At 66.9% G+C, this 228,594-nt stretch carries 202 protein-coding genes, 5 tRNA genes and 1 pseudogene (1 of these 208 only partly in view); 95 read left to right on the top strand and 113 right to left on the bottom strand.

Translation table 11 applies throughout. The features are described from left to right. From WG898_RS05775 to WG898_RS05755, 5 genes are all read right to left on the bottom strand, one after another. On the bottom strand, positions 1-396 hold the 5' portion of the coding sequence (locus tag WG898_RS05775; protein ID WP_339601810.1) for a PEP-CTERM sorting domain-containing protein. The gene continues 333 nt to the left of window position 1, outside the view; the window shows 396 of its 729 coding nt (coding positions 1-396); its start codon is at positions 394-396; the stop codon falls past the left edge of the window. A 336-nt stretch (positions 397-732) separates the two neighbouring features. After that, a complete protein-coding gene (locus WG898_RS05770; RefSeq protein WP_339601809.1) occupies positions 733-4,032 on the bottom strand; it encodes a two-component regulator propeller domain-containing protein in 3,300 nt (1,099 codons plus the stop codon). Positions 4,033-4,125: 93 nt separating this feature from the next. Continuing rightward, positions 4,126-4,202 (bottom strand) — tRNA-Val (locus WG898_RS05765). 68 nt (positions 4,203-4,270) lie between these two features. After that, positions 4,271-6,547 carry a RelA/SpoT family protein gene (locus WG898_RS05760; protein ID WP_339601808.1) on the bottom strand — a complete coding sequence of 759 codons (2,277 nt, stop codon included), beginning with the start codon at positions 6,545-6,547 and terminating at the stop codon, positions 4,271-4,273. Beyond that, on the bottom strand, positions 6,544-7,410 hold the full coding sequence (locus WG898_RS05755) for an alpha/beta fold hydrolase (protein WP_339601807.1): 867 nt from the start codon (positions 7,408-7,410) through the stop codon (positions 6,544-6,546). Before WG898_RS05755 ends, WG898_RS05760 begins: the two co-directional genes overlap by 4 nt. A gap of 46 nt (positions 7,411-7,456) precedes the next feature. Here WG898_RS05755 and WG898_RS05750 point away from each other — a divergent pair, with 46 nt between their 5' ends. Then, a complete protein-coding gene (locus WG898_RS05750; RefSeq protein ID WP_339601806.1) occupies positions 7,457-8,230 on the top strand; it encodes a 3-hydroxybutyrate dehydrogenase in 774 nt (257 codons plus the stop codon). A gap of 6 nt (positions 8,231-8,236) precedes the next feature. On the opposite strand, the gene WG898_RS05745 is transcribed toward WG898_RS05750, so the two are convergent. Next, positions 8,237-8,938 carry an SIMPL domain-containing protein gene (locus WG898_RS05745; RefSeq protein ID WP_339601805.1) on the bottom strand — a complete coding sequence of 234 codons (702 nt, stop codon included), beginning with the start codon at positions 8,936-8,938 and terminating at the stop codon, positions 8,237-8,239. A gap of 181 nt (positions 8,939-9,119) precedes the next feature. Between WG898_RS05745 and ompR the strand changes: the two genes are divergently transcribed. Both ompR and WG898_RS05735 read left to right on the top strand, forming a co-directional pair. Continuing rightward, positions 9,120-9,851, top strand: a complete 732-nt coding sequence (gene ompR / locus WG898_RS05740; RefSeq protein ID WP_339601804.1) for an osmolarity response regulator transcription factor OmpR — start codon at positions 9,120-9,122, stop codon at positions 9,849-9,851. After that, positions 9,851-11,170: an ATP-binding protein gene (locus WG898_RS05735; protein WP_339601803.1), complete on the top strand. Its 1,320-nt coding sequence runs from the start codon at positions 9,851-9,853 to the stop codon at positions 11,168-11,170. The genes ompR and WG898_RS05735 overlap by 1 nt, the downstream gene beginning before the upstream one ends. On the opposite strand, the gene ispF is transcribed toward WG898_RS05735, so the two are convergent. After that, positions 11,171-11,665 carry a 2-C-methyl-D-erythritol 2,4-cyclodiphosphate synthase gene (gene ispF / locus WG898_RS05730; protein ID WP_339601802.1) on the bottom strand — a complete coding sequence of 165 codons (495 nt, stop codon included), beginning with the start codon at positions 11,663-11,665 and terminating at the stop codon, positions 11,171-11,173. Positions 11,666-11,757: 92 nt separating this feature from the next. Between ispF and WG898_RS05725 the strand changes: the two genes are divergently transcribed. Next, complete coding sequence (locus tag WG898_RS05725; protein ID WP_339601801.1) at positions 11,758-13,965, top strand: patatin-like phospholipase family protein; 2,208 nt, start codon at positions 11,758-11,760, stop codon at positions 13,963-13,965. A 14-nt stretch (positions 13,966-13,979) separates the two neighbouring features. On the opposite strand, the gene WG898_RS05720 is transcribed toward WG898_RS05725, so the two are convergent. Then, on the bottom strand, positions 13,980-14,711 hold the full coding sequence (locus WG898_RS05720; RefSeq protein ID WP_339601800.1) for a helix-turn-helix domain-containing protein: 732 nt from the start codon (positions 14,709-14,711) through the stop codon (positions 13,980-13,982). A 140-nt stretch (positions 14,712-14,851) separates the two neighbouring features. Between WG898_RS05720 and WG898_RS05715 the strand changes: the two genes are divergently transcribed. Together WG898_RS05715 and WG898_RS05710 are read left to right on the top strand one after the other, a co-directional pair. After that, entirely contained in the window at positions 14,852-15,415 is a 564-nt protein-coding gene (locus WG898_RS05715) for an outer membrane beta-barrel protein (protein ID WP_339601799.1), read from the top strand. 118 nt (positions 15,416-15,533) lie between these two features. After that, entirely contained in the window at positions 15,534-17,918 is a 2,385-nt protein-coding gene (locus tag WG898_RS05710) for a penicillin acylase family protein (protein WP_339601798.1), read from the top strand. A 4-nt stretch (positions 17,919-17,922) separates the two neighbouring features. On the opposite strand, the gene ispD is transcribed toward WG898_RS05710, so the two are convergent. Next, a complete protein-coding gene (ispD, locus tag WG898_RS05705; RefSeq protein ID WP_339601797.1) occupies positions 17,923-18,648 on the bottom strand; it encodes a 2-C-methyl-D-erythritol 4-phosphate cytidylyltransferase in 726 nt (241 codons plus the stop codon). A 173-nt stretch (positions 18,649-18,821) separates the two neighbouring features. On the opposite strand from ispD, the gene WG898_RS05700 reads away from it, so the two are divergent. From WG898_RS05700 to serB, 5 genes are all read left to right on the top strand, one after another. Beyond that, positions 18,822-21,368, top strand: a complete 2,547-nt coding sequence (locus tag WG898_RS05700; protein ID WP_339601796.1) for an ATP-binding protein — start codon at positions 18,822-18,824, stop codon at positions 21,366-21,368. A 12-nt stretch (positions 21,369-21,380) separates the two neighbouring features. Further along, positions 21,381-22,418 carry an RNA methyltransferase gene (locus WG898_RS05695; RefSeq protein ID WP_339601795.1) on the top strand — a complete coding sequence of 346 codons (1,038 nt, stop codon included), beginning with the start codon at positions 21,381-21,383 and terminating at the stop codon, positions 22,416-22,418. 132 nt (positions 22,419-22,550) lie between these two features. Beyond that, complete coding sequence (locus WG898_RS05690; protein WP_339601794.1) at positions 22,551-23,186, top strand: CCXG family PEP-CTERM protein; 636 nt, start codon at positions 22,551-22,553, stop codon at positions 23,184-23,186. Positions 23,187-23,262: 76 nt separating this feature from the next. Continuing rightward, entirely contained in the window at positions 23,263-26,727 is a 3,465-nt protein-coding gene (gene mfd / locus WG898_RS05685) for a transcription-repair coupling factor (RefSeq protein ID WP_339601793.1), read from the top strand. A gap of 5 nt (positions 26,728-26,732) precedes the next feature. Further along, positions 26,733-27,443 carry a phosphoserine phosphatase SerB gene (gene serB / locus WG898_RS05680; protein WP_339601792.1) on the top strand — a complete coding sequence of 237 codons (711 nt, stop codon included), beginning with the start codon at positions 26,733-26,735 and terminating at the stop codon, positions 27,441-27,443. On the opposite strand, the gene WG898_RS05675 is transcribed toward serB, so the two are convergent. The 5 genes from WG898_RS05675 to WG898_RS05655 form a co-directional block, all read right to left on the bottom strand. Next, positions 27,440-28,510 (bottom strand): PEP-CTERM sorting domain-containing protein, encoded by a 1,071-nt coding sequence (locus tag WG898_RS05675; protein ID WP_339601791.1) that lies wholly within the window; start codon positions 28,508-28,510, stop codon positions 27,440-27,442. The two genes, serB and WG898_RS05675, sit on opposite strands and share 4 nt — an antisense overlap. 89 nt (positions 28,511-28,599) lie before the next feature. Then, positions 28,600-29,121: a ribonuclease E activity regulator RraA gene (gene rraA, locus WG898_RS05670; protein WP_339601790.1), complete on the bottom strand. Its 522-nt coding sequence runs from the start codon at positions 29,119-29,121 to the stop codon at positions 28,600-28,602. 18 nt (positions 29,122-29,139) lie between these two features. Next, positions 29,140-29,364 carry an RNA-binding S4 domain-containing protein gene (locus WG898_RS05665; protein ID WP_339601789.1) on the bottom strand — a complete coding sequence of 75 codons (225 nt, stop codon included), beginning with the start codon at positions 29,362-29,364 and terminating at the stop codon, positions 29,140-29,142. Further along, positions 29,351-31,090: a thiamine pyrophosphate-binding protein gene (locus tag WG898_RS05660; RefSeq protein WP_339601788.1), complete on the bottom strand. Its 1,740-nt coding sequence runs from the start codon at positions 31,088-31,090 to the stop codon at positions 29,351-29,353. Before WG898_RS05660 ends, WG898_RS05665 begins: the two co-directional genes overlap by 14 nt. Positions 31,091-31,112: 22 nt before the next feature. Continuing rightward, on the bottom strand, positions 31,113-32,360 hold the full coding sequence (locus WG898_RS05655; RefSeq protein WP_339601787.1) for an MFS transporter: 1,248 nt from the start codon (positions 32,358-32,360) through the stop codon (positions 31,113-31,115). A gap of 69 nt (positions 32,361-32,429) precedes the next feature. On the opposite strand from WG898_RS05655, the gene WG898_RS05650 reads away from it, so the two are divergent. Continuing rightward, positions 32,430-33,275, top strand: a complete 846-nt coding sequence (locus tag WG898_RS05650) for an AraC family transcriptional regulator (RefSeq protein ID WP_339601786.1) — start codon at positions 32,430-32,432, stop codon at positions 33,273-33,275. A 256-nt stretch (positions 33,276-33,531) separates the two neighbouring features. Here the strand turns inward: WG898_RS05650 and WG898_RS05645 are convergent, their stop codons facing one another. Next, positions 33,532-34,242, bottom strand: a complete 711-nt coding sequence (locus tag WG898_RS05645; RefSeq protein ID WP_339601785.1) for a transporter substrate-binding domain-containing protein — start codon at positions 34,240-34,242, stop codon at positions 33,532-33,534. Positions 34,243-34,436: 194 nt separating this feature from the next. Here WG898_RS05645 and nadA point away from each other — a divergent pair, with 194 nt between their 5' ends. From nadA to WG898_RS05630, 3 genes are all read left to right on the top strand, one after another. Further along, complete coding sequence (nadA, locus tag WG898_RS05640) at positions 34,437-35,537, top strand: quinolinate synthase NadA (RefSeq protein ID WP_339601784.1); 1,101 nt, start codon at positions 34,437-34,439, stop codon at positions 35,535-35,537. Positions 35,538-35,659: 122 nt separating this feature from the next. After that, the gene (locus tag WG898_RS05635) at positions 35,660-35,956 is read left to right on the top strand and encodes a late competence development ComFB family protein (RefSeq protein ID WP_339601783.1); all 297 of its coding nucleotides are present in this window, start codon (positions 35,660-35,662) and stop codon (positions 35,954-35,956) included. Between the two features lie 41 nt (positions 35,957-35,997). After that, positions 35,998-36,708 (top strand): substrate-binding periplasmic protein, encoded by a 711-nt coding sequence (locus WG898_RS05630; RefSeq protein WP_339601782.1) that lies wholly within the window; start codon positions 35,998-36,000, stop codon positions 36,706-36,708. 9 nt (positions 36,709-36,717) lie between these two features. Here WG898_RS05630 and nadB read toward each other — a convergent pair whose 3' ends face one another. Both nadB and WG898_RS05620 read right to left on the bottom strand, forming a co-directional pair. Continuing rightward, positions 36,718-38,328 carry an L-aspartate oxidase gene (gene nadB, locus WG898_RS05625; protein ID WP_339601781.1) on the bottom strand — a complete coding sequence of 537 codons (1,611 nt, stop codon included), beginning with the start codon at positions 38,326-38,328 and terminating at the stop codon, positions 36,718-36,720. Positions 38,329-38,397: 69 nt separating this feature from the next. Then, positions 38,398-39,105: a substrate-binding periplasmic protein gene (locus WG898_RS05620; protein ID WP_339601780.1), complete on the bottom strand. Its 708-nt coding sequence runs from the start codon at positions 39,103-39,105 to the stop codon at positions 38,398-38,400. 840 nt (positions 39,106-39,945) lie between these two features. On the opposite strand from WG898_RS05620, the gene WG898_RS05615 reads away from it, so the two are divergent. Beyond that, the gene (locus tag WG898_RS05615) at positions 39,946-40,659 is read left to right on the top strand and encodes a hypothetical protein (RefSeq protein ID WP_339601779.1); all 714 of its coding nucleotides are present in this window, start codon (positions 39,946-39,948) and stop codon (positions 40,657-40,659) included. A gap of 1 nt (position 40,660) precedes the next feature. After that, a complete protein-coding gene (locus tag WG898_RS05610; protein ID WP_339601778.1) occupies positions 40,661-41,638 on the top strand; it encodes a hypothetical protein in 978 nt (325 codons plus the stop codon). A gap of 46 nt (positions 41,639-41,684) precedes the next feature. Here the strand turns inward: WG898_RS05610 and paaZ are convergent, their stop codons facing one another. From paaZ to WG898_RS05555, 11 genes are all read right to left on the bottom strand, one after another. Further along, positions 41,685-43,739 carry a phenylacetic acid degradation bifunctional protein PaaZ gene (paaZ, locus tag WG898_RS05605; protein WP_339601777.1) on the bottom strand — a complete coding sequence of 685 codons (2,055 nt, stop codon included), beginning with the start codon at positions 43,737-43,739 and terminating at the stop codon, positions 41,685-41,687. 81 nt (positions 43,740-43,820) lie between these two features. Beyond that, entirely contained in the window at positions 43,821-44,978 is a 1,158-nt protein-coding gene (locus WG898_RS05600; RefSeq protein WP_444718910.1) for an ABC transporter substrate-binding protein, read from the bottom strand. A 68-nt stretch (positions 44,979-45,046) separates the two neighbouring features. Beyond that, the gene (locus WG898_RS05595; RefSeq protein ID WP_339601776.1) at positions 45,047-45,646 is read right to left on the bottom strand and encodes a TetR/AcrR family transcriptional regulator; all 600 of its coding nucleotides are present in this window, start codon (positions 45,644-45,646) and stop codon (positions 45,047-45,049) included. Between the two features lie 13 nt (positions 45,647-45,659). Continuing rightward, on the bottom strand, positions 45,660-46,739 hold the full coding sequence (gene paaE, locus WG898_RS05590) for a 1,2-phenylacetyl-CoA epoxidase subunit PaaE (RefSeq protein WP_339601775.1): 1,080 nt from the start codon (positions 46,737-46,739) through the stop codon (positions 45,660-45,662). 3 nt (positions 46,740-46,742) lie between these two features. Then, a complete protein-coding gene (gene paaD, locus WG898_RS05585) occupies positions 46,743-47,264 on the bottom strand; it encodes a 1,2-phenylacetyl-CoA epoxidase subunit PaaD (RefSeq protein WP_339601774.1) in 522 nt (173 codons plus the stop codon). Between the two features lie 5 nt (positions 47,265-47,269). Continuing rightward, a complete protein-coding gene (gene paaC / locus WG898_RS05580; RefSeq protein ID WP_339601773.1) occupies positions 47,270-48,046 on the bottom strand; it encodes a 1,2-phenylacetyl-CoA epoxidase subunit PaaC in 777 nt (258 codons plus the stop codon). Between the two features lie 9 nt (positions 48,047-48,055). After that, a complete protein-coding gene (paaB, locus tag WG898_RS05575; RefSeq protein ID WP_339601772.1) occupies positions 48,056-48,361 on the bottom strand; it encodes a 1,2-phenylacetyl-CoA epoxidase subunit PaaB in 306 nt (101 codons plus the stop codon). Between the two features lie 18 nt (positions 48,362-48,379). After that, complete coding sequence (paaA, locus tag WG898_RS05570) at positions 48,380-49,381, bottom strand: 1,2-phenylacetyl-CoA epoxidase subunit PaaA (protein WP_339601771.1); 1,002 nt, start codon at positions 49,379-49,381, stop codon at positions 48,380-48,382. Positions 49,382-49,392: 11 nt separating this feature from the next. Then, positions 49,393-50,697 (bottom strand): phenylacetate--CoA ligase PaaK, encoded by a 1,305-nt coding sequence (gene paaK, locus WG898_RS05565; protein WP_339601770.1) that lies wholly within the window; start codon positions 50,695-50,697, stop codon positions 49,393-49,395. Between the two features lie 7 nt (positions 50,698-50,704). Next, entirely contained in the window at positions 50,705-51,154 is a 450-nt protein-coding gene (paaI, locus tag WG898_RS05560) for a hydroxyphenylacetyl-CoA thioesterase PaaI (protein ID WP_339601769.1), read from the bottom strand. Between the two features lie 5 nt (positions 51,155-51,159). Then, positions 51,160-51,975, bottom strand: a complete 816-nt coding sequence (locus WG898_RS05555) for an enoyl-CoA hydratase-related protein (protein WP_339601768.1) — start codon at positions 51,973-51,975, stop codon at positions 51,160-51,162. A 156-nt stretch (positions 51,976-52,131) separates the two neighbouring features. On the opposite strand from WG898_RS05555, the gene WG898_RS05550 reads away from it, so the two are divergent. Then, the gene (locus tag WG898_RS05550) at positions 52,132-52,737 is read left to right on the top strand and encodes a phenylacetic acid degradation protein PaaY (protein WP_339601767.1); all 606 of its coding nucleotides are present in this window, start codon (positions 52,132-52,134) and stop codon (positions 52,735-52,737) included. Positions 52,738-52,741: 4 nt separating this feature from the next. Here WG898_RS05550 and WG898_RS05545 read toward each other — a convergent pair whose 3' ends face one another. Then, on the bottom strand, positions 52,742-53,689 hold the full coding sequence (locus WG898_RS05545; RefSeq protein ID WP_339601766.1) for a carbohydrate kinase family protein: 948 nt from the start codon (positions 53,687-53,689) through the stop codon (positions 52,742-52,744). A gap of 114 nt (positions 53,690-53,803) precedes the next feature. On the opposite strand from WG898_RS05545, the gene moaA reads away from it, so the two are divergent. Genes moaA through moeA form a run of 4 tightly spaced genes read left to right on the top strand, consistent with a single transcriptional unit; the run spans position 53,804 to position 57,312 of the window. Next, the gene (moaA, locus tag WG898_RS05540) at positions 53,804-54,919 is read left to right on the top strand and encodes a GTP 3',8-cyclase MoaA (RefSeq protein ID WP_339601765.1); all 1,116 of its coding nucleotides are present in this window, start codon (positions 53,804-53,806) and stop codon (positions 54,917-54,919) included. A 2-nt stretch (positions 54,920-54,921) separates the two neighbouring features. Then, entirely contained in the window at positions 54,922-55,509 is a 588-nt protein-coding gene (mobA, locus tag WG898_RS05535) for a molybdenum cofactor guanylyltransferase MobA (protein ID WP_339601764.1), read from the top strand. Next, positions 55,481-56,035, top strand: a complete 555-nt coding sequence (locus WG898_RS05530; protein WP_339601763.1) for a GNAT family N-acetyltransferase — start codon at positions 55,481-55,483, stop codon at positions 56,033-56,035. The genes mobA and WG898_RS05530 overlap by 29 nt, the downstream gene beginning before the upstream one ends. Next, positions 56,032-57,312 (top strand): molybdopterin molybdotransferase MoeA, encoded by a 1,281-nt coding sequence (gene moeA / locus WG898_RS05525; RefSeq protein ID WP_339601762.1) that lies wholly within the window; start codon positions 56,032-56,034, stop codon positions 57,310-57,312. The genes WG898_RS05530 and moeA overlap by 4 nt, the downstream gene beginning before the upstream one ends. An 8-nt stretch (positions 57,313-57,320) precedes the next feature. Here moeA and WG898_RS05520 read toward each other — a convergent pair whose 3' ends face one another. After that, positions 57,321-57,983: a YceI family protein gene (locus WG898_RS05520; RefSeq protein WP_339601761.1), complete on the bottom strand. Its 663-nt coding sequence runs from the start codon at positions 57,981-57,983 to the stop codon at positions 57,321-57,323. Between the two features lie 94 nt (positions 57,984-58,077). Here WG898_RS05520 and WG898_RS05515 point away from each other — a divergent pair, with 94 nt between their 5' ends. The 8 genes from WG898_RS05515 (at position 58,078) to WG898_RS05480 (ending at position 64,344) form a co-directional block, all read left to right on the top strand. After that, entirely contained in the window at positions 58,078-58,623 is a 546-nt protein-coding gene (locus WG898_RS05515) for an Mpo1 family 2-hydroxy fatty acid dioxygenase (RefSeq protein WP_339601760.1), read from the top strand. Between the two features lie 165 nt (positions 58,624-58,788). Further along, a complete protein-coding gene (locus tag WG898_RS05510; protein WP_339601759.1) occupies positions 58,789-59,085 on the top strand; it encodes a hypothetical protein in 297 nt (98 codons plus the stop codon). Continuing rightward, the gene (locus WG898_RS05505; RefSeq protein WP_339601758.1) at positions 59,082-60,479 is read left to right on the top strand and encodes a TolC family protein; all 1,398 of its coding nucleotides are present in this window, start codon (positions 59,082-59,084) and stop codon (positions 60,477-60,479) included. The genes WG898_RS05510 and WG898_RS05505 overlap by 4 nt, the downstream gene beginning before the upstream one ends. 9 nt (positions 60,480-60,488) lie before the next feature. Continuing rightward, positions 60,489-61,865: a multicopper oxidase family protein gene (locus WG898_RS05500; RefSeq protein ID WP_339601757.1), complete on the top strand. Its 1,377-nt coding sequence runs from the start codon at positions 60,489-60,491 to the stop codon at positions 61,863-61,865. Further along, positions 61,855-62,340, top strand: a complete 486-nt coding sequence (locus WG898_RS05495) for a cupredoxin domain-containing protein (protein ID WP_339601756.1) — start codon at positions 61,855-61,857, stop codon at positions 62,338-62,340. Before WG898_RS05500 ends, WG898_RS05495 begins: the two co-directional genes overlap by 11 nt. Before the next feature lie 5 nt (positions 62,341-62,345). After that, positions 62,346-62,642, top strand: coding sequence for a copper-binding protein (locus WG898_RS05490; RefSeq protein ID WP_339601755.1), 297 nt, complete (start codon positions 62,346-62,348; stop codon positions 62,640-62,642). After that, positions 62,639-63,019: a hypothetical protein gene (locus tag WG898_RS05485; RefSeq protein WP_339601754.1), complete on the top strand. Its 381-nt coding sequence runs from the start codon at positions 62,639-62,641 to the stop codon at positions 63,017-63,019. The genes WG898_RS05490 and WG898_RS05485 overlap by 4 nt, the downstream gene beginning before the upstream one ends. A 107-nt stretch (positions 63,020-63,126) precedes the next feature. Continuing rightward, positions 63,127-64,344 carry a diguanylate cyclase domain-containing protein gene (locus WG898_RS05480; RefSeq protein ID WP_339601753.1) on the top strand — a complete coding sequence of 406 codons (1,218 nt, stop codon included), beginning with the start codon at positions 63,127-63,129 and terminating at the stop codon, positions 64,342-64,344. Here WG898_RS05480 and WG898_RS05475 read toward each other — a convergent pair whose 3' ends face one another. The 15 genes from WG898_RS05475 to tolB form a co-directional block, all read right to left on the bottom strand. Further along, a complete protein-coding gene (locus WG898_RS05475) occupies positions 64,345-64,932 on the bottom strand; it encodes a nitroreductase family protein (protein WP_339601752.1) in 588 nt (195 codons plus the stop codon). Between the two features lie 7 nt (positions 64,933-64,939). Next, positions 64,940-66,040, bottom strand: coding sequence for a transglutaminase-like domain-containing protein (locus WG898_RS05470; protein ID WP_339601751.1), 1,101 nt, complete (start codon positions 66,038-66,040; stop codon positions 64,940-64,942). Between the two features lie 17 nt (positions 66,041-66,057). Next, the gene (locus WG898_RS05465) at positions 66,058-66,609 is read right to left on the bottom strand and encodes a TlpA family protein disulfide reductase (protein ID WP_339601750.1); all 552 of its coding nucleotides are present in this window, start codon (positions 66,607-66,609) and stop codon (positions 66,058-66,060) included. Positions 66,610-66,695: 86 nt separating this feature from the next. Continuing rightward, a complete protein-coding gene (locus WG898_RS05460; protein WP_339601749.1) occupies positions 66,696-68,360 on the bottom strand; it encodes a methyl-accepting chemotaxis protein in 1,665 nt (554 codons plus the stop codon). Between the two features lie 149 nt (positions 68,361-68,509). Then, positions 68,510-69,604: an iron-sulfur cluster carrier protein ApbC gene (apbC, locus tag WG898_RS05455; RefSeq protein WP_339601748.1), complete on the bottom strand. Its 1,095-nt coding sequence runs from the start codon at positions 69,602-69,604 to the stop codon at positions 68,510-68,512. A gap of 99 nt (positions 69,605-69,703) precedes the next feature. Next, on the bottom strand, positions 69,704-70,324 hold the full coding sequence (locus WG898_RS05450; RefSeq protein ID WP_339601747.1) for a LysE family translocator: 621 nt from the start codon (positions 70,322-70,324) through the stop codon (positions 69,704-69,706). Between the two features lie 13 nt (positions 70,325-70,337). Then, complete coding sequence (locus WG898_RS05445; protein ID WP_339601746.1) at positions 70,338-71,930, bottom strand: glycosyltransferase family 39 protein; 1,593 nt, start codon at positions 71,928-71,930, stop codon at positions 70,338-70,340. Positions 71,931-72,159: 229 nt separating this feature from the next. Continuing rightward, positions 72,160-72,235 (bottom strand) — tRNA-Lys (locus WG898_RS05440). 25 nt (positions 72,236-72,260) lie between these two features. Next, positions 72,261-72,336 (bottom strand) — tRNA-Lys (locus WG898_RS05435). Between the two features lie 14 nt (positions 72,337-72,350). Then, positions 72,351-72,426 (bottom strand) — tRNA-Lys (locus WG898_RS05430). Positions 72,427-72,478: 52 nt separating this feature from the next. Next, on the bottom strand, positions 72,479-73,237 hold the full coding sequence (locus WG898_RS05425; protein WP_339601745.1) for a tRNA threonylcarbamoyladenosine dehydratase: 759 nt from the start codon (positions 73,235-73,237) through the stop codon (positions 72,479-72,481). Further along, complete coding sequence (locus tag WG898_RS05420; RefSeq protein WP_339602243.1) at positions 73,234-74,352, bottom strand: YeeE/YedE family protein; 1,119 nt, start codon at positions 74,350-74,352, stop codon at positions 73,234-73,236. Before WG898_RS05420 ends, WG898_RS05425 begins: the two co-directional genes overlap by 4 nt. A gap of 25 nt (positions 74,353-74,377) precedes the next feature. Then, positions 74,378-75,163, bottom strand: coding sequence for a tol-pal system protein YbgF (gene ybgF / locus WG898_RS05415; RefSeq protein ID WP_339601744.1), 786 nt, complete (start codon positions 75,161-75,163; stop codon positions 74,378-74,380). Between the two features lies 1 nt (position 75,164). Further along, entirely contained in the window at positions 75,165-75,698 is a 534-nt protein-coding gene (gene pal, locus WG898_RS05410; RefSeq protein WP_339601743.1) for a peptidoglycan-associated lipoprotein Pal, read from the bottom strand. Between the two features lie 105 nt (positions 75,699-75,803). Next, entirely contained in the window at positions 75,804-77,105 is a 1,302-nt protein-coding gene (gene tolB / locus WG898_RS05405; protein WP_339601742.1) for a Tol-Pal system beta propeller repeat protein TolB, read from the bottom strand. A 154-nt stretch (positions 77,106-77,259) separates the two neighbouring features. On the opposite strand from tolB, the gene WG898_RS05400 reads away from it, so the two are divergent. Continuing rightward, positions 77,260-78,921, top strand: coding sequence for a rhodanese-like domain-containing protein (locus tag WG898_RS05400; protein WP_339601741.1), 1,662 nt, complete (start codon positions 77,260-77,262; stop codon positions 78,919-78,921). A gap of 7 nt (positions 78,922-78,928) precedes the next feature. On the opposite strand, the gene rng is transcribed toward WG898_RS05400, so the two are convergent. The 9 genes from rng to WG898_RS05355 are packed head-to-tail and all read right to left on the bottom strand — an operon-like array spanning position 78,929 to position 86,439. After that, positions 78,929-80,413, bottom strand: a complete 1,485-nt coding sequence (rng, locus tag WG898_RS05395) for a ribonuclease G (protein WP_339601740.1) — start codon at positions 80,411-80,413, stop codon at positions 78,929-78,931. Between the two features lie 11 nt (positions 80,414-80,424). Next, on the bottom strand, positions 80,425-81,024 hold the full coding sequence (locus tag WG898_RS05390; RefSeq protein WP_339601739.1) for a Maf family protein: 600 nt from the start codon (positions 81,022-81,024) through the stop codon (positions 80,425-80,427). Between the two features lie 40 nt (positions 81,025-81,064). Next, complete coding sequence (rlmH, locus tag WG898_RS05385) at positions 81,065-81,532, bottom strand: 23S rRNA (pseudouridine(1915)-N(3))-methyltransferase RlmH (RefSeq protein WP_339601738.1); 468 nt, start codon at positions 81,530-81,532, stop codon at positions 81,065-81,067. A 6-nt stretch (positions 81,533-81,538) separates the two neighbouring features. Continuing rightward, the gene (gene rsfS / locus WG898_RS05380; protein ID WP_339601737.1) at positions 81,539-82,270 is read right to left on the bottom strand and encodes a ribosome silencing factor; all 732 of its coding nucleotides are present in this window, start codon (positions 82,268-82,270) and stop codon (positions 81,539-81,541) included. Next, positions 82,271-82,876 carry a nicotinate-nucleotide adenylyltransferase gene (gene nadD / locus WG898_RS05375; RefSeq protein ID WP_339601736.1) on the bottom strand — a complete coding sequence of 202 codons (606 nt, stop codon included), beginning with the start codon at positions 82,874-82,876 and terminating at the stop codon, positions 82,271-82,273. After that, a complete protein-coding gene (hemF, locus tag WG898_RS05370; RefSeq protein WP_339601735.1) occupies positions 82,867-83,802 on the bottom strand; it encodes an oxygen-dependent coproporphyrinogen oxidase in 936 nt (311 codons plus the stop codon). Before hemF ends, nadD begins: the two co-directional genes overlap by 10 nt. Continuing rightward, positions 83,799-84,419, bottom strand: a complete 621-nt coding sequence (locus tag WG898_RS05365; RefSeq protein ID WP_339601734.1) for a 1-acyl-sn-glycerol-3-phosphate acyltransferase — start codon at positions 84,417-84,419, stop codon at positions 83,799-83,801. The genes hemF and WG898_RS05365 overlap by 4 nt, the downstream gene beginning before the upstream one ends. A 17-nt stretch (positions 84,420-84,436) precedes the next feature. Continuing rightward, positions 84,437-85,717, bottom strand: a complete 1,281-nt coding sequence (purD, locus tag WG898_RS05360) for a phosphoribosylamine--glycine ligase (RefSeq protein WP_339601733.1) — start codon at positions 85,715-85,717, stop codon at positions 84,437-84,439. After that, positions 85,714-86,439, bottom strand: a complete 726-nt coding sequence (locus WG898_RS05355; protein WP_339601732.1) for a YebC/PmpR family DNA-binding transcriptional regulator — start codon at positions 86,437-86,439, stop codon at positions 85,714-85,716. The genes purD and WG898_RS05355 overlap by 4 nt, the downstream gene beginning before the upstream one ends. A gap of 136 nt (positions 86,440-86,575) precedes the next feature. Between WG898_RS05355 and WG898_RS05350 the strand changes: the two genes are divergently transcribed. From WG898_RS05350 to WG898_RS05330, 5 genes are all read left to right on the top strand, one after another. After that, a complete protein-coding gene (locus WG898_RS05350; protein WP_339601731.1) occupies positions 86,576-88,126 on the top strand; it encodes a helicase HerA-like C-terminal domain-containing protein in 1,551 nt (516 codons plus the stop codon). A 98-nt stretch (positions 88,127-88,224) separates the two neighbouring features. Further along, positions 88,225-88,752, top strand: a complete 528-nt coding sequence (locus WG898_RS05345; protein ID WP_339601730.1) for a DUF6622 family protein — start codon at positions 88,225-88,227, stop codon at positions 88,750-88,752. A gap of 22 nt (positions 88,753-88,774) precedes the next feature. After that, positions 88,775-89,899: a sensor histidine kinase gene (locus tag WG898_RS05340; RefSeq protein WP_339601729.1), complete on the top strand. Its 1,125-nt coding sequence runs from the start codon at positions 88,775-88,777 to the stop codon at positions 89,897-89,899. After that, on the top strand, positions 89,896-90,699 hold the full coding sequence (locus tag WG898_RS05335) for a LytR/AlgR family response regulator transcription factor (protein WP_339601728.1): 804 nt from the start codon (positions 89,896-89,898) through the stop codon (positions 90,697-90,699). The genes WG898_RS05340 and WG898_RS05335 overlap by 4 nt, the downstream gene beginning before the upstream one ends. Positions 90,700-90,742: 43 nt before the next feature. Continuing rightward, positions 90,743-92,551 carry a glutamine--tRNA ligase/YqeY domain fusion protein gene (locus WG898_RS05330; RefSeq protein ID WP_339601727.1) on the top strand — a complete coding sequence of 603 codons (1,809 nt, stop codon included), beginning with the start codon at positions 90,743-90,745 and terminating at the stop codon, positions 92,549-92,551. Positions 92,552-92,572: 21 nt separating this feature from the next. Here the strand turns inward: WG898_RS05330 and WG898_RS05325 are convergent, their stop codons facing one another. The 7 genes from WG898_RS05325 to WG898_RS05295 form a co-directional block, all read right to left on the bottom strand. Continuing rightward, complete coding sequence (locus WG898_RS05325; protein ID WP_339601726.1) at positions 92,573-92,806, bottom strand: hypothetical protein; 234 nt, start codon at positions 92,804-92,806, stop codon at positions 92,573-92,575. 160 nt (positions 92,807-92,966) lie between these two features. After that, complete coding sequence (gene dbpA / locus WG898_RS05320; protein ID WP_339601725.1) at positions 92,967-94,388, bottom strand: ATP-dependent RNA helicase DbpA; 1,422 nt, start codon at positions 94,386-94,388, stop codon at positions 92,967-92,969. A gap of 57 nt (positions 94,389-94,445) precedes the next feature. Continuing rightward, complete coding sequence (locus tag WG898_RS05315; protein ID WP_339601724.1) at positions 94,446-94,802, bottom strand: translation initiation factor Sui1; 357 nt, start codon at positions 94,800-94,802, stop codon at positions 94,446-94,448. Continuing rightward, positions 94,799-95,731 carry a tRNA dihydrouridine synthase gene (locus tag WG898_RS05310; protein WP_339601723.1) on the bottom strand — a complete coding sequence of 311 codons (933 nt, stop codon included), beginning with the start codon at positions 95,729-95,731 and terminating at the stop codon, positions 94,799-94,801. The genes WG898_RS05315 and WG898_RS05310 overlap by 4 nt, the downstream gene beginning before the upstream one ends. After that, positions 95,728-96,225, bottom strand: coding sequence for a M48 metallopeptidase family protein (locus tag WG898_RS05305; RefSeq protein ID WP_339601722.1), 498 nt, complete (start codon positions 96,223-96,225; stop codon positions 95,728-95,730). Before WG898_RS05305 ends, WG898_RS05310 begins: the two co-directional genes overlap by 4 nt. 4 nt (positions 96,226-96,229) lie before the next feature. Beyond that, entirely contained in the window at positions 96,230-98,080 is a 1,851-nt protein-coding gene (locus WG898_RS05300; RefSeq protein WP_339601721.1) for a M3 family metallopeptidase, read from the bottom strand. 75 nt (positions 98,081-98,155) lie between these two features. Then, a complete protein-coding gene (locus tag WG898_RS05295; RefSeq protein WP_339601720.1) occupies positions 98,156-99,217 on the bottom strand; it encodes a coiled-coil domain-containing protein in 1,062 nt (353 codons plus the stop codon). A gap of 256 nt (positions 99,218-99,473) precedes the next feature. Between WG898_RS05295 and WG898_RS05290 the strand changes: the two genes are divergently transcribed. Then, entirely contained in the window at positions 99,474-100,067 is a 594-nt protein-coding gene (locus WG898_RS05290; protein WP_339601719.1) for a lysophospholipid acyltransferase family protein, read from the top strand. Positions 100,068-100,126: 59 nt separating this feature from the next. Here WG898_RS05290 and minE read toward each other — a convergent pair whose 3' ends face one another. Genes minE through minC form a run of 3 tightly spaced genes read right to left on the bottom strand, consistent with a single transcriptional unit; the run spans position 100,127 to position 102,103 of the window. Beyond that, complete coding sequence (gene minE / locus WG898_RS05285; RefSeq protein ID WP_339601718.1) at positions 100,127-100,390, bottom strand: cell division topological specificity factor MinE; 264 nt, start codon at positions 100,388-100,390, stop codon at positions 100,127-100,129. A gap of 14 nt (positions 100,391-100,404) precedes the next feature. Continuing rightward, positions 100,405-101,220 carry a septum site-determining protein MinD gene (gene minD / locus WG898_RS05280; RefSeq protein WP_339601717.1) on the bottom strand — a complete coding sequence of 272 codons (816 nt, stop codon included), beginning with the start codon at positions 101,218-101,220 and terminating at the stop codon, positions 100,405-100,407. Between the two features lie 46 nt (positions 101,221-101,266). Next, positions 101,267-102,103, bottom strand: a complete 837-nt coding sequence (gene minC / locus WG898_RS05275) for a septum site-determining protein MinC (protein ID WP_339601716.1) — start codon at positions 102,101-102,103, stop codon at positions 101,267-101,269. A 1,006-nt stretch (positions 102,104-103,109) separates the two neighbouring features. On the opposite strand from minC, the gene WG898_RS05270 reads away from it, so the two are divergent. From WG898_RS05270 to WG898_RS05255, 4 genes are all read left to right on the top strand, one after another. Continuing rightward, positions 103,110-103,292 carry a hypothetical protein gene (locus WG898_RS05270; RefSeq protein ID WP_339601715.1) on the top strand — a complete coding sequence of 61 codons (183 nt, stop codon included), beginning with the start codon at positions 103,110-103,112 and terminating at the stop codon, positions 103,290-103,292. Between the two features lie 102 nt (positions 103,293-103,394). Beyond that, the gene (metG, locus tag WG898_RS05265) at positions 103,395-105,440 is read left to right on the top strand and encodes a methionine--tRNA ligase (RefSeq protein ID WP_339601714.1); all 2,046 of its coding nucleotides are present in this window, start codon (positions 103,395-103,397) and stop codon (positions 105,438-105,440) included. Positions 105,441-105,494: 54 nt separating this feature from the next. Beyond that, positions 105,495-105,698 carry a DUF3460 family protein gene (locus tag WG898_RS05260; protein WP_339601713.1) on the top strand — a complete coding sequence of 68 codons (204 nt, stop codon included), beginning with the start codon at positions 105,495-105,497 and terminating at the stop codon, positions 105,696-105,698. A 17-nt stretch (positions 105,699-105,715) separates the two neighbouring features. Continuing rightward, a complete protein-coding gene (locus tag WG898_RS05255) occupies positions 105,716-106,606 on the top strand; it encodes a segregation and condensation protein A (RefSeq protein WP_444718909.1) in 891 nt (296 codons plus the stop codon). Here the strand turns inward: WG898_RS05255 and WG898_RS05250 are convergent. The 3 genes from WG898_RS05250 to WG898_RS05240 all read right to left on the bottom strand — a co-directional run bounded on the left by WG898_RS05250 (position 106,603) and on the right by WG898_RS05240 (position 108,545). Next, positions 106,603-107,337 carry a response regulator gene (locus WG898_RS05250; RefSeq protein WP_339601712.1) on the bottom strand — a complete coding sequence of 245 codons (735 nt, stop codon included), beginning with the start codon at positions 107,335-107,337 and terminating at the stop codon, positions 106,603-106,605. The two genes, WG898_RS05255 and WG898_RS05250, sit on opposite strands and share 4 nt — an antisense overlap. Positions 107,338-107,460: 123 nt before the next feature. Further along, entirely contained in the window at positions 107,461-107,913 is a 453-nt protein-coding gene (locus WG898_RS05245; RefSeq protein WP_339601711.1) for a MaoC family dehydratase, read from the bottom strand. Then, complete coding sequence (locus WG898_RS05240; RefSeq protein ID WP_339601710.1) at positions 107,913-108,545, bottom strand: ParA family protein; 633 nt, start codon at positions 108,543-108,545, stop codon at positions 107,913-107,915. The genes WG898_RS05245 and WG898_RS05240 overlap by 1 nt, the downstream gene beginning before the upstream one ends. Positions 108,546-108,600: 55 nt before the next feature. Between WG898_RS05240 and kefF the strand changes: the two genes are divergently transcribed. From kefF to WG898_RS05225, 3 genes are read left to right on the top strand one after another with little or no spacing between them, the layout of a single operon-like run. Next, the gene (gene kefF, locus WG898_RS05235; RefSeq protein WP_339601709.1) at positions 108,601-109,233 is read left to right on the top strand and encodes a glutathione-regulated potassium-efflux system oxidoreductase KefF; all 633 of its coding nucleotides are present in this window, start codon (positions 108,601-108,603) and stop codon (positions 109,231-109,233) included. Then, positions 109,233-111,068, top strand: a complete 1,836-nt coding sequence (gene kefC / locus WG898_RS05230) for a glutathione-regulated potassium-efflux system protein KefC (RefSeq protein ID WP_339601708.1) — start codon at positions 109,233-109,235, stop codon at positions 111,066-111,068. The genes kefF and kefC overlap by 1 nt, the downstream gene beginning before the upstream one ends. Positions 111,069-111,080: 12 nt before the next feature. Beyond that, the gene (locus WG898_RS05225) at positions 111,081-111,512 is read left to right on the top strand and encodes a DUF1841 family protein (protein ID WP_339601707.1); all 432 of its coding nucleotides are present in this window, start codon (positions 111,081-111,083) and stop codon (positions 111,510-111,512) included. A gap of 30 nt (positions 111,513-111,542) precedes the next feature. On the opposite strand, the gene WG898_RS05220 is transcribed toward WG898_RS05225, so the two are convergent. The 3 genes from WG898_RS05220 to flgA form a co-directional block, all read right to left on the bottom strand. Beyond that, a complete protein-coding gene (locus WG898_RS05220; protein WP_339601706.1) occupies positions 111,543-111,932 on the bottom strand; it encodes a hypothetical protein in 390 nt (129 codons plus the stop codon). Between the two features lie 88 nt (positions 111,933-112,020). Continuing rightward, entirely contained in the window at positions 112,021-112,350 is a 330-nt protein-coding gene (gene flgM, locus WG898_RS05215) for a flagellar biosynthesis anti-sigma factor FlgM (RefSeq protein WP_339601705.1), read from the bottom strand. 144 nt (positions 112,351-112,494) lie between these two features. Next, positions 112,495-113,223 (bottom strand): flagellar basal body P-ring formation chaperone FlgA, encoded by a 729-nt coding sequence (gene flgA / locus WG898_RS05210; protein ID WP_339601704.1) that lies wholly within the window; start codon positions 113,221-113,223, stop codon positions 112,495-112,497. A 166-nt stretch (positions 113,224-113,389) separates the two neighbouring features. Between flgA and flgB the strand changes: the two genes are divergently transcribed. The 14 genes from flgB to WG898_RS05140 are packed head-to-tail and all read left to right on the top strand — an operon-like array spanning position 113,390 to position 129,535. Continuing rightward, on the top strand, positions 113,390-113,803 hold the full coding sequence (gene flgB / locus WG898_RS05205; RefSeq protein WP_339601703.1) for a flagellar basal body rod protein FlgB: 414 nt from the start codon (positions 113,390-113,392) through the stop codon (positions 113,801-113,803). A 21-nt stretch (positions 113,804-113,824) separates the two neighbouring features. Beyond that, positions 113,825-114,241 carry a flagellar basal body rod protein FlgC gene (gene flgC / locus WG898_RS05200; protein ID WP_285231405.1) on the top strand — a complete coding sequence of 139 codons (417 nt, stop codon included), beginning with the start codon at positions 113,825-113,827 and terminating at the stop codon, positions 114,239-114,241. Between the two features lie 20 nt (positions 114,242-114,261). Next, entirely contained in the window at positions 114,262-114,945 is a 684-nt protein-coding gene (locus WG898_RS05195; RefSeq protein ID WP_339601702.1) for a flagellar hook assembly protein FlgD, read from the top strand. A 40-nt stretch (positions 114,946-114,985) separates the two neighbouring features. Continuing rightward, complete coding sequence (flgE, locus tag WG898_RS05190; protein ID WP_339601701.1) at positions 114,986-116,347, top strand: flagellar hook protein FlgE; 1,362 nt, start codon at positions 114,986-114,988, stop codon at positions 116,345-116,347. A 31-nt stretch (positions 116,348-116,378) separates the two neighbouring features. Further along, complete coding sequence (gene flgF, locus WG898_RS05185) at positions 116,379-117,104, top strand: flagellar basal-body rod protein FlgF (RefSeq protein ID WP_339601700.1); 726 nt, start codon at positions 116,379-116,381, stop codon at positions 117,102-117,104. Between the two features lie 11 nt (positions 117,105-117,115). After that, a complete protein-coding gene (flgG, locus tag WG898_RS05180) occupies positions 117,116-117,898 on the top strand; it encodes a flagellar basal-body rod protein FlgG (protein WP_339601699.1) in 783 nt (260 codons plus the stop codon). Positions 117,899-117,909: 11 nt separating this feature from the next. Continuing rightward, a complete protein-coding gene (locus WG898_RS05175) occupies positions 117,910-118,584 on the top strand; it encodes a flagellar basal body L-ring protein FlgH (protein WP_339601698.1) in 675 nt (224 codons plus the stop codon). Between the two features lie 42 nt (positions 118,585-118,626). Then, the gene (locus WG898_RS05170) at positions 118,627-119,754 is read left to right on the top strand and encodes a flagellar basal body P-ring protein FlgI (RefSeq protein WP_339601697.1); all 1,128 of its coding nucleotides are present in this window, start codon (positions 118,627-118,629) and stop codon (positions 119,752-119,754) included. 1 nt (position 119,755) lies between these two features. After that, a complete protein-coding gene (flgJ, locus tag WG898_RS05165; RefSeq protein WP_339601696.1) occupies positions 119,756-120,643 on the top strand; it encodes a flagellar assembly peptidoglycan hydrolase FlgJ in 888 nt (295 codons plus the stop codon). Positions 120,644-120,652: 9 nt separating this feature from the next. Then, positions 120,653-122,716 (top strand): flagellar hook-associated protein FlgK, encoded by a 2,064-nt coding sequence (gene flgK / locus WG898_RS05160; RefSeq protein ID WP_339601695.1) that lies wholly within the window; start codon positions 120,653-120,655, stop codon positions 122,714-122,716. Between the two features lie 31 nt (positions 122,717-122,747). Further along, positions 122,748-123,956: a flagellar hook-associated protein FlgL gene (flgL, locus tag WG898_RS05155; RefSeq protein WP_339601694.1), complete on the top strand. Its 1,209-nt coding sequence runs from the start codon at positions 122,748-122,750 to the stop codon at positions 123,954-123,956. Next, positions 123,956-125,143, top strand: a complete 1,188-nt coding sequence (locus WG898_RS05150; RefSeq protein ID WP_339601693.1) for an EAL and HDOD domain-containing protein — start codon at positions 123,956-123,958, stop codon at positions 125,141-125,143. The genes flgL and WG898_RS05150 overlap by 1 nt, the downstream gene beginning before the upstream one ends. 19 nt (positions 125,144-125,162) lie before the next feature. After that, the gene (locus tag WG898_RS05145) at positions 125,163-128,897 is read left to right on the top strand and encodes a PAS domain-containing sensor histidine kinase (RefSeq protein ID WP_339601692.1); all 3,735 of its coding nucleotides are present in this window, start codon (positions 125,163-125,165) and stop codon (positions 128,895-128,897) included. A 50-nt stretch (positions 128,898-128,947) separates the two neighbouring features. Next, complete coding sequence (locus tag WG898_RS05140) at positions 128,948-129,535, top strand: response regulator (RefSeq protein WP_339601691.1); 588 nt, start codon at positions 128,948-128,950, stop codon at positions 129,533-129,535. Here WG898_RS05140 and WG898_RS05135 read toward each other — a convergent pair whose 3' ends face one another. After that, the gene (locus WG898_RS05135) at positions 129,536-131,203 is read right to left on the bottom strand and encodes a sensor histidine kinase (RefSeq protein WP_339601690.1); all 1,668 of its coding nucleotides are present in this window, start codon (positions 131,201-131,203) and stop codon (positions 129,536-129,538) included. Positions 131,204-131,314: 111 nt separating this feature from the next. On the opposite strand from WG898_RS05135, the gene WG898_RS05130 reads away from it, so the two are divergent. Genes WG898_RS05130 through WG898_RS05120 form a run of 3 tightly spaced genes read left to right on the top strand, consistent with a single transcriptional unit; the run spans position 131,315 to position 137,801 of the window. After that, the gene (locus WG898_RS05130) at positions 131,315-133,753 is read left to right on the top strand and encodes a hybrid sensor histidine kinase/response regulator (protein WP_339601689.1); all 2,439 of its coding nucleotides are present in this window, start codon (positions 131,315-131,317) and stop codon (positions 133,751-133,753) included. Then, positions 133,750-135,993: a two-component system response regulator gene (locus WG898_RS05125; protein ID WP_339601688.1), complete on the top strand. Its 2,244-nt coding sequence runs from the start codon at positions 133,750-133,752 to the stop codon at positions 135,991-135,993. The genes WG898_RS05130 and WG898_RS05125 overlap by 4 nt, the downstream gene beginning before the upstream one ends. Continuing rightward, positions 135,993-137,801: a diguanylate cyclase domain-containing protein gene (locus WG898_RS05120; RefSeq protein WP_339601687.1), complete on the top strand. Its 1,809-nt coding sequence runs from the start codon at positions 135,993-135,995 to the stop codon at positions 137,799-137,801. Before WG898_RS05125 ends, WG898_RS05120 begins: the two co-directional genes overlap by 1 nt. Positions 137,802-137,808: 7 nt before the next feature. Here the strand turns inward: WG898_RS05120 and WG898_RS05115 are convergent, their stop codons facing one another. The 16 genes from WG898_RS05115 to WG898_RS05040 all read right to left on the bottom strand — a co-directional run bounded on the left by WG898_RS05115 (position 137,809) and on the right by WG898_RS05040 (position 152,524). Next, positions 137,809-139,164 carry a methyl-accepting chemotaxis protein gene (locus WG898_RS05115; RefSeq protein ID WP_339601686.1) on the bottom strand — a complete coding sequence of 452 codons (1,356 nt, stop codon included), beginning with the start codon at positions 139,162-139,164 and terminating at the stop codon, positions 137,809-137,811. 87 nt (positions 139,165-139,251) lie between these two features. Continuing rightward, on the bottom strand, positions 139,252-139,965 hold the full coding sequence (locus WG898_RS05110; RefSeq protein ID WP_339601685.1) for an RNA polymerase sigma factor FliA: 714 nt from the start codon (positions 139,963-139,965) through the stop codon (positions 139,252-139,254). Positions 139,966-139,981: 16 nt separating this feature from the next. Further along, positions 139,982-140,806, bottom strand: a complete 825-nt coding sequence (locus tag WG898_RS05105; protein ID WP_339601684.1) for a MinD/ParA family ATP-binding protein — start codon at positions 140,804-140,806, stop codon at positions 139,982-139,984. Between the two features lie 38 nt (positions 140,807-140,844). Then, positions 140,845-142,488, bottom strand: a complete 1,644-nt coding sequence (gene flhF / locus WG898_RS05100; protein WP_339601683.1) for a flagellar biosynthesis GTPase FlhF — start codon at positions 142,486-142,488, stop codon at positions 140,845-140,847. Next, the gene (flhA, locus tag WG898_RS05095) at positions 142,485-144,584 is read right to left on the bottom strand and encodes a flagellar biosynthesis protein FlhA (RefSeq protein WP_339601682.1); all 2,100 of its coding nucleotides are present in this window, start codon (positions 144,582-144,584) and stop codon (positions 142,485-142,487) included. Before flhA ends, flhF begins: the two co-directional genes overlap by 4 nt. After that, positions 144,581-145,762 (bottom strand): EscU/YscU/HrcU family type III secretion system export apparatus switch protein, encoded by a 1,182-nt coding sequence (locus WG898_RS05090; RefSeq protein WP_339601681.1) that lies wholly within the window; start codon positions 145,760-145,762, stop codon positions 144,581-144,583. Before WG898_RS05090 ends, flhA begins: the two co-directional genes overlap by 4 nt. 129 nt (positions 145,763-145,891) lie before the next feature. Beyond that, positions 145,892-146,527 carry a protein phosphatase CheZ gene (locus WG898_RS05085; RefSeq protein WP_339601680.1) on the bottom strand — a complete coding sequence of 212 codons (636 nt, stop codon included), beginning with the start codon at positions 146,525-146,527 and terminating at the stop codon, positions 145,892-145,894. A 26-nt stretch (positions 146,528-146,553) separates the two neighbouring features. Further along, the gene (gene cheY / locus WG898_RS05080; RefSeq protein ID WP_339601679.1) at positions 146,554-146,946 is read right to left on the bottom strand and encodes a chemotaxis response regulator CheY; all 393 of its coding nucleotides are present in this window, start codon (positions 146,944-146,946) and stop codon (positions 146,554-146,556) included. A 27-nt stretch (positions 146,947-146,973) separates the two neighbouring features. Further along, on the bottom strand, positions 146,974-147,930 hold the full coding sequence (motB, locus tag WG898_RS05075; protein WP_339601678.1) for a flagellar motor protein MotB: 957 nt from the start codon (positions 147,928-147,930) through the stop codon (positions 146,974-146,976). A 3-nt stretch (positions 147,931-147,933) separates the two neighbouring features. After that, positions 147,934-148,791: a flagellar motor stator protein MotA gene (gene motA / locus WG898_RS05070; protein ID WP_339601677.1), complete on the bottom strand. Its 858-nt coding sequence runs from the start codon at positions 148,789-148,791 to the stop codon at positions 147,934-147,936. A gap of 234 nt (positions 148,792-149,025) precedes the next feature. Next, on the bottom strand, positions 149,026-149,790 hold the full coding sequence (locus WG898_RS05065) for a class I SAM-dependent methyltransferase (RefSeq protein ID WP_339601676.1): 765 nt from the start codon (positions 149,788-149,790) through the stop codon (positions 149,026-149,028). Positions 149,791-149,819: 29 nt separating this feature from the next. Then, complete coding sequence (gene flhC, locus WG898_RS05060) at positions 149,820-150,356, bottom strand: flagellar transcriptional regulator FlhC (protein ID WP_285231378.1); 537 nt, start codon at positions 150,354-150,356, stop codon at positions 149,820-149,822. A gap of 33 nt (positions 150,357-150,389) precedes the next feature. Next, entirely contained in the window at positions 150,390-150,713 is a 324-nt protein-coding gene (gene flhD / locus WG898_RS05055) for a flagellar transcriptional regulator FlhD (protein ID WP_339601675.1), read from the bottom strand. 202 nt (positions 150,714-150,915) lie between these two features. Continuing rightward, complete coding sequence (gene flhC, locus WG898_RS05050; RefSeq protein ID WP_285231378.1) at positions 150,916-151,452, bottom strand: flagellar transcriptional regulator FlhC; 537 nt, start codon at positions 151,450-151,452, stop codon at positions 150,916-150,918. 33 nt (positions 151,453-151,485) lie between these two features. Further along, positions 151,486-151,809: a flagellar transcriptional regulator FlhD gene (gene flhD, locus WG898_RS05045; RefSeq protein ID WP_339601674.1), complete on the bottom strand. Its 324-nt coding sequence runs from the start codon at positions 151,807-151,809 to the stop codon at positions 151,486-151,488. A gap of 208 nt (positions 151,810-152,017) precedes the next feature. Beyond that, positions 152,018-152,524 carry a hypothetical protein gene (locus WG898_RS05040; protein ID WP_339601673.1) on the bottom strand — a complete coding sequence of 169 codons (507 nt, stop codon included), beginning with the start codon at positions 152,522-152,524 and terminating at the stop codon, positions 152,018-152,020. 655 nt (positions 152,525-153,179) lie between these two features. On the opposite strand from WG898_RS05040, the gene WG898_RS05035 reads away from it, so the two are divergent. From WG898_RS05035 to WG898_RS05000, 8 genes are all read left to right on the top strand, one after another. Beyond that, positions 153,180-154,019, top strand: a complete 840-nt coding sequence (locus WG898_RS05035) for a flagellin N-terminal helical domain-containing protein (RefSeq protein WP_339601672.1) — start codon at positions 153,180-153,182, stop codon at positions 154,017-154,019. A 383-nt stretch (positions 154,020-154,402) separates the two neighbouring features. Then, the gene (locus WG898_RS05030) at positions 154,403-155,248 is read left to right on the top strand and encodes a flagellin N-terminal helical domain-containing protein (RefSeq protein WP_339601671.1); all 846 of its coding nucleotides are present in this window, start codon (positions 154,403-154,405) and stop codon (positions 155,246-155,248) included. Positions 155,249-155,463: 215 nt separating this feature from the next. Then, entirely contained in the window at positions 155,464-156,333 is an 870-nt protein-coding gene (locus WG898_RS05025; protein WP_339601670.1) for a flagellin N-terminal helical domain-containing protein, read from the top strand. 121 nt (positions 156,334-156,454) lie between these two features. After that, a complete protein-coding gene (gene fliD, locus WG898_RS05020; RefSeq protein WP_339601669.1) occupies positions 156,455-157,864 on the top strand; it encodes a flagellar filament capping protein FliD in 1,410 nt (469 codons plus the stop codon). 149 nt (positions 157,865-158,013) lie between these two features. Continuing rightward, positions 158,014-158,433, top strand: a complete 420-nt coding sequence (gene fliS / locus WG898_RS05015; RefSeq protein WP_339601668.1) for a flagellar export chaperone FliS — start codon at positions 158,014-158,016, stop codon at positions 158,431-158,433. A gap of 56 nt (positions 158,434-158,489) precedes the next feature. Next, a complete protein-coding gene (locus WG898_RS05010; protein ID WP_285231370.1) occupies positions 158,490-158,789 on the top strand; it encodes a flagellar protein FliT in 300 nt (99 codons plus the stop codon). A 92-nt stretch (positions 158,790-158,881) separates the two neighbouring features. After that, the gene (locus WG898_RS05005; RefSeq protein ID WP_339601667.1) at positions 158,882-159,568 is read left to right on the top strand and encodes a flagellar brake protein; all 687 of its coding nucleotides are present in this window, start codon (positions 158,882-158,884) and stop codon (positions 159,566-159,568) included. A 13-nt stretch (positions 159,569-159,581) separates the two neighbouring features. Then, positions 159,582-160,079, top strand: coding sequence for a GspH/FimT family pseudopilin (locus tag WG898_RS05000; RefSeq protein ID WP_339601666.1), 498 nt, complete (start codon positions 159,582-159,584; stop codon positions 160,077-160,079). A gap of 3 nt (positions 160,080-160,082) precedes the next feature. Here WG898_RS05000 and fliE read toward each other — a convergent pair whose 3' ends face one another. Continuing rightward, positions 160,083-160,406, bottom strand: a complete 324-nt coding sequence (fliE, locus tag WG898_RS04995; protein WP_339601665.1) for a flagellar hook-basal body complex protein FliE — start codon at positions 160,404-160,406, stop codon at positions 160,083-160,085. 195 nt (positions 160,407-160,601) lie between these two features. Between fliE and fliF the strand changes: the two genes are divergently transcribed. The 13 genes from fliF to fliR all read left to right on the top strand — a co-directional run bounded on the left by fliF (position 160,602) and on the right by fliR (position 172,182). Continuing rightward, on the top strand, positions 160,602-162,290 hold the full coding sequence (gene fliF / locus WG898_RS04990; protein ID WP_339601664.1) for a flagellar basal-body MS-ring/collar protein FliF: 1,689 nt from the start codon (positions 160,602-160,604) through the stop codon (positions 162,288-162,290). 29 nt (positions 162,291-162,319) lie between these two features. Then, positions 162,320-163,315: a flagellar motor switch protein FliG gene (gene fliG, locus WG898_RS04985; RefSeq protein WP_339601663.1), complete on the top strand. Its 996-nt coding sequence runs from the start codon at positions 162,320-162,322 to the stop codon at positions 163,313-163,315. A 12-nt stretch (positions 163,316-163,327) separates the two neighbouring features. Further along, positions 163,328-164,122 carry a FliH/SctL family protein gene (locus tag WG898_RS04980; RefSeq protein WP_339601662.1) on the top strand — a complete coding sequence of 265 codons (795 nt, stop codon included), beginning with the start codon at positions 163,328-163,330 and terminating at the stop codon, positions 164,120-164,122. Further along, positions 164,122-165,549: a flagellar protein export ATPase FliI gene (gene fliI / locus WG898_RS04975; protein WP_339601661.1), complete on the top strand. Its 1,428-nt coding sequence runs from the start codon at positions 164,122-164,124 to the stop codon at positions 165,547-165,549. The genes WG898_RS04980 and fliI overlap by 1 nt, the downstream gene beginning before the upstream one ends. Positions 165,550-165,617: 68 nt before the next feature. Continuing rightward, complete coding sequence (gene fliJ / locus WG898_RS04970; RefSeq protein WP_339601660.1) at positions 165,618-166,088, top strand: flagellar export protein FliJ; 471 nt, start codon at positions 165,618-165,620, stop codon at positions 166,086-166,088. A 29-nt stretch (positions 166,089-166,117) separates the two neighbouring features. Beyond that, the gene (locus tag WG898_RS04965; protein WP_339601659.1) at positions 166,118-167,776 is read left to right on the top strand and encodes a flagellar hook-length control protein FliK; all 1,659 of its coding nucleotides are present in this window, start codon (positions 166,118-166,120) and stop codon (positions 167,774-167,776) included. Between the two features lie 117 nt (positions 167,777-167,893). Next, entirely contained in the window at positions 167,894-168,490 is a 597-nt protein-coding gene (locus tag WG898_RS04960; RefSeq protein WP_339601658.1) for a flagellar basal body-associated FliL family protein, read from the top strand. Positions 168,491-168,515: 25 nt separating this feature from the next. Beyond that, a complete protein-coding gene (gene fliM / locus WG898_RS04955; RefSeq protein ID WP_285231359.1) occupies positions 168,516-169,520 on the top strand; it encodes a flagellar motor switch protein FliM in 1,005 nt (334 codons plus the stop codon). Continuing rightward, complete coding sequence (fliN, locus tag WG898_RS04950) at positions 169,510-169,947, top strand: flagellar motor switch protein FliN (RefSeq protein WP_339601657.1); 438 nt, start codon at positions 169,510-169,512, stop codon at positions 169,945-169,947. The genes fliM and fliN overlap by 11 nt, the downstream gene beginning before the upstream one ends. Positions 169,948-170,024: 77 nt before the next feature. Further along, positions 170,025-170,360, top strand: a complete 336-nt coding sequence (locus WG898_RS04945) for a FliO/MopB family protein (protein ID WP_339601656.1) — start codon at positions 170,025-170,027, stop codon at positions 170,358-170,360. Beyond that, positions 170,350-171,129 (top strand): flagellar type III secretion system pore protein FliP, encoded by a 780-nt coding sequence (fliP, locus tag WG898_RS04940; protein WP_339601655.1) that lies wholly within the window; start codon positions 170,350-170,352, stop codon positions 171,127-171,129. Before WG898_RS04945 ends, fliP begins: the two co-directional genes overlap by 11 nt. Before the next feature lie 7 nt (positions 171,130-171,136). After that, the gene (gene fliQ / locus WG898_RS04935; protein ID WP_285231355.1) at positions 171,137-171,406 is read left to right on the top strand and encodes a flagellar biosynthesis protein FliQ; all 270 of its coding nucleotides are present in this window, start codon (positions 171,137-171,139) and stop codon (positions 171,404-171,406) included. Between the two features lie 11 nt (positions 171,407-171,417). Next, on the top strand, positions 171,418-172,182 hold the full coding sequence (gene fliR / locus WG898_RS04930; protein ID WP_339601654.1) for a flagellar biosynthetic protein FliR: 765 nt from the start codon (positions 171,418-171,420) through the stop codon (positions 172,180-172,182). A gap of 9 nt (positions 172,183-172,191) precedes the next feature. Here the strand turns inward: fliR and WG898_RS04925 are convergent, their stop codons facing one another. From WG898_RS04925 to WG898_RS04905, 5 genes are all read right to left on the bottom strand, one after another. Then, positions 172,192-172,701 carry a YfiR family protein gene (locus WG898_RS04925; protein ID WP_339601653.1) on the bottom strand — a complete coding sequence of 170 codons (510 nt, stop codon included), beginning with the start codon at positions 172,699-172,701 and terminating at the stop codon, positions 172,192-172,194. Next, entirely contained in the window at positions 172,698-174,686 is a 1,989-nt protein-coding gene (locus tag WG898_RS04920; protein ID WP_339601652.1) for a TonB-dependent receptor plug domain-containing protein, read from the bottom strand. Before WG898_RS04920 ends, WG898_RS04925 begins: the two co-directional genes overlap by 4 nt. Beyond that, positions 174,679-175,968, bottom strand: coding sequence for a diguanylate cyclase domain-containing protein (locus WG898_RS04915; protein WP_339601651.1), 1,290 nt, complete (start codon positions 175,966-175,968; stop codon positions 174,679-174,681). The genes WG898_RS04920 and WG898_RS04915 overlap by 8 nt, the downstream gene beginning before the upstream one ends. A gap of 84 nt (positions 175,969-176,052) precedes the next feature. Continuing rightward, positions 176,053-176,703 carry a response regulator gene (locus WG898_RS04910; RefSeq protein WP_339601650.1) on the bottom strand — a complete coding sequence of 217 codons (651 nt, stop codon included), beginning with the start codon at positions 176,701-176,703 and terminating at the stop codon, positions 176,053-176,055. Next, a complete protein-coding gene (locus WG898_RS04905; RefSeq protein WP_339601649.1) occupies positions 176,700-177,845 on the bottom strand; it encodes a hybrid sensor histidine kinase/response regulator in 1,146 nt (381 codons plus the stop codon). Before WG898_RS04905 ends, WG898_RS04910 begins: the two co-directional genes overlap by 4 nt. 367 nt (positions 177,846-178,212) lie before the next feature. On the opposite strand from WG898_RS04905, the gene WG898_RS04900 reads away from it, so the two are divergent. The 7 genes from WG898_RS04900 to WG898_RS04870 all read left to right on the top strand — a co-directional run bounded on the left by WG898_RS04900 (position 178,213) and on the right by WG898_RS04870 (position 187,791). Beyond that, positions 178,213-178,593 (top strand): hypothetical protein, encoded by a 381-nt coding sequence (locus WG898_RS04900; protein WP_339601648.1) that lies wholly within the window; start codon positions 178,213-178,215, stop codon positions 178,591-178,593. Between the two features lie 49 nt (positions 178,594-178,642). Beyond that, on the top strand, positions 178,643-179,005 hold the full coding sequence (locus tag WG898_RS04895) for a response regulator (protein ID WP_285231347.1): 363 nt from the start codon (positions 178,643-178,645) through the stop codon (positions 179,003-179,005). Positions 179,006-179,030: 25 nt separating this feature from the next. Then, positions 179,031-181,163 (top strand): chemotaxis protein CheA, encoded by a 2,133-nt coding sequence (locus tag WG898_RS04890; RefSeq protein WP_339601647.1) that lies wholly within the window; start codon positions 179,031-179,033, stop codon positions 181,161-181,163. Positions 181,164-181,195: 32 nt separating this feature from the next. Next, positions 181,196-182,932 carry a methyl-accepting chemotaxis protein gene (locus WG898_RS04885; protein WP_339601646.1) on the top strand — a complete coding sequence of 579 codons (1,737 nt, stop codon included), beginning with the start codon at positions 181,196-181,198 and terminating at the stop codon, positions 182,930-182,932. A 103-nt stretch (positions 182,933-183,035) separates the two neighbouring features. Continuing rightward, positions 183,036-183,503, top strand: a complete 468-nt coding sequence (locus tag WG898_RS04880; RefSeq protein ID WP_339602241.1) for a chemotaxis protein CheW — start codon at positions 183,036-183,038, stop codon at positions 183,501-183,503. 72 nt (positions 183,504-183,575) lie between these two features. Next, entirely contained in the window at positions 183,576-185,702 is a 2,127-nt protein-coding gene (locus WG898_RS04875) for a methyl-accepting chemotaxis protein (protein ID WP_339601645.1), read from the top strand. Between the two features lie 49 nt (positions 185,703-185,751). Further along, a complete protein-coding gene (locus WG898_RS04870) occupies positions 185,752-187,791 on the top strand; it encodes a methyl-accepting chemotaxis protein (RefSeq protein ID WP_339601644.1) in 2,040 nt (679 codons plus the stop codon). Between the two features lie 59 nt (positions 187,792-187,850). Here WG898_RS04870 and WG898_RS04865 read toward each other — a convergent pair whose 3' ends face one another. Further along, positions 187,851-190,379, bottom strand: coding sequence for an ABC transporter permease (locus WG898_RS04865; protein ID WP_339602240.1), 2,529 nt, complete (start codon positions 190,377-190,379; stop codon positions 187,851-187,853). A 205-nt stretch (positions 190,380-190,584) separates the two neighbouring features. On the opposite strand from WG898_RS04865, the gene WG898_RS04860 reads away from it, so the two are divergent. The 3 genes from WG898_RS04860 (at position 190,585) to WG898_RS04850 (ending at position 193,533) form a co-directional block, all read left to right on the top strand. After that, the gene (locus tag WG898_RS04860) at positions 190,585-191,460 is read left to right on the top strand and encodes a dioxygenase family protein (protein WP_339601643.1); all 876 of its coding nucleotides are present in this window, start codon (positions 190,585-190,587) and stop codon (positions 191,458-191,460) included. Further along, positions 191,434-191,507 (top strand) — tRNA-Gly (locus tag WG898_RS04855). The genes WG898_RS04860 and WG898_RS04855 overlap by 27 nt, the downstream gene beginning before the upstream one ends. A gap of 85 nt (positions 191,508-191,592) precedes the next feature. After that, entirely contained in the window at positions 191,593-193,533 is a 1,941-nt protein-coding gene (locus tag WG898_RS04850; protein ID WP_339601642.1) for a DUF6538 domain-containing protein, read from the top strand. A gap of 66 nt (positions 193,534-193,599) precedes the next feature. On the opposite strand, the gene WG898_RS04845 is transcribed toward WG898_RS04850, so the two are convergent. Continuing rightward, the gene (locus WG898_RS04845) at positions 193,600-193,827 is read right to left on the bottom strand and encodes a hypothetical protein (protein WP_339601641.1); all 228 of its coding nucleotides are present in this window, start codon (positions 193,825-193,827) and stop codon (positions 193,600-193,602) included. Between the two features lie 136 nt (positions 193,828-193,963). Next, a complete protein-coding gene (locus WG898_RS04840) occupies positions 193,964-194,344 on the bottom strand; it encodes a hypothetical protein (protein ID WP_339601640.1) in 381 nt (126 codons plus the stop codon). 921 nt (positions 194,345-195,265) lie between these two features. Here WG898_RS04840 and WG898_RS25300 point away from each other — a divergent pair. After that, positions 195,266-195,641: pseudogene (locus WG898_RS25300) on the top strand (ATP-binding protein); the annotation flags it as partial. Between the two features lie 2,111 nt (positions 195,642-197,752). On the opposite strand, the gene WG898_RS04825 reads toward WG898_RS25300, so the two are convergent. The 14 genes from WG898_RS04825 to WG898_RS04765 form a co-directional block, all read right to left on the bottom strand. Beyond that, entirely contained in the window at positions 197,753-198,136 is a 384-nt protein-coding gene (locus WG898_RS04825) for an ASCH domain-containing protein (RefSeq protein ID WP_339601639.1), read from the bottom strand. Positions 198,137-198,267: 131 nt separating this feature from the next. Continuing rightward, on the bottom strand, positions 198,268-199,581 hold the full coding sequence (locus WG898_RS04820) for a DUF2130 domain-containing protein (protein ID WP_339601638.1): 1,314 nt from the start codon (positions 199,579-199,581) through the stop codon (positions 198,268-198,270). Positions 199,582-199,657: 76 nt separating this feature from the next. Then, positions 199,658-202,813: a DEAD/DEAH box helicase gene (locus WG898_RS04815; protein WP_339601637.1), complete on the bottom strand. Its 3,156-nt coding sequence runs from the start codon at positions 202,811-202,813 to the stop codon at positions 199,658-199,660. Between the two features lie 131 nt (positions 202,814-202,944). Then, complete coding sequence (locus WG898_RS04810; protein ID WP_339601636.1) at positions 202,945-204,696, bottom strand: EH signature domain-containing protein; 1,752 nt, start codon at positions 204,694-204,696, stop codon at positions 202,945-202,947. Further along, positions 204,693-205,457 carry a flagellar motor protein MotB gene (locus WG898_RS04805; protein WP_339601635.1) on the bottom strand — a complete coding sequence of 255 codons (765 nt, stop codon included), beginning with the start codon at positions 205,455-205,457 and terminating at the stop codon, positions 204,693-204,695. Before WG898_RS04805 ends, WG898_RS04810 begins: the two co-directional genes overlap by 4 nt. A 28-nt stretch (positions 205,458-205,485) precedes the next feature. Beyond that, positions 205,486-207,474 carry an anti-phage ZorAB system protein ZorA gene (zorA, locus tag WG898_RS04800; RefSeq protein WP_339601634.1) on the bottom strand — a complete coding sequence of 663 codons (1,989 nt, stop codon included), beginning with the start codon at positions 207,472-207,474 and terminating at the stop codon, positions 205,486-205,488. 36 nt (positions 207,475-207,510) lie between these two features. Then, positions 207,511-208,767 carry a restriction endonuclease subunit S gene (locus WG898_RS04795; RefSeq protein ID WP_339601633.1) on the bottom strand — a complete coding sequence of 419 codons (1,257 nt, stop codon included), beginning with the start codon at positions 208,765-208,767 and terminating at the stop codon, positions 207,511-207,513. Next, positions 208,760-210,217 carry a class I SAM-dependent DNA methyltransferase gene (locus WG898_RS04790; protein WP_339601632.1) on the bottom strand — a complete coding sequence of 486 codons (1,458 nt, stop codon included), beginning with the start codon at positions 210,215-210,217 and terminating at the stop codon, positions 208,760-208,762. The genes WG898_RS04795 and WG898_RS04790 overlap by 8 nt, the downstream gene beginning before the upstream one ends. Before the next feature lie 56 nt (positions 210,218-210,273). Further along, positions 210,274-210,582 carry an EF-Tu/IF-2/RF-3 family GTPase gene (locus WG898_RS25295; RefSeq protein ID WP_444718908.1) on the bottom strand — a complete coding sequence of 103 codons (309 nt, stop codon included), beginning with the start codon at positions 210,580-210,582 and terminating at the stop codon, positions 210,274-210,276. Between the two features lie 84 nt (positions 210,583-210,666). Then, positions 210,667-214,146 (bottom strand): type I restriction-modification system endonuclease, encoded by a 3,480-nt coding sequence (gene hsdR / locus WG898_RS04785; RefSeq protein ID WP_339601631.1) that lies wholly within the window; start codon positions 214,144-214,146, stop codon positions 210,667-210,669. A 375-nt stretch (positions 214,147-214,521) separates the two neighbouring features. Further along, positions 214,522-215,460: a transporter substrate-binding domain-containing protein gene (locus WG898_RS04780; RefSeq protein ID WP_339601630.1), complete on the bottom strand. Its 939-nt coding sequence runs from the start codon at positions 215,458-215,460 to the stop codon at positions 214,522-214,524. 115 nt (positions 215,461-215,575) lie between these two features. Beyond that, positions 215,576-216,493, bottom strand: coding sequence for a diguanylate cyclase domain-containing protein (locus tag WG898_RS04775; protein ID WP_339601629.1), 918 nt, complete (start codon positions 216,491-216,493; stop codon positions 215,576-215,578). Next, the gene (locus WG898_RS04770) at positions 216,490-222,240 is read right to left on the bottom strand and encodes a PAS domain S-box protein (protein ID WP_339601628.1); all 5,751 of its coding nucleotides are present in this window, start codon (positions 222,238-222,240) and stop codon (positions 216,490-216,492) included. The genes WG898_RS04775 and WG898_RS04770 overlap by 4 nt, the downstream gene beginning before the upstream one ends. 105 nt (positions 222,241-222,345) lie before the next feature. After that, complete coding sequence (locus WG898_RS04765; RefSeq protein ID WP_339601627.1) at positions 222,346-223,836, bottom strand: NAD-dependent succinate-semialdehyde dehydrogenase; 1,491 nt, start codon at positions 223,834-223,836, stop codon at positions 222,346-222,348. Positions 223,837-223,984: 148 nt separating this feature from the next. Between WG898_RS04765 and alaS the strand changes: the two genes are divergently transcribed. Both alaS and WG898_RS04755 read left to right on the top strand, forming a co-directional pair. Next, positions 223,985-226,612, top strand: coding sequence for an alanine--tRNA ligase (gene alaS, locus WG898_RS04760; protein WP_339601626.1), 2,628 nt, complete (start codon positions 223,985-223,987; stop codon positions 226,610-226,612). A 78-nt stretch (positions 226,613-226,690) separates the two neighbouring features. Further along, positions 226,691-227,392, top strand: coding sequence for a YecA/YgfB family protein (locus WG898_RS04755; protein ID WP_339601625.1), 702 nt, complete (start codon positions 226,691-226,693; stop codon positions 227,390-227,392). Positions 227,393-227,404: 12 nt separating this feature from the next. Here WG898_RS04755 and WG898_RS04750 read toward each other — a convergent pair whose 3' ends face one another. From WG898_RS04750 to WG898_RS04740, 3 genes are all read right to left on the bottom strand, one after another. After that, positions 227,405-227,887, bottom strand: coding sequence for an SET domain-containing protein (locus tag WG898_RS04750; protein WP_339601624.1), 483 nt, complete (start codon positions 227,885-227,887; stop codon positions 227,405-227,407). 160 nt (positions 227,888-228,047) lie between these two features. Continuing rightward, positions 228,048-228,344 carry a hypothetical protein gene (locus tag WG898_RS04745; RefSeq protein ID WP_339601623.1) on the bottom strand — a complete coding sequence of 99 codons (297 nt, stop codon included), beginning with the start codon at positions 228,342-228,344 and terminating at the stop codon, positions 228,048-228,050. Between the two features lie 38 nt (positions 228,345-228,382). Next, positions 228,383-228,594 (bottom strand): hypothetical protein (locus WG898_RS04740; protein WP_339601622.1); only part of this gene is annotated, 212 nt, incomplete at its 5' end.

The raw sequence follows: 228,594 nt of genomic DNA, 5'->3' as shown, positions 1-228,594 counted from the left end.
GCCGGCTGGTAGCAACGAGGTCAACCCCACGCCATCGTCGTCGTTCGAGTAGACGCCCATGCCCGTGGCGTTGAACAGGAACAGCTGGGTATCGAAGGCCGAGCTCAGCGTGGTCCAGGCGCTGAACGAGCCCGGATTGTCAATACGAATCTGGTAGAGGTCGACCTGGTAGAGCGTGTCGCCGTTCACCGCGGTGCTGGAAGTCAGCATGCCGTGGATTTGCGAGAGGCTGTTGTAGCCGCTCTCGATGGTGATTTGCGCGCTGGCCAGGCCATCGCCCGCACCGGTCAAGCCCTTCTCGTTCCAGATATAGCCGGCCAAGGCCGGCGCGGGAGCGGCCAGCACCGCACAGAGAGCGGCCAGTGTGGCCAGGCGTTTCGGATACTTGCTCATCATCGCGCAATCTCCAGTGACGCTCCCAACGAGGGAACTTGGTTTGACTGGCGCAATGCGATGACGCAGCAGCAACGACGAAGACAACAACGGACGAGAACTCTGGGCAGTCGCTACAACCGATCAAGCACCACACCTCCGTGACGCCCGACTATGGGGCATGACTTCCTTCACGCGCTAGAGCCGGGAGCCCCGCGTTCATGGGGGCGTGCCAAGGCGGCACAGCACGGCGCGAGGTCGTGCCGACAGCTCCCGCCCATGGGAAGAAGGGCATGGGGATTCGCTGCGGCTCAGGGTGCAGGGCCGGCACACCCTAGGGAAAATACCGAAGCATCCACGTCAGGCGGGCTGCGCCGCTTCGCGCCATTGCGCGGGCGGGCGCCGCAGCGCCGCCAACACCAGGGCCTCGTCGCGGCTGCTGTAGACCTGCAGCTCGCCCTGGTGCACGCAGGCCTGCAGATCGCTGTGCGCGCGCAGCATCAGCGCGTCGGCGCCGCCGCGTTCCCGCAGGCCTGGGCCCGCGGCCAAGCCCACCCAGGCATTGCGCCCGCAGCGCTTGGCGGTCAGCAAGGCCAGATCGGCCAGCCGCACCACGTCCTGCCATCCGAGCGCGCGTGGCTCGGCATCCACAAATGGCAGGCAGGCAAAGCCGATCGAGCTGGTGATGGCCAGCATGCGGCCACCGTCGAGCACAAAGGGGCTTTCCACCACCACGCTGCGCAGGCGCTCGGCCAGCTCCTGCACGCGCAGGCGGTCGGTGTCGCGCGCCACCGCCAGGAATTCCTCGCCACCCCAACGCACCAGATGATCCGACTCGCGCAGCACCGTGCGCAGGCGGCGCCCGAACTGCACCAGCACCGCGTCGCCGGCGGCATGACCATACCGGTCGTTGACCTGCTTGAAGTGATCGATGTCGATCAGGAAGAACAGGCTGTCGGTGTCCACCGGCGGCGGCACCGCGCTCAGGCCTGCCTCGCGCGCGCGCCGCTGGCTGGCGGCGATTTCGGCCTCGATATGCTCGGCCAGAAAGCGCCGGTTGTGCAGGCCGGTGAGCGGGTCGCTGATGCTGGCCAGCTCCAGCACGCGCGACTTCTCCTCCAGCGCGCGCGAGACCTGCTCCAGCGCCGCCGTGCGCTCGCCCACCTTGAGCTCAAGCTCGCGCTGGCGCCTGCGCAGCCAGCGCGTGCGCAGCTGCACCACCGCCACCAGGGCCAGCAACAAGAGCATTAGCAGCAGCAGCTTGAACCAGAGCGTCTGGTGCCAGGCCGGCAGCACGCGGATAGGCAGGCTCAGCACCGCCTCGCTCCAGACACCGTCACGGTTGGAGCCGCGCAGCTGCAGCTGGTACTGGCCGGGCGGCAGGTTGGTATAGCTGGCCAGGCGACGGGTAGCGTCGCTGGCGATCCAATCGCGTTCGAAGCCCAGCAGGCGATGGGCATAGCGGTTGCGATCCGGCGCCGAGTAATCGAGCGCCGCATACTCGACCGCAAAACTGTTCGCGTCCGGCTGTATCTCCAGGCTGCCCGCCATCAGCTGCTGCCCGCCCACATGCAGCTCGCTGATCACCAGCGGCGGTCGGTAACTCCAGGGCTGCACATGCGCGGGGCGCACAATGGTCATGCCGCCGGCGCCGCCGAACAGCAATTCGCCCTCGCTGCTGCGCGCCGCCGAGCCGGTCCAGTAGGTCTGGAATGCCACGCCCTCGGCGCGCCGCAGGGCACGCACCTCCAGACTGCTGGGATGGATGCGCGCCAGGCCGTTGTCCGTGCTCACCCACAAATGGCCCTGGCCATCCTCCAGCAGGGCGTTGACGGTCTCGTCCGGCAAGCCCTCGGCCAGGCCGATGCGGCGCTGTTGCCCATCCGGCGCCAGCAGCTTGATGCCACCACCATAGCTGCCGACCCAGAGGCGTTGCTGGCGGTCGGTATAGAGCGTAGTGATGAAGCCAGCACTGGGCCGCGCACCGGTGTTGCCAAGGTCCAGCGGCACGGGCCGCACCGCGCCGGTCGCGGGCTCGAGGTGGTTCAGGCCATTGCGCGTGCCGACCCAGATGCCCCCGGCAGCGGCGCGCGCCAGCACCACGATGCGCTCGTCGCTGAGGCGCTGGCCACGCCCGCGCAGTTCCAGGCGAGCCTGGCCGCTGCGCAGGTCCAGCGACCACAGGCCGTCGCTCTGCCCGCCGATCCAGAGCTTGTTGTCGCCCTCGGCCAGCAGGGCCCAGGTGGACGCGGCCGGATCACGGCCGGGCCATTGCACCCGACTGACGCGGCTGCCGTCGGCGGCGGCGCGGTAGAGGCCGCGCTTGGTGGCGATGTAGATCTGTCCATCGCCGCCCCGCTCCAGGGCCAGCACGATGTCCGCCGGCAGTGCGGCTTCCGGCCGCCGTGCATCCGGCCGCAAGGCCGCCACCAGCGCACCGCTGCTGTCGATGATCTCGACGCCGCGCTTGTGCGTGCCCAGCCAGAAGCGGTCCGGGCCGACCGGCAAGATCCAGCTGACCTCGTTGCTGGTGGCCTGCTCACCGACATCGCAGCGCCGCGCGCAGGGCGGCGCGCCGTACATGGTGAGCACGGCCGCCTGGCCGGGATCGTGGCGGCTCAGGCCGCGGTTGCTGGCCACCCAGACCAGCCCCGAGCGGTCGCGGAGAAAGCCGCGCACCGCGTTGTCGGCCAGGCTCGCCGGAAGGCTGGGCAGGTGACGGATGGCGCGCGTCTGCCCGGTGGCCAGTTCCAGCGCCTGAATGCCTTGCGTCAGCGTGCCCAGCCAGATCTCGCCCGGCCTGGCCTCGATGATGCCGACCACCGGCTCCCTGCCCAGCGCCACCGCCCGGACCTGCTCGCGCGCCAGCGTGAACGCGCCATGCTGGGCCGTGCCTACCCAGACCTGGCCCAGGCTGTCTTCATACAGACTCAGGGTGCGCGGCTGCCGCGCGCCGGTGGGCAGGGGCACGGCGGCAAAGCGCGGCGCACGCACCTCGCGCCTGAACAGGCCCGCATCGGTGCCAACCCACAGACTGCCGTCGCGGCTGCGCAGCAGACTCAGCACCTGCAAGCCGGACAGGCCGGCGGCCTCGCCGGACTGGCGCTGGATCGCCGAGCTGGCGGCGTCCACATGGTCCAGGCCCCCGTTCGTGCCCACCCAGAGCCCGCCGTTGCCGTCGTCGATGATGCTGTTGACGCTCACATGGCTAAGCCCGGCCTGGCCCACCGGCAGAGTCGTGAAACTGTTGCTGGCGCGCTCGTAGCGCACCAGTCCCGCGCCGCTCGTGCCGATCCAGAGCCGGCCGGCCGCATCGGCATGCAGGGTCTGGATGAAGTTGTCGGGCAGCGCCGTGGCCTGCTTGGCATCGGCCTTGTAGACGCGAAAGCGATAACCGTCCCAGCGCGCCAGCCCGGACAGGGTACCCACCCACAGAAAGCCATCGTCGTCCTGGGCCACCGAGGTCGCGATCTCGTTGGGCAGGCCCTGCTCCTGGCGCAGATGTTGGAAGCCGGTCTGCGCCAGCGCCGACCAGCGCGCCGGCGCCGCCGCTGCGGGCGCGGCCAGGCATGGCAGCAGCGCGAGCAAGAGGCCCAGCACCCATGGCAGAAGCCCGTGGCCCTTGAGGGCGCGCGGTGGCGGGTGGTGCGGCTGAGTCACGCCCGCATTGTGTATGAGGCCTGGCGCAAAGCAAAAGCCCGGTAACTCTGAGAGTTACCGGGCTTGCCGTGTACAGGGTGTACCTACCAAATTTGGTAGGCGCGATTGGATTCGAACCAACGACCCCCACCATGTCAAGGTGGTGCTCTAACCAACTGAGCTACGCGCCTGAAGAGCTTCGCAGTATAGCACGCTTTTTTGAACCGTCCAGAAACTTGCGCTCAGCCAAGCCAGTCAATCACTTGCGGCGCGCGCCGCGCACCCCATTGACCTGGGCCACCGCGCGCAGCACCTGGGCCAGGCGGGCCGAGTCGGCCACCTCGACGGTGAAGCTCATCCAGGCGGTGTCGCCGCGCAACTCCTTGGCCGACTGGGTGTTCACCGCGGTGACGTTCATCTTCTCCTTCGCAAACACCTCCAGCACATCGCGCAGCAAGCCGGCGCGCACCGCGGCCTCGACGATCACGTCGACCGGGTAGAGCAGGCCCTTCTTCTCGCCGCCCTCGCCCCAGGCCACCGCGATCACGCGCTCGGGCGCGCGCTGCGCCATCTGGCGGAAGTTGCTGCAATCGCGGCGATGGATGGCCACGCCCTTGCCGCGCGTCACATAGCCGGCGATGACATCGGGCGGCGCGGGCCGGCAACAACGCGCCAGATTGGTGAGCAGCGAATCGACCCCCACCACCAGCACGCCACCGCCCTGCCGAGGCGCGGCGCTGCCGGCCTTGGTGCGGCGCTGCGCCAGCAGCTCGTCGGTGTCGGGCTCGGGTGCCGGTGGGCGCAGCAGCATCTCGATATTGCGCAGCGAATACTCGTCCTTGCCCACCACCTCGAACAAGGCGTCGGCATGTTTGAAGCCCAGGCGCCCCGCCAGCTCCTCCAGCTTGATGGCCGTCTTGCCCTCGCGCTGCAGCAGCTTCTCCACCAGTTCGCGGCCGCGCGCAATGGTCTGCGCCTGCGCCTGCGCATTGAACCAGGCGCGCACCTTGGTACGGCTGCGCTGGCTGTGCAGATAGCCCAGCTCGGGGTTGAGCCAGTCCAGCGAGGGGCCACCCTCCTTGAGCGCAGTGATCTCGACCGTTTGGCCGCTCTTCAGCGCGGTGTTGAGCGGCACCATCACGCCATCGATCTTGGCACCGCGGCAGCGGTGGCCCAGGTCGGTGTGCAGGGCGTAGGCAAAGTCGATCGGCGTGGCGCCGGCGCTCAGCTCGACGATGGCGGCCTGTGGCGTGAACACATAGATGCGGTCGTCGAACATCGCCGCGCTCTCGCCGCCCACGGTGTCGCGCTCCCAGGCCAGCAGCTGCTGCAGCACCGCCTTGCGCGCCTCGGCCACGCGCTCCTCGAACTCGCCCGCGGCGCTCACGCCCGCATAGCCCTTGGTGCCGGCCTCCTTGTAGGCCCAATGCGCGGCCACGCCATGCTCGGCATGCTCGTGCATGGCGCGGGTGCGTATCTGCACCTCCATTGCGCGGGCGTCGGCACCCGCCACCACGGTGTGCAGCGACTGGTAGCCATTGGGCTTGGGCTTGGCGATGTAGTCGTCGAACTCGCCCGCCACCGGCGTGTAATGCTCGTGCAGATAGCTCAGCGTGGCATAACAGTCCGCCACCGTGGACACGATCACGCGCAGGGCACGCAGGTCGAACACGCGCGCCAGCGTCAGGTCCTTGCCCTGCATCTTTTTCCAGATGCTGTAGAGATGCTTGGGCCGGCCCTGTACCTCGGCCGCAATGCCCTGGGCCTGCAGGCCGGCCAGCAGGGTCAGCCTGCAGGCCTCCACATGCTGCTCGCGCTCCAGTCGCTTCTCGTCCAGGCCCCTGGCTATTTCGCGGTACTTCTCCGGCTCAAGAAAGCGGAAGGAGAGATCCTCCAGCTCCCACTTGATCTGCCAGATGCCCAGGCGGTTGGCGAGCGGCGCGAACACCTGCTGCGACTCGGCCGCCAGCGCGCGCGGACAGGGCCGCTTGCTGGCAGCGAAGTAGCGCAGGGTCTGCAGGCGCGAGGCCAGCCGCAAGAGCACCACGCGCAGGTCGCGCGAGAAGGCCAGCAGCATCTTGCGCACGCGCTCGGTCTGCTGCGAGAGCTGCTCCTCGCCCACCACCGCCTCACGCGCCGCGCGCTGGATCTGCACGAGCTTGCGCGTGTGCGTCACCAGGCTGGCATAGCTCTCGCCAAAGGCCTTGGCGACGATCTCCTCGGGCTTGTTGAGGAAGTCGCCCGCATAGACCAGGTAGGCGGCCGCCTGCATCGCCGGCGCGGCGCCCACGCCCGCCAGGATGGCGGCCACGCCGTCGGCATGGGCCAGCGCCTCTTCGCCGGTATCGAGCGGCTGGCCGCTCAGCAGCGGCTCGGCAAAGGCGCGCGCGCGCGGCACCGGCAGGCTGGACTCGCCGGCCTTTGCGTCGGGATGGCTGCTGGGCAGGGCGGGCGGCAGACCCACCTGCGGATCGGCATCGAGCAGCGCCACAATCGGCGCCGCATGGTCGGCAGCAGCGGTGAGTCCGGTCTTCATGCCGCCAGGAGGAACTCGCTCACCAGGCCGATCTGCTCGGGGTTGTTGAGCATCGGAGCATGACCCACGCCCGCCAGCTCGCGCAGCTGGGCCCTGGGGCCGCGCGCGCACATGGCTTGCGCGGTGGCGGCGGACAGCAGATCCGAATCGGCGCCGCGCAACAGCAGGGTCGGGCAGCGCAGCGCCTCATAGGCGCGCCACAGCATGGCCTCGCCTGCGGCGGCGAGTTCGGGCGTCACCGCGGCCAGCGGCTCGGCAATGCGCGGGTCGTAGTGCAGGCGCACGCCGCTGCCCGCGGCCTTGAACATCGGACGCGAGAGCGCCAGCCAGGCCGCCTCGCTGTGCGGGCCAAAGCCGGCCGAGATGCTGCGCAGATAGGCCGCGCCCTCCTCCAGCGAGGCGAAGTCCATGCGCTGGCCCAGATAGCTGCCGATGCGCTTGATGGCATCGGGCTCGATCGCCGGGCCGACATCGTTGAGCACCAGGCGCCGCACCGGATTGCCCGGCAGCGCCGCCAGCCCCATGCCGATCAAACCGCCCATCGAGGTGCCGACCCAGTCGACCTGCTCGACGTCCAGGCGCGCCAGCAGGGTCACCATATCGGCCACATAGCTGGGAATCTGATAGAGCGCCGGATTGGCGAGCCAGTCGGAGCTGCCACGCCCCACCACATCGGGGCAGATCACCCGGTACTGCGCCGCCAGCGCCTGCGCCAGCGCGTCGAAATCGCGCCCCTGGCGCGACAAGCCATGCACGCACAGCAGCACGCGCGGGTTGTCGCGCGCGCCCCATTCCCAATAGCCCATGCGGTGCAGGCCGGCGGGGCTCAGGCATTGCACATGTTTCAGCAGCGGTTCAGCCATACTTCGTATCCTTCGCGAACATCGTAACAACGCCCAGAGGATCTTCATGTTGTTGAAAGGCAAGACCGCCCTCGTCACCGGCTCCACCAGCGGTATCGGTTTGGGCATCGCGCTCGCGCTCGCGCGTCAGGGCGCGCATATCGTGCTGAACGGCTTCGGCGATGTCGAGGCGCCCAAGGCACAGGTGGCGGCCCTCGGTGTGAAGGTGGGCTATCACGGCGCCGACATGAGCAAGCCGGCCGAGATCGAGGCCATGATGGCCTATGTGGACGCCGAGTTCGGAGGCTGCGACATCCTCGTCAACAACGCCGGCATCCAGCATGTGGCGCCGGTGCAGGACTTCCCGGTCGAGCGCTGGGACGCCATCATCGCCATCAACCTCAGCTCGGCCTTCCACACCACCCGCCTGGCCCTGCCCGGCATGCAGTCGCGCGGCTGGGGTCGCATCATCAACCTCGCCTCGGTGCATGGCCTGGTGGCCTCGGCGCAGAAGTCGGCCTATGTGGCGGCCAAGCATGGCCTGGTGGGCTTCACCAAGGCGGTGGCGCTGGAGACCGCCACCAGCGCGGTGACCGTCAACGCGATCTGCCCCGGCTGGGTGCTGACCCCGCTGGTGCAGAAGCAGGTGGACGCGCGCGCCGCCGCCGACGGCGTGGACGGCGACGAGGCCAAGCGCCGCCTGCTGGCCGAGAAGCAGCCCTCGCTGCAGTTCACCACCCCCGAGCAGCTTGGTGAACTGGCGGTCTTTCTATGCTCGGACGCGGCCGCCAATGTGCGCGGCCAAGCCTGGAGCCTGGACGGCGGCTGGACGGCGCAGTAGCTCTCGCTACTTCGTCATCAACACCACGCCACTCACGCTGGCGCTGACGCTGGCCTTGCCGGCCTCTACCGGCAGGGCCTCGTCGGCCATGGCGGCGGACTTGAAGCGCGCCATCGGCGCGGCCATGGGCTGAGGCATATGGCTGTCGGCGCTCACCGTGACCTCGCCGATCTGGTAGCCGCCATAGCCGAACTGGCGCGCATAGTCGGCCGCCTTGGCCTTGTAGCGCGCAATCGCCTGTGCCACCACCTCGCTCTCCTGCTTCTCGCGCGCCTCGCGCGAGAGGCTGTAGCCCACGCCGGCGATGCTCATGCTGCTGACGCGGCCGGTCAGCTGCGCGATCGTGGCCATGTCCCTGCCCTCCACCATCAACTCGGCCGAGCCCTGCCAGCCATTGATGCCGCCCTTGGGGGCATAGCGCGGATAGAGCGAGAAGTTGCCCGCCTGCACCTCCACCGCGCCGGGCTTGGCGATCTTGCGCGCCTCGGCCAGGGCCGCGTCCAGCGCCTGCTTGAGCTGGCTCTGCACCTGGCCGGCATCGCTGCCCTCCTTGGTGATGGCGAAGCGCACCGCGAGCGTGTCGCGCGGCACTTCCACACTGGCGCTGGCAGTCAGGCTGAGGGCGTCGCGGCGCGGCGCCTCGGCCGCGGCGCTGGCGGCGAGCGCCAGCGCCATCACGGCGACGGGGATGGTGGCTGTGGGTTTCATGATCCTCCTTCGTGGGCGGCATGCCCTGTTGGAGCCAGCATAGCGTCCGCGCCGCGCCGGCCGTTGACCACCATGGCCCGGATCAAGCAAGTGTTACCAAGCTGTAACGACTGCTGCGAGCTGCAAGACCCCGACAAAAAACGGCTCACAATGCCTCTGTTACAAATTCAGGAGTCGCGCCATGAGCAGCAGCAACGCCCGCCCCAATCGCATCCTGGTCGTGGACGACGACGCCCGTATCCGCGACCTGCTGCGCCGCTACCTCACCCAGGAAGGCTTTGACGTGCTGCTGGCCGAGGACAGCAAGGCCCTCAACAAGCAGCTCACGCGCGAGACCGTGGACCTGATCGTGCTGGACCTGATGCTGCCCGGCGAGGACGGCCTGTCGATCTGCCGGCGCCTGCGCGGCGGCAACGACAACACCCCCATCATCATGCTCACCGCCAAGGTCGAGGAGGTGGACCGCATCGTCGGCCTGGAGGTGGGCGCCGACGACTACCTGGCCAAGCCCTTCAACCCACGCGAGCTGCTGGCCCGCATCAACGCGGTGCTGCGCCGCCGCCCGCCGCCGGAAGCACCCGGTGCGCCCTCCAAGGAGGCCGAGACGGTGACGTTCGGTCCCTTCGAGTTCGACCTCGCGCTGCGCCGCCTCTCCAAGGGCGGCGAGGCCCTGCCGCTCACCACCGGCGAGTTCTCGATGCTGAAGGCGCTGGTGCGCCACCCGCGCCAGCCGCTCTCGCGCGACAAGCTGGCGCAGCTGGCGCGCGGCCGCGAGTTCGAGCCCTTCGACCGCAGCCTGGACGTGCAGATCTCGCGCCTGCGCAAGCTGCTGGAGGCCGACCCCGCCCAGCCGCGCTACATCCAGACGGTATGGGGCGTGGGCTATGTGTTCGTGCCTGACGAAGCAAGCTGATGCCCCACCCCAGGCTGGCGCTGAATCTGTTCTGGCGCACCTTTGCCCTGCTGGCGATTCTGCTCACCGGCGGTGTGCTGGCCTGGCAGCAGACCTTCAAGGTGCTGGAGGCCGAGCCGCGCGCGCTCGAGGCGGCGCACCAACTGGCCGGCTTGGTCAACCTCAGCCGCATCGCACTGACCAATACCGACAGCATCAACCGCGTCGCGGTGATCAAGTCGCTCACCAGCGAGGATGTGCTGGTCGAGGTGGCCGAGGTCACCGACCAATGGCAGCCCTTTGACCTCAGCCCCTTTGGCAAGCAGCTGGCCCAGGCCCTGCGCGCGCGCCTCGGGAACAACACCGTGGTGGCGCGCAGCCTGAACGGGCGCGCCGGCCTGTGGGTGCGCTTCGGCATCGGCGACGACCAGTTCTGGCTGCGCACCAGCCCCGAGCCGCTCTCGGTTTCGTTCAGCAACAACTGGTGGTGGGTGCTGATCGCCTTCATGGCCACGCTGCTGGGCTCGGTGGCGATCGCGCGCCTGATCAACCAGCCGCTGCGCGAGCTGAGCGTGGCGGCCGGCCGCATCCGCGAGGGCGAGTACGACTCGCGCCTGGACGAGAACACCCGCACCAGCGAGATCCGCGAGGTCAATATGGGCTTCAACCGCATGGCGCGCGAGCTTGCCAAGCTGGAGGAAGACCGCGCGGTGATGCTGGCCGGCATCTCGCATGACCTGCGCACCCCGCTGGCGCGGCTGCGCCTGGAAATGGAAATGAGCGTCTCCGACGAACAGGCGCGCCAGTTCATGGCGCAGGACATCGACCAGCTCGACGCCATCATCAGCAAGTTCATGGACTATGCGCGGCCCACCGAACTCGCGCTGGAGGCGATCTCGCTGATCGACCTGGTCGAGCGCGAGGCCCAGGGCTTTCGCGATCCCGGCCAGATCCGCATCCGCATCGAGATCCCCGCCGAACTCAAGGTCTGGGCCGACCACACCGAGCTGGGCCGCGTGCTGCTGAATCTGCTGGAGAACGCGCGCCGCTACGGCCACCAGGAGGGCGAGCCGGCGCTGGTGGAGATCAGCGCCCAGCCCCAGGGCGGCGAGGTGCTGCTGCAGCTGCGCGACCATGGCCCGGGCGTGCCCGAGGACAAGCTGGCGCGCCTGACCACGCCCTTCTACCGCGGCGACAGCGCGCGCACCTCGGCCACCGGCGCCGGCCTGGGGCTGGCGATCGTGGAGAAATCGCTGCAGCGCCTGGGCGGCTTCGTGCACATCGCCAATGCCGCCGATGGCGGGCTGGTGACGGTGCTGCGGCTGCGCCGCGCCAGCTGATCAGGCGCCGGCAAGCAGGCAGACCGCGCGCGCCTCGATCGCGCGGCCCTCACCCACCGGCCCCATCTGCTCGGCCGTCTTGGCCTTCACATTGACCTGCGCCAGCTCGATGCCCAGCACTTCGGCCAGACGCGCGCGCATGGCCGGGATATGCGGCGCCATCTTGGGCGCCTGGGCCACGATGGTGGCGTCCAGATTGACGATCAGCCAGCCCTCGGCGCGCACGCGCCGGTAGGCCTCGGCCAGCAGCACCATCGAGTCCGCGCCCTTGAACTCGGCCGCGGTGTCGGGAAAGAGCTTGCCGATATCGCCCAGCACGGCCGCACCCAGCAGCGCGTCGGTGATGGCATGCGCCAGCGCATCGGCGTCCGAGTGGCCCAGCAGGCCGTGGCTGTGCGGGATCGCAACGCCGCCCAGAATCAGCGGGCGGCCGGTCACCAGGGCGTGGGTATCCCAGCCTTCGCCGATGCGCAGGGGTGGGAGCTGGTGGTTCATGCAGGCCTCGGCGGTGTTTTGCAAAGGCGGTGAGCTTATCGCACTCAACAACAGCGCCGGACTGCGTTATGGTGGCGGCCGCGATGCCCTCCATGATCCAACGCCGACTGCCCCTCCTGCTCCTGACCCTGCACATGGCCCTGCTCATGGCCGCGCCGCTGCGCGCCGAGCCGCTCGATCCCCCGCCGCGCCCCAAGATCGGCCTGGTGCTCTCGGGCGGTGGCGCCCGCGGGCTGGCGCATATCGGCGTGCTCAAGGTGCTGGAGGAGCTGCGCGTGCCGGTAGACCTGGTGGTGGGCACCAGCATGGGCGCGGTGGTGGGCGGCGCCTATGCCAGCGGGCGCAGCATCGCCGAGCTGCAGGACTTCGTGCTGCGCAGCGACTGGGATGCCATCCTGGCCGACCGTCCGCCACGGCAAGACCTGACCCTGCGTCGCCGTATCGAGGACCAGCTCGTGCCCTCGCGCCTGGAGCTGGGCCTGAGCCGCGCCAACGGCGCCAGCCTGCCGCCCGCCGCGGCCGGCAACAGTGCGCTGGAGTTCACGCTCGAAAGCCTGGTGCCCGACGACATCGCCGAGCAGCCGATCAGCCAGCTGCGCCTACCCTTTCGCGCCATCGCCACCGATCTGCTCAATGGCGAGCTGATCGAGATGGTGGACACGCCGCTGTTCCTCGCCATGCGCGCCTCGATGGCGGTGCCCGGCGTGTTCGCGCCGGTGCGCGTGAACGGCCGGCCGGTGGTGGACGGCGGCCTGGTGCGCAACCTGGGCGTGGACATCGCTCGCAAGATGGGTGCCGAGCTGATCATCGCGGTGAACGTGGGTTCGCCGCTGCTGGAGGCGCGCGAGATCACCAGTGCGGTGGGCGTGGCCAACCAGATGCTGCAGATCCTCACCAACCAGAACGTCGAGCGCTCGCTGCGCCAGCTGCAGCCCCAGGACGTGCTGATCGACCCCGACCTTGGCAATCTCAGCTTCATGGACTTCACGCGCCAGGCCGAGGCGCTGGACGCCGGCCAGCGCGCCGCCATGGCCGCGCACGAGCGCCTGCGTGCGCTGTCGCTGAGCGCCGAGGCCTATGCGGCCCAGGAGCAGCTGCGCCGCAGCGCCCCCGGCAACCTCGCCAAGGCCCTGCCGCTGGCCAGCCTCGCGATCGAGGGCGCGCAGCGCAGCAACCCCGAGGCCTTGCGCAATGAGCTGGACCTCAAGGTGGGCCAGCCGATCAGCCAGGCCGAGATCAACAAGGCCGCCGCCCAGCTCTATGGCAGCGGCGATTACGAACGCGTGGACAGCCAGGTGCAGGATCGCGACGGCCAGCGCCATGTCACCCTGCATGTGGCCGAGGCCGACTGGGCACGCAGCCGCCTGCGCCTGGGGCTGGAGCTCTACAGCAATTTCGCCGACGCGAATCGCTTCTCGCTGGTGGCCATGCATGTGGCGACCTGGCTGAACGCCTGGGGCGCCGAGCTGCGCAGCACCGGCCGCATCGGTGCCGAACGCGGCCTGGGCACGCAGCTGATGCAGCCGCTGGGCCCGGGCTCGCCCTGGTATCTCAGCGGCACGTTGGAATACCAGGCGGGCGGCAGTGACCTGTTCGAAAACGGCCGCCGCACCCTGCGCCTGGCCTCCAGCTCGGGCAGCGCCAGCCTGGCGCTGGGCCGCAAGCTGGGCAACTGGGGCGAGGTCGAGCTGGGTATGGCACGCACGCGCAGCTCGGCGCATGTGGAAATCCCCGCCGATCCAAGCCAGCCCGAGTCCACCGTCACCTTCCAGCAGCAGTTCGCGCAAGTCAGCGTGGACACGCTGGATTCGCTCGGCTTTCCCAGCCGCGGCGTGCTGCTGAATGCGCAGTACCAGCGTTTCCGCCATGCCGAGCAGCAGGCGCATCAATTCGGCGCGCTGGGCCTGGCGGCCTTCCGTGCCGGGATGTGGGCAGGCCATCTATACGGCGAGTGGGGCCATACCGACCTGAACAGCACCAGCCCGCTGGGCGGCTTTCTGCGCCTCTCGGGCACGGCCGACCAATCGCTCAGCGGCCGCAGCAGCGCACTCGCGCGCATGGTGATGGCGCGCCGCATCGGCCATATGCCGATCGGCCTAGGCGGCGCGGTGCGCGCCGGTTTCTCGATGGAGCTGGGCGGCGTGAGTGCTGAGCGCACGCTGCCGCGCCTGGGCGAGCTCAAGCTCGCGTGCAGCGGCTTCCTGGCGGTGGACACGCGCTTCGGCCCCTTCTACCTGGCCGCCGGCGGCACCAAGGGCGGCGGCGCCTCGCTCTACCTCTATCTCGGCCCGATCTGGTGAGCGTGTCTGGCCGCTCAGCGCCGCATCGCGGTGAAGGCGGCGAATTCCCAGGAGCGCAGGCCCACCAGCAGGGTGAAGCCGTCGCGCGCCTCGGGCTGCAGGCGCTGGTCGTCCTGGTGCAGGCGCGCCAACTCGGCGGCGAGTTGATGGATCTTGTGCACCAGGCCCTTGGCGCTGGGGTCGGAGAGCCGCCCGTGCACGCACAGCAGGGTCTCGCCGGCGCCATCGAAACGGCCGGCAAAGTAGTCGTCCACCACATGGCTGCGGAAGAACTGCTGCACCGGCCCGTCGGGCTGCCAGCGGAACGCCAGCGAGACACGCAGCCGGTAGCGGTTCAGCGGCTTGAGCTCGATCAGCGAGAGCCGGTCCAGCTTTACCAGGCAGGCCACGAGCTGCGGTTCGCTGAGCCGGTAGGTCTCCAGCATCTGCGCCACGCTCCAATGGCCCAGGCAGCAGATCGCCACCAGCAGCAGATGCGGGTCCTGCACCAGCGAACGCTCCTGGGCCAGCGTGAGGGTATCGGCCTGCGGTACCGCGTCGGCGGCCTGGCGCAGCACATCCTCGAGCGCCACGCCCACCGCCTTGCAGACCTGGGCCAGCCGGGAGAGGCTCATATCGCCCTGCGAGAACACCCTCTTGATGCTGGACTCGCTCATACCCAGGCGCTGCGCCAGGGTCTTGTAGGTCACGCCGGCGGCGCGCATCTCGGCCTTCAGCACCTGCATCAATAGTTCCGGACCGCTCATCGCTGCTCCCCCTGGCGTGTTGGTATCGAATCCTAGTACCGCCGGGGGCATGCGGCGGTTCGTCACAGCGCCCGCTGGCGCGCCCGGCCGGCAGCGGCAACACTGCGCCCCTGTTGGCCCATGGCGGCCAGGGAGCACAGATGAACGCAAGACTGCAAACCCGCTTGACCATGCTGCTGGCGATCGCCGCGGCCTGCGTCATGACCTGCCGTGCCGAGGCCGATGTGCTGGTGGGCCCCTATGCGGGTGCGAATGCCGGCCTCTACAGCCGCTACGAGCTGAGCTGCGACCAGGCGCTGGCCTGCGACCGCAGCGCCAGGCTCAGCGGCAAGGTCTACGGCGGCTATGCCTTCGGCCAGTTCGGCTTTGAGGCCATGGCCTACCAGATCGGCGCGGCCCAGGGCCAGGCCGGCACGCTGCGCAGCTCGGGCGTGGCCCTGCTGGGCGTGCTGCCGCTCAACAGCGGCGACTTCACCTTCAAGGGCAAGCTGGGGCTCGCCTACGCGCGCGGCACGGCGCGGCAAGACGGTGCCAGCAGCAGCAAGTCCAGCGTGCAGCCGGTGCTGGGCACCAGCTTTGCCTACACGATCAGCAAGTCCGTGTCGGTCAATGCCGACTGGGATCAGCTGCGCGCCAAGACCGGCAGCGAAGGCCCGCGCACCCGCATCAATATGTTCTCGCTGGGTCTCAGCGTGCACTTCTAAGGAGGAGAAAACCGGGGCCCGGGATCGACAGCGAAGTGCCAGCGGGCCAGGTGAATTTCAAGCGGCGGTACAGCCGCGTTTTTTTTGACTTCCGACAATCATTCCCAGGGAGGGAGCCATGCGAACAACAAACACCCACGGCGGCCTCGCCTCGGCCCTGCTGGCAGGCGCCCTGCTGGCCGGCTGCGGCGACAACCCGGATCCGGCAAGACCTGACCCCAAGCCAGCCTACCTGGCGCAGATCCGGCGCACCGACTATGGCCTGCCGCATATCTCGGCCAGCGACGAGCGCGGCCTGGGCTATGGCGTGGGCTATGCCTATGCCGAGGACAACTTCTGCCTGCTGGCCGACACCCTGCTCACCGTCAACGGCGAGCGCTCCAAGTATTTTGGCGCGCAGGCCAGCTACGACGTCGGCGGCGAGGACGCGCCCAATCTGCCCAGCGACCTCTACTACAAGCTGATCAACGAGCCCGCCCTGGTACAGGCCAGCTGGGAGCGCCAAACGGCCGAGATGCAGGCCCTGGTGCAAGGTTATGTGGCGGGGGTGAACCGCTACCTGCGCGAGGTCGGCGGCGCGAACCTGCCCGCGGCCTGCAAGGGCCAGCCCTGGGTGCGCGAGATCAAGGCGCTGGACCTGGTGCGCCTGATGCGCCATTTCGCGATGATTGAGGACGCGCCCGTGCTCATGCCGGGCCTGTTCCAGACGGTGCCGCCCACCGCCACCTCGGCCGCCGCGGCCAATGCGGCCCCCGCCAGCCTGACCCTGAGGCGCACGCTGCAGGTGGAAGCAAGCCGCAGCCGCAAGGCGCATCTGGGCAGCAATGGCGTGGCCCTGGGCAAGGACGCCACCGAGTCCGGCGCCGGCCTGCTGCTGGCGAATCCGCATTTCCCCTGGACCGGCGCGGCACGCTTTTACCAGCTGCACCTCACCATCCCGGGCAAGCTCGATGTGATGGGCGCCTCGCTGTCGGGCCTGCCGGTGGTGCATATCGGTTTCAACAAGGACCTGGCCTGGACCCATACCGTGACGGAGTCCAGACACTCGACCCGCTACCTGATCCAGCTCGACGCGCAGGATCCGATGCGCTACCAGATCGATGGCCAGCCGCGCAGCCTCAGCAGCAAGGAGATCAGCATCGAGGCACGCAATGCCGGCGGCGGCATCGACATCATCAAACGCCGCATCTATGCCAGCGAGCAGGGTCCCATCGTCGCCTGGGACCGCCAGAGCGCGGTGGCGCTGCGCTCGGCCAACCTCGACAACGACCGCATGCTGCAGCAATGGTGGGCGATGGACCAGGCCAAGAGCCTGGAGGAACTGCAGGGGGCGCTGGAGCGCATCGTCGGCACCCCCTGGGTGCAGACCATCGCCGCCGACAAGCCCGGCCGCGCGCTCTACGCCAATATCACGCCGGTGCCCGCCGTTTCGGCCGCCAAGCTTGCCGCCTGCGTGCCGGCGGAATTCCGCGCCGAGGCCGCCCAGGGCCAGTTGGTCCTGAACGGCAACCAGAGCAACTGCGCCTGGGACGAGCACGCCGATGCGGTGCACAAGGGCATCATGCCGGGCGCCCAACTACCCAGCTTGTTGCGCAACGACTATGTGCAGAACAGCAACGACAGCGCCTGGATGAGCCACGCCACGCAGCGCCTTACCGGCTACCCGGCCATCGTCAGCCGCGAGGCTGTGCCACTCAGCGGCCGCACCCGCATCGGCCTGCAGCAGATCGCCGCACGCCTGCAGGGCAGCGATGGCCTGGGCGGCCAGCGTTTCAATGCCGAGCTGTTGCAGCGCATTGCCTTCTCGAACCGCTCCTCCTCCGCCACGCATTTGCTGACGGGCCTGCGCAGCGCCTGCGAAGGCGTCGGCATGCAGTCGACCAGCAGCGGCGCCATGGTGGACCTGGGCAAGGCTTGCACCGTGCTGCAGGCCTGGGACGGCAAGGCCGAACTCACAAGCATAGGCTGGCCGCTCTACGAGGTCTGGCTCAACATCATGCAGGCCAGCGAGCAGGACTTCTGGGCCATACCTTTCGACAGCGCCGACCCGGTGCACACGCCGCGCGGCCTGCGTGTGGCCGATGCCGAGGTGCGGGCGCTGGCGCAGCGTGCCCTCGCCGATGCGATGCAGTGGCTGGACGGCCAGGGCCTGGACTACCGCAAGCCCTGGGGCGAGTTGCAAGTGGCGCAGCGCGGCGCCAAGCGCATTCCCATGCATGGCGGCGGCAGCGACGACATCTACAACTACATCGTCAGCCGCCCCATCGGCGATGGGCAGAGCGACACCATCTACGGCTCGTCAATCGTGCTGACGGTGTCGTTCGATGGCCAGACACCCAAGGCGCAGGGCTTCCTGAGCTACTCGCAGTCCAGCAACCCGGCCTCGCCTCACTATGGCGACCAGACCGAACGCTTCAGCGCCAAGCAATGGATCAGCTGGCCCTTCAGCGAAGCGGCCATCGCGGCCGACCCCAAGCTGACAAGCAAGACCTTGTCCGAGTAAGGGCTCAAACGCGGCTGCGCAGCAGGCGCTCGGCCAGCGCGAAGTCCGCCGGCCAGGTGACCTTGAAGTTCTCCAGGCTGCTGGCCACCAGCAGGGGACTATGGCCCAGGGCTTCGATGGCGCTGGCCTCGTCGGTGACGGCAGCGCCGTCCTGGGCCAGGGCCTGGGCCAGCGCCGGCTGCAGCAGGCCCAGGCGGAACATCTGCGGCGTCTGCGCCGCCCACTTGCCCTGCCGGTCCACCGTCGCGGCCACGCGCCCGCCCTGCTCCACCTTCAGGGTATCGGCCAGCGGCAGGGCCAGCAGGCCGCCCACCTCGTCAGCCGCGCAGGCAGCGATCAGTTGCTCGACCCAGGCGGGCTGCAGCAGGCAGCGCGCGGCGTCATGCACCAGCACCCAGTCATGCGGCCGGGCGCCGCGCGCCTGCAACTCGCGCAGGCCGGCGGCCACGGTGTCGGCGCGCGTGGCGCCGCCGCAGCGCGCCACCCAGGCCGTCGCGCCCTCGAACTCGGGCAGCAGGGTCTCGAACAGATCGTCCTCGGGCGACAGCAGCACCAGGGTGGCGGCAAGACCTGGCACCCGGCGCAGTGCGGCCAGGGTGTGGGCCATCATCGGACGCCCTGCCAGGCTCACGTATTGCTTGGGGCCGGCGGCGCCGGAACGCGCGCCCACGCCCGCGGCAGGCACCAGGGCATAGCAGCGCGGCTGCAGGCCTGTTGGATCATTGCTCATTGGAAGGATTCTAGAAGGCCGTCGGGACCCGCCATGGGCGCGTGCAACAAACCGTGATGCGCGCGCTGATCGGATAGCATGGAGATGCGCAATGCCGCAAGCTTGCATATCACGGAGGGCAAGGGTCGGATGCCGTACCCGGGGCCGCTCCCCATCACCAGGCGCACCTTTGCATGCCCACCATCCAGACATGGCTAAAGCCGCTGAGCGAGAGCTCGCGCGGTGCGCGCCTGGTGCTGCTGCTGTTTGCTGCGCTGATGATGGTGGCCATCGTCGCTCAGACCTGGCTGGCGATCCGCCAGGACCAGGCCATGACCTTGCAGGCCGAGCGCGAGCATGGCCTCACCGCGGTACGCCTGCTGGAGGAGCATGCCAAGCAGATCCTCACCGACGCCGACGGCAATATCAACTCGCTGATGCGCGCCATCGAGCTGGAGCGGCGCGAGCAGCCCGCCAGCGACGCGCTGATTCGTTCGGTGCTGGCGCGCGCCCAGCCCGTCAACCGCATCCTCACCTCCTTCCAGTTCGTCAACACCCAGGGCGTGGCCGCGGTCAGCACCACCGACTACCCGGCCTACCAGACCGACGCCGATGAGCGCGGCTACATCGGCTACCTGCTCAAGCACCCGCTGCAAGCGGCGCCGGTGCTGGGCCGGCCTTTTGCGCGTTATTACGACGGCGAGCTGATCCTGCCGCTGGCGCGCAACTACGCCAGCTCGGACGGCGAATACCACGGCGTGCTGAGCACCGACATCAGCGTGGCCTATTTCAGCAAGTTCTACCGCCACGTTGCCGAGGACAGCCACGCCCTCGTCTCGCTGCTGTCGCACGAGGGCTTTCTGATCGTGCGCACCCCGCACAAGGACAGTTATGTAGGCCTGGATGTCTCGGCCTCGCCCACCTTCGCGCGGCTGCGCAGCGCCGCCGCTGAAGGCATGTTCGAGGGCAGCAACTTCCTCGACGCCGAGGGCCTCACGCCGCGCCTGTACTTCTACAAAAGGGTCGAGGGCTATCCACTCACCGCCATCTATGCGCGTGCGATGGACGAGGTGCTGGCGGGCTGGCATATTCGCAGCCGCGACCGCATCGCCTTCGGCGCCGCCATGCTGCTGTTCGTGGGCCTGCTGAGCTTCTTCCTGCTGCGCCATATCCGCCGGCTCGAGAGCTCGCGCATCTCGCTCAAGCAGAGCCAGGCCAAGTTCGCCAACATCTTCCAGCATTCGCCCGTGCCACTGGCCCTGGTGCGGCTGGCCGACGACTGCTTCGTCGAGGCCAACGAGGCCTTTTTGACGCTGTTCGCCTACCGGGCCGAGGACTTCATCGGCCGCACGCCGCTGCAGCTGGGCATCTGGGCCGACTATGCGGACCGCCAACCCTATCTGGAACGGCTGGACCGCGACGGCCGGCTCAGTGAGTACGAGGTGACCCTGGTGAACCAGCGCGGCGAATTCATGCGCTGCCTGGTCTCGGCCCAGGTGTTCGAGTCCGACGAGGGCCGCATCCTGATCTTCTCGCCGGTGGACGTGACCCAGCAGCGTGCCGCCGAGGGCCGGCTGCGCCAGCTGGAGCTGCAGCTGCGCGACAAGCAGAAGATGGAGGCCATCGGCACGCTGGCCGGTGGCATCGCACACGATTTCAACAACATCCTCGCCGCCATCCTGGGCAATGTGGGCATGGCACGCCAGGATCTGCCCAAGAGCCATGCGGTGCGCGGCTTCCTGGACGAGATCAACAAGGCGGCGCTGCGCGCGCGCGGTCTGGTGCAGCAAATCCTCGCCTTCAGCCGGCGCCAGCCGCACCAGCTGCTGGCCCAGCCGCTGCGCCCCATCGTCGCGGAGACCCTCAGCCTGCTGCGCGCCACCCTGCCCGCCCGCGTGGCCCTGGAAGCACAACTCAGCGACGAGCCCCTGGTCGTCGTGGCCGATGCCACCCAGCTGCAACAGGTGCTGATGAATCTGTGCACCAACGGCTGGCACGCGCTGGCCGGCAGCACCGGCCGCCTGACGGTGGGCTGCGCGCACATGCGGCTGGGCGACGACGCCGATGCGCGCCTTGCCCAGCTGCCGCGCGGCGACTACGCGCACCTGTGGGTGGCCGATACCGGCGTGGGCATGTCGGAGGAATTGCAGGCGCGCATCTTCGAACCCTTTTTCACCACCAAACCGGTGGGCCAGGGTACGGGTCTTGGGCTGGCGGTGGTGCATGGCATCGTGGCCGCGCACCAGGGCGCCATCACGGTGGACAGCCAGCCGGGCCAGGGCAGCACCTTCCACGTCCTGCTGCCGCTGGTGAACCAGGCGGCCGCCGCTGTCGAGGCTGCCAACTCCCAGGCCGCGGCGCTTGATGGCGGCGGCCAGGAGCATGTGCTCTATCTGGACGACGACGAGGTGATGCTGCTGATGGTGGAGCGCCTGCTCAAGCGCGCGGGCTACCGCGTCAGCTGCTGCCAGCAGGCGGGCGAGGCGCTGGCCCTGCTGGCCGACCGGGCGCAGGGCGTGGACCTTTTCATCACCGACTTCAACATGCCCGAGATGTCCGGCCTGGAGGTGGCCGCGCTGGCGTTGGAGCTGCGCCCTGGCCTGCCGGTGCTGATCAGCTCGGGCTTCGTCACCGACGACTTGCTGGCCGGGGCTCAGCGCGTCGGCGCGCGCGCGGTGCTGCAGAAGCAGAACACGCTGGAAGAGCTGCCGGGGCTGATACGCCGCACGCTGCAGGGCTAAACTTCGCCCCCCATGCAAATCAGCAGCTTCCTCCAGCGCCTGCGCGCGCTGGGCGCCAATCCCCAGCACGAGCAACGCGTGCTGCGCGACTGGCTGCTGGGCCGCAGCCATGAGGCCGGGCGCCGCAAGTTGGAAGACTTTCTGCCGCTGCGCCTGCGCGAGGCCCTGCCCGGCCTGGACGCCGAGCTGCGGGGCCTGGCAAGCCTGGTCTCCAGCCACCCGGGCGAGGACGGCTCGGCGCGCATGCTGGTGCGCCTGGCCAACGGCCAGACGGTGGAGAGCGTGCTGCTGCCGCGCGAGGGCCTGTGCGTGTCCAGCCAGGTTGGTTGCGCAGTGGGCTGCCAGTTCTGCATGACCGGGCGCGACGGGCTGCTGCGCCAGCTCACGAGCGGCGAGATGCTTGCCCAGCTGGTGCTGGCGCGCGCGCAGCGGCCGGTCAGGAAGGTCGTGTTCATGGGCATGGGCGAGCCCTCGCACAACCTCGACAACGTGCTGGAGGCGATCGCGCTGATGGGCACACTGGGCAATATCGGCCACAAGAACCTGGTGTTCTCCACCGTAGGCGACCCGCGCGCCTTCGAGCGCTTGCTGCAGGGGCCGGTGAAACCGGCGCTGGCGCTCTCGCTGCATACCAGCAAGGCGGCACTGCGCGAGCGCCTGCTGCCGCGCGCGCCGCGCCTCACGCCCGAGCAGCTGGTCGAAGCCGGCGAGCACTATGCGCGCAGCAGCGGCTACCCGATCCAGTACCAATGGACCCTGCTGGAGGGAATCAACGATGGCCCCGACGAGCTCGATGGCATCGTGCGCCTGCTCAAGGGCAGGTACGGCATCCTCAACATGATTCCCTACAACAGCGTGCCCGAACTGCCCTTCCAGCGCCCCAGCTGGGAGCGGGCACGCGCCATCGCGCGCGAGCTGCACCAGCGCGGCGTGCTCACCAAACTGCGCGATTCAGCGGGCCAGGACGTGGACGGCGGCTGCGGCCAGCTGCGCGCCAGGGCGCTGCAGGGCGAGCCGCAAGCGCTGCGGGTGCTGCGGCGCCAGCGGTGAACTAATTCACGCCGCGGCCGCTTGCGGCCTCCGCCAGCCCTCGTTCACGGGGCCGTTTCGTGGGTTCCTTCACTGGTCGGCCAGCGTACGCCCACGATACTCGCGCCACCTTTTGCAACCAGACCCCGCGCCATGAAGCTCCGCCTGCTCGCCTTCGCCTCGTTCGCCATCGCCTGCGGCGCCCATGCCAGCGTCATCACCTTCGAAACCGCCACCACGGGCGCCGGCGCGCAGGCCAGCGCGGCGGACTACCTCAGCATCGTGAGCGGCGCAATGGCCGATGCCAGCCATCGCCAGACCCAGCTGGGTCTGTACGACGGCGTCAGCAACCACGCGGTGTTCGGCGGCAGCGTCTTCAACGTCGCCTATATGTCGACCATAGACTTCGGTGTCAGCGACGCGCTGGCGGGCGTATGGTCGCTGCGCGCCGGCGTTGACTTCGGTCGTGGCGGCGCGGTGTTCCTGGACGGTGTGGCGCTGGGCTTCAAGAGCACCGATATGTGGTGGAACGGCGGCTACGCCGACGTGAACCAGTCCTTCCAGTTCAGCAATGTCAGCATCTCCGCAGGCAAGCACCGCTTGAAGATCGTGGGCCTGGAAGGCTGCTGCGACGGCAACACCCAGGCACAGTTCTCCAGCAATGGCCGCGGCTTCCAGACCTTCGCTGCCAACGACGGCCTGGTGCAGCGCGTGCCCGAGCCCGGCACCCTGGCCTTGCTGGCGGGCAGCCTGGGGGCCTTGGGACTGAGCCGGCGCCGCAAGCGCTGAACCGCGCCGCAGCTGCCTACAATGACAACAGCCCCACCCAGGGGCTGTTGTCATTTGTACGCCACGCTGGACCCCCATGCAGCTGCCCCTGATCCATCCCGGCAAGAAGTTCAACCAGCCCCGACCCACCGGTTCGGCCGATGCCCTGCTGCTGGCGCGCTTCATACGCCAGCAGCGCGCGGCCGGCCGGCTCAGCGCCATCGTCACCGCCGAGCCGGGCGATACCCAGCGCCTCGAAGACGAGCTCAAGTTCTTCGCCCCCGAGCTGCGCGTGGCGGTGTTCCCCGACTGGGAGACCCTGCCCTACGACACCTTCAGCCCGCACCAGGACCTGATCTCCGAGCGCCTGGCCACGCTCTGGCAGCTACTGCAGTCGCAGGGCAAGCCGATGGAGCAGCGCGAGGTCGACGTGGTGCTGCTGCCCGCCACCACGGCCCTGACGCGCCTGGCACCGCCCAGCTTCTTGGCCGCCACCACCTTCCACTTCAAGCTGAAGCAAAGGCTGGACGAGGCCAGCCTGAAGTCCCAGCTGACCCTGGGTGGCTACAGCCATGTGAGCCAGGTGGTCTCGCCGGGCGAGTACGCGGTGCGCGGTGGCCTGATCGACCTGTTCCCCATGGGCTCGCCGGTGCCCTACCGGGTCGACCTGTTCGGCGACGAGGTCGATTCGATCCGCACCTTCGACCCCGACAGCCAGCGCAGCCTTTACCCGGTGCCGGAGGTGCGCCTCTTGCCGGGCCGCGAATTTCCCATGGACGAGGCGGCGCGCCAGGCCTTTCGTTCGCGTTGGCGCGAGAAGATGGATGGCGACCCGAGCAAGTCGCGCCTGTACAAGGACATGGCCCAGGGCATCGCCACCGCCGGCATCGAGTACTACCTGCCGATCTTCTTCGAGCAGACCGCCACCATCTTCGACTTCCTGGGCGCCGATTGCGCCCTGGCCCTGCATGGCGAGGTGGACGAGGCGCTCAAGCGCTTCTGGACCGACACCCGCGAGCGCCACCGCTTTCTGCAGCACGACCCCGAACGGCCGCTGCTGCCACCGGAGGAGATCTTCCTGCAGGTGGAGGACTTCTTCAGCCTTACCCATGCGCATGCCGTGCTGGCCATCCGCGGCACCGAGCCGGTGGACTATGCCCGCCCCCTGCCCGATGTGAGCGTGGAACGCGGTGCGCAGGAGCCGCTGGCGCGCCTGGCCGAGCATCTGAAGAGCACGCCGCACCGGGTGCTGCTCTTGGCCGAAAGCGAGGGCCGGCGCGAGAGCCTGCTGGAGCTGCTGCGCGACAACAAGATCGACCCACCCTCGGTGTCAGGTCTTGCCGAGTTCGAGTCCTCGGACGAAAAGTTCGCGATCACCGCGGCGCCGCTGGCGGCAGGCTTCTTCTGGTACGAGCCGGAGGGTGGCAAGGTCATTCAACTTTTCACCGAGACCGAGCTCTTCGCCACCACGCCGACGACGCGCAGGCGCCGCAAGCAGGAGCAGGTCAGCGACGTCAACGCGCTCATCAAGGACCTCTCCGAGCTCAAGGTGGGCGACCCGGTGGTGCATGTGAACCATGGCATCGGGCGCTACCAGGGCCTGATCAATATCGACATCGGTGACGGCGCTTCCGAGTTCCTGCATCTCGAATACGCCGACAAGGCCACCCTCTATGTGCCGGTGGCCCAGCTGCACCTGATCAGCCGCTACACCGGTGTGAGCGCCGAGGAGGCGCCGCTGCACCGCCTGGGCTCGGGCCAGTGGGAGAAGGCAAAGCGCCGCGCCGCCGAGCAGGTGCGCGACACCGCGGCCGAGCTGCTCAATCTCTACGCGCGCCGGGCCGCGCGCGAGGGCCATGCCTTCCGCTACTCGCCGCACGACTACGAGGCCTTCGCGGCCAGCTTCGGCTTCGAGGAAACACCCGACCAGCGCGCCGCCATCCATGCGGTGATCCAGGACATGATCTCGCCCAAGCCCATGGACCGCCTGGTCTGCGGCGACGTGGGCTTCGGCAAGACGGAAGTTGCGCTGCGCGCCGCGTTTGTGGCGGTGATGGGCGGCAAGCAGGTAGCACTCTTGGCGCCCACCACGCTCCTGGCCGAGCAGCATTACCAGAACATTGCCGACCGCTTCGGCAAATGGCCGGTGAAGGTGGCGGAGATGAGCCGCTTCCGCTCGGCCAAGGAGATCAAGGCCGCGATGGAGGGCCTGGCCGACGGCAGCATCGACATCGTCATCGGCACGCACAAGCTGCTCTCGGCCGAGGTCAAGTTCAAGCGCCTGGGCCTCTTGATCATCGACGAGGAGCACCGCTTCGGCGTGCGCCACAAGGAGGCGATGAAGGCGATGCGGGCCGAGGTGGATGTGCTGACGCTCACCGCCACGCCGATCCCGCGCACCCTGGGCATGGCGCTGGAAGGCCTGCGCGACCTCAGCGTGATCGCCACCGCGCCGCAGCGCCGCCTGGCCATCAAGACCTTTGTGCGCGCCGAGAGCAGCGGCACCATCCGCGAGGCGGTGCTGCGCGAACTCAAGCGCGGCGGCCAGGTCTACTTCCTGCACAACGAGGTCGAGACCATCGAGAACCGGCGCCAGAAGCTGGAGGAGCTCTTGCCCGAGGCGCGCATCATCGTCGCCCATGGCCAGATGCCCGAGCGCGAGCTGGAGCGGGTGATGCGCGAGTTCGTGGGCGGCAAGCACAACGTGCTGCTGTGCTCCACCATCATCGAGACCGGCATTGACGTGCCGACGGCCAACACCATCGTCATCAGCCGCGCCGACAAGTTCGGCCTGGCCCAGCTGCACCAGCTGCGCGGCCGTGTCGGCCGCTCGCACCACCAGGCCTATGCCTATCTGATGGTGCCCGACATCGAGGGCCTCACCAAGCAGGCGGCGCAGCGCCTGGAGGCGATCCAGGCGATGGAGGAGCTGGGCTCGGGCTTCTACCTCGCGATGCACGACCTGGAGATCCGCGGCGCCGGCGAGGTGCTGGGCGAGAACCAGAGCGGCAATATGATGGAAGTCGGCTTCCAGCTCTACAACGAGATGTTGTCGGAGGCGGTGCGCTGCCTGAAGGCCGGCAAGGAGCCGGATCTGTTGTCACCGCTGTCGGCCACCACCGAGATCAATCTGCACGCCCCGGCCCTGCTGCCCGACGCCTATTGCGGCGACGTGCATGTGCGGCTCTCGCTGTACAAGCGCCTGGCCACGGCCGACAAGCCGTCACAGATCGACGCGATGCTGGAAGAGATCACCGACCGCTTCGGCAAGCTGCCGGCGCAGGGCCAGACCCTGTTTGACACGCACCGCCTGCGCGTGTTGGCCAAGCCCTATGGTGTGGCCAAGATCGACGCGGCGCCCACGGTGATGAACATCAACTTCCGCCCGAATCCGCCCATCGACGCGATGCGCGTGATCGAGCTGGTGCAGAAGAACAAGACCATCAAGCTGGTGGGCAACGACAAGCTGCGCATCGACAAGGCGCTGAGCGACCCGAAGGACCGCGCACAAGCGATCCGGGAGGTGCTCCGCCTCTTGGGCAATCCCATCAAGCAAGACTGAACAAAATGACAGAACTCGTGACCCAGGGCTTCACGCCCCCGCTGCGTTTGAGCGACTACAAGCTCGCCGCTTTCGACATGGACTCGACCCTGATCAACATTGAGTGCATCGACGAGATCGCCGATGCCGCCGGCCGCAAGGCCGAGGTGGCGGCCATCACCGAGGCCGCCATGCGTGGTGAGATCACCGACTTCAAGGACAGCCTGCGCCGCCGCCTGGCGCTGCTCAAGGGTGTGCCCGTATCGGCCTTGGAAGCCGTGCTGAAGGAGCGCCTGCGCTTCAACCCCGGTGCGCGCGAACTCTGCGCGGCGCTCAAGGCCGCCGGCCTCAAGCTGGTGCTGGTGTCAGGCGGCTTCACCTTCTTCACCCGTTACGTCGCCGCCGAGCTGGGCATGGACTGGATGCGCAGCAACGAACTCGAGATCGTCGACGGCGCGCTCAGCGGCGGCCTCATCGCGCAGCCCTGGGGCGAGATCTGCGACGGCGAGGAAAAGCGCCGCATGCTGCTGCAATGCGCCGCTGAGATCGGCGCCCTGCCGGGCCAGTGCATCGCCGTCGGCGACGGCGCCAACGACCTGCCCATGATGGGCGCGGCCGGCCTCTCGGTGGCCTACCACGCCAAGCCCCGCGTGCGCGAGCAGGCCATGGTGGCGATCAACGAGGGCGGGCTGGACCGGCTGCTGAGCCTGTTCCAGCCAGCCCAGGCTGCTTATTAACGCCGACGCCGCGCCAGAAAGCCCACCGCCACCAGACCGGCCAGCAGCATCGCATAGCTGGACGGCTCGGGCACCTGGGGCGTGAAGCCGCCACCGTTGTTGCCGAAGTCCCAGTTGGTGTTCTGAGCATCGACCGTGGCGGAATTGAACACCGTGCCGAAAATGCCCACGCCGCCCAGGCCGCCCTGCTGCGCGCCGGAGTCCAGCGCGGCGCCATAGGGCAGCTCGATCGAGCTGATCTTGCCGGTGTTGAAGAAGTCGGCCGTGCCGTTCGACCAGGCCCAGTTGTACTGGTAGAGGTCGACCGTGAACGGTGTGCCGTACTGGAACAGCAGTTTCTTGAACACCGTCCTGGAACCCGTCCAGTCGGCATCGCCGGCCGAGGTGGAGATGGAAAAATCGCTCTGGTAGCTGACGCCGGCGGTGTCGGTAAACGACGAACGCGCGCGCGCATACAGGCTCGCCGAGCCCTGCCAATTCGGATCACTGAGGGCTGGGAAGCCGCCATCGACCGTAAGGCCAACCAGGATCGCGCCATAGCTGCCCAGCGGCCGGTCGGCGGTGGGGCCGATATACATCTGCTGGTGCCAGGAGGCAAAGGCATCGGTGCTCAGCTGGCTGTTGGGCGAATTGGCCAAGTTCCCGGCGGCATCTACGGTGCTCGCCTGTATCGCCGTGCGCAGCTTCAGGCCGTCGGCCTCGGCCTTGCCCTGGTAGGCAAAGCCATACTGGCCCATGCTGGTGACGATGTCGTAGACCGGATCGCCGGTGCCGCCCTGGCCAGCCGGCACGCTGTAGTTGACCGTGGCCACACCGGTGGAGGTCTGCCCGGCCTGCAACCAGCGGTAGTCCGAGGGCAGGTTGAGCTGGAAGCTCACGTCGCCCAGCAAGGGACTTGAATAGCTGCTGTTCAGATAACCGTAGACCTGCGCACTGCTGCTGAAAGTCAGCTCGGGATTGGCACTGACGGCCGATGCGCCCAGCAGCATGGCCATTGGCAGGGCCAGGCGCAGTTTCAAACCGGCCGCCATCGAGACCGCGCGCCATGCGCCGCAAACATGCTGCATGCTGAACTCCCTGAGATTGGTGGATGCCGGCGCATCCTATGCCCTATTGCAAGCCGCCAAGGCCCCTAAGGCGTGGGATCATCCCAGGGTCAGGGTCCCTTATGCAGGTGACGGGCGCTGATCACCACCCCATCCGCGTCGGCATACAGCCATTCGCCCGGGCGTATCCAGCAGCCATGCAATTGCAAGGGTAGCTCCGCCGAACCCTGGCCCTGGCGATCGGTGGGCATGGGCACATGGCCCAGCGCCAGGATGCCGGCCTGGGCCTGGCGCAGTTCGGCCAGGTCACGAACGCAGCCATGGACCAAGAGGCCGGCCCAGCCGTTCCTGGCCGCGGCAGCTGCGAGATTGCCGCCCAGTAGCGCTCGCCGCATCGAGGCGCCGCCGTCCACGACCAGCACGCGGCCCAAGCCCGGGCTTTCGACCGCGGCCTTCACCAGGCTGTTGTCGTCCAGGCAGCGCACCGTGCTGATGGGGCCGGCAAAACGCTCCAGGCCACCATAGCTGCGGTACACGCCGCCGGGCATGACGCGGAAGTCGCCGCTGGCGTCGCCCTTGTGGGCGTCGCAGAGGTCGCAGGTCGAGAAAGCCAAGCTCGTCATCATCATCATCGCCGCAGGCCCTTGTTGCTAGTTCGGGTCGGCCAGCACACGCACCTCGGCACCATGCAGGCTCACCAGCTGGCCGGCGCGGATCTTGGCGGTCTTGCGCGACTCGGGCCTGCCGTCCACCTGCACCATGCCCTCGGCCACCATCATGCGGGCACGCCCGCCGCTCTCGGCCAGGCCGGTGGCCTTCAAGAGGCTGTCCAAGGGAATGAACTCACCGCGCAACACGAAATCAATCTTTTCCATCAGCCGATTGTCCCAGACGCTGGCGTGCCGCCGCGCGGATGCTGCTCAGCGTGGCCCGGCTGGTCGAGACATCGGTGGCCAGGCGCAGATGGATCAGCGTCGGCTTGCCGGCCTGCAGTGCAGCGTCCAGCGCCGCGGCGAAATCCTCGGTGCGATCGACGCGCGCGGCGGCCCAACCATAGGCCAGGGCGAGCGCCGCGAAGTCGGGGTTGAAGAGATCGCTGCCCGAGACCCGCCCGGGATACTCGCGCTCCTGGTGCATGCGTATGGTGCCGTAGCTGCCGTTGTCCACCAGCACGCAGATCAGCTTGCGTGCGCCGTAGCCGGTGGCGGTGGCGAGTTCCTGGCCGTTCATCAGGAAGTCGCCGTCGCCAGCGATGTTCACCACCCAGCGCTGCGGATCCAGCAAGCTGGCCGCCACCGCGGCCGGCAGGCCATAGCCCATCGCGCCGCTGGTGGGCGCGAGCTGGCTGCGCCCATGCTGCTGCAGCGCCGGGTATTGATGAAAGCGGTGCAGCCAGCCGCTGTAGTTGCCGGCACCATTGGTGAACAGGGTGCCCGCGGGGCAGCGGCTGGACAGCAGCTTCACCACCTCGGCCATGTCCAGCGGGCTCACCGGCTGCGGCACGAGATTGGCCTGGTAGTCGGCCTGGGCCTGGGCGGTCCAGTCGCCCCAAGTCACCGCATTCGGCGCGGCCAGGGTTTCGAGTGCCTGGGCAGCGCAGGACATGCTGGCATTGATGAGCAGATCGGCCGCGTAAACACGCCCCAGCTCCTCCGCGCCGGCGTGGATATGCACCAGGGTCTGGGCCGGGCGCGGCGCCTGCAGCAGGGTGTAGCCGCCGGTGGTCATCTCGCCCAGGCGCGCACCGATGGCGATCACCAGGTCGGCCTCCCGCACGCGCGCCGCCAGCTTGGGATTGATGCCGATGCCGACGTCGCCGGCGTACTGCGGATGGCGGTTGTCGAACAGGTCCTGGAAGCGGAAGGCACAGGCCACCGGCAAGGCCCAAGCCTCGACAAAGCGCTGCAGGGCGGCGCAACTCGCCGGGGCCCAGCCGCCGCCGCCCACCAGCACCAGGGGGCGCCTGGCGGCCAGCAGCTTCTCGCGCAAATCGGCCAGGGCGGCCGGTGCGGGCCAGGCCTGGGCGGCCTCGGCGCGCGCCAGCACCGGCGCGCTGGTGCTGCGCGTCAGCATGTCCTCGGGCAGCACCAGCACCACCGGGCCGGGCCGGCCCTGCATGGCGGTGTGGAAGGCGCGCGCCACATACTCGGGCAGGCGGTTCGGCTCCTGCACCTCGCCCACCCACTTGGCCATGCCCAGAGTGCCGGGCCCGAACATCTGGCGGTAGTCCAGTTCCTGGAAGGCCTCGCGGTCGCGCTGCTCGCTGGCCACCTGGCCGATGAAGAGAATCATCGGCGTGCTGTCCTGGAAGGCGGTATGCAGGCCGATGCTGGCATTGGTCGCGCCGGGGCCGCGCGTCACGAAACAGATGCCGGGCCGACCCGTCAGCTTGCCCTGGGCCTCTGCCATGAAGGCCGCGCCGCCCTCCTGGCGGCAGGCGATGAATCGAATCCGTTCGCGATGCTCGTGAAAGCCGTCCAGCACCGCCAGATAGCTCTCGCCGGGCACGCCGAAAGCGGTATCCACGCCCTGCGCAACAAGGGCCTCAACCAGCGCATGGCCGGCCAAACGAGAAGTCGGGGATGGTGCGGTGGTCGTCATGCTGGCGACTGTAGCGCCAGGCTCAGCCCGCCTGCCGGCGGGCCAAGCCCACCAGGCTGGCCGCCACGATGGCCAGCACCATGGCGAGCGCCGAGCCATAGAACACGCCTGCGGCCAGGCCGCGGTCCAGCAGCGCGCCGAAGATCGGCGCGGCCAGGGCAAAGCCCACGTCCAGACCCGAGTACACCGTGCCGTAGACGCGGCCGGTGGCGCCGGGCGGCGCCGCGCGCTTGATCAGCATGTCGCGCGAGGGCCCGGCCAGGCCGGTGCCAAAACCCGCCAGCGCGGCGACCCCTGCCGCCGCCAGCGCCGGCAGCACCCCGCTGCCGGCCAGCACCAGCGCCCCTGCCGAGGCGGCCATGGCCAGGCCGATATTGCGCTCCAGGCGGGCCGAGCGCGCCACCCAGAAGCCGCCAATGAACATGCCCAGGGCGCCGCTCAGCATGAAGCCGGTCACGACAAAGGCGGTGGCCTTGATCGGCAGGCCGTAGAGGCTGCTCAGGGCCGGGCTCGCGAAGCTCTGGATCGCGCTCAGCGCCGCGGTGCCAAAGAGGAAGAAGGAGAAACACAGCCACACCGAGGGCAGGCGCAGAAAGGCCATCGGGTGCTCGTCCTTGAGTGCCGGCGCGCCGGCCTTCTCATGCGCCCACTCGCCCTGGCCATCGTCGATGGCATCGCGCCTGAGCGCCAGCAAGCCCATCACCGCCAGCGCCAGCAGGGCCGTGCCCAGATAGGCGTAACGCCAGTTGCCGCTCAACTCGGTAATGCCGATGGAAACCACCGGCGCAATGGCCCAGCCCAGATTGCCCGAAATGCCATGCACCGAGAAGGCATGGCCCAGACGCGGCGGCGAGACGCGCTTGTTGAGGATGGTGAAGTCCACCGGATGGAAGGGCGCATTGCCAAGCCCGGCCAGCGCCGCGGCCAACAGCAGGCCCATGAATCCGCCGGCCAGGCCCGCCGCCAGCGAGGCCAGCACGAAGCAGCCGAGCGCGGCGAACAGCACCGGGCGTGCGCCGCTGCGGTCCACCAGAAAGCCCGCCAGGGCCTGGCCGATGCCGGAGATCACGAAGAAGGTGGTGACCAGCAGGCCGAGCTCGGAATAGCTCAGGCCAAAGTCGCGTATGAAGGCCGGGAACAGCGGCGGCAGCAGCATGTGAAAGAAATGCGAAGTGCCATGCGCCAGGCCCACCAGGCCTATGGTGCTGAAGTCCTTGCGCGCGGCCTCGGCGGCGGCCGGCAGGGGAAGGCTTGCGGTATGCGTCGTCATGGCCACGAGTTTGGCAGGATGGGCGCGGCCGGGTTGCGATAGTTCGCCAAATTCTGTTGAAATCCGGCCATGCCACGCCAGCGTCCAAACCCAAGCCCACGCCCGCGCACCAGCCTGCCGCCCCTGGACCCCTTGCGCTATGCGCCCAGCCTCGAGCACCCGGTGCGCGCCAAGGCACGGCTGATGGAGCACCACATGGACATCCAGGCGCACCAGCACGACTGGGGCCAGCTGGTGTTCTCGATCAGCGGCGTGGTGCGCGTCAACACCGCGCATGCCACCTTTCTGGTGCCGCCCTCGCGCGCGGTGTGGATACCGCCGCGCGTGGTGCATGCGGTGACGGCGGTGCAACGCTGCGACCTGCGCACGCTCTATCTGCACGCGAGCGCGGGCGAGACCGGCAGGGCCCAGGGCGCCTGGGCCGACTGTCGCGTACTGGAGGTTTCGCCGCTGCTGCGCGAGTTGGTGCTGCAGCTGGCGATTGATCCGGAGGCACGCGCCCTAAGGCCGCAAGACCATGCGCGCGAGCGCTGCATCGCCAGCCTGGTGCTGGACGAACTCGGCCGCGCCAGCAGCCTGCGCCTGGGCGTGGACCTGCCGCAGGACGCGCGCCTGCGCAAGCTCTGCGAGGCGGTGCTGGCCAACCCGGTGCGCCACGCGGCGCTGGCCGACTGGGCCGCCGAGGTGGGGGCCAGCGAGCGCACCATCTCGCGCCTGTTCCGCGAGCAGCTGGGCAGCAGCTACGCGCAATGGCGCAGCCAGGCGCTGCTGGCCCATGCCCTGGCGCTGGCGGCGCGCAAGCGCCCGATGAGCCTGATCGCGGCCGAGCTGGGCTATGCCAGCGCGAGCGCCTTCACCGCCATGGTCAAGCGCACCGTGGGCATGCCGCCGAGCAAGTTCTTCCAGGAGGCCTGAGCCGGCCCATCACTTCCACGCCCCCAGCACCAGCCCCATCACCGAGTAGGCCAGCATCTGATAGCCGCTGGTGATGAGTGAGTACCACAGGCCGCCATTCAGCAAACTCAGCGGAGCCGCCACAATCACGGCGGAAAAGTTGCACCAATTCGGCCTGCGGACCTGCCAATCCATCGCCCCTGGCCCAGCTGCTCAAGCCGGTGAGCGAGGCGGCATTCAAGGCCTGGATCGGCCACTGAGGGGCGCCGCGCCGCCCTCAGCGATAGCGCGCCTGGGCGTCGCGCCAGGCCGCGCTCTTGGCCACGCGGTTGACCGCACCCAACAGCCGCTCGGCACTCAGCTGGGTGTGCTCGGCCAGCAGGCAATGCGTGCTCACCGAATCCACCGTCTGCAGCAGGCGCAGCTGCTTGTCGGCCGGCAGGCTCTTGTTGAAGGCCACCGCCGTGTAGCGGTTCGCCACCGCCAGCGCGGTACGGCCGCGCAGCAGCTTTTCCAGCACGCTCTCCAGCGTGGGCGCCGCATCGGCCTGCAGATGACCTCTGGCCAGCCAGGGTGCCAGGCCGGGGTAGTGATAGTCCACCACCACGCCCAGGCTGAGCTGTCGAGCGGCCTCCAGGTCGACCTGGCCGTTCCTGAGCGGGCCGGCGAAGGCCGGGCCGGCCAGCAGCACATCGTCCAGCTGCAGCAAGGGTAGGCTCCAGCGCGCCGCCGGCGGCACCCTGGCAAACCAGCGCGGGCTGACGAAGCAATGCATGTCGATCTTGCCCTCGGCCAGCGCCGCATCGACGCGGCGCGGCGGCAAGGCGATATAGACCGCCTCGGCATTGGCCTCATGCGCGATCTGCTCCATCAGTTCGTAAAGCAGGCCGCCGCGCAGCTCGCCATCCTGCAGCAGCGAAAGCGGCGGCGCCCAGGCCTGACCCAGCGCGAAGCGGATCTGCTCGGCCGCCTGGGCGGCTACGCCCATGGACAGCAGCAGCAGGCAAGCGCTCAGCCGCAGCGGCCATGAGTAGCATCGGCGCGCTGCGGTGTTGGACGGTAGGGGCCCCCCCTCGTTTCGCATGGGCCGCAGTCTAGCGTGGCGGCAGGGTGCGCCTTGCTGGGCTACCATGACGACCCGGCCCCGCAGGGCTCAGAGTGCAAGCGCAAGCAAGAAGAAAGATGGATCAGGTTCTCTACGACTACACCCGCCAGGACGCCGACGGCCAGAGTTGCACGGCGCATGCCTGGGCCAAGGTGCCCGCCCCGCTGGACAAGCCGCAGCGCGAGGCCTTGAAGCAGCGCGCCGCCGACTTGCTGCGCGCCCGCAACGCGGTGCTGGTAGCGCATTTCTATGTGGATGGCGATTTGCAGGACCTGGCGCTGGCGACCGGCGGCTGCGTATCCGATTCGCTGGAGATGGCGCGCTTCGGCCGCGACCATGCGGCCCAGACCCTGGTGGTGGCCGGTGTGCGCTTCATGGGCGAGAGCGCCAAGATCCTGAGCCCCGAAAAGCGCGTGCTGATGCCCGATCTGGACGCCACCTGCTCGCTGGATCTGGGCTGCCCGGCCGAGGACTTTGCAGCCTTCTGCGACGCCCACCCCGACCGCACTGTGGTGGTCTATGCCAACACCAGCGCGGCGGTGAAGGCACGCGCCGACTGGATGGTCACCAGTTCCTGCGCGCTGGACATCGTCAGCGAGCTGAAGGCGCGCGGCGAGAAGATCCTCTGGGCGCCGGATCGGCACCTTGGGCGCTACATCCAGGAGCAGACTGGCGCCGACATGCTGATGTGGAACGGCGCCTGCATCGTGCACGACGAGTTCAAGGGCCTGGAACTGGACCTGCTGCGCGCCCAGCATCCCGGCGCCATGATCCTGGTGCATCCGGAGTCGCCGCAAAGCGTGGTGGCCCAGGCCGATGTGGTGGGCTCGACCTCGGCGCTGATCAAGGCGGTGGTGGAAGGCCAGGCGCAGGAATACATCGTCGCCACCGACAACGGCATCCTGCACCGCATGCGCCAGCTGGCACCTGGCAAGACCCTGATCGAGGCGCCCACCGCCGGCAACAGCGCCACCTGCAAGAGCTGCGCGCATTGCCCCTGGATGGCCATGAATGGCCTGCAAGGCCTGGTGGACTGCCTGGAACAGGGCCGGGGCGAGATCCTGGTGGACGAGGCCACACGCGTCAAGGCGCTGACCTGCATCACCCGCATGCTGGACTTCACCGCCGCGCGCCGCGCGCAGGCCGCGGCCCTGGTGCCTGGCATCGGCGCCGCGTAGCCACCCCACCTAGGACAAGCCCCCAGCGAATTGCACCGCCGGGGGCTTTCTTTTTGGGCGCTGGGCGGGCTATAAACAGCCTATCGTTCCAGCCCACAACATCAGCGCAGGACACCACCACCATGCAGACGGTCGACTTCACCTCGCTCTTCAACCACCACGAACGCGAGGTCTTCGCCGTCGTGATGCAGGAAGCGCCCAAATTCCCGGCCATCGAAGCCGATGCCGACCTGCTCTGCGACGTGGCCTGCGTGGCGCTGAACCGCCTGCCGCCGCGCTATATCCGCCATGCGGTGGACTTCTCCTTCTACCTCACCGAGCCCGAGCGCCTGGAAACCGACGCCGCCATCGCCGAGGCGGTGAGCTATGCCTTCAACTTCGTGCAGGCGCGCACCGCGCTGCGCGCCAAGAAGCGCTAGGAGCGCCCCTGCGCTACGCCTACCTGTTCCTGCTCGTTCTGATGGCGCTGTCGGGCGCTGCAGCGCAGGCGCAGGACGTGCGCCTGGTCTATGCCGACTACCGCCCCTACAGCTTCCTGGAGCGCGGCCGCGCGGCCGGCCTCGAGGTCGCGATCGCCGACGAGCTGTTCACACGCCGCCTCGGGCTCAAGGCCGAGCATCTGATACTGCCTTGGGCGCGCGCCCAGGCCGAGGTTGCGAGCGGCAAGGCCGATGCCTTCTTCGCCGCCAGCACGCCGGAACGGCTGGAATACGCCCACCGGGTGGGCGAACCGCTGCTGACCTCGCAGGTCAGCGCCTTCATGCGCCAGGATGTGGCTCCTCCGCCCGCGGGGCTTTCGCTCACCCCCACCCGGCTGTGCGCCTACCGGATCGGCGCGGTGCGCGGCAATAGCTGGGTCAAGACCCACCTGGGCTGCGGCGACTACAGCCCGGCCAGCAGCACCGAAGGGCTGGTGCGCATGCTGATGCTGGCGCGCATCGACATGGTGATCGAGGACCGGCTGGTGTTCCTGGATGCGACGCAACGCGTGCAGCCTGACGTGCAGTTCCGCGAGCATGCGCTGGGCTTCGGCAGTGCCCCGATCTACCTGCTGCTGGGCAAGCGCTCGGCGCTGCTGCCACTGCTGCCGCGCATCGAAGCCGCACTGGCCACGATGCACAAGGACGGCGGCCTCCAGGCCATCCTGCTGCGGCACAGCGCCGCGCCCTGAAGCCCCGATTCAGAGTTTGCGCAGCCCGCGCTCGGCGATCAGCACGGTCGGGAAGCTAACCGGCAGGGTGCGCGGATAGTCGCGACTGAAATGCAGGCCGCGGCTCTCGTGGCGCAGCAGCGCCGAGCGCACGATCAGCTCGGCACAGTCGACCAGATTGCGCAGCTCCAACAGATCGCGGTTGACGCGGAAGTTGGCGTAATAGTCGTCGATCTCGCTGCGCAAGAGCGCGATGCGATGCAGCGCCCGCTCCAGCCGCTTGGTGGTGCGCACGATGCCCACATAGTTCCACATCAAGAGGCGCAACTCGTCCCAGTTGTGGGCGATCACCACCTGCTCGTCGGCGTCCTCCACCTGGCTCTCGTCCCAGGCCGGCAGCGGCGCGGGCTCAAGCCTGGCCTGGCCGAGGATGTCCTCGGCGCAGGTCTGGCCCAGCACCACGCATTCCAGCAGCGAGTTGCTGGCCAGGCGGTTCGCGCCATGCAGGCCGGTGTAGGCGGTCTCGCCCACCGCATAGAGGCCCGGCAGGTCGCTGCGGCCCAGCAGGTCGGTGACCACGCCGCCGCAGGTGAAATGCACCGCCGGCACCACCGGAATGGGCGCGCGCGCGATGTCTATGCCCAATGCCAGGCAGCGCGCGTGGATGGTGGGGAAGTGCGCCTTCAGGAATTCCTCGCCCAGGTGCGTGGCGTCCAGCCACACATGGTCCAGGCCGTGCTTCTTCATCTCGAAGTCGATCGCACGCGCGACGATGTCGCGCGGCGCCAGTTCCAGGCGCTCGTCGTGCGCGGCCATGAAGCGCGTGCCATCCGGCAATTTGAGATGCCCGCCCTCCCCGCGCAGCGCCTCGGTGATCAAGAAGCTGCGCTCCTGCGGGTGATAGAGGCAGGTCGGGTGGAACTGGATGAACTCCATATTCGCCACCCGACAGCCGGCGCGCCAGGCCATCGCGATGCCGTCGCCGGTGGAGGTGTCGGGATTGGTGGTGTAGCGGTAGACCTTGCCGGCACCGCCGGTGGCCAGCACCACGGCACGCGCCGCCAGGGTCTCGACGCGCTTGGTGTCGATGTCCAGCGCATAGATGCCGTAACAACGTGGTTCCTCCTCACGCTGCACATGCCGCGAGGTGATCAGGTCCAACGCCATCCAGCGCTCGCGCAGGCTGATATTGGGATGGGCCTTGGCCGCCGCCAGCAAGCGGTCGTGGATGGCCTTGCCGGTGGCGTCGGCGGCGTGCGCGATGCGGCGCACCGCATGGCCGCCCTCGCGCGTCAGGTGCAGGCCCAGCGGGCCGTCGTCGTCGGGGGTGAAGGGCACGCCCTGCTGCACCAGCCATTCCACCGCCTGCGCGCTGCGCTCGGCGATGAAGCGTGCCGTGCCTTCATCCACCAGGCCGGCGCCGGCATCGCGGGTGTCGCGCACATGGCTCTCGATGCTGTCGTCGCTGCCCAGCACGCCGACGATGCCGCCCTGCGCCCAGGCGGTGGCGGCCTCGGTGAGCTCGCGCTTGGCCAGCACCACCACCGGCACCTGGTCGGCCAGATGCAGGGCCACCGTCAAACCGGCCAGACCGGCCCCGACGATCACCACCGGGGACGCATTCGTATCAGCAGCATGCATGAGAAGTGGATTCCTGGCCGGCCGGGCCGAGATGACAAACAAGGGGCCTGATTCTATGCAGGGGCGGTCTCAGAAACCCGACAACACCTCGTCCTGTACCTTCTGGATGAAACGTTCTTGTTCCAGCTCACGCATCACCGCCGCGAGCCGCGGCAGCAGCAGCTCGTGCTTCTTGTTGAGGTAGTGGAACACCGGGAAGGTCGCCAAGGCGGGCTGCAGCACGCGCACGCCGCTGAACTGATGCTGGCGCAGGCTGGCCAGCCCGGAAATGCGATTCGCCAACACCACATCGGTACGCCCCAGCTCCAGTTTGGCAAAGGCCTGCTGCATCGTCGCCACCGTCTCCAGCTGCATGCCCACGGTGTTCTCTTCGATGATCTTGATGCCCTTCACAAAGCCCAGCTTGTAGGGGCGCAGGCTTTCCCAGCCATGCACATCGAGCTGGCGCGACTTGGTGAAGGCGACGATCTCGTACTGTTGCAGCGCCACCGGCACCATCAGCAGATTGGGATAGGCCCGGTCAATGCCCGCCTTGCGATACAGCTCGCCGTCGGTCTCGCCGCTGTTGGCGCTGAGCAGCGAACGCTCGCCGGGCATGGCCTTCACCTCCAGCTCACGCCCCAGCCGCCGGTAGGCCTCGCGCAGAATGCGCTCGGCCACCTGGGTGGCCGGGTCCGGGTCCAGCAGGGTGGAGATTTGCATCAAGACCTGACCCCAGGCCGGCGCCAGGGGCAGGCCAAGAGTCAGGCTTACGAGGGTGGATCTGCGATTGAGCATGTGCTGGCTGGCTATGAGGGGCAGCCTAGCACAGTGGGGCCGCGCCGCCATGCCTCTCCGGGATCGCAGCATGGCTGCCGCCACAAAGGGCTGATGGCAGTGTCCAGCGCGTGCTCGTCGGAGTGCGGGTGCGCCGCATCATTTCAGCCCGACATTGAGACCTCACGACCCAGCCCCTCGGCCAAGTCCCCCTCAAGACGGACTTCTTGCGGTGCTCCAGCTGAATCGCCCCGGGCCGATTCAAACTGGCTGAAGCTGTGGTTCGCGGGGGGGCATCAGAGAAACTGACCTCGCGCGTCTCGAAGCCGGTGTGGCACTTGAAGTCCAGGCCAGCCTTCAGGACATGCTCAAACTATGTATCCAACAGCCCGTGCCAATTGCTCGCAACATCGGATTGAACATCGCCACAGGCGCCTCTAGCGCGGGCCGGTCGCCAAGCGCGGCCTCGCGCTCGCACGTCGTCCTTCACGCTTGTTGACCGATCACTGCGCAGTCCAGCTGCCTGTGCTACTTCTTCGTCCGCAAGTCTTGGAGCACCTTCTCGGCACTTCTCAGGAAGAACCCGTCCATGCCGTCGTTGCAACACACTCATGAAAGTCGCGTTCCGGAATTTGTGCGGCCACGCTGTATGAACCCCTTGCGCGGTGGCCGACAAAAAAAGCTGTCATTGTGTTCAGCGAAGCCAGGTAGCGCAACCTCATAGAATTTAGGGAGCGTCATTGTCACGTTATTCTCGGCACGCCGTCAAAAAGAACTAACGTCCGGGTTTTCCAGCCTTTCGGAACCTTTGAAGGGGGATAGGCTAGCCCCCGTCATCGACTTTGAACAGGGAGAAAAACAATGTCTTCGACATCTGGTTTCGGCCGACTGGCCATCGCGGCTGCATTGCTGGCCTTATCTCAACACGCGTCGGCAGAGTGCCCCTATCTCAACAAGGTATCGCCGGCCGAGCAACAGGCGGTGTCGCAGGCCCTCAGCTCCAGCACGGACATAGCAGGAATCGCGGAATCCAAGCGACCGATCACCCTTGAGGAGTTCCGGCGGAAGCGCCGGGCGAACGTTAAAAGTGAGCGGCGCACCGGCCTTGACGCCAAGCCACTTGCCGAATCCAAGGAAACAACGGCAAGTTCACCGACCCCGGACTTGACCTGCTATGCAGGGGGCAACTGGGTCATGTTTGAAACGGCGAAACAGGAACTCGTCGTTCTCGAAGGAACAGCCATACGCGATCCCGTCGTCTGGTACGAGCTTACCTCTACCTATTTTCCACCCGGAGCAGAGTCCGGCGGTGCTGGCGGGACCGTGACGCCACCCACGACCATGCCGAAAAAGGAACGATGCGATCAGGAGTACAACGTTTGCTATGACATTGCCGGCAAAGCTTACGCAAATGCCATCAAATCCTGTGATGAACTGAAATTCAGTCCACTTATTGATTTGCTCACCGCCTCTGTTCGTGCAGATTGCCGGGATCAATCGCTCAACAACTACACGAAGGCTGAGAAGGGATGCAGGTCGGCGCAGGACATCTGCCTTGCCAAGCCAGGCAACTAGCTTGCATGAGAACCAGAAGATGGCCGTAGAAGCATTGTTCCAAAAGATTTCAGCAACTTGGGTCTTGATCGGACTGCTGGCTTTCGCGGTCTTTATGGCGATGTGGCTGAACAACCCGGCGCCAACAGTGCCGTCGGCCAAAGATGGCGAAACGGGCATTGAGCCAGCTGTTGCCGCCCAAAGTAGATCCTCCAGTCCGGGGCCTGCTCGCGCCGGAGGCAATGCGCCAGTCGCGCCGGTGAGGCATGAAGCAAGCATACCGGGACAGTCGGCCGCCAGCCTGTCCAGCGCCTTCAAGTCCATGCCAGGCGACACCTTCACGTTTCAACGCGCGGCGCGTCAGGGCTATGGCAGCTTCATCGCCATGGCCCTGGCGTCTCGCGACCCGTCGGAAAGCCTCAGGGCGGCCCGACTACTCAAACGGTGTAGGGGCATCGCCCATGAAGTCGAAATTCACCGAGCTGGCTTGCATGAGCAAACGGAGTCCAGAACGGGTAACGAAACTGCGCTTTCAACGCTAGGCGTTCAAGAGGAAATCCAACGACATTGCCAGGCGATCAGCGTCGAGCAACAGGGGCGTGAACCTGAGCTCCTGGAGGTCGCCGCCAGAGGCGGGGTGCTTGGCGGCGCGTCAGACTACTATCAGGAAACCGCCCTGGGCAAGCCAGCGGACCCAGAACGGACGCCTTGGCTGGTGGATAGTCTTGCACGAGACGCCAAGCGCGGCGACATCGGTGCAATGAAGGCGCTGGCATGCGACAAGGTGGGCATCGATTTGCCGTTAGAACAACGCCAAACCTTCTTGGCTGCACTGAAGGTCGCCGCATCACGGCAAGGTCATGTCGGCAGCTACGCGCGAATGTATCTGAGCTTTTGCAAGCTTGGCGGCGGTGAAGACGCCGCAGTTGATGCAAAGGCCTTGCAGCGGCTCGTTGCGGCCATTGATTCCGTAGGAATCTCCTACACGGGGCGTGACTGAGGCCAAGGGGGCGCACAGCGCCCCTCCTCCTTGGTGAGGCGAAGCCTCAGCCGCCTTTTTTCGCCACCAGCGTCAGAATGTCATAACTCGCCACCAGCTCGCCGCGCTGGTTCATGACCTGCACGTCCCAGGCCACCACGCCCTGCGGGGGCTGGTCGGGGCGGTTGCCGCGGTCGATGCGGCGCTTGCAGGTCAGGCGCGCCTGGATGGTGTCGCCGATCGCCACCGGGTTCACGAAGCGCAAGGTGTCCAGGCCGTAGTTGGCCAGCACCGGGCCCGGCGCGGGCGAGACGAACAGGCCGGCCGCGGCGCTGAGCACGAAGTAGCCATGCGCGATGCGCTGGCCGAACTGCGTGTCCTTGGCGGCGATCTCGTCGAAGTGCATGTAGAAGAAATCGCCCGAGATGCCGCCGAAGTTGACGATGTCGGCCTCGCTCACGGTGCGGCGGTGCGTCAGCAGCGAGTCGCCGATCTGGATCTCTTCGAAGTACTTGCGGAAAGGATGGATGGCGTCTTCCTGCACCTTGGCGCCGCGCTGGTACTCGCCGGTGATGGCGCTGATCATCGTCGGCGAGCCCTGCACCGCGCAGCGCTGCAGGTAATGCTTGACGGCGCGGATGCCGCCGAGCTCCTCACCGCCGCCCGCGCGGCCCGGGCCGCCATGCTTCAACTGCGGCAGCGGCGAGCCGTGGCCGGTCGATTCCTTTGCGGCCTCGCGGTCCAGCACCAGCAGGCGGCCGTGGAAGGCGGCCGCGTGGTAGACCGCCTGGGCGGCGATCGCCGGCGTCTTGGTGACCACCGAGCCCACCAGGCTGCCGCGGCCCTTGGCGGCCAGCTGCAGCGCCTCGTCCAGCTCGCCATAAGGCATCAGGGTGGAGACCGGACCGAAGGCCTCGACGTTGTGCACCGTCTCGTTGGCAAAGCCGTCGCGGCACAGCAGCAGGGTGGGCGCGAAGAAGGCGCCCTCGGCCACGCCCTCGCCCACCGGCGCGAAGCCGTCGCGCTCGCCCAGCACGATCTCGTTGCCGGCCGCCAGCAGCGCCAGGCGCTCGGCCACATCGCTTTGCTGCGCCTTGGAGGCCAGCGCGCCGATGCGCACACCCTCCACCGCCGGGTCGCCGACCTTGAGCTTCTTGAGACGCTCGCGCAGCGCCGCGGCCACCGCGTCGATATGCTTGGCCGGCACGATGGCGCGGCGGATCGCGGTGCACTTCTGGCCGGTCTTGGCGCTCATCTCGCGCGCCACTTCCTTGATGAAGAGCTCGAACTCGGCATCGTCCGGCGTCACGTCGGGGCCCAGGATGGCGCAGTTCAGGCTGTCGGCCTCGCCATTGAAAGGCACCGAGCGGCGCACCAGATTCGGGTTCACGCGCAGCATCGCGGCGGTGTCGGCCGAGCCGGTGAAGGTGACCACATCGGTCTCCTCCAGGCGATCCAGCAGATCGCCCGAGCCGCCCACGATCAGCTGCAGCGCGCCGGCCGGCAGCAGGCCCGATTCATGGATCAGGCGCACGCAGGCCTCGGCCACATAGGAGGTGGCGGTGGCCGGCTTGACGATGCAGGGCATGCCCGCCAGGAAGCTGGGCGCGAATTTCTCCAGCATGCCCCACATCGGGAAGTTGAAGGCGTTGATGTGCACCGCCACGCCGCGCTTGGGCACGAGGATATGCGAACCGATGAACTGGCCCTCCTTGCCGAGCTGGATGGCCGGGCCCTCATGCACCACATTGCTGGAGGGCAGCTCGCGCCGGCCCATGCTGGCATAGGCGAACAGGGTGCCGATGCCGCCCTCGATGTCGATCCAGTTGTCCGAGCGCGTGCCGCCGGTATGGGCCGAGATCGCGTAGAGCTGCTCCTTGCGCTCCATCAGATGGCTGGCCAGCGCCTTCAGCAGGGCCGCGCGCTGCTGGTAGTCCAGCTTCAAGAGCGCGGGCAAGGCCTGACCCCGGGCATAGGCCAGGCTCTCGCCGAAGTCGATCTCGTCGGCATGGGTGAGCGCCACCGGCCGGCCGTTCACGGCGCTGTGCAGGGCACGCGCGGCGGTCTGGCCGATCCAGCGGTTGGCAATCAGGCTTTGCAGGATGGGGGGGGTGGCGCTCATGGCAATCCTCGAAACAGGGTCAGTAGTAACAAAGGCGGGCCCCTGCGGGCCCGCTCATTCAACAGGCGCTGGGCCGCGAAATCAGGGCTGGTACTTCCAGCCACCGTTCTCGATCTTGACCATCACGCGGGCGCGCTGGTCCAGGCCCAGGTGGTCCTTGTCGGACATGGTGAACACGCCATGCGCGCCGGGCAATTCCTTGACGGCCTCGAGCGCATCGCGCAGCGCCGCACGGAAGGCCGGCGTGCCGGGCTGGGCCTTCTTCACCGCGGCGGGAATGGCTGCCTGCAGCAGCAGGCCGGCATCCCAGGCATGGCCGCCAAAGGTCGAGACATTGCCCTTGCCGAACGCGCCCTCGTACTTGGCGGTGTATTCCAGCGCGCTCTTCTTCACCGGATGGTCGGCGGCCAGTTGTGCCGCCACCAGCACCGCACCGGCGGGCAGCAGCGTGCCTTCGACATCCTTGCCGCCCACGCGCAGGAAGTCGTTGTTGGCCACGCCATGGGTCTGGTAGTACTTGCCGGCGTAGCCGCGTTCCTTCAGCGTCTTCTGCGGCAGCACCGCGGGCGTGCCCGAGCCGGCGATCAGGATCGCGTCGGGCTTGGCGGCCACCAGCTTCAGCACCTGGCCGGTCACCGAGGTGTCGGTGCGGTTGTAGCGCTCGGCGGCCACCACATTGATGCCCTTGATGGCGGCAATCTTGGTGAACTCCTGGTACCAGCCCTCGCCATAGGCGTCGGCAAAGCCGATGAAGCCGGCGCTCTTCACGCCGTTGGCGGCCATATGCTGGACGATCGCCAGCGCCATCATGATGTCGTTCTGCGGCGTCTTGAAGACCCAGCGCTTCTTCGCATCCACCGGCTCGACGATGCGCGCCGAGGCGGCCATCGAAATCATCGGCGTGCTCGACTCGGAGACCGCGTCAATCATCGCCAGCGAATTGGGCGTGGTGGTCGAGCCGATCACCACATCGACCTTGTGCTCTGTGATGAGCTTGCGCGTGTTGGCCACCGCGGTGGTGGTGTCGGAGGCATCGTCGAGCACGAAGTAGTTGACCTTCTGGCCCGCGATCGTGGTGGGCAGCAGGCTCAGCGTGTTCTTCTCGGGAATGCCCAGCGAGGCGGCCGGGCCGGTGGCCGACACCGTCACGCCGACATTGATGTCGGCCCAGGCCTGGCCCAGCAGGGCCACGCCGGCCGCCATGGCCAACAGGGTCTTCTTGATCAGCTTGCGTTGCATCGTCTTGTCTCCGTTGTCGTTCAAAGTCTGTGCAAAGGAAGGCACAGGCATGGTCGGGCCGCCAGCCTTCACGAGGCTTGCACCGCGCCCAGGCCACCAAAAAAAAGATCCGCCACCATAGGCGCGAGCGCCTCGTAGGTCAGCTCACCATCGGGCTTGAGCCAGGTGAAGGTCCAGTTGATCATGCCGAACAGCAGCATGGTCAGCGGCTTGTGCAGCTTGGCGGCCTGCAGCTCGGGCCGCACCGCCGCCACCGCCTCGGCAAACGCCGCCACCACGCCGCGCTCGATCGCCAGCAGGCGCTCCTGATCTTCGGGGTTCAGGAACTTGGTGTCCTCGGTAAGTACCCGGTGCTGGTTCTGCGCCTCGCCATAGGCCTGCATGAAGCGGGCGATGAGCGCGCGCAGATGCGGCTCGGGGGCCAGGTCTTGCTCGCGCACCTCCTCCACCAGCGCGGCCAGGTCCTCCACATGGCTCTCGCAGATCTGCACCAGCAGCTCGTGCTTGTCGCGCACATAGTGGTAGAGCGTGGGCTTGCTCACCTCGCAGGCCTCGGCCACCTGGTTCATCGAGGTGCCGGGGTAGCCCTGGTTGGCGAACAGGCGCGCCGCCTGCACGAGGATGGCCTCGCGCGTGGCGTCGAATCCGGGGGCTCTGCCTCTGGCCATCTATCGAGTCTTTTCAGCGTTCATCAAACGAAATCACCACACGCGGCGTCAGCGCATGGGCCTGGCAGCTGAGGATGAAGCCGGCCGCCACCTCGTGCTTTTCGAGCGCGAAGTTCTTGTCCATGCGCACCTGGCCCTCCACCAGCTTGCAACGGCAGGTCGAGCAGACCCCGCTCTTGCAGGAGAACGGCACCTCCAGGCCGGCGCGCGCGGCGGCGTCCAGCAGGCTGGGGTCGGTCTTGGAGAACTCGAACTCGCGCGCCACGCCGTCGCGGATCAGGGTGACGCGGGCGCTGTCGGCGTCCTCGGCGCGCACCTCGTGCGGCGCCGGCTTGCCCTGCTGCATTTCGACCGTACCAAAGCGCTCGATATGGATGCGCTCCTGCGCCACGCCGGCCGCCAGCAGCGCCGCCTCGGCCTCGTCATTGACCTGGTAGGGGCCGCAGATGAAGGCCTCGGAGATGCTGGCGGGGTCCACCAGGGCGCCCAGGAATTCGGTGATCTTCTCGCGGCCCAGCATGCCGGCCATCAGCGGCGAGTCGACCTGCTCGTCGCTGAACACATGGTGCAGCGAGACGCGCGTCAGGTACTGGTTCTTCAGATCCTCGATCTCCTCCTTGAACATGGTGGAGGCCTGGCGGCGGTTGCCATAGATCAGCGTGAAGCGGCTCGCCGGCTCCTTGGCCAGCACCGTCTTCATGATGGAAAGGATGGGGGTGATGCCCGAACCACCGGCGATGCCCAGGTAGTGGCGCTCGGCCTTGGCATCCAGCGGCACGAAGAAGCGGCCCTGCGGCGGGAACACCTGGATCACATCGCCGGCCTTCAGGCTGGCGTTGACCCAGTTGGAGAACTTGCCTCCGTTGACCTTGCGCACGCCCACGCGCAGCTCGCCATCGTCGACGCCAGCGCAGATCGAGTAGGAGCGGCGCAGGTCCTCGCCATTCACATCGGCACGCAGGGTCAGGTATTGCCCCTGCGTGAACTTGAAGAGCTCGGCCTCGGCCGGCGGCACATCGAAGCTGACGATCACGGCTTCTTCGGTGTCGGGACGTACCTCACGCACGCGCAACGGATGGAAGTGCAGGCTCATGATTTAAATGGGTTTGAAGTGTTCAAAAGGTTCCAGGCAGGCCAGGCAGCGATACAGCGCCTTGCATGCGGTGGAGCCGAAGGCCGAGAGCTTTTCGGTGCGCTCGGAGCCACAGCGCGGGCAGGCCAACTTGCTGAGCGAGGCGCGGTGCACCAGGCGGATGGGCTGGGCCTGGTCGGGGCCTGCAGGCCCCGGGGGCGCAATGCCATAGGCCTTGAGCTTGGCGCGGCCGGCCTCGCTGATCCAGTCGGTGGTCCAGGCTGGGGCGCGCTGCATGGTGATCTGGATCTCGCCGAAGGCGGCCAGCGCGGCGCGCACCTGGTCCTGGATCAGCTCGGTGGCCGGGCAGCCCGAATAGGTGGGCGTGAGCACCACCTCCAGGCCGCCGGCGGTTTCCTTCAGGTCGCGCACGATGCCCAGCTCGTCCAGCGAGATCACCGGCACCTCGGGGTCGGGGATCTGGCGCAGCACCTCCCAGGCCGCCTCGAGGCGACCGCAGGTATTGGCGACCGGCAGCTCGCTCATTGCATTCACCAAACGCCGTTCGGGTAGCTGCGCTGCAGATACTGCATCTCGGCCAGCATATGGCCCATATGCTCGCTGTGGATGCCGACGCGGCCGGCCGGCACATAGGCGCTGGCCTTGGGCTCGGCCAGGCCGGCCTCGCCAAGGATCTCGGCCATGGCGGCCTGCCAGTCGGCCTTGAGTTCGCTCCAGGCCGGGCCCAGCTTGCTCTGCACCGCGGCAGCGTCGACCGCGTCGTCGGCGAACAGCTCGTTGAAATAGGGCCACAGCGTCGCCAGCGCGGCTTCCATGCGGGCCCTGGATTCGGCCGTGCCGTCGCCCAGGCGCAGCATCCAGTCGGCCGCATGGGCCTGGTGGTATTGCGCCTCCTTGACGGCCTTGCCGGCGATCGCGGCGACCTCGGCGTCGCTGGACGACTGCAGGCGCTGCCACAGGCCCAGCAGCCAGCTGGCCACGGCGAAGTTGCGCACGGTGGTGAAGGCGAAGTCACCGCGCGGCAACTCCATCAGCACCGGGTTGAAGTACTGGCGCTCGTCGCGCAGAAAGGCGAGCTGGTCCTCGTCATGGCCCTGGCCATCGAGCTGGCCGGCGCGGGTCAGGAGTCCGCGTGCCTGGCCCACCAGGTCCAGCGCCATGTTGGTGAGCGCCAGATCCTCTTCCAGGATGGGCCCATGGCCGCACCATTCGCCCAGGCGCTGGCTGAGGATCAGGCAGCTGTCGGCAATGCGCAGCAGGTAGCGGACGTCGGCCTTGTCGCCGACCTTGATCGATTGAGTGCTCATCGCCCTGCCTTACATGTGGTTCACGGACTCGGGCAGCTCGTAGAAGGTCGGGTGGCGGTACACCTTGTCTTCCATCGGGTCGAAATACATGCCCTTCTCGCCCGGGTCCGAGGCCACGATCTGGCTGGACAGCACCACCCAGATGCTCACGCCTTCCTGGCGGCGGGTGTAGACCTCACGCGCCAGTTGCACGGCCATCTTGGGGTCGGCGGCATGCAGGCTGCCGCAATGCTTGTGGTCCAGGCCGGCCTTGCTGCGCACAAAGACTTCCCACAGGGGCCATTCGTTCTTCGGGGCTTGCTGCTGATTGCTCATGATGATGAATCCTTGTGCTCAGGCGGCTTGCGCCTTGGTGGCTTGTTTCTTGGCATGGGCCAGCGCGGCTTCGCGCACCCATGCGCCCTCGTCCCAGGCCTTCACGCGGGCGGCCAGGCGTTCGCGGTTGCAGGGGCCGTCGCCACCCACCACGCGCCAGAACTCGGCCCAGTCGATGCGGCCGAACCGGTAATGCTCGGTCTCGGCGTTCCACAACAGATCGGGGTCCGGCACGGTCACGCCCAGCACCTCGGCCTGCGGGATCGTCGCGTCGACGAACTTCTGACGCAGATCGTCGTTGGAGATGCGCTTGATGCCCCAGCGCATCGACTGCTCGGAGTTCGGCGAGTCCTTGTCCTCGGGGCCGAACATCATCAGCGAGGGCCACCACCAGCGGTTCACCGCGTCCTGCACCATGGCCTTTTGCTCGGCCGTGCCCTCGCGCATCATCACCAGGAGGCTCTCGTAGCCCTGGCGCTGGTGGAAGCTCTCCTCGCGGCAGATGCGAATCATCGCCCGTGCATAGGGCGCGTAGGAGCAGCGGCACAGCGGCACCTGGTTCATGATGGCCGCGCCATCCACCAGCCAGCCGATCACGCCGATATCGGCCCAGGAGAGCGTCGGGTAGTTGAAGATCGAGCTGTACTTGGCCTTGCCTGTGTGCAGCGCTTCGAGCATCTGGTCGCGCGAGGTACCCAGGGTCTCGGCGGCCGAGTAGAGATAGAGGCCATGGCCGCCCTCGTCCTGCACCTTGGCGAGAAGAATCGCCTTGCGCTTGAGCGTGGGCGCACGCGTGATCCAGTTGCCCTCGGGCAGCATGCCGACGATCTCGGAATGCGCATGCTGGCTGATCTGGCGCACCAGGGTCTTGCGGTAATGCTCGGGCATCCAGTCCTTGGCCTCGATGAAGTCGCCCGCATCGATGCGCGCCTCGAAGGCCTCGCTGCGCTGCTTGTCCTCGGCGCTCTGGACTTTCGCGGCGGCATCCTGCGGGCCGACGCTCATGGCTTGGGTGTACATACGTGTACTCCTTACTTGGGTCTTTGGTCGATGACCCGGCGGGCCTTGCCCACCAGGGTGCGTTCAATCGATTCCGGCGGCCCGATCACCACCTTGGTGGAGACGCCGATCAGGGTCTTGATGCGGTGCTGCAGCGATTTGCTGATGGCGGCCGGATTGGCGCTGTTGACGGCCTGCGGCTGCAACTCGCAGCGCACCTCCACCGCGTCCAGCGGCCCTTCGCGGGTGACGACGATCTGGTACTGGCCCGAGAGCTCACGCTCCTGCAGCACCAACTCCTCCACCTGGGTGGGGAACATATTGACGCCGCGGATGATCAGCATGTCGTCGCTGCGGCCGACGATCTTGCCCATGCGGCGCATGCTGCGCGAGGTCGGTGGCAAGAGGCGCGTGAGGTCGCGGGTGCGGTAGCGGATGATGGGCAGCGCCTCTTTGGAGAGCGAGGTGAACACCAGTTCGCCCTCCTCGCCATCGGCCACCACCTCGCCGGTCTCGGGATGGATGATCTCGGGATAGAAGTGGTCTTCCCAGATCACCGGGCCGTCCTTGGACTCCACGCATTCGCTGGCAACACCTGGCCCCATCACCTCCGAGAGGCCGTAGATGTCCACCGCATCGATGCCGGCCTTGCCCTCGATTTCGCGGCGCATCGCCTCGGTCCAGGGCTCGGCGCCGAAGATGCCCACCTTGAGCGAACTCGCGCGCGCATCCAGGCCCTGACGCGCGAACTCCTCGATGATCACCTGCATATAGCTGGGCGTGACCATGATGGCGTCGGGCCGGAAGTCCTGGATCAGCTGCACCTGCTTTTCGGTCTGGCCGCCCGACATCGGGATCACCGTGCAGCCCAGCTTCTCGGCGCCGTAATGCGCGCCCAGGCCGCCGGTGAAGAGACCGTAGCCATAGGCGATGTGCACGATGTGGCCGGGGCGCACGCCGGCGGCGCGCAGCGAACGCGCCACCAGGCCGGCCCAGGTGTCGATGTCCTGCAGCGTGTAGCCCACCACCGTCGGCTTGCCGGTGGTGCCCGAGGAGGCATGGATGCGCGCCACGCGCTCGCGCGGCACGGCGAACATGCCGAAGGGGTAGTTGTCGCGCAGGTCCTTCTTGGTGGTGAAGGGGAACTTCGCCAGATCGGCCAGGGTCTTCAGATCGCTGGGGTGCACGCCCTTGGCATCGAAGGCGGCCTTGTAATGCGGCACGTTCTCGTAGGCATGGGCGAGCGACCATTGCAGGCGCTGCAGCTGCAGGGCCTGCAACTCGTCGCGGCTGGCGGTTTCGATGGCTTCCAGATCGGCGGGGGACTTGACGGACATGGGGTGCTTACTCCTGAGCGCCCGTGGCAAGACCTGGCACCACAGGTTTCCCCTTGATGCGGTAGGACTTGCCGCGGAACACGGCCACCAGCTGCTGCTGCTGGTTGCGAATGGTGATGTCATAGACGCCGGTGCGGCCGGCCAGCGATATTTCGCAGGCCACCGCGCTCAGCGTGTCGTTCAAGCGGGCCGGCGCGACGATGTCGATCGCGAAACCCGAGGCCACTGTCAACTCGTTGTACGAGTTGCAGGCGAAGGCGAAGGCCGAGTCGGCCAGCGTGGTGATGAAGCCGCCATGGCAGATGTCGAAGCCATTGAGCATGTCTTCGCGCACCTTCATGCTGACGGTGGCGGCACCCGGGGCGATGGCATCGATGCGCATGCCCAGGCCCTTGGAGGCGCGGTCGTTGGCGAACATGCCCTCGCACACGGCCTCGGCGATTTGTTGTGGCGTCATCGGCTTCAGCGGTCCGTAAATTGCGGCGCGCGCTTTTCCATGAAGGCCTGCACGCCCTCCTGGTAGTCGGCGGCAAAGCCCAGATGGCTCTGCATCACCGCTTCAAGCTTCATGGCGTCCTCGTAGTCCAGGCTCATCGCCTCGTCGAAGGCGCGGCGGGTCTCCACCAGGGCGCGCGTGGGCATGGCGGCCAGCTTCAGCGCCACGGCCTGCGCGCTGGCGGCCAGCTCGGCGTCGGGCACGCAGCGCGCGATCAGGCCCATCTGCACCGCCTCGGTGGCGCTGAGTTTTTCGCCCATCAGGGCCAGCTGCAGCGCGCGCGCTCGGCCCACCAGGCGCGGCAGCAGCCAGGTGCCGCCGCAATCCGGGATCAGGCCGATCTTGGCAAAGGCCTGGATGAAGTTGGCCGACTGCGCCGCGATCACGAGGTCGCAGCCCAGTGCGAAATTGGCGCCCGCGCCGGCCGCCACGCCGTTCACCGCGCACACCACCGGTACCGGCATGGACCGCAGGCGCAGCGCCAGCGGGATGTAGTAATGATCCAGCAGGGTGCCGATGTCCTTGGGCTTGCTGCCGGGCTCGAACTCCGGCTTGACCATCGCGTCGGCGAGATCCTGGCCGGCGCTAAACGCCCGGCCGGCGCCGGTGATCACCACCGCGCGCACGCTGTCGTCGTGCGCCGCCTCTTCCAGCGCGGTGCGCAGCATCGAGAGCAGCTGCGTCGTGAAGGCGTTCAGGGCGGCCGGCCGGTTCAGCGTCAGGGTGCGCACCGCGTCATCCTGGGTGATCAGCAAGGGCGATTCGGCGTTTTCTAGCGTCATGGGCACAAACCTCGAACACGGAGAACAAGAAGATGCTTTGACCAGCCTCAAACACTCTTGACCGACCGGTCGGTAGATCGTAAGGTCCAGCTTGATTCAACACAAGGTCTATTCACGTCGGGGAAAACCCTTGACGCAAATCAGGAGATCCTGCCCATGCCCTGCTACTCGATCGACGGGGTGATCCCCGTCGTCCATCCCGACGCTTACGTCCACCCCACCGCCGTGCTGATCGGCGATGTGCATGTGGGGCCGGGCTGCTATATCGGCCCGCTGGCCTCGCTGCGCGCTGACTTTGGCCGCATCGTGCTGCACGAGGGCGCGAACGTGCAGGACACATGCGTGATCCACGGCTTTCCCGACTCGGAGACCCTCGTCGAGCGCAACGGCCATATCGGCCATGGTGCTGTGCTGCATGGCTGCGTGGTGCGCCACGACGCCCTGGTGGGCATGAATGCGGTGGTGATGGACGAGGCCGAGGTGGGCGCCTACAGCATCGTCGCCGCCTGCGCCTTTGTGCGCGCCGGGCTCAAGCTGCCCGAGAAGTCGCTCATCGCCGGCCTGCCGGCCAAGGTGATGCGTCCCTTGAGCGAAGACGAGATGCGCTGGAAGCTGGAAGGCACGCAGACCTATCAAGACCTGACCCTGCGCTGCCGGGCCACGCTGCATGAGGTGGTACCGCTGGCCGCGCCCGAGCCCGGCCGCGCCCGCCTGCAGGTACGTGGGCCGCAGACGCTGGTGGCCAGCAAGCGCGGCGACTAAGCGCTCAGTCCGCCCAGACCTTGACCTGCGGGGCCAGCTCTTGCACTTGAGCCAGGCTGGGCGGCACGGCACCCGCCGCGGTGCAGGCCGCGGCGCCGGCCGCCACCGCCCAGCGCAGATGCTGCTCGGGCGCGGCCTCGGCATGGCGCATCAGGCTGTGGAGCAGGCCGGCCATGGCGGCATCGCCCGCGCCCACCGTATCCACCAGTTCCACCGCGGGCGGCAGGGCGTGGAAATCGCCGCGCACATGGAACAGGCTCGCGCCCTCGGCGCCGCGCGTCAGCATCACCGTGGCATGCGGGTTCCAGGCGCTGATCTGGGCCAGGCCGGTGTGGTAGTCGCCGGTGCGGAACAGGCCGCGCAGGTCCTCGTCCGAGACCTTGATGACGTCGGCAATGCGGCACATGCGCTCCAGCGTCTCGTCATAGCTGGAGTCCATCAGGCTTCGGTAGTTCGGGTCGAAGCTGATGCGCTTGCCCTGGCTCTTAAGCTTTTCGGCCAGCTCCAGCAGGCGCCGCGCGAGCGGCTCGCGCACCAGGCTGATGCCGCCGAAATGCGCCCAGCGCAAGGCTCTGCGCCAGCCCGAGGGCAGGCCGTCGGGCTGGAAGTACAGGTCGGCGCTGTCGTCGCCGATGAAGAAGTATTGCGGCGGCTGCGTCTCGTGCACCACCGCCAGCAGCGGCGACTTGGCGAACTGCTGGATGAAGCGCGGGTCCAGGTTGGCATCGGCGCTGGCCCGCCAGAGTTCCTGGCCGAACACATCGTTGCTGATGCCGCCGGCAAAGGCGCTCAGCTCGCCCAGGCGTGACATCGCCGCGGCCACATTCCAGGAGGCGCCCCCGCAGGCGGAGCGCCAGCTGTCGGGGCCCATCCGCATCAGGTCGGTGAGTGCTTCGCCGAAGGCGACGAAGCTGGGAAGGTCCGGGTGCAGGACCGAGGTAATCAGCGTCATGCCCGCATTCCACCCGTTGAAAGGCCCGGCCGCAAGCCCCTCCAACTTGATCTAAGGCAAAACTGCCCGACCCCAGGCCCGCCAGGGACGGGCGCAAAGGGCACAATCCGGCGCATGACAGACGGCGTGATTCCCCTGATCGACCAGCGCCTGGTAGCGCTGGTGCCGGCCGTGCCGCGCGAGCTGCCCGCCGCCACCGGCCTGCTGACCGATGCCCTGGGCCGGCCGCTGCGCGATCTGCGCATCTCGGTCACCGACCGCTGCAATTTCCGCTGCAGCTATTGCATGCCCAAGGAGGTGTTCGATCACTACCACGAGTTCCTGCCGCATGCCGATCTGTTGAGCTTCGAGGAGATCACCCGGTTGGCGCGCGTCTTCGTGGCCCAGGGGGTGCAGAAGCTGCGCCTCACCGGCGGCGAGCCCTTGTTGCGCCGCCACCTCGAACGCCTGATCGAGATGCTGGCCGCGCTGCGCACCCCCGAGGGCGCACCGCTGGACCTGACGCTGACCACCAACGGCTCGCTGCTGGCCAAAAAGGCGCGCGCCCTGAAGGATGCCGGGCTGCAACGCATCACCGTGAGCCTGGACGCGCTGGACGACGCGGTGTTCCAGCGCATGAACGACGTGGGCTTCCCGGTCGCCGAGGTGCTGCGCGGCATCGAGGCGGCGCAGGCCGTGGGCCTTACGCCCATCAAGGTCAATATGGTGGTCAAGCGCGGCAGCAACGACGAGCAGATCCTCGCCATGGCGCGGCACTTCCGCGGCAGCGGCGTGGTGCTGCGCTTCATCGAATATATGGATGTGGGTGCCAGCAACGGCTGGCGCATGGACGAGGTACTGCCCTCGGCGGAGCTGCTGGCGCGCCTGCAGGCCGAGTTCGCGCTGCAGCCGCTCTCGGCCAGCGCACCGGGAGAGACCGCCGAGCGCTGGGCCTATGCCGACGGCGGCGGCGAGATCGGCCTGATCTCCAGCGTCACCCAGGCGTTTTGCGGCGACTGCAACCGCGCGCGCCTGTCCACCGAGGGCAAGCTCTACACCTGCCTGTTCGCGCACCGCGGCCACGACCTGCGCGCGCTGTTACGCGAGCAAGGCCGCAACGACGCCGAGATCGCCGGCGCGCTGGCCGGCGTCTGGGCTGGTCGCAGCGACCGCTACTCGCAGCTGCGCGGGGCCAACGCGGGTGATGCTTCCGGCGAACGCCGCGTCGAGATGCACTACATCGGAGGCTGAGCATGCAGGCCGCCGACATCACCGGGCTTGTGCTCTGCGGCGGCCGCGGCAGCCGCATGGGCGGGGTCGACAAGGGCCTGCAGCCCCTGCAAGGGCGGCCGCTGGTCGAGCATGTGCTGGAGCGCCTGGGCCCCCAAGTGGGCACGCTGCTGATCAATGCCAACCGCAATCTGGCGCGTTATGCCGCCTATGGCCATGCGGTGCTGGCCGATGCATCGGAAGATTTCGCCGGCCCGCTGGCCGGGCTGCTGGCGGGCCTGCAGGCCTGCCGCACGCCCTGGTTGCTGGCCGTGCCCTGCGACGCGCCACGCCTGCCGCTGGACCTGGCCGCGCGGCTGCACGAGGCCGCCGAGCGCACAGGCGCGGCCGTCGCCCTGCCCGTCACCGAGCGCGTGCAGCCGGTGTTCTGCCTGCTCAGGCAAGACCTGGCCCCGGCGCTGAATGCCTATCTGGCGGGCGGCGGCCATCGCGTCGAGGCCTGCCTGCGAGCCCGGCCGCATGTGCTGGTTCCCTTCGAACGCGACGGCGATGCCGCCGCCTTTTTCAATGCCAACAGCCTCGATGAACTCCAGCGCCTTGCCGCAAGCTGAACAGGCGCAGCTGCGCCTCATGCAGCCCGCCGATCTGGCGGCCTACAAGGCCTTGCGCGATGCCATGCTGATGCGCCACGAGGACGCCTTCACCTCCGACGCCGCCACTGAGGCCACCCGCCCCGCCGCCAGCTACCAGGCACGCCTGCACGCCAGCGTGGGCGGCAAGGCCCTCTTCACCCTGGTGGCCTGGCAGGGCGGCCGCATGGTGGGCGCACTCACCTGCGAGCGCGAGCCGCGCCTGAAGGTGCGCCATGTGGCGCATCTGGTGGGCATGATGGTGGCCGACGAGATGCAGGGCCAGGGCCTAGGCCGGCGCCTGCTGAACCAGGCCCTCGCCCTGCTGCGCAGCGAGCCCGAGCTGGAGCAGGTGACGCTGAGCGTCAGCGCCGGCAATCTGGCGGCGCTGCGCCTCTACGAAGGCGCGGGTTTCACACGCTATGGCCTGTTGCCGCGCGCGATCCGCCTGCCCGACGGCCGCTACATCGACAAGGCCTTGATGGTCTGCCCGCTACCTACCTTATGACACCCAGCCTCCAAGACATCGCCAGCGACCTGCCCGGCTACCAAGCCGACGACCTGGAGGTGGGCGTGGCCCAGGCCTTCATCGCCCGCCTGCTGCCGCGCGTGCAGGCGGTGGAGAAACTAGCGCTGCGCAGCGCGCTGGGCCGTGTGCTGGCGGCCGACCAGATCTCGCCCATCGCCGTGCCCGCGCATGACAACTCGGCAATGGACGGCTACGCCCTGCGCGGCAGCGAGCTGAACGCCACCGACCCCACCCGCTTGCGCGTGGCCGGCACCAGCCTGGCCGGCGCCGGCCAGGCGCAAGACCTGCCCCCCGGCTGCTGCCAGCGCATCATGACCGGGGCGCTGATGCCCGCGGGGCTGGACACCGTGGTGCCGCAGGAACTGACCGAACGTGTGGGCGATGAGATCGTGATCGCGGCCGGCAGCCTGCAGCCCGGCGCCAACCGCCGCCGCGCCGGCGAAGACCTGGCCCTGGGCAGCGTGGCCCTGCCCGCCGGCCGCATCCTGCAGCCCGCCGATCTGGGCCTGCTGGCCTCGCTGGGCCTGGCCGAGCTGCCGGTGTTCCGCCGCCTGCGCGTGGCCTTCTTCTCCACCGGCAACGAGCTGCGCTCGCTGGGCGAGCCGCTGGCGCCCGGCTGCGTCTACGACAGCAATCGCTACACCCTCTGGGCCATGCTGCAACGCCTGGGCGTTGAGGCGCTGGACCTGGGCGTGGTGCCCGACGATCCGCAAGCGCTGCGCAGCGCCTTCGCACAGGCGGCCGCCTGTGCCGATGCCGTCATCACCTCGGGCGGCGTGGGCGTGGGCGAGGCCGACCACACCAAGCGCATCATGAGCGAGCAGGGCGAGGTGCTGTTCTGGCGCCTCGCGATCCGCCCGGGCCGCCCGATGGCGATCGGCCGGCTCGGCAAGAACCCCGACGCCCCCCTGCTGTTCGGCCTGCCCGGCAATCCGGTGGCGGTGATGGTGGCCTTCTACGCCTTTGTGCGCGAGGCCCTGCTGGTGATGGGCGGGGCAAGACCTGCCCCCCTGCCCCTGCTGCGCGCCGCCAGCACGCGCGCGCTGCGCAAGCGCGCCGGCCGCACCGAATACCAGCGCGGCATCGTCAGCCGCGCGCCCGACGGGCGCTGGCAGGTCGAGATCACCGGCGACCAAGGCTCGGGCATCCTCTCCAGCATGAGCCGCGCCAACGGCCTGGTGCTGCTGAGCCACCACCAGGGCGAGGTGGCGGCGGGCGAGGAGGTGGATGTGCTGCCCTTCGATGGCCTGGTCTAGGGGCTGGTCTAAGGCCTCAGCAGGAGGTCGGCCTCGATACGCAGCTCGTCCTGCACCGCCAGCAGCCCGCCCAGCACACTGAAGGGCTGGATGCCGAAATCGCTTTGCCTGATCGTGAAGCGGCTGCGGGCGCGCAGGCTGTGCGCCTGCTGGTCCAGCTGCAGCGGCACGGTGAGGACGCGCGTCTGACCATGCAGCGTCAGCTCAAGCCGCAGACCATCTCCGTTAGGGTCACGGGCCCGCAAGCGCACCAACGGAAAGCGCTCGGCCTCCAGCGCGATCAGCATATTGCGGCGCGTCGCGGCGATCGCATCGGCGTCCGGCTGCGAGGCGAAGTCCGGCCCCAGCGCGGCGCGCCAGGCCGGCCGGTCGAATTCCAGCGCGTCGAGGCGAAAGCTCAGGTCCAGCAGCCGGGCCGGCATTTGCACACCACCCCGCAGCGCCGGCAGGCCCAGCACATGGTTATGGCCCAGGGCCGCCAGGCGGCCGCCGCGCAGCACCAGGATGCGCAGGCTGGACGCGCCGGCATCCACCGTCCAAAGGCCTTGCGCCGCCGCGGCCGGCAGCTCCGGCGGCGCGACTACCGGGGCGGGTGCCTGCGCGCAGGCCGCCAGTAGAAGTGCCAGCAGAAGGGCCAGCGGCGCGGTCAGCTGCAAGGAGGTGGACGACATAGGGTTTGCCAGCGCCGGGTTTGTCGGCATTTTGACTTCAGCAAGACCGCCTTCGTCCTAACATCAACACATCCACCGCACCGGAGACATCATCATGGCAGCCAGCCCCTTGCGCTCCGCCACCGAGCTGATGGCCCAGTACGCGGCCTACCACCGCGACCGCCGCAATATCGCCACCCATTTCGTCGGCATCCCGCTGATCGTGTTCGCGATCGGCATCCTGCTGGCGCGCGCCCAGTTCGAGCTGGCCGGCTATGCGCTCAGCGCCGCCTGGCTGCTGTGGGGCGCCAGCACCCTCTGGTATCTGACGCGCGGCAATCTGCCGCTGGGCCTGGCGGTGAGTGCCGTCAACGGCCTCCTGATGGCGCTGGCCGAGCCCTTCGCCACAGGCAGCGCGGGCGCCTGGCTGGGCTGGGGCGTCAGCGCCTTTGCGTTGGGCTGGATCATCCAGTTCATCGGCCATTACTACGAGGGCAGGAAACCCGCCTTCGTCGACGATCTCGTGGGCCTGCTGGTGGGCCCGATGTTCGTGGTGGCCGAGGCCATGTTCGCACTCGGCTGGGGTCAGGCCTTGCTACGCGAGATCGAGCAGCGCGTCGGGCCCACCGTCGTCCGGGACCTGACGCGCCCGCTCACCTGAGGCGGCCGAGTTTCACCTGGCCAGCAGCATCCGCCCGGCCAGCCCACACCCCCGCCTGAGCCTGCGCCGCGCGAAACGGAGGAGGCACTGGGGCTGTAGGCCAACGGCGCTTGACCTTGCCCCGATGGCAAGCCCGAGCATCGTGGCTTCACTTAGAGTGCGGACATGTTGTTGAAAAAGCGACCCGTATGGATAGCACTGCTGGGCTGCAGCCTGCAGGCACTGGCCCAGCCCGGCGACCCGGCGGACGCGCAGGCCCGCGTGCCCGGGGCCGTGGCGCCCAAGGCACTGGACGCCTACCGCCGCTTCGACGAAGCCCCCGCCACGCCCTGGCGCGCGGCCAACGAGCAGGTGCTGCGCAACGGCGGCTGGCGTGCCTATGCGCGCGAGGCGGCCCAGCCAGCCCAGCCCGCGTCTGCGGCCAGCCCGGCCTCGGCGCCACGCGGAGTCGGCACGCCATGAGAGGCCTGCCCCTGCTTTTGAGCCTGGCCCTGCTGGGCGGCTGCGCCGGTTTCAGCGCCGATGGCGGCTTCGGCCCGGTGCAGCAGAGCGCCCGCAACCATCTGGACAAGGAGCTGCGCTGGGCGCGCAGCGAGGCCGAGCGCGCCGCAATCCGCCAGCGCGTGGCCGAGCTGCTGGCGCAGCCGCTGGACGCCGAGGCCGCGGTGCAGCTGGCCCTGCTCAACAACCGCGGCCTGCAGGCCAGCTTCTTTGAACTGGGCATCGGCGAAGCGGACTTTGTGCAGGCCGGCCGCCTGCCCAACCCGGGCATCAGCCTGGCCAGCCTGCAGCGCGGCGACGAGCATGAGATCGAACGCGGCCTGCACCTCAACCTGGCCAGGCTGCTGGCCCTGCCCTGGACCGGCCAGCTCGAGGCGCGGCGCTTCGAGCAGAGCAAGCAGCGCGTTGCCCTGGAGGTGCTGAGCCTGGCGGCCGAGACGCGCAAGGCCTGGATAGCAGCGGTCGCCACCGAACAAGCGCGGCGTTATGCCGCCCAGGTGATGGAGGCCGCCGAGGCCGGCGCCGAGCTGGCGCGCCGCATGGCCCAGGTGGGCAACTTCAGCGCGCTGCAGCGCGCCCGTGAGCAGGGCTTTTATGCCGACGCCGCGCTGGGGCTGGCGCGCGCCGAACAGCTGCAGCGCAGCGCACGCGAACGCCTGACCCGCCAGCTGGGCCTGTGGGGCGAGCAGGCAGCGAGCTTTGCCCTGCCCGAGCGCCTGCCCGATCTGCCCGCCCAGGCCGACGAGCTGCCAGAGATCGAGCGCATCGGCATGGCCCGGCGCCTCGATGTGCAGGGCGCCCGGCTGGCCAGCGAGGCGCTGGCGCGACAGCTGGGCCTGAGCCGCGTAACGCGCATGGTGAACGTGCTGGAGCTGGGCCTGGTGCGCAACAGCTCGAACCTGGCGCCCACCCAGCGCGGCTGGGAGCTGAGCCTGGAGCTGCCGCTGTTCGACTGGGGCCAGGCGCGCGTGGCGCGCGCAGAGAGCCAGTATCTGCAGGCGCTGGAGCGCGTCGCCGAGACCGCCATCAACGCCCGCTCGGAGCTGCGCGAGGCCTATGGCAATTACCGCTCCGCCCATGCCATCGCCCAGCATCACAGGCAGGAACTGGTGCCGCTGCGCCAGCGCATCGCCGAGGAAAACCTCTTGCGCTACAACGGCATGCTGATCGGCGTGTTCGAGCTGCTGGCCGACACGCGCGCGCAGATCGCCAGCGTGGCTGCAGCGATCGACGCGCAGCGCGATTTCTGGCTCGCCAAGGCCGATCTGGACCAGGCCCTGCTGGGCAAGCCAGGCCTCGCCCGGGCCGGCGCAATCACCGCCACACCCGCCGCCGCTGACAGCGGTGGCCACTGAAAGAAGCCCATGGTTTCCCGCAGAAACTTTCTCGGCGGTGCGGCGCTTGCGGTCGGCACGGTCAGCAAGGTGGCGATGGCCGCCCTGCCCGAACCCGTCACCCAGACCTCGCCCGACACCCAGCCGCCGCTGCAGCCCGCCAGCGGCCGGCCCTACAACCCTGTCGTCACGCTGAACGGCTGGACCCTGCCCTGGCGCATGGGCAGCGGCGGGGTGAAGGAATTCCATCTGGTGGCCGAGCCGGTGGTGCGCGAGATGACGCCCGGCTTCAAGGCCCACCTGTGGGGCTATAACGGCCAGAGTCCCGGCCCCACCATCGAGGTGGTGGAGGGCGACCGGGTGCGCATCTTCGTCACCAACAAGCTGCCCGAGGTCACCAGCATGCACTGGCATGGCCAGCGCCTGCCCTGCGGCATGGACGGCGTCAGCGGCCTGACCCAGGCGCCGATTGCGCCCGGCAAGACCTATGTCTACGAGTTCGTGGCGCGCCGCCCGGGCACCTTCATGTACCACCCGCATGCCGACGAGATGGTGCAGATGGCGATGGGCATGATGGGCTTGTGGATCACCCATCCCAAGGGGAAGCATCCGCTCATCGACACGGTGGACCGCGACTATGTGTTCCTGCTGAACGCCTACGACATCGAGCCCGGCAGCGCCACGCCCAAGATCATGACGATGCTGGACTTCAATCTCTGGAGCTGGAACAGCCGCGTGTTCCCGGGCATCGCGCCGCTGGTGGCGCGCCAGGGCGAGAAGGTGCGCATCCGCGTCGGCAACCTCACCATGACCAACCATCCCATCCATCTGCACGGCCATGAGTTCACGGTCACCGGCACCGATGGCGGCCCGGTACCCAGGAGCGCGCGCTGGCCCGAGGTCACCACCGATGTAGCGGTGGGCCAGATGCGGCAGCTGGACTTCATTGCCGACGAGGAAGGCGACTGGGCCCTGCACTGCCACAAGAGCCACCACACCATGAACGCGATGGGCCACGACCTGCCCACCATGATTGGCGTGGACCACCGCCAGCTGGCGCGCAAGATCACGCAACTGGTGCCCGACTACATGGTGATGGGCGAGCGCGGCATGCACGACATGACCGAGATGGAAATGCCCCTGCCCGACAACACCGCGGCGATGATGGCCGGCAGCGGCCCCTTCGGTCCGGTGGCCATGGGCGGCATGTTCAGCATGCTGAAGGTGCGCAAGGATCAGAAACCGGGCGACTACAGCGACCCCGGCTGGTTCAAGCATCCGCCCGGCAGCCTGGCCTACGAATGGCAGGGGCCGCTGGCCGAGCCGGCGCGGCCGGCCTTGCCCCAGCCCGCCGGCGGCGTCGAGGTGCAGATTCGCAAACCAAGCGGAGGACATCATGGCCATTGACATCAAGGCCTGGGCCGTCGCCATGCTGCTGAGCCTGGGCGCATCTTGTGCACAAGCCCATGGCGCCGAACAGCATGCCGGCGCACTGCGCAAGGAACAGAAAGCCTGGGGCATCGCAGCCGACCCTAAGGCCGCGACGCGCACGGTGCGCTTCGTGATGAGCGATAACATGCGCTTCACGCCCGCGCGCCTGCAGGTGCGGCGCGGCGAGACCCTGCGCATCGTGCTGAAGAACGAGGGCGCGATGCTGCACGAGTTCGTGCTGGGCACCAAGGCGGAGCTCGACGCGCATGCCGCGCTGATGCTCAAATTTCCGGACATGGAGCATGACGAGCCCTATATGGCCCATGTGCCGGCCGGCCGGCAGGCCGAGATAATCTGGACCTTCAACCGCGCCGGCGAATTCGATTTCGCCTGCCTGATCGCCGGCCATTACCAGGCCGGCATGGTGGGCAAGATACAGGTGAACAAATGATGACCATGACAAGACGCCGCCCCTTCGCGCTGCTGCTGGCAGGCGCCCTATTCCTGCCCGCCCTGTCCGCCCTGGCGGCCGAACTGAGCGAGGGCGAGGTGCGCAAGATCGACAAGGAGAACCAGAAGATCACCCTCAAGCATGGGGAGATCAAGAACCTGGACATGCCGCCGATGACCATGGTGTTCCGGCTCAAGGACCCGGCCTGGTTCGACAAGCTCAAGGTCGGCGCCAAGGTCCGCTTCGCCGCCGAACGCTCCGCCGCCGGCATGGTGGTGACCGAGTTGCAGCTGCTGCCATGAGGGCGCGTGCTGCGATGGGCGCCGGCTTGGCGTTGGCGTTGGCCGGCCTGGCGCACGCCGAGCTGATCGAGATCGGCTGGGGCGATACGGGCCGTTTCGAGCGCCAGCTGAGCCTGGCGCCCGGCAAGTTCGCCGAGATCTGCGGCCCGCTGCAAGCCGGCCAGACGGTGAACTGGAACTACCAGTCGGACCAGGCGCTGAACTTCAACATCCACTACCACCTCGGCAAGGAGGTGCGCTACCCGGCGCGCGTCGAGCAATCGAGTCAGGAGCAGGGCAGCCTGGTGGTGGACGGCGCGCAGGACTATTGCTGGATGTGGAGCAACAAATCCCGGCAAACGGTCAAGCTCAGCGTCACGCTGAGCCTGCCGAAATAGGTACCGGCATCCGAGCTTGACCAAGAACAAGTTTGCCGCGCATTTGCGGGCGTAGCCTGCAAGCAAAGAGCTAGAAGCACAGGGACCTGGCCCGACGGGATCCAGGTATGCAAGACACAAGAGAGCGCGGCCCGGCATCCCTGATGCCGAGGGCAGACCCGCGGCCAAGGCCGATCGGCTATGTGCTGACGGTGGCCATGATCGCCCTGCTGATACTGGCCATGACCCTGCTGGCCATCAAGCAGGCACGCACGCCTGCATGTGCCGGACTGGCGACCGATTGCACGGGCAGCGGCATGGCGGAGGCGGTGCTGCTGGTCGGGCTGGCCGCGCTGGCGATCTTCGCCATCGCCCTGGCCGCCACCCTGGTCTACCGCAGCAACCGCCAGCTGGCCAGGCGCGAGGCCGAGTTGCGCAAGGTCCAGTACCTGGCGGGCATGGGCAACTGGGAATGGGATTGCCAGCTCGACAAGCATTACTGGTCGGCCCAGATCTATCGGCTCTATGGACGCGACCCGGCGGCCGGACCGGCCGGCTATCCGGAAGTTCAGCGTTACTTCAGCCCCGCGAGCTGGGCCCTGCTGTCGGCCTGCGTGGAACGCTGCCTGCGCGACGGCACGCCCTACCAATGCGATGCCGAGCTGCAGCGCGAGGATGGCGCGCGGCGCTGGGTGCATATCTGCGGCGAGGCGGCCCTTGATGCCAGGGGCCGGGTGCGGCGCTTGCATGGCACGGTGCAGGACATCACGGCGTTCAAGCAGACCCATGCCGAGATGGAGCACTACGCCTACCACGACGCGCTCACCGGCCTGCCGAACCGGCTGCTGCTGATGGACCGGCTGCCGCAAGCGCTCGCGCTGGCGCAGCGCGAGGCGCGCGCGATGGCGCTGTGCTATCTGGACCTGGACGGCTTCAAGCCGGTGAACGACCACCTCGGCCATGCCGCCGGCGACGAGGTGCTACGCGTGGTGGCACGCCGCCTGGCGCAATGCATGCGTGGCAACGACACGGTGGCGCGCTTGGGCGGCGACGAGTTCGTGATCCTGCTGAATCAGCTTGAGCATGCCGACGAGGCCACGCAGATCATGCGGCGCGTGCTGGCCCTGCTGCAGGAGCCGATCGCTCTCAGCACGCAAGGCACGCAAGGCGCGCCCCGCAGCGTCAGCATCTCGGCCTGCGTGGGCCTGGCATTCTTCCCCAGCGACGCCAGCCTGCACGAGGAACTGCTGCGTCTGGCCGATTTGGCGCTGTACGAGGGCAAGCGGCGCGGCCGTGGCAGCATCTGCCACTACGCCGAACTGATGGAACAAGCGCTACAGGCCTGATCAGCCCCGCCACTCCTGCAGCGCCACGTCCACGCCCGCCTTGCGCGAGGGGCCGCTGGCCCGCTTGGCCGGCGTGCCCAGGGCGATCCATCCCAGCAGGGTCTCGCCGGGGGAAGAGAAGGCGGCGGCGATCTCGGCATTGCGCACCTTGGCGCCGCTGAGCATCTTGCCTCCATAACCTAGCAGATGCGCGGCCGTCAGGAACTGCGCCAACGCACCGCCCACGGCGGCCCATTGCTCATGCGCCGGCACCTGGGGGTGGCCCAGGTCGATGCGCGCCAGCACCGCCACGGTGAGCGGCGGCCGCAGGGCGCGCTCGGCGTCCAGCGCGGCGCCGGCCTCGTCCTTGCCGGCGGCACGCGCGGCGGCAGCGAACAGCTCGGCCATGCGCTGGCGCGCCGCCCCCCGCACCAGCTTGAAGCGAAAGGGCAGCAGCTCGCCATGGTCGGGCGCGCGCAGCGCGGCCTGCACCATCAGCCGCAACTCGGCGTCGCTGGGGCCGGGCTCGACCAAGTGCTTGGGGCCCACGGAATAGCGGCCCAGCAGGGCTTGCAAGGCCAGGTCTTGTGGGGCCGGTGAGTTCGTCATGTCGGCCTCAGGCGAGGAGCTCGCGCGCGCTGATCGTGTATTTGAAACTGTCCGGCGCCAGCTCGTCGAAGCGGCCGCTGGCGTTTTCGCCCTGCGGATACATCAGGAAGGGCAGGCTGGCCTTGCCCGCGCTACCCGGCAGGTGCAGATCGTGCGCCATGTTGTAGCCCACCCAGTTGCCCTCCCAGCCGCCGAACAGGCCCTTGGCCACCGGCGCGGCCAGCGGATGCTGCAGATCCTTGATCCATTCCGGCGTCTCCTGTCGCATCACCTTGAGTACATCGGCCGGGTCCATCGCGACCCAGCCGTATTGGCGCAGAAAGACCTCGGCGCGGCAATGCTGCGCGCCCTTGAGGCTGGCCGGGTTGGCGCCCAGCTCGCGGTAGCCGAAAGCCGAGGGCGCCACGCGCAGGCCGTAGACATCGCGCGCCGGCACCCCCACCGAGCGGCACATGCCGACGAACAGCGCATTCAGGTCGGCGCATTTGCCGCTCAGATTGCCGGTCTCCAGCATGGTCTTGATGTCGCCATTGCCGCAGCCGCGCACCTTGGGTTCGCGGTGCGCGTTCACCAGCAGCCATTGGTAGAGGGCACGCACCTTGTCCACGTCGCTGGCGGCGCCGCGGCTGATCTGCTGCGCGGTCTGGCGCACGATGCCGTCGGTGGGCAGCAGCTCGGTGGGCGCCAGGCAGGCGCGCAGCAGGGCCGCATCCTCGCTGGCGCGTCCTGGCCTGGACCAGTCCACCGCGCGGCTGCGCGTCTGCACGCGGCTCGTGAGCTGCAGCGTCGGCTCCGTCACCCCGGCCGGGAAGGCTGCGTACAGCATGCGCGTGCCGCGCGCCGCGTCCGCGACCAGCCTGGCCTCGCCAGCATTGCCGCTCCAGCCCTGCGCCAGCGTGCGCTGGTAGTCGGTTTCAAGATCGGGCAAGGGCAGCCAGAGCTTGACCTCCCCCTGCGGATCGACCACCTGCACCGAGAGCGTCAGCTCGAACGTGCGCCAGGGGCCCACCTGGGGTTCGAAGCTGCGTGCGGCCTCGGCGGCCAGCGCTGGCAAGGCAGCAAGGGCGGCACCGGATTGGATCAGCAGTTGGCGGCGGGTGCAGGTCATGACGGTATCCATACTCATCAGGCAAAAAGCGGGGCGATCCACTGGCGGGCCTGCGGCCCGGTCCAGTCGAGTTCGCCCATCACGGTAAACAGGGCCCGGCCGTCGCGCCCCAGCGCCACCGTGGTGGGCAGCACGCGCGCGCCCCAGGCACGCGAGGTGCTGCCGTCCAGGTCGCGCAGCACCGGCAGGCTGATCGGCATCAGCTGCAGATAGCGGCGCAGCGCGGCATCGGTTTCGCGCTGGTTGACGGCCAGCACCAGCAGGCCCTCGCGCTCGTGGCGTTGCGCCAGCAATTCCAGCGAAGGCATCTCGGCGCGACAGGGCTCGCACCAACTGGCCCAGAAATTCAGCAGCACCGGCCGGCCCTTGGCCTCGGCCAGGCTCCAGCCCGGGCCCTCGAAGCCGGGCAGGCTCAGGCCGGGGGTGGCCTGGCCCTTGGGCCAGGGGCGCAGCACGGCGCCCGACGGCTGCGCGCCTGCCCAGGCTGGCAGCAGCGCAGCCAGGCCTGCGGCCAGGCAGCCACGGCGCTCGATACGCCTATTCGCACTCACATCCAGACCCGTCATCATTCTTCGTACTGCTCAAGCTAGCGCAGCGGCCAGTCAAAGGGCCGCTGCGAAGGCCAGATCCTACGCGATTCGGGCCGGTCGGACGGCTACGCCAGGCGGAACACCGCTACCGCCTGCACCAGCTGCGCCGCCTGCTGCTGCAGGCTCTCCGCCGCGGCCGCGCTCTGCTCCACCAGGGCGGCATTCTGCTGGGTGGTCTTGTCCATTTGGCTGACGGCGTCGCCCACCTGGTGCACGCCGGCGCTCTGCTCGCTGCTGGCGCTGCTGATCTCGCCCATGATGTCGGTGACGCGGCGGATCGCGCTGACGACGTCCTGCATGGTGGCGCCGGCCTGGTCCACCAGCGAGCTGCCGCGCTCGACGCGCTCGACGCTGTCGTTGATCAGGCTCTTGATCTCCTTGGCGGCCTCGGCGCTGCGCTGCGCCAGGCCGCGCACCTCGCTGGCCACCACCGCAAAGCCACGGCCCTGCTCGCCGGCGCGCGCCGCCTCCACCGCGGCGTTGAGCGCCAGGATATTGGTCTGGAAGGCGATGCCGTCGATCACGCTGATGATGTCGGCAATGCGGCGCGAACTGGTGTTGATGCCCTTCATGGTGTCGACCACCTGGCTCACCACCTCGCCGCCATGCACCGCCACCTGGCTGGCGTTGAGCGCCAGCTGGTTGGCCTGGTGGGCGTTGTCGGCGTTCTGGCGCACCGTCGAGCCCAGTTGCTCCATCGAGGCGGCGGTCTGCTGCAGTGCGCTGGCCTGCTGCTCGGTGCGCGAGCTCAGATCGCTGTTGCCCAGCGCGATCTCGGAGCTGGCGGTGGCCACGCCGTCGGCACCGCTGCGCACCTGCGAAACCGCGGTGGAGAAGCACTCCACCATGCGCGCCAGCACGCCCATCACGCTGGCTGGGTCGCTGCTGGTGTTGACGAAACGATGTGCCAGATTGCCGGCGGCGATGGCCTCCACCACCGCCACCACCTCATGCGGCTCGCCGCCCAGGCGCTGCGCGATCCAGCCGCGCGCATACCAGAGCGAGCCCATCGCGGTGGCCAGCAACAGCAGCGTGAGCAGCACCGTGAACGCATACCAGCGGTCCTTCGTCGCGTGTGCGGCCTGCACCGCGAGCTCGGTGCGCTGGTCCAGCATGCGCAGGAACTCGTCCACCGGCTTCATGATCTTGGCCTTGTAGGCGTGATAGGCCTTGTCGTGCATCAGGGCCTGGGCCCTGGGCAGATCGGGCTCGCCCTTGCGGGTGAAGCCGCCCCGGCCGTCCTCGTACAGACCCTTGACCAGATTCATCGCCACGGTCTCGGTCTTGACCAGATCGTCGGAGTTGGCGGCAGCCTCCTTGAGCTTGCCGAACTCGGCCTCGGTAAAACCGGCCTGCTTCATGGTGTCCAGCAGCGACTGGCTGCGCCCGCTGCCACCGGCCGGATCCACCCCGGCCGCGCGGAAATCCCAGTAGATCTTCTCGTAGCCATCGGGCCGCGGGCGCTTGCCGTTGCGGATGTCCAGCACCTCGAAGTACTGCTGCTCCCACATCGCGTCGCCGGTCATCACATAGGTGCGCGCCAGCCGGGTCAGGTCGTCGGAGCTCTGGCGCAGCTCGTCCGCCAGGCTGGCGGAGAGAAAGCGCGCGCTCTGCGCCTGGGTGAGCGTGTCGGTGGCCACACCGACACGCCAGATCGCCATGAACAAAAGGGCAATCACAATGCCCGTCGCGAGCAGTGCTGTCGCGAACAGCTGCTTGATCGTCTTCATCTGTAAGCTCCCTGATACCGTTATGGTCATGGGCACGCCCAGGAGACTCCATGGGCTCAGCACCATGCCTGATCCGAGTATCGGAGGCCGGAGCTCTGGCTTAACGATTGTTTTGAGCGTCTTATTGCCCGCTCATATAACTAGCTAGCCTAACTGTTCTTGGAGATGTTGATGGCCGGGAACTTGGCCGAGTAATCCTTCGCCTGCGCGGCAATCTTGACCGCCACCTTGCGCGCCAGCTCTTTGTAGAGACGCGCAATCTCGCCGTCGGGTTCGGCCACCACCGAGGGGCGGCCGGCGTCGGTCTGCTCACGGATGCTCAGCGCCAGCGGCAAGGCGCCCAGGTAGTCGATCTCGTACTGCTGCGCCATCTTCTTGCCACCGTCGGCGCCGAAGATATGCTCGGCGTGGCCGCATTGGCTGCAGATGTGCACCGCCATGTTCTCGACGATGCCCAGGATGGGCACGCCGACCTTTTCGAACATCTTCAGGCCCTTCTTGGCGTCGATCAGGGCGATGTCCTGCGGCGTGGTGACGATCACCGCGCCGGTCACGGGCACGCGCTGCGACAGCGTCAGCTGGATGTCGCCAGTGCCGGGCGGCATGTCGATGATCAGATAGTCCAGCTCCTGCCAGCGCGTCTGGCGCAGCAGCTGCTCCAAGGCCTGGGTGGCCATCGGGCCGCGCCAGATCATGGCCTGGTCCTCGGCCACCAGGAAGCCGATCGACATCACTTGCAGGCCATGGCTGAGCATGGGTTCCATGTTCTGGCCGTCCAGGCTCTCGGGGCGGCCCGAGATGCCCATCATGGTGGGCTGGCTGGGGCCGTAGATGTCGGCGTCCAGCAGGCCCACGCGCGCGCCCTCGGCGGCCAGCGCCAGCGCCAGATTGGCGGCCGTGGTGCTCTTGCCCACCCCGCCCTTGCCCGAGGCCACGGCGACGATGTTCTTCACGCCGGGCAGCAGCTGCACGCCGCGCTGCACCGCATGCGCAATGATCTTGCTGCCAATCCGCACCTCGACCCGGCCCACGCCGGGCAGCGCCTGTGCGGCGGCCACCAGGGCGGCACGCAGGCCGGCATGCTGGCTGGCGGCCGGATAGCCCAGCTCCACCTCGAAGCTCACATCGGCGCCGGCGATGAGCAGGTTCTTGATCTGCTTGCCACTCACCAGGTCTTGCTGGGTGTTGGGGTCGATGACGGTCTGCAGGGCCTGCAGCAGGCTGGCTTCGGTGAGAGTGGACATCGGGTGCGGTGCGTATCGGGGCGCTGAAGAAGAGCGCTGGAGTCTAGCCCAGCGGGCATGGCCCTTTGGCCGCTCAGGCCTTGTGGCCGGGACCGCGGTTCAGGCCTTGGCGCCGGCCATGGCCACGCCAAAGCCCATGAAGGTGATGGCGCCCGCACGGTTGAGCAGGCGCCCGGTGCGCTCGGAACGCAGCCAGCCACGCGCACGCTGGGCCGTGATCGCATAGCCGGTGTGGATCAGCACCACCAGGGCCGCATAGCTGCACACCAGCAGGGCGAACTGGGGCCCATGGGCGGCGCGCGCGTCGACGAATTGAGGCAGCACCGAGACGAAGAAGAAGATCGCCTTGGGATTGGTGAACTGCAGCGCCAGCCCCTCGGCAAAACGGCGGCGCGCCGCTTGCGGCGCGGCCGCTGCGGCATCCTGCCAGCCCAGGCCCGGACTGCGCCAGAGCTTCACGCCCAGGTAGACCAGGTAGGCGGCGCCCAACAGCTTGATGATGCTGAAGGCCAGCGCCGAACTTGCCAGCAACAGGCCCAGGCCGGTGGCAGAGATGCCGGCCACCACCAGGGCGCCGGCGGCGATGCCCAGAATGCCAGGCAGGCTGGCCCGCCAGCCCAGGCGCATCGTGTTGTTGAGCGTCAGCATCACGCCGGGGCCGGGGCTGAACACGGTGGCCGTGGCCATGGCCAGAAACAGCAGATAGAGCTTCAGCGACATGGTGCCATGCCAGTCAGGCTGGGCAGACGCCGGCGCGCCGCGGCGCAAGAATCGCCCACTCCACCTCCAGCTGCGGCCCGGTCTCGCGGCGCGTCCAGGGGATTTGCAGGCCGCCGCTGCTGCCGGCCTGGGCCAGCAGATCGCTCACGCGTGGGTCCAGCGGGTTGGCCAGGTCGCGCCGGTCCACCACCAGCAGCGCGCCGCAATCGCGCAGCATGGCCTCGTTGATCCAGGGCGACTTGGCCGGGTTGGCATCGATGTACACCATGGGCTGATGGCGCGAGCGCACCGAGACATTGCCGGCCAGCCAGGTCTCGCCCACCACCACGCGCAGCGGCTGGCCCGGCATGCGTTCGGCCCAGATGGCGTCAAGCTCATGGCCAAGGCGCTGCGCCGGGAAATTGGAACGCGCCGGACGCGCGCTCAGATCGACCAGCCAGCCGCTGCCGATCGCCATGCCCGAGGCCAGCAGCAGCTCCATCGCCAGCCCCACTGCCAGCGTGACCTTGGCCAGCCGCAGCGCGCTCACTTGCGGAATCCAGCGCAAGGCGAACACGCCCAGCAGGATGAAGAAGGTGGCGGCCCAGGCCGAGCCCAGGCGCACGCCCGCCACGCCCAGCAGTGAGGTCAGCACAAAGGGGCCGATGGCCATGAAGCTGACGAAACGCCACTCTGGCCGCACCGGCCGCCGCGGTGCGGCCTCGCGGCCGTCCTTGCGCAGCATCAGGTAGAGCGCCCCGAGGCCCAGCAACATGGGCAGCGCACGCAAGAGCTGGATCACGATGAAATTGCCCAACCTGGCCCAATGACCGAGATTGACCGCATCGTTCTCGCCATGCACCGCCTTGTCGACATAACCCAGGGTAGGCGCGCCCTCGCGCAACAACCATTCGATATGCGGCCCGACCAGCACCGCCATCACCGCCACGGCGATCAGCGGCCCGCCCCAGGCGCGCCAGGAACGCATGCGCGGCTCGGCCAGCAACCAGGCGGCCAGCACCACCAGCCAGATCAGCGCGCTGTACTTGGCCAGCAGGCACAGGGCCGCGGCGGCACCGGCCAGCGCCCAGCGCCACCAGCGCCAGTCGCGCACCGCCAGCAGCGTGCACCACAGCAGCAGGCCCACCGGCATCAGCTGCAGGGTGTTGTGGTTGGCCATGATGCCGTGCACGCCATGGTAGACGAGCAGGCTGGTCATCACCGTCGCGGTGAAGGCGCGCAGCGGCGAGGCCACCAGCAGCGCGATGCGCCAGACGATCCAGAGCATCATCACCACGTTCAGCTGCGCGGCGAAGAAGGTGACCCAGATCGAGCGCCCCAGCAGCAGGGTCCAGAAATGCACCCACCAGGTGGGAAACGGCGGGTGCTTGTAGTAGCCCCACTCGAGCGACTGCATCCAGACCAGCTGCTCGATATTGTCCCAGGGCGGCGCCCGGTGGCTGATGCTGGCCAGCAGGGTCCAGAGCAGCAGATGGAAGGCGAGAAAGCCGAGCGTGAGCCGGCCCAAGTCGCGCCGGCTCTCCAGGTCAATGCTCAGCCCGAGCAGGCGCCAGGGCGCTATTGCGCGCGCCGGCAGCGGCGCCGCGGTGCCACCGATCACAGTCATGGGTTTCCCTCGTCAGCTCATCTCGATGGACGGTCTGACCGTCCCTCACGCCCTCCAGCACCCTCTTTCGGGGACTTGCGTGGCAAAGGCGCCATGGTATCGAAACGTATCTTTACAGTACACCCGCGACTCGGGAGGGATAACCAGCAGCACCGTGCAATTTGTGCAGGAATGCGCCCAACGAAAAAAGGACCTGTCTTGCGACAGGTCCTTTTGACGATTCGGGATTTGGTGGGCCCTGAAGGATTCGAACCTTCGACCAACGGATTAAGAGTCCGCTGCTCTACCAACTGAGCTAAGGACCCGAATCTGGTCCGTCCTGAAGTTTCGTGGTGGGCCCTGAAGGATTCGAACCTTCGACCAACGGATTAAGAGTCCGCTGCTCTACCAACTGAGCTAAGGACCCACGAAACCACAGACTGGTGGGTTGTGCAGGATTCGAACCTGCGACCAACGGATTAAAAGTCCGCTGCTCTACCGACTGAGCTAACAACCCCCGTTCAGCAGAGCCTCAAATTATAGAAGTTTTTCCACGGGCGCTGCAAGCATTATTTCAAAAATTCTTTCACCAACTCGGCCGCCGCCGTCATGCCGAAACCGGCGGTGACGGCCACGCTCGATCCATAGCCGTGGCAGTTGAGGCTGCCGTCCAGATCGCAGGACTCGGCCGGGCGCTGCACCGGCTCGCGCGAGTAGACGCAGCTGACCCCGATCTTGCCTGCCCGCGCGGCCCCGTACTGCTTGCGCATGCGCTGGCGCAGACTGGCCAGCAGCGGGTCGTGGGTGGTGAGGGCCAGGTCCTGTACCTCGACCAGATGCGGCTGGCGCTTGCCGCCCGCCGCACCAACGGTGACAAAGGCCGTGCCGGTCTCGCGCGCCCAGCCCGCCAGCTTCGCCTTGGCACGCACCTGGTCGCAGGCGTCGACGAGGCCATCGATGCCACGGCCCACGAGCAGGTCCGGCCAGTTCTGCTCGTCGACGAATTCCTCGACCAGATGCACGCGGCAGGACGGATTGATGTCGGCAAAGCGTTGCCGCAAGGCCTCTACCTTGGCCATTCCCAGGGTCGAGCTGAGCGCCTGGATCTGGCGGTTGATATTGGATTCGGCCACCTGGTCCAGATCGATCAGGGTGAGCTCGGCCACGCCCATACGCGCCAACGCCTCGGCCGCCCAGGAACCTACGCCACCCAGGCCCACCACAGCGAAGCGTGCGGCGCGCAGACGCAGGTAGTCGCGCTCGCCGTAGAGGCGACGCAGGCCACCGAAACGGCGTTCGGTGTCGGCATGTGCTTCCGACAAGGTCATGCCATGCGCTCCAGGCGCCACGCCTGCCAGCGCAGGGCCAGCACCGCGCCGGCCATGATACCGGCCAGGGCCAGCAAGCTGCCCAGGCTCAGCGTCGAGATGCCCGACAGGCCCTGCCCGATGGTGCAACCCAGCGCCACCACGCCGCCCACGCCCATCAGCAGCGCGCCCACCAGGTGGCTGGCCAGGTCGTCGACATTGCGAAAGCCTTCCCAGCGAAACTGGTGCGTGGCCAGGGCCGTCAGCATCGAGCCGCAGAGCACGCCCAGGGTGCTGACGATGCCGAGATTCAGCAGCTTGCTCTTGTCGCTGTAGAACAGCAGCCAGTCCAGGGTATTGGCCACCGGCGCGACAAAGCTCAGGCCCTCCATGCGCTGCTGGCCGCTGCTGCCGACGAACAATTCCTGCAGCGTGCTGGGATCCTCGGCCACATGTCCGAGGCGCCCGCTCACCCACCAGAACGCCAGCGCCACGCTGCCGCTGCCAAGCCCTCCCAGCAGGGCCGCGCGTTCACGCGCCTCGCTGCGCCACATCGCCCAGACCAGCGCCGCGCCGCCGAACAGCAGCCCGCAGGCCAGGGCCAGCCGGCGTCCGTCCAGGCCCAGCCGGGCTGCCAGCAGGCTGGGCAGATCCTGCCCCGTGCCAAGCGGCAGCACCAGGCGGTCCACCGTCTCAACCCGCAGCACAGCAGTGATGCCCTTTATGGTGGCAAAGGCGGCCAGGCCCATCACCAGGAACACCACCAGCGACTTCAGATTGCCGGCACCCAGACGCACCAGGGTCTTGCTGCCACAGCCCGAGGCCAGCACCATGCCAACGCCGAACAGCAGGCCGCCCAGCAGGTTCGAGGCCCAGAGCAATTGCGGCGCCGCATAAATGCTCTTGCCGGCCTCCAGCCAGCCCAGCCAGACCATGGCGTTGAAACCCAGCACCGCCACACCCATGGCCATCACCCACATGCGCATGCGCGTCCAGTCGCCCATATTGACGATGTCGGCGAGCGCGCCCATGGTGCAGAAATGGCTGCGCTGCGCGATAGCGCCGAACAGGCAGGCCAGCGCAAACCCCGCCCACAGCACCTGGCGGTACAGCGTGGCGACATCGAGTTCGGTCAGTTCGGGCATGGCGGGCGCTGCCTGCTTACTTCAGCGCCGCCAGGCGTTCCTTGCCGGCTTGCGCCGCCTCGGTGCCCGGATAGGCCTTGAGCAGGTCCTCCAGGCTGCGGCGCGCGGCCTTCAGGTCCTTCAGCTCGATCTGGCAGTTCGCCAGCGCCAGCAGCGCCTCCGCGGCACGCGGGTGCTCAGGGTTGCTGGCGATGAAGGCCTTGAAGGTCGCGATCGCATCCTTGTAGTCGCGCTTGCCGTACTGGGCATTGCCCAGCCAGAAACGCACCGCATCGCCGTAGCCGCTGGCCGGGAAACGTTTCAGGAAGCTGGTGAGCGCATTGCCGGCCTCGACAAAATCGCCGCGCCGCACCATCCCCATGGCAGCATCGAACTGGCGCTTTTCCTCGGGCTCGACCTGGAACTCCCGGCCGTCCAGTGCCACCTTCTGCGGCTCCAGCGGGCGCAGACGCGAGTCCAATGCCTGCGCCTGGTCGCTGAGCTTGCGCTGCAACTCGGAGACTTCACGTGCAAGCTGCTCGTTCTGGCCGCGCAGCTTGGCGACCTCGCCACGCAAGGCGTCGATCTGGCTGTTCAGGTCCAGCAGGCTACGGCCCAGCGGCTGCACCTGCTCCTGCAAAGCTTTGCTGAGCTGCTCGAAGCGGGCGCGTTGCAGCTCCTCGTTCTGCTGCGACTTGGCGCGCAGATCCAGGATCGCCTTGCGCGCCTCATCGTCCTCGAACAGTGCCGCACGTGCCGGCAACGCGGCCGCCGCGCCGAGCGCCAGCGCCAGCGTGATCAGGCGGACTCGCGTAAACCTCATCTCACTTGTCCTTCAGCTCGACGCGGCGGTTCTTGGCCCAGGCGGCCTCGTCGCTGCCCTGCACGGCCGGACGCTCCTTGCCAAAGCTCACCGGCTCGACCTGAGCGGTCTGCACGCCGATCAGGGTGAGGCTCTTGGCCACTGCCTCGGCACGCTTCTGACCCAGGGCCAGGTTGTACTCACGGCCACCGCGCTCGTCGGTATGGCCTTCCAGGTTCAGGCGGATCTTGCGGTCATTGTTGAGACGCTTGGCATGGGCCTCCACCAGGCCACGGTACTCTTCCTTCACGACATAGCTGTCGAAGTCGAAGTAGACGACACGCTGATTGGCCACGGCCGCGGTCAGCTGGGTGCCCAGGTCCACGGTAGGAATCTTGGTTTCGCTGCTGCGGGCGGTGCCAGCGTCGGTGTTGCTGGGCGCCGTCACTGCGGGCGTGCGGTTTTCCACCGGCGCCGGCTCGTCCAGCTTGGTGGAGCTGCAGGCCACCAGGGATGCAGCGGCCAGCGCGGACAGGATCAGTTTATGCATTTGCATTGCGGAGCTCCTAACTCTTGCGATATCGGATGAAAAGGGCCGACTCGCGCCGGCCATGGAAAGCATTGTCGACGATCAGCGGCCACCGGCGTTCATCAACGGCGGTCACCGACCAAAAGGTCCCCAGGTCGGCTCGCGCACGTCCGCCAGGGTCGAGACCAGTTTGGCCTTGATCCTGCCGTCCAGGGTGCTGGTCATCAGCACGTCGCGGCCACCCGAACGGGTGGCGTAGACCAGCAGACGGCCGTTGGGCGAGAAGCTCGGGCTCTCGTCATCGCTGGTGTCGCTGATCTGCTGCACGCTGCCGCTGGCAAGGTCCATCACGCAGGCGCGGAAACCACCGCCACCGTTGCGCGTGATGTAGGCCATGCTGCGGCCGTCGGGGCTGATGCTCGGGCTGATGTTGTAGGCACCGCTGAAAGTAACACGCTCGGCACTGCCGCCCGCCACCGGCATGCGGTAGATCTGCGGGCCGCCGCCGCGGTCGCTGACGAAGAACAGCGTGCGACCATCGGGCGCGAACACCGGTTCGGTATCGATCGCCTGGGTTTGCGTGAGGCGTCGCAGGCCATCGCCGCTGCGGTTCATGATGAAGAGCTGCGAGCCCCCCTCGCGCGACAGCGTCAGTGCGATCTGCTGGCCATCGGGCGAATAGGCCGGCGCGCTGTTGCTGCCGCGAAAATCCGCCAGCACGCGCCGGCGCCCGCTGGAAAGATCCTGTACCCACACCACCGCCTTGCGCGTCTCGAAGGACACATAGGCCAGTTCCTTGCCGTCCGGCGACCAGGCCGGCGAAATGATGGGCTCGGGGCTGGCCAGCGCCACCTGGCCGCCCTCGCCGTCGGCATCGGTGATGCGCAGGCTGTAGCGGCCGCCGGCCTTGGTGACATAGGCCATGCGGGTGGCAAACACGCCGCGCTCGCCGGTGAGGCGCTGGTAGATCGAATCGGCAATGCGGTGCGCGGCCAGGCGCAGATCGTCGGCCACCACGGCATGGCTTTCGCCGCCCTGGTCCGTGCCCTTCACCACGTCCCAGAGCTTGTAGCGCACATCCATGCGGCCATCGGCCAGGCGCGTCACCGAGCCCGCCGCCAGCGCGTCGGCCTGGCGCGCGCGCCAGTCGACAAAGCTCGGCTGGCTCAGCTCGGACAGGCCGGAGGGGCCCTCGATGATGCGGAACTGGCCGCTGCGCTCCAGGTCGGCGCGCACGATGGCCGAAACCGGCTGGGCGGCACGCGCCTCATCGCGAAACTCGGGCACGGCGATCGGCAGCTGGGTGCCGCCCACGCCGGCGATCTCGACCCGAAACTGGGCCCAGGCCGGCAAGCCGAGGGTGGAAACGCCGGCCGCCATGAAGCGGCGGCGTGCGTAAGAATGCAATGCGGACTTGCGATGCGGGTCGGTCATGTTCTCGACGGATGACTCCAGAGGCCGGAGTCTTGCAGGCGCGATTGTGCATGAGGCCGGCGGCCGATATGAAGCTCAGCCCAGGCCCATGCAGCCTGAACCCTCCAGACCGCCGTTCGTCGCACGCGGCCGGCCGCTATCTGCCCATCGGACTATGTTCGCGGGCACGCTCAGCGAGCAGAACTACCAGGAGAGCATGATGCCGAGACTGCTGAAAATCTTCCTGTGCTGGATGGCAATCGCCGGTCTGCCTGCGCTGGCCCAGGCGGCCGATGACGGGCCGCAGGGCAGGCTGGTCAGCGCGGGCTGGCTGGCGCAGCGGCTGGGGCGGCCGGACCTGCTGGTGCTGGACGCATCGCCCGGGGCTCTGCACCGCAAGAGTCATATCCCGGGCGCGGTGAACGCCGACCTCTACGCTTATTCCCAGGCCGAGGTGACGCCCGCACAGATCGAGCAGCGTCTGCGCAGCTGGGGCATCAGGCCCGACCAACAACTGGTGATCTACGACCAGGGCGCCACCTGGATCGCCACGCGCCTGTTCTGGGATTTGCTGCATCGTGGCGTGCCTGCCCAGCAGCTCTACATCCTGGACGGCGGCATGGCCAAATGGAGCGCACTCGGCCATGCCCTCACGCAGGAGGCCACGCCCGCGCCGCCGGCCGGCAGCATCAGCCTGGGCGGGCCGCGGCAGGATGTGCGGGTGCGCCTGCCCGAGTTCCTGGCCGCCACCGGCGACCCGGTCCACCATGTCATGCTGGAGGCGCTGGACCCCAGCTACTACTTCGGTGGCGCGGCCTTCTTCGATCGCGCCGGCCATGTGCCGCACGCCACGCTGATGCCGGCCGGCGACTTCTTCAATGCGGACAAGACCTTCAAGTCGCCCCCGGAGCTCGAACGCATGCTCAGGCATCTGGGCGTGCGGCCGGAGCAGCAGATCCACACCTATTGCGGTGGTGGCGGCGCCGCCGCCGTGCCCTTCTTCGCCCTCAAGTTCATACTGAACTATCCGCAGGTCAGGCTGTTCCAGGAGTCGCAAATGGGCTGGCTGCAGGACCCACGCGAACTGCCCCTATGGAGCTATGCCGACCCGCATCTGCTGCGCGACGCCAACTGGGTGAAGGCATGGAGCAGCCCGATGCTGAAGGCCTTCGGCCTGTCAAAAACCAGCATTGTCGATGTGAGGTCGGCAGACCAGTTCAAGCTCGGCCATGTGCCACAGGCGCTGAACCTGCCGGCCGCGCAACTGACGGAGCAGCTGCGCAGCCCCGAGAAACTGGCGGCATTGCTGGGCCATGCCGGCCTAGACCCCAGGCATGAGGTCGTGCTGGTCTCCGAGGGCGGGCTCAACGAACAGCTCGCGCTGGCCTTGCTGATGCTGGATGGCCAGGGGCAGCAAAAGGTGTCCCTGCTGCTGGATGGCATCGAGCGCTGGGCCGAACGAGGCCACGAGGTGGCCAGGCCGGGCGCCAAGGCAGCGCCGGCCCCGGAACTCGCCTACGCGCCGAAGCCGCGCCAGGGCCCGCTGCTGACCGCGCTGGCGCGCAGCCAGGGCCCGCGGGTGTTCCTGGCATCGGGCCCGCAGCCGCCGGCGCAGGCGCCCGATGGCCCCATGCTGCACCTGCCCTACGCACAGTTCCTGAATGCCGACGCCAGCCCCAAGCCTGCCAAGGAGATCTGGAATCTGCTGGAAAAGGCCGGCCTGCCGCGCTACACCGAGATCGTGCTGCTGGGCGATCAGCCCGGCGCCGCGGCCGTCAACTACGTCATCCTCAAGCTGATGGGATTCCGCGACGTGAAGGTCTGGCTGCGCGGCTAGCCTGCCGCTACAGCAGCACGATGTCGTAATGTTCGGTCTGGTTGGCCGGCTCGGCGGTCAGCGAGATCGGCTTGCCGATGAAGTCCGAGAGCCCGGCCAGATGCTGGCTCTCTTCGTCGAGCAGCATCTCCACCACATTGGCGGCGGCGACGACGCGGAACTCCTTGGGCGAGAACTGGCGTGCCTCGCGCAGGATCTCGCGCATGATGTCGTAGCAGACGCTGCGCGCGGTCTTGATCTGGCCGCGGCCCTCGCAGGTGGGGCAGGGTTCGCACAGCATGCGTGCGAGCGATTCGCGCGTGCGCTTCCTGGTCATCTCCACCAGGCCCAGCTGGGTGAAGCCGCCCACTGTGACCTTGGTGCGGTCCTTGGCCAACTGCTTCTTGAACTCCGAGAGCACCGAGTTGCGGTGCTCCTCGCGCGTCATGTCGATGAAGTCGACGATGATGATGCCGCCCAGATTGCGCAGGCGCAGCTGGCGCGCAATTGCGCCGGCCGCCTCCAGATTGGTCTTGAAGATGGTGTCGTCGAAATTGCGCGCGCCGACAAAACCGCCGGTGTTGACGTCCACCGTGGTCATCGCCTCGGTCTGGTCGATGATCAGGTAGCCGCCCGACTTCAGGTCCACCCGGCGCGCCAGCGCGCGATCGATCTCGGCATCGATATTGTGCAGGTCGAAGATCGGCCGCTCGCCGCGGTAATGCTCCAGCTTGGCGGTGGCCGCGGGCATATAGGTTTCGCCAAAGCCGCGCAGCACATCGAACTGCATCTTGGAATCGATGCGTATCGAGCCGGTGCGTTCGCTCACCAGATCGCGCAGCACGCGCTCCACCAGGCTCAGATCCTGGTGCAAGAGGGTGCCGGGCGGCGAGCGGTAGCTGCGCTCCTTGATGGTGGCCCAGGTCTTCTTCAGGTAGGCGATGTCGGCGCCCAGCTCCTCATCCGAGGCGTCCTCGGCATTGGTGCGCAGGATGAAGCCGCCACCACCGCCCTCCTCCGGCTTGCCCACCAGCGCCTGCATGCGCTGGCGCAGCTGCTCGCGCGCCTCGGGCGAACCGATCTTCTGCGAGATGCCGATGTGCTCGTCCTGCGGCAGATGCACCAGCATGCGGCCGGCGATCGAGATCTGCGTGGATAGACGCGCGCCCTTGGTGCCGATCGGGTCCTTGATGACCTGCACCGTCAAGGCCTGGCCCTCGAACACCAGGCGCTCGATCGGCGTGGGCGGCGTGGCCGCGTCGCCATGGTGCGAGCGCGGCGTGGCGCCGTTCACATGCAGATCGGCCACATGCAAGAAGGCTGCGCGCTCCAGCCCGATGTCGATGAAGGCCGATTGCATGCCCGGCAGCACGCGCGCCACCCGGCCCGAGTAGATATTGCCCACCAGGCCGCGCTCCAGCGTGCGTTCGCAATGCAGTTCCTGCACCGCGCCGTTTTCCACCACCGCCACGCGCGTCTCTTGCGGCGACCAATTGATCAGGATGTCTTCCATGGGCTCTCTGTCTAGCAATCGATGCCGGCCTGGCGCAGCAATTGCGCGGTCTCGTACAGGGGCAGGCCCATGATGCCCGAGTAACTGCCCTCCATGTGCTCGATCCAGCCGGCGATCTGACTCTGGATCGCATAGGCCCCTGCCTTGCCCATGGGCTCGCCGCTGGCCACATAGGCGCGCAGCGCGGCCTCCGGGATGGCGGCGAAGCGCACATGCGAGACGCTCACCAGCTGCGCCTCGCGGCCCGCCCAGCTCAGGCTCACCGCGGTCAGCACGCGGTGCGTGTGGCCGGCAAGCTTGCGCAGCATCTGCAGCGCATCGTCGGCATCCGCCGGCTTGCCCAGGATGGCCGTGCCCAGGGCCACGGTGGTGTCGGAGCACAGCACCGGCAAGGCGCGCAGCCCGCGCCGCGCCAGGCGCGCCTGCGCTGCCTTCAGCTTGTTGTTGGTGACGCGCCGCACATAGGCGTCTGGCAGCTCGCCGGGCTCCTGCGTTTCCAGCGCCTCGGCATCCTCGTCGGGCCCCGGCAGCAGGGTCTCGTGGGCAATGCCCAGCTGCTCAAGCAGCTGACGCCGGCGCGGGCTCTGGGAAGCGAGATAGATCAAGGCCATGCGGCCGATGCTAACCCAGGCCCGGGCCCGCATCGGCGCGCTATTCGCGATGGTAGGGATGACCTTCCATCACCGACCAGGCGCGGTATAGCGCCTCGGCCAGCAGCACGCGCACAAAGGCATGCGGCAGGGTAAGGTCGGAAAGGCGCAGCATCTCGTCGGCCTTGTCCTTCAGGTCCGGATGCAGGCCATCGGGGCCGCCGATGAAGATGGCCACATCGCGGCCATCGCCCTTCCAGCGCTCCAGGCGTTCGGCCAGTTGCTTGGTGGTCTGGCGCTCGCCGCGCTCGTCCAGCACGATGCGGCGCACGCTCTTGGGCAGGGCCGCCTCGAGTCGCTGCGCCTCGGCCGCCATCAGCTGCTCGGCGCTCTTGCCGCCGCGCGGCTCGGCCTTCACGGCCTTGAGCTCCAGCCGCATCTCGGGCGGGAAGCGCTTGGCGAAATCCTCGTAGGCCGCGTCCGCCCAGGCGGGCTGACGCTGGCCCACGGCCAGCAGCAACAGGCGCATGCCTGCTTAGGCCTTGCTGCGGCCGGCGGGTCGCTTGGGCGCAGCTTTGGCAGCAGGGCGGGCGCTGCTCACCTTGGGCGCGGCCTTCTTGGCGGCCGGCTTCTTGCCGTTCACGCCGACCTTGATGGTCTTGGTGGCGGGCGCCGTGACGGCCTTCACGCCCACGGTGCGGCTGACGGCCTTCTTGGCGACGACCTTCTTGGCCGGCGCTTTGGTCGGCGCTTTGGCAGGCGTTTTGGCCGCCGCCTTGGCGGCGGGCTTGGCCGGCGCCTTGGTAGCAGTCTTGGCGGGCGCCTTGACCGCAGCCGTCTTCTTCGCCGCGGGCTTCTTTGCCGCGGCCTTCTTCGCCGGCGCGGCCTCGTCCTCGGAGGCCTTCACCAGCTTGGTCTCGCTGCTGCCCAGCTTGAGTTTGACGGGCTTCTCGCCCCAGATCTCTTCCAGGTGGTAGTACTCGCGGATGGCCGGCTGCATCACATGCACGACGGCGGCGCCGCAGTCCACGATGATCCATTCGCCGTTGTCTTCGCCTTCCGTGCGCATCACCTGCAGGCCACGGCCCTTGACCGTCTCCCGCACGCTGGACGCCAGCGCCTTGGTCTGCCGGTTGCTGGTGCCCGAGGCGATGATGACGCGCTCGAACAGCGGCGACATATGCTCGGTGTTGAACACCACGATGTTCTGGGCCTTGACGTCTTCCAGACCATCGACGATGGCACGTTGCAGTTTACGAATGTCCATTCAGTACTCGCTGTAAAGATGGTGCTGGGCAATATACCCCGCAACCCTCTCGCCCACCATGGGCTTGATATCCCCGCCACGCAAGACTTGCTCGCGCACGAGGGTGGATGAAATATCCATGGCTGGCATGTCCAGCCGCTGCACGCGGTGGGCCACCAACTCGACTTCGGCCGCGGCGCGGATTTCTTGACCCGCCCTTGCCGCCACCGCCAACTCCACCAGGCCCAGCAGCTCGCGCCATTGGTGCCAGGTGGGCAATCTTGCGTACTGGTCCTGACCGAGGATCAACACCGGCGCGATGCCCGGCTCGCTCGCAGCCCAAGCCCGCACCGTGTCTATCGTGTAGCTGGGGCCGCTGCGCTCGAGCTCGCTGCGGTCCAGCTCGAAGCGCGGCTCGCCCTCCAGCATCAGCGCCACCATGGCTGCGCGATGCTCGGCCGCGCTCAGCTGCCGCTGCGCCTTCTGCCAGGGCTGCCCCGCCGGCACCCAGCGCAGCCCATCCAGGCCCAGCTGCTGCAGCGCGCTGCGCGCCAGGGCCAGATGCGCCAGATGGACCGGATCGAAGCTGCCGCCGAACAGCCCGATGCGCCGGGCGCTCAAAGCCATAGATGGGTGGCCGTCTCGTCGGCCCAGTCGCGCGGGCGCAGGAAGTCGCTGTACAGCCTGGCTTCGGGTGTGCCCTCCTCGGGCTTCCAGTCATAGCGCCACTTCACCAGCGGCGGCATCGACATCAGGATGGACTCGGTGCGCCCGCCCGACTGCAGGCCGAACAGGGTGCCGCGGTCGAACACCAGATTGAATTCGACATAGCGCCCGCGCCGGTAGGCCTGAAAATCGCGCTCGCGCTCGCCATAGGCCAGGCCCTGGCGGCGCTCCACGATGGGAGCGTAGGCCGGCAGGAAGGCATCGCCCACCGACTGCAGCATGCCGAATGCTGCGTCGAAGCCGCCCTCGGCATAGTCATCGAAGAACACGCCGCCAATGCCGCGCGGCTCGTTGCGGTGCTTCAGGAAGAAATACTCGTCGCACCAGCGCTTGAAGCGCGGGTAGAGCTCGCGACCATGCGGCTCCAGCGCCGTGCGGCAAGTGCGGTGGAAATGCTGGGCGTCGCGCTCGAAGCCATAGTAGGGCGTGAGGTCCATGCCGCCGCCAAACCACAGCACCGGCTCGCGATCGGCCGGCAGGGCCGCGAACATGCGCACATTCATGTGCACGGTGGGCACGAAGGGGTTGTGCGGATGCAGCACCAGCGAGACGCCCATGGCCTCGAAGGGCGCGCCGGCCAGCTCGGGCCGGTGCTGGGTGGCCGAGGGGGGCAAGACCCGACCCAAGACATGCGAAAAATTGCAGCCGCCGCGCTCGAACAGGCCGCCCATCTCGATCAGGCGCGTCAGGCCATCGCCCTCCAGGCGGCCGCCCGGCTCGCGCTGCCAGCCGTCGCTGATGAAGGGCTGGCCGTCCAGGCGCTCCAGCCCGCTGATGATGCGCTGCTGCAAACCCAGCAGGTAGTCGCGCACGAGTGCTGTGTTCATGTCTTGAGCCTCACCGGGCTGGCTTGATCGGGCCGCTTGCCGCGACAGGACGAGAGGACCTCGGCGAACAGGGCCAGGTCTTGCGCCGGGTCGCCGCTGAGCTGCACGAAGCAGCGCAGGCCCACGCGCTTGCGGCCGAAATCGAAATAGGCCAGGCCCACCGGCACGCCGGCCTGCACCGCCACATGGTAGGCGCCGGAGCGCCAGCCATCCACATAGGCGCGCGTGCCCTCGGGCGCCAGCGCCAGCCAGAACTCCTCGTCGGCCGCCTGGGCCGCGCGGATGCGCGCCACCGTGTCGGCCACCAGGCCCGAGGCGCTGCTGCGCTTCACCGGCACGCCGCCCAGCCAGCGCACCCAGGCGCCGAACAGCGGCACGCGAAACAGGCTGTCCTTGCCCCAGAACTTGACGTTCAGGCCGAAGGCCCATTTGGCCATCAGGCCCAGCACGAAGTCCCAGTTGGAGGTGTGCGGGTAGGCCATGATGACGCCCTGCTTGCCGGGCAGGCCGTCAAAGGCGAGCTCCCAGCCGGCCAGCGTCAAGAGCCCGCGCGCCAGCTTGCTGCCGCGCGGCCGCACCGGCATGGCACCGGCCAGCACCTGCGGGGGCAGTTGCATGGGCTCGCGAGGGCTCATCAACGCTTCACCGCCCTATGGCCGATGTCCTGGCGGTATTGCTTGCCTTCGAACTGGATGCTGGTGAGGGTGTCGTAGGCGAGCTGCTGCGCGTTGCGCACCGACTCACCCAGGGCGGTGACGCACAACACGCGCCCGCCGTTGGTGAGCAGCTGGCCGTCCTGTTCGATGGTGCCGGCGTGGAACACCATCGCGTCCTCGGCATCCGCCGGCAGGCCGGTGATGGCATCGCCCTTGCGCGGATTAAGCGGATAGCCGGCGGCGGCCATCACCACGCCCAGCGCGACGCGGCGGTCCCATTGCAGCTCGACCTGGTCCAGCGTGCCGTCGGTGGCATGCATCAGCACCTCGAACAGATCGCTCTTGAGCCGCATCATGATGGGCTGGGTCTCGGGGTCGCCCATGCGGGTGTTGAACTCCACCGTGCGCGGCTGGCCGCTGGCATCGATCATCAGGCCGGCATACAGGAAGCCGGTGAAGGGATGACCGTCGCGCGCCATGCCATGGATGGTGGGCATGATGATCTCGTGCATCGCCTTGGCATGCACATTGGGCGTTACCACCGGGGCGGGCGAGTAGGCGCCCATGCCGCCGGTGTTGGGGCCCTCGTCCTTGTCGAGCAGGCGCTTGTGGTCCTGGCTGGTGGCCAGCGAGACCACGTGCTTGCCGTCGCACAGCACGATGAAGCTGGCTTCCTCGCCCTGCAGGAACTGCTCGATCACGACGCGCGCACCGCCCTCGTTATGCACCACGCCGAGCTTGTTGTCGGCCAGGATCCAGTCGATCGCCTCATGCGCTTCCGGCAGCGTCATCGCCACCACCACGCCCTTGCCGGCGGCCAGGCCGTCGGCCTTGATGACGATGGGCGCGCCCTGGGCATCCACATAGGCATGCGCCGCCGCGGCATCGCTGAAGGTCGCGTAGGCCGCGGTGGGAATGCCGTGGCGCTGCATGAAGTCCTTGGCATAGGCCTTGGACGACTCCAGCTGCGCGGCCGCCTTGGTGGGGCCGAAGATGCGCAGGCCACGGGCGCGGAATTCGTCCACCACGCCGGCCGCCAGATAGGCCTCGGGGCCTACCACGGTGAGCGTGATCTTCTCGGCCTGGGCGAAGTCGGCCAGCGCCTTCACGTCGTTGATGGGGATGTTCTTCAGGCGCGCGTCGCGCGCCGTGCCACCGTTGCCGGGGGCCACGAAAACCTGGCTGACCCGCTCGCCCTGGGCCAGCTTCCAGGCCAGGGCATGTTCACGGCCGCCGTTGCCAAGCACCAATACTTTCATTCGCCCAGACTCGCGTTGTGATAGACCTCTTGCGTGTCGTCCAGGTCTTCCAGCACGTCCAGCAGCTTTTGCATGCGGGCGGCGTCGTCACCGGTCAACTCGATGGTGTTGTCGGCGCGCATGGTCACCTCGGACAGCTCGGGCACCAGGCCCGCCGCTTCCAGCGCCGCCTTCACGCCCTCGTAGGCGGCGGGCGTGGTCAGCACCTCGATGGACCCGTCTTCGCCGCTCACCACATCGTCGGCGCCGGCTTCCAGCGCCACTTCCATCAGCCTGTCTTCCGAGGTGCCGGGCGCGAACAGAAACAGGCCGCAATGCTTGAACTGGAAGGACACCGAGCCATCGGTGCCCATATTGCCGCCGTACTTGCTGAAGGCGTGGCGCACCTCGGCCACGGTGCGGACCTTGTTGTCCGTCATGGTGTCGATCATGATGGCCGCGCCGCCGATGCCATAGCCCTCGTAGCGGATTTCCTCGTAGCTCACGCCGTCGAGATTGCCCGAGGCCTTGTCGATGTTGTACTTGATGCGGTCGGCCGGCATATTCGCGGCCTTGGCCTTTTCGATCGCCAGGCGCAGGCGCGGGTTGGCGCTCAGATCGGGGCCGCCGGCGCGTGCCGCCACCGTGATCTCACGGATGATGCGGGTCCAGATCTTGCCGCGCTTCTCGTCCTGACGGCCTTTGCGATGCTGGATATTGGCCCATTTGGAATGCCCTGCCATTGCCTTGATGCTCCTGCGCGTGCTGGCGAATGCCGGCGCCCGGGCAACCGGTCCACCGCATTCAATCTTGTTGGATAGACTGCGATTTTAGCCGCCGCCCCAGGGCGCGCCTTTTTCTGCACCGGAGAACCACCGCATGGCCGACCCCATCCTGCTGGCACGCCACGACCAGACCTTGTGCCAGCTGCTGCCCGCATTGGCGAATCGACATGGCCTCATCACCGGCGCCACCGGCACCGGCAAGACCATCAGCCTGCAGAAGCTGGCCGAGGAATTCAGCCGCATCGGCGTGCCGGTGTTCCTGGCCGACGTGAAGGGCGACCTCACCGGCATCTCGCAGGCCGGCAAGCCCAGCGACAAGCTGCTGGCCATGCTGAAGGAGCGCGGCCTCGAACCCTCCGCCCCGCTGGCCTGCCCCAGCACCTTGTGGGACGTGTTCGGCGAGCAGGGCCACCCGGTGCGCGCCACCATCTCCGACATGGGCCCGCTGCTGCTGGCGCGCATGCTGGCGCTCAACGAGACCCAGCAGGGCGTGCTGCAAATGGTGTTCAAGATCGCCGATGACAACGGCCTGGCCCTGCTGGACCTGAAGGACCTGCGCGCCATGCTCCAGCATGTGGGCGAGCATGCGGGCGACTACACCACCCAGTACGGCAATGTCAGTGCCGCCTCGGTGGGCGCGATCCAGCGCGGCCTGCTGCAGATCGAGGCCCAGGGCGGCGACAAGTTCTTCGGCGAGCCCATGCTCAATATCGCCGACTTCATGCAGACCGATGCTGGCCAGGGCGTGGTCAACATCCTCGCCGCCGACAAGCTGATGGCCGCGCCGCGCCTGTACGCGAGCTTCCTGCTGTGGATGCTGTCCGAGCTGTTCGAGACCCTGCCCGAGGTCGGCGACCTGGACAAGCCCAAGCTGGTGTTCTTCTTCGACGAGGCCCACCTGCTCTTCAAGGAGGCGCCGGCGGCGCTGGTGGAGCGCATCGAGCTGGTGGTGCGCCTGGTGCGCTCCAAGGGCGTGGGCGTCTATTTCGTGACCCAGAACCCGCTGGACATCCCCGACGCGGTGCTGGGCCAGCTGGGCAACCGGGTGCAGCACGCGCTGCGTGCCTTCACCCCGCGCGACCAGAAGGCTGTCAAGGCCGCGGCCGACACCATGCGCGCCAAGCCGGGGCTGGACATCGCCACCGCGATCGGCGAGCTGGCGGTGGGCGAGGCGCTGGTGAGCCTGTTGGACGAGAAGGGCCGGCCCAGCATCACCGAACGCGTCTATGTGCTGCCGCCCGGCAGCCAGATCGGCCCCATCACCCCGGCGCAGCGCCAGGCCCTGATGCAGGGCTCGCTGGTGGCAGGGGTGTACGAGAAGACGGTGGACCGGGAATCGGCTTACGAAAAGCTCAACGGCCGCGTGGCCGGCGCCGCCGCGGCGCCGGCGCCAGCCGGCGGCAGCCTGGCCGACGAGGCCACGCGCGCGCTCAAGCATGGTCAGCCGCCGGCGCCACAGGATGGTGGTCTCGGCGGCGCGCTGAAGGACGTGCTGTTCGGCAGCACCGGCCCGCGCGGCGGGCGCAAGGAAGGGCTGGCCGAATCGGCCGCGCGCTCGGCCATGCGCTCGATCGGTTCGGCGGTGGGCCGCGAGATCATCCGCGGCGTGCTGGGCAGCCTGCTGGGCGGCAGCCGGCGCCGCTGAGCTGCCGTTGGCGCCGGGATGCTGCGCTTGGTCGCAGCAAGCTCGGCGATGCGCGCCCTGGCGGGCACAGTTCGCTACATCCCAACAAGGAGCCCGCCATGATGAACATGCTGCTGACGATCGTCCAACACACCCCCGGCTGGGTCTGGGGCCTGCTGCTTGCCCTGCTCGCCCTGGGTTTGAGCCAGACCCGCGGCCAGCATGTCTCGGCCAGACGGCTGCGCCTCCTGCCCCTGATCTTCCTGGGCCTGGGCATCTGGGGCACGCTGTCGGCCTTTGGCTGGCATCTGGGCGTGGCCCTGGCCTGGGCGGGCAGCTTTGTGCTATGCCACCGGCTGGTGCGGCGCAGCGGTTGGCCGGGTGCGGCCAGCTACCAGCCCGCCAGCCAGCGCTTCCACGTGCCCGGCAGTTGGCTGCCCCTGGGCCTGATGATGGCCATCTTCCTGCTCAAGTACGCGGTGGGCGTGACGCTGGCGATGCAGCCGCAGCTGGCGCAGCAGACCGGCTTCGCCATCGCGGTGAGTGCCGCCTATGGCGCCTTGAGCGCGGTGTTCCTGGCCCGGGCTCGCAACATCCTGGCGCGCAGCCCGGGCAAGCCGGCAGTCCTGCAGGCCCAGCCCGCCTGAACCCTCGCCCACAATAGCGGCCATGAACAGTTCCCCTCCCCGCATTGCCGTTGCCTGTGAGACCGACCAGCGCTGGCAACGCTGGGGCCGCCGCTCGCTCAGCGCGGCCGCCATCTGCCTGCTGCTGGCCCTGCTGCTGGCGGCCCTGAACGGCTGGCACGGCCTGGGGGCCAAGCTCATCTACTCCTTCGCCATCGGCATGCAATGCTGGCTCTATATCGACGGCGGCCGCTCGCTGATCGCCCGCCTGCTGCATCGTCGCTACCCCGACGACGCCGAATGCGCCAATGGCTGGCCCGGCTGGCCCTGGATGCTGACTTGCATGCTCGTGGGCGCCGGCCTGGGCTACACGCTGGGGGTGTTGCTGGGTGACTTGCTCACCGGCAGCCGCTCGGCCTATTGGTGGGAAGCCAGCTGGGGCAGCATCGCCAGCACCCTGGTGATCACACTCGCCGTCAGCGGCATCGCCACTGCCTTCTTCTATACCCGTGGCCGGCTCGACGCCACCCTGGTGCAGGCCGAACAGGCGCGGCGCCTGGCCGCCGAGACCCAGCTCAAGCTGCTGGAAACCCAGCTCGAACCGCATATGCTGTTCAACACCCTGGCCAATCTGCGCGTGCTGATAGGCCTGGACCCGGCGCGCGCCCAGGCCATGCTGGACCAGCTGATCGCCTTCCTGCGCGCCACCCTCAACGCCTCGCGCAGCGGCAGCCACAGCCTCAAGGACGAATTCGCGCGCCTGGCCGACTATCTGCAGCTGATGCAGGTGCGCATGGGCGCGCGGCTGCAGCCCGAGCTGAGCCTGCCCGCCGAGCTGCAGGCGCTGCAGATCCCGCCGCTGCTGCTGCAGCCGCTGGTGGAAAACGCCATCAAGCATGGGCTGGAGCCGCATATCGAGGGTGGCCATCTGCGCGTCAGCGCCAGCCTGCAGGGTCAGGTCTTGCTGCTGAGCGTGAGCGACGATGGCGTCGGCCTGAGTGTCGAAGCTGCCACATCCGGCACCCGTTTCGGCCTGCAGCAGGTGCGCGAGCGTCTGCTGGCACGCTACGGCCAGCAGGCCGGGCTGAGCATCAGCGCCCCGGCGGCCGGAGGCTGCCAGGTCGACATCAGCATCCCACTTCATGAGGCGCAAGCCCCTTCAGCATGAGCACCACCGCCCTGATCGCCGAAGACGAGCCGCTGCTGGCCGAGCATTTGCGCACCGAGTTGGCCGCGCTCTGGCCCGAGCTGGAGATCGTGGCAATGGCCGCCCATGGCCAGGCCGCGGTGGACGCCGCGCTGGCCAAGCAGCCACAGGTCTGCTTCCTGGACATCCGCATGCCGGGCCTGAGCGGCCTGGAGGCGGCCGCCGCCATGGCCGAGGACTGGCCCGAGGGCGCGCCCTTCCCGCTGCTGGTGTTCGTCACCGCCTACGACCAGTACGCGCTGCAGGCCTTCGAGCATGCGGCGGTGGACTATGTGCTCAAGCCGGTGCAGCGCGAGCGCCTGGCCCAGACGGTGCAGCGCCTGCACCAGACCCTGGGGGCGCGCAGCGCAGACACGGCGCCCGCCCTGGCCCATGCCATGGAGCAACTGCGCGCCCTGCTTGGCAGCGGCGTGGCCCCGCCCGCCCCGGCCGCGCCGCCGCTGCGCCTGCTGCAGGTGAGCGTGGGCAACACCATCCAGATGGTGCCGGTGAGCGAGGTGCTGTATTTCGAGGCGGCCGACAAATACGTGCGCGTCATCACCGCCGGCAAGGAGCATCTGGTGCGCATCTCGCTGCGCGAGCTGCTGCCGCAGTTGGATGGCAACCTGTTCTGGCAGGTCCATCGCAGCGTGGTGGTGCGCGCCGACGCGATCGCCCGCGCGGTGCGCGACGAGGTCGGCAAGCTCAGCCTGCAGCTGCATGGCAGCAGCGACAGGCTGGCGGTCAGCCGCATGTACGCCCACCTGTTCAAGGGCCTCTAAAATCGCTGCTGATCCTTTGTCTCCCTCTTCAGAAGCGCCCTCAATGTCCCTTCCCCACGACGCCAAGCCCAACGCCCCCAGCGACGAAGCGCACAAGCCGCACAACTTCCTGCGCGCCATCATCGAGCGCGACCTGGAGCAGCAGGGCGGGCAGCCTGAGCGTCATTTCGCCGGCACCCCGGGCGACGCGGCCCACCATGCGGCCGGCCCGCTGGACCCGGCCCGCATCCGCACCCGCTTCCCGCCCGAGCCGAACGGCTATCTGCACATCGGCCACGCCAAGAGCATCTGCCTGAATTTCGGCCTGGCGCGCGACTACGGCGGCATCTGCCATCTGCGTTTCGACGACACCAACCCCGAGAAGGAAGAGCAGGAATATGTGGACGCCATCAAGGAGATGGTGTCCTGGCTGGGCTGGGACTGGAACCAGGACGGCACCTCGCACCTGTTCTTCGCCAGCGACTACTTCGACTTCATGTACCGCGCGGCCGAGTATCTGATCTCGGCCGGCCACGCCTATGTGGACGAGCAGACGCCCGAGCAGATGCGCGCGAATCGCGGCGACTTCACCACCGCGGGCGTGAACAGCCCCTTCCGCGACCTGGGCGTGGCGCACCACCTGCAGCGCTTTCGCGAAATGCGCGATGGCAAGCATGCCGATGGTGCGATGGTGCTGCGCGCCAAGATCGACATGGCCAGCCCGAACATCAATCTGCGCGACCCGGCGCTCTACCGCATCCGCCGCGCCACCCACCACAACACCGGCGACCGTTGGTGCATCTACCCGATGTACACCTTCGCGCACCCGATCGAGGATGCGCTGGAACGCATCAGCCATTCGATCTGCACGCTGGAATTCGAGGACCAGCGCCCCTTCTACGACTGGCTGCTGGAGCATCTGGCCGAGGGCGGCCTGTTGGCCAAGCCCCTGCCCCACCAGTACGAGTTCGGCCGGCTCAACCTCAGCTATGTGGTGACCTCCAAGCGCAAGCTGCGCCAGCTGGTGGACGAGGGCCATGTGAGCGGCTGGGACGACCCGCGCATGCCCACCCTGGTCGGCATGCGCCGGCGCGGCTACACGCCCGAGAGCATCCGCACCATGGTGGAAGGCACCGGCGTGACCAAGCAGAACGCCTGGCTGGACTATGGCGTGCTGGACGGCTGCCTGCGCGCCGACCTGGAAGGCAAGGCCGCGCGTGCGATGGCGGTGCTGGATCCGGTCAAACTCAAGCTCAGCAACTACGCCGAGATCTTCGGCAGCCTGGAGCATCGTGAGCCAAGCGGCGCGCCCGCGCACCCGCATCTGCCCGAGCTGGGCCAGCGCAGCTTCAGCCTCGGCCCCGAGCTGTGGATCGAGCGCGAGGATTTCATGGAAGTGCCCACCAAGGGCTACCACCGCCTGTACCCGGGCAACAAGGCGCGCCTGAAGGCCGGCTATGTGGTGGAGTGCACCGGCTGCGAGAAGGACGCGGCGGGCAACATCATCGCGGTGCTGGCCAGCATCGTGCCCGACACCAAGAGCGGCACGCCGGGCGCGGACGCCGTCAAGGTCAAGGGCGTGATCACCTGGGTGGGCGTGCACGAGGCCGTGGCCGCCGAGGTGCGGCTGTACGACCGCCTCTTCACCGAGGCCCAGCCGGATGCCGGCGGGCGCGACTTCCTGGAAGTGCTGAACCCGGCCAGCCTGAAGGTGGTGACGGCCTACTTGGAGCCGGCCATGGCCGCGGTGTCAGCCGACACCAAGGTGCAGTTCGAACGCCATGGTTACTTCGTGGCCGACCGCGTCGACCATCGCGCCGAGCGCCCGGTGTTCAACAAGATCACCGGCCTGCGCGACGGCTGGGGTAAATGAGCTGAGGAAGAAGCCGCCAACTCAGGCGTGGCAGCAGGGCTGCACCACCGGGCTGGCGTATTCATGGCCCACCACGGCGCGGGCGAACAGATAGTTCTCCAGCGCCTTGGCGCTCAAGGTGTCGAGCAGCACGTCGCCACGCGCATCGCAGGGAAAGGCCAGGGCCTTGCCGGCGTGGTACAGCGACTGGAAACGCAACTCGAATTGCCCCGGTGAGGGGTGCTCCTGTACGGTATTCAGATCGGATTTGTTCATCTCGATTCTCCCAAGGACGTCTTGATGATTCACGCCTCCACGCCTCAAGACTAGGCCTTGGATGGGGGGGTGACCATGTGCATAGGTCTCGACTTAACGTCGGACGTTTTCTGGCGGTGGACTAGGAATTGGGCTGACAGCATTAATTCACGCTTGCCCCTCACTCCTCGCCAGCGATCAGGTCCGCCAGGCGCCGCACCTTGACCTTGCGGCCCTTGAGCTTGCCCAGGCTGAGGCGCTTGACCGCCTCTCTTGCAATGCCGCGCGCCACCGCCACATAGGTGTGGAAGTCGGTGACGTTGATCTTGCCGATCTCGGCCGCAGTGAAGCCGGCCTCGCCGGTGAGCGCGCCCAGCACATCGCCGGGGCGTATCTTGTCCTTGCGTCCGCCCAGGATCTGCAAGGTGTCCATGGGCGGCAGCAGCGGGCCGCCGGGCGCCACCGTGAGCGCGTCCAGGCCCTGCCAGGGCAAGACCTGACCCTGAAGCTGCTCGATGCGGCCAATGCGGCCCATCTCGTCCAGGCTCACCAGGCTCAGCGCCAGGCCTTCGGCGCCGGCGCGGCCGGTGCGGCCGATGCGGTGCACATGCACCTCGGCATCGGGCGTCACCTCCACATTGATGACGCATTCCAGCTGGGCGATGTCCAGGCCGCGCGCCGCCACATCGGTGGCCACCAGCACCGAGCAGCTGCGGTTGGCAAACTGGATCAGCACCTGGTCGCGATCGCGCTGCTCCAGATCGCCATGCAGGGCCATGGCCACAAAGCCCTGGGCCTGCAGCACGGCCACAAGATCGCGGCATTGCTGCTTGGTGTTGCAGAAGGCGATGGTGCTGGCCGGGCGGTAATGCTGCAGCAGCTGGGCCACCGCGTGCAGGCGCTGGCTTTCGGTCACCTCAAACGCGATCTGCCGTATCTGCGCGGGCGATTGCGTGGCCGCAGCGGCGAGCTTCACTTCCAGCGGATCGCGCAGCAGCTGGGCCGCCAGCTTGGCAATGCCTTCCGGGTAGGTGGCCGAGAACAGCAGGGTCTGACGCTGCTTGGGCGCGCGCTTGGCCACCGCCGCGATGTCGTCGAAGAAGCCCATGTCCAGCATGCGGTCGGCCTCGTCCAGCACCAGGGTCTTGAGACCGCCGAGATCCAGGGTGTCGCGCTCCAGATGATCCAAGAGGCGGCCGGGCGTGCCCACGGCGATATGGCAGCCGAACTGCAGGCTCTCGATCTGCGGCCGCATCGGCGAGCCGCCGCACAGGGTCAGCACCTTGATATTGTCCTCGGCGCGTGCCAGGCGCCGGATCTCCTGCGTGACCTGGTCGGCCAGCTCGCGCGTGGGGCACAGCACCAGGGCCTGCAGGCCCTTATCGGCGCCGTCCAGCTTGTGCAGCAGCGCGAGGGCGAAGGCGGCGGTCTTGCCGCTGCCGGTCTGGGCCTGGGCGATCAGGTCGCGGCCCTGCAGCGCAGGCGGCAGGCTGGCGGCCTGGATCGGCGTCATCTCGGCATAACCGAGCTGGGCCAGATTGGCCAGCATGGCGGACGAGAGCGGCAGTTGAGCGAAGGAAAGCTTGTCAGGGGAGGCGTGCATCGGCGGATTATCCCCGCCGATCCTGACGCATTCTGGGCATGTGCGCCTAACAGCCTGCTAAGCGCCAGAGCGCTTGGCGGGCCAGCCCGCCGCGATCAGCAGCTGCAGCACCTTGTCGCAATGGTCGCCCTGGATCTCGATGACACCGTCCTTGACCGTGCCGCCGCTGCCGCAGGCTGCCTTGAGCTGCTTGCCCAGGGCGGTGAGCGCCGCCTCGTCCAGCGGCAGGCCCTTGACCAGGGTGACGCCCTTGCCGGCGCGGCCCTTGGTCTCGCGCGAGACGCGCACGCGGCCGTCGCCCAGCGGCGCCACCTTTTTGCCGCAGACACAGGCGGCGATGGGCTGGCGGCAGGCCGGGCACATGCGGCCCGCCTCGGTGGAATAGACCAGGCCACCGGATGATTTGGATTTCATGGGCTTCCGAACAGGGCCGAATGCAGTTCGTCGGGCGCATTGAGGGTGCGCACGCGCTGGTAGGCCTCCTCGGCCTCGGGATAACGGCGGCGCAGATAGTGCAGCCATTGCTTGAGCCGGCCGGCCTGGTGGCGGCTGGCAATATGGGCGCGCACCAGCGCAAAAAAGTCCTGCATCAGCGGCAGCAGCTGGGCCCAGGCCAGCGGCGCGGCATCGGGCGCGCGTATCGCCAGCGCCAGGCCCGGGTCGGCCACCATGCCGCGGCCCAGCATCAGGGCCTCGCAGCCGGACTGCGCCTTGCAGGCCTGGGCATCGGCGGCGGTCCAGACCTCGCCATTGGCCACCACCGGCACGGCCACCGCCTCGCGCACCGCGGCGATGCGGTCCCAATAGGCGGGCGGCTTGTAGCCATCGGCCTTGGTGCGGGCATGGATCACCAGCTCGGCCGCGCCCGCGCCCACCATGGCATGGGCGCATTCCAGCGTGCGCGAATCGTCCAGATAGCCCAGCCGCATCTTGGCCGAGACGGGCACATGCGCCGGCACCGCGCGCCGCACCGCCGCGACGATCTGGGCGATCAGCTCGGGCTCGTCCAGCAACACGGCGCCGCCGCGGTGCAGGTTCACGCATTTGGCCGGGCAGCCGAAGTTCAGGTCTATGCCCTCGGGGCCCAGCTCGGCCAGGCGCGCCGCGTTCTCGGCCATGCACACCGGGTCGGAGCCCAGCAGCTGCGCGCGCACCGGCACGCCGGCGGGCGTGCGGCCACCGGCGTGCAGCTCGGGCACGATGCGGGTGAAGACGCGCTTGGGCAGCAGCATGTCGGTGATGCGTATGAACTCGGAGACGCAGCGATCGATGCCGCCCACACGCGTCAGCACGTCGCGCAGCATGTGGTCGAGCAGCCCTTCCATCGGTGCCAACAAGATCATGCCGGCAGCTCCTTGAGCGTCAGATACAAGCGCAGATCGAATTCGAGCTGGCCGTAGTTCGGCTCCATATGCGTGCAGAGCTGATAAAAAGCCTTGTTGTGCTCCAGCTCCTTCAGATGCGCGAGTTCGTGCACCACGATCATCTTGAGGAACTCGGCCGGCGCCTCGCGGAACAGGCTGGCCACACGGATCTCGCGCTTGCTCTTGAGCTTGCTGCCCTGCACGCGCGCGGCGCGCGTGTGCGTGCCCAGCGCATGCTGCAGCAGCTTGAGCTTGGCGTCGTAAGCGACCTTGCTGATGGGCTCGGCATTGCGCAGAAAGCGGCTCTTGAGCGCCTGCGTGTAGTCGAACAGCGCGCGGTCGCTCTGCACCTCATGGCCCTGGGCATAGCGGGCGCCCAGGTAGTCGCCCAGGCGGCCGCTGTCTATCAGCGCCTGCGCCTGGCTCTGGAGCTGGGCCGGATAGCCGGCCAGGTACTTCAGCGACACGGCCATGCCATCAAGGGTAGTGCGCGCCCACCCAGGCCTCGAAGCGCTCGCACATGGCCGCCTCGCCGGCGCTGTTGTCGGCCAGCAGCTCGGCACCGTGGACCACGCGGATATGGGCGTCCAGCGACGCCACGCCCTGGGGCTGCGGGCGGGAAGCGGCGGCCGCTATCGACTGCTGGGCCTGTGCCCAGGCCTCGTCCACCGACTTGTTGCACTCGTCCGCCAGGTACTGGGCCGAGAAGCCCTCGCCGGTCAGGCTGCGCAGCGTGGCATCGTGGTCGATGCTGTTGCCGGGGGCCCAGTAGTGCTCGGCCAGGGCCGGGCCTATCGCCGGGTTGTCGGTCAGATAGCCATGCTGGCGCATGAAGAAGGCGCGCGTCTGGAACACCGCCATATGGGCCAGCAGATAACCCTGGTAGGACGCGGCCGATTCCTGGTTGAGCAGATGCGGGATCGCCAGCAGCGGGCGCGGGCTTTCAACGCCCAGCACCTGCACTTCGGTGGCGCGCGCCAGCGCCAGCACCGCCTCGGGATTCAGCTCCGCCTCACTCATCCGGTAGAGCGCCGCCTCGAACTTGGGCACCACGGCGATGGAGCGCTCGTCGAAGGCGCGCATCGGCTGGCTGCTGGCGATGCGGGCGTGTATCAACTCGTCGGGGATGGGCTCGCCCGCGGCATTGCGCGCATAGCGCTTGAGCCAGTCGGCATCGTTCAGCAGGCTGTCGCAGAACATCGACTGGGTCTCGGCATAGGCCATCGAGGTGGGCGCGAATTCCTGCGAGAAGCAGGGCGAGTTCTGCACCACATTGGCGAAATGCGCGGCATGGCCGCCCTCGTGGAAGAGCGTGTTGATGGCGCGCAGGCCGCTGCCCACCTGGTCAGGCTTGGCCTCGGCGGTGAAGTTGATCTGGCCCGGCACCCATTGGCCCTGGGCATCAACAAAGCTGGGCACCGGGCCGTGGCAGAAGCCGTTCTGGTACTTGCCCTTGCGCTCCAGCAGGTCCAGCTGCAAGGTGGCGCCGCGGTACTGGATGCCCAGGCGGCGGAAGCTCTCGACCCAGCGCCGAAGGGCCGGCCCGAAGGGCATATAGGCGTCCATGCGGCGCAGCACATCGCCAGCGCTGGCGAAGCGCAGGTTCCAGGGTTGCAGGGCCGCTTCGCCATGCACCGCCGCCAGCTGCGCCAGGCTGCGCGCATTGGCCGCGGCGGTGCGCGCCAGAAAGTCGTCCAGGATGGCGTCGAGCTGGGCGGGCGTCATGCGCTCGTTCTTGCGCAGCTTGAGCTCGAAGTAGTTGTCAAAGCCGAGTGCGCGCGCGAAGCGGTTGCGCAGCCTCACCAGCTCCAGCAAGCCGTTCTCCAGCACCCAGCGCTCGATGCCGCGGAAGGCCTCCAGCGAGCTGCGGCGGCAGGCCTCATCCGGGTTGGTGGCCAGATTGGTGGCCAGCATGCTCAGCGTGGCCACCTCGCTGCGCCCGGGCGCGGCCAGATGCGTGGGCTGCAGCTCGCGCTTCTTGGCAAACAGCGCCGCCTCGGCGGCGATCAGCTCGGCCATCAGGGCGCGGCCCTGCTCGTTGTCGATGATATTGGCCTCGAACAGCGCCAGCCAGCCCTGCAAGCCATGCGCCAGGGCCTCGCGCTCGGCGCTGGCGGGATGCGCCTGCAGGCGCGCCAGCTGGGCGCGCGTCTCGGTCAGCCGGCCGGCGTCGGAGATGAATGCCTTGTAGCGCTGCTCGGCGCGGGCAAAGCCGGCGTGGTCGTCGCTGGTGGCCATATAGGTGGCCCAGAACAGCTCTTCCTTGCTCTTGTGGACGGCCAGATAGTCCTGGTTCAGCTGGTCGAAATAGGCGCGGATGGCGTCCATGCGGGGCTCGATGGGGTGGGTCGACGGGGCCGCAAGCATAGCGCCTGCGCCAAATCCCCGCCCCGCCGGGCGGCTTCAGGGCTCGGCCGGCGGCTGGCGCTTGCGCGTCTCGGCGAGGTAATGCTGCTCGATGAATTCCTTCTCCACCACATTGCGGCGCAGCGCGTCCTGCAGATCGTCGACGCGCGCCTTGAGCTGCTCGACCTCGGTCTCCAGGCGCGCCCGTGCCTGGTCATGACCCGGCTCGGCGCTTCGCTCGCCCTCGTGATCGGGTGGATCGGCGGCCAGGATCTCCAGATCCTTGCGCAATTTCTGGATCGTGCGCTCGGCGTCGGCCAGATGATCGCGCTGGGCCTGGGCCTCGCGCTCCAAGCTAAGCAGGGTTTCGCGCGAAGCCTGCTCGGTCTGCGCCTGCGCCGCCGGCGTGGCCTCGCCGGCACCGAGTGCGGCCTGTTCCAGATCGCGCTGCAGGCGCGCCACATTGCGCTCGGCCTTGTCGGCGCGGGTCTCCATCTGGGCCAGCTTGTCCTGCAGCTGCAGCATATTGTTGCGCGTCTGCTCGAGCTGCTGACGTGCGCCGCTGAGCTCCACCTGGCTTTGCAGCGACTGGCTGGTGCGGGACCGGAAGGAGTTCAGCACGCGCGCGTTTTCCTCCAGCCGCTCGCGCGCCGCGGACAGCTCCATCTGCAGATGGCGGCGCTGTGCCAGCATGCGATCCACCTCGTTGCGATGGCTGCGCTTGAGTTGATCCAGGCCCTCCTGGTTGAGCTCCTGCACCGTGTCCGGCCAGCGCAGGCGCTGCGCCGGTTCCTGCGTGCCATCCTCGCCCTCGCGCCCCTCCAGCAAGAGGCGCAGCAGCTGGGGCAGTTCGCGCAAGGCCTCGAGGTCGGACGCTTGCAGCGCCACGCCGCGGCCCTGCTCCTGGCGCTCGACCATGCGCAGCAACTCGCGCGTGGCGATCTTGGCCTCGCGGCCGGCATCGCGGGTTTCGCGCAGCGCATTGACGATGTGCAGATGGTTGCTCTGCTCGTAGCGCGTCATGCGCCAATAGGTGCCGATGGCCACCACGCCCACCACAACGTTCGCCACGAACAGCGAAACCGCCGCCAGCCCGTCGAGTGAGAGTTCAAGTGCCATGAGACTCGCGAAAATTGGCCAGTCTGCCTGGAATTCACGCTGGCGGTCATCGAACAAACACGGCTTGACTCCCGCCATCCGGGCGCGCCGAGCCGGCCCACTCCCGTCCACAGCGACTGTGGACAAGTCCGTGCACAGCCTGGGCGCGCAGAGTCCAAGTGCTTGATTTGCAAGCGGCTTTCTTGCCCTGCCTCAGAATGTGGCAGATGCATGAAGGGCGACACAGGGATAATCCGCCCTTGCCCACGAGATCCCCATGCATCGCACCATCTTCACCACCCCCGTGGTCAACACCCTGCTGCGCGCAGCCTCCATCGCCTATCTGAAGCTTGCCGGCTGGAAGGTCGAGGGCAGCCTACCCGCGGCGCAGTGCAAATGCGTGCTCATCGCCGCGCCGCACACCAGCAACTGGGATCTGCCCTATACGCTGATGGTGGCCTTTGCGCTGCGCCTGAACATCCACTGGATGGGCAAGCAGCAGATCTTTCGCTTCCCCTTTGGCGGCTTGATGCGCTGGCTGGGCGGCATCGCGGTGAACCGCGAGCAGGCCAGCAATCTGGTGGCGGCCTCGGCCGAGGCGCTGCGCGCGGCAGACGGCCCGCTGCAACTGGTGGTGCCACCCGAGGGCACGCGCAGCAAGACGCGCTACTGGAAGACCGGTTTCTACTGGATCGCCGTCACCGCCGAGGTACCGATCGTGATGGCCTATATGGACTACCCGCGCAAGCTCAGCGGCCTGGGGCCGGTGTTCAGGCCCAGTGGCGACGTGGAGGCCGATATGGCCAAGATCAAGCAGTTCTACGCGCCCTTCAAGGGCAAGAACGAGCAGCAGTTCGACGCCAAGCATTGACCGCTGCGCGGACGCAAAAAGGGCCAGGTCTTGCCTGGCCCTTGGCACGCTGGCGCGGCTCAGCGCCGCGCCGGCTCGGGCAGCTCGATCTTCACCTCCAGCACCTCGAGGTCGTCCTGGCGCTCCATATGCACCTTGATGTCGTCCGCGTTGATGGAAACGTACTTGGAGATCACCGCCACCAGTTCGCGCTGCAACTGGGGCAGATAGTCGGGGCTGGCGCCGCGGCCGCCGCGCTCATGCGCGAGGATCAACTGCAGGCGCTCCTTGGCCACGCTGGCCGTGCTTTTCTTCTCACCGAGGAAAAAGGACAGGAATCCCATGCTGTGTCCCTTCCTCACTTGCCGCCGAACAGGCGCTTGAAGAAGCCAGGCTTGACCGCCTCGATGAAGCGCATCGGCTTGTCCTCTCCGAGGAAGCGCGCCACCACATCGGCATAGGCCTCGGCCACGTCGGTGCCCTTCATGTGGATGGCCGGCAGGCCCTGGTTGGAGGCCTGAAGCACGCTCTCGGACTCGGGAATCACGCCGATCAGCGGGGTGCGCAGGATCTCGTGTATGTCTTCCAGCGACAGCATCTGCCCGCCCTCGACCCGGTTGGGGTTGTAGCGCGTGATCAGCAGATGCTCCTTGACGGGCTCCTTGCCCTCGATGGCGCGCTTTGTCTTGCTGTTGAGCATGCCGAGGATGCGGTCGGAGTCGCGCACCGAGGAGACTTCCGGGTTGGTCACCACCAGGGCCTCGTCGGCATAGTGCATGGCCATCAGCGCACCGGTTTCGATGCCGGCCGGCGAGTCGCACACGATGTAATCGAACTCCATCGCCTTGAGCTCGTCCAGCACGCGTTCCACGCCGGTCTGGTTGAGGGCATCCTTGTCGCGCGTCTGCGAGGCGGCCAGGATGTAAAGCTTCTCGACCTGCTTGTCCTTGATGAGGGCCTGGGTCAGCTTGATCTCGTCGTTGATGACGTTGATCAGGTCATAGACCACACGGCGCTCGCAGCCCATGATGAGGTCGAGGTTGCGCAGGCCGACGTCGAAGTCGATCACCACGGTCTTGTAGCCGCGCAGGGCCAGGCCGGTTGCAAAGCTCGCGCTGGTGGTGGTCTTGCCGACCCCGCCCTTGCCCGAGGTCACCACGACGATCTTGGTCATCGAATACTTTCCTTTATTCCAATAGAGCCTGGTCGGGGCGACCAGCTCAGAGTTTGAGTGCTTCCATCACCAGCTTCTCGCCGTCCAGGCGCACCTGGGCGGGCTTGCCCAGCACATGCTCGGGCAAGGGGTTTTCGGTCGTCCGGTAAATGCCGGCGATCGCGATCAGTTCGGCCTCCAGGCTGACGGCAAAGATGCGCGCCTCCGTGTTGCCGCGCGCACCGGCAATGGCCTTGCCACGCAGGGGCGCATAGACATGGATGTTGCCGTCGGCGATTACCTCGGCGCCATGGTTCACCAGCGCCATCACGATCAGATCGGCACCCTTGGCATAGACCTGCTGGCCCGAACGCAGGGGCTTGTCGATGATGACGGTCTTGGCGGCCTCGCCCGGCACATGCACCTCGCGCACCTGCTCGACCACCACCTCCTTGATGACTTCCTTGATGACCTCGCGCACCGGCTCGGCCGCTTCACTGCGCAGCGGCTGCGTGGCATCCGCTTCCGCCAGGCCGCAGGCCTGCGCCGCCGCCAGTTGCTCGGGGCTGGCCCCGCTCACCGCCACCGGCTGCAGGCGATAGCGCTCGAGCAGCGCGATCAAGGCAGCGAAGTCGAGCGCAGCCGCGCCCGCCTCACTCACCAGGCTCAGCTGGCCGTCCTCGCCCGCGGCGGGCGCGACCGCCGGCAGCTGCGACAGGTCGATCAGCAGCGGATCCTGATTGAACACCTCGGGCGTGTCGCCAAGCCGGGCCTGCAAGGCCTCGGCCAGGGCCTGCAGATCGGCGCTGCGCAGGACCAGCGACAAGGCGGTCAGCGTGGCACTCTTGAGCTCGAAGATCTCGGTGCTGCGGTTGCGTGGTTCTTGCCTGGCTGCTTGGCCCATGAATGCGTTGTCGCTCTTTGCAAAGTCGCGGATTTTAGCGGGCGCCGCGCGCGCCTCCCTAGGCGTTGGCCCCAAGCCGCGTCGGCACCTGCCACTTTTGCAGGCAACACAAGCCCAGCCTTTGCCGATCAAGGACTTAGCCAGGCTGTCTGCATGTCGCGCACAGACTTGTCCACATCGACGGTGGACAGTTGGCCCGATTCGGCAGCGCATTGCAGCCCGCCGCGCAGCGTCCGGCGCTTGACTTATCCCCAATCGGTGTTATGCGGCTTGGTGCGTTTGGCCTTGGTGCGGCGCAGCTACAGGTTTCCCCTGAGGATCTCGAGCACAGCGCTAAGTTGTTGATTTGCATAAAGATCGGACCATTGCATTTTTTTGTGGCAAGCCAAGCCCGGCAGCGATGAATCAAGGGTTTAGCGCGGACCTTCGCAGCTTCTCCACAAAGTTATCCACAGACCTGGTGGACAGCTTTTGGAACGCATAAGAATCAATGGTTTAGCACGCCTTCTTGAGTTAGGCATGAGCTTGCGCGTGTAACTATGCAGTCATCCCGGCAGGCCGCCAGCTTGCTGGATGACGTGGGTCCGATATGGCTGGGCCAAATTGCTTGCGCATGCCTCGGCCTGGGTCGAAATGAAACAGCTGGCGCCATTGCTACCGGTTCATGGGCTTGACTTATCCCCAAATATGAGACTGCGATGACAAGCGCATGCGAGCCGGCGCAAGCCATGCACCGCTTCAAGTCCGCCGGTCCAAGTCTTTGATTTTGAATATGAAATTCAACCTCCATCGAGCTGAATCGGGGGCCTTGTGGCGCGCAGAATCAAGCACTTAGCACACCCGGCAATATCTTGCCCACAAACTTATCCACAGATTGCGTGACTGGGCAAACTGAGCCACCACAATCACTTAGCGAAGAAACTTCACAATGCTGCGGCCCCGTCGTGGCTAGCAGGTACATTGGTAACCCCCGGCGCTTGGGCCGGCAAAAGCAGGAGCGAGCGCCTTGGCAACACCGAATTACAGCTATGAGAAACGCCAACGCGAGTTGGCCAAGAAACGCAAGGCCGAAGAGAAGCGCCAGCGCAAACTGCAGGGCAAGGACGAGGGCGGTGTTGATGCACCAGCACAAGACGGCGAGCCCGACACGCCTACCGACCCGGCCCCCGCGACGCCCAGCGAGAGCTGACGAACGGCACCAGTGCGCAGGGCTGCCGCGCGGCCGAGCGCGTGCGACTAAAATCCCGCCTCCGCATGGCGCTCCGCCATGCTTGGCTCCATCCGCAAAGTCATGACCCGCAAGCTCTTCGTCACCACTGCCCTGCCCTATGCCAACGCCAATTTCCATATTGGTCACATCATGGAGTACACGCAGGCTGATATCTGGGTGCGCTACCAGCGCATGCAGGGTCAGCAGGTGCACTTTGTCTGCGCCGACGATGCGCATGGCGCGCCCATCATGATTGCGGCCGAGAAGGCCGGCAAGACGCCACAGCAGTTCGTGGCCGACATCGCCGCGGGACGCAAGACCTATCTGGATGGCTTCCACATCAGCTTCGACAACTGGCACTCGACCGACGGCGCCGAGAACCACGAGCTGTCCAGGGAGGTCTATCTGGCGCTGCGTCGCAACGAGCTGATCGAGGTGAAGACCATCGAGCAGTTCTTCGACCCCGAGAAGGCGATGTTCCTGCCCGACCGCTTCATCAAGGGCGAATGCCCCAAGTGCGGCGCCAAGGACCAGTACGGCGACTCCTGCGAGGTCTGCGGCGCCGTCTACACCCCTACCGAGCTGAAGAATCCCTTCTCAGTGCTGACCGGCGCGACGCCGGTGATGAAGACTTCGGAGCACTATTTCTTCAAGCTCAGCGACCCGCGCTGCGTGAGCTTTCTCGAGCAGTGGACCCAGACCCCCGGGCGCCTGCAGACCGAGGTGCTCAACAAGATCAAGGAATGGTTCACCAAGGATGACGAGGGCAAGGGCGGCCTGGGCGACTGGGACATCAGCCGCGACGCCCCCTATTTCGGCATCGAGATCCCGGATGCCCCAGGCAAGTACTTCTATGTCTGGCTGGACGCGCCGATCGGCTACCTGGCCTCGCTGAAGAACTACCTGGGCAAGCTGGGCCAGGACTTCGACGCCTATATGGCCGATCCAAGCGTGGAACAGGTGCATTTCATCGGCAAGGACATCACCTATTTCCACACTCTGTTCTGGCCGGCCATGCTGCACTTCAGTGGCCGCAAGACGCCCAACCATGTCTATGTGCATGGCTTCCTGACCGTCAACAACGGCGAGAAGATGAGCAAGAGCCGCGGCACCGGCCTGGACCCGCTCAAATACCTGAAGCTGGGCATGAATGCCGAGTGGCTGCGCTACTACCTGGCCGCCAAGCTGAACGCCAAGGTCGAGGACATTGATTTCAACCCCGAGGACTTCGTCGCGCGTGTCAACAGCGACCTGGTCGGCAAGTACATCAACATCGCCTCGCGCGCCGCGGGTTTCCTGAGCAAGCGCTTCGGCGGCCATCTCTCCGGCGATCTGGGTGTGGAGGGGCGCGCCCTGCTGGACGGCCTGCGCGCCCAGGCTGGCGCGATCGCCGAACTCTACGAGGAGCGCGAATTCGGCAAGGCGCTGCGCGAGACCATGCTGCTGGCCGATCGCGTGAACGAGTACGTGGACCAGAACAAGCCCTGGGAACTGGCCAAGCTGGAAGGCAGGGACGCTGTGCTGCACGATGTCTGCAGCGTCTGCATCGAGGCCTTCCGCCTGCTCAGCATCTACCTCAAGCCGGTGCTGCCGGCGCTCGTCGCCAAGGTCGAGGCCTTCCTGCGTGTCGAGCCCATGCAGTTCGCCGATGCCGCGCGCGCGCTTGGCGCGCACCAGATCGGCAGCTACGAGCACCTGATGCAGCGCGTCGACCTGAAGATGGTCGAGGCGCTGTTCGAAGCCCCGCCCGCACCCAAGGTCCTGCCCGGCGGTGAAGACCTGGCCCCCGAGATCAAGATCGACGATTTCGGCAAGGTGGATCTGCGCATCGCCAAGATCCTCAAGGCCGAGCATGTGGAAGGCTCCGACAAGCTCTTGCGCCTCACGCTCGATCTCGGCGAAGGGCGCACCCGCAATGTCTTCAGCGGCATCAAGAGCGCCTACCAGCCCGAGCAGCTGGAAGGCAAGCTCACCGTGATGGTGGCCAATCTGGCGCCGCGCAAGATGAAGTTCGGTATCAGCGAGGGCATGGTGCTGGCCGCCAGCCACGCCGACGAGAAAGCGCATCCCGGCATCTTCGTGCTGGAGCCCCTCCCGGGCGCCCAGCCCGGCATGCGGGTGCGCTGAGCGCCCTGACCGCCCCGTAAAATTCAAGCCATAAACAACCGCGAGCTAGCCGATATGCCCTTCTTCTGGAAGCCCTACAAGTCCGACGTGAGCAATTTCATCGACGAGTTGCGGGCCAAGAAGCCCAGCCTCGAGCAGGAGCAGCGCGATGGCCGCGCCCTGCTGTGGGACAAGCAGGTGGACCGTCAGGCCCAGGCCGATTTCCGCGCCGCGCGCGTGGCGCAGCAGCCCTACGTCTACCAGACCAAGGACCACTGAGGCGCTGGGGTCAGGTCTTGAGCGATCCCGTCGCAGGCATCCCGCCCACGCCGGAGCTGGCTGAACTGCCGGCGCAGCCCGAGGCGACCGCAGCGCCGGTGCTGGTGGAGACCGTCGACGGCGTGGCCGTGGCCCGCCTGTATGGCGAGCCGCTGTTCGCCATGCCGCAGGATCTCTACATCCCGCCGGATGCGTTGGAGGTCTTTCTGGAGGCCTTCGAGGGCCCGCTGGACCTGTTGCTCTACCTGATCAGGCGCCAGAACTTCAACATCCTCGACATCCCGCTGGCGGACGTGACGCGCCAGTACCTCAGCTATGTGGACCAGATCCGCAAGCACAACCTGGAGCTGGCAAGCGAATACCTCTTGATGGCGGCCATGCTGATCGAGATCAAATCTCGCATGCTGCTGCCGCCCAAGAAGAGCGAGGATGGCGCCGAGCCCGAGGACCCGCGTGCCGAGCTGGTGCGCCGCCTGCTGGAGTATGAGCGCATCAAACTCGCCGCTGCCAAGCTGGACCAGGTGCCGGTGCTGGGGCGCGACTTCCTGCGCGCCCAGGTGTTTGTTGAGCAATCGCTCACGCCGCGCTTTCCGGATGTGGCGGCCGACGATTTGCGTGCCGCCTGGGCCGAGCTGATCAAGCGCGCCCGGCTGGTGCAGCACCACAAGATCAGCCGCGAGCAGCTCTCGGTGCGCGAGCACATGAGCATCGTGCTGCGCCGTCTACAGGGCAGGCGCTTCGTGGAGTTCGAGGAATTGTTCGACGTCAGCCGCGGCCAGCAGGTGCTGGTGGTGACCTTCATCGCGATGCTGGAACTGGCGCGCGAGCGCCTGCTGGAAATCACCCAGGCCGAGGCCTTTGCGCCCATCTATGTGCGCCTGGCCTACTCCCCCACCGAAATCAATTAGGCCGGCACCTGCCGGAAGGTGCTGAACTGGCTGCCTGGCTGGCGCTGCACCATCTGGCTCACCGCAAGCACCGCCTGCGTGCGTGAACTCACGCCCAGGGCCTTGAGCACCGCGGCCACATGGTCCTTGATGGTCTCGACCGACACGCCCAGCTCGCGCGCAATGATCTTGTTGGGTTTGCCCTGCAGCAGCAGCGCCAGCACATCGGTCTGGCGCGGCGTCAGCGACAGGCCCTCCAGGCCGCTGCTGCTCTGGAAGCTCCCAGCGCTGGCCAGTTCCTGGATCTGGCGCAGCTTGTTGGGCGCGTCCTCGGGCACCAAATTGCGCGGCCCCTCATCGCCCAGACTCATGGGAGGCACATAGATGCCACCCGACATCACCAGCTTGAGCGCCTGCGCCAGCATTTCGGTGCTGGTGCGCTTGGGGATGAAACCCATCGCGCCCTGATCGATGGCACGGATCACATCACTGGCGCGGTCCGAGGCCGAAATCACCACCACCGGCAAGGCCGGGTAGGCGGCACGAAACTCGTCCAGCACATCGAAGCCGCTGGCATCGCCCAGATGCAGATCCAGCAGCACCAGATCAAAGTCCTGGCTCTGCTGCAGGGTCTGGCGTGCCGCAGCGGCACTGTCGGCCCCCACCACCTCGACCGCATCTCCCAAGCCCTCGATCACGGTCTGCAGGGCCGACAGGATCAGGGGGTGGTCATCGATGAGCAGCACTCTCATGGGCGGCCCTCCTCTACTGGCACTGTGCTTTGCATTTGGGCCCGAATGATAGGCGGGCGCATGCGCTTTGGGCACACCCCTCTTGGGTGGATGTCCAAGGGCATATGTTCGCTATGCGTATTGCTAGGCGTACTGGCGCGTCAGCGTTTCGGCCACGCAGACCGGCCTGGTCTGACCCTCGCGCTCCACGGTCACCTCCACGGTGAGTTGCACGCCTGCTTCCAGCGCCTCGAAGGCGAGCAGTTTGAATCGGCCGCGCAGCCGGCTACCCACCGGCACCGGCGCCGGAAAGCGCACCTTGTTGAGCCCGTAGTTCAGGCCCATGCGGGTCTGCGCGATACGAAAACCGGTTTCGAAGAAGACCGGCAGCAGGCTCAGGGTCAAGAAGCCATGGGCAATGGCAGCGCCGAAGGGTCCGGCGGCGGCGCGCTGCGGGTCGGTATGAATCCATTGCTGGTCGTCGGTGGCATCGGCAAAGCGCTGGATGCGCCCCTGGTCGACCAGGATCCAGTCGCTCGTCGCCAGTTCCTGGCCGACCAGGGGCTGCAAATCGGCAAAACTCTCGAACACACGCATCAGGCATCCAACCATTCGGTGAGCGGCTGCCACTGCGCCAGATCGCGTTCCACCCGGCTGCTCGCGACATCCCAGAGCGTCAGGCCCCGGGCCGCCAATTGCACATAGTTCTGGGTATCGCGCAACAGGCCCAGCACGGGCACCGGCAGCCCCTGCAGGAACTCCTGCAACTGCTGGACCGAGAGCGTGCCGTCCTTGGCACGCATGCCCACCAAGGCCAGCGCCGGCCGCCGTTGTCCAGCCGGCAGGGCTGAACCCAGATCATGCAGGCTGTGGATGAAGTCGTATGTCGCCTGGATGTCAAACAGGCTCGGTTGCAGCGGGATCAGCAGCTTGTCGGCCAGCTGCAGCAGCCGTTCCAGCTTCCTGCCATGCAGACCGGCCGGACTGTCCAGCACCACATGGCTGACACCCTTGGGCGGACGCACGGTGTTCTTGACATCGAACTCCCAACTGGCGATGGCGGGCAGCTGCGCTGGCCGCAGGCCCAGCCAGCGGCGCGCCGACTGCTGCGCATCCACATCCCCCAGCATCACCGCATGCCCCTGGCGGGCGTAGTAGCCGGCGATATTGCTGGCGAGGGTGCTTTTGCCAACGCCACCCTTGGGGTTGGCCACGAGGATCACCGGCATGCTCGCTCCTTGTCGCTGTGCCGCAGGATGTTAGCGAGTTAGCGATACTGCAGCGATGAACCGCATCCTGATCCTCTGCGCCCATCCGGACCTGGCGCATTCGCTCGTCACCCGCCGGATGCTGGCACAGCTCGCGGCCCTGCCGCCCGGCTCGACGCAGATCGCCTGCCGCGACCTCTATGCGCTCTATCCCGACTACGTCATCGACGTGGCCGCGGAGCAGCAGACCCTGCGCGAGGCCGAGCTGCTGGTATGGCTGCATCCGCTGCACTGGTACGGCATGCCGGCGCTGCTGAAGCTCTGGGTGGACGAGGTGTTCGGCTTCGGCTGGGCCTATGGGCCGGGCGGCAACGCGCTCTGTGGCAAGGACCTGTGGCTGGTCAGCTCCACCGGCGGCGCCGCCAACGCCTATCGCGAAGACGGCTACAACCACCATCCGATCGAGGCCTTCCTGCTGCCCTACGTGCAGACCGCGCGACTGTGCGGCCTGCGCTTTTTGCCGCCGCTGTTCCTGCACGGTGCGCACCGCGCCAGCGAGGCGGAGCTGCAGCAGCATGCCAGCGGCTTTGTTCAGCAGTTGCTCAACTACCCGAACTGGTGCGGACAGCCCCCCGGCGGTCCGGTGCCGCCGGCCGACCGCGTCCCGGGTGACGAGCGCCCCGCCCCCGACGCCCAGGAGACGTTTTAATGGAGCATGGCAACTGGTTGCACACCCCGCTGGTGTTCATGGCCGCCGCGGTGCTGGCGGTGCCCCTGGCACGCTGGCTCAGGCTGGGCTCCATTCTTGGCTATCTGGCGGCGGGGGTGTTGATCGGCCCCGCTGCATTGGGACTGGTGAGCGCGCCCGCCACCATCCTGGAGGTGGCCGAGTTCGGCGTGGTGCTGATGATGTTCCTGGTCGGGCTGGAGCTGGAGCCGCGCCGGCTCTGGGCCATGCGGCATCCGATCTTTGGCTGGGGTTCGCTGCAGCTGCTGGGCTGCACGGCCGTGCTGCTGGGCGTGGCGCTGTTCTTCGGCCTGCCTTGGCGCCCGGCGCTGGCGGCCAGCCTGGGGCTGGCGATGTCGTCCACCGCGGTTGCGCTGGCGGTGTTGGCCGAGCGCAATCTGGGCCAGACCAGCGCCGGCCAAAGCGTGCTCAGCGTGGCGCTGTTGCAGGACATTGCCGCTATTCCCGTGCTGGCGCTGGTGCCCATCCTGGCGCTGGCCGGCCCCGCCGAAGGTGCGGGCGGCTGGCATGCGCTGAAGGCACTCGGCGCGGTGCTCACCATCGTGCTGGGCGGCCGCCTGCTGTTGCGCCCGCTGTTGCGCTGGATCGCCAGCAGCGACACGCCCGAGATCTTCACCGCCGCTGCCCTGCTGTTGGTGTTGGGCACTGCAGCATTGATGCAGACGGTGGGCCTGTCGATGGCGCTGGGCGCGTTTCTGGCCGGCGTGCTGCTGGCCGAGAGCGAATACCGGCGCGAGCTGGAAACCGACATCGAGCCCTTCAAGGGTCTGCTGCTGGGCCTGTTCTTCATCGCCGTGGGCATGGGGCTGGACCTGCGTGTGCTGCGCGAGCAGCCCGCCCTGGTGGCCGCATTGCTGGCCGCCCTGCTGCTCGGCAAGGGTCTGCTGCTAACGATCATGGCGCGCTTGATGCGCCTGCCCGTGGTGGAGCGCCCGGTATTCGTGATCCTGCTGGCCCAGGGAGGCGAATTCGGTTTCGTGGTGTTCCAGCTGGGGCAGCAATCCGGCCTGCTCAGTGCCAGCCAGGGCTCGGCCCTGGTGGCCGCGGTGGCGCTCTCGCTGGCCTGCACGCCCGCGCTGCTGCTGATCTCAGACCGCTGGCTGCTGCCGCGACTGGCCGCCAAGGACCGGCCGCCGCTGGAGGCAATCAAGGAACCGCAGCAGGCGCCCATCATCATTGCCGGCTTCGGCCGTTACGGTCAGATCGTCGGCCGCATGCTGTACGCCAACGGCTACGCCGCCACGGTGCTGGAGCATGACGCCGAGGCCGTCGAGGGCCTGCGCAAGTTCGGCTGGCGCGTCTTCTATGGCGATGCCTCGCGCCTGGACCTGCTACGCACCGCTGGCGCCGCCACCGCCCGCGTGTTGGTGCTGGCGGTTGACGACGTGGCCCAGAGCCTGGCGATCGCCGAGCTGGCGCGCACGCATTTTCCGCAGCTACAGGTGGTCGCACGGGCACGCAATGTGCGGCACTACTACAAGCTGCGCGATCTGGGCGTCACCCTGATCGAGCGCGAGACCTTCGACGCCGCGCTGATGAGCGCGCGCAGCGTGCTGGAGCTGTTGGGCCTGCAGCCGCATGCGGCGCGCAAGCTGGCCTGGCGCTTCCGGGCTCACAACCTCGAACAGCTCGCACTGATGGCACCGCATCACAAGGACGAGGCCACGCTGGTGGCGATGGCCAAACAGGGCCGCCAGCAACTCGAGGAAATGTTGGCCCAGGAGCGTGCCGCCGCTGCCAGACATCCGCCCCAGGCCTGGGGGCCGCCCGCCACCGATCACGACAAGACGGTTTGAGACAATCGCCCCATGTACGCTCCTTCCCAACTCGAGGTGCGGCGCTTCTTCTGCGCCAGCTACCGCAAGCTGCGCGACCGCCAGCCGCTCTCACCGATGGAGGCGATCGCCGCCGACTGGATAGACCAGCACCCGGAGTACCACGCCGAACTGGCGGACGAGGAAGCGGCGCTGGCCGCCGTCTACAGCGTCGAGGAGGGGCGTACCAACCCCTTTCTGCATCTGTCCATGCACCTCACCATCACCGAGCAGCAGGCGATCGACCAGCCGCATGGCATACGCCAGGCGGTGGAGCTGCTGGCGGCGCGGCGCAACTCGCTGCACGAGGCCCATCATGTGGCGATGGATTGCCTGGGCGAGATGGTCTGGGCCTCGCAACGCAGCGGCCTGCCGCCGGATGGCCACGCCTATCTGGACTGCGTACGCAAAAAGGCCACGCAATAGCGTGGCCTGGCGGGGTGCGGGGCTGCAGGCTCAGGCCTGGATCGACCCGCCCAGGGTCTTGCGCTCGGCCTTGCCTGAGGCGGAATAGACACCGGTCGCTTCGGCCGGCATCAGCACGTCAATGGCGCGGTCCAGCGCCGCGGTGGCGCGCGCCAGTGACTCGCGCTGCGCGGCCACGCGGCCACCGGCCAGTACCAGACGGTTGCGCAGACCGGCCGGCACATTGCCGGCACGCGCCGCGGCCGAGAAGCGCTCGATCGCCTTGGCCAGGGCCACATGCAGGCTGGCAGCGTGCAGCTCGATTGCCTGGGTGTCGCGGCGCAGCAGCGCCTCGCCCAGCAAGTTCAGGCAGCTCTCAACCTCGACCAGGGGCAGTTCCAGCTCCTGGGTGAGCGATTCGTTCGGTTCTGAAGGTGGCAAGGCGTGCATGGTCGGACCCGCCGGGTTGGCGTTCAACAACAAGGGCTCACAAAGAACTCAAACCGGCCCCCTGCGGGAGCCGAGGACCTCAGTGCGGCGACATTCGGCTGACCATTTCCTGGGCGTTCGCGATCAGCTTGTCGGCAATCGCCTCGGCGTTGACGCTGAACTTGCCCTCGGCGATGGCCTGCGAAATCCGCTGCACCTTGGCCGCGTCGAAGCTGCCTTCGTCCGAAACGCCGGAAATCAGGCTGCTGGCATTGCTGGACAGCGCAACATGCGCGCTGGCCTCGCTGCCACCCGCCTTTTTCGCGCCGCCGGCCGCATGGCCTTGGGCGCGCCCCGCGTCGGCCGCGCCGCTGCGCTCTGTGCCGACCTGAGCCGGCGCGTGCATCTCAGGGCTGTTACCGATCTTCATGGTGCTCTCCAAAGGAAGGGGCTCGCCCCCAACCTGTCCAGGTTTTTCGGTGTATCGACCATCCAGCCGCGAACTTTAGCCCCGCGGCGCAAAAATGTTTGCCAGGCTCCGCCCCGCAGGTCGGACCCACGATCAAGGGCGTGCTCATAGCAGCACCTCCACGCGTCGATCACCGACGGCCCGACCCGTGACGGTCCGGCCATTCTCAAAACGCACCCGCACGGTCTGGCCCTCGAGCCCGGCGCTGAGCGCCTGACCCTCGCTGGCCACTGCGAATCCGGGCGCTTGCGCCCAGACCCGTACCGTATCGCCGGCTGCAAACCACTGCCGCAGCTTGATCGCCCCCGTGCCAAGCGCCTCCCCGGCCGACACCGGTCGGCTCAAGGGGCGGCCCAACAGGAGGCCCGGGTCGGTGGTGACCGTCCCGGCAACTGCCGCTATGTCTATTTCGGCCTCGCGCAGATGCTCTTGAGCCAGCACCGTCCCCGCAGCCAGGGGGGTGGCGGCCACCAGGGCACGGGCATGGACCAGCACCTGCACCGGCAGCGTCACGTTCCAGCGCGAGCGGCCATCCACACAGCGCAGGCCGATGCGGCTGCGGCCCCAGATCTTCTGGCCGGCCGGCAAATAGGGTTCCACCTGGGCGCAGGGCGCCAGCCGCAGGCGCGCATCCAGTTGCCCCACCTCGACCTCCACGCGTGCCTGCTCGGGCGCGCCGGCCCGCGCAGCGGTCTGTGCCAGCTGCTGCACATGGGCGATCAGGGTCGGATCGAGCGGCGCGGCTGCCGCGCCCCCAGCCAGCGCCAAGGCCAGCGCCGCGCCGGCGAGGCGCGCATGCTGGACGGCAGCGGGAATGAGGGCGTTTTGAAGCATGGGCGGACTCTAGGCCGATGCGGCAGGGGTCGGCGCGCCGAAATGCGGCCTGAAGTCCTTGCTATTCCCGCTCATGTTTTCGGACCTGCTGTCCACAATCGCTTCACCTGCCCCATGGCCACCATGCGTCTTGCATGAAGGCCGCGCAGACTCCAAGGGGAAGCCCATGATCAACCGACTCACTGACGCACTGAACTTCCAGACCGAGGCCCTGGCCTTGCGCTCTGAGCGTCAGCGTCTGTTGGCCAGCAATATCGCCAATGCCGACACCCCGGGCTACCAGGCCCGCGACATCGACTTTGCCCGCGCACTCAAGGAGGCCACCGGCCAGATCGCCAGCGCCGGCGCCATGCACGTCACCCAGGCCGGCCACATCAGCCCGGCCGCCGGCGCGCGCAGCGACAGCCAGAAGCTGCATAGCCTGGCGGCGCAGACCAATCTGGACAGCAACACCGTGGACATGGACCGCGAGCGCGCCAACTTCGCCGACAACGCGGTCAAGTACGAGGCCACGCTGCGCTTCATCAACGCCAGCGTGCGCACCACGCTGGATGCGATGAAGTCGCATAACGCGGCATAAGCCCGCATAAGGAGTCGCGTCATGTCGATGTTCCAGATCTTCCATGTCGCCGGCAGCGCCGTCAGCGCCCAGAGCCAGCGTCTCAATGTGGTGGCCAGCAATCTGGCCAATGCCGACACCGTGGCCGGCCCCGACGGCCAGGCCTACAAGGCGCGCCAGGTGGTGTTCCAGACCCAGCTGATGGGCGCGGGCCAGGACCAGGGCAATGCCGGCGTGCGCGTGAGCGAGATCTCCGAGGACCAGACCCCGGGCCGGCGCGTGCACGACCCCAAGCATCCCAAGGCCGATGCCGAGGGCTATGTGACCTACAGCAATGTCAACAGCGTGGAGGAGATGGTCAACATGATCTCGGCCTCGCGCTCCTACCAGAACAATATCGAGGTCATGACGACAGCCAAGAGCCTGTTGCTCAAGACCTTGCAAATGGGTCAATCCTGACCCGCCGCCCGGAGCTCGCCATGGCTGTCAGCACTGTCACCCCCTCGACCACGAGTGGCACGACCACCACCACCAAGGCTGGTGCCGGCAAGGATGCGGCGCAGACCGCGGCCGACACGCAGGACCGCTTTCTCAAGCTGCTGGTGGCGCAGATGAAGAACCAGGACCCGATGAACCCGATGGACAACGGCCAGGTGACGACGCAGATGGCGCAGATCCAAACCGTCAGCGGTATCAGCACGCTCAACAGCAATCTGCAGGCCATGTCCAGCAGCCTGGGCAGCCAGTTCAGCCAGATGCAGGTATTGCAGGGCGTAGGCCTGGTGGGACGCGACGTGTCGGTGGCGGGCAACCGCATCGACATGAATGCCGAGACCGGCAAGGGCGAAGGCAGCTTCGAGATCGCCAGCCCCGCCGACCGCGTCAAGCTGGAGGTCATGAACGCCTCCGGAGCAGTGGTGGACACGGTGGAACTGGGCGCCCAGACCAGCGGCCTGCACGGCTTCAGCTGGGACCCCAAGCAGCTTGACACCAGCGGCAAGCTCACCTTCCGCATCACCGCGACCAGCGGCAGCGCGGCGCTGGCCAGCACCAGCTATGCCTCGGACCGCGTGGTGGCGGTCAACAACAACAGCGGCAAGCTGCAGCTGCAGCTGCAGCACCTGGGCCCGGTGGACTACACCAGCCTGAAGACGATCGACTGACCCCGCCTTACCGACACCAGACCAGACAGGACCACACATCATGGGCTTCCAACAAGGCTTATCCGGGCTGAACGCAGCGAGCAAGAACCTCGAGGTGATCGGCAACAACATCGCCAATGCCAATACCTTTGGCTCGAAATCTTCGCGCGCCGAGTTCGCCGACGTCTACGCCAGTGCGCTGAATGGCGCCGGCCAGAGCCCGGTCGGCATCGGCACCTCGCTGGCCGCGGTGTCGCAGCAGTTCACGCAGGGCAATATCTCCACCACCGAGAACCCGATGGACCTGGCCATCAACGGCGCCGGTTTCTTCCAGGTCAGCGACGGGCTCAACCCCACGCTGTACTCGCGCAACGGCCAGTTCAAGATCGACCGCCAGGGTTTTGTGGTCAACAACTCGGGCCTCAAGCTGCTGGGCTACCCGGCCGACGGCACCGGTCAGATCCAGCCTGGCCTGGCCCAGCCGCTGCAGCTGCCCACCGCCGGCATCACGCCCGCGGTGACGCAGAAGATCAATATGGAATTCAATCTGGACTCGCGCGCCAAGACCACCGCCCCCGATCCGGCCGGCCCGCAGACCATGAAGCTGGACGATGCCAAGACCTATAACAACGCCACGTCGCTGACGGTCTATGACGCCAAGGGCCAGGACGTGGCCCTGACCTTCTACTTCCAGAAACAGTCGCCTAACCCGCCGCCGCCCGACCCGACCTCCACCGTGACCTGGAACGTCTACGCCACAGCCAACGGCAAGCCCGTCGAAGTGGACTCGGCCGGCGTGCCCACGCCGGCCGATGCCAGCGGCAACCCCAGCGCGCCCTATACGCAGCTGAAGTTCGCCAATTACGAGGACAACACCGTCAACCCGCCGATCAAGATCGGCCAGCTGGTGCCGCCCACCACCACGCTGGACATGGTGATCCCGGCCGCGCCGAATTCACGCGGCACCCTCACCCTGCCCATCACCGGCATCAAGCTCGACATGACCAAGGCGACCGAGGGCGGCACCAGCTTTGCCGTCACCGACGTCAAGCAGGACGGCTATGCGCCCGGACAGCTTTCGGGCATTCAGATCGACGCCAGTGGCGTGATCATGGCGCGTTACTCGAACGGCCAGTCCAAACCGGCCGGCCAGGTCGAGTTCGCCACCTTCCGCAACCCGCAGGGCCTGCAGCCGGTGGGCGGCAACGCCTGGTCGCGCACCTTCGCCTCGGGTGAGGCCGTGGTGGGCACGCCGGGCGACGGCAATATGGGCGTGCTGCAATCGGGTGCGCTGGAAGAGTCCAACGTCGACATGACCGCCGAGCTGGTGAATATGGTGACGGCGCAGCGTGTCTACCAGGCCAATGCGCAGTCGATCAAGACGCTGGACCAGGTGCTGCAGACCCTGGTGAACCTGCGCTGATCGCCCTTTCTGAGCGCCAAGGAGTACCGCCATGGACCGCATGATCTACCTCTCCATGGCGGGCGCCAAGGCCTCGATGCAGCGCCAGGACGTGCTCGCCAACAACCTGGCCAATGTCTCGACGAATGGCTTTCGCGCCGAGATGGCGGCCTTTCGCGCCGTGCCGGTGCGCGGCGACGGCGCCAGCACGCGCGCCTATGCGCTGGAAACCACCGTCGGCTACAACCCCGAACCTGGCGTGATCTCGGCCACCGGCCGCAACCTGGACGTCGCGATGCGCGGCAATGCCTGGCTGGCCGTGCAGGGGCTGGACGGCACCGAGGCCTACACGCGCGCCGGCTCGCTGGACGTGAACAGTGAAGGCCTGCTGGTGCTGCGCAACGGCCTGCAGGTGCTGGGCGACGGCGGCCCGATCAACGTGCCGCCCAATACCGAGCTGCAGATCGGCGGCGATGGCACGGTCAGCGCCAAGGCCAATAACCAAAAGCCCACCACCATAGGCCGGCTCAAGCTGGTCACGCCCGAGGCGCCGCTCACGCGCGGGCCCGACGGCCTGTTCCGCGCCGCCGAAGGCGATCTGCCGGCCGACCAGACCGCGCGCCTGCAGGACGGCGCACTCGAAGGCTCCAACGTCAGCCCGGTCGAGACCATGGTCGGCATGATCGCCGCGGCACGCCAGTTCGAACAACAAATGAAGCTGCTGCAAATCGCCCAGACCCAGGGCCAGGCATCCGCCAAGCTGCTTGGTAATAACTAAAGAGGCCCACCATGATTCGTTCCCTCTTCATCGCCAAGACCGGCATGGAAGCCCAGCAGACCCAGCTGGACGCCATCTCGCACAACCTTGCCAACGTCGGCACGAATGGCTTCAAGCGCAGCCATGCAGTGTTCGAGGACCTGATCTACCAGAACCTGCGCCAGACCGGCGCCAACACCACCGACCAGACCCAGCTGCCCACCGGCCTGCAGCTGGGCCTGGGGGTGCGCACCGTCGCCACCTCGCGCAACTTCAGCCAGGGCAATCTGCAGCAGACCGGCAACAACGCCGATCTGGCGATCAAGGGCAGCGGCTTCTTCCAGATCCAGCTGCCCGACGGCACCACCGGCTACACGCGCGACGGCGCCTTCCAGATCGACGCCACCGGCCAGCTCGTCACCAACAACGGCTACACCCTGCTGCCAGGCATCACGATTCCAGCCACCGCGCAGAGCGTCACCGTAGGCCAGGACGGCACCGTCAGCGTGACCGTGCCGGGCAGCAGCACGCCGCAGTCGGTGGGTCAGATCCAGCTGGCGAATTTCGTCAACCCCTCGGGCCTGGAACCGCGCGGCCAGGGCCTCTTCACCGAGACTGCCTCCTCCGGCACGCCGAACGCCGGCGCCCCCAATGCCAACGGCCTGGGCGCGCTGCAGCAGGGTTTCGTCGAGACCTCCAACGTCAATGTGGTGGAAGAGCTGGTGCAGATGATCCAGACCCAGCGCGCCTACGAGCTCAACTCCAAGGCGGTGCAGACCTCGGACCAGATGCTGCAAAAGCTCGCGCAACTCTGAGGCGCTGCATCATGACCAAGTCCATGCCCCTGCTGTTGCTGACCCTGGCCGGCCTGGGCGGCTGCAGCACCATGTACCGCGAGCCGCATATCGAAATGCAGAACGCGCCGGTGGTGCAGCTGCCGGCCGCCCCCACGGTGGTGGCGGCCAACGGTGCCATCTACCAGGCGGCCAATTACCGGCCGCTGTTCGAGGATCACCGTGCGCGCCTGGTGGGCGACACGCTGACGATACAGATCGTCGAGAAGGTCAGCGCCAGCCAGAGCTCCACCAGCGAGCTCGACAAGAGCGGCACGCTGAGCGCCGGCGTGACCGCCCTGCCCGGCATCTCCAGCAATTCCTTCGGGCGCGCCTCGGCGGCGGGCTCGTCGAGCAACAAGGCCACCGGCAAGGGCAGCAACCAGAACACCAACGAGTTCAGCGGCACCATCACCGCGGTGGTCACCGCCGTGCTGCCCAACGGCCACCTGATGATCAGCGCCGAGAAGCAGATCGGCGTGAACCACAACGTCGACGTGCTGCGCTTTTCGGGCCAGGTCGACCCGCGCAGCATCCTGCAGGGCAATACCGTGCCCTCGGCCTCGGTGGCGAATGTGCGCATCGAACAGCGCGGCCGCGGGGTCGTCAACGACGCGCATGGAATAGGCTGGTTGTCGCGCTTCTTTTTGAACCTTTCGCCCGTTTAAGTTTCTCCAGAATCGGTCGCACCAGTCTCACGTGCGGCCGCCATGTCTACCACCCCCCTCTCGCAGCAGTTCCAGCGCCTTCTCGGGTGGTTTGTCCTGAGCCTGGCCCTCGTCGGCGCCAGCGCCCAGGCCGCCCGCATCAAGGAAGTGGCCAGCGTACAGGGCGTGCGCAGCAACCCCCTGGTGGGCTATGGCCTCGTCGTCGGCCTCGACGGCAGCGGCGACCAGACCACGCAAGCACCCTTCACCGGCCAGAGCCTGACGGCGATGCTGCAGCAGTTCGGCGTCATCCTGCCGCAGGGCGTGACCATGCAGCCGCGCAATATCGCCGCGGTGATGGTGACCACTTCGCTGCCACCCTTCGCCCAGCCCGGCCAGCAGCTCGATGTGGTGGTGTCCTCGATCGGCAATGCCAAGAGCCTGCGCGGCGGCACCCTGATAGCCACGCCGCTGCGCGGCACCGACGGCCAGATCTACGCGATGGCCCAGGGCAATCTGATCGTCGGCGGCGCCGGCGCCTCGGCGGGCGGCTCCAAGGTGCAGATCAATCATCTGAGCGCCGGCCGCGTGCCCGCGGGCGCGCTGGTGGAGCGCAGCGTGCCCACCGCGCTGCAGACCGGCGACAGCATCCAGTTCGACCTCAACGCGGCCGACTACAACACCGCGCGCAACCTCGCTCGCACCATCAATCGCGCCAAGGGCGAGGGCGTGGCCCAGGCGCTGGACGGCCGCAGCGTGCGCGTCAAGGTGCCCGCCGACCCGGACCAGCGCGTCAGCTTCCTGGCCGATCTGGAAGACCTGCCGCTGGACCTCAGCAGCCCGGCCGCGCGCGTGGTCATCAATGCGCGCACCGGCTCGGTGGTGATGAACCAGGCGGTGGCGCTCGCCGCCTGCGCGATCGCGCATGGCAGCCTGTCGGTGACGATCAGCTCCACGCCCCAGGTCAGCCAGCCCGGCCCGTTCTCGGGCGGCCAGACCACCGTCACCGAGAAGACCGATATCTCGATCAAGCAAGAACCCGGCGCGCTGATCCAGCTGCCCACCACCGCCAAGCTGGCCGATGTGGTGAAGGCACTGAATGCGCTGGGCGCCACCCCGCAGGACCTGCTGGCCATCCTGCAAGCCATGAAGAGCGCCGGCGCCATCACCGCGGAACTTGAGGTGATCTGACATGGCCTTCAATCCCCTGCCCCTCAATACCGGCACATATTCCGGTGGCTACAGTGGCGGCAACGCGCTGAACGCCGACACGCGCTCGATCGACGCCCTCAAGGCCGCCGCCGCACGCGACCCCAAGGCCTCCATCAAGGAAGCCGCCAAGCAGTTCGAATCGCTCTTCATGCAGGAGGTGATGAAGAGCATGCGCGCCTCCACCCTGTCCTCGGGCCTGCTCGACAACTCCGCCACGCAGATGGGCACCGAGATGCTGGACCAGCAGTTCGCCGGCAAGATGACCGGCCTGCCGGGGGGGCTCTCCGCCGCCATCGAGCGCCAGCTGCAGCGCCAGATGGGCATGGCCGACGTGGGCAAGGAAGCGGTGAAACCCCTGCAGCCCCTGCCAGCGCTGGCCAAGAAGGGTATCGCGCCGCATGTGCAAAGCTTCATCCAGAAGCACGACGCGGCCGCGAGGTCGGCCCAGGAGCAGACCGGCATCCCCGCCAGCTTCATGCTGGCGCAGGCGGCGCATGAGTCGGGCTGGGGCCGACGCGAGATCAGCAACAAGGACGGCAGCCCGTCCTTCAACGTCTTCGGCATCAAGGCCACGCCCGGCTGGTCCGGCAAGGTGGCCGAGGTGCAGACCACCGAATACATCGACGGCAAACCCCAGAAGGTGAGTGCCAAGTTCCGCGCCTATGGCAGCTACGACGAGGCCTTCAAGGACTATGCCAGGCTGATCGGCAGCAACGAGCGCTACCGCGAGGTGGTGGCCAAGGCCGGCACGGCCGAGGGCTTTGCACGCGGCCTGCAGAAGGCCGGCTATGCCACCGATCCCGACTACGCCGACAAGCTGGCGCGCGTCATCAACACCACGGTGCGCGTGCAGCGCGCCCTGGCCTAAGGACAGATCATGGGCACCGGAGCACTGCTCTCGCTGGGCATGCGCGCGATGTTCGCCAACCAGGCGGCCTTGCAGACCATTGGCCAGAACATCGCCAACGCCAACACGCCGGGCTATTCGCGCCAGCAGGTGCAGCTGACCACGCCGGTCGGCCAGGTCACCGGCGCGGGCTTCTTCGGCAAGGGCGTGGTGGTGCAGACCGTGACACGCAGCCACAACGAGTTCCTCACCAAGGAAGCCGCCAACTCCAGGTCGATCGCGGCGATGGACAGCACCGCCAACAACCAGCTGGCGCAGCTGGAGAAGCTGTTCCCGCCCGGCGAGCAAGGACTGGGCTTTGCCGCCAACCAGCTGCTGAATTCGCTCATGGACGTGGCCAGCCATCCGGCCGACCCCTCGGCGCGCCAGGTGGTGCTGGGCCGCGCACGCGAACTCGCCTCGCGCTTCGCCGGCGCCGGCCAGCAGCTCACCGACCTGCAGGCCGGGGTGGTGAGCGACCTCTCGGCCAATGTATCCGTCGTCAATCAACTGGCCAAACAGATCGCGACCGCCAATGACCAGATCGCGCGCGCCAACGGCACCGGCCACACGCCCAACGACCTGCTGGACCAGCGCGACCAACTGGTCTCGCAGCTTGCCGAGTACATGCAGATCTCGACCCTGCCGGCCGACGATGGCACGCTGGGCGTCTTCATCGGCGGCGGCCAGCGCCTGGTGCTGGGCGCCGATGCCCTGCAACTCTCGGTCAGCCGCGACCCCTACGACAACACCCGCGCCACCGTCAGCATCACCGAGGGTCAGCGCACGCGTGCCCTGGACGAGAGTGTGCTCACCGGCGGCTCGATCGCCGCGCTCTTGAACTACCAGAACAAGGATCTGCAGGACGCACGCAATATGATCGGTCAGTTGGCTAGCGCGGTGGCGACGCGCGTCAACGAACAACAGGCGCTGGGCTGGAACATGTCCCAGCCACCTGGTGTCGGCGACCCGATCTTCGCGATCGGCAAGCCGCGCGCCCTGCCTGCCGCCACCAATGCCAAGAACCCCGATGGCAGCTATGCCACGCCGGTCAAGCTGGAGCTGGTGCCGGGGCAATCGAATCTGCTGCAAGCCAGCTCCTACAAGCTCACGGCCGACCCCAGCGACCCAAGCAAGTACCAGTTGGTGCGGCTCTCGGACGGCCTGACGCGCACGGTGGCCGCCGGAGACCAGGTGGACGGCTTCACCATCACCTTCCCGGCCGGCCCACCGATCGCAACAGATAGCTTCGTGCTCGAACCGGTGGCCAACAGCGCCATCGACATGAGGCGCGTGCTCGACGCCACCTCGGGCATCGCCGCGGCCTCGCCACTGAGCGCCAACGCCAATGTGAGCAACCGCGGCACCGCCACGGTAGACGCGCTGTTCGCGGTGAACCCGAACGTGCATGGGCTCTACAACCTGAGCGATCCGACGCTGGACAAGGTGCCGGCCTCGCTGAGCTTCACCAATACCAATGCCCTCGATCCCAAGGGGCTGGACTACCAGCTGACATTGGCCGATGGCACGGTCTACACCGGCACCTGGCATGCCGGCGACAGCATTGGCGTGGATCCGAATGCGGTGCCGCCGATGGACCTGGGCTTCAGGCTGAGCATCAACGGCGTGCCAAAGGTGGCCGAGACGGTCAACGGCGTGGCCTTTCCCGGCGACACCATAGCGATCACGCTGACCAAGTTCCCTGCCAATAACAACGGCAATGCCAAGGCCTTCCTGGCACTGCAGAAGGAAGCCTATATCGGCCAGAGCGTGCTGCCCGACGGCAGCCTCTCGGCCGGCGCCAGCATCACCGACGCCTATGCGGCCTCGATGTCGGAGATCGGCGCGCGCGTGCAGGGTGCCAACTACCTGTCGGACGTCTCGGCCAGCGTGGCCGCGGATGCTGAGGCTACGCGTGCTGGCTTTGCCGGCGTCAATCTGGACGAGGAGGCGGCCCGGCTGATGCAGTTCCAGCAGGGCTATCAGGCCGCCGCCAAGGTACTGCAAACCGCCCAGACCATCTTCCAGGAACTGCTGTCGCTGTCGCAGCGTTGATGCAATAAAGCGTGTCGCCGAGGGCTGAATCATGCGTTTGTCTACCGCCAATATCTTCGATGCCAGCATTGCCACCCTGCAAAAGCGCCAGCAGCATATGCAGGACTCGCAGCAGCGCCTTACCTCGGGCAAGCGCGTCGAGCGCGCCAGCGACGACCCCACGGGCGCCGCCCGTGCCGAACGTGCGCTCGCCTCGATCGGCCTTGTGGAGGCCAACCAGCGCGCGCTGGATGCCAGCCGTAATTCGATGACGCTGAGCGAATCGGCGCTCGGCGATGCGGGCGAGATCCTGCAGCAGATCCGCGAGACCCTGGTGGCGGCCGGCAATGCCAGCTACAGCGACCCCGAGCGCGCCGGCCTGGCCAACAAGATCGCAGGCCTGCGCGCCCAGTTGCTCTCGATCGCCAACCGCCCCGACGGCGTCGGCGGCTTCCTGTTCTCCGGCCAGGGTTCCAGCAACCCGCCCTTCCTGGACACGCCGGGCGGTGTGGTGTTCGCCGGCCTGCCGGGCTCGGTGGAAACCGGCAACCTGGACAGCTTCGCTCTCACCGTGGACGGCCGCCTGACCTGGGAGCAGGGCCGCAGCGGCAACGGCAGCTTCGTCACCAGCGCGGCGCCCAACAGCATCACCGGCTCGCCGGCCAAGGGCTGGATCGACTCGGGCCGGGTGCTCGACCCCAAGCAGCTCACCAGCAACAACTACGACATCGCCATCAGCGGTGTCGCCCCAGCGGCCACCTATACCTTCACCAACACCGACACCGGCGCAGTGCAGAGTGGCGCCTTCTCGCCCGGCCAGACCCTCAGCTTCGAGGGCATGGCGGTGCAGATCGGCGGTGCGCCGGCCGATGGTGATCTGTTCCACATCAAGCCGTCCAGCAGCGACCTGAAACTGTTCGGCGTGCTGGACCAGGCCATTGCCGATCTGCGCATCACCAACCGCGGCGGCGCCGAGATCACCCAGGCCAATCTGGTCGCGCTGCGCGATCTGGATGCCTCGATGAGCAATTTGCAGAATATCCGCAGCCAGGTGGGCGAACGCATGAACAATCTGGACGGTTCCGAGAACCGCATGGCGGCGCTGAAGCAGTACAGTCAGCAGGAACGCTCGGCTGCCGAGGATCTGGACATGGTGCAAGGTATCTCGGACTTCCAGAACCAGCAGACCGGCTACGACGCGGCACTCAAGACCTATGCCATGGTGCAACGCATGTCCCTGTTCCAATACATAAACAACTGATGAATCACCACAGCATCCTGGGATCGCTGGCCCTGGGCTATACGCCCATGGTCGACAAGCAACGCCTCATCGAAGCCAGCCGCCTGACCATCTTCCCGCTGCGCCCCGATGCCAAGCTGGATGCCGGCGAACTGCTCGCGGCGGTGCAGGATGTCTGGCCCGCCGGTGGTGCACCGGTGCTGCTCAACATCCTGAGCGAGGGCCTGCTGAAGGACCTGCTGGCCAGGCCTCTGCCCAAGAACATCAGCCTCGAACTGCCCAGCTTCCTGGCCGGCGACGCCAGCCTGGCCGAATGCCTGGCGGCGCGCGCCGCCGAGGGCCTTGGGCTGATCCTCAAGGGGCGCCCGCACGGCGCCATGCCGCCCGGCTTCAAGCAGGTGGTGCTGGACCTGGACGAGGAGCGTGCCAACACCGCTGGCGCGCACCAGTTGCCGGCTGGTGGCCGGTTGCTGTTCACCGGTGTGCGCAGTGCCGCGGATTTCGACGAGTGTTTCCAGCGCGGCGCCCAGTCGGTGCTGGGCTGGCCCATGCATGGCGAGTTCGAAGCGCCGGCCACGCCCGCGGGCAAGAACGAGATCCAGGCTGACCTGCAGGTGATCGTCGAGCTGATGTCGCGCGTTGACCAGGGCGAGGACATCGCGCGCCTGGAGCAGACCTTGAAACGCGACCCCAGCCTGGCCTTCAAGCTCTTGCGTTACCTGAACTCGGCCGCTTTTGGCCTGCCGGTGGAGGTCACCTCGTTCCGCCACGCCATCATGCTCTTGGGCTATCCGCGCCTGAAGCGCTGGCTGGCCCTGCTGCTGACGACCGCCAGCAAGGACCACAATATGCGCCCGGTGATGCATGCCGCGCTGCGCCGCGGCCTGCTGCTCGAAGAGCTGGCCAAGGGCATGAGCGACGCCGAGCTGCGCGATGAGATGTTCATCTGCGGCCTGTTCTCGCTGCTGGACCATATGCTCAAGCAGCCTTTCGACAAGCTGCTGCAATCCATCCCCATGCCCGAGCGCGTGCGCCAGGCCCTGGTCGAGAAGACCGGCCCCTACCAGCCCTATCTGGAGCTGATCCACGCGATCGAGAACGAATCGGTGTTCGACTTCCGCAGCGCGGCCGAGACGCTGATGCTGGGCGCCGAGGAAATCAACCATGCGCTGCTGCGCGCGCTGAGCAAGGCGGCGCAGCTGGAGTGAGCACCTAAACTGCCGCTCCATGCCCTCCCAGCTTTCGCTGCTCTCACAAGACCTTTCCGCCCTGCGCTCCCTGATGAGCGGGCTGGGCGACGCCGTGGTGCTGCTGGACGAGCGCCTGCAGGTGCTGGAGGCCAACCCGGCGGCGCAGACGCGGCTGGGCGTCAGGCCCGGCGCGCAGCTGCCGCCGCTGCGCTCCGGCAAGGGCAGCAAGCTGCAGGACTGGCTCACCCTGGCCATGCATGCGCTGCGCGAGCAGCGGCGCGTGCCGGCCGCCCCCACCCTGGCGCTGAACGATGGCACGCGCGCGCAGCTGCAGCTGCTGGCGGTGGAGGCCGACGACCCGGCGCGCTGGATCCTGCACGCCAGGCTGGAGGCCCTGGCCGAGTCTCAGACTACCCAAGCCGCCGCCGAAGCGAGCGCCGGCCAGTTGCTGGACCAGGTCGTGCTCTCGTCACCCGGCTGGGCGCGCGAGCTGATCAAGATCTTCTGGTCCTCGCCCTTCCCCGCCTATGTGCAGGACGCCCAGTACAAGCTGGTGGTGGCCAACCATGCCTTTCTGGAGCTGTTCGGGCGCCCGCTGGAGCAGTTGGTGGGGCGCGATCTGCTCGACTGGCTGGCACCCGCCGACCGCGTCGCCCAGCGCGCGAGTCGCCCGCAGCGCGCGCTGGCGCGCTCGCTCACCCGGCGCGTACAGGCGCCAGCGGAGTTCCGCCTGCTCGACGCCAGCGGCCGCGAGCGCTGGATGCGCGCCAGCCAGCACCGCATCAGCGACGAAAGCCAGCCGCCGCTCTACATCTGCCTGCTGCAGGACTGCACCGCCGAGCTGGCCGCGCGCGAGCAGGCCGAGCGCTCGCAGCGCGAGATGGAGCAGTGGCTGGACATCAACCCGTTACCCATGGTGGTGTTCGACGAGGGCGGCCTGCTGCTCAAGTGCAACAGCGCCTTCGCCGCGCTCACCATCGACGCACCCACCAGCCTGTTCGATACCCCGCCCGCGCTGCAGCAGCTGCTGGCCTGGCGCGAGGGCAGCCTGCTCGACGCGCTCAAGCACAGCACGCAGATCTACCTCACCCAGGCCACCCTGGTGGACCCGGCCGGCAAGACGCGCTGGTTGCAGGGCCGGCTGCGCGCGATGCAGCAGGCGCCGGGCGCGGCACGCCGCTATATGGCGGTGCTGGAGGACCGCAGCCTGGAACAGGAGCGCGACCTGGCACACCAGCAGCTCGACGCACTGATGGACACCGCGGGCGTCGGCCTGGCCACCTTCGCCCAGGACGCTGGCTGGTTGCGTCCACGCGCCGCCAAGCCAGCTGCTCCGGGCGCGTCCCCGGCCCATGCCCTGCAGGGCCTGCAGGGCGTGGGCCGCGACATCGTCGAGCCCGATTCGATGGCCGAATTCGAACGCCTGCAGCACGCCCTCAAGCGCGGCGAGCGTGCCGAGGTGCGCTATGCGGTGCGCCATCCCGAGCTGGGGCGGCGCTGGCTGCTGACACGCGTGGAACCCGGCCAGCTTGCCTCCGGCCAGCGCACCACCTCGGTGGTGACGCTGGACATGACGGCCCAGCAGCAGGCACAGGCGCGCAGCGAGCAGCTGCTGCACGAGCTGGCCACCATCATGGACGGCGCCAGCCTGGGCCTGGCCTATCTGCGCGGCGAGCAGCTGGTGCGCTGCAACCCCGGCTTCGGCCGCATGCTCGGCTTCGAGCAGCCCCTGCATGCCGGCGCCAGCATCGGCCAGCTGTTCGCCGCCCTGCCCGATCTATGCCAGCAGATCCAGCTGGCGCTGCCGGGGCTGGAGCCGCAACAGCATTTCGAGGCCGAGTTCGTGCAGGTTGGCACCGAGGCGCCCGGCACCGCGCGCTGGCTTTCGCTGAGCCTGCGCCGCGTGCTCGCCGCCGTGCCACAGGCGGAGACCGAGACCATCGCCGTGATCAGCGACATCAGCCGGCTGAAGGCCCAGCAGGCCGAACTCGAAAGCCTGGTGCAGGACCGCGAGCTGATGTTCAGCCTTTCCGACGTGGGCATCGCGATCCTGCGCCAGGGCAGGATCGAGCGCGCCAACGATGCGCTTGCCAGCCTCACCGGCTATCGCATCCACGAGCTCTCCGGCCTGCCGCTGCAGGAGCTGTTCGAATCGGCCGCCGACTACGAGCACCAGCAGGCGGCCATGCAGGCGGCGTTGACGCGCTCGGGCCTGTGGCGCGGCGAGCGCCGCGTGCGCAGGCGCGACGGCAGCTCGCTGTGGATGCAGGTCAGCAAGCGCGCGATGCGCCGCGGCCAGCCCGAGGCCGGCCTGATTGCCACCTATGTGAACGTGGACGACCGCTGGCGCGCCCAGCAGTCGCTGATGCTGCAGACCGAGCGCGAGCGCGCGGTGCTGGATTCGGTGTTGGTGGGGATCGTCACGGTGGGCCGCGGCGGCATCGAATGGATGAACCGCTCGGCGCGCCGCATGTTTGGCGGCGATCTGAGCGCCTTCGCGGGCCAGCCCATGAGCATCGTGGCAACACCTGACCCCGACCACCCGTTCCGCCAGTCGCATTACCTGGACGAGCTCACCGAGGGCCAGGCCGAAACCTTCGAATGCCGCCTGAAAGCGCGCGACGGGCGCGAGTTCTGGGTGGTGGGCAATGCGGTGGTCACCGGCCTTGAAGAGACCGGCCGCCAGCTCACCTATGCGCTGCTGGACATTGAGCGCCGCCGCCAGGCCGAGGCCCAGACCCTGGCCGCCCAGGCCTCGCTGCGTCGCATCATCGAGGCCGCGCCGCTGGCCATCAGCCTGCACGATGCCAAGACCCTCAGGGTCGAGAAGATCAACCAGGTGGCGGCGCGCCTGGCCGGCCGCAGCGAGGCCGAGTTGCTGGGCGCCAGCCCCGAGGAACTGTTCGGCGCCGAGCGGGGCGAGCAGCTGCGTCGCGACATGGAGGATGCCCTGCTGGTGGACGCGGTGACGCACCGCGAATACCGGCTCGGTCGCGAGGGCCAGACCAGCGTCTGGGATGCGCGACTGCTGCACCTCAGCGAGATCAACGAGCTGGGCGACAGCAGCGAGCCCGAGCAATTGCTGCTGGTGGCCAGCGACGTCACCGAACACCGCGCCGCCGAAGAGGCGCGCCTGGAAGCGGCGATCTCGCAGCGCGAGCTGCTGGTGCGCGAGGTGCACCACCGCATCAAGAACAATCTGCAGGGCGTGGCCGGGCTGCTACAGCAGATCGCGGCGCGCCGGCCCGAGGTCAAGGCGGTGATCAGCGAGGCGGTGGGCCAGGTGCAGGCGATTGCCCAAGTCTACGGTCTGCAGGTCGGCGCCTCCGGTCCGCTGCGCGTGCGCAAGGTGGTGGAGGCCATCACCGGTTCGGTGCAGCGCATGTTCGGACGCGAGATCCGCACCGAGATAGCCGGCGAACTGGCCGGGCAGAGCCACCTCTGGGGCCTGCCCGAAGCCGAGTCGATCCCGATCGCGCTGACGCTCAACGAGCTGCTCACCAACGCCATCAAGCACAGCGGCGAGCAGGGCCAGGTGTGCTGCCGCCTGCTCTGCGAGCAGGGCCATGTGGCGGTGGAGATCAGCAACCCCGGCCAGCTGCCCGAGGGCTTCAAGCTCGCCGATGTGCCGGGCGGGGTCTCGGGCCTGGGGCTGGTGCGCGCCCTGCTGCCGCGCCGCTCGGCCATTCTGAGCATGGAGAACCAGGGCGATCAGGTGGTCTGCACGGTGCAGCTCTACCCGCCCAGCGTGAACCTGCTGGCGCCGCTCTGAGCGAAATTCTCAATTCGGCGACAATGAAGCCAAACGAGGGGGCTGAGATTGTGAGCACGAAGGGCAAGATACTCGTGGTCGATGACGACCGGCTGGTGTTGGCCACGCTGACGCATGGCCTCTCACAGGCCGGCTACGAGGTGATCGACGCCGACAACGGCGACGACGCCATCCTGCTGGCGCGCGAGCATCGCCCCGACCTCGCCCTGCTGGACATCCGCATGGAAGGCATGAGCGGCTTCGATGTGGCCGCCTATCTGCGCGAGTACCTGCAACTGCCCTTCATGTTCCTCTCCGCCTTTGCCGACGAGGACACCGTCGCCAAGGTGAAGGCGCTGGGCGCGGTGGCCTACCTGGTCAAGCCGCTGGACATCCACCAGATCGTGCCGGCCGTGGAGGCCGCTTTTGCCAAGCGCAGCGCCGCGCCCGAGCCCAGGCCGGCGGCCGTCGGCGGCGAGGCCCTGGCCCAGCCGGTGCCGGTGGCGGTGGGCATCCTGATGCACCGCTACTCGCTCTCGCGCGACGAGGCGCTGGCGCGGCTGCAGAAGCTGGCCGCGCACGAGGCGCGCCCCCTGCCCGAGCAGGCGCTGCGGCTGATCGAAGCGGTGGAATTGCTGGCCCTGCCGGGCCACAGCTGATCAAGTCAGCGTAAAGAAGAAGCGCGCGCCGCCGCCCACCTCGGACTCGGCCCAGATGTCGCCACCATGGCGGCGCACGATGCGGCGTACCGAGGCCAGGCCCACGCCGGTGCCCTGGAAATCGCTGGCGCTGTGCAGGCGCTGGAACACCTCGAAAAGGCGGTCGGCAAAGCGCATGTCGAAGCCAGCGCCGTTGTCGGCCACCATGAAGATGCGCTCGCCCTGCTCCAGCCGCGTCTCGAAACGGATCTGCGCCAGCTCGCGCTTGCCGCTGTACTTCCAGGCATTGCCCAGCAGGTTCTCCAGCACCATGCGCAAGAGCGTCGGGTCGCCCTGCACCTGCATACCGGGCTGCACATAGCATTCGATGGCACGCTCGGGATTGGCGCGCTTCAACTCGTCCAGCACCAGGGTGGCCATCTGGCTGAGGTTGACGACCTCGCGCTGCAGCGGCCGCGAGGACAGCTGGCTGAGCGAGAGCAGCGCATCGATCATGCTGTTCATACGCGTCGCCGCGCCCATCACGCGGTCGATATGGTCGTTGCCGATGCGGTCCAGCAGGCGACCATAGTCCTCCTTCAGGATGCGCGCAAAACCCTCCACGACGCGCAGCGGCGCGCGCAAATCGTGCGAGACCGTGTAGCTGAAGGATTCCTGGTCGGCGCGCGCCACCTCGGCCGCATCCAGTGCCAGTGCCGCGGGCACCGAATCGGGCGCCCCCTGCGGCCACAGGCTCAGCAACTGCGCCGGGCCCGTACCGTCCAGGCGCAGCATGCTGCTGCACAGCCACCAATGGCCGCAGGCCACGCCGCCATGCGCCCCCGGCTGCGCCAGCGCCTCGCGAATCTCGGCCGGCAGCGCATCCTGGCAGGCACCCCAGTTCATGCCCAGCAACTGCTCGGCCGGCCGCGCCATCAGCTGCGCCGCCACATCGTTGAGATCAAGCAGCTTGACGCCGTGACCATGGCCATCGGTGGGCGCACTGAGCAACCAGGCGGGCCCGGGCATGGCTTGCAGCCAGGGCTGGGTGGGCGCGGCTGCGGGGACCGGCGCGGGCTCAGTGGCGGGCTCAGCAGCAATGGGCGCGGCCGTCCCGAGGTAGCCGCAGAAGCGACCGCTGGCATCCAGGCAAACCTGGGCCCGCAGCAGCCAGCGCGCCGACGTACCACCCGCCTCGCTGGCGCAAGCCTGCACCAGCACATCGTGCAGAGGCAGGTGCTGGTCCAGGCGTTCCTGCAGCGAGGCATCGCTGTCCACCAGGGCAAAGCGCTCCCACAGCGACTGTGTGGCGGCCATGCCCACCCAGCTGGAGCTGGGCGCCACCTGCGGCGCCTGCCATCGCACCAGATGGTGCTCGGTATCGGTCTGCCATTGCCAGTGCGGCTGCAGCTGCGCCAGCAACTGCGCATGCTGGCGCGCCTCGCGCAAGGCCTCGGTCAGGCGCGCGCGCGTCAGCCGCACCGCCACATGCCAGGTCGTGGCCACCGCGCCCAGCAAGAGCGCTACGCCGCAGACCAGGCCCAGCAGCAACAGCCCCGAGCCGCTCTCTTCGTGGCCCAGGTAGATGCCCAAGCTCAGCAGCAGCAGGCCGGCCAGCCACATCGCCAGCAGCCGCGGGCTGCCCCTGCTGGGGCGGCGGTCGGAGGCGGCTTCGCTGGGACGATTCATGTGAGGCATTGTAAGGAGGACTTAAGTTTGCCAGCCGCATGCCGATCACCTCGTGTGGACCCGCATGACCTGACCCCGGGTCCACGCACAGGGACAGGCTTGCAACACCCAATGACAACACCCGAGCCCATCGAATGGAGCCCCGACGAGGAGCCCGCCGGCCACACGCCGGCGCTGCTGCGTGCCTCGCCCGAGATCCAGGCGATCGCGGACCAGCTGCCGCTGGGCGTGCTGGTGATCGAGACCAGCGTGGCGCGCATCCTGCATCTGAACCGAGAGGCCGAGCGCCTGCTAGTGCTGCGCCGCGCCCAGGTGCTGGGTCATGCGGCCAGCCAGCATCTGGACCCGGCGTTGGCCGAGCTGTGCCAGCCGGCGCGCTGGCGCCAACTGGAGGGCGCACGCCAGGCCGGGCGCGAAGACCTGCGCCTGCAGACCGCCTTCGGGCTGCGCTGGCTGCAGGTGCAGCGCAGCCTGGTCAGTTGGACCGGCGCGCGCCGGGCGGTGGGCCTGATCAGCCTGCAGGACGCCAGCGCCAAGCGCCAGCTCGAGCGGGCGCTGCAGGAAAGCGACACGCGTTTTCGCGAGGTCACCGACTCGGTGCGCGAATGCCTGTTCGTCACCACCCCCAGCTGGGACCGCCTTCATTTCAGCTCGCCGCTGCTGCTCGACACCCTGGGCTTGACGCCCAGCGAGCTGCGCAAGGCACCGCAGCTGTTCGAGCAGCGCGTACACCCCGACGATCGTGCGCTATACGCGCGCCGCCTGCAGGCCCAGGCCGAGGGCCAGCCCAGCGACATGGTGCTGCGCATCCTGCACCCCGCCAAGGGCCTGCGCTGGGTGCGGCTGCGCACGCGGCTGCAACCGCATGCCCATGGCCAGTCGCTGGTCTACGGCATCCTTGCCGACGTCAGCGACGAGCAGGCCCGCCAGGCCGAGTTGCAGCGCGCGCGCGATCTGGCGGAGGCCGCCAGCCAGGCCAAGAGCGCCTTTATGGCAAATATGAGCCACGAGATGCGCACTCCCATGAACGGCATCATGGGCATGACCCAGTTGCTGCTCGGCACGCCGCTGCAGGACGAGCAGCGCGGCTATGCCCAGGCCGCCTTCCGCAGCGCCGAGACCCTGCTGCGCCAGATCAACAATGTGCTGGACTTCGCCCAGGCCGAGTCGGGCCAGCTGGCGCTGGCGCTGGACGCATGCTCGCCGCGCCTGCTGGCCGAAACGCTGCTCGCACAACACGCGCCGGCGGCGCGCGCCAAGGGCCTGCGGCTGCTGCTCGAATGCGGCGCGGGCCTGCCACTGGAGATCCAGGCCGATGCGCTGCGCCTGTCGCAGCTGCTCGACAAGCTGCTCGACAACGCCATCAAATTCACCGCGCGCGGCGAGGTCAGGCTCAAGCTTGAAGTCGACGCCGAGCAGTTGCATTTCCATGTGCAGGACAGCGGCATCGGCATGGCGGCCGAGGATCTGCCGCGCCTGTTCTCGGCCTTTACCCAGGGCAACGCCAGCCTGGCACGCCCGCACGAGGGCAGCGGCCTTGGCCTGAGCATTGCGCAGGGCTTGGTCAAGCTGATGGGGGGGCGGATCCATGCGCTCAGCACGCCGGGCGTCGGCTCATGCATCACCGTGAGCCTGCCGCTGGAAGCGCCGATCGAGAAGGAATTGACGGATGCCCACGGCGCTCAGCGAACATCCGGATTGACGCCCTTTTCCGGACGCTCCATTCTTGTAGTCGAAGACAATGAGACCAATCAAGAAGTTATCCGAGAAATGCTGCTGCAGCTGGGTTGCCGTGTACGCCTTTGTGCGGACGCGCTGAGCGGCTTGCAGGCATTGTGCGAGGAGCAGTTCGACCTGGTGATGATGGACATCCACATGCCGGGTATGGACGGCATGGAGGCCTTGAGCTGGTTCCGCAAGGGACCGACGCAGCAGTTCAGGTTTTTGTGCCCGCCCAGCACCAAGGTGGTGGCGGTCACGGCCAACGCCCTGGACGGCGATGAACTGCGCTTGCGACAGCATGGCTTTGATGGCTACCTGCCCAAACCCGTCCGACAAAGCCAGTTGCTCGACATGCTAACGCTCAGCATTCCTGACGCCGCCTCTTCGCCCACCGATGCCAATGCCGACCCCAGCCCGCTTGAGGGACGCACCATGACTGCCACACCCGAACCCATGTCCGGTGCGCCCGCCCTGCTCGACAGCCAGGCGCTGGCGCGTTTGCGCGAACTCGACCCGGACGGTAGGAACCAGTTGCTGCAGCGCGTCGTGCAGGCCTTCCTGAAATCGCTGGAGCGCCTGCTGCCCGAGCTGGCCCAGGCCCGTGCCGGCGCAACGCCGGACCTGGCTGCGGTGCGGCATGTGGCCCACACCCTAAAATCCTCCTCGGCCAGCCTCGGTGCCATGGAGCTGTCAAGGCGTTGCGCCGATATTGAGGCGATGGTGCGCAACAACCAGTCCGAGGGCCTAGACTCGCTACTCGACGGCATGCAGGACGAGGTGGAACGTGTGCGCCATGCCCTGAGCGAGCTTTTGACGGGTCCGCAATGAATGCAGTAGATCAAAGCCTGGACGCCGACCTGCCCGAGCAGGCACGGGTGCTGCTGGTCGACGACGACGAGGTCAACCTCCTGCTCACCGCGATTGCCCTGCGCGAGCGCGGCTTCGACATCACCGAGGCCACCGGCGGCGCCGAGGCCCTGAAGGTGATTGGCGAATGGTCGCCCGACGTGATCGTGCTCGACGCCATGATGCCCGAGCTCGACGGCTTCGAGACCTGCCAGCGCCTGCGGGAGATGCCCGGCTTCGAATCCACCCCGGTGCTGATGCTCACCGGCCTGGACGACGATGCCTCCATCACGCGCGCCTACCAGGTGGGCGCGACCGACTTCTTCGTCAAGTCCACCCAATGGAGCCTGCTGGCCGGGCGCCTGCGCTACCTGCTGCGCAGCTCGCGCACCCGCATCGAGCTGGAGCGCAGCAAGGCGCGCCTGGCGCGCGCGCAAGACCTGGCACGCATGGGCAGCTTCGAGTGGCACCGCGGCGTGGGCCATTTCACCCTCGCCAACGAGGCGCTGCGCGTGTTCGGCCATGGGCCGCATGAGCATCTGGACTTCATCAGCGTGATGCGCATGGTGCCGCGCGAGGAGCGCATGCTGTTCATGCGCCTCTTGCGCGACGTCATCGCGCACAATTCGGTGCTGGTGACCGACCTGCCCGTGACGCTGCTGGACGGGCGTTCGCGCGTCATCCATATCGAGGCCGAGCCCGAGTTCAACGAACATGGCAACGCCAGCGGCTATACCGGCATCCTGCAGGACGTGACCGACCGCCGCATGGCCGAGGACAAGATCCGCCAACTGGCGAATTTCGATGCCCTCACCGGCCTGCCGAACCGCCGCCAGCTGATCTGGCGCGCCGAGCGCGCCATCGAACAGGCGCGCCGCGTCGGCCATGAGGTGGGCCTGCTGCTGATCGACCTGGACCGCTTCAAGGTCATCAACGACACCCTGGGACACGCCGCCGGCGACGAGTTGCTGATGGAAGTGGGCCGGCGCCTGCGCGCCTGCGTGCGCCACTCCGACCAAGTGATGGAGGGCATGCTGGAATCGGTGGGCGGGCGTTCGCACCGCACGCTGGAGGCGGTGGGCCGGCTGGGCGGCGACGAGTTCGTCGCCCTGCTGCCCGAGGTGGCCGACGAGCGCGATGCCGAGCGGGTGGCGCAGCGCGTGCTGGACGCCATGCGCGAGCCCATCTTCATCGCGGGCCAGGAATGCTTCGTCACCGCCAGCGTCGGCATCGCCATCTACCCGCGCGACGGCCTCACCATGGCCGACCTGCTGCGCAATTCCGACGTCGCCATGTATGCGGTGAAGAGCCAGGGCCGCAATGCCTCGGCGCTCTACACCCCCATGCTGGCGGGCCGCGGGCGCGAGAAGCTGGAGCTCGAATCGGCCCTGCACAAGGCCATCGAACGCGACGAGATCGTCTTGCACTACCAGCCCAAGATCGATGTGCGCGGCGCCCGCATGGTCGGCGCCGAGGCGCTGATGCGCTGGCAGCGCGGCGACAAGCTGGTACCGCCGGGCGACTTCATCCCGCTGGCCGAGGAGACCGGCCTGATCGTGCCTCTCTCGGAATGGGCGCTGCGCGAGGCGGCGCGCCAGGCCAAGGTCTGGCAGCTCAATTTCGGCTTCAGCGATTCGATCGCGGTGAACCTGCCGAACCGCCTGTTCGAGCGCTCCGACCTGGTCGAGCATATCCACCAATGCGTCAGCGCCTACGGTGTGCCGCACCGCGCGATCCAGCTGGAGATCACCGAGACCGGCCTGATGAAGGATTTGCAGAACGTCATCCCGGCGCTGCACCGCTTGAACGAGGTCGGCGTGGAAATCTCCATCGACGACTTCGGCACCGGCTATTCATCGCTGGCCTACCTCACCACCCTGCCGATCTCCGAGGTGAAGATCGATCGCAGCTTCGTGCGCGACCTGGGCATCACGCCGCAGAGCTCGGCGGTGGTCACCGCCATCATCGCCTTGGCGCGCTCGCTGGGCCTGCGCGTGATCGCCGAGGGCGTCGAGACGCTGCGCCAGATGGAGGTCTTGCACCGCCTCGGTTGCAGCGTGATGCAGGGCTTTCTGTTCAGCAAGCCGCTGGCGCCCGATGACCTGGAGCGCTGGCTGGCCCAGACCGTGCTGCCGCGCAAGGCGCCCTGGATCGCCCAGGCCAGCGCCGAGGATGCGGTGGCGAGTGAACTGATGCGGCCCATCAGCGGCCAGCAGCGCTGATGGACGAGGGCAAACGCAGTCCGCAGCCACCAGCGCAACTGGCCAAGGGCGCGCTGCGCCGGCTGATGCTGGACAAGCTCGAGCCCACGCCCGAGAACTATGCGCGCGCCTATGCGGCCGAGGCTGGCGATGCCGCCCCCGCGGGCCCCAGCGACGGCTGGCCCGAACGTGGCCAGCCGGTGCTGGCCAAGCTGCTGGCGATCGGCGTGAACGAGTTGCAGGCACGCCAGGACCTCAACGCCATGCTGCGCGCGGGCCGCTGGGACGAAGCCATCAAGGTGCTGGAGCGCATCCAGCAAAGCAGCGGACCGGCGGTGATTGCCGAGGCCATGGCCAGCGTCACCGAACGCCTGGTACGCGGCTTGGAGCGCGGCGGCCGCCAATGGACACTGGCACGCAAGAAGGATGGGCTGGCGCGCGTGCTGGAGAGCAATCGCAACGATCCGCAGCGCCTCGTGAACCGCTTGCGCCAGCTGGTGGCGAGCTGGGACAGCGATGTCAGCGACACCAGCGTCGACGCACTGCAGGACGAGGAGCCGGGTGGCACGCCCAGCCAGTTCTTCAGCGAGGAAGAACAGGCACTGGACACCAGCGCGCCGCCCGCGCCGGGGCTGCAGGCATGGCCGCAACTGGGCCAGAGCCTGCACCAGACCGTCCAGCATGCCTTGCCGGCGCTGGACGAGCGCGCCGACGCGCTCAAGCACGAACTCGAAGCCTGCCTGGCCGAGGTGCGCGCGCATGGCGCCACGCCGCAACGCGCCGAGGCCATGGAGGCCCTGTGCCAGCGCGCGCGCCGCATGCTGGACCATCGCCACCATCTGTTCGGGCAGTTGGGCGCACTGTGCAAGGAGCTCAGCGCCAGCATGGTGGAGTTGGCCGAAGACGATTCCTGGGCGCGCGGCCAATGCGAGGCCATGAGCGAGGCGCTGGAGCAAGGCGTTAGCTCACGCGTGGTGCGCATGGTGGACGAGATGCTGGGCGGCACGCGCCGGCGCCAGCGCGCCTTGCGCGAGGAGCGCCGCAAGGCGCGCGATTCGCTCAAGACCCTGATCCACCAGATGCTGGCCGAGCTGGCCGAGCTGGGACAGCACACCGACCGTTTCAGCGACAACGTGGGGCGTTATGCCGAGGTGATCGAGCGCGCCGACAGCATCGAGAGCCTGGCCGGCGTGGTGCGCGAGATGGTGGAGGAAAGCCGCAGCGTGCAAGGCCTGGTGCAGGCCACCCAGGCGCGCCTGAGCGGCGAGCATGAGCGCGCCTCCAGCCTCTCCAGGCGCGTAGACGAGCTGGAGGACGAGCTGCGCAAGCTTTCCAACGAGGTGCAGACCGATCAGCTCACCAAGATCGCGAATCGCCGTGGCCTGGAGGCCGCCTTCAACACCGAGCAGGCCAAGCTGGAGCGCGAAGGCTCGGCGCTCGCGCTGGCGCTGCTGGACGTCGACAACTTCAAGAAACTCAACGACACCCTGGGCCATGCGGCCGGCGACGTCGCGCTGAGCTCATTGGCCGCGCGCGTGACGCAGATGCTGCGCCCGGGCGATTTGGTGGCGCGCTACGGCGGCGAGGAGTTCGTGCTGATGCTGCCGCGCACCCCGCTGGACGAGGCACAGCAGGTGCTGACGCGCCTGCAGCGCTCGCTCTCCGCGGCGCTTTTTATGCACGAGGGCAAGGACGTGTTCGTGACCTTCTCGGCCGGCATCACGCTCTACCGCCTGGGCGAAAAGCTCGAAGAGGCGCTGGACCGCGCCGACGAGGGCCTGTACGAGGCCAAGCGCACGGGCAAGAACCGGGCCTGCATCGTCGACTAGGCTCGCGCTAGAAGCCGAAGGCGAGGCGCAGCCCGCCCCAATGCCGGCCACCCACCATGATGGGCGCCGAGGCCTCCTTGAGCAGCACGAACTTGCCACCACCCATGTCGCGGCGGTAGGTCTGCAAGAGAAAGGGCCGCTGGTTGCGCGCCGAGGCCAGGCCGGTGCGGTCGTTGAAGATGCGGCGGTAGCGGCTGTTGGCGGTGTTCCACACCAGGTCACCGGGCCGCTGGGGCTGGCAATAACGCTTGTTGTGCGTGGCCACATAGCCGTTGCGGTCCACCGCGATGCAGTACACCACCTTGTCGCTGAGTTTCAACATGCGTTCCTGCACGGCCGGGAAGAGGCGGTCGGCAAGGCCGACGAACTCGGTCAGGTGCTGCGGCGGGTTGGTGCCGGCCATGGGCTTGTAGCGCTCGTCGAAGAGCTGGGCCTCGCTGATCTGGCGCGCGGCCAGGGCCTGCTCCAGCTGGTCGGCGATCTCGCGCGCCGCTTCCTGGGCGCCGCGGATATAGAGCGCGTCCTCCACCTCCACGCCCGAATCGGCGATGCGCTCGATCAACTCCTCGGACAGGCGCAGGAAGCGGTCGCTGCAGGCAAAGGCGGCATCCAGATAACGCATTGCCTGCTGCACCTCGCGCTCCAGCTCGCCCGAGCGCTGCGCCAGCTGCAAGGTGGTCTGCTGGCTCTGCTGCGCCGAGCCGGCGATGCGGCCCACGTCCTGCTCCACCTCGGCAAAGGCCTGGTGGATGCTGCTGTTACCGCCGCCGCTGCCACCGCCAGCCTCGCTGCGCAGTTCGCGGCTGAACTTGTCGACGCGCGCGTCCAGTTGCGCCACCGTGCCCATGATGGACTTGGACGAACTCTCGACCTGGGCCGCCAGCGCCTTGACCGCATCGGCCACCACACCAAAGCCGCGCCCGGCTTCGCCGGCACGCTTGGCCTCGACCGAGGCATTGAAGGCCACCAGCCGTGTCTGCAGCGCGATCTTGGTGATCTCGGAGGCGGCGTCGGACACCTGATGCAGGGTCTGCACGATGCCCCCAACCTCGTTGCCGACCTGCTCCAGAGCCTGGCGGGCACGCGTGACGGCGGCGCGGGTGAGTTCGGTGGCGGAGGCGATCGCCAGCTGCGACTGCTGCACCTGGCCCAGCTCGGTGGAGACGGCCGCCATGGCCTGGGCCTGGGCGGCGACTACTTTCTGGGTGTCTTCGAGCGCGCCGCGCACCTCGGCGGCGTCCTTGCCCAGCGAGGACATGCTGCGCGCCAGATGCTGCACCAGCGATGGCGAGGCCACGCCCTGCCGTTCGCCCGGCTGCGCCGGCTGCTGCTCAGAATCCTTGTGGCGGCCCCACTGCAACATCGCTGTCCCCCATGGTGATGAACGGGGGCATTGTGGGGCCGGCCGCGCCGCCCAGCTGACGGCCAGCTTACCCGGCGCGGCGGCGCTTCACCACTCGCGCAATTTCACACGCAAACGCGCGATCGCCTGGCTGTGCAGCTGGCAGACGCGCGACTCGGTGACCTTGAGCACCGCGGCGATTTCCTTCAGGTTCATGTCGTGCTCGTAGTACATGCTCATCACGTACTGCTCGCGCTCGGGCAGGTTCTTGATCGCGGCCACCAGGGCCTGGCGCATGCGGTGGTCCTGCAAGAGGGCCATCGGGTTGTTGCTGTCGTCGGCCACATGGCGGTCGAGGTAGTCCTCGTCGCCGTCGTCGCCGCTCATGTCTTCCAGATAGACCAGCTGGGTGCCACGCACCTTGCCGAGCAACTCCTGGTACTCGGTGAGGCTCACGCCCATCTCGACGGCGATCTCCGACTCCTGCGGCGCGCGGCCGAGCTTCTGCTCGAGCTTGTGCACCGCTTGCTCGATGCTGCGCTGCTGGCGGCGCGTGCCGCGGCTCATCCAGTCGCCGCCGCGCAGCTCGTCGAGCATGGCGCCGCGGATGCGCTGGGTGGCGAAGGTTTCGAACTGCACGCCCTGGCCCACGTCGAAGCGCGAGAGCGCGTCGGTCAGGCCGATCAGGCCCACCTGGATCAGATCGTCCAGCTCGACATTGGCCGGCAGCTTGGCAATCATCTGGTGCGCCAGGCGTCGCACCAAGGGGCTGTACTGCTTGATCAGGGAGGAGTTGTCGAGGCGACCTTTGGCGGTATACATCATCGGCTCCAGCTTATCAGTTGGCGGCCATCACCAGGCCCTGGGCCGGGACGGTGGCTGGACGGCGCTGCCACATGGCGCGCGGACGCAGAGGCATGGCATCGGCGGCGGACTCGGCCACCATGCCGGGCGGTGCGGCAATCAGGAGTTCGCGCGCCAGGTGGCGCAGCTCGGGCGTCATCGGGCTGCTGGCGGGCATGCGCGGATCCAGGCAGGCCCAGTCGCGCAGCACCGCGCCCAGAAAGCCATCGCCGCAGCTGCTGATCTGCGCGGCGATGCGATCGGCCAGGCGCAGCTGGGGCGAGCAGGCCAGCAAGAGGCTGTAGACCATCAGGCCGGCGCGTTGCGCCAGCCACTTCATGCCGGCATAGGCGTGGGTGACACTCATGGTGTCAGTATCTGCCAAGAGCACCGGGCGCACCTCCCGGGAAGCCACTACCCGCGCCAGTTCCGCGGCGCTGGCATGCAGCAGCACCACATCGGCATAGGGCGCGGCGTCGGTCACCACTTCCAGGAACTGGGCGGCCGAGCCGTTGGCATTGATATAGCGCATCGGCAGGCCGCGCGCGGCCAGGTAGGAGACATGCTTGGAGAGGCGCTCCACACAGGAGCCCAGGTCCACCGCGGCGAGCTCGCCGGGCTGCGGCGCCTGCTCGCCGGCGTCGATCACCAGGGTGTGCAGGCCAAGCTCGGCGAAGGCCGCGCACAGGCCTTCCAGCAGGGCACCGCCGCCCACCACATGGGGGTTGCTGACCACCGGCACGAAGCGCACGCGGGAGCTGGCGAAGAGCTTGCGCAGGCCGTCGGCCTGGTCTTGCGGGGGAGTGCTGTGGTTGCGCATGAGAGTCACCTGCTTGGGGTTACTTCTTGGTCTGGGTTTCAGTGGACGCCCATGGCGGCCGGCATGCCGGCGGCCAGCGCAGGGCCCCCTGCAAAAATCAGGTTCACGTCGGCGTTATCCATGCGCCAGGCGGCGGTCGGCTGGCTGCGCATGGCGCGTTGCACCAGGGCCGGCGCAGAGAGGCGGTGCCAGTCTTCCGGCACGCGCTGGCCATTGGCCACGCCGATGATGCGCAGCTTGTGGCGGATCATGGTGTCCAGCGCGGGCCCCAGCTTGACGGCCTCGTCGATCTTGGAGAGCACGACGCCCTGGCATTCGTTGGCGCGCCAGGCGCTCACCACATCGTCGATGGTCTCGCCCTGCTGGGCCGCGTTCACCACCAGGATCTTCTTCACGCTGGCGTGCGCAAGCATATCCAGCAGCTCGCGGGTGCGGGTGTCGCGCTGGGCCATGCCCGCGGTGTCGATCAGCACCATCTTCTTGGCGCTGAGCAGCTCCAGCAGGTCTTCCAGCGAGGCGCGGTCATGCGCGGTGTGCACCGGCACGCCCAGGATGCGGCCATAGGCGCGCAGCTGTTCGTGCGCGCCGACCCGGTAGGCGTCCAGGGTGATCAGGCCCAGCTGGCCGGCGCCATGGCGGGTGGCAAAGGCGGCGGCGATCTTGGCGGTGGTGGTGGTCTTGCCCACGCCGGTGGAACCGATCATGGCAAACACGCCGCCCTGCTCTTCCAGCGCCGGCATCGCCTCGTCGGTGAGCAGATTGCGCGCCAGCACATGGGTGGCCCATTGGTTCTCGTCGGGCGAGCCGGCCTTGTCCTCAGACCCATTCCCGTAGTGGGCCGGGCAGCCCTCCACCAGCTTGCGCACCAGCGCGGGCGAGAAGCCCACTTCCAGCAGGCGCTGGGTCAGGCGCGCCTGCGCCGGCTGGCGCTGCAGCTTTTCCATGAAGGCCAGGGCGCCGAAACGCTCCTCGATCATGCCCTTCATCGAGCGCAGCTCGTTCATCATGTCCTGCTGGTCGCGGCGCGAGGCGCTTGGGATGTCGGACAGGCTGGGCATCTCGGTGAGCGCCTTCCGCACACCGGGCATGCGGATTTCGTCGCGCAGCACCGGCGGCACGCGCGGCGCGGCGGCCGGCGCTGCGGCATCGATACGGCGCGCGTTCATGGCCTGCATAGCGGCCTGGGCGCGCTGCTGACGGATCGCGGCCAGCGAGCTGACGCCTTCGGCCTCCACGGCATCGGCGGCCTTGTCATCGGCCAGCATCGGGTCCTGCTGACCCTGCAGCTCGGCCTGGCGGCGCTTGAGCATGCGCTCGCGCACATAGTCCTGGAAGGACAGGGTGCTCATCGCCAGGGTGTTTACATCCTCGCTGACCTCGTTGCTGCCGAAACCAGGCTCATGGCGCTCGGCAATGCGTGACGCCAGCTTGCCGCGCGGGGCTTCGGCAGCTGCCTGCGGCGCCGGCGCCGGGCGCGCGGCGACGCGGCTGGGGCCGCTGACGCGCGGCGCGGTGGCGGCCACGCGTTCGATCTGGCTCATGCCCTCGGGGGCCATGGCCAGCACCTCCACGCCTTCGGCGCAGGGCTTGTTGGAGAGCACAACGGCGTCGTCGCCGAAGGCCTGGCGCACCAGGGCCATGGCCTCGCGGGAGGTGCGGGCGGTAAAGCGCTTCACATTCATGCCGTGCCTCCGATGATCGAGCCGATGCGTATGGTGTGGGTTTCAGGAATCTCGCTATGGCCCAGCACCTTCAGGCGCGGGGCGGCACGGCGCAGCAGGCGCGCCATCGGCGCGCGGATCAGGTCGGGCACCAGCAGGCAGGCGGGCACGCCGCGCTCTTCCTGGGCCTGGGTGTTCTCGGCGGCGCTGCGCGCCAGGGTGTCGGCCACGCCGGGGTCCAGCGCGGCGCCATGCGGCGAGTTCAGGGCCTGGGTCACCAGGCGCTCCAGCTCGGGTTCCAGCGCGATCACGTCCAGCTCCTTCACCGGGCCGTAGATCTGCTGCACGATGGCCGGGGCGATATGGGTACGGATGCGGCGGGCCAGCTCGGCCGGGTCGCTGACGGCGCCGGGGCCGGCGGCGTTCTCGGCGATCGATTCGACGATGGAGCGCATATCGCGGATGTGCACGCCCTCCTCCAGCAGCAGCTGGAGCACGCGTTGCAGGGTTGCGATGCCGACCATTTTGGGTATCACGTCTTCGATCAGTTGCGGTTGCAGCTTGGTGAGGTGGTCCACCAGTTGCTGCGTCTCCACCCGGCCCAGCAAACGGGCCGCGTGGACTTGCATCAAGTGTGAGAGATGGGTGGCAATCACGGTCGAACAATCAACCACGGTAAATCCCGCCATTTGGGCCATATCGCGCTGGCGGTCTTCGATCCATACCGCCGGCAGTCCGAAGGCGGGATCGGTGGTCTGGGTGCCGATCAGGCGCTGGGTCGCGTGGCCGGGGTTGATCGCGAGCCACATGCCGGGATAGGCCTCGGCCTCGCCGATCACGGCACCGCGCAGGGTCAGGCGGTACTGGCTGGGGCGCAGCTCCAGGTTGTCGCGGATATGCACGGCCGGCGGCAGGAAGCCGACCTCCTGCGCGAACTTGCGCCGCACGCCCTTGATGCGCGAGAGCAGATCGCCCTCCTTGTTCTTGTCCACCAGGGTGATGAGGCGGTAGCCGACCTCCAGGCCCAGGGTGTCCACCGGCACCAGGTCGTCCCAGCTGGCCTCGGCGTTCTCGATCGGTGCGGCCACCGGCGCCGGTGCCCGGGCGCGGGCGGCCTCGGCCTGCTGCTTGCTCCGCAGCCACCAGGCCAGCCAGCCCATGCAGGATGCGATCAGCAGGAACACCAGATGCGGCATGCCTGGGATCAGGCCCAGCATGCCGATCACGCCGGCGGTGATGGCCAGGCTCTTGGCCGAGCCGAACACCTGGCGGCCGATCATGCTGCCGATGTCCTTGTCCTTGCCGACGCGCGACACCACCATGGCGGCGGCCACCGAGATCAGCAGCGCCGGCACCTGGGCCACCAGCGCGTCGCCGACCGCCAGCAGGATGTAGGAATTGGCGGCCTGGCCGGCCGTCAGGCCATGCTGAGCCACACCGATGATGAAGCCGCCGACGATGTTGATGAACAGGATCAGGATGCCGGCCACGGCATCGCCGCGCACGAACTTGCTGGCACCGTCCATGGAGCCGAAGAAGTCGGCCTCGTCGCTGAGCTCGGCGCGGCGGCGCTTGGCCTCCTTCTCGTCGATCAGGCCCGCGTTCAGGTCGGCGTCCACCGCCATCTGCTTGCCGGGCATCGCATCCAGGGTGAAGCGCGCGCCGACCTCGGCGATGCGCTCGGCACCCTTGGTCACCACAATGAAGTTGATCACCACCAGGATGGCGAACACGATCAGGCCGACCGCGAAGTTGCCGCCGATCAGGAAGTGACCGAAGGACTCGATCACCTTGCCAGCCGCGCCGGTGCCGGTATGACCCTCCAGCAGCACCACGCGGGTGGAGGCCACGTTGAGCGAGAGCCGCATCAGGGTGGTGAGCAGCAGCACGGTCGGGAAGGCCGCGAAGTCCAGCGGCCGCAGCATATGCGCGGCCACCATCATCACCATCACCGCCATCGCGATGTTGAAGGTGAACAGCAGGTCCAGCGCGAAGGGTGGCAGCGGCAGCACCATCATCGACAGGATCAGGATCACCGCCAGCGGCGCGCCCAGGGCAGCGATGACGGCGGCACGTGGTCCCAGAAGGGCCTGCAGTTGAGCGATCAGCGCGTTCATGATGCTTGTTCAAACTCCAGGTCGTCGTCGCGCGGGGGCACAGGCTTGTTGAGCGGATCCAGCTCGGGCGGCACCTGCGGGTTGGGCATCTGCTGCGGCGCCGTGCCGTGCCCGGCCATGGCGGCGCGCAGCTGGAACACATAGGCCAGCACCTGGGCCACCGCGGCAAACAGCGCGGCCGGGATCTCGCGGTCGAGTTCGGCATGGGCGTAGAGCGCGCGCGCCAGCATCGGCGACTGCAGCACCGGCACCTTGGCCTCCTTGGCGAGGTCGCGGATCTTGAAGGCCAGCGTGTCGGCCCCCTTGGCCACCACCTTGGGCGCGGCCATGCTGGTCTCGTCGTACTTGAGCGCGACGGCGAAGTGGGTGGGATTCATCACCACCAGGTCGGCCTTGGGGACGGCAGCCATCATGCGGCGCTTGGCCATCTCGCGCATCTTGGCGCGCATCTTGGCCTTCATCTCCAGATTGCCCTCGACCTCCTTCATTTCCTGCTTCACTTCCTCGCGGGACATGCGCAGGCGCTTCATATAGCTCTGGTACTGCAGCGGCACGTCGATGAGGGCGAACAGCGCCAGTGCGATGCCCAGCATCGCCAAACCCGACATCAGCTGCTGCCCCGCATAGGCCAGCGCCGCCGGCAGCGGCACCGACATGATGCCGACGTAGGAGGCCATGCGGTCCTTCAGCACCAGCGCGCCCACCACGCCCAGCACCAGGGCCAGCAGGCAGGCCTTGAGCGCCTGGCCCAGGCCCTGCCACTGGAACAGCCTTGCCAGGCCGGCGATCGGGTTGAGGTGCGAGAACTTGGGCGCGAGCGGCTTGAAGGTCATGTTCCAGCCACCCAGGGCCAGATTGCTGGCCACCGCGGCCAGGCTCAGCACCCCGCCCACCGGCAGTATCACCAGCAGGGCACGCAGGCCCATATCGGCGAGGCGCTCGCCCATGAAACCTGGACGCGCCAGCAGTTGCGCGTCGAAGCGCAGGCCCTCGCGCACCAGTTGCTGCAGCCAGTCCAGCGCCTGCGGGGCGCCCACGCTGAGCATCACACCGGCGGTGACCATCATGGCGAAATGCACCAGGTCACGCGAACGCGGCAGCTGGCCCTCGGCCCGAGATCGTTTGATCTTCTTGGCTGAGGCCGGTAAGTTTCTGTCTTGTGCGTCTTGGTCGGCCATGGCGTGATGCACGCGAGAAGCGCGTGCCGCCATCTTGGCCGTTCAGGGCTCGTTCTTGAGCGAGAAAAGCGGGGGGATTCGGCCGGTCATTTCGACCACCCCCCTCGACCGGCTAGGCCGGCACAGGCATCAGAACCCCAGGCTGGCGAGCAGATCGTCCACTTCGCCCTGGTTGCTGACCACATCGGTGCGCCCCTCGGGGTTGACCACGGGGCCTTGCAGGATGTTGGGATCGACCTTCTCGCGCTGCTCGGGCGGCACCACCGAGACCAGCAGCTTCACCAGACTGTCTTCCAGATCATTGGCCAGGGTCACGACCTTGGCCACCACCTGACCGGTGAGGTCATGGAAGTCCTGCGCCATCATGATGTCGGTCAGATGCTGGTCGATATGCGCGGTGGAGTCCTCCACCTGCTTCACGAAGTTGAACACCGCGCCGCTGGCCACGGCCTTGACCGGATCGGCGGTGATGGCCTTGGCCATCTCGGCGGTGGCCGAGGTGATGCGCGCATGCTCGGCCTTGGCCTGGTCCACCGAGTTCAGCACCTTGTTGGCAGCCTCGGCCGTCTTGGTGGCGATATAGCTCAGGCGGCTGCGTGCATCGGGCAACCCGTCGGTGGCCACCTGCAGCTTGGGCATCACGCCCAGCTGCTGCATGGTGTCGTGCAGCACACGCGTGATGGTGCCGATCTGCTGGAATACCTCGGGCGAGACCGTCAGCGGGTCGGTGCCGGTATGCAGCTTGGACAGTTCTTCCATTTTCATAAAGGGCTCCCGGAAAATGGAGTTGGTCAGGCCGCAGCGGCCAGCTTTTGCATGATCTTCTGGACTTTTTCTTCCAGGGTGGCCTTGGTGAATGGTTTAACGATGTAGCCGGCCGCGCCGCTCTGGGCCGCCAGCACGATGTCTTCCTTGCGCGCCTCGGCCGTCACCATCAGCACCGGCAGGTGCTTCAGATTGGGATCTTCCTTGATGGCCTTGAGCAGTTCGAAGCCCGTCATATTGGGCATATTGATGTCGCTGACGACGAAGTCGTACTTCGACTGCTTCAGCATGCTCAGCGCTTCCACGCCATCCTCGGCCTCTTCGGCATTGTTGTAGCCGATCTCCTTCAGCAGACCGCGCACGATGCGGCGCATGGTCGAGAAGTCATCGACGATCAGAAATTTCATGTCAGTGCTCATGGCATTCCTCGCTGGGGCTAGAGGGTCTTATCGGTTCGTGGCTGGAGAACTTGAGCCATTATTAGCGGATGCGGCGGCTTGTGGTGCATCCGCGCCCTCATCCTCGTCATCCGTCACGTTTTTCAGCACGGCATCCTCGGCATCCCGGTTCATCACGATGATGGAGATGCGCCGATTCAGCGCGCCCTCGGGGTTCTTGGGCTCCAGCAGCTTGCTCGAGGCCAGGCCTTGCACCCGCAGCATGCGAGCGTCCGACAGGCCGCCAGCCACCAGCTCGCGACGCGAGGCGTTGGCACGGTCGGCCGAAAGCTCCCAGTTGCTGTAACCGCGATGGCCCTCGGGGAACGGTACGGCGTCGGTGTGCCCCTCGATGGTGAGGCGATTCGGCACCTCGGTGAGCACATTGCCGAGTTCGCGCAGCAACTCGCGCATATAGGGTTTCACCACCGCGCTGCCGCTGTCGAACATGGGGCGGTTGTTCTCGTCCACGATCTGGATGCGCAAGCCTTCCTTGGTCATGTCCAGGCGGATCTGCCCGCCCAGTGCCGCCAACTTGGGGGTGTTGGCCAGCACTTCCTTGACCTTGTCCTTGAGCTGCTCAAGGCGGCTGCGCTCGGCACGGCGCTGCTCTTCCTTGAGAGCGCGCAGATTGACGGTGTGGCGGCGTGTCTCGATGTCGCCGGACTTGACCTGGCCGCCCTGGCGGGTCAGGTCCAGGCCGCCGCCCTTCACCACATGCGAGGCGTCGCCCGAGCCCGAGCCGCCCGCCATCGACACCTTCAGCGGCGACGCGAAGTAGTCGGCAATGCCCTTCTTGTCGCCCTCGGTGGTGGAGCCCAGCAGCCACATCAGCAGGAAGAAGGCCATCATGGCGGTCACGAAGTCCGCATAGGCGATCTTCCAGGCGCCGCCATGGGCGGCATGGCCGCCCTTCTTGACGCGCTTGATGATGATGGGTTGGAGCTTCTTGGCGTCGCCGGCCATGACTTACTTCTTTTTCACGTGACCTTCGAGCTCGGCGAAGGTGGGCCGCTCGGTGGAATACAGCACCTTGCGGCCAAACTCGATGGCAACCTGGGGTGCATAACCCTGCATGGAGGCAAGCAGGGTGGTCTTGATGCATTGCAGCTCCTTGCCGCCCTCGTCCACCTTGGCCTCCAACAGGCCGGCAAGCGGTTCGGCAAAGGCATAGGCCAGCAGAATACCCAGAAAGGTTCCCACCAGGGCCGAGCCGATCATGCCGCCCAGCACCGCGGGCGGTTGACCCACCGAGCCCATGGTGTTCACCACGCCCAGCACCGCGGCCACGATGCCGAAGGCCGGCAGGCCGCCGGCGAGCCGTTGCAGCGCCTGCACCGCAGCATGGGCCTCGTGATGGTGGGTCTCGATCTCGCTGTCCATCAAGGACTCGATCTCATGCGCGTTCAGATTGCCCGACACCATCATGCGCAGATAGTCGGTGATGAACTCGGCCACATGGTGGTCATTGCCCACCGCCGGGTACTTCTGGAACAGCGGCGAACTGTGCGGATCCTCGACGTCCTTTTCGATCGACATCAGGCCCTCCTTGCGGGCCTTCTGCAGAATGTCGTAGAGCAAGGCCAGCAGCTCCATATAGCGCGCCTTGGTGTATTTGCTGCCCTTGAAGCAATCGCCCAGGCCCTTGGCCGTGGCCTTCATGGTCTTCATCGGGTTGGTGGCCAGCATCGCGCCGATGGCTGCACCGAAGATGGTGGTCATCTCGAAGGGCAAGGCGTGCAGCACCACGCCGATATTGCCGCCGTGCGCAATGAACACGCCGAAGATGCAGGCCATGGCGATGGCCCAGCCGATGATGACGAACATGAGTGATGGCCTATGGGTTACCCGGCCGCCGCGGCAGCAGCTGCAGCCGCGCGGATGGTCGATTCTCTGCCTTATCGGCCCAAAATCCCTGCGCTTGAGTGTGCCGCATGGCGCTGCGGGTCAATGCGGTCAACACCGGGGCAATCGCCCCACAAAAGAAAGCGGCGGGTCCCAACAAGGAGAACCGCCGCAAAGCACAGAGGCTGTGCTAGGAGGAGACAAGCAAGAAGTTGATCAAGAAGGCCGCGCGGGCAGTTGGTAGACCCAGAGCTGGCGCGCGCTGCCGGCTTGCAGTTGAGCATATGGTGCGACGCCGGGGATTGCAAAGTCCAGACTCACCAGGCTGGCGCCGGCGTGCATTTCTTGGCAGGCCTTGGCCCAGGCGCGCGGCATCGACTCCGGGCGCTGGAACAGATAGACCAGCGCATAGCCGCTCCAGTCCTCGGCCCACATATCGCCGCGCCGCACCTTGGCCCAAGGGCATCGCAGCGCCGCCAGCCAGGCCCAGGGCCGGCTCCATTCCACGCCATGGACGCGCGCAGCGGGATAGGCGCGGCGCAGGGCGCGCAGGCCATCGCCGATGCCGCAGCCGGCATCCAGCACCAGGGCGTCGGCGCCCAGCGTGATGTGCGCGGGAAGATCCTGCAGGGCGGCATGCGGGGTCGGGAACAGCGGCGCGTCCGACCAGGCCCGGCGCGGATAGGCCAGCACCAGCAGCGCCAGCGCCGCCAGCCAGCCCCAGCCGGGCAGACTAAGGCCGGGGCTGCTGAGCAGCAGCGAAAGCGGAAAGCCGCCGGCCACCATCAGGCGGCGCCAGCGCGGGCCATGCGGCAAGGCCAGCGCCAGGCCCAGCAGCACCGCACCCACCATGGCCACGGCAGCCTGCCCGGGGCGCAGCAGCAGATACAGGCCCCAGCAAGCGGCCCAGCTGAGCAGCGCCGGCAGCGGCCAGCGCAGCAGCCCCGCCAGGCGCGGAGCCAGGCCGACGGCCTTGGACATGGGCATCAGGGCCGCCACGTTTGGCCGGCTCAATGCATCTGTATGGCGCCCTGGGCGCGGCCCTTGCCGGCGCGGGCGGGCGGGTTGCACAGGCCGCACACATAGTGGCGCGCGATCTCGTGCGGATGCGTGACGAAATGACCGCCGCATTTGCCACACTTGGTCATGGTCAGCATGCCGTTGTCCACGAACTTCACCAGGCGCCAGGCACGCGTCACCGACAGCAGCGCCTCCAGGCCCTGCGCCTGGGTCTGCTCCAGATACAGCTGGTAGGCCTTGATGACGGTATCGATCTCGTCCATCTCCGCCACCTTGTTCAGGTACTCGTGCATGTTCAGGAACAGCGAGGCGTGGATATTGGGCTGCCAGGTCATGAACCAGTCGGTCGAGAACGGCAGCTGGCCCTTGCTGGGGCTCTTGCCCGAGACTTCCTTGTACAGCCGCAGCAGGCGCTCGTACGAGAGATCCGTCTCCGACTCCAGCACCTGCAGGCGCGCGCCCAGGTTGATCAGGGTGACGGCGCGCTCGATCTGACGTGCCTCGGTGAGGATGCTCTTGACTCGCATGGTGGCTGCTCCGGCTTGTCTTGTTATGGAAATTCAGGCCGCTTCTTGATGGCGGCCGGCCATCAAGATGGATGCATGCAGGCGCGACACGCTGTCGTTGGCCGCCGGCTTGCTGTGGCTGGTGAGCAGGCCCCAGACCAGGTCGTCGTCCATGCGGAAGCGGCACAGCAAGGTGTTGCCGGCGGCGATCTTCATCATCTGGGCCGGGCTCAGGGTGTTGAGCAAGGCGGCGGTGTCCTCCGAGATACCGAGGCGGAACAGGGCTTGTTCGCGGTCTTGGCGGATCAGGGTCTGTGCCAACATCAGGTACGACAGATTGGCTTCACGGATCTCGGTGAGGATTTGTTCGGCTTGCATGTCTGTCTCCGTTCGCATCAGCGTTTGGGGTATCAAGGTGATACGGATTGTGAAGACGCGAACAAGTTCACAACATCAGGCCAGTTCGGTGCATTGAGTCCCGCTTCTTCCCATTCGCCTGTCAGGCAAATTCCTACACACCCTGCAAGGGACGCAAAAAAGCCCGGACACGCCGGGCTTTTCTGAACCGAGCGTTTGCCTTTCAATGCATCTGTATGGCGCCCTGGGCGCGGCCCTTGCCGGCGCGGGCGGGCGGGTTGCACAGGCCGCACACATAGTGGCGCGCGATCTCGTGCGGATGCGTGACGAAATGACCGCCGCATTTGCCACACTTGGTCATGGTCAGCATGCCGTTGTCCACGAACTTCACCAGGCGCCAGGCACGCGTCACCGACAGCAGCGCCTCCAGGCCCTGCGCCTGGGTCTGCTCCAGATACAGCTGGTAGGCCTTGATGACGGTATCGATCTCGTCCATCTCCGCCACCTTGTTCAGGTACTCGTGCATGTTCAGGAACAGCGAGGCGTGGATATTGGGCTGCCAGGTCATGAACCAGTCGGTCGAGAACGGCAGCTGGCCCTTGCTGGGGCTCTTGCCCGAGACTTCCTTGTACAGCCGCAGCAGGCGCTCGTACGAGAGATCAGTCTCCGACTCCAGCACCTGCAGGCGTGCGCCCAGGTTGATCAGGGTGACGGCGCGCTCGATCTGGCGGGCTTCGGTGAGGATGCTCTTGACTCGCATGGTGGCTGCTCCGGCTTATCTTGTTATGGAAATTCAGGCCGCTTCTTGATGGCGGCCGGCCATCAAGATGGATGCATGCAGGCGCGACACGCTGTCGTTCGCGGCGGGCTTGCCATGACTGGTGAGCAGGCCCCAGACCAGGTCGTCGTCCATGCGGAAGCGGCACAGCAGGGTGTTGCCGCTGGCGATCTTCATGATTTGCGCCGGGCTGAGCGTGTTCAGCAGCGCGGCGGTCTCCTCCGAAATGCCGAGGCGAAACAGCGCCTGCTCGCGGTCGGCCCGGATCAGGCTTTGCGCCAGCATCAGGTAGGACAGATTGGCTTCGCGGATCTCGGTGAGGATTTGGTCGGCGTTCATGTCGGGCTCCTGTTGCGCTGATCGTCACAGCTCTCGTTTCAAGGTGAAACGGATTGTGTGGACGCCAACAAGTTCACGACATCAGCCCAATTCGGTGCCTGAAGTCCCGCTTCTTCCAGGGTGCCTGTCAGGCAAACACCTACAAGGCCCTCATCACGAGGGCCGGGCCGGCGCTGCGCGCCAGAGCAGCGCGCCCAGAGCGCGTCTGTCAGGCCGCCGGGGCCTCGTCGCTACACCCCATGTCCTGCAGGCGCTGCAGCTCGATCTGCACCAGGGGCAGCAGATCGGGCGCTTCATGCATCAGGCTGGCCAGCGCAGGCCCCTGCATGAGTGACTGCAGCGCTTCCTTGGCAGCCGCGTACTCGCCCAGGCCGGACATCGCAAAGCCCAGGGTGTAGAGGCTGGGGCCATGCTCGGGCGTGAGCTCCAAGGCGCGGTAGGCATGGGTCGCGGCATGCGCCAGTTCGCCCGCGCTCAGCAGCAGGGCCGCCATATCGCTGAGCAGGTCGTGGCTCAGGGGTTCATGCTCCAGGGCCTGGCTGAGCATGCTCAGGCCCAGCCCCACCCGCCCCTGCGCGGCCTCGGCAAAGGCCGCATTGCGGGCCTGCGTCAGCAGCCTCAAGGCCTGGGCGGAGCGCTCGGCGCCCTCATCGAACTCCGCGGCATGCACCGCTTGCGCGGCCATCGCTTGTGATCGCAGATTGCTTGCTTGCATATGCAACTCCATGGTCATCAATTGGGACGCCGCCCAATGCGACGCTTGGCCTGGATCACCAACACGCGTGCTCGCGTATCGACTCCAGTTGCGCAGACTTTAGGGTTGCCGCACGCGCCCATTCGCCAGAAAAGCGCCGCTGCGATGCCGCATCTCCAACCATGTGCGGCGCTGCGCCGGACGAAAACCCATACAGAGCGCGGCATCGGGCCCCCGGCCCGGCACCCGCTCCGATTCAGCATCAAGACCAGGACAAGGACGCCCCAAGACTCAGCCGAAGCCATAGCCCAGCGCCACCGGCGCTTGTGAAACGAACGGCCCTGCGCCCCGCGCAAACCGATCCAAACAACAAGCCCCCAAGTGCCGCGCTTATCAACCGATCGAGCCTATTGACAAACAGCGCTTAAGTTCCTACTTGCGCTGTCCGATAGCCATTCCAACGGGTCTGCAAAAACAGATTCGTGGTCCGGTTAGAAGGCCGCAAGTTGAGCTCCCCCTGGGGGGTGCAGGGCACAACGGTTGACTAGCGCCGGGCGGTACGTCCCCCAGAGCCGCAAGGCCGCAAGGGCCGCAAGCACGGGTGCCACACCCGGGCATCCGAGTCACGTCGGCGCTATGCCGGGAGTCTTTTCTTAAAGCTGAATAGGAGCGCATCATGCCCGCTGTTATCAATACCAATTTGCTGTCCATCACGGCACAGCGCAACACCTCCGCCACCCAGAACTCGCTGGCCACGGCCATGCAACGCCTGTCTTCGGGCCTGCGCGTCAACTCCGCCAAGGACGACGCCGCCGGCATGGCGATTGCCGAGCGCATGACCTCCCAGGTGCGCGGCATGAACGTGGCGCAGCGCAATGCCAACGACGGCATCTCGCTGTCGCAGACCGCTGAAGGCGCGCTCTCCAAGGTGAGCGACAGCCTGCAGCGCATGCGTGAGCTGTCGGTGCAGGCCCGCAACGCCACCAATACCGGTGACGACAAGGACTCGCTGGGCAAGGAGTTCTCGCAGCTGGCCGCGGAAATCACCCGCGTGCTGGGCGGCACCACCTTCAACGGCCGCGCCATCCTGGCCGGCGCATCGGGCACGCAGACCTTCCAGATCGGCGCCAACACGACCGCCAACGACGTGGTGGACGTGGTCACCAAGGACATGACGGCCGAGGCCGACATCACCGCGGTGACCGGCGCCACGCTGAACAACGGCTCGGACGCCGCGGCCATCGCGACCATCATCGACAACATCGACAAGGCCATCAAGAACGTCAGCGTGGAACGCTCCGCCCTGGGCGCCTCGCAGAATCGCTTCGATGCGGTGATCTCCAATCTGCAGATTTCGGTGGAGAACCAGAGCGCGGCGCGCAGCCGCATCCTGGACGCCGACTTCGCGGTGGAAACGGCCAACCTGAGCCGCTCGCAGATCCTGCAACAGGCGGGTAACGCGATGATTGCGCAGGCCAACCAGTTGCCGCAGCAAGTCCTCACGCTTCTTCGATGAAAGCTGGCCAGCCCCGCTGGCCTTGAGTACCCCCGCGGCTATCACCCAACAAGCGGATAGCTTAAAACCCCCAGCACAAGCCCCTTGAAACGCCGCCCGGCGGCTCGCAAGAGCCCACCGGGTGGCGTCTTCTAGTCAAAAAGGATTCAAGTCAATCCAGGTGTCGTCGATAACTGCTTCAACGAGTCCAAGCAAGTGAGAGGACCGTGGTCCGGTCAGCCGGCCCTGAGCGCCAACACCTCGTGAAGGCGGCATCGGGACAGGACGCGGACGGTGCAACACACGGCAATGGTGCGGTGGTGTTGCTGGCAAGGCCGCCTCGCAATCGGCCTGGTTATCGAACCGTAAAGACCGGAAGTCTTTGACACCGAAAGGATTGAATCATGCCCTCGATCATCAATACCAATATCCAGTCGCTGAACGCCCAACGCAATCTGTCTGCGTCGCAATCGTCGCTGGGTACATCGATGCAGCGCCTGTCCTCGGGCCTGCGTGTCAATTCGGCCAAGGACGACGCGGCCGGCCTGGCGATTGCCGAGCGCATGAACACGCAAGTGCGCGGCATGAACGTGGCGATCCGCAACGCCAACGACGGCATCTCGCTGGCGCAGACCGCTGAAGGCGCGCTCTCCAAGGTGGGCGACGCGCTGCAGCGCATGCGTGAACTCTCGGTACAGGCGCGCAATGCCACCAACACCGGTGACGACAAGGATTCGCTGGGCAAGGAATTCGCCCAGCTGGCCACCGAGATCACCCGCGTGATCGCCGGCACCACCTTCAACGGCAAGGCCATCCTGGCTGCCGATTCGGGCACCCAGACCTTCCAGATCGGCGCCAACACGACCGCCAACGACTCGGTGGACGTGATCACCAAGGACATGACGGCCGAAGCCGACATCACCGCGGTGACCGGCGCCACGCTGAACAACGGCTCCGACACCGCCGCGCTGGCCACCATCATCAACAACATCGACACCGCGATCAAGAACGTCAGCACCGAGCGCGCCACCCTCGGCGCCTCGCAGAACCGCTTCGACGCCGTGATCTCCAATCTGTTGGTGGCGGTGGAGAACCAGAGCGCCGCACGCAGCCGCATCATGGACGCCGACTTCGCCTCCGAGACCGCCAACCTGAGCCGCGCGCAGATCCTGCAGCAGGCCGGCAACGCGATGGTGGCGCAATCCAACCAGCTGCCGCAGCAGGTGCTGACGCTGCTGCGAGGCGGTTGAACAAAATCCCTCCGGCCCTCGGCTCCGCTCACCGCGTCTGCGGTGGCGGAGCTTTTCTATTGGCCGTTGTTTCGCCTCCTAATTGAGCTTTCGCGGCGCGCGCTCACTCGCAGAATCCAATCCATCGGGCTTGCATTTCTGGCCCGAGATCCGGAACCACCGGAGACCTTTCGGAAGGCGACTTCCGGGCGCCGGATATCTGTAGGAGTGCTCAAATGCCCCAGACCATCAATACCAATATTGCATCGCTGAACGCGCAGCGCAATCTGAACATGTCTCAGTCTGCGCTGGGCACGTCGATGCAAAGACTGTCGTCGGGTTTGCGCGTCAATTCGGCCAAGGACGATGCCGCCGGCCTGGCGATCGCCGAACGCATGAATTCGCAGGCTCGCGGCATGACGGTGGCGATACGCAACGCCAACGACGGCATCTCGCTGGCGCAGACCTCGGAAGGTGCGCTCGGCAAGGTGACCGACGCGCTGCAGCGCATGCGCGAGCTGGCGATCCAGGCCCGCAATGCCACCAACTCGAACGGCGACAAGGATTCCCTGGACAAGGAATTCGGCGAGCTGGCCAAGGAAATCCAGCGCGTGCTGGGCGGCACCAGCTTCAACGGCAAGTTCGTGCTCGGCTCGGGCGCCGGTGCGCAGACCTTCCAGGTCGGCGCCAACACCACGGCCAACGACGAAATCGTCGTCACCACACCCGATCTGACCCAGGAAGTGCTCGTGACGACCGTCGCCGGCACGGACATCAGCGGTACCGGCCGAGCCCTGATCAACAACACCGCCGACGCCGCCGCCATCGCCACCGTGGTGTCGAACATCGATGCGGCGCTCAACAAGATCAATGAGGAGCGCGCCACGCTGGGCGCCTCGCAGAATCGCTTCGACGCCGTGATCGCCAATCTGCAGGTGGCGCACGAAAACCAGATGGCCGCGCGCAGCCGCATCATGGATGCCGACTTCGCGCAGGAAACCTCCAATATGAGCCGCTCGCAGATCCTGCAGCAGGCCGGCAATGCCATGGTGGCCCAGGCCAACCAGCTGCCGCAGCAGGTTCTGCAGCTGCTGCGCGGCGGTTGACGCGGCCAGCGGCAAGGCCGGACACAGCAGGCGACCCGGGTATGTTTGCCTTGGTCGCCTTCAGTTTTTGCTGAAGCTGCCGAAGAGCACCTGATAGACCCTCTCGGACGAGGAGCCCGACATGACTGCCATCACCTCAGCCGGCATCGGCAGCGGCCTCGATGTTGAATCGCTCATCACCAAGCTGGTCGCCAACGAACGCACGCCCATCACCCAGTTGCAGAAGTCGGCGGACGGGCTGAAGACCCAGCTCTCCGCCTACGGCAAGCTGCAAAGCAATATGGCCACCTTGCGTGACGCGGCCTCCAAGCTCAACAACGTCGATACCTGGGCGGCCAACCTGACCAGCTCCAGCGATGCGGCCTCGGTCACCGCCAGCGCCGGCAGCGGCACCCAGCCCGGCAGCTTTGCGGTGGCGGTGTCACAGCTGGCCAGCTCGCAGACCCTGGTCAGCAGCACCGCCTATGCCTCGGGCACTACCTCGGTGGGCACCGGCACCATCACGATTGAGCTGGGCAGCTGGAACGCCGACGAGACCGCCTTCACCGCCAAGCCCGACAAGACCGCCATCGACATCCCGATCGGCGCGGGCGAGGACCAGCTCAACCAGATCCGCGACAAGATCAACGCCGCCAAGGCCGGCGTGGTGGCCTCGGTGGTGAGCGACACGAATGGCTCGCGCCTGGTGATGCGCGCCGCCGACAGCGGCGCCGAGAAAGCCTTCCGCGTCAGCGTCAACGGCGACGCCGGCCTGGCCGCCCTCGCCTACGACCCCTCGGCGGGCATCAGCTCGATGACCGAGAAGCTGAAGGCGCAGAACGCCAAGGCCACGCTCAACGGCATCGAGGTCGAGTCGCAGAGCAACACGCTCAAGGAAGCCATCGACGGCATCAACATCACGCTGCTGAAGACCACCAGCGCCGACGTCAACGTCACCGTCACGCAGGACAAGGACAGCGTCAAGAAGGTCATCAACGACTTCGTTAGCGCCTACAACGGCGTGGCCCAGTACATCCGCGAGCAGACCAAGTACGACGCCACCAACAAGACCGCCGGCACCCTGCAGGGCGACAACACCCTGCTGGGTCTGCAGTCGCAGCTGCGCGGCATCATCTCGGGCTCGACCACCCTGGGCGGCAGCCTCACGCGCCTCACCGACATCGGCGTAACCCTGAGCACGGACGGCAGCCTCAAGGTGGACGGCAGCAAGCTCGACAAGGCCGCCAACAACCTCGACGGCCTGAAGCAGCTGTTCAAGGGGCTCGACGCCGGCGACCCGAGCAACGACGGCCTGTCGCAGCGGCTGCGGCGCTTTGCCGACGATGTGCTGGGGGTGGACGGCCGCATCACCGCCCGCCAGGCCGGCATCCAGGCCAGCATCAACGACAACAGCAAGCGCCAGAGCGCGCTGGAAGACCGCGTCAGCCTGACCGAAAAGCGCCTGCGCGCCCAGTACACGGCGCTGGACCAGAGCATGAGCAAGCTCAACAGCCTGGGCAACTACGTCACCCAGCAGCTCGCCAGGCTCTGAGTGCCGCGACGCCCCGCCGCCAAACCGCCCCTTGGGGCGGTTTTGTTTTTGTGCCGCCCAAGCTGCGTTCCTCCCCCGCAAGGGTGGCTCAAGTTCCTGCGTCGGGCGCCGAAAACTGATTCAACACGGCCCACCTGGATGTCTGAATCATGTACGCAAACGCATCTCCCTTCGCATCGCGCACGCAACGGGCCAGCACGATGTACAGCCGGGTAGGCGTGGAGACCGATGTCTTCAGCGCCAGCCCGCACCGCCTCGTCAGCATGCTGTTCGACGGCGCCTTCGACGCCATGGCCCAGGCCCGCGGCGCGATCCAAACCGGCAATACCGAATTGAAGAACCGTTCGCTGAGCCGCGCGGTGCGCATCCTTGACGAAGGCCTGAAGGCGGCGCTCAACCTCGATGCCGGCAACCTGGCCATCGACCTGCGCGATCTCTACGCCTATATCTGCATGCGCCTCACCCATGCCAATCTGCATGGCGACATGGCCGCGATCGAAGAAGCGCAGAAGCTGCTGCAACCGGTGCGCGAAGCCTGGAACGCGATCGGCGACAAGGCCGGCGCCTGAAGCGCAGCACAGTCAAACAGCACCCCATGAACCCACGCATAGAAGCGGATGTCGCGATGAATACCCAACTTCTCAGCTACTACGAAGCCATCGAGCAAGCCAGTGCGGACATGCTCTCGGCCGCCCGCACCGGCAACTGGGATGAAGTCGTCAAGCTCGAAGGCGCTTGCGTGCTGCTGATCTCCCAGCTCAAGCATGCCGCCTCGCACAGCGCCCTGCAGCCCGAGGAGGCCAAGCTCAAGACCCGCATCATGCAGCGCATCCTGCTCAACGATGCGGAGATCCGCCACCTGGCCGAACCCTGGCTGGACGACCTCGACCATGTGCTGAAGGGTCAGTCCAAGACCGTACACTGAAACATCCAGGGTCCACCAGGCACTGCAACTTGTCCGAGCCACGCCCACCGAGAACGCTGAGGTCGCGCGCCGTCAACGCGGGTGAATTCCGCGTGGACAGCCCTCCCGAGATCCACGCCTTGCTGGAGGAGCTGCTGCGCAACAACGCACGCCTGCAGCTCAGCACCCCCGAGGGGGCGGGGCTGCAGACCAGGCTCTGGAGTGTGGACATCGAGGGCAGCATGCTCAGCCTGGATGCTGGCATGGATCGCAACGCGCTGGCGCCGCTGCTGGCCAGCGCCGAACTCACCGCGCTGGCCTATCTCGACAACATCCGCCTGCAGTTCGACCTCGACGGCCTGGTGCTAGTGAGCGACGAACACGGCGCCTGCCTGCGCGCCGAGTTGCCGGGCGTGATCTACCGTTTCCAGCGCCGCCAGGCCTACCGGGTGCAACCGACCACCAGCCTGTATCCGGTGGTCAGCCTGCGCCACCCGGCGATTGCCGACATGCAGCTGCGCCTGCGTGTGCTCGACGTTAGCGCCGGTGGGCTGGCACTGCTGCTGCCGCGCGATGTGCCGCCGATCGAGGCTGGCCTGGTGCTGGCCGGCGTGGTGGTGGAGCTGGATCGCGACACCCGCTTCGAGGTGCAGCTGCGCCTGCAGCACATCGGTGCGCCCGGCACGCAAGGCAGCCAGATCGGTTGCCAGTTCGTCGAGCTCAGTCCGATGGCCGCGCGCGCCCTGCATGTCTATATCGACCAGACCCAGAAGCGCCGTCGGCTGCTGGCCAAGCGCTGAGCGCCCCATCCCCATGCCGCGCTGCCCGCCCTTGCCCCCGCGCGGCTTCACGCTGGTCGAAATGGCCGTGGTGATGGCTGTGCTGGCAATCCTGCTGGCCGCCGCCGTGCCCAGCTACAGCCGTTTCCTGGTGCGCAAGCAAATGGAGCTGGCGGGCGAAAGCCTGGTGCTGGACCTGCGCATGGCGCGCGAGGAGAGCGTGCGGCATGGCCAGAACACCTTCGTCAGCTACCGCAGCGGCGAGCATTGGTGCTGGGGCATCAGCCGCGGCCAGCCTTGCGACTGCGCGTTTGCCAGCAGCGCCGGGCAGCGCTGCAATGTGGCGCGCGCCGACAGCGCCGAGTTCCCGCGCGTGCGCATGGAGCGCGCCGATGGCGTCGAGTTCGAGCACACCATGGGCCGCGCGCTGGCGCCCGGCCTGGTGTTGTTCAGCGGTGGTTCGGACCAGAAGCTGCGTGTCGAGGTCAACAGCCTGGGGCGCGCCAGCATGTGTCGCGGCGACGCTTGTTGAACACTACACCTGCATGTTCATGATCTCGGAATAGGCCGAGACCAGGCGGTTGCGCACCGCCAGCGTGGCCTGGAAACCGATCTGGGCCTTCTGCATCGCAACCATGGTCTCTTCAAGGCTGACGCTGGGGTTGTCCAGCTGCACCTCGCGCTGCAGGCGCACGGCCTCGTTCTGCTGCTGGCTCACGCCCTTCATGGCCTGGGCCATGGCGTCGCCGAAGCTCGCGCCGCCGGCGGCTTTCGCCTTGGCCAGCGGCTGCCCATTGGTCGACAGGCCGGCGCGCGCGACGGCCTGCGAGAAATCAAAAGGCATCAGCTTCATATCCATCGCTTACTCCTGAGGCTCCAGCGGCCGAACCGGCAGGGACAGGCTGAATGCTACGCACAGGGCGCGCCCACGATGGGAGGAACTGCGCTCGGTAAGTCGGCCTGTTCGCGCCTTTCTTAAGGGTGGGTTTCCGAATAATTCGACGCATCGGTTGGCATTCCGGCCTGCCCGCGAATTTCTGCACATCGGCGACCCATGGACAACGCAATCAGCACCCCCCTGACCCCGCTGACGGACGCGAACAGCGCTGCCGCTGGGCTGGGCAGCAGGCTGGCCGCCCTGCCCACGCGCAGCAAGCTGGGCCTGGGCCTGGGCATGGCAGCGCTGGCCGGCGTGGTGCTGGCAATGAGTATGTGGGGCTCGCAGGGCGACTTCCGCCCGGTCTTCACTGGCCTTTCCGACAAGGATGGCGGCGCCGTGATCGCGCAGCTCGCCACCATGAACGTGCCCTACCGCAACGAGCCCGGCGGCATCATCCTGGTGCCGGCGGGCCAGGTCTACGACGTCCGCATGAAGCTGGCATCGGCCGGCCTGCCCAAGGGCAGCACGGTGGGCTTCGAGCTGATGGACAAGCAGTCGATCGGCCAGACCCAGTTCAACGAACGCCTGAACTTCCAGCGTGCGCTGGAGGGCGAGCTGACCCGCACCATCACCGCGCTGGCCGACGTGGCCGATGCGCGCGTGCACCTGGCGATGCCGCAGCAAAACGGCTTCTTCCGCGAGCAGCAAAAGCCCAGCGCCTCGGTGATGCTGACGCTGCGCGGCGGCCGCAGCCTGGACCGCGCCCAAGTGGCCGGCATCGTGCACCTGGTGTCGGCCTCGGTGCCCGAGCTCAATCCCAAGGCGGTGAGCGTGCTGGACCACAGCGGCGCGCTGATCTCCAACCCGGGCGAGAGCGCCGGCGGCCTGGACAGCCAGCAGCTGCAGTACAAGCAGCAGATCGAGGCCAACCTCAACAAGCGCATCTACGAGCTGCTGGAGCCGGTGCTGGGTCGCGACAACCTGCGCGCCACCGTCACCGCCGACGTGGACTTCGCGCAGGTCGAGTCGACCTCCGAGGAGTTCAAGCCCAACCAGGGTGCCAACGCCAGCGCCTCGGTGCGCAGCCTGCAGACCAACGAGGCCATCAACAGCACCCCGCCCGCCGCCACCGGCGTGCCGGGCGCGGCCACCAACCAGCCGCCGGTGCCCGCCACCGCGCCGGTGAATGGCCAGGCCGCGCCGCTGCAGACCGCCCAGGGCGGCGGCGGCAGCAATCAGAGTTCGCGCCGCGAGGCCGTCACCAACTACGAGCTCGACAAGACGGTGCGCGTGACGCGCAACGCCACCGGCACGGTGCGGCGCCTGAATGCCGCCGTGGTGGTGAACCACCGCAGCACGACTGACCCCAAGGGCAAGGTCACGACCGTGCCCGTCTCGCAGGAAGAACTCGACAAGCTCACCGCCCTGGTGAAGGAAACCATGGGTTTCAACCAGGAGCGCGGCGACTCGCTCAAGCTCATCAGCGCACCCTTCATGCTCGACAAGCATGAGGTCGCCGACGTGCCGGTGTGGAAGCAGCCCTGGCTGCTGGACCTGCTGCGCAGCGCCCTGGTACCGACAGCCCTGGTGGCGGTGGCGCTGATCGCCGTGTTCGGCATGGTGCGCCCGGCCCTGCGCGCCGCCTACCCGCCGCCGCCCGCCCCCGAGGCCGAGAAGGCCGAGGCCGGCGGCCAGCTCAGCGAGGTGTCCGACGACCAGTTGCTGCTGGGCCCCGGCGGCCTGCCGGCCCTGGAGGCCCCGCTGTCAAACGAAAAGCTGGAGCGCGCCCGCCTGCTGGCACGCGAGAACCCCACCGCGGTGGCCAGCATCGTGCGCAACTGGGTCAACGGCGAAACCTCCTGAGCCTCAACAACTGCCGCTAGAGAACCATCATGGACGACAAAGGTGTAGAAGACGCGGCGATTCTGCTGATGTCGCTCGGCGAGGAAGAGGCCTCCGAGGTTTTCAAGCAGCTCGCCCCCAAGGAAGTGCAGAAGCTCGGCGAGACCATCGCCAAGCTCAAGGTGATTCCGCGCAGCCGGGTCGAGGAGGTGCTGACCAAGTTCGACGCCGTGGCCGAGACCCAGAGCATGCTGGTGCAGGACACCGACGAATACGTGCGCACCGTGCTGCGCAAGGCTCTGGGCGAGGACAAGGCCAACCTGCTGCTGGACCGCATCCTGCAGGGCAGCGATGTCTCCAGCATCGAGAGCCTGAAGTGGATGGACGCCGGCTCGGTGGCCGAGTTGCTGCGCAACGAACACCCGCAAATCGTCGCCGCGATCCTGGCGCACCTGGATCATGACCAGACCAGCAGCGTGCTCAAGACCTTCACCGAACGCCAGCGCAACGAGGTGCTGATCCGCATCGCCACGCTGGACGGCATCCAGCCGATGGCGCTGAAGGACCTCAACGAGGTGATGAGCCAGTTGCTGGCCGGCGGCGAGCGCATGCGCAAGTCCAGCCTGGGCGGCGTGAAGACCGCGGCCGAGATCATCAATCTGATGGGCTCCAGCGTCGAGGCCTCGGCGCTGGACTACATCCGCGAGGCCGACTCCGACCTGGCGCAGAAGATCATGGACAACATGTTCACCTTCGACGACGTGGACAAGATCGACGACAAGGGCATTCAGGCCATCCTCAAGGAAGTGCAGTCGGAATCGCTGGTGGTGGCGCTCAAGGGCGCCTCGCCGGAGCTGCGCGAGAAGATCTTCCGCAATATGTCCACGCGCGCGGCCGAAACCCTGCGCGAGGATCTCGAGTCGCGCGGCCCGGTGCGCCTGTCCGAGGTGGAAGGCGAGCAGAAGGAAATCCTCAAGATCGTGCGGCGCCTGGTGGACGAGGGTCAGATCGTGCTGGCCGGTGGCGGCGACGACCAGTTCCTTTGATCCACCATCATCATGGTCACCAAACCACCAAGGCAGGTCCCCCCTCCGACGCGCCCCGACGGCACGGCAGTGCCGCGCACCAGCGCCTACGCGCGCTTCATCCCGCGCGAGGAGCTGCAGGACTTCGCGGCCTGGAAGCCGGGGCAGTTCGAGGGCGTGGATCGCCGCGCCACGCCGCGCCCCAGCGCCGCCGCCGCGCCGGCCGCTGCGGCCGAGCCGCCGCCCCCGCCACCGCCGCCCGAGCCCAGCACCGACGAGTTGGTGCATGCGGCGCGCCAGTCCGGCTACCAGGACGGCTACCGCGACGGCATGGCCGCCCTGGACGCCTTCAAGCACAGCTTCGCGCAACAGATGAGCGCCCAGATCGGCGCCCTGGTGAGGAGCTTTGACGAGGACTTCCGGGCCCTCGAGGACGAGATGGCCCAGGCCATGACGCGCTGCGCGATGGAGCTGGCGCGCCAGGTGGTGCGCAGCGAGATCGCGCAGCGCCCCGAACACATTGCCAAGGTCGCGCACGACGCGGTGGAGGCCTTGCTGGTCTCGGCCCGCCATGTGCGCGTGCGCGTCAACCCGGCCGACCTGTCCCTGGTGCTAGAGGGCGCTGGCGAAGAGTTGCGCGCCCGCGAGGCGCAGCTGCTGCCCGACCCCAGCCTGCCGCGCGGCGGCGTGAAGGTGGACTCCGACATCAGCAGCGTCGACGCCACGCTGGCGCTGCGCTGGCAGCAGGTGATGGCCGCGCTGGGCCAGGCCTCGCTGTGGGAAGACCGCCGCGGTGCCGATGACGCGCAAGACGCGGGTGACGCGTGATGAACGCCGAACGCGGCCAGCGCTGGGGCCAGTACCTGGAAGACCTGCAGGCCTTTGCTGCCACCCCGGTGCCGCTGGAATCACAGGGCAAGCTGGTGCGAGTGGCCGGCCTGGTGCTGGAGGCCACCGGCGTGAAGGTGCCGGTGGGATCGGTGTGCCAGATCCACATGCCCAGCTCGAGCAGCAGTCCGCGCCGCGGCGAGCGCCCGGTGAATGCCGAGGTGGTGGGCTTCTCGGGCGACCGCGCCTATCTGATGCCCACCGACGAGGTGCAGGGCCTCTCCAGCGGCGCCATGGTGGTGCCGCGCCCCGCCGCCCTGCACGGGCCGGCGCTGGGCGAGGAGCGCCACCCCTGGCGGCGCGACGAGGACCGCGGTCTGCACCTGCCCATGGGCGATGGCCTGCTGGGCCGGGTGGTCGACTCGCATGGCCATCCGCTCGATCGGCGCGGGCCGCTGGAGAACGTGCGCCCCGAACCGATGGTGCGACGCCCCATCAACGCAATGGACCGCGACCCGGTGCGCACCCCGCTGGACACCGGCGTGCGCTCGATCAACGCCATGCTCACGGTGGGCCGCGGCCAGCGCCTGGGCCTGTTCGCCGGCACCGGCGTGGGCAAGTCGGTGCTGCTGGGCATGATGGCGCGCTACACCCAGGCCGACGTGATCGTGGTGGGCCTGATCGGCGAGCGCGGCCGAGAGGTCAAGGAATTCATCGAGGACATCATCGGCGAGGACGGCCTGGCCCGCTCGGTGGTGGTGGCCGCGCCCGCCGATGCGCCGCCGCTGGTGCGCATGCAGGGCGCCACCTACGCCACCGCGATCGCCGAGCATTTCCGCGATCAGGGTCTGCATGTGCTCTTGCTGATGGACTCGCTGACGCGCTACGCGATGGCACAGCGCGAGATCGCGCTGGCGATCGGCGAGCCGCCCGCCACCAAGGGCTATCCGCCCTCCTGTTTCGCCAAGCTGCCGCAGCTGGTGGAGCGCAGCGGCAACGGCCTGCATGGCGAGGGTTCGATCACCGCCTTCTACACCGTGCTGTCGGAGGGCGACGACCAGCAGGACCCGATCGCCGACGCGGCGCGCGGCATCCTGGATGGCCACATCGTGCTCTCGCGCGAGCTCGCCGAGGCCGGCCATTACCCCGCCATCGACATCGAGCGCTCGATCTCGCGTGTGATGACCAATGTGGCCGAGAAGTCCCATGTTGAGGCAGCGCGGCGCTTCCGCCAGTTGCTCGCCAAATACAACAAGGCGCGCGATCTGATCCAGCTGGGTGCCTATGTGCCCGGCCACGACCATGAGCTGGACCTGGCGGTGCGCCTGCACCCCGAGATGCTGCAGCTGCTGCAGCAGGACATGCACAGCCCGGCCGCGCTGAACCAAAGCATCACGCAGCTGCGTGCGGTGGTGAACGAAGCGTAAACAGGGCCAGAAACGGCCCTTATCTCAAGACCCCCGCCGGCCGATAAACCAGAAACTGGGGGAACCTTATGAGCACGAGCAATCTTCAAGCCCTGACCCTGCTGCTGGACCGCGCCGTATCCGAGCGCGATGAGGCGCTGCGCCTGCTGCGCGACGCCCAGAACCAGGCCGAGCAGGCGCGCAACCAGCATGGCCAGCTGGCGCAATACCGCAACGACTACCAGCAGCGCTGGACCCAGACCTTTGCCCAGCGCACCACCGTCGACATCCTGGGCTGCTACCAGACCTTTGGCCTGCGCCTGGACCAGGCGATCAACCAGCAGGACCAGGTCAGCAGCTACGCCGAACAGCGCCAGGAACTGGCGCGCAAGCGCCTGGCCGATTGCGAGCTGCGCGTCGCCTCGATCCGCAAGCTGATCGAACGCCGGCGCCAGGAAGGCCTGCGCGTCGCGCTGCGCCAGGAACAGAAAGCCACCGACGAACAGGCGGCACGCGCCGCCCTGGCCGGCTTTGGCGCGTTCGCACGCGTGAGCGCCTAAGCCGGCCGCCACCAGCAAGCGAGCAGTCCATGCACACCAACAAATCCACCGCGCTGAGCCAGCCGCTCGGCCCGCTGATGCCGAACGCCAATGCGGCCAAGCAGCGCAACGCGGGCATGGAACCGGCGGCCAGCTTTGCCTCGCTGTACAAGAGCAGCCGCGAGCCCCTATCCGCAACAGTACCCGCCAAAGCCCCTGCCACAGCGCCCACTACGGCGCCCGCGGCCACCCCAGCGCCAACCCCAACATCCGCGCCCACAGCGGCAGCGGCAGCGGCCAGCGTCGGCGCGCCCAAACCAACGGTCCCCAAGCCTGGCAGCACGCCGCAGCAGGCATCGGCGGATGGCGCAGCGGCGAATCGCGGCGCCTCCGATGCGCCGGAGGCGGCCGACGGCAAGAGCCAGTCCGTGGCCAGGTCCACGGCCGGCAGGCAGGCGTGTGCGGCGGCCAAGGCGGCCGAGGCGGACCAGCGCGACGCGTCGAACGCCGGCCCTGACATGCAGCTGCTGCAGCTTCCCGCCGGCGCTCGGAGCACCGACGACAGCGATGACGGCGCCGACGACGCGCTCGAGGCCGCGGGCGATGAAGACAAGCACGATGCGTGCGTCGTCACCGCAAGCCCAGACATGCAAAGCAGCACCGCGCCTATGCCGCCAGTTGCACGGCTGGACGCGCTAACACGCTACGCCGAACCCGGCCAAGCCCAGGAAGCCGGCGTATCCACCGCGGACGATCGCATGGCTGCAGGCGACGAGCGGCGCATCCAACGGCCGCCGACGCTGACACGCCATGCCGAACCCGGCCAAGCCCAGGAAGCCGGCCTATCCACCGCGGACGATCGCATGGCTGCAGGCGACGAGCGGCGCATCCAACGGCCGCCGACGCTGACACGCCACGCCGAACCCGGCCAAGCCGCTCAGGCCGACGTGCGCAGCGTCGACGATCGCGTCGCGGCAGGCGACGCGCGGCGCGTCGAACGCGGCCACGCCCGCTACACCGAACCGCCTCAGTCCGCTGCCAACATGGACGCCGACGCCGGGTCAGCGGAGCGAAGCTCAGCCTCGGCGGCCAGCGTCGGCAGTAGCCCGCCACCGCGCACCGAACTCGATGCCGCGCCATCCGCCCGTAGCCGGCAGGCAGGCCCCGAGGGCGGTCCGCCCACAGCCGGCTTCCAGCAGGCCATGAACCAGGCCCTTTCCCAGATCCACGGCAGCACTGTGGCCGACCCGGGCGGCGCGGTCGCCGACACCCGCATGCTGCCGATCCGGCACGAACTGCATGGCCCCGGCTTCGCACCCGAGATGGGGGCACAGCTGAGCCTGCTCGCCCGCGAGGGCGTACAGAGCGCCCAGCTGCTGCTGAACCCGGCCGAGATGGGGCCGGTGGCGGTGCAGATCGTGCTGGATGGCCAGCAGGCCCAGATCTCCTTCCACAGTGACCTGGCCGAAACGCGCGCCGTGCTGGAGCGCAGCCTGCCCGATCTGGCGGCGGCGCTGCGCGAGAACGGCCTCACGCTCAGCGGTGGTGGCGTGTTCCAGCAGGACGCCGGCACGCGCCAGCAACAGCAGGCCGATGGGGCCAGGCAGGCGCGCGGCACGCTGCACGGCGGCGCGGGCGACCACGCGCCCATACCCGCCGCACCGCGCCGCGCTGGCGCAGCGCGCGGCGTGCTCGATACCTACGCCTGAGCGCACCATGCGCAGCGGGCCGAATGTCCCAGCGCTTTGCCTGCCTTATCGCAGCATGCCTGGGATGGTCTTTTTTGATAATGGGACGGACCGGATCCGTCCGTCTTAGGAGTCCTCATGGCCACAGCGCCCGCCGCAGCCGATGCCGCCCCCGCGGGTGGCGGCAAGAAAAAGCTCGTCATCATCATCGCCGCCGCCGTGCTGGTGCTGGTGCTGGGCGGGGGCGCTGCCTTGTTGCTGATGAAGAAGAAGCAGCACGCCAGCGACGAGGAAGGCGCCGACGCCGAACCCGCGGCCGAGACCAGCAGCCATGCCAAGCCCAAGCCCGGCACGCCACCCACCTATGTCCCGCTGGACCCCTTCACGGTGAACCTGGCCGACAAGGACGTGGACCGCTTCGCCCAGATCGGCATCAGCCTGGAAGTGCCCGATCCGCATACCGCCGACACCATCAAGGCCTATCTGCCCGCCATCCGCAGCAACATCCTGATGGTGCTGGCGCACAAGACCTCGGCCGAGCTGCTCACGCGCGAAGGCAAGGAGCAACTGGCCAAGGACATCATGCGCGAATCGGTGCGCCCGATGGGTATTGAGCTGGACCCGGACGATGAGGAAGAGGCGCCCGACGTCAAGAAGAAACCCAAGAAAAAGAAGAAGGCCAAGGTCGAAAGCCCGGTGAGCCAGGTCCTGTTTTCGACCTTCATCGTTCAATGAGGCGGCACCCACCTGCTGACGCACCATGAACCAGCAAATCCTCTCGCAAGACGAAGTTGATGCACTGCTGCAGGGCATCACCGGTGAGAGCCAGAAGCTCGAAGCCGAGGAAGTCCAGCAAGGCGGCATACGCGACTACAACCTGGCCAGCCAGGAACGCATCGTGCGTGGGCGCATGCCCACGATGGAGATCATCAACGAGCGTTTTGCCCGCAACATCCGCATCGGCCTGTTCAACTTCATCCGCAAGAGCCCGGAAGTCGCGATCGGCGGCATCAAGGTGCAGAAGTACAGCGCCTTCCTGCGCGAGATCGTGGTGCCCACCAACTTCAACATCGTCTCGGTCAAGCCGCTGCGCGGCTCGGGGCTGATCGTCTGCGATCCCACCCTGGTGTTCGCGGTGATCGATTCGCTGTTCGGCGGCATCGGCAAGTTCCACGCGCGCATCGAAGGCCGCGACTTCTCCCCCACCGAGCAGCGCGTCATCACGCGGCTGGTGGAGGTGATCACCACCGAGTACCAGAAGGCCTGGAAGGGCATCTACCCGCTGGAGCTGGAATACCAGCGCTCGGAGATGCAGCCGCAGTTCGCCAACATCGCCACGCCCAGCGAGATCGTGGTCTCGACCTCCTTCACGCTGGAGATCGGCGAGACCAGCGGCACGGTGTACTTCTGCATCCCCTACTCCACGCTGGAGCCGATCCGCGACGTGCTGTACTCGACCACGCAGGGCGACTCCACCGAGCCGGACCGCCGCTGGGTGAACCTGCTCAAGCACCAGATCCAGTCGGCCGAGGTCGAACTGGTGGCCGAGCTCGGCACCGCCCCGGCCACGGTGGAGCAGCTGCTGTCCTTCAAGCCGGGCGACTTCATCGAGCTGGACCTGGAGCAGATGATCAAGGCCAAGGTCGACGGGGTACCGGTGTTCGACTGCCACTACGGCACCTCCAACAACAAGTACGCCATCAAGATTGAACAAATGCTGACCGGTCCGGAGACCGGTTGGCTGGGAGCGCGCAATGCCACCTGATAGCCCGAGCCAAGACGAACAAGACGCGATGGCGGCCGAATGGGCTGCCGCGCTTGCCGAGGCCAAGCAGCCCGAGGTTGCCGACGAGGTGCAGGCTGCGCCCGAGCAGGTGGCGCCCGCCAGCTTCACCAATTTCTCGCCCACGCCGGGCAATATGCCGGGCAGCGACATCAACATGATCCTGGACATCCCGGTCCAGCTGACGGTGGAACTGGGGCGCACGCGCATCCCGATCAAGAACATCCTGCAACTCGCCCAGGGCTCGGTGGTGGAGCTCGACGCATTGGCCGGCGAGCCCATGGACGTGCTGGTGAATGGTTATCTGATCGCCCAGGGCGAGGTGGTGGTGGTGAACGACAAATTCGGTATCCGCCTGACCGACATCGTCACCCCCTCGGAACGCATGAGACGCCTTTCCAAGGCTTGAGCGCCTGCAAGAAGAGGCCCGCAGGGCCTCTTTTCATTTGACCCAGCGCGCCGCTGCACTCGCAGAATCGGGGGGCCATGAACAACAACCAATTCCTGCCCTTCCTCTGGTTTCTGGCCATCCTGGCCATGATTCCGGTGGCGCTCTGGCTGCTCAAGCGCACGCCGATGGGCGCAGGCTTGAGCCAAGGCCAGCTGCGCACCGTCGCGGTGCTGCCGCTGGCGCCGAACCAGCGAATCGTCACCGTCGAAGTCGGTCAGGGCGAGGACAAGCGCTGGCTGGTGCTGGGTGTGAGCGGGCAGTCCATCAACACCCTGCATGTGATGCCCCCGCAGCCCGAGACGGCCGCGCCCACCGGCACTTCGTTCGCCGAGCAGCTGCGCCGTCGCATGGGAGCCGGCGATGCGCGCTGATGCTTTTGCGCGCCCATCGCGCTGGCTCAGGCAAGGCCTGACCCTGTCGGTCTTATCGGCGCTGACTGGAGCGGCTTTAGCGCAGCAATCCGCGGCACCCGCCAGCCTGCCGCTGCTGGTCGGTCAGGGCGCGGGTGGCAGCTATTCGGTGCCGATCCAGACCCTCTTGTTCTTCACCGCCCTGGGCTTTCTGCCGGCGGTGCTCCTGATGATGACGGGCTTTACCCGCATCGTCATCGTGCTGTCGCTCTTGCGCCAGGCCCTGGGCACGCAGGCCGCGCCGCCCAACCAGGTGATCGTGGGGCTGTCGCTGTTCCTCACCTTCTTCGTGATGAGCCCGACCCTGGACAAGGTCTATGCCGAGGCCTGGCAGCCCTACTCGGTGGGCAGCATCGCCTTCGACGAGGCGCTCAAGCGCGCCGAGCTGCCGATGCGCGGCTTCATGCTCAAGCAGACGCGCCAGGCCGATATGGCGCTGTTCAGCCGCCTGGCCAAGTTGGACGCCGGCATGAAGGCCGAAGCGGTGCCCTTCAAGGTGCTGGTGCCGGCCTTCGTCACCAGCGAGCTCAAGAGCGCCTTCCAGATCGCCTTCCTGATCTTCATCCCCTTTCTCGTCATCGACATGATCGTCAGCAGCGTGCTGATGAGCCTGGGCATGATGATGCTGTCACCGGTGCTGGTGGCCCTGCCCTTCAAGCTGATGCTGTTCGTGCTCGCGGACGGCTGGAATCTGCTGCTGGGCTCGCTCGCCGCCTCCTTCGTCACATGAGCTAGATATGGACGCACAACAGGTATTCACGTTTGGCCAACAAGGCCTCTACATGCTGATGCTGGTGGCCGCACCGGTGCTGCTGACCGTGCTGGCGGTGGGCGTGGTGGTGAGCATCTTCCAGGCCGCCACCCAGATCAATGAGGCCACCCTGTCCTTCGTGCCCAAGGTGCTCGCGGCGGTGCTGGTGCTGGCCATCACCGGGCCCTGGATGGTGACCACCCTGGTCGAGTACATCCAGCGCACGCTGCAGACCATCCCGCAAGTCGTGGGCTGAGGAAGTCCCACATGTTCAGCCTCACCGAGGCCCAGCTACTGGCCTGGCTGAATCCGCTGCTGTGGCCCTTTGTGCGCACGCTGGCGCTATTCGCCGGCCTGCCGGTGTTCAGCCAGCGCAATATGCCCATGCGGGTGCGCGTCGGGCTGGCGATCTTCGTGGCGATGGCGGCCCAGCCCTCGCTGCCGCCGATGCCGCTGGCGCCGCTGGATTCGCTGCCCATGCTGCTCCTGCTGGTGGCGCAGCAGCTGCTGATCGGACTTTCCATGGGCTTTGCGGTGCGCCTGGTGTTCGCCGCGCTGGAGTTTGCGGGCGAGCTGATCGGTTTGCAGATGGGGCTGAATTTCGCCGGCTTCTTCGACCCCGCCACCGGCAGCCAGGGCACCGCCAGCGCGCGCTTCTTCGGCAGCATGGTGGCCTTTCTCTTCATCGCCATCAACGGCCACCTGCTGCTCATCAATGCGCTGGTGCAGAGCTTCCAGGCCTTTCCGGTGGGCGACGAGCCCTTTCACTTCCTGCGCGTGGCCCAGCCCCAGATCTGGGGCGCCGAGATCTTCCGCATCGGCCTGTGGATCGCCCTGCCCCTGATCACCATGCTGATGTTCGTGAACCTGGTGCTGGGCGTGATCGCGCGCGTGGCGCCGCAGATCAGCGTCTTTTCGGTGGGTTTTCCGCTCACCGTGAGCATAGGCCTGATCGGCATGGTGGCCACCCTGCCGCTGATGCAGACGCCCTTCATGGTGGCGATGGAGCGGCTGCTCGCCGCCTTTACCTGAGGGCCCTGATCAGCGCACCTCGCGCGCCAGCTTCAGCATCTGCGAGCTCAGCACCAGGCCGCGCCGCCTGGCCTCGGTGTTGTTGATGCGAAAGGCCAGGCCCTGCGGCTCCAGCATCAGCACGATGCTGGCGCCGGCGCGATAGGCCTCGGGCGAGGCGCCCACCACCAGCACCGGCAAGTCGCCGATGGCATGCATCCAGCGCCGCAGCTCGGCGCGATCGCTGTGCCCCAACACCAGCAGCTGGCATTGGGCGACCTGCTGTGGCGAGTCCAGGTTGACGAGTTGGATCGGCAACCCGCCCATGGGCCGGCTGGGCAGCTGGCGCCAGGCCTCGCCGTCCCCCTCGATGCCGGCCGTGCAATAGGTGAACTCGCGCAGCGGCGGCGGCGGCCATTGCGTGTACTGGGCAAAGCGGTGCACGAAGGCGGCGCGCATCTGCGCCTCGTCCAGGCCGCCCGCCGCATGCGCCGCGGCTTGGCACAGAACCAGGCACAGCAACAGGAGCAGGCGCATCATGATCCGAAGCGCCGCGTCAGGCTCAGCTGCAGCATGCGCCCTTCCTGTTTTTCGCCAGGGCCGCTGCCTGGATCCGCGCGCTCGATCACCCGCTTGTTGGCCAGGTTGTAAAGGCCCAGCGCAACGTCGGTGGCGCGATCCGGCTGCCACAGCAGGTTGGCGTGCAGCAGGGCATAGCCGGGCTGCGGCAGCGCCGGCGTGTCGTGCCGGCTCAGGGCCAGGGCCTGCAGGCCCAGGCGCAGATCCTGACGCAGCAGCGGTATGCTCCAGCGCGCCTTCAGCAACTGGCGCGGCGAATTGCTCAGGCGCTGGCCCTCGGCATCGCGCGACTGCTGCAGGCTCCAGCTCAGCTCGCCGCGCTGCCCGCCGGCCCATTGCCCCTGCAGGGCCAGGTCCAGCCCGCGGCTGCGCACCGCCGCGGCGTTCTCGAAGATGCCTTGCGCGCCGCTGGCGGTGATGAGGTCGTGCAGGCGCGACTGGTAGACCGAGGCCTGGTAGCGCCACTGGCGCGTCAGCGCATGGTCCAGCGACAGCTCCAGGGTTCGGACGCGCTCGCGCCGCGGCTGCTCGCGCTCGTACACCGCATTGACCTGGAACTCGTACAGATTGGCACCGCGAAAGGCGCTGCCGTAGGCAAGTCGCAGCGTGGCGTCCTCGCGCAGTGCCCAGATCCAGGCCGCGCGCGGGTTGAGGCTGCGCCCGGCCTCCACCGCATCGTCGCGCCGCAGGCCCAGCACCAGGGTGTGCTGGCTGGCGACGCGCCATTCGTCCTGGATGAACAGGCCCCAGCGCCGGTCGTTGCCCCAGAAGGAGCCCCATTCGGGTTCGCCGACATTGCCGTAGCTGATGCGCTGCTGTGCGTCATGCTGGTACTCGACACCCAGGCTGAGGTAATGCCCCGCCCAGCGTTGCGTGCCCAGGCGCGCCTCGGCGATGCTCCAGCGCCCCAGATTGTCGCTGCGGAACTGCTGGCGCAGACCCTGCTCGTCGCGGTAGGGGTCGTCGTCGCGGTACAGGAAGCGCTGGGTCGACAGACTCAGCCACAGGTCCCAGTCCTCGCCCAAGCTGCGCTCCAGCGCCATCGAGGCAAAACTGTCGCGCAGCGCGGCGCGGCGCTGGTCCAGCTGCAGCTGCGGCAGGCGGTCCAGCACGGTGGGTGTGCCGCGCACGCGCTCCACATGTCCGAACCTGAGGGTCAGGCCTTGCCAGCTGAGATAGGCGCCGAACTTGCCGCCGCGATCCCAGTCCCTGGGCCGGAATTGCGGGGCCGTGCGCGGACCCACATAGGGCGGCAGTTCCAGCTCGGGGCGCTCGTAGCCGCTCAGCCAGGCACCCCACTCCAGACCAGCCTCGTGCAGGCGCCCGCCGGCACTGGCGCGCAGCTCGCCGTAACGACGCGAGGCGGCGCTGGCGCGCAGCTCCAGGCCGGAGAGCTTGTCGGCGCGCTTGGTGACGATGTTGATGACGCCGAAGAAGGCGTTGTTGCCGTACAGCGCCGAACCCGGCCCGGGCGTGAACTCGACCCGCTCGATCTGGTCGGCCTCGACCGGGAATTCTCCCCCGACAAAACCGGCATCGTGCACGTTCTCGTTGATGCGGCGACCGTCCAGCAGGAACAGCAAGCGGGTGTTGAAGTCGCCCGGCCGGCTCAAGCCGCGTGCGCCCACGTAGGTGAAGACGGTGTTGCTGCTGACCTGCAGGCCGGGCAGCAGGCGCAGGATGTCGGCCATATGGCGCAGGCCATAGCTCTGGATGTCGGCCGCCGTCAGCACATGGGTGAGCGCCGGCGCGCGCGTTGCGCCCTGGGCAAAGCGCGTCGCGGTCGACACCTCGATGTCGCGCGGCACTTCGGAGAGGCCCTGGCGCAGCAGCTCCTCGAGGCTGGGCGGCTCCTCGGTCGCGGCGTTCTGGCCCCAGGCCGCTGCGCCGCTGAGGCCCAGCGCCAGGCTTAGCGCCAATCCCGACCATGTCAGGCGATCATTCATCCACATTTCCTGCTCTGCGATAGGTGTTCTTGCCGGCGCGCTTGGCCTCGTACATGGCCTGGTCGGCGAGTTTGAGCAGCTCGGCCGGGTCGCTGCTGTCCTGGGGGCAGAAGGCCAGCCCCACGGTCGCGCCCACCGGCATCAGCTGCTGCCGCACATGCAGCGGCGCGCGCACCGCGGCGATCAGGCGTTCGGCCAGATGCTCGGCAGCGGCAGCATCGGCCAGCCCCGGCAGCAGCAGCGCGAATTCGTCGCCGCCCAAGCGGCACAGCAGATCGGTGCTGCGCAGCACCGAGGCCATGCGTTGGGCCATCTCGCGCAGCACCGCATCGCCCGCCTCGTGCCCATGGCTGTCGTTGACGGTCTTGAAATTGTCGAGATCGATGAACATCAACGCCATCAATTCGCCAGCCTGCACCGCATGGCCGACCTGGCGCTGCAGCTCGGACTGGAAGAACAGCCGATTCGGCAGCTGGGTCAGGGTGTCGCGGTGCGCCAGCTGCTGCAGCTGCTGGCCCGCCACCTGCTCCTGGTGCAGCTGTTCGTTCAGCTCGCCCTGCCAGACCTCGATGCGCTTGAGCATGGCATTGAAGCGCTCGGCCAGCCGGCCGACCTCGTCGGGTCGGCGCACCGTGGCGCGCAGCCCATAGTCGCGCTGCCGGGCCACGCGGTCGGCCAGCCGCGAGAGCTCGACGATGGGCGCCAGCGCGCGGCGCTGCACCCGCCCCAGTACCCAGGCCGCCACCAGGATGGCCAGCAGGATCAGCACCAGACCCATCAGGCTCATCTGCCAAGCGAATTGGCGCAGCTGCTGCAGGCTTTCGCGCAGGCGGATCGAGCCGATGTTCTCGCCCTTGAGCTGCACCGCGGCCCAGACCTCCAGCTCATGCTCGCCCAGCGCGCCCGGCGCGGCCGCTGGCGCCGGACCCGGCGCCCAGGACGCGAAGCTGCTGCCATCCGTGCGCAGCACCTGCACCAGCCGCAGGTCGCCGCGCCTGGCAAAGGCCTGCAACTCGACCTGCGCCGCCGCGCCATCCTCGAAGGCCAGCATGGGTGCCAGGTTGCTCGCCAGCAGCATCGCGCTGAGTTCGGCCGCGCGCTGCTGACGCTCGCGCGCGGCCAGCCAGAAGGCCTCGGCAATGAAGGCAAAGGTCAGCAACATGGTGAGGCTCAGCACCAGCAGGTTCAGCAGCGTAAGCCGCCGCACCAGCGAACTCGGCCCGGCCGCGCGCGACGCGGCAGGGCTGGGCTCGCTCAGCTTGTGAGGCGCGGAAAGAGGCATGGGCCGCAAGAGCCTGTGGAGAGGGTAAGCGCTATATCGGCGCCTGGGCGCCGGACTTGAGCCAGGCCGCGGTGAGCGGCCGACTCAGCTCTGTACCAGGCCGTTGCGGATCGCATAGACGGTGAGTTCGGAATTGTTCGCCAACCCCAGCTTCTCCAGCACGCGGGCGCGGTAGACGCTCACCGTCTTGGGGCTCAGCATCAGCTCTTCGGCAATGTCCGACAGGCGCTTGCCTGAGGCGATCATCACCAGGGTCTGCAGCTCACGGTCGGAGAGCTTCTGGTGCGCCTGCTCGGTCACAGGCGCGGTGAGGCTTTCCACCAGCATCTGGGCAATCTCGGGCGTCACGTACTTGCGACCCTGGGCCACCGTGCGCACCGCCTGCACCAGCAGCTGCGGATCGCCGCCCTTGTTGACATAGCCAAAGGCACCCGCGCGCAGCGCGCGGATCGCGTACTGGTCTTCCGGGTACATCGAGACGATCAGCACGCGCAGCGGACTGCCCTCGTCCTTCAGCACATGCAGCACGTCGAGGCCGCTGCGGCCCGGCATATTGATGTCCAGCACCAGCACGTCACAGGGCTGTTCGGGGCCGAGATCGCGCAGCAGGCTGCGCAGCTCGCCGTAGTCGCCGGCCTCGCCAACGACCTCGATATCGGCCACGTCCGAGAGCGTGTCGCGGATGCCGCGCCGTATCAGCGCATGGTCATCACAGAGAATTACCTTGATGCTCATGTTCCGCCCCAAGCAGATGGGTCATGCTCCGCTTCGGAGTTTGCTGCGTCGTCCAGCTCCTGGGCGCGCGGCGCTTCCAGCGGCACCGACAGGATCAGGCTAGTGCCGCGCGCGCTGCTGCTCAGGTCCACCCAACCGCCCACGGTGGCGGCACGCTCGTGCAGGCCGCGAATGCCGAAGCTGCGCGCCTTGGCGAGGTCGCCGGGCGCGATGCCGCTGCCGTTGTCGCTGATTTCCAGGGTCAGCACGCCGGAGTCCATGCTCAGCTCGATGCTGACCTTGCTGGCATTGGCATGCTTGGAGACGTTGGTGAGCGCCTCCTGCGCGGTGCGGTAGGCCACCAGGGGCACGCCGGCGGGCAGCTGGATCTGCTCCTGGCTGGTGCGCACCGAGGTGAGGATGCCGGTGCGGCGTTCGAAGCGCCCCGCCATCCACTGCACCGCCGCCACCAGCCCCTGCTCCAGGATGGCCGGGCGCAGGTTGTGCATGATGCGCTGGCTCGCCTCGATGGCATTGCTGACCGTTTCCAGCGCCGCCTGCACGCGCTGGCGCACGCCCTCGTCCTGGGCATGGCGGGCGATCCAGGCAAGGTCGAACTTGAGTGCGGTGAGCGAGCCGCCCACGTCGTCGTGGATCTCGCGCGCGATCGCGGCGCGCTCCATTTCCACGCTGGTCTGCAGATGGCCGGCCAGCTCGTGCAGGCGCTGCTTGGATTTGCGCAGCTCGCGGTCGGCCTCGACGCGCGCCAGCTGCGCCTCGTTGGCCTCGATCGCATGCAGCAGCGCAGGCGCCAGCCGCGCCAGATTGTTCTTCAGCAGGTAGTCGGAGGCACCGGTGCGCATGGCGGCCACCGCGGTGTCCTCGCCGATCTCGCCCGACACCAGGATGAACGGGATCAGCTTGCGGCTTTCCTTCAACAGGTCCAGCACCACCAGGCCCGAGAAACCCGGCAGGTTGTAGTCGGACACGATGGCATCCCAAGGCTGCTGCAGCGCTTGGGCAACTTCGGCCAGCGAATCGACACGTTCAACGTCAAGCTCCAGCCCGGCCCGTCGCAACTGGGCCAATATCAGCTGGTGGTCCAGCTCTGAATCTTCTACATGCAAAACGCGCAATCGGCGATCGGCGGTGGGGATCGTCATGGCCGCGAGTATGCCAAGTTTGCGGCACGCCCCAGCCCGGACATTCCCAGGAAAAGTCCAAGCAATTGCACGGAAAGACACCACACCAAGGGTTTACCCTTATTCGGTCTGCAACAAAATAGCCGATTCCCAGAAATAGCCCGGCTTTGACTTCATTGTCCTGTCGACACGAGAACAAGAAATGCCGAAGATTCCAGCCATGTAAGCAGTTGCTGCGGCGGCCCTGGCCGCATGCAAATGTGCGCTCTCACGGGCTTGCAACTGGATGATCAACCGCGGAGCCAAGATGCAGATGAACGAATCGCCAGTCCCACCAGAATCAGGGCTCATTCCCCTGCTGGCCGCGGCTGAGCTGCAGGATCACCTGATGACGGTGACCCATGATCTGGAGCGCCTGCAGCGCCTCTTGGACGATGCTGGAGAGTCGCTCTCCGCCCATTTCTACAGTGCTTCCACCCATGTGAACGAGCTGCTGCGCCTGGCGGCCGAACGCCCCGACGCGAGCAACAGCGGACTGCACAAGGTGATGGAAGACATTGCCGGCGCCATTACCGCGCTGCAGTTCCAGGACATGGCCACGCAACTGATCGCCCATACCAGCCAGCGACTGCGCAACTGCGCCGACCAGTTGGCGCGCGATACTTTTGGCGACGACGAGGACGGCGAGGCGGTGGTGGAAATAGCGCCACTGCGACCCAACCCCGTCACGCAGGACGAGATGGACGCGGGTTCCATCGAATTGTTCTAAAGAATTTTCAAGCACAACCGAAAACAGCCTGTTATCCGGAGAGAAAGCGATGCATTCAATTCTTGCTGTGGACGATTCGGCCTCGATGCGCCAGATGGTCTCCTTCACCCTGAAGAACGCGGGTTTCAACGTGGTCGAAGCGGTGGACGGGCAGGACGCCTGGGAGAAGTCCGGCACGCGCGACTTCGATCTGGTGCTCACCGACCAGAACATGCCGCGCATGGACGGCATCAGCCTCACCAAGAAGCTGCGCGACAACCCCAAGTTCAAGACCACGCCGATCCTGATCCTGACCACCGAGTCGAGCGACCAGATGAAACAGGCCGGCCGAGCGGCAGGCGCGACGGGCTGGCTGGTGAAGCCCTTCGACCCGGCCAAATTGATCGAGGTGATCGGCAAGGTCATTCGCTGAACGGCCCCGCAACCAGGAGCAAGACATGGGCGAAATGACCAATGAAGGCGCCAGCCTGAGTGCCGGCATTGACCTGAGCCAGTTCTATCAGGTCTTCTTCGAGGAAGCGAGCGAGAACCTCGACAACATGGAACAGCTGCTGCTGAACCTGAACATCGAGACCGCCGACGACGAGGAACTGAACGCGATCTTCCGCTGCGCCCACTCCATCAAGGGGGGCGCAGCGACCTTTGGTTTCAGCGATGTGGCCGAGCTGACGCACCAGATGGAGACGCTGCTCGACAAGCTGCGCCGCCACGAGCTGCAACCCAACTCCGAGATGGTGGACGTGCTGCTGCAGTCGGGCGACGCCCTGCGCGCGCAACTGGGCCGCCACCAGGGCTCGGGCGCCGACGCGGTGGACACCAGCGAGCTGCTGGCCCGCATCCGCGCGCATGTGGAAGGCGAAGCAGCCCCGGCGCCCGCGCCCAAGGCGGCCGCCCCTGCTGCCACCGCCCCCGCGCCGGCCAAGCCCGCCCCGGTGCCCAAGGCCACCACCCGCCAGCTTGAGCTGCAGGTGGGTCCGCTGACCGATCTGAGCCTGGCCGACAACCTGGTCGAGCTGTTCAAGGAAATCACCGACCTTGGCACCATCGAGCCGCTCGACGCGGGCGTGGCCGCCGATGGCATCCGCCGCTTCAAGATTCTCACCGGCAGCAGCGACAGCGATCTGCTGGACCTGTTCACCTTCCATGTGGCGCGCGAGCAGGTCAAGCTCATGCCGCTGACGGCGGGCTTCGGATTCCACGAGGGTGCCCCGGGTGCCCCGCCGGCGGAAGCGCCCAAGGCCGAAGACCTGGGCTATGGATTCTTCGACGACGCGCCCGGCCTGCCGGCCGGCACCACCGCCGGCACCGAGGTGCAGGCGGTCGCATCCGCCGAGGCCAAGCCGGCGCCGGTGGCCGTCAAACCCGCGGCGGCAAAAGCCGAGCCGCGCGCCGCGGCCGGCGGCATGGACCAGTCCACCCTGCGCGTCTCGGTCGAGAAGGTCGACCAGCTGATCAATCTGGTCGGCGAACTGGTGATCACCCAGGCCATGCTGGCGCAGAACAGCCGCAATGTGGACCCGGGCCTGTACCAGCAGCTCACCTCGGGCCTGGCCGATCTGGAGCGCAATACCCGGGATCTGCAGGAATCGGTGATGTCGATCCGCATGATCCCGATGTCGGTGGTGTTCAACCGCTTCCCGCGCATGCTGCGCGACCTGGCCGCCAAGCTGGGCAAGAAGGTCGAACTGGTGACGCAGGGCGAGGCCACCGAGCTGGACAAGGGCCTGGTGGAAAAGATCACCGACCCGCTCACCCACCTGGTGCGCAACAGCTGCGACCACGGCATCGAAACCCCGGCCGAACGCGCCGCCAAGGGCAAGCCCGAGCATGGCACCATCACCCTGGTGGCCTCCCACCAGGGCGGCTCCATCGTCATCGAGGTGCGCGACGATGGCCGCGGCCTGAACCGCGAGAAGCTCATCCGCAAGGCACGCGAGAAGGGTATAGACGCCCCCGACTCGATGACCGACGCCGAGGTCTGGGGCCTGATCTTCGCGCCCGGCTTCTCCACCGCCGACCAGGTCACCGATGTCTCGGGACGCGGTGTGGGCATGGACGTGGTCAAGCGCAACATCACCTCGCTGGGCGGCACGGTCGAGATCGATTCGGCCGAAGGCTATGGCATGAAGGTTTCGGTGCGCCTGCCGCTCACCCTGGCCATCATGGACGGCATGAGCGTGGGCGTGGGCGAAGAGGTCTACATCCTGCCGCTGTCCTCGGTGGTCGAGTCCTTCCAGGTGCAGGCCGACACCATCAAGACGGTGGGCGGCTCGGGCCGCGTGGTCGAGGTGCGCGACGAGTTCATGCCGGTGCTTGAGCTGGAGCAGATCTTCAACGTGCCGCGCTTCGACTTCGAGCATGTCAGCTCCATCATGGTGGTGGTGGAGGCCGAGGGTGGTCGCGTCGCCCTGATGGTGGACGAGTTGCTCGGCCAGCAGCAGGTGGTGGTGAAGAACCTGGAGGCCAATTACCGCAAGGTCACCGATGTCTCCGGCGCCACCATCATGGGCGATGGCCGCGTGGCGCTGATTCTGGATGTGGGCAGCCTGATCCGCCGTTCGCGGCACTGAGGCCGCGCCCTTCGCTAGTTAGAGGATTTGGCATGAATTTCAGCGCCATGTTGCGCCACTTCAGCATCCGCGTTCGCATGATCGGTGCGATCGCGATGGTGCTGGCCCTGCTGACCCTGGTGGGCGGCGTTGGTCTGTACGGTATGGGCTCGCTGAAAAGCCAGACCAGGAACTTTGCCGACATGTCGGTCAACGAGGCCAACGCGTTGACGGCCTTGGTGCGCGGCATGGGCGACCTGCGCCGCTACGAGAAGGACATGCTGCTCAATTACGAGCAGGCCGAGGCTGTCAAGTCCTATCACCAGAAATGGGATGAGACCCGCGCCGGTATCGACAAGATCATCAAGGACATGCTGGCAGGCCCCGAGGATGCAGACAATGTCGTGCTGCGCAAGCTCCAGCCCCTGCTGCAGGACTACGCCGACAAGGCGCAGCCGGTCGTCAAGCAGCTGGAAGCCGGCGGCTACGACAACGCCGCCGCCGCCAACAAGCTGATGGCGCAGGCCAAGACCAGCGCCTATGCGGCCGAGCAGCTCATTGACGAGCTGCGCAAGGCGCTCAGCGACGAGTCGCAGGCCGCCATGCAACAAGCCGAGAGCACGCAGAGCCTTGTGTTCTCGGTCTTCATCGCCGTGCTGGCGGTGAGTGCCCTCGTCGTCGTGCCGCTGACGCTGCTGAATATGCACAGCATCTGCAAGCCGCTGGCCGAGGCCGAGGCGCTGGCCGATGCGATTGCCAAGGGCGACCTCACCACCAACAACATCAGGGTCGAAGGCAAGGATGAGGCTTCGCATCTGCTGGAATCGCTGCTGCATATGCAGCAGGGCCTGCAGAGCCTGGTCGGGCAGTTGCGCACCTCGGCCGATTCGATCCGCACCGCCTCGGTGGAGATCGCCTCGGGCAACCAGGATCTATCCGGCCGCACCGAGCAGACCGCCAGCAATCTGCAGCAGGCCGCCTCCTCGATGGTGCAGCTCACCGGCACGGTCAAGCAGACCGCCGACTCGGCGCGCACCGCCAATCAGCTGGCGACCTCGGCCTCCACGGCCGCGGCCAAGGGTGGCGAGGTGGTGGGCCATGTGGTCAGTACCATGGACGAGATCAACACCAGCTCCAAGCGCATCGGCGACATCATCGGCGTGATCGACGGCATCGCCTTCCAGACCAATATCCTGGCACTGAACGCCGCGGTGGAAGCTGCGCGCGCCGGTGAACAGGGGCGCGGCTTTGCGGTGGTGGCCGGCGAGGTGCGCAGCCTGGCGCAACGCAGCGCCGAGGCGGCACGCGAGATCAAGAGCCTGATCAGCGCCAGCGTGGAGCGCGTCGAGACCGGCTCGCGCCTGGTGCAGGACGCCGGCAACTCGATGAACGAGATCGTCAGCAGTGTGCAGCGCGTCACCGACATCATCGGCGAGATCACCGCCGCCGCCAGCGAGCAGAGCGACGGCATCGGCCAGGTCAATCAATCGGTGGTGCAGCTCGACCAGATGACGCAGCAGAACGCCGCGCTGGTGGAAGAGTCCGCCGCCGCGGCCGAGAGCCTGAAGGACCAGGCGGAGCGCCTGTCGATGGCGGTGGATCGCTTCCGCATCGACGCCAAGACGGCCCATATCGCACCGACGCCAAGGCCCGCCACCGTCAAGCCAAGCGCGGCGCCGCGCGCTGTTGCGCCGGCGCCCAGGGCGGCCTCCACCCCCCTCGTGAAGCCGGCAGCGCCCAAGCCCGTGGCAGCGGCCACGCTTGACGACGGCAGCTGGGAAACCTTCTGAGCCCTCTTCTCCATCCACCATCCCGCACCACCAGAGGTCAAGCATGGAAATCGTCCAACAAGCATCCAATCAGGTCGTACCTCACGCCGCGGGCAGCACGGCCATGAAGACCCAGGGGCCCGCCAGCGGTGAATACCTGACCTTCCGCCTCGGCTCCGAGGAGTACGGCATCGACATCCTGAAGGTGCAGGAGATCCGCTCCTACGAGCCGCCCACCCGCATCGCCAACGCGCCCGAGTTCATCAAGGGTGTGGTGAACCTGCGCGGCGTGATCGTGCCCATCGTCGATTTGCGCCTGAAGCTGGGTTGCCCCAACGCCGAGTACAACAGCTTCACCGTGGTGATCGTGCTGAACGTGCGCAGCCGGGTGGTCGGCGCGGTGGTGGATTCGGTCTCGGACGTGCTGGAACTCAGCCGCGATTCGATCCGCCCCGCCCCCGAGCTGAATGCCAGCGCGGTGGACACCAGCTTCATCACCGGCATCGGCTCGGTGAACGAGCGCATGCTGATCCTGATGGATATCGAGGGTCTGATGAGCAGCGCCGACATGGGCTTGATGGAAAGTCTCTGACCGGCGCTCGGTCGCAAACCAAGGGCGTCAGCAACATGGCTGCACGCCGGACATCTCATATGGGAGACTCGCATGAGCTCTGGAGTAACCTCGATCGCGCGCCGCGTGTCGCTGGTTGGTGTGGTTACCCTGGCCCTGGTGTTGTTGGGCACCAGCGGCGTGTTGAGCATGCTGCTCACCAGCGCGGCCAAAGACCGCGTCACCACCTGGGTAGGCGACAAGACTCAGTCCCTGGTCGACTCCATGCAGGCCATGGACGATGTGGCCAAGACCATGGTCAAGCAGAGCTTTGGTACCTTCCGCCAGGACTTCGGCCCGGTGTTCACGCTCGATGAGGCCACCGGCGATCTGCGCGACTGGGGCCCCAAGCTCAACGGCAACACCACCCAGGTGGACAAGTTCGCCGGCACCACGGGCGGCGCCGCCGCCATCTTTACCCTCAAGGATGGCGCCTTCGTGCGCATCACCTCATCCATCAAGCTGGCCAATGGCGAACGCGACGCCGCGCCGCTGGGCAAGACGCACCCGGCTTTTGCCACGCTCTCGCAAGGCACGGCCTACGCCGCCCGCGAGGTCATGCACGGCAAGGTCTATATGGCCTATTACGAGCCGCTCAAGAGCGAGGCCGGCAAGGTGATCGGCCTGCTGGCCATCGCGCTGGACATGGAGGGATTCCAGAAGGCGATGGACCAGATGGCCGCCGACGCCAAGTTCTTCGAGTCGGGCGGCACCTATGTGCTGGCGTCCAACGGCGACCCCAAGCAGGCGCGCTTCGTCTCGCATCCCAGCGCCAAGGGCAAGCTGGTGAGCGAGCTGGTGCCCGATGTGGATAAATTCATCGCCGCACTGGAAGGCGCCAAGGACGGCTACGTGTCTGACGCCCCCAACGTGCTGGGCGGCAAGGCCAGCAGCTATTTCGCAGTGGGCAAGCGCAATGCGCAGGGCGGCTTCTGGGTGATTGCCCAGGTGGCCGGCAGCGAGGCCATGGCCTCGCACTGGGCCACCATGGTGCCGTTCTGGATCCTGCTGGGTGGCGCCACGCTGGCGCTGGGCTATGGCCTGTTCTGGATGATGCGCAACTGGGTGGCAGCGCCGCTGGCCTCGCTGAGCCAGGCGGTGCAGGCGATCGCGCGCGGCGATCTCTCGCAGAGCGTCAGCAACGATCGCAACGACGAGATTGGCGCGCTGATACGCGAGACCGAGGCGATGCGTCAGCGCCTGGCAGACACCATCGGCACGGTGCGGCATTCGGTCGACTCGATCGGCACCGCCAGTACCGAGATCGCCACCGGCAACCAGGACCTGAGCCAGCGTACCGAGCAGACCGCCTCGAACCTGCAGATCGCCGCCTCCTCGATGGAGGAACTCACCGGCACGGTGAAGCAAACCGCCGACTCGGCGCGCACCGCCAACCAGCTGGCCTCCTCGGCCTTCACCGCCGCGGCCAAGGGTGGCGAGGTGGTGAGCCAGGTGGTCTCCACCATGGAAGAGATCAACACCAGCTCGAAGAAGATCAACGACATCATCGGCGTGATCGACGGCATCGCCTTCCAGACCAACATCCTCGCCTTGAATGCCGCGGTGGAAGCCGCGCGCGCTGGCGAGCAGGGCCGCGGCTTTGCCGTGGTAGCCAGCGAAGTGCGCAGCCTGGCGCAGCGCAGCGCCGAGGCCGCCAAGGAGATCAAGACCCTGATCGGCGCCAGCGTCGACCGCGTCGAAGTGGGCTCGCGGTTGGTGGAGGCGGCCGGCCAGTCGATGACCGAGATCGTCGCCAGCGTGCAGCGCGTCTCCGACATCATCGGCGAGATCACCGCCGCCGCCAGTGAGCAGAGCGATGGCATCGGCCAGGTCAACCAGTCGGTGGTGCAGCTCGACCAGATGACGCAGCAGAACGCGGCCCTGGTGGAAGAGTCCGCTGCCGCTGCCGAAAGCCTCAAGGAGCAGGCGCAGCGACTGGTGGAGGCCGTCTCGGTCTTCAAGGTCTCCAGCAGCGAACCCAAGGTCAGCGCCAAACCGGCCGCGCCGCGCAGCGCGCCGGCGGCCAAGCCGAGTGCTGGCGCCAAGGCGGCGCAGCCCGCCAGGGCGCCCATGCCGATGAAGGCAGCGGCCAAGGCCGCGCCGACGGCCGCGCCCGCAGCGCCGGCGCGTGCCGAGACCAAACCGGCAACCGTGAACGAAGGTGAGTGGGAGAGTTTCTAAGCAAAGAAGTGATCGGCCGGTAAGGCCCCAGCACCACCAAGGAGCGAACATGTTTGAATCAATCAAGAACCGCCTGATCGCCCTGAGCATCGGCGTCGTGGTGCTCAGCTTGTTGGCCGCCACGGTGGCCAACTACGTCACCGTGCGCAAGCACACGCAAAATCAGGTGCTGGCCTCGATGGATGAACTGGCGGCCGCGCGCGGCGCCACCATCGCCCAATGGGTGCGTTCGCAGAAAGACATCATCGCCGCCCTCGCACCTGCGGTGGCAGCGGCCGACCCGGTGCCGCTGCTGGTACAGGCCGCCAAGTCGGGCCGTCTGGACGCGGCCTATATCGGTTTTGCCGACAAGAAGATCGTCTTCAACTCGCCACAAAACCTGCCCCCCGACTACGACCCCACCGGCCGCCCCTGGTACACGCAGGCCGCGGGCGCGAGCGGCAGCATCATCACGCCGCCCTATGTCGATGCGGCCAAGAAACTGCTGGTGGTGACCTTTGCCCAGGCCATCAAGGAGGGCGGCACGACCAAGGCCGTGACCGCTTCTGACGTGTTTCTGGACGACGTGGTGGCCACTGTCAAGGCCATCAAGCCCACGCCGAGCGGCTTCGCCTTCCTGACCATGGCCGACGGCCGCATCGTCGCCCACCCGGATGCCAATCTGGCGCTCAAGCCGGCCAGCGATCTCTCGGCCCAGCTCGATGCCAAGGCGCTGAAAGCCGCGCAGGAAGCCAAGGGCGAATGGATCGAGGCCAAGGTCGGCGATGCCAGCTATCTGGTGCGCGGTGTGGCCATTGCCGACACCGACTGGACGCTGTATGTGGCGGCCGACCGCAGCGAGGCCCTCGCCTCGCTGAGCTCGCTGCTGCGCGCCGCGGCCATCACCGCCCTCGTCATGATGGCGCTGGCCGGCCTGGTGGTTACCGGCAGCATCACCGGCCTGCTGCGCGGGCTCGACCGCGTGCGCAAGGCGCTGGACGAGATCAGCGCCGGCGGTGGCGATCTCACCCAACGACTGCCCGCCGACAGCAAGGATGAGATCGGCCGCATTGCCAGCTCCTTCAACACCTTTGCCGAAAAGATCCAGCACATCCTGCTGGACGTGCGTGCCGCCAGCAGCTCCATCACCACCGCCTCCAGCGAGATCGCCACCGGTGCGCAGGATCTGTCGCAGCGCACCGAGCAGACCGCGTCCAACCTGCAGCAGGCGGCCTCCTCGATGGAGCAGCTCACCGGCACGGTGCGCCAGACCGCCGATGCCGCCCAGACCGCCAACCAGCTGGCCTCCTCGGCCTCCAGCGCTGCGGCCAAGGGCGGCGAGGTGGTGAGCCAGGTGGTCTCGACGATGGACGAGATCAACACCAGCTCCAAGAAGATCAACGACATCATCGGCGTGATCGACGGCATCGCCTTCCAGACCAATATCCTCGCCTTGAATGCCGCGGTGGAAGCCGCGCGCGCCGGCGAGCAGGGCCGCGGCTTCGCGGTGGTGGCCAGCGAGGTGCGCAGCCTGGCACAGCGCAGCGCCGAAGCCGCCAAGGAAATCAAGACCCTGATCGGCGCCAGCGTGGACCGTGTGGAAGTAGGCTCGCGCCTGGTGGAAGCGGCCGGGCAGTCGATGACCGACATCGTTTCCAGCGTGCAGCGCGTCACCGACATCATCGGCGAGATCACCGCCGCCTCGTCCGAGCAAAGCGAGGGCATCGGCCAGGTGAATGGCGCGGTGGTGCAACTGGACCAGATGACACAGCAAAACGCGGCCCTGGTGGAAGAGTCCGCCGCCGCGGCCGAAAGCCTGAAGGACCAGGCGCATCGCCTCACCGAGGTGGTGTCGGTGTTCCGCCTGGGCAACGAGGATGCCAAGCATGGCGGCCATGCCAGGGCCGCACCCAAGGCTACCACTGCGGCGGCCAAGGCTGCCGCACCCAAGCCCGCCAGCCCGCGCCCCGCTGCCAAGCCAGCCGCCAAGCCTGCCACCGCTGCGGCCGCGGATGGCTGGAGCGCCAAGCCCGCCAAGCCCGTAGCAGCTCCGCCCGCCCCTGCCGCCGCGGCGCAGGACGACGCGCATGGCGACTGGCAGTCGTTCTGATTGCTGCCTGCACCAGCCGCAAGGGCCGCTTCCGCGGCCCTTTTTTCATGGCGCTCGGCTCACTGCGTGTCGGCCTGGCGCAGCGTCGTCACCACCGGCTGCAGCAGCACATTGCGCAGGCTCCACCAGCCGGCCAGTTGGGCCAGCAGCGCGCCGCAGACCATGCTGGCCAAAGGCACCCAGGGGCTGGCGCGCCAATCGAACTCGAACACATAACGCGCCAACAACTGGCCCAAGAGCAGGGCCACGGCGCCTGCCAGCAGGCCCGCCAGCGCGCCCAGGCCCAACAGCTCGGCGCGCTGCACCTGACGCAGCAGGGCCGAGCTCGCGCCCAGCGCGCGCATCAGTGCGAACTCACGCGTGCGCAGCTCGCGCGTGCTGCTCACGGCCGCCAGCAGCACCACCAGGCCGGTAGCCAACGTGAACATGAAGAGGAACTGCACCGCGTTGATGACCTGGCCCAGCACCGCCTGCATCTGGTTCAGCTGGGCCGACACATCCACCGCGGTGATGTTGGGGAACTCGTGGGCGAGCCGTTTGTCCAGCGCCAGCCCGGCCGCCGCCGCGGGTGCACGGTAGGCGGTGATGTAGCTGCCGGGCAGTTCACCCATCTGCTTGCGCGGAAAGATGACGAAGAAGTTGGCGCGCATCGAGCTCCAGTCCACCTTGCGCAGGCTGGTGATGCGCGCCTCCACCGGGATGCCCGCGACGTCGAAGCGCAGCCTGTCGCCGAGCTTGAGCCCGAGCTGCTCGGCCAGGCCCTGCTCGACGCTGAGGCCATCGGCCTCGTCGTTCTGCCAGCGCCCGCCCACCACCTGGTTGTGCTGCGGCAGCTCGGCGGCGTGGCTCAGATTGAACTCACGTTCGGCCAGGCGCTGGGCGCGCTCCTGGGCGAACTGCTCGGGCCGCACCGCCTGGCCGTTGATGCCCACCAGGCGGCCGCGGATCATCGGGTACCAGTCGTAGCCACGCACGCCCGCGCCCTCAAGCGCGGCGCGCAGCGCCTCGCCCTGCTCGGGCTGGATGTTGATGATGAAGCGGTTCGGCGCGTTCGCTGGCGTGGCCTGGCGCCAGCTGGCGATCAGGTCGGTGCGCAGCAGCACCAGCAGCGCCAGCGCCAGCAGGCCCACCGCCAGCGCCGCCACCTGCACCACCGCCAGCAGCGGGCGCGCCGCCAGCTGGCGCGTGGCCAGCAGCAACCAGCGCGGCGCACCGGCCCCCTTGACATTGACCAGCACCAGGCGCCGCAACAGCAGCACCGCGCCCCAGGCCAGCAAGGCGAACAGCGCCAGCGCGGCGGCAAAGCCCAGCGAGGCGATCAGTCCCAGCTTGGGATCGGCCGAGAGCGTCACCAGCATGGCGCCAAAGCCCAGCACGCCCGCGCCCAGCACCGCCAGCGATCCGAGCTTGACGCTGCCCAGATCGCGCCGTATCACGCGCAGCGGCGGCACCGCCGCCAACTGCAGCACCGGCGGCAGGCCAAAGCCCAGCAGCAGGGTCATGCCCAGTCCCAGGCCCAGCGCCACTGGCCAGCCGCTGGCCCCTGGCAGCTTCACCTCGATCAAGCCGGCCAGCAGGGCCACAAAGGCATAGTGCAGCGCGAAGCCAAGCAGCACGCCCGCCGCACTGGCCAGCAGGCCCGCGCCACCGAACTCCAGGCCATAGGCCCAGGCCAGGCGGCGCTGCGGCTGGCCCAGCACGCGCAGCATGGCGCAATCGTCCAGGTGGCGGGCGGCGAAATCGCGCGCACTCAAGACCACTGCCACCGCTGCCAGCAGGGCCGCCAGCATCGCCACCAGATTGAGGAACTTGCCGGCACGGTCCAGGGTCTGGCGCATTTCGGGCCGGCCGTTTTCCAGCGACTCCAGGCGCACGCCGCGCCAGCCCTCGGCGGCGATCAGCGCCGCGGCCTCGCGGGCATAGCGCTGCCAGTCCTGGCTGCCGCGGCCCGCGCCACCATCCGGCGCGATCACCGCATAGCGGTAGGTCACGCGGCTGGCGGGCTGTATCAGCGCGGTGGCCGCAAGGTCGGTCTGGGCCAGCATCACGCGCGGCGCAAAGCTCATGAAGCCGGCGCCGCGGTCGGGCTCGTTGGCGATCACGCCGGCCACGCGCAGGCTGGCCTCGCCCAGCAGCAGGGTATCGCCCGGCTTCAGGCCCAGGGCATCGAGCACCTGCGCGTCGACCCAGGCCTCGCCCGCCGCTGGCGCACCGACGCGCCGCCCATCGCCGAGCTCGACGCGCCCGCGCAGCGGATAGCCCGCATCCACCGCCTTCACCGCCACCAGGCGGCTGGCGCCGCCCTGCGCATCGGGGGCACGCGCCATGCTGGGGAAGCTGATGCTGGCCACCGCGCTCAGGCCCTGCGCCTGCGCCAGCGCGCGCAGCTTGGCCGGCGTGGGCTGGTCGCTCGCCACCACCACATCGCCGCCCAGCATCTGCGCCGCATCGCGCTTGAGGCCCTGATCGAGCCGGTCGGCCAGAAAGCTCACCGCGCAGACGGCGGCCACCGCCAGCGCCACCGCCAGCATCAGCAGGCGCAGTTCGCCGGCACGCCAGTCGCGCCAGAGCTGGCGCCAGGCCAGCATCAGCACCGAGGGCTGCCTGGCGGCTGGGCGGGCCGGCGCGGCGGCCGGGGCGACGAGTGCGGGGCTGTCATCCATGGGGCGCACTGTACCCACAGCGCCGGCCCGGCGGGCAGTGCGGGATTGCATGCCATCCATGCAAATGGCTTGAACCCAGCATGCAAGCCCCTGCTGCCCCAGGCGCCACGCGCCCTGCTTCAATAAGAGCATGAGCAACCGCCGCTTCGCCCCCCTCTTCGTCTCGCACGGCTCGCCGATGACGGCCCTGCAGCCCGGCGCCGCGGGCGCCTTCTGGCGCCAGCTGGGTGCCGCCCTGCAGCGCCGCCGCCCGCGCGCCATCCTGGCGCTCTCGGCCCACACGCTGGCGCGCGCGCCCCTGCTGCTGCTGGCCGGCGAACGCCAGCATGCGGTCTACGATTTCAGTGGTTTCGACCCCGAGCTCTACCGCTTGCGCTACGACGCGCCCGGCGCGCCCGCCCTGGCCGCCGAACTGCAGCAGCGCCTGGGGGACGCGCGCGTGCGCGCCCTGCCCGAGGCCGGCCTGGACCATGGCATCTGGACGGTGCTGCGCTCCATCGTCCCCGCGGCCGACGTGCCGGTGCTGCCAATGGCCTGGTCGCCGCGCGCCAGCCCGGCCGAGCTGTTCCAGCTCGGGCAAGACCTGGCCCCGCTGGCCGAGGATGGCGTGCTCATCATCGGCAGCGGCTCGATCACACACAACCTGAGGCGCGTGTTCGCACATGGTGTGCCGCCTATCGATGCGCCGGAAATCCGCGAGTCGGCCGAATTCCGCGCCTGGATGCTGGCGCGCAGCGCCGCGCGCGACTGGGACGCCCTGCTCGACTATCGCCGGCAGGCGCCGCATGCGGTGGACATGCACCCGACCGACGAGCACCTGCTGCCCTGGTTCATCGCCGCCGGCGCGGGCGGCCGGCAGGACGCGCCGCAGCGCCTGCACGACAGCCTCACCTACAGCTGCGTGGGCATGGACGTCTACGCCTTCGGGCCAAGCGCCGCAGAACTGGCACGAGAGCTGCCTATAATCGCGCCCAGCCAAGCGGGTGTAGCTCAATGGCAGAGCTGAAGCTTCCCAAGCTTAAGACGAGGGTTCGATTCCCTTCACCCGCTCCACATCTCGCTAAGTGATTGATCTTGCTTGAAGATCAGCACAAACAGCACGCCCGCTACGTCACCCTGCTACAAAGTGGAGTGACGAATGGACGGAATGTTCAGGCGAGGAGCCATTTACTACGCACGGCTGGCGGTACCGCGTCGTCTTAGGCGCACGGTCGGCAAGACCGAGTTGATAGCGTCCACCGGCCATCATGACTTCTCAAGTGCGAAGGTCGTCGCGAGCGGCTTGATGGCGGGCTGGCGCCGTCAGCTTGCTGACATCGACGGACTTTCGACCAACCCCATGGACATTGAGCAACTGGTTGCTGGGCACCCAGCCCTCTCGGGTGGCGGATACCTCCCACTGAGGCTGGCCGGGGAAGCCAGTGGTCTCGACGAGCACTCGCTCTTCGCCGCCGTCGCGGACGGCCGGCTAGGGCTTTTCCTTCGGTGCGGTGGGCTTCCGGGCTGCAAGCTCCAAGAACAGGAGTTAGAGGTCAACCACGGCCCGCATGCGGATGAGGTCATCGTCCCATCGGCCGCGCAAATGCCGCACAGTGCCAACCACCCCTACTATGGTTTGCTTCGGTTGCGGCAGCATCAAGCGATCGCGTCGGCGCTGATTGCCAATGAGACGCCCACGGTCGTGCTGTTCGACATTCCAGACCAGCCCGGCTGGTGTTTTGCACCGGAGACGCCGGTCGTCGTCAAGTCTGCCGGGCTGGAGGTATCGGCGCTGCAGGTTGAGTCACTGCGTCGCGGTTACGCCAGCAAGGTAACGCCGCTTCAGATCGAGGTGGCCCGCGCCAAGCCGGCGGCCGCACCATCCCAATCCACGCTGGACCAGGACGCCCCGACAAGGGCATCTGAAGCGGTCGAGCGCTACATGCGCGTCCGCGCCCTCACCTGCAATGACGATCAAGCCCGCCGAGTCAGGGCCGCGCTCATGCTCTTCGTCGAGCTCGAAGGTGACCCCAAGCTGGCAGACATCACGGCACGGCGCATGGAAGTGTTCAGGGACGACAAGCTCCCTATGGTGCCGGCCAACGAGAACAAGCTCCGACTTCAGTACGGCACAAAGACAGTCACGGAGTCGATCACTGCTATCAGCAGCGCCGAGTGGCCTCGAATTTCTCCACGTGAACAAGCAAAGCGCTTGGCCTGGATTGCCGCCATGTTCGCATGGCTGCGCAAGAAGAACTGGATCGCACAGGACCCGTGCGGGGCGCTGCTTGAGGAAAGCGCAGCTTGTGCGTCAGTGAAGCGCAACAAGGACCGAACGCAAGAGGCTCGGGCCATTTTTTCGCCGGAGGACCTGAAGCGGATCTTCACTACCGGCACATGGTTCCAGACAGGACGAGGCGAGCTGACGAAATCGGGCACCTACCGCGCGTTCGTACCGCACTACTATTGGCTGCCACTGCTGGGGCTTTTCACCGGCGCCCGTATCAACGAGGTCGCCCAGCTGCATCTGGCGGACATCAAATGCACGCCAAGCGGCACCTGGTTCTGCGAGCTCGCAGAGCTCAACGATGAGGAAGGAAAGAAGCGCCGCAAAAACGCGAATTCAAAGCGCACGGTGCCACTGCATCCGTTCCTGATATCGCTGGGCCTTATCGAGTGGCGGAACGCGCTGGAAGCCGCAGGGTACCGACGGCTGTTCCCTGAACTGAAGCACGACAAGGTCAAGGGCTATGGCAAAGCCCCAACCAAATGGTTCAGCGGCTACCTGAAACGTCTCGGCTGGGAGCGTGACGGTCGCAAGGTCTTTCACTCCTTCCGCGGCACGCTTGCATCTCAGTGCGTAAATCGCCTCAAACTGACTAACCAGGAAACAGCACAGATCAGCGGCCATGCCCGGGAATCTGGCGCACTGGCTGAGCACTACGTCAAAGACGAGTTGCCCGATTTTCTGGCCCCTACGGTCGCCCGTTTGAACTTCGGGCTACCGACCATATTCCCGTTCGACTGCACCGCCGGATTGGCTGCCGTAGCACACGCCCTGGCGCGCAAGGGAGGCGGGCGCGGGGCGCATGAAGACTAGAAACGGGCGGGCCATATGGCAGGTCAGTCGCGCCAAGTGCACTCACCCGACAGCGCCTGAGTCGTTTCAGTCGACCCAGCCCTCCCGCGCATCGGCGTCCCATTTCCGCATCCCGGCAATGATGAGGCGCCTCAGCACCCAGCTCTCGGGCCGATCAAACCGGCGAGCGAGTTCGAGAACCTCGTCCCTCATTTCAGCCGATCCGGTGAACATGAGCTGAACACCCCCTGAGCACATGTGCCCGGGCAGCGTAGGCTGCATCAGCACGTCGCCGCGATAGTCCTTCAGCGCCAAGGCCACCAGGGTGCGCAGCGTCCAACTGACGGAACGATCCTCCGATGCCGCTCCACGCCGGATCAAACGCGCAACTTCTGGCGAGACGCTGACGCGCAGGACGAAGCTTGCCTTTCTCCCGTCGCCTCTTGTAGAGCTAGGTTCCACTGGCTGCGCCCTCCAGCATGTCCGTGAGGTCGGACTCGATCAACCCACTGTTCGAGTTCACCACACCAACGCGCTTTCCCTCCCTCATTGCCGTACAGGCAGCGAGGTAGAACCGAAGCGCCCTGTCGCACTCGCCGGACAACGTGCCACCACGAACGGCGACCTCGGATGCAAGCCTCAGCTCAGTCTCGTTTGACAAGGCAACGCGGACGCAGGCAGCTGGGCAGTGGGCATGATCACCAGCGTCATCCCTTCCGACAGGGTCCGGCGAGCGGGGCGAAGGCGGGAAGGATATCCTGCCGAACAACACTGCAACGGCCAAGCCGATGATGAAGACCACCAGGATATTCAATGCGCTCGCATCTGCCATAACTGCCCTTTTTGCGAAATCGTGTCGAGCGCGACCGCGCCCGTTCCTAGCTCCATCGGGAGCAGGGACAACGTGACCTCCGGCCATCTCGTATTTCAACGAATCCGGCTGGCCAAATATTGCACTCCAGCATTTCTGCCGCAACAAGGGAATGTCATGTGCACCGCCAGTTCATATGGATGCCATCATTTCTCACCTGAAATAGCACACGTAAATAACGACTTACTTACCATCCACGCATTCCAATCACGAGTCGCGTTCCTGCTGAATTCGGCGAACACCCAAGCTGCCGTTGCCGCAGAACTGCATCCCTGTTCGTACTCGCAACAGGCGACGCGTGCCCGCGCAACAGCTGGCGAAAATCCAGATGCCCATAAGAACTGGCAGATCTTGGCCCAGACTTCACCGAGTTGAACTGGCCACGGAAGTTGAGAAGGCGCATCAACTTACATAGCCAGACACCGGGCTCTACCCGTGTAGCTACCCTGATCGGCATGCAGGTGCCGGCAGCCACTCGGACTTTTGTCTCCATACGGTGCCGGCGACCATTCATTGGGCATTCGAAGGACTTGCCCCCAAGGGAATATTGGATGTTCCGGGCTGAACTCTGGTTCTTCCGGGACCACCACTTTTCCATGGGCCAATCAGTCGGGCTTGGGTCCATTTCAGGCGACCAAATGGGCGGCATCCCAGCGCTGACGGATCCATGCCGAATCACTGAATGGTTTTGGAAGGTTATGCCTACGGAATGCGCGCGCATTTCGCACAGGCCGGGACATTGCTCTGTTCATCAACTGTTCCAAGGCGCATACGGGAGCGTATGCATCAGACTTAGTTTGCCCACGCTTACGCCCGGCAGCCCCCGGTGGTTGTCGACGCTGGCAACCGTACACCCATCACTGGCCGCACCTGTTGCGACACGCCCTGGCGCAGCGTGTCGCACGTCAGGGCTTCAGCGTGCTCTACACGCGCGCCACCCGGCTGCCGCAGGAGTTGCAGGTGGCGCACGGCGACGGCTGCTTCAGCAATCGGCTGGCCGCCCAGGACAGACTGGACGTGCTCGTGCTCGTGCTCGTGCTCGTGCTCGATGATCTGGCCATCGCCGCCATCGCCGCCCAAGAACGTCAGAATCTGTTGGAGCTGCCGGACGACCGCATGGGCAGGCTGCCGCTCCACGCTCATCACCAGCCAACTGCCCACCAGCGCCTGGCAGCAGTGGCTCGCCGAGCCGACCATCGCCGACGCCATCATGGATCGACTGATACACGGCTCGCGCGCCATTGCACTCAAGGGCTAGTCGCTGAGCCGGACCAGAGCCCCCCGCTTGATGGCCTGCAGTGCCAGCCGGCTATCGGCATTCCGGCTGGCCCTGCTCCCAGCTTCGTCGCGGACAGCGTTCCAAACTGATGGCGGGCAGTTGCACTGCCACCCGGGTCGTCACTCGGGCGCCCCTCCCAAGGTGTCCGTAATCGCCCGGAACGCTGTCCGCGATCAAACGGGAACGGGTGTCCGCGATCAGTGGAATGCGCAGGCCAGGTTGGCGTCGGACAGGGAGCTGGCGCCTGCGCTGCATCCGACACTGATGCCGGTGGCCGGGGTGGGGCAGTTTGGCTGGTCAGCGTAGCCCGGGCTGGCGGCCACCCCGGAGCAGTTTCCGTGTCGAGCAGCTCAGCATCAAAAACCACCATCTCACCAGCGAATAGACGCGGTTCCTGATCAGCGGTCACAGCCCCGGCTAGATACGGCAGAGTTTGGTTGCCGTCGCACCAGGCGCAAAGCGTCTACTGGCCTATAAGAACTGACCGAAAACCGCCGCCTACGAGACAAGCAAGGCCCAGAGGTTACCTCGCCGGTTCTAAGGTCATCAGGCCCTTGGACCCGGCTTGGGCAACATCTGCGGGCCGGGCCATCGTCATTTGTCCTTTGTGCACCGCAACCTGCCCGTTCGCACCAACCCGTGACATCGCGACACACTGCGATCCAGCCCAACATTTCGGTGAAGGGCAACCGACGCATACGCAGCCTCAAAACACGGACTTTGGGGTCACAGCAGCAAGGTACCCTAGGCAATGCCCCATGCGCACGACGACATACAGGGCCAAGACACGTGTTTTGACAGCAGTGTCTGGAAGTCCGGCATCAAACCTCGTGTCTTGAGACGGATTTTCGTGTTTTGAGGCATGTCGCTCATACCCTCAGGGCGTGCCCTTCTGGCCTGCCTGACCCTGCCAGTACTGCAACCCGTGCTCGCCGGGGCCATACGCGCGGCGTGTTGCTCAACATCCCGTGGTGATACAGCGAGATCTGGTCGCCGGGAGTCTCGGCTGATGCAGCGCAAGGCTGAGCAGCAAAGTTGCTTGTCTTGCCTACCCAGCCTCAAATCACGCCCTGACGAGCAACGTGCCGCCGCCCCGCCCCTCAGTCGTCAGTCCTGCCTGCTCAGTCTGCCTCAAAACACGAAGCACGGACGACTCCGGAAGTTCTCAGCCTCAAAACACGGCTTGTGGACGGCAGGAAGCCGTTGGCTAGGTCTGGACCATAGACATGCATCGCATTTCCATGGTCGAGCACTTGTTTTGACACCGGTGATTACCGTCAGGCGTTAACCCTTGTGTTTTGAGACGGCCTTTCGTGTTTTGAGGCATCACGCTCATGCCCATAGAGAATGCCAGGCTAACCTGCCTGGCCCTGCCTGGGGGCCCGTGCGGGAACCCGGTCAGGTTCACCTGTCCTTGCCTTCGTTTCACGCTCACATAAGTCCCCGCCCAGCCGGGCTGCCGGTTCGTGGCTTTTGAAATTGCCCGGGCGCTGACCTCAAACAGTCAATCCGTTGGTCGCCAATGACATGGCCGATCTCAGTCCGTCGCCCGCGCGCGCACGCGCAAGAAGGACTGCCAACATGGGGTTGGAATTCAGAGGATGAGGGGTGTCCGGTATGGAGAGGCATAGCACCCCCAACCCGGCGCGAGCGCAAGGTCAGGTTTGCCTACCCCCATGCCGGACTAGTGTCCGTATAAGGATTCTTCCCTCAGTTGCGGCAGTAATCATGATGCGAGCTCTAAGGGTCAGGCTACTCGCACCACAACGCAGACCCGGCTTGCCGCGCCTCTTTCAAGGCAACTCCTCCCGGGGACGATATGTCTGCTTCCGTCTACGTCCCGGGTCGATACTCCTCGGCATCAACCCTTTCCTTGTCTGCGCCCGACCGTTAGGGTCCCGTGAGGCGCAGGAGCCGAGAGTATAGCTAAATTAGTGCTCACTAACAACTTCCGGGCATGTCAGCCTACGTCGTCAGCCAGCAAGTGATGCTGCCGCACCGCTTGTTTGCCTGGAATGGCCGGGGCCGATGTGCCGGAACCGTCGGTCACGTTTGGCCGAAACGCCACCTCTCGATCACGCCCACATCGTTCAGCCGAGCAAGCGCTGCGCCTTGTCGTCGAGGGCAACCCAGATCACTGCGCCGGGCCTATGCACATACGGTACGGGCGTGGACAAGGCGTGCACGTTCTTCATCACCCAAGCATGGCGCCACTTGGCGACCTGGCCAGACCGTATGCGCTCCAGCTCGATCCGATGCTTGTCGTGATGTTCGATCATCTGCGCGTCCGTGAACGGGCCGAGGCTATCGGCAAGCTCCGCCGTGCCTATGACTTGGCCCGAGCCCTTGCGGATCAGAGCAATCCGTCCGCGAAGTTTGGTGGCCGTGCTGCGCATCTCCCAGGTCTTGATGCCGGCAAGAATGCGGTCAATGTAGGGTGTGTCGATCACAAGACCACGATCAATCAGTGCCATGTTGTTCTCCCTTGGCGTTTGAAAATCTGACGAACTGGATGAGGCGTGCGCGCGATGCGCTGGACCAATGCTGTCGGCAGCAAGGAAGGCCGCACACCTGGAGGGAACCTGACCGATAAGCGGGCGACTGCCTAATCAACTGGCAGCGCGTCCATGCTGCCCCCCGCAATGTGCTCAAGGCTCTCAAGCTGCTGGAGGTCAGGCAACGAATCCTGGGCGATGCCCTGAAGCTCGCCGACCACCGTGCTCATGCTCTTGGTAGCGCGGTCGATCTGGGCTTGTCGCTTCGCCCAGATCTTGGTCAGCGCCCGTCGTTCCGAATCAAGGTCCGCCTGCATCGTGGTGAAGGTGTCGAACACGGAGCGCATGCGCTGTGAAAAGGTGGGGCTGGCCAGGTAGCTGTACAGCAGCTCGATCTTCTCGGCTTTGCCGACGTTTGCCGCTTTGAGCTTGGCGGTCTCAAGCAGGATCACGCGGAGGGTCTCGGCCATGGGCTTGAGAACTTGCCGTGAAATCACCCACACGTCGCCGACGCGGCCGAACGCGCCGGTCAGCCCTTTGGGCATCGCCGTGGTGACCAGGACTGCGATGTCAGCCTTGGCCTCCTGTTGGTCGTCCTTGAGCTTTTCCAGCCATTTGTCGGACCAGTTCTCAGCGCGCTTGGCCTCCCAGATGATTATCCCGGCGACCTGACCCATTGCCGTGCGCACAGTCTGGATGACGTCGGCGCCGCGCTGGCCCTTCTTCACCTCGTCAATGGTGTCGTGGAAGAAGCTCGTCGCGAGCGACTGCTCGACTTCCAGCTCAAGCACCTCGCCCTGCAACTGCTGTGAGCCTTGCTCAAGCTTGCGCCGAAGATCTTCATTCGCCCGCTGCGCATCCTCGATCTTCTTGCGCCACTCGGCTTCCATCATCGAGTAGCGCTCCGCCTCTCGCTGAGCGGCCGCGGCAGATATCTTGGTCCGTTCATCATCAAGCCGGCGTTGAAGTTCAAGCTCAAGGTTGCGCTGCTGCTCGACCAACGCCTGCCCCTTGCGGCGCAGCTCAAGCTCCTGCGCTCGCAGCTCCCCCAGGGCCTTGTCCTTGGCCGCCAGGTCTTCGAGCAACGCCGCACGCTCCTGCGCCATGTCCGCAATCGCCTTTTCCTGGGCGGCCTTGCGCACTTGCTCAATGGTCTGCTGGGCTTCCCTCTCCGCCCGTTTGGCCGAGGCAACTTGATCCTGAAGTTTGGCAATCTGTTCCGCAGTCGCCTGCAGCGCATGCCTCCTGGCCTCCTGTTCAAGGTGAGCCGCCAGCTCCGCGCGCCCCTCCCTGATCTGAGCCTCGAATTCCTCGGCGTGGCGATCAATGGCTTGCCTGGAAATGCCCTCACCCAAGGAGAACGGGTGCGCGCACTTGGGGCACACGATGGGCTCGTCTGACTGCAGAATGATCTTGCTATTCATACGGTACTCGGGTTGGGGCTGAAGCTATCTTCGCTGTTGAGTGGCTCATGGGGTGAGCCAGGTACAAACACCTAGGTCAGCCGAAATCAGCAAAGTCAGCCGCCGTCAGGTCACCGCAGCCATTGAGCATGTCCGACGCCAATGCGCGCTTCTTGGCCAGCAGTGCATCCAGGCGCACGTCGAAACTGGGGAAGTCGTTACTGACCACGCCCGGGTAACAGACCGACACCACGCGCGTCTGCCCGATACGGTATGCCCGTGCTGTTGCCTGGTCCTCCTTGGCTGGATTCCAGGTCCGGGTGAAGTGGATGACGTGGTTGGCCGCCTGGATATTGACGCCAAAGCCGACGGCCAGTGGCGACAACACGATCACGTTGAAACCTGGCTTTTTCTGGAAGGCATCGATCAACTGCTGGCGGTTTTCGGCGGCGCGCGGATCAGCGGAGGTGTCTCCGTTCACGATGCTCGGCGCGAAGCCAAAGAACGCCGCAACGACGCGCTGCAGCAGCAGCTGCAACTCGCGGAACTCGCAGAACACGATGACCTTGTGCTCACCGGCCGTGTCCGCGGCAAGCCGCTTCAGCCGGTTGATCAGCCAACCCATCTTGGGGGACTCGTTCACCAGTCGCTCGATGGGCAGCCCTCTCGTGTCTGGCTCAGCATGTCCATGCGGGTCAGAGCAAATCTTCCGAATCGCCTGAAGGGCCTGCAGCTGTGCCGATGGATTGGTGCTTCGCTGTTCGCGCAAGCTGGCCAAGGCCGCGGTGTACAAGCGCAACTGGTACGCTGACATGGGCAGTTGCTTGCAAGAAGCATCCTCGACCGGAACGGGCAGATCCTTCGCCACGTCGGTCTTCTTCCTGTGCAGGATCTGCGGCTGGATGAGCGTCCGAAGCTCCTCCACCTTGGCGATCTGCTCGTCCGTCTTCGCCTCAATGGGCTGACGGTAGGTGCGCGAGAAATGGTTGAGCGCGCCCAGCATTCCTGGTTGCACGAAATCGAACAGGCACCAAAGGTCGGCCAAGGTGTTTTCGACGGGCGTGCCCGTGCATGCAATCCGGAAGCGAACCTTTTGCTTCTTGGCCGAGCGCGTGACCATGGCCGCAGGCGTCTTGATCTTCTGCGCTTCGTCGCAAATCATGACGGACCACTGCTGGCTCGCGAGTGCGAACTCCAGGTCGCGCATGGTCTCGTAGGTGGTCAGCACCAGTTTGGCGTCACCAATCCAATTCTTCTTGAGTAGGCGCGTGACACCATGCTGCTTGAGCTCGGCATCGACCTCATGCTTGCCGACACGCAGCTGCCGCAGCACATCACCGTACAGCGTCAACAGCGGGAGCGTGTCGGGCAAGAAGAAGCGATCGAGCTCATTGCGCCAGTTGTCCAGCAGCGCCACGGGGGCGACGATCAAGGCCGGAGGCAAGTCAGGGTCCGCCTCAAAACACGAGGCCAGAAACGTCAGCAACTGCAAGGTCTTGCCCAGACCCATGTCGTCGGCCAGCAGGGTGCCACGGCAGCGCGTCGGTGAGGCCCGCCACAGGTGCTGCAGCCACGCTACCCCGGCTCTTTGATGATGTTTGAGCGGAAACTCGGGGCGTAGGCTTGCCGGCAAGGTCGGCTCAAGCCCCTCGGGCGCCAGCAAGGATGCAGCGCGCTCCTCGTCGTAGTCGAGTTCGTCCAAGTTCCGTTTGAGAATCAGGCGCTTCTTGGGCGTTGCCAGGCGACTTGCACGGGCAGGGTTGAACACCTTGCGCTGGATGTCCGCAGCAGCTTTGGCAAGCGCTTCCACGGCGTTACGCGCATCCACGGTGGGCACGGGCGTCTGCAAGCCCGGAAGGCTGACATGCGCATGCCCACTTGCTTCCGCTGCCCGAACAACCTGTTGCAGTGCCGGAATCTCGTCAAACTGCAGCGGCACGACGGTGGGAGAAAGTCCAGGCCCGTTGTCGATCTGCACACCTGCCGTCACATTGCCATCAAACCACCCCTGTCCGCCGTCATTGCGAGCGACCACGGGCGTCACGAATGGCTTCTCGACGCCGATGTCCTCGATGCGCGCCGAGTAGTTGCTCAGGTCCAGCACCTCGTCTGCCGTCCAAAGCGCTGGCTGTGCCCACTCTCGCCACCATCCTTGCAGCTGTACAAGATGATCAGCGGTGTCGCCCATGATCTCCAACTCATGGCGCTGACATGGCACGCACTGTGCTCCCTCCTCCAGCGCTCGCTCAAGGCGCGTCGTGAATGCGGCGAGTGAATCTGGCGTCATGAACCAGACGGGCTCAGAGGGAATTCCCAGCTCGCCCAGGGTCTCCACCTGCAGGCCCACGCGCAGAATCTGCCCCTTGTCGCCGCGCTCCGCGCAGGGCGTGAAACGCGTGAACTGGATTCCAGCAGCGTCACGCGCCTGCTCGAACTGGTTCTGATCGATCACCGCCTGGGCCTGCTCACCCAGTACTGCAAACGGATTGCGCACAAAGGCTTGAGCCCGAGGCCCGGCCACGCGCCGCCCCGACATGCGCTTGATCTCCGCCAGCACTTCCTTGACCTCGGGCGCTAACACCACCCGTACCAAGGACGGCCCATCGGGCACGTCGTAGCTGTCCTGCAGGGGCAGCCGGTCAAACAGGCTCAGCCATTGCGAAGGCGCTGTCTCAAAGGTCGGAACAACCTCGACCACCTTGGCTTCGCCTTCACCGCGAGCCTCCATCGCGAGCTGCAGGCGTTCGGGCGTCAGAATGATCGTGCGATCGACGTAGTCAGACACCGGGCAGCCGTTCGCCTTGGCCAGCCTTCGCATGCGTCCATACGACTGCTCCTTGAAAGCCAGGCTTCGCTCGGCCTCCGGATAGGCATGGAAGTGCGCCAGTTCGTCCAGCAGTTCACTCATCGCCGCTGGCAGCAAACGGACTTCATCGCCCGCCACCAGCACCCTGCCCTCCAGGCGGGGTGTGGGCTGGATGGGCCGTCCAGCAGGATCCACCCATGCGTCCAGCAAGACGGCGAAATTCGCGTCCATGAGCGCACCTCGGCTGGTCAGCCTGGGTCGAGCCGGCGTCTCGGCGGGAATGGACAACGCCGGCCCAAAGGAACCCAGCTCCGGGTGCTTCAAGACGGCATAGACGTCGCTCCACGGCAGCAGGAAATCGGTCTCGCCCCGCTCACCGTAGCCCTCAATGAACACCTGCTGCAGACGGGCACCGAGGTCGGCCGATTCACCGTACTCGTAGGGCATGGCCAGCCATTGCGCCGTCGTCTCCGCTGGCGACCGGTATCGAATCCCCTGCGTGTCGAAGTGGACGCTCGGCGGCCTCTTCCGCTCGTCTGCCCTTGAAACTCCCTGACCAAAGATGCGTCCAAACATTTCTATGTCTCGTCCTTGAACCAATAGCCCTTGCCGTCCGCGTAGCGAAACCCTTGCGATTCGAGCTGATCCGCAAAGCGCTTGTACAAGCCGGGATCCCGCATCAACACCCAGAAGCTGCCGCCCTTGTCCCGCAGGTCCTGATGCTCGATGCCGACCGTGCGGCAGTAGGCCGCGATCTGCATCGCATCAAACGTGCTCAACTTCTTGCCGGCGCGCCTGTCGGTGACCCCGGCGGGCCAGTCACCTGTAGCCGGCCGCCCGCCAGGTGTATGCCCAGATTGCTTAGCTTCGCGCACAACTGGCTCCCGAACAGCCTCAGTCCTGGCTGGGCGAGGCTGCAGTTGCCCTTTGGATGACGGTGTGTCACGTAGCAATCTGCTCAGGTCAATGTCAAATCTGGACTCCCATTGCCCCTGGTGAGTAAGCTTTGTGGCACCCGCAATCTGCTTCAGTGGATTCGCCCGCTGCAGCGTGAACTGCTTCGCATCCAGGTCGGTTCTGAAGTCACTGGCAGCGAACAGATAGCAGGCGTTTCCGGTAACGCCGAACTCGATCACCAGCAAGGGCCCGATTCGCATGACGAAGGCGTTGTTCAAGCCGTTGGGATCCACCAGGACCCGACTCCGGCCGGACATCCGTTCGCGCAGGCTCTTGAACTCCGGGCTCGGATTGCGGCGCGCCTCAGCGCCCAGGATGAACCACATGTCCGATATTTTTGGCTCCCACTTGAGCCAATAGTTCAGCCGCCGCAAATCGGCGCCACCATCTTGCGCCAGCAACTCGAAGAAGTCCTTGATCAGGCGCCGCTTCAGCCAGCCCTCCACCATCTGCCTTGCCGGTTCATCGTTGACTTCAGCGTCCCAGGCTGAGCGTGCAAGCCAAGGATTACCGACCTTCGCAAGCGCGGTGTCGCGCAGCCCGCCATGCTCCGGTCTATCCCCGCACCTGGAGTACCGCGACACGGTGTGGGCCGTTGCCTTCGTTGCCAGCCGCTGCGGCAAGCGCAAGTCGATGCGATCGTTCACCAAGTCCAGCACGCCCGGCAATCCACGTGTGAACGCCGGATCAGACCCAGCGCAAACCAGCCGCACATAGGCCATCAAGGCGTCGTCCCAGACCCAGGAGCTGCTCGGTATGCCCAGACCTTCGCACACGGCGCGCAAGCCGCTGCTGTCACCGTTCGCCAGGGCGCCGGCATAAGGCGCGCACGGGTCCTCGCCCAGGAGGTTCCGATGCGAACCCAGCGTTTCCAGCCACGCTGGCGGCTCGCCGCGCTGGCGCGCCGCCTTGCGCACGCCGTCCAGCTTGTGCCCCAGGAAGCCTCGCAATCGGCGCCAGTTTGCAGGGCCGGGATCGGCCTCATCGCCATTCCCCTCAAAGCCGAAATAGGCGCTCAGCAAGCCTTGATAGCAACGACGAAACTGCTTGGCCTGTCCCTCCCGCTCCTCGACCATCGTCAAGACCGCGCCAAACAATGAACGCTGATCGATCAAGCGAACCTGATGCCCGCGGATGGGAACGGTAACGCCATAGCAGAGGTACTTGAGCTCGGTGAAGTTCGCCACCTTTTGCGTCTCGTAAAACTGCGTCAGCGCCGCCTGCATCACGTCGGCATTGGGCTTGGCATCACTGCTCGCCGCCAGGTCCTGCCGGATGTCGCGCAACGCTCTGCTCATCGCCTGCGGGTCTCCCCAGACAGGCGCATGAAACACATGGCGAGGATGCATGGCCTCGCCCAAGGCGATCTTCAACGCCCCAAGCGATCTTGAATTTGACATGGCTCGTTCACATTGAGGGCACGGCTCAGCCGGTCGTCATCCACCGAAGGCGGCGGTTTTCTCTCCTCGTCCTGTTTCTCCTGCCGGGTCTTGAACTCCAGCTTGAACTCGATGCGCCGGCTGGTGTCGTCGTCCGAGCGCAGCGAATTGAAGGAAGCGCCGCCCACGAAAAACTTGGTGGCAATCAGCTTGCGATCCAACTCGGCAAGCGTCTCTGCCGGCGTGGGCGCTGCGCGCAGCAGCTCGCAAAGCACACGGCCACTGCGTTCCAGGCTGAGGTTAAGGTTGAAGAGGTAGGAGCCCGTTTGGCTGGCGTAGCCTTCCACCACTGCGCGCTTGAACCAGCGGCGGCCCGCTTCGGTATCCCGCAGCTTCTGCAGCAAGGTGGGCGTGAATCTACGGATCACCTCGCGTTGTGGCGCCGACAGCGTGTTCTGCCCTTCACGTTCGAACTTGCCACGCGGGCCGAAGTCGATGGTGTTGCCGACGATCCGGACGCCCTCGAACTCCTTCTTGGTCACGATCTGCTTGACTTCCTCCATCAGCTCCTCGATGGCTTCGATGCGTTCGCGTTCTTCGCGCTCCGCCTCGGAGACCTTTCTGGTGACGGCCAGCAGCGCCACGCTCATGGTGACCAGGAACAGCACCATCAAGGCCGACATCAGATCGGAAAAGGAGATCCAGAAGGGCTTTTCACCTTCATCGCGCGAGCGCTTCCGCGCCACTGTTTGCATACCTAACATGACTCAGGCACCCGGCGGTTCAAGCAGGCTGCGGCATGTTGTCCACCACATCGCCCAGGTCGCGAATCGCGTCCTTGAGGTAGCCGGTGGCCTGCGCAAGTTCCTGATGGAAGCTCCGATTGCCCTCCCGCAGGGTGGTCTCCATATGCTTGGCAAACTCGGCATGTGCCTGGCCCAGCACCTCGGAAACGGATCCAAGGTAGGCATCCGCTTCAGTGGCGGCCACGCCCAGCGTCTGGCTGGCCTGCTGCAGCTTGCTGACCAACTGTGCCGTCATGGAGCCCTCGCGTTTGGCCGTTTCGATGGTTTCGCGCAGATCGCGCACCATGCTCGCAAGCGCATCCCGCACGGCCTTGTGCTCGCCCAGGGCCTGCTGCGTCGCGCCAAGCGCCTGGCTCAAGGTGCCCGTGGCTGCATTCAGGCTCCCCAGCGATTTCGACATATCGCCGGAGGCAGCCTTCATGTCATTCAGGCGGTCACCCAGCGAATTGCTGGCCAGGTAGAGCTTCTCGGCCCCGCTGCCCATGCGCTCGATGTTGTTGTGCGTGCTGGTCTTCAGGCTGCTGATGGCCTCGCGCATCGCCGTAGCGGCGGACTCGACCACATCCGCGAGATCATCGACGGCGTCCACCTGTGCATTCAGCAGCTCGCCCGTGCGCTGGGCCAGCGACGCCTGCTGCTGGGCATGCTCCTCCTGAGCCGCATGCGACTGCTGCTGCAAGCCTTTCAGCAAGGCACTGGTGCTGTCGCCCAGCTCACGCATCATGCCCAGCGTCAGCTCGGCGGATTCCGCCTGCCCCTGGGCCACATTGGACTTCAGCTGTTCGATGAAGGCGCGCATCTGCTCATTGGCTTCGGTCTGGCGGGCCTGCATCTGTTGCAGGTTTTCGTCCATGCGCCGCGCCATTTCATCAACGGCGCCGGTCCCTGCCTGCTGAATCTGACCGGCCAGGGCGTCAAAGCGCTGGGCGGCCTGGGCGATGGTGTTGGCCGTCTGCGCCAGCATGTCGTTGACGCCGCGCATTTGCTGGCCAAACATGCCCTCCATCTGACCCATGAAGCCCGACAGCACATCCGTCAGCAACTTGTTGACCGCATCACCCTGGTTGCCGCTGACGCTTTGCACCGCATCCGAGATGCGCGCCAACGGTTCCTTGAGCCCCTCGCTGATGCTGGTCGTGATGGCCGTGCCCAGCTGCATGCTGTTGGCGTTCATGGTCGCGATCTGCTGCTGGGTGAGTTCGCTCAGCACTTGCTTCAGATCGGTGACCAGCGACTCCTTCATCTGCATGGCCTGAGTCGCCGAGGTCTCGCTGGCCTCCACCAGACGCTGCAGATACTCCTCCCCTGCGCCCGCATCGAAGAGGCTGTCGATCAAGCCGCAGAGCCGCTCCACCTGCGTGTAGCGGCCGTTGATCATCAGCTTCTCGATGGTGGTGACCAGCATGGCCAGGCATATCGCCGCACCCGACACCATGAAAGCACCGCCCACGCTGTCAAGCAGGCTCTTCAGGCCGGCGCGCACCTTGCCGGCGTCGTCCGAGACATCAAAGCCGCTCAAACCCAGGATCAGGCCCGTGAAGGTGCCGATGATGCCCAGGCCAGTCAAGATGCCGGGCAGGTGTTTGTAGAACTCGGTGCGCAGCGGCGCATCCACCAGGGTCTGCTCGGTGAAGTACACGTTCGCCAGCGCCGTCTGCCGCCAGCGCACCACTTCCATCATGCCCATGGCGTTCGCCTGCTTCTGGGCATGCAAGGTGTCGCGAAACTCGCTCCAGCAATGCAGCAGCGCGGACTGGCTCATGACCTCGCGCTCGACCCTGTCCAGGTCGAGCACGGGGCCGGCGGCCTTGAGTGCCGCCAAACGGGCGCTTGCCACGGCCAGTTGCTTGCGCACACGCCACGCCGGGACCAGGAACTGGAACAGAAAGAACAAAGCTGCCAGTACCAGCAGCCCCCCTACGCCCCAGTGCACGATCGCGCCCAGGACTTCTTTGTTTTCGTACATGCTGATAGATCTCGGTCAGAAGGGTGAAACAGAGGGTCAGGTCTTGACGGCAGCCCTCCCACGCTTGGCTTTGGGGGCAGTTTCACGCGACGCCGCGAGGCGCTTCAGCAGCTCGCTGGCGGGCTCGTCATTCGGATCCTGGGGCACCAACTCGCCCCGGAACGCCTTGGCCAGCAGGGCCGGGGTCAGGCGTTGCGCCGCGGTCTGGGCGGCTTGCAGACGGGCTTCGAGGCGGTCGGCGTAGGCAAACAGAAGTTCGACGCGGCGGACGATTTCGGCCTGGTCTGCGGGCACAGGAAGGCTGAATGGCAACGGGTAAATCTTCTGCCCAGAAATCACAGGCTGGGCCGTTGAAGCGGTGTTTTGACGCAGATCGGTGCCGCGAAGGCCGTAGTAGAGAAAGTCCCGCGACACGACCTGTTCGTCAAAGCGGACGATGAGGGCGTTGTCGGTCACCCACGCCGCTGGTGGTGTTAAATGAACGCTGCCGCAGTAGTACCCCACCCTCCCGATCAAGACCTTGGGCTCGGCAATATTGCCAGTGTCGTGATACCCGTTGATTCCGTTCCCACCGAACACAGGCACCGAGCCGGTCCGCATCTCCTTCGCCGTGAGGCCATCGCCGGACGACACTCGAATCACGTCTCCCAGCGAGACCATCTTTGGGTCGGCCAGGTTCCTTGATACACGCCACTCCTCCGTCAACCTGCCCGACGTGGCCGCCGCCAGCACCGATTGCCGGAAGCGCTTGAGCAAGGGGGCGACGCGGGCGAGGCGGTCGTTCACCGCGTCTACGCGGGACAGCACGGTGTCGAGTTTGTCGGCGATGCGGCGCTGCTCAGTCGCGGGTGCGACCGGCACGGGGAATTCGGCCACCCTCTTTGGCTGAGCGCGAGTCAATGAGCCACCGACCCCAGTGACATCAGCACAGATCAACTCGCGAAATGCTGGAGACGCGAAGTAGCGCTGGAAGTACCGAGCGTCATGGCCTGGGGCACTGAACCCGATCCACTCTGACGATGCGACCTGTCGCTCGCCACAGCTTGGCCCAACATGCCAGACTCTGTTGATTCGCGGGTTGATCTTGCAAACAAGCACGTCGCCAGGAGCCACTAGCTGCTTGGTGGAGCCAACGGTAGATCCGAGTACGCGCTCCGGCTTCCTAGCGGGGAACGCCGGCACGCTGTAGAGCTCGAACGGCTCATCCGGGTAGGACGCCGGATCGATGGTCTTTGTCTCGAACAGGTTGAGTGAGCCGAAAGTCGTAACTTCCCATCCGACGGGCTTACTCATCCACCTCTCCCAGCTCAGCCAAGATGGCCTCCAGCTCCTCGACAGCGGCATTCAGCTCATCGAAAGCCTCCCTCGCCAGCACCGCTGGCTCCGGCAAACCCGCAGCGTCCTCGGCGTTCTCATCCCTGAGCCAGGCAATGTCCAGGCTGTCGCCCTTCTCCTTCGCGATCCAGTCACGAGTGAAGCGGCGAAAGCGCCCAGCCTCGCCCTCGTCGGCACGCTCACTCTTGCCGTTCGGGTCTTTGCCGAAGCAATCCTCGAACTCAGCGAAATGCGCGCGCGCCAGCGGCGAGCGCTTGCCAAACTTCGGCGCGTTGGCGCGCATGTCATACACCCAGACCTCCTGCGTGCTGCCAGTGGCCGCCTGGCTGACCTTCTGGAAGAACAGCACATTGGTCTTCACGCCCTGGGCGTAGAAGATGCCGGTGGGTAGGCGCAGGATGGTGTGCAGGCGGCACTTGTCCATCAGGTCGCGGCGAATCTCCGCACCCACCCCGCTCTCAAACAGCACGTTGTCGGGCAGCACCACGGCCGCACGGCCGCCGTCCTTCAGATGACGCACGATGTGCTGCAAGAAGGCCAGCTGCTTGTTGCTGGTTGCGTAGGTCAGATCATCGCGGGTGGGGCCGCCGCCGCCCTTGGCGGTGCCAAAGGGCGGGTTGCTGAGGATGATGTCGCTCTTGGGCAGGCTGCTGCCCGCAGAGCCCAAGGTGTTGCCGATGTGGACCACGCCCTCGTCGTCACCCTCCATGCCGTGCAGCAGGCAGTTCATCAGCGCCAGCCGGCGCGTGCTGGAGACCAGCTCCATGCCCAGGTATGCCTTGTTGCGCTGGAACCTGCGCTGCTTCTCGCTGAGGTTGTAGAGGTCGTCGGTCTGGCCGCGGATGTAGCTATCCGCGGCGATCAGAAAGCCCGCGGTGCCCGCGGCGGGATCCTGGATGGTCTCGCCGGCCTGGGGCTTGACGAGGTGAATGATGCTGTCGATCAGCGGCCGGGGCGTGAAGTACTGGCCAGCACCGCTCTTGGTCTCGTTGGCGTTCTTTTCCAGCAAGCCTTCGTACAGGTCGCCCAGGCCGTCCTGCTTGGCGCTGAACCAGTCGATGGCATCCAGGCTCTTGATCAGTTGCTCCAGATGGCGTGGCTCCTTCAGGCTGGTCTGCGCATCGGCATAGATGGCGGCAATCAGCGGGTCCGGGCTTTGCGACAGCTGCAGCAGGCTGCTCTTGTAATGCGTCAACAGGTTCAGGCCGGAACGGCCGGTGAACTCGGGCCAGCGGGCATAGTCAGGCAGCTTGTGGGCCTGCAGGATGCCGCTCTCGGTGTTCTCGTGCTCCATCTTGATGAAGAGCAGCAGCACCAGCTCGGTGACGTAGTCGCTGTAGTTGATGCCGTCGTCGCGAAGTACGTCGCAAAGGCTCCAGAGTTTCTGGACGATGTCGGAAGTGGTCATTTGTTGAATTGGAAGCGCGCCCTAGAGATCTAGCTACAACAGCAATCAATTGACCACTAAATCCGTGTCAAGACGGTGCGCGGACTGACGTGAGAGAGATCCTGATTCCGGAACAGCAGGCCGACGGTTTCTGTAGCGTAAGCTTCATCCACAAACTGCCTGTTAATTTCAATTCCCTCCACAGAAATATCATGCGAAGCTCCCTGCAATCGCAACAAATCGCCCACTCGGACAACACCTGTCATAACGCTCACAATTAGCACTGTTCCGCGGACGGTTGACGTATCTGCGTCGGGTATAACAAAGGCGTCCTCCACACTGGCCGTGAACGCAGATCTGAGTAGCGTGGAAATCGCAGTTTGCATGTTTCGTTGGGACTATTTTTGTTGACCAAGGTGTACGAGCACACAGGCTACTGGCGACTCAACTCGCCGATCAGGCAATCGGCTTTACGCTGCGGCGCCCCAAAGGCCCTCGCACATTCTGGCCATTACCACGTCGAGGTCTCCCCCGAGCAGCCTATTTAGTTGCTTGGCGCCGCCATCCTGGGCAAAGGCGCTGTTCACAAAGGCGGCATCCATCACCACCTCGTGAACCAGCTGCTTGGCCAGGCGATCCAGCCAGCGGCGCTGCATGGGCGACCAGCTGCGCATGGCGTAGATGCGCTGCATGGCCTGCATCACGCGTTGCTCAAACGGCACCATCGCCTCGCCCAGGGCGGCCTGGCGAATGTAGCCGACGATGCTGGCGGCAATTTCCTGGTTGGTCTTGCTGCGCCAGGCAGCTTTCAGATTGGCCTCAGAGAAGCCATGCGCATCCAACAGCAAGCGCACCTGCTTCAGCTGCTCGCGGGTCAGATCTTTCGGCCGCTGAACCACCGCGGCCAAGGCGGCTGACTGGTTGATCTGCTGGCGGATGAAGTCGCCAAAGCCGTCGAGGTAGTCCTCGGGCTTCTTGTAGGTACCCCAGCTCTGCTCACGCGCCACAAGTTCATCGGCATGGTTGGACAGGATGGGCATGTAGGCGGTGCCCAACAACTCCTGCACTTCCGCCAGCTGGGTCAACAGCCGCGTGCTGTGGCGCAGAAAGTCCGCCGCCGCCTTGGGGCCATGCTGCTGGCCCAGCTCGTGAAGATGCCGGTGCAGTTGATCCGGCGGCATACCCCACTGCTGCTCCAACGAAGCCAGGCGCTCCCGCAGAAGCGGGCGTTTCTCGGCACTGTGGGTGGCCTTGCGCAGCACGCGCATCAGCTTCTGATTGAGCTGATCCAGCACGTCATGCGCATGAGTGCGCCCCTGGCCGCTGCCAGGCGCCTCGTAGCTGGCGGGGCTGTTCAACTCCTTGATCAACTGTTCGATGCTGACCTTCGGATCCTTGACCAAGGGCTGCATGGTGTTGACCTGCTGCAGCGATGCATAAAGATCCACGGGGTCATAGATCTTGAAGACCGTCTTGCCGATCTCGTCGCAGCGGCGCGTAGCGCGGCCAATCATCTGCTCGTAAAGAATGCGCGAGCGCACCCGGCGCATGAAGACCAGATGGCAGATGGCCGGCACGTCGATGCCGGTGGTCAGCAGGTCAACCGTGATGGCGATGCTGGGATAGCGCTCGTTCTTGTAGAGCCGGATCAGCTGATCCACCTTGTCTGAGGCACCCGTGATCTTGCGCACGGCGGCCTCGTTGTATTGCTCGCCATGGACGGCCTTGAAGGCATCGTCCAGCAGGCGCTTGACCATGTCGGCATGCGCATCGGTGGCGCAGAAGATCATGGTCTTCTCTTCGCCGTTGGGGTCCAACTCCTGGGCCAGCTGCTCACAGACGACACGGTTGAAGTCCTCGCTGATCACCCGCTTGTTGAAGCTCTCCAGCTCGAAGTGCAGCTCATCGTCCAGCTCGGCCGCTTGAATCTCGCCCGTGCCGAGATTGATGGCCTCCACCGACTGGCCCTTGGCAAAGTGGATGCCCTGCCGGCTCAACAGGGTTTCATAGCGTATGGGCGGCTCGTGGTCGATCAACCAGTCGTCCGCCACGGCTTCGCGATAGGAATAGGTGTAGACGGGCTTGCCAAAGATCTCCGAGGTATGGCCTGCCGGCGTCGCCGTCAGGCCGATCTTCACAGCGTCGAAATAGTCGAGCACGCGGCGGTAGCTGGACAGGTACTGCGCCTGGTCGCGCAATGCCAACTCACCCTCGGTCATCTCCTGGTCCAGCGCGTAGCCCCGGTGGGCCTCGTCCACGATGATGCAGTCGTAGGCATCCACGCTGGGGGCGGCGTCGCCGTTGAACACGCGCTTGACCATGGCCTGCACAGTGGCCACCTGCACCCGCGTTTCGGCTTCGGCTGCCATGTCACCCAGGTCGGCGATGTTGTAGATCTTGGAGAGGGGCTGGTTCTGCTCCAGGGGGGCCTCGTTGAAAGCGTCCATGGCCTGATCGCCAAGCGCCGTGCGGTCCACCAGAAACAGGATTCGCTTGAATCGCTCGGCCTTCAGGAAGCGGTACATCAGCCCGATGATGGTGCGCGTCTTGCCGGTACCCGTGGCCATGGCCAGCAGGCATTTGGCTTGCCCACCGGCCAGGGCCGCCTCGACCGCCTGGATGGCACGTTCCTGATAGTCGCGCAGGCGCAAATACGCAAAGCCCTCCTGCTGCAATCGAGCCTCGGCCGCGGCCTTGTCGCGTTTGAGCTGGTCCAGCAGGCCGCCAGGTGAATGAAAGCTCGGCAGGGCGCGCTTCAGGTTCGAGGGGTGGCGCAGATCGCGATGCCAGGTTCCGCTCGCCTCAGGGCTCTGCTTGACCAGCGGACGGCCGTTGCTCGAATAGGCGAACGGCACATAGAAGTGCCCGCCCTGTCCGTCTGGCCAAGGGCCTTGCAGCCCCTCCAAGGTCCAGGCCGGCACATGCTCGGCCTCCAGGGGCATGCCGCGGGCGTAGCGCTCGGCCTGATCGACTTTGCCGGCCACGTTGACGTTCAAACGTTTGGCTTCAACGGCAGCAAGCGGGGTCAGACCGGCAAAGAGCATGTAGTCGGCACTCTGCTTGCCCTGCGTCGGCCACTCCGCAATGGCGCGATTCCGGTTGCGCTCCGGACGCACACCCTTGGCGTGGGTCAAGTTGACGGTATCGGCCTCCCAGCCGGCATCCATGAGCTGCTGGTCGATGATGAGCCGCGTTGCAGCCTCATCCATCTGCACCTTCTTGGCGGCCTGGTTGGCGCGTTCTGCGAACTCAAGCACTTCGGCCTGGCTGGCCTCGCGCGCAGGCCCGCCCACCTTGGCATCAAACTCGGTCTTCAGGGCCGCGTAGCGCTCGCTGGCCTCCACGGCCAGGGCCTCATAGACCTCGCGCTCTTCCTGGGCGCGCTGAGCCATCTCACGCTCTTGAGCGGCCTGCGCCTCCAGCAACTGAGCAAGCTGGATCTGGCCGCTCCGCGCCGACTGAGCGTTCTGGAGCTCAAGGCTGAGCTCGGCAATCTGGCTTTGGAGCTTGGCCAGCTTGCTGCTCGGATCGTCAGGAAGCACAAATGGCCCCGGCCTGAAGTCAGCCCGTTTGCCAAAGGTGCGATGAAACCAGACCGCAACCTCCCGTGCGATCTTCAGCGTCTCAAGCCCCTCGCGGTAGCCGATGTCATGCTCAAGCTCGTGGGCGGCAGCGTTGCCTCGCCGGCGCAGCAGGTGGAACATCTGGCGCACCTGGGGGTCCAGCCCCAGCCGGCCATCCACGGCACGCAGCAACTCAGCTTGGCTCGGTTGCTGCAATCGGACGCCCAGTCGGGCAGCAATCTCTTGTGTGAGGGCTTCACCAAGAAGCCTCAGCTTGAGCACACAGCTCGCGGGATCGAACGGAAACAGCTTTTCCGCTGTTGCGCCCAGATCGGCAAGCAGCGGCGCATGTTCGGCGAGAAAGCTGAAGTTTGAGGGGCTTCCCATGTCCTACCCTGGGTTTGCTCTTGTCGGCAGTGTCGTGTTGCACGCCGTTACTTATGGGATGAGCATACCAAGGCGCACAGAGGCAAAAGGGCATGAAACACCCTAACTACGTCAGTTTTCACTGACATCGCACAAAAGCCCTTCATGCCCAGCCTATGGGGTGGAGCGCGATCTGTTTGCGGACATCGGTGAGGCCGCATCCAGCCGGCGTGCATGCAGACGGCTGGCAGGCCAATAAAACGCCGACCACTGCTACAAAGTCGTGCTACAAATGGCCGTTCAACCCGGGTGCTGTAGCGGGCACCGAGACATGGAGCGGGTTCCCATCACCCGCTCCAGCGCCATGCCCTCGTTGAGACCCGGCTGGCGACTCGCTCAGCGCCCGGGGTCGAACCACCAGGCCGGTTTGTCGGCACCCAAGTCATGCGGCAGCAGCGGATTCGCGATTTCGAATAGGCGGCGCTTGTTGAGCTGCAAGCGCTCGACGAGATCGCCGAACTCTTGTCTAAACAGGCGGTCCAGCGTGCCGTCTGCGGCGATCTGGCGCATGCCCAACTCCACTCTCGCGTGGTAGCGCCGGCCGATGTCGGTACGGGGGAACCAGAAGTACACAGCCAGTGGGTAATGCAGGAGCAAGTCTTGCTCCAGGGCCATGTCGGGGAACCGGCTCCGATTGGCCGCCAGTTCCGCCTCTACCTCGATGACGCCGCGGCCCAGGGCATCGAAGCGCCGTGACATGAGCATGGCGAACAGCGCCTTGTAGCTGCTCGCGCCCACCACCTTGAAGCCGGCCGCCCGGTAAATCTCTACATCGTCCCAATCAGCCTGCTGGCCCATCGAGAAGCGCCGCAGCTGATCCAGCGTGCGTACCTGAGAAAACAGGGCTTGCTCGGGCGCGCGGATCAAGAAGACGCGATAACCCAGCAGGCCTTTCTCAACAGGCACCTTGACCGGCAGCAGGCGCTGTTCGAGAGACACGGTACTGTCCAGCACGAGGGTGTTGATGAGCCCGCCCGGTTTCTGCATTTCCAGCAGTTGGCGCGACTCGTTCATATGGGCCACCGACTCGAGCACATAGCCGCCGTGGCTCACCCGCGTGGCCTCCAGGGCGGCGCGCAACACGCGCCAGTGGTACTCATAGCGCTGGTCCTCGCTGCTCTCCGGCCCATTGTGGACGAAGCGCCAGTCCAGCTCTGTACCTGCAGGCGCGGCGGCCACCGCCATCAGGCCACCCAGGCTCAAGCAGGCCCCAGCGATCAAACGCCGCAGCCCCAAGCTCTTGCTCCATCCCAGCCTGAGCACCATCTTGCACATGGCCGCGCATTGTGCCTGCTCGAAGGCACGGGCACATCGGCCCAACTGCCGCTCCAGCTGTCCGGCATGCGGTGACAGCCCATCACCCGCGCCACGCTGTTCGAAACGCCGCCGTTCAGCTCTCGCAACACGAGGCGCGCGCCCGCCCACCCTGCTTGGCGGCATAGAGTTGCTGGTCGGCCACGCTCAGCAACAGGGCCGGCTCGCCACCGGGCTGCGGATGGCCGGCGGCGCCACCGACGCTGACGCTGACGGTCTGGCCCAGCTCGGACTGTGCATGGGGCAGCGCCAGGGCGCGCACCTGGCTCACCAGTTGCTCGGCCACGGTAAGCGCGCCCGCCAGGTCGGTGTCTGGCAGCAGGCAGACGAACTCTTCGCCGCCGTAGCGGCACAGCAGATCGCCGGGGCGGCGCAGGGTCTTCGCCAGGGTCTGGGCCACGCGGCGCAGGCAGTCGTCTCCGGCCAGGTGGCCATAGCAGTCGTTGTAGCGTTTGAAGTAGTCCACGTCCACCAGCAACACCGCCAGGCTGCCGCCGCTGCGGCTGCAGCGCTGATACTCGATCGGCAGCAGGGTGTCGAAGTGGCGGCGGTTGTAGACCCCGGTAAGGCCGTCCAGGTAGGCCAGTTGCCGCAGCAGATCGCTCTGTGCCTTGAGCGTCAAATGGGTCTTGACGCGTGCGCGCACTACCGCCGGATTGAAGGGCTTGGAAATAAAGTCCACCGCACCCAGCGCCAAGCCCTGCGTCTCGGCCTCAGCCTCGCGGTGCGCCGTGACGAAGATCACCGGGATGTCGCGCAGCGCCGGATCGGCCTGCATGCGCCGGCACACCTCATGGCCGTCCATGCCGGGCATCTGCACATCCAGCAGCACCAGGTCGGGCATCACTTCGCTGCAGACCTTGAGGGCCTGGGCACCCGAGGTGGCCATGAAGACCTGGTGGTCGGCCGCGAACAACTGATGCAGGGCCTGGATGTTGATGGGCTGGTCGTCCACCAGCAGCAGGCGGCGCCTGGGCGGGTTGACTTGGCTCATGACGAATGTTCCCCGGCCAGCGCGCGCCAGGTCTCGCAAACCGCCAGGGCGGCAACAAAGTCGAGGTTGGCCATCGCCTCGTCGAGCCGTTCCAAGGCCTCGGCATGGGCCCGGCGCCAAGCCGCCGGCAGTTCGGCACGCCACTGGCTGCAAGCATCCAAGGCCGCCAGATCGGAGGCGCGCAACAGCCGGATCAAGCCATCCAGGCCGGCAACAGGCGGGCCGGCATCGCCCGGTTCCGGCTCCGCATCGGACTGGGCTGCCCCCGCTGGCTGGGAGCGCGCCTGCAAGGCCTCGGCATGGGCCAGCAAGGCGCGCGCATCGGCCTCGATCTGCTGATGCAGCGCATCCAGCCATGCCGCCTCGGGCAGCTGCCCCTGCTTGGCGAGTTGCTCGCCCTGCGCTCCCAGGGTGGCCAGGCGCGTGGCGCCCAGGGTGGCAGCCAGGCCCTTGAAACTGTGCAGCGCCTGGGCCACGGCCATCGCGTCCGGCGCGGCCCGCAGCTCGGCGGCCAAGGCCAGCGACTGTTGCAGGAAGGTGCGGCTCATGCGCAGCAGCAGCTCGGTCTTGCCCATCAGACGACCCAGCGCATCGCGCAGGTCCAGCCCCTGCGCCTGCGCCTGTGCCTGCAAGGCGTCATCGATCAGGATCGCCCCAGCAGGCGGCGGCGTCATCGCTGTGCGGACCGGCTTGTGCCCGGTGAGCTTGCACAGCCAATCCACCAGCTCCTGCATATCGAAAGGTTTGCCCACATGGGCGTTCATGCCGGCCGCCAGACAGGCCTCGCGGTCTGACGCCATCGCATTCGCGGTCATGGCCAGAATCGGCAGCTCGGCCAGGCCCAGCTGCTGGCGTATCAGGCGGGTGGCGGTATAGCCATCCATCACAGGCATTTGCACGTCCATCAGCACGGCATCATAGCCACGCGGTTCGGCCTGCAGCAGCTCCAGGGCTTGCTTTCCATGCTCGGCCAGGCACACCTGCGCGCCCTCGTCTTCCAGCAACTCCTGCGCCACCTGCTGGTTGTTGACGTTGTCCTCCACCACCAGCAAACGCAGCCCCTGCAAGCGCGGGCCGGTTTGCGTGGGCTCGGCCACCGCCTCGACGTCGCCGCCGCTCAACTCGTCCACCAGCTGGTTGAGCATGTCCGCGCTGATGGGCTGGCCGTGCGCGTCGGCCCGGCCGCCGTGGCGTGCCTCGGCCAGCACCGGCAGGCTGACGCTGAAGTAAAAACGGCTGCCCAGCCCGGGCGCGCTCTCGAGCTTGAGCTCGCCGCCCATCAGTTCTACCAGACTGCGACTGATGGCCAGGCCCAGCCCGGTGCCGCCGAAGCGCCGTGTGGTGGAGGCCTCGGCCTGGGTGAAGCCGGCGAAGATGCTGGTCTGATGCTCGGGCGCAATGCCGATGCCGGTGTCGCGCACCGCGAACTCCAGTTCCTGGAGCTGGCTCTCGCGTCGCAGGCAACGCACCGATACACGCACCTCACCCCGCGGGGTGAATTTGATGGCGTTGCCACCCAGGTTGTTGAGCACCTGCTGCAGCCGCAGCGCGTCGCCCTGCACCAGCTCGGGCAGTTCCGGGTCCAGTTCGAACAGCAGATTCAGCGGTTTGGCGCCCACATTGGCGGCGAGTATCACGGCCAGGTCGCGTAGCAGATGGTCCGGGCGGAAGGGATGCGGGTCCAGGGTCATCTTGCCGGCCTCGGCCTTGGAGAAGTCCAGGATATCGTTGAGCAGGCTCAGCAGCGAGCGAGCCGCGCCCTCGGTTTTGCCCGCATAGTCGCGTTGGCGCGCGTCCAGACCGGTCTTCTGCAAGAGCTTCAGCATGCCCAGGATGGCATTCATGGGCGTACGGATCTCGTGACTCATATTGGCCAGGAACTGGCTCTTGGCGACGCTGGCCTGTTCGGCCGCGATGCGCGCTTCCTGCAGGCTGGCCTCGTACTCCTTTTGGCGCGTGATGTCGATGAACACGCCCAGATAGCCATAGCGCGCACCATCGCGACCACGCAGCTCGGTGACCACGCGCATGACCTGGAACTGCTGCCCATCCTTGCGCACATAGCTGCTCTCCAGCTCGCAATTGAGCTGGCTGGGATGGACCAGAGCGGCAAAGCCACTGAGCGATTCTCCGGTCTCGCGCGATACCCGCTCGCCCAGAGCGCGCAGGCCTTCCTGGGGGATGAAGGCCGCCGAGCTGAGCTTGCCCACCGCCTCCTCGGCCTTGTAGCCCAGCATCTGCTCGGCGCCCCGATTGAACACGGTGATCTTGCGGTCCAGCCCGGTGGCCACGATGGCCACCTTGGTGGTGGAATCCAACACCGCGTTCAGCAACGCCACGGTGCGCGCCAACTCCTGAGCGGCGCGGCGCTGTTCGGACACATCGGTGTAGGTGGACACGAAGCCCAGTCCGCTGACCGGGGCGCTGCGCACCTCCATACACCTACCGTCCGGGCGCACGCGCTCCCAGAAATGCGGACGCTGCAAGGCCTCGCGCACCCGCATGCGCGCCATCTCGACCGCCTCGCTCTCACCGATCTGGCCATAGTCGCCCGCACGCCAGCGGTAACGCGTCAATTCATCCACACCAAAGCGTTCAAGCCCACACAGAGCCGGCTCCGACTCCAGCTCGTAGAGTCGGGTGTACATGGCGTTGTGCAGCACCACCTGCATCTGCGCGTCGATCACGGTGAGTCCGCAAGGCAGGTTGTCCAGCACCACGCGCAGCAGCTCGTTGCTGCGCTGGCGATCGGACTCCAGGCGCTTGCGCTCGGTGATGTCGACATAGGTGGTCACGAAGCCGCCGTCCGGCATCGGGGAACCGCGCACTTCAAGTGTTATGCCATTCGGCCGGGTGCGCTCCAGCTGGTGCGCCTCGGGGTGACGGGCTCGTTCGACGATGGCGTCGATGATGGGGTCCAGGTTTTCGTGCTCACCATATTCACCGCGCTGCGCGTTGAAACGGATGATGTCTTCAAAATGCGTCTGCGCTCCCTCGAACAGCTGGTCCGGGAAACCCAGCAGATCGCGGAACTGCTGGTTGTGCGCCACCAGCACGAGGTCGCCGTCGAACACGCTGAGCGCGCAGGGCAGGTTTTCCAGCACCGAACGCAGCACGCTGTTGTTGCGTCGGGTGCGGGCCTCAAGCTCTCGGCGCGCCGTGACGTCGTCGAAGGCGCCGACCAGGCGCACCGCCTTGCCATCGGCATCTCGCACCACTTCACCCACGGCGCGCAACCAGACGAAGCGTCCCAGTGCCGTGGTCAGGTCCAGCTCGATATCCCAGCTCTGGCCCTCGTGAATGGCCAGGTACATTGCATCCTTGAGTTGCTGTTGGTCGCGCTCGGCGAAATAGCTCAGCGACTGCTCAAGCGTGATGCTGCCGGGTTCGAGGTCGAACAGCCGCCAGCAGCCGGCCGACCAGGTCAGCTCCTGGCTTTCAATGTCCAGCTCCCAGCCGCCGACACCGGCCAGCCGTTCGGCACGGCTGAGCAGCGACTTGCTTTTGCGCAGGCTCTCCTCGGCGAGCTTGCGCGCCGTAATGTCCAGATGCGTGCCGGAAATCCATAGCGGCTTGCCGTCTTCGGTGTGCGAGCTCAGCTTGCCGCGCGACAGCACCCACACCCAATGTCCGTCGCGATGCTTGAGGCGCAGTTCGGCCTCGTAGGCCGGCAACTCCCCTTCCAGATGACGTTTGGCAATCTGGCTCGATTCGCGCAGGTCAAGCGGATGCACATGGCTGCGCCAGGTGTCGAGGCTGATGGGTTGCAACTCCTCCAGCCGGTAGCCGATCATCTCGGCCCAACGCTCGTTGAGCACGACCTCGCCGGTCTGAAGATTCCACTCCCAGGTGGCGGCGTTGGTGCCCTCGATGATGTTGCTGAGCCGCTCGCGCTCGCGCTGCAACTCCCGGGCCGCCATGCGGCTGGCGGTGATGTCATGGCGGATCGAAACATAGCGATCTATCGTGCCGTCCGCCCCGAGGATGGGCGCAATGATGCTGTCCACCCAGTAGAGCGAGCCATCCTTGGCGCGGTTGCAGATCTGCCCGCGCCAGGAGGCGCCGCTGCTGATGACACGCCATACCGTCTCCCAGAACACGGGTGGCTGCACATCCGACTTGACGATGCTGTGTTTGCGCCCCAGCAGCTCGGCCTCGCTGTATTGACTGATGCGGCAAAAGGCTTCGTTGGCGCTGATGATGACGCCTGCGGCATCGGTGATGGAGACGATGGCGTGCCTGCGTATGGTGTCCAGCAGCGATTCGCTCTCGCGCATGGCGGCGGCCAGGCGCAGCTCCTGCGCCTTGCGCTCGCTGATGTCCAGCGCGATCTCGATGAAGCCGCTCAACTCCCCTTGCTCGTCGCGCACCGGCTGGATGTCAACGTCCACCCAAAAGAGACTGCCGTCCTTGCGGCGGTTGCAGACCTCCCGGTGGCAACCCAGCCCGGCCCGGCCGGCCTCGGCAAAGGCGCGCTGTACCTCGGCGTCGGAACCAGGGTGGCTGAAGAGTTCGTTGGGGCTGCGACCCTGTGCCTCCTGCGCGCTGTAGCCCGTCATGCGCGTAAAGCCTTCGTTGACCCAGGTGATGCGCAGTTGCCTGTCGGTACAGATCACCGCATTGGTGGTGCGCTCGGCCACCATGGCAAGGCGCTGTAGATCCTGGTTGAGCTGCCGGGCCAGCGACTCGGCACGCCGGCGCCCCACCGCCAGCAGCCACACGGTCAGCGCCAGCAAGGCGCCCAGCAGGCTGCCGCCGCCCAGCACCCACCACGGCGCCGCACCATGCAGGCTGCGTTCGAACTGCGCCGAGGGCCGCAGACTCAGCAGCAGTTCGCGTCCGCCAAAGGCCAGCGTCCTGTCGACGGACAGCTTGGATGGTCGATCGGCCAGCTCGGGCGCCGAATCAAATAGCAAATGCTCCGCGGCGGCGCGCCCGCCCTCGTAGATCCGCACGGCCAGCATCTGCTCGGCCGCCTCCGGCAGGCCGGCGAACAGTTCGGCGGCGATGATGGGCGCATACACAAACCCGATCAAGGCCCGCTCGCGCTGCTCCGGCCTGATGGGATCAGCACCACGCCGGTAGATTGGTACCAGCAGCAAGAAACCCGGTCGGCGCAGTTCGTCCTGCAGCAATGTGATGCTGCCCGTGAGCGCGTTTTGGCCACCGCGCATCGCCCTCTCGACGGCCTCGCGCCTTACCGGCTCGCTGCCCAGATCCAGCCCCCACGCGGCCATATTGCTCGCCAGCGGCTCGATGTACTTGATGACGAACATGTCCTCGGCAGTGCCGCTGGTGCGCACCGCGAAGGGCATGCCGGCCTCGCGACGCACCTCGGTCTCGAACATGACCAAGTCGGAGCGCGCCACCCGCTGCACGAAACCGAAACCATGGATGCCGGGGAATTCCTTCGGCAGGTCACGCGAGGCCACATAGGCCCGAAATTCGTCCCGCGTGACCGACTGGCTGGCCGCAAAAACGCCACGCGCGCCATGCAGGCCATACACCGGCAATGCCAGCCTACGCTCCAGTTCGAGCTCGACACGCTGGGCATGCCGGTCGAAGCGTTGCTTGGCATCGCGCCAGTTCTGCTCGTCCACCCAGAGCGCGCCCCAGGCGCTCAACACCACGCAGGTGATCAGCACCAACAGCGCCAGCACCGAAGCGCGCGACGCATCGACAAAGCGCAGGCTGCGCAGCCAGGCACCGAAAGCCACATGGACGCCGCGATCGCCCTCCCCCATCATCGCCCCTTCAGCGCATTGAAATGACTCCGGCAGTCTATGCTTCGATCGCGGTCGCAAGGCGCCGAGAAGCACTGCAAAGCGTGGCCTTAGGCCGCGATGCCTCAGTCACCTCTGGATGTCGCCGAGGCAGAGGTACTTCAGCTCCACATAGTCCTCGATGCCGTGGCGCGAACCCTCGCGACCCAGGCCCGACTGCTTGACGCCGCCAAACGGCACCTCGGCGGTCGAGATCAGACCGGTGTTGACGCCCACCATGCCGTACTCCAGCGCCTCGCCAACGCGGAAGATACGACCGATATCGCGGCTGTAGAAATAGCTGGCGAGGCCGAACTCGGTGTCGTTGGCCAGGGCGATGACCTCGGTCTCGGTCTGGAAGCGGAACACCGGCGCCACTGGGCCAAAGGTTTCCTCGCGCGCGCACAGCATCTCGCCGGTGACGTCGGCCAGCAGGGTGGGCTCGTAGAACTGGCCACCGCCCTGCCCCTCGGCACGCTTGCCGCCGGCCACCAGGCGCGCGCCCTTGGCGAGGGCATCGGCCACATGGCTCTCGACCTTGGCCAGCGCCTGCGCGTCTATCAGCGGCCCCAGGTTGACGCCGGCCTCGAAGCCATTGCCCAGCTTGATGCCCGCCACCTTGGCGGCCAGCTTGGTGACGAAGGCGTCGTAGACGCCCTCCTGCACATAGAGGCGATTCGCGCACACGCAGGTCTGGCCGGCGTTGCGGTATTTGCTGGCCATCGCGCCTTCGACGGCCGAGTCCAGATCGGCATCGTCGAACACGATGAAGGGCGCGTTGCCGCCCAGTTCCAGCGAGAGTTTCTTGATGGTGGGCGCGCATTGGCGCATCAGGATGCGCCCCACTTCGGTGGAGCCGGTGAAGGAGAGGTGGCGCACCACATCGCTTTCGCACAGCACATGGCCGATCTCGATGGAGCGCGCGGCATCGCCGGTCAGCACATTCAGCACCCCGGCGGGCATGCCGGCGCGCTGCGCCAACTCGGCCACCGCCAGTGCCGACAGTGGCGTCTGCTCGGCCGGCTTGATGATGACGGTGCAGCCGGCCGCCAGCGCCGGTGCGACCTTGCGCGTGATCATCGCGATGGGGAAGTTCCAGGGCGTGATCGCCGCGCACACGCCCATCGCCTGCTTGATGGCGATGTAGCGCTTGTTGTTGTCGGTGGTGGGGATGGTCTCGCCATAGACGCGCTTGCCCTCCTCGGCAAACCAGTCGATGAAGCTGGCGCCATAGGCCACCTCGCCGCGTGCCTCGGCCAGCGGCTTGCCCTGCTCGGCCGTCATGATGCGGGCCAGGTCTTCGCTGTGTTTGATGAGCAGCGAATGCCAGCGCATCAGGATGGCCGCGCGCTCCTTGGCGGGCTTGTTGCGCCAGGCCGGCCAGGCCGCGTTGGCGGCGACCACGGCCGCCTCGGCATCGGCCGCGCCCAGATTGGCCACCTCCGCCAGCAAGGCCCCGGTGGCAGGGTCATGCACCGCGAAACGCGCGCCGCCGGTCACCCACTCGCCATTGATCAGGCTCTGGGTCTTGAGCAGGCTGGCATCATCCAGGGCGGCCAGGGGGGTGGGCTTGCTGTCCATCGAAAACTCCATCGATCGTCAGGGGTTGGAGCCAGCACTCTACCCCGCCGCCCGAGGCGGCCGGGCCAATGCCCGCCCCTATAATCAACGGCCCCCAAAATCAAGCATTTACCCCAGTATCACTGAGGGTCGAAGAGAAAGCCCCGGAATGAAAGCAGCCGAGATTCGCCAGACATTTCTGAAGTTCTTCGAATCCAAGGGTCACCAGATCGTGGCGTCCAGCCCGGTGGTGCCCGGCGACGACCCGACGCTGCTGTTCACCAACGCGGGCATGAACCAGTTCAAGGACGTGTTCCTGGGCTTTGACAAGCGCGCCTATACCCGCGCCACCACCAGCCAGAAATGCATTCGCGCCGGCGGCAAGCACAACGACCTGGACAACGTCGGCTACACCGCGCGCCACCACACCTTCTTCGAGATGCTGGGTAATTTCAGCTTCGGGGACTACTTCAAGCACGACGCCATCAGCTATGCCTGGGAGTTGCTGACCAAGCACTTCATGCTGCCGGCCGAGAAGCTGTGGGTGACCGTCTACGCCGAGGACGACGAAGCGTTTGACATCTGGAACAAGGTGGTGGGCGTGCCGGCCGAGCGCATCGTGCGCATCGGCGACAACAAGGGCGGCCGCTACATGTCCGACAACTTCTGGATGATGGGCGATACCGGACCTTGCGGCCCCTGCACCGAGATCTTTTACGACCATGGCCCCGAGATCGCCGGCGGCCCCCCGGGCAGCCCCGATGAAGACGGCGACCGCTATATCGAGATCTGGAACAACGTCTTCATGCAGTTCAATCGCACCGAAGACGGTGTGATGCACAAGCTGCCCAAGCCCAGCGTCGACACCGGCATGGGCCTGGAGCGCCTGGCCGCGGTGCTGCAGCATGTGCATTCGAACTACGAGATCGATACCTTCGTCGGCCTGCTGGCCGCGGCCAAGGCGGCCGTCGACGGCGCCGGTGCACAGGACTGCGACAAGGACAGCGCCTCGCTGAAGGTCATTGCTGACCACATCCGCGCCTGCAGCTTCACCATCGTGGACGGCGTGATCCCCGGCAACGAGGGCCGCGGCTATGTGCTGCGCCGCATCGCCCGCCGCGCCATCCGCCATGGCTACAAGCTGGGCGCGCGCACCCCCTTCTTCCACAAGATCGTGGCCGAGCTGGTGAACCAGATGGGTGATGCCTATCCCGAGTTGCGCCAGGCTCAGGCCCGCGTCACCGAGGTGCTGCGCCAGGAAGAGGAGCGCTTCTTCCAGACCATCGCCAACGGCATGGAAATCCTGGAAGCCGCCCTTGCCGGCGGCGCAAAGCAGGTTGACGGCGAAACCGCCTTCAAGCTGCACGACACCTATGGCTTCCCGGTCGACCTGACCGGCGACGTCTGCCGCGAGCGCGGCGTGACGGTGGACCAGGCCGGCTTCGAAGCCGCGATGAACCGCCAGCGCGAGCAGGCCCGCGCGGCCGGCAAGTTCAAGATGGCCCAGGGCCTGGAGTACCAGGGCCAGCCCACCGCCTTCCACGGTTATGACCATCTGGTCTGCGAGACCTCGGTGGTGACGGCCGTGTATGTGGATGGCGTGGCTGTGGCCGAGGCCAGGGCCGGTGACGATGCCGTCATCGTGCTGGACCACACGCCCTTCTACGCCGAGAGCGGCGGCCAGGTGGGCGACAGCGGCGAGCTGCGCAACAACAGCAGCCGCTTCGCGGTGGAGGACACGCTGAAGATCCAGGCCGATGTGTTCGGCCACCATGGCCGCGTGCTGGAGGGTGCGATCAAGGCCGGCGATGTTTTCGTTGCCAAGGTCGATGCCGAGGCCCGCGCCAGGACGGTGCGCAACCACAGTGCCACGCACCTGATGCACAAGGCCTTGCGCGAAGTCCTGGGCGCCCATGTGCAGCAAAAGGGCTCGCTGGTGAATGCAGAGCGCACCCGTTTCGACTTCGCGCACACGTCACCGCTGACGGCTGACGAAATCAAGAAGGTCGAGGCCATCGTCAACGCCGAGATCCTCGCCAACGCTGGCGCCAAGGCCGAGGTGATGGCACTGGACGACGCGCAGAAGAGTGGCGCGATGATGTTGTTCGGCGAGAAGTACGGTGAGACGGTGCGCGTGCTCTCGATCGGTTCCTCCAAGGAGCTGTGTGGCGGCACCCATGTCAAGGCCACCGGCGACATCGGTCTCTTCAAGGTGGTCGCCGAGGGCGGTGTGGCCGCTGGTGTGCGCCGCATCGAGGCCGTGACCGGTGACAACGCCTTGAGCTACCTGCAGGGCCTGGAAGCTACCGTGCAGGCAGTGGCTGGGACGTTGAAGGCTGCGCCCGCCGAGTTGGAAACGCGCGTGCATGCGGTGCTCGACCAGGTGCGCGCGCTGGAGAAGGAGCTCAGCGCCGCCAAGAGCAAGCTCGCCTCGGCTCAGGGCGACGAACTGCTGGCTCAAGCCGCGGAGGTCAAGGGCATGAAGGTGCTGGCCGCCACGCTGGTGGGGGCCGATGCCAAGACCCTGCGCGAGACCATGGATAAGCTCAAGGACAAGCTCAAGACCGCCGCCATCGTGCTGGCCGCCGTCGATGGCGACAAGGTCCAGCTGGCCGCCGGCGTGACCGCCGACAGCGTGGGAAAAATCAAGGCTGGCGAGCTGGTGAACTTCGTCGCGCAGCAAATCGGCGGCAAGGGCGGCGGCAAGCCCGACCTCGCCATGGCCGGCGGCACCGATGCCAAGGCCCTGCCCCAGGCCCTGGCCGGCGTGCAGGCTTGGGTAGCCGGCAAGCTCTGATCCGATAGACAATCACTTCAGCAAGGGCCCCCGGTTCAAGCGGGGGCCCTTGTTCTTTCTGTAGCCAAGGAAACGCGCATGAGCCAAGAGACCGACCACGACAACGCAGAGCGCCTGGCCGCCCTGCTGAACATCCTGGCTGCCGCAGTGGAGGACGATGAGGACGCCGTACCCATCGACACGCTGGACGGCTATATGACCGCGCTGATCTGCGGCCCCGCCGACGCCTCGCCGCTGCAGGCCATGGACGCGCTGTTCGGCGAAGACTGGCCGGCCGTGCTGGAAGAGCGCGAGGCGGTGGATGAGTTCATGGAAGTGCTGCACGAGCGCTGGAACGAGATCGCCGAGGCGCTCGATCCCGAGGCCCTGATGGAGAACGCCGACGCACTGCGCCTCTCGCCGCTGATCACCGAGTTCGACGAGGCCACGCGTGCCTCCCTACTCTCGCAAGGCGTGCTCACCGCCGAGCAGCTCGACGAGCTGCCCGCGCCCGGCGTGATGTGGGCCGAGGGCTTTATGCAGGCCGTGGACGACTTCGAGGAAAGCTGGTACGCCCACGACGCCGAGGGCGAGGCCGGTCAGATGCTGGACTCGCTGCTGATGGCCATCGCCGCCGTGGCCATGCCGGCCGGCGAGCAGCGCGAAGCGTATATCAACGAGGCCTACGAGCCCGAGGACGAGGTGGACCAGGACGTGCTGGTGGACGATGCGCTCTACGCCGCGCAGGATCTGCGCCTGTTCTGGCTGCAAGCACCCGCCGGCACCCAGCTCAACTCCTGAGGGACCCGCAGATCACAACCTGCCGCTGCAATTCGGTGCACCGCAGCGGCAGCGCAGCCGCCCCTCGTGGTGGCTCTCGCCGTAATGGGCGGTGAGTTCCTCGCCCGGCTCGATATCGCGCAGCGCATAGAACTCTGCCCGACCCTGGCGGATGCGCAGCACCGCGTTGGGGCTGCAGGAATGGTTGATGAAGCGCATCACGCCCGCGTCATGCGTGGCGTCCACCGCGCGCCTGCTGCTCAGCTCGACCACATGGATGCGCTCGCGGCCCTTGATGCGGCGGCGCGCCTCGGCCACCGAGATCAGCTCGCCGCGCATCTCGCCGATCTTGCGGCGCGCCGGAATGGCCTCGTCGGCAAACAGGCCCTCACCATCAATTTGTGAAGGCCCGGCGTGAAGCGCAAACTTTTCCGCCGGCTGCGGCTGCCCCCTGGGAATGCGGGATGGCGCCGCGACGGCCGCGGCTGGGTTCGGAAGTTCGGTAAGGCGTGGCATTTGGTCCGGGGCGCTGGCTTACGGCATTATGGAGCCCCTTGCCCACGGCGAGGACAAGCGAGCTGCCATTGACGATACACCGCGCGCCCGTGCCAGCGACGCCAACCGAGTTGACGCTGCGAGATAGCCAGCATGTGGACATGCCTGAGGCAGAGCGAGCTCAGATCGGCTTCACCACCGGGCGTGAGCCAAACAGCACCGCCATCGGGTTGTACGAGGCCTCGGGCTGCAGACGCTGCCCTTCTACCAGCACACGCGGCAATTGCTGCACGCTTTGTGCCTCGGTGCCGCGCGGTAGCGTGGCTTCGGTGCCGGCACGCTTGCCGGTGATGACCAGCCGTGCCAGTTTGACGACTTCGCTGGCCTGCGCAACACCCGGCGCCAGGAAAGCCACGCTCAATGCAGCAATGCTCAACACCCGTGCCGTCCCGCGTGAGCTGATGATCTTCTGCAACATGGCTTCCCCCATTAACGTATTGGGCGAAGTATCTGAAGTCACGCGCCTGCCTGCCACGGGAAGGTGACGAACTGCCGGCTTGCATCCCTGACTTGCGCTGCAGGGCGACGAATTGCTATGCCTTTTGGCCAAGCTTTCACACCAGGCACGCGCTGCACGGAGAAGACAGAATCGAACAATATGCCGAGGTTGATTGCCACCCCAAAAGCAAAAACCCTCCGACTCATAAGAGGCGGAGGGTTTGCTTTGG

Origin of the sequence: Paucibacter soli (assembly GCF_037482845.1) — a bacterium.
GTDB classification, from domain to species: domain Bacteria; phylum Pseudomonadota; class Gammaproteobacteria; order Burkholderiales; family Burkholderiaceae_C; genus Paucibacter_B; species Paucibacter_B soli.
Note: the sequence above shows the minus strand (reverse complement) of the source record. Positions and strands in the feature narration are given on the sequence as shown.

Coding starts and splice junctions, on each gene's coding strand:
- WG898_RS05760 (WP_339601808.1), bottom strand. CDS start 6,547: ATGAAGACCGGACTCACCGCTGCTGCCGACCATGCGGCGCCGATTGTG.
- WG898_RS05755 (WP_339601807.1), bottom strand. CDS start 7,410: ATGGCTGAACCGCTGCTGAAACATGTGCAATGCCTGAGCCCCGCCGGC.
- WG898_RS05750 (WP_339601806.1), top strand. CDS start 7,457: ATGTTGTTGAAAGGCAAGACCGCCCTCGTCACCGGCTCCACCAGCGGT.
- WG898_RS05745 (WP_339601805.1), bottom strand. CDS start 8,938: ATGAAACCCACAGCCACCATCCCCGTCGCCGTGATGGCGCTGGCGCTC.
- ompR (WP_339601804.1), top strand. CDS start 9,120: ATGAGCAGCAGCAACGCCCGCCCCAATCGCATCCTGGTCGTGGACGAC.
- WG898_RS05735 (WP_339601803.1), top strand. CDS start 9,851: ATGCCCCACCCCAGGCTGGCGCTGAATCTGTTCTGGCGCACCTTTGCC.
- ispF (WP_339601802.1), bottom strand. CDS start 11,665: ATGAACCACCAGCTCCCACCCCTGCGCATCGGCGAAGGCTGGGATACC.
- WG898_RS05725 (WP_339601801.1), top strand. CDS start 11,758: ATGATCCAACGCCGACTGCCCCTCCTGCTCCTGACCCTGCACATGGCC.
- WG898_RS05720 (WP_339601800.1), bottom strand. CDS start 14,711: ATGAGCGGTCCGGAACTATTGATGCAGGTGCTGAAGGCCGAGATGCGC.
- WG898_RS05715 (WP_339601799.1), top strand. CDS start 14,852: ATGAACGCAAGACTGCAAACCCGCTTGACCATGCTGCTGGCGATCGCC.
- WG898_RS05710 (WP_339601798.1), top strand. CDS start 15,534: ATGCGAACAACAAACACCCACGGCGGCCTCGCCTCGGCCCTGCTGGCA.
- ispD (WP_339601797.1), bottom strand. CDS start 18,648: ATGAGCAATGATCCAACAGGCCTGCAGCCGCGCTGCTATGCCCTGGTG.
- WG898_RS05700 (WP_339601796.1), top strand. CDS start 18,822: ATGCCCACCATCCAGACATGGCTAAAGCCGCTGAGCGAGAGCTCGCGC.
- WG898_RS05695 (WP_339601795.1), top strand. CDS start 21,381: ATGCAAATCAGCAGCTTCCTCCAGCGCCTGCGCGCGCTGGGCGCCAAT.
- WG898_RS05690 (WP_339601794.1), top strand. CDS start 22,551: ATGAAGCTCCGCCTGCTCGCCTTCGCCTCGTTCGCCATCGCCTGCGGC.
- mfd (WP_339601793.1), top strand. CDS start 23,263: ATGCAGCTGCCCCTGATCCATCCCGGCAAGAAGTTCAACCAGCCCCGA.
- serB (WP_339601792.1), top strand. CDS start 26,733: ATGACAGAACTCGTGACCCAGGGCTTCACGCCCCCGCTGCGTTTGAGC.
- WG898_RS05675 (WP_339601791.1), bottom strand. CDS start 28,510: ATGCAGCATGTTTGCGGCGCATGGCGCGCGGTCTCGATGGCGGCCGGT.
- rraA (WP_339601790.1), bottom strand. CDS start 29,121: ATGATGATGATGACGAGCTTGGCTTTCTCGACCTGCGACCTCTGCGAC.
- WG898_RS05665 (WP_339601789.1), bottom strand. CDS start 29,364: ATGGAAAAGATTGATTTCGTGTTGCGCGGTGAGTTCATTCCCTTGGAC.
- WG898_RS05660 (WP_339601788.1), bottom strand. CDS start 31,090: ATGACGACCACCGCACCATCCCCGACTTCTCGTTTGGCCGGCCATGCG.
- WG898_RS05655 (WP_339601787.1), bottom strand. CDS start 32,360: ATGACGACGCATACCGCAAGCCTTCCCCTGCCGGCCGCCGCCGAGGCC.
- WG898_RS05650 (WP_339601786.1), top strand. CDS start 32,430: ATGCCACGCCAGCGTCCAAACCCAAGCCCACGCCCGCGCACCAGCCTG.
- WG898_RS05645 (WP_339601785.1), bottom strand. CDS start 34,242: ATGGGCGTAGCCGCCCAGGCGGCCGAGCAGATCCGCTTCGCGCTGGGT.
- nadA (WP_339601784.1), top strand. CDS start 34,437: ATGGATCAGGTTCTCTACGACTACACCCGCCAGGACGCCGACGGCCAG.
- WG898_RS05635 (WP_339601783.1), top strand. CDS start 35,660: ATGCAGACGGTCGACTTCACCTCGCTCTTCAACCACCACGAACGCGAG.
- WG898_RS05630 (WP_339601782.1), top strand. CDS start 35,998: ATGGCGCTGTCGGGCGCTGCAGCGCAGGCGCAGGACGTGCGCCTGGTC.
- nadB (WP_339601781.1), bottom strand. CDS start 38,328: ATGCATGCTGCTGATACGAATGCGTCCCCGGTGGTGATCGTCGGGGCC.
- WG898_RS05620 (WP_339601780.1), bottom strand. CDS start 39,105: ATGCTCAATCGCAGATCCACCCTCGTAAGCCTGACTCTTGGCCTGCCC.
- WG898_RS05615 (WP_339601779.1), top strand. CDS start 39,946: ATGTCTTCGACATCTGGTTTCGGCCGACTGGCCATCGCGGCTGCATTG.
- paaZ (WP_339601777.1), bottom strand. CDS start 43,739: ATGAGCGCCACCCCCCCCATCCTGCAAAGCCTGATTGCCAACCGCTGG.
- WG898_RS05600 (WP_444718910.1), bottom strand. CDS start 44,978: ATGCAACGCAAGCTGATCAAGAAGACCCTGTTGGCCATGGCGGCCGGC.
- WG898_RS05595 (WP_339601776.1), bottom strand. CDS start 45,646: ATGGCCAGAGGCAGAGCCCCCGGATTCGACGCCACGCGCGAGGCCATC.
- paaE (WP_339601775.1), bottom strand. CDS start 46,739: ATGAGCCTGCACTTCCATCCGTTGCGCGTGCGTGAGGTACGTCCCGAC.
- paaD (WP_339601774.1), bottom strand. CDS start 47,264: ATGAGCGAGCTGCCGGTCGCCAATACCTGCGGTCGCCTCGAGGCGGCC.
- paaC (WP_339601773.1), bottom strand. CDS start 48,046: ATGAGCACTCAATCGATCAAGGTCGGCGACAAGGCCGACGTCCGCTAC.
- paaB (WP_339601772.1), bottom strand. CDS start 48,361: ATGAGCAATCAGCAGCAAGCCCCGAAGAACGAATGGCCCCTGTGGGAA.
- paaA (WP_339601771.1), bottom strand. CDS start 49,381: ATGTACACCCAAGCCATGAGCGTCGGCCCGCAGGATGCCGCCGCGAAA.
- paaK (WP_339601770.1), bottom strand. CDS start 50,697: ATGTCCGTCAAGTCCCCCGCCGATCTGGAAGCCATCGAAACCGCCAGC.
- paaI (WP_339601769.1), bottom strand. CDS start 51,154: ATGACGCCACAACAAATCGCCGAGGCCGTGTGCGAGGGCATGTTCGCC.
- WG898_RS05555 (WP_339601768.1), bottom strand. CDS start 51,975: ATGACGCTAGAAAACGCCGAATCGCCCTTGCTGATCACCCAGGATGAC.
- WG898_RS05550 (WP_339601767.1), top strand. CDS start 52,132: ATGCCCTGCTACTCGATCGACGGGGTGATCCCCGTCGTCCATCCCGAC.
- WG898_RS05545 (WP_339601766.1), bottom strand. CDS start 53,689: ATGACGCTGATTACCTCGGTCCTGCACCCGGACCTTCCCAGCTTCGTC.
- moaA (WP_339601765.1), top strand. CDS start 53,804: ATGACAGACGGCGTGATTCCCCTGATCGACCAGCGCCTGGTAGCGCTG.
- mobA (WP_339601764.1), top strand. CDS start 54,922: ATGCAGGCCGCCGACATCACCGGGCTTGTGCTCTGCGGCGGCCGCGGC.
- WG898_RS05530 (WP_339601763.1), top strand. CDS start 55,481: ATGAACTCCAGCGCCTTGCCGCAAGCTGAACAGGCGCAGCTGCGCCTC.
- moeA (WP_339601762.1), top strand. CDS start 56,032: ATGACACCCAGCCTCCAAGACATCGCCAGCGACCTGCCCGGCTACCAA.
- WG898_RS05520 (WP_339601761.1), bottom strand. CDS start 57,983: ATGTCGTCCACCTCCTTGCAGCTGACCGCGCCGCTGGCCCTTCTGCTG.
- WG898_RS05515 (WP_339601760.1), top strand. CDS start 58,078: ATGGCAGCCAGCCCCTTGCGCTCCGCCACCGAGCTGATGGCCCAGTAC.
- WG898_RS05510 (WP_339601759.1), top strand. CDS start 58,789: ATGTTGTTGAAAAAGCGACCCGTATGGATAGCACTGCTGGGCTGCAGC.
- WG898_RS05505 (WP_339601758.1), top strand. CDS start 59,082: ATGAGAGGCCTGCCCCTGCTTTTGAGCCTGGCCCTGCTGGGCGGCTGC.
- WG898_RS05500 (WP_339601757.1), top strand. CDS start 60,489: ATGGTTTCCCGCAGAAACTTTCTCGGCGGTGCGGCGCTTGCGGTCGGC.
- WG898_RS05495 (WP_339601756.1), top strand. CDS start 61,855: ATGGCCATTGACATCAAGGCCTGGGCCGTCGCCATGCTGCTGAGCCTG.
- WG898_RS05490 (WP_339601755.1), top strand. CDS start 62,346: ATGACAAGACGCCGCCCCTTCGCGCTGCTGCTGGCAGGCGCCCTATTC.
- WG898_RS05485 (WP_339601754.1), top strand. CDS start 62,639: ATGAGGGCGCGTGCTGCGATGGGCGCCGGCTTGGCGTTGGCGTTGGCC.
- WG898_RS05480 (WP_339601753.1), top strand. CDS start 63,127: ATGCAAGACACAAGAGAGCGCGGCCCGGCATCCCTGATGCCGAGGGCA.
- WG898_RS05475 (WP_339601752.1), bottom strand. CDS start 64,932: ATGACGAACTCACCGGCCCCACAAGACCTGGCCTTGCAAGCCCTGCTG.
- WG898_RS05470 (WP_339601751.1), bottom strand. CDS start 66,040: ATGACCTGCACCCGCCGCCAACTGCTGATCCAATCCGGTGCCGCCCTT.
- WG898_RS05465 (WP_339601750.1), bottom strand. CDS start 66,609: ATGATGACGGGTCTGGATGTGAGTGCGAATAGGCGTATCGAGCGCCGT.
- WG898_RS05460 (WP_339601749.1), bottom strand. CDS start 68,360: ATGAAGACGATCAAGCAGCTGTTCGCGACAGCACTGCTCGCGACGGGC.
- apbC (WP_339601748.1), bottom strand. CDS start 69,604: ATGTCCACTCTCACCGAAGCCAGCCTGCTGCAGGCCCTGCAGACCGTC.
- WG898_RS05450 (WP_339601747.1), bottom strand. CDS start 70,324: ATGTCGCTGAAGCTCTATCTGCTGTTTCTGGCCATGGCCACGGCCACC.
- WG898_RS05445 (WP_339601746.1), bottom strand. CDS start 71,930: ATGACTGTGATCGGTGGCACCGCGGCGCCGCTGCCGGCGCGCGCAATA.
- WG898_RS05425 (WP_339601745.1), bottom strand. CDS start 73,237: ATGACCTTGTCGGAAGCACATGCCGACACCGAACGCCGTTTCGGTGGC.
- ybgF (WP_339601744.1), bottom strand. CDS start 75,163: ATGAGGTTTACGCGAGTCCGCCTGATCACGCTGGCGCTGGCGCTCGGC.
- pal (WP_339601743.1), bottom strand. CDS start 75,698: ATGCAAATGCATAAACTGATCCTGTCCGCGCTGGCCGCTGCATCCCTG.
- tolB (WP_339601742.1), bottom strand. CDS start 77,105: ATGACCGACCCGCATCGCAAGTCCGCATTGCATTCTTACGCACGCCGC.
- WG898_RS05400 (WP_339601741.1), top strand. CDS start 77,260: ATGTTCGCGGGCACGCTCAGCGAGCAGAACTACCAGGAGAGCATGATG.
- rng (WP_339601740.1), bottom strand. CDS start 80,413: ATGGAAGACATCCTGATCAATTGGTCGCCGCAAGAGACGCGCGTGGCG.
- WG898_RS05390 (WP_339601739.1), bottom strand. CDS start 81,024: ATGGCCTTGATCTATCTCGCTTCCCAGAGCCCGCGCCGGCGTCAGCTG.
- rlmH (WP_339601738.1), bottom strand. CDS start 81,532: ATGCGCCTGTTGCTGCTGGCCGTGGGCCAGCGTCAGCCCGCCTGGGCG.
- rsfS (WP_339601737.1), bottom strand. CDS start 82,270: ATGGACATTCGTAAACTGCAACGTGCCATCGTCGATGGTCTGGAAGAC.
- nadD (WP_339601736.1), bottom strand. CDS start 82,876: ATGGCTTTGAGCGCCCGGCGCATCGGGCTGTTCGGCGGCAGCTTCGAT.
- hemF (WP_339601735.1), bottom strand. CDS start 83,802: ATGAACACAGCACTCGTGCGCGACTACCTGCTGGGTTTGCAGCAGCGC.
- WG898_RS05365 (WP_339601734.1), bottom strand. CDS start 84,419: ATGCAACTGCCCCCGCAGGTGCTGGCCGGTGCCATGCCGGTGCGGCCG.
- purD (WP_339601733.1), bottom strand. CDS start 85,717: ATGAAAGTATTGGTGCTTGGCAACGGCGGCCGTGAACATGCCCTGGCC.
- WG898_RS05355 (WP_339601732.1), bottom strand. CDS start 86,439: ATGGCAGGGCATTCCAAATGGGCCAATATCCAGCATCGCAAAGGCCGT.
- WG898_RS05350 (WP_339601731.1), top strand. CDS start 86,576: ATGGCCGACCCCATCCTGCTGGCACGCCACGACCAGACCTTGTGCCAG.
- WG898_RS05345 (WP_339601730.1), top strand. CDS start 88,225: ATGATGAACATGCTGCTGACGATCGTCCAACACACCCCCGGCTGGGTC.
- WG898_RS05340 (WP_339601729.1), top strand. CDS start 88,775: ATGAACAGTTCCCCTCCCCGCATTGCCGTTGCCTGTGAGACCGACCAG.
- WG898_RS05335 (WP_339601728.1), top strand. CDS start 89,896: ATGAGCACCACCGCCCTGATCGCCGAAGACGAGCCGCTGCTGGCCGAG.
- WG898_RS05330 (WP_339601727.1), top strand. CDS start 90,743: ATGTCCCTTCCCCACGACGCCAAGCCCAACGCCCCCAGCGACGAAGCG.
- WG898_RS05325 (WP_339601726.1), bottom strand. CDS start 92,806: ATGAACAAATCCGATCTGAATACCGTACAGGAGCACCCCTCACCGGGG.
- dbpA (WP_339601725.1), bottom strand. CDS start 94,388: ATGCACGCCTCCCCTGACAAGCTTTCCTTCGCTCAACTGCCGCTCTCG.
- WG898_RS05315 (WP_339601724.1), bottom strand. CDS start 94,802: ATGAAATCCAAATCATCCGGTGGCCTGGTCTATTCCACCGAGGCGGGC.
- WG898_RS05310 (WP_339601723.1), bottom strand. CDS start 95,731: ATGATCTTGTTGGCACCGATGGAAGGGCTGCTCGACCACATGCTGCGC.
- WG898_RS05305 (WP_339601722.1), bottom strand. CDS start 96,225: ATGGCCGTGTCGCTGAAGTACCTGGCCGGCTATCCGGCCCAGCTCCAG.
- WG898_RS05300 (WP_339601721.1), bottom strand. CDS start 98,080: ATGGACGCCATCCGCGCCTATTTCGACCAGCTGAACCAGGACTATCTG.
- WG898_RS05295 (WP_339601720.1), bottom strand. CDS start 99,217: ATGGCACTTGAACTCTCACTCGACGGGCTGGCGGCGGTTTCGCTGTTC.
- WG898_RS05290 (WP_339601719.1), top strand. CDS start 99,474: ATGCATCGCACCATCTTCACCACCCCCGTGGTCAACACCCTGCTGCGC.
- minE (WP_339601718.1), bottom strand. CDS start 100,390: ATGGGATTCCTGTCCTTTTTCCTCGGTGAGAAGAAAAGCACGGCCAGC.
- minD (WP_339601717.1), bottom strand. CDS start 101,220: ATGACCAAGATCGTCGTGGTGACCTCGGGCAAGGGCGGGGTCGGCAAG.
- minC (WP_339601716.1), bottom strand. CDS start 102,103: ATGGGCCAAGCAGCCAGGCAAGAACCACGCAACCGCAGCACCGAGATC.
- metG (WP_339601714.1), top strand. CDS start 103,395: ATGACCCGCAAGCTCTTCGTCACCACTGCCCTGCCCTATGCCAACGCC.
- WG898_RS05260 (WP_339601713.1), top strand. CDS start 105,495: ATGCCCTTCTTCTGGAAGCCCTACAAGTCCGACGTGAGCAATTTCATC.
- WG898_RS05250 (WP_339601712.1), bottom strand. CDS start 107,337: ATGAGAGTGCTGCTCATCGATGACCACCCCCTGATCCTGTCGGCCCTG.
- WG898_RS05245 (WP_339601711.1), bottom strand. CDS start 107,913: ATGCGTGTGTTCGAGAGTTTTGCCGATTTGCAGCCCCTGGTCGGCCAG.
- WG898_RS05240 (WP_339601710.1), bottom strand. CDS start 108,545: ATGCCGGTGATCCTCGTGGCCAACCCCAAGGGTGGCGTTGGCAAAAGC.
- kefF (WP_339601709.1), top strand. CDS start 108,601: ATGAACCGCATCCTGATCCTCTGCGCCCATCCGGACCTGGCGCATTCG.
- kefC (WP_339601708.1), top strand. CDS start 109,233: ATGGAGCATGGCAACTGGTTGCACACCCCGCTGGTGTTCATGGCCGCC.
- WG898_RS05225 (WP_339601707.1), top strand. CDS start 111,081: ATGTACGCTCCTTCCCAACTCGAGGTGCGGCGCTTCTTCTGCGCCAGC.
- flgM (WP_339601705.1), bottom strand. CDS start 112,350: ATGAAGATCGGTAACAGCCCTGAGATGCACGCGCCGGCTCAGGTCGGC.
- flgA (WP_339601704.1), bottom strand. CDS start 113,223: ATGCTTCAAAACGCCCTCATTCCCGCTGCCGTCCAGCATGCGCGCCTC.
- flgB (WP_339601703.1), top strand. CDS start 113,390: ATGATCAACCGACTCACTGACGCACTGAACTTCCAGACCGAGGCCCTG.
- flgC (WP_285231405.1), top strand. CDS start 113,825: ATGTCGATGTTCCAGATCTTCCATGTCGCCGGCAGCGCCGTCAGCGCC.
- WG898_RS05195 (WP_339601702.1), top strand. CDS start 114,262: ATGGCTGTCAGCACTGTCACCCCCTCGACCACGAGTGGCACGACCACC.
- flgE (WP_339601701.1), top strand. CDS start 114,986: ATGGGCTTCCAACAAGGCTTATCCGGGCTGAACGCAGCGAGCAAGAAC.
- flgF (WP_339601700.1), top strand. CDS start 116,379: ATGGACCGCATGATCTACCTCTCCATGGCGGGCGCCAAGGCCTCGATG.
- flgG (WP_339601699.1), top strand. CDS start 117,116: ATGATTCGTTCCCTCTTCATCGCCAAGACCGGCATGGAAGCCCAGCAG.
- WG898_RS05175 (WP_339601698.1), top strand. CDS start 117,910: ATGACCAAGTCCATGCCCCTGCTGTTGCTGACCCTGGCCGGCCTGGGC.
- WG898_RS05170 (WP_339601697.1), top strand. CDS start 118,627: ATGTCTACCACCCCCCTCTCGCAGCAGTTCCAGCGCCTTCTCGGGTGG.
- flgJ (WP_339601696.1), top strand. CDS start 119,756: ATGGCCTTCAATCCCCTGCCCCTCAATACCGGCACATATTCCGGTGGC.
- flgK (WP_339601695.1), top strand. CDS start 120,653: ATGGGCACCGGAGCACTGCTCTCGCTGGGCATGCGCGCGATGTTCGCC.
- flgL (WP_339601694.1), top strand. CDS start 122,748: ATGCGTTTGTCTACCGCCAATATCTTCGATGCCAGCATTGCCACCCTG.
- WG898_RS05150 (WP_339601693.1), top strand. CDS start 123,956: ATGAATCACCACAGCATCCTGGGATCGCTGGCCCTGGGCTATACGCCC.
- WG898_RS05145 (WP_339601692.1), top strand. CDS start 125,163: ATGCCCTCCCAGCTTTCGCTGCTCTCACAAGACCTTTCCGCCCTGCGC.
- WG898_RS05135 (WP_339601690.1), bottom strand. CDS start 131,203: ATGAATCGTCCCAGCGAAGCCGCCTCCGACCGCCGCCCCAGCAGGGGC.
- WG898_RS05130 (WP_339601689.1), top strand. CDS start 131,315: ATGACAACACCCGAGCCCATCGAATGGAGCCCCGACGAGGAGCCCGCC.
- WG898_RS05125 (WP_339601688.1), top strand. CDS start 133,750: ATGAATGCAGTAGATCAAAGCCTGGACGCCGACCTGCCCGAGCAGGCA.
- WG898_RS05120 (WP_339601687.1), top strand. CDS start 135,993: ATGGACGAGGGCAAACGCAGTCCGCAGCCACCAGCGCAACTGGCCAAG.
- WG898_RS05115 (WP_339601686.1), bottom strand. CDS start 139,164: ATGTTGCAGTGGGGCCGCCACAAGGATTCTGAGCAGCAGCCGGCGCAG.
- WG898_RS05110 (WP_339601685.1), bottom strand. CDS start 139,965: ATGTATACCGCCAAAGGTCGCCTCGACAACTCCTCCCTGATCAAGCAG.
- WG898_RS05105 (WP_339601684.1), bottom strand. CDS start 140,806: ATGCGCAACCACAGCACTCCCCCGCAAGACCAGGCCGACGGCCTGCGC.
- flhF (WP_339601683.1), bottom strand. CDS start 142,488: ATGAATGTGAAGCGCTTTACCGCCCGCACCTCCCGCGAGGCCATGGCC.
- flhA (WP_339601682.1), bottom strand. CDS start 144,584: ATGAACGCGCTGATCGCTCAACTGCAGGCCCTTCTGGGACCACGTGCC.
- WG898_RS05090 (WP_339601681.1), bottom strand. CDS start 145,762: ATGGCCGACCAAGACGCACAAGACAGAAACTTACCGGCCTCAGCCAAG.
- WG898_RS05085 (WP_339601680.1), bottom strand. CDS start 146,527: ATGAAAATGGAAGAACTGTCCAAGCTGCATACCGGCACCGACCCGCTG.
- cheY (WP_339601679.1), bottom strand. CDS start 146,946: ATGAGCACTGACATGAAATTTCTGATCGTCGATGACTTCTCGACCATG.
- motB (WP_339601678.1), bottom strand. CDS start 147,930: ATGGCCGGCGACGCCAAGAAGCTCCAACCCATCATCATCAAGCGCGTC.
- motA (WP_339601677.1), bottom strand. CDS start 148,791: ATGTTCGTCATCATCGGCTGGGCCATCGCCATGGCCTGCATCTTCGGC.
- WG898_RS05065 (WP_339601676.1), bottom strand. CDS start 149,790: ATGTCCAAGGCCGTCGGCCTGGCTCCGCGCCTGGCGGGGCTGCTGCGC.
- flhC (WP_285231378.1), bottom strand. CDS start 150,356: ATGCGAGTCAAGAGCATCCTCACCGAGGCACGTCAGATCGAGCGCGCC.
- flhD (WP_339601675.1), bottom strand. CDS start 150,713: ATGCAAGCCGAACAAATCCTCACCGAGATCCGTGAAGCCAATCTGTCG.
- flhC (WP_285231378.1), bottom strand. CDS start 151,452: ATGCGAGTCAAGAGCATCCTCACCGAAGCCCGCCAGATCGAGCGCGCC.
- flhD (WP_339601674.1), bottom strand. CDS start 151,809: ATGAACGCCGACCAAATCCTCACCGAGATCCGCGAAGCCAATCTGTCC.
- WG898_RS05040 (WP_339601673.1), bottom strand. CDS start 152,524: ATGCAAGCAAGCAATCTGCGATCACAAGCGATGGCCGCGCAAGCGGTG.
- WG898_RS05035 (WP_339601672.1), top strand. CDS start 153,180: ATGCCCGCTGTTATCAATACCAATTTGCTGTCCATCACGGCACAGCGC.
- WG898_RS05030 (WP_339601671.1), top strand. CDS start 154,403: ATGCCCTCGATCATCAATACCAATATCCAGTCGCTGAACGCCCAACGC.
- WG898_RS05025 (WP_339601670.1), top strand. CDS start 155,464: ATGCCCCAGACCATCAATACCAATATTGCATCGCTGAACGCGCAGCGC.
- fliD (WP_339601669.1), top strand. CDS start 156,455: ATGACTGCCATCACCTCAGCCGGCATCGGCAGCGGCCTCGATGTTGAA.
- fliS (WP_339601668.1), top strand. CDS start 158,014: ATGTACGCAAACGCATCTCCCTTCGCATCGCGCACGCAACGGGCCAGC.
- WG898_RS05010 (WP_285231370.1), top strand. CDS start 158,490: ATGAATACCCAACTTCTCAGCTACTACGAAGCCATCGAGCAAGCCAGT.
- WG898_RS05000 (WP_339601666.1), top strand. CDS start 159,582: ATGCCGCGCTGCCCGCCCTTGCCCCCGCGCGGCTTCACGCTGGTCGAA.
- fliE (WP_339601665.1), bottom strand. CDS start 160,406: ATGGATATGAAGCTGATGCCTTTTGATTTCTCGCAGGCCGTCGCGCGC.
- fliF (WP_339601664.1), top strand. CDS start 160,602: ATGGACAACGCAATCAGCACCCCCCTGACCCCGCTGACGGACGCGAAC.
- fliG (WP_339601663.1), top strand. CDS start 162,320: ATGGACGACAAAGGTGTAGAAGACGCGGCGATTCTGCTGATGTCGCTC.
- WG898_RS04980 (WP_339601662.1), top strand. CDS start 163,328: ATGGTCACCAAACCACCAAGGCAGGTCCCCCCTCCGACGCGCCCCGAC.
- fliI (WP_339601661.1), top strand. CDS start 164,122: ATGAACGCCGAACGCGGCCAGCGCTGGGGCCAGTACCTGGAAGACCTG.
- fliJ (WP_339601660.1), top strand. CDS start 165,618: ATGAGCACGAGCAATCTTCAAGCCCTGACCCTGCTGCTGGACCGCGCC.
- WG898_RS04965 (WP_339601659.1), top strand. CDS start 166,118: ATGCACACCAACAAATCCACCGCGCTGAGCCAGCCGCTCGGCCCGCTG.
- WG898_RS04960 (WP_339601658.1), top strand. CDS start 167,894: ATGGCCACAGCGCCCGCCGCAGCCGATGCCGCCCCCGCGGGTGGCGGC.
- fliM (WP_285231359.1), top strand. CDS start 168,516: ATGAACCAGCAAATCCTCTCGCAAGACGAAGTTGATGCACTGCTGCAG.
- fliN (WP_339601657.1), top strand. CDS start 169,510: ATGCCACCTGATAGCCCGAGCCAAGACGAACAAGACGCGATGGCGGCC.
- WG898_RS04945 (WP_339601656.1), top strand. CDS start 170,025: ATGAACAACAACCAATTCCTGCCCTTCCTCTGGTTTCTGGCCATCCTG.
- fliP (WP_339601655.1), top strand. CDS start 170,350: ATGCGCGCTGATGCTTTTGCGCGCCCATCGCGCTGGCTCAGGCAAGGC.
- fliQ (WP_285231355.1), top strand. CDS start 171,137: ATGGACGCACAACAGGTATTCACGTTTGGCCAACAAGGCCTCTACATG.
- fliR (WP_339601654.1), top strand. CDS start 171,418: ATGTTCAGCCTCACCGAGGCCCAGCTACTGGCCTGGCTGAATCCGCTG.
- WG898_RS04925 (WP_339601653.1), bottom strand. CDS start 172,701: ATGATGCGCCTGCTCCTGTTGCTGTGCCTGGTTCTGTGCCAAGCCGCG.
- WG898_RS04920 (WP_339601652.1), bottom strand. CDS start 174,686: ATGAATGATCGCCTGACATGGTCGGGATTGGCGCTAAGCCTGGCGCTG.
- WG898_RS04915 (WP_339601651.1), bottom strand. CDS start 175,968: ATGCCTCTTTCCGCGCCTCACAAGCTGAGCGAGCCCAGCCCTGCCGCG.
- WG898_RS04910 (WP_339601650.1), bottom strand. CDS start 176,703: ATGAGCATCAAGGTAATTCTCTGTGATGACCATGCGCTGATACGGCGC.
- WG898_RS04905 (WP_339601649.1), bottom strand. CDS start 177,845: ATGACGATCCCCACCGCCGATCGCCGATTGCGCGTTTTGCATGTAGAA.
- WG898_RS04900 (WP_339601648.1), top strand. CDS start 178,213: ATGACGGTGACCCATGATCTGGAGCGCCTGCAGCGCCTCTTGGACGAT.
- WG898_RS04895 (WP_285231347.1), top strand. CDS start 178,643: ATGCATTCAATTCTTGCTGTGGACGATTCGGCCTCGATGCGCCAGATG.
- WG898_RS04890 (WP_339601647.1), top strand. CDS start 179,031: ATGGGCGAAATGACCAATGAAGGCGCCAGCCTGAGTGCCGGCATTGAC.
- WG898_RS04885 (WP_339601646.1), top strand. CDS start 181,196: ATGAATTTCAGCGCCATGTTGCGCCACTTCAGCATCCGCGTTCGCATG.
- WG898_RS04880 (WP_339602241.1), top strand. CDS start 183,036: ATGAAGACCCAGGGGCCCGCCAGCGGTGAATACCTGACCTTCCGCCTC.
- WG898_RS04875 (WP_339601645.1), top strand. CDS start 183,576: ATGAGCTCTGGAGTAACCTCGATCGCGCGCCGCGTGTCGCTGGTTGGT.
- WG898_RS04870 (WP_339601644.1), top strand. CDS start 185,752: ATGTTTGAATCAATCAAGAACCGCCTGATCGCCCTGAGCATCGGCGTC.
- WG898_RS04865 (WP_339602240.1), bottom strand. CDS start 190,379: ATGCTGGCCTGGCGCCAGCTCTGGCGCGACTGGCGTGCCGGCGAACTG.
- WG898_RS04860 (WP_339601643.1), top strand. CDS start 190,585: ATGAGCAACCGCCGCTTCGCCCCCCTCTTCGTCTCGCACGGCTCGCCG.
- WG898_RS04850 (WP_339601642.1), top strand. CDS start 191,593: ATGGACGGAATGTTCAGGCGAGGAGCCATTTACTACGCACGGCTGGCG.
- WG898_RS04840 (WP_339601640.1), bottom strand. CDS start 194,344: ATGGCAGATGCGAGCGCATTGAATATCCTGGTGGTCTTCATCATCGGC.
- WG898_RS04825 (WP_339601639.1), bottom strand. CDS start 198,136: ATGGCACTGATTGATCGTGGTCTTGTGATCGACACACCCTACATTGAC.
- WG898_RS04820 (WP_339601638.1), bottom strand. CDS start 199,581: ATGAATAGCAAGATCATTCTGCAGTCAGACGAGCCCATCGTGTGCCCC.
- WG898_RS04815 (WP_339601637.1), bottom strand. CDS start 202,813: ATGCCCTACGAGTACGGTGAATCGGCCGACCTCGGTGCCCGTCTGCAG.
- WG898_RS04805 (WP_339601635.1), bottom strand. CDS start 205,457: ATGCAAACAGTGGCGCGGAAGCGCTCGCGCGATGAAGGTGAAAAGCCC.
- zorA (WP_339601634.1), bottom strand. CDS start 207,474: ATGTACGAAAACAAAGAAGTCCTGGGCGCGATCGTGCACTGGGGCGTA.
- WG898_RS04795 (WP_339601633.1), bottom strand. CDS start 208,767: ATGAGTAAGCCCGTCGGATGGGAAGTTACGACTTTCGGCTCACTCAAC.
- WG898_RS04790 (WP_339601632.1), bottom strand. CDS start 210,217: ATGACCACTTCCGACATCGTCCAGAAACTCTGGAGCCTTTGCGACGTA.
- WG898_RS25295 (WP_444718908.1), bottom strand. CDS start 210,582: ATGCAAACTGCGATTTCCACGCTACTCAGATCTGCGTTCACGGCCAGT.
- hsdR (WP_339601631.1), bottom strand. CDS start 214,146: ATGGGAAGCCCCTCAAACTTCAGCTTTCTCGCCGAACATGCGCCGCTG.
- WG898_RS04780 (WP_339601630.1), bottom strand. CDS start 215,460: ATGTGCAAGATGGTGCTCAGGCTGGGATGGAGCAAGAGCTTGGGGCTG.
- WG898_RS04775 (WP_339601629.1), bottom strand. CDS start 216,493: ATGAGCCAAGTCAACCCGCCCAGGCGCCGCCTGCTGCTGGTGGACGAC.
- WG898_RS04770 (WP_339601628.1), bottom strand. CDS start 222,240: ATGATGGGGGAGGGCGATCGCGGCGTCCATGTGGCTTTCGGTGCCTGG.
- WG898_RS04765 (WP_339601627.1), bottom strand. CDS start 223,836: ATGGACAGCAAGCCCACCCCCCTGGCCGCCCTGGATGATGCCAGCCTG.
- alaS (WP_339601626.1), top strand. CDS start 223,985: ATGAAAGCAGCCGAGATTCGCCAGACATTTCTGAAGTTCTTCGAATCC.
- WG898_RS04755 (WP_339601625.1), top strand. CDS start 226,691: ATGAGCCAAGAGACCGACCACGACAACGCAGAGCGCCTGGCCGCCCTG.
- WG898_RS04750 (WP_339601624.1), bottom strand. CDS start 227,887: ATGCCACGCCTTACCGAACTTCCGAACCCAGCCGCGGCCGTCGCGGCG.
- WG898_RS04745 (WP_339601623.1), bottom strand. CDS start 228,344: ATGTTGCAGAAGATCATCAGCTCACGCGGGACGGCACGGGTGTTGAGC.